This is a genomic window from Micromonospora sp. NPDC050495 (assembly GCF_040655175.1).
Classification (GTDB): domain Bacteria; phylum Actinomycetota; class Actinomycetes; order Mycobacteriales; family Micromonosporaceae; genus Micromonospora.
In genome coordinates this window covers 30,533-259,819 of the sequence record NZ_JBFAJK010000003.1, presented here as the reverse complement: position 1 = coordinate 259,819, position 229,287 = coordinate 30,533, and the positions used below count along the sequence as shown (strand labels likewise).

The window sequence follows — 229,287 nt, the reverse complement described above, 5'->3', positions numbered from 1 at the left end:
GCCGCGACAACCGCCGTGAGGGCGGCCGCGGAAACGCGCCCGTCGAGAAGACCCCGCACCTCGAGCGGGTCGTCGCGATCAACCGCGTCGCCAAGGTCGTGAAGGGTGGTCGTCGCTTCAGCTTCACCGCCCTGGTGATCGTGGGCGACGGCGACGGCACCGTCGGCGTGGGCTACGGAAAGGCCAAGGAGGTGCCCGCGGCGATCGCCAAGGGTGTCGAGGAGGCCAAGAAGCACTTCTTCAAGGTGCCGCGGATCGGCCAGTCGATCCCGCACCCGGTGCAGGGCGAGGACGCGGCCGGTGTGGTGCTGCTCAAGCCGGCCTCGGCCGGTACGGGCGTCATCGCCGGTGGCCCGGTCCGCGCCGTGCTGGAGTGCGCGGGCATCCACGACGTGCTCTCCAAGAGCCTCGGCTCGTCCAACCCGATCAACATCGTGCACGCCACGGTGGCGGCCCTGAAGGCGCTCGAGTCGCCCGAGCAGGTCGCGGCCCGTCGTGGCCTGCCGGTCGAGGACGTCGCGCCGGCCGCCATGCTGGCGTCGCGGGCGGGGGTGGCGTCCTGATGGCGCGCCTGAAGGTCACCCAGGTCCGATCCGAGATCGGGACCAAGAAGAACCAGCGTGACTCGCTGCGTTCGCTCGGTCTCAAGCGGATCAACGACGTGGTGGTCAAGGAGGATCGTCCGGAGATCCGGGGCATGATCTTCACGGTCAACCACCTCGTGAAGGTCGAGGAGGTCGAGTAATGACGATCAAGGTCCACCACCTGCGTCCGGCGCCCGGGGCCAAGACCGAGAAGACCCGCGTGGGTCGCGGTGAGGGCTCGAAGGGCAAGACCGCCGGTCGCGGTACCAAGGGTTCGAAGGCCCGGAAGAACATCTCGGCGGCGTTCGAGGGTGGGCAGATGCCCATCCACATGCGCCTGCCGAAGCTCAAGGGCTTCAAGAACAAGTTCAAGGTCGTCTTCCAGGTGGTCAACCTGGACCGGCTCGCCGAGCTCTTCCCGAACGGCGGCCAGGTCGGCCCGGTCGAGCTGGTCGAGGCCGGCGCGGTCCGCAAGGGCCAGCCGGTCAAGGTGCTCGGCACCGGCGACCTCGGCGGTGTGGCGCTCCAGGTGTCGGCGCACGCGTTCAGCGCGTCGGCCAAGGAGAAGATCACCGCCGCCGGTGGCTCGGTCATCGAGCTGTAAGGCATGTCATGGCGCCCGCTCAGTTGTCCGCAACTGGGCGGGCGCCATGGTCTACCAGCCCGGTGTGCGCCGGGTAACATTGGATTTGGTTTATGTAGCCGGGCGCATCTGCCCCGACCGGGATCGGGCTGTTAGAGTCCCTTCCCAGCTATGGATATCGGGCGCTCGCCCGGCACCCACCCCGCCCCGCCAGGGACCACCACCGGCGGCCCGCCTCGCGCAGGAGGAAGAAGTTGCTGTCCGCCTTTCTCAGTGCGTTCCGTACGCCTGACCTGCGCAAGAAGCTGCTGTTCACAGTAGGCATCATCGCGGTCTACCGGCTCGGCGCCACGCTGCCCAGCCCCGGCGTCTCGTACGGCAACGTGCAGAAGTGCCTCGACGCCATCCAGGGGAACGGCACCGGCGTCCTCGGCCTGCTGGACCTCTTCTCCGGTGGCGCGCTGCTGCAGCTCTCCGTCTTCGCGCTGGGCATCATGCCCTACATCACCGCGTCGATCATCCTGCAGCTGCTGACGGTGGTCATCCCCCGGCTGGAGCAGCTCCGCAAGGAGGGCCAGGCCGGCCAGGCGAAGATCACCCAGTACACCCGGTACCTGACCCTGGGTCTGGGCATCCTCCAGTCCTCGGCGTTCGTGGCGCTGGCCCGCTCCGGGCAGCTCTTCCAGAACCGCTGCGACCAGTTCCCGATCGTGCCCCAGGGCACCGGCATCCCGGACTGGCTGACCCTGACGATCCTGGTCATGACGATGACCGCCGGCACCGGCATGGTCATGTGGCTGGGCGAGCTGATCACCGACCGCGGCGTCGGCAACGGCATGTCCGTGCTGATCTTCACCTCGATCGCGGCCCGGCTCCCCAGCGAAGGCTGGAAGATCAAGACCACCAAGGGCTGGGGGATGTTCCTCCTCGTCATCGTCCTGGTCCTCGTGGTCATCACCGCGGTCACCTTCATCGAGCAGGCGCAGCGCCGCATCCCGGTGCAGTACGCCAAGCGCATGATCGGCCGGCGGATGTACGGCGGCACCTCCACCTACATCCCGCTCAAGGTGAACCAGGCCGGCGTCATCCCGGTCATCTTCGCCTCGTCGCTGCTCTACCTGCCGACGCTCATCCTTCAGTTCTTCGACCAGAACAACCCGGGGAAGACCCAGGCCTGGATCTCGAACCACATCGTGAAGGCGAGCGCGCCGGAGCACATCGCGATCTACTTCCTGCTGATCATCTTCTTCACGTACTTCTACGTGTCGATCACGTTCAACCCGACCGAGGTCGCGGACAACATGAAGAAGTACGGCGGTTTCGTGCCGGGCATCCGCCCCGGCAAGCCGACCGCCGAGTACCTCGACTTCATCCTCAGCCGGATCACCCTGCCGGGCGCGCTCTACCTGGGCATCGTCGCGATCCTGCCGAACTTCTTCTTCATCTGGCTCGACAACCAGCAGTTCCAGAACTTCCCGTTCGGCGGCACCGCTGTGCTCATCATGGTCGGCGTCGGTCTGGAGACCGTTAAGCAGATCGAGAGCCAACTCATGCAGCGGAACTACGAAGGGTTCCTGCGGTAGATGCGACTCGTTCTGGTTGGCCCGCCGGGCGCGGGCAAGGGCACACAGGCGGAGTTCATCGCCGCCCACCTCTCGGTGCCGAAGATCTCGACCGGTGACATCTTCCGGGCCAACGTCTCCCAGGGCACGCCCCTGGGGGTCGAGGCGAAGCGGTACATGGACGCCGGCAAGCTGGTCCCGGACGAGGTCACCATCAACATGGTGCGGGACCGGCTCGCCGAGCCGGACGCCAGCGAGGGCTTCCTCCTCGACGGCTTTCCGCGGACCACGCCGCAGGCCGCCGCGCTGGACAAGCTCCTCGCCGACCTGGGCACCGCGCTGGATCTGGTGCTGGAGCTGGTCGTCGACGACGACGAGGTGATCCGGCGGCTCTCCGGCCGGCGTACCTGCCGGGGCTGCGGCAAGATCTGGCACGTCGAGTTCGACGCCACGAAGCAGGACGGCGTCTGCGACCGCTGCGGCGCGGAGCTGTTCCAGCGGGACGACGACAAGCCGGAGACCATCGCGGCCCGGCTGCGCGAGTACGCCGACAAGACCGCGCCGCTGGTGGACTACTACGGCGCCCAGGGCAAGCTGGTCGGCATCGACGCGACCGGGCCGGTGGAGGACGTCACCGTCCGCGCCATCGATGCCCTGCGCTCGTACGGCGGCTGACGTCCCGCCGGCGGTCCGGCGGATAGAGTGCGAACAGCGGGGTACGTGCGACGTGCCCCGCTGTTCCGCGCGACGAAAGGTAATGGCTCCATGCGTCGTCCCCAGCTGGACATCCAGCTGAAGACCCCCGAGCAGATCGAGCTGATGCGGGCCGCCGGTCTGGTGGTCGCCCGCGCGCTGCGTCGGATGCGGGAGGCGGTCGCCCCCGGGGTCAGCACCGCCGACCTGGACGCGATCGCCGAGTCGACCATCCGGGAGGCCGGCGCCGTCCCCTCGTTCAAGGGCTACCACGGCTTCCCGGCGTCGATCTGCTCGTCCGTCAACGAGCAGGTGGTGCACGCGATCCCGGCGTCGGCACAGGTGCTCCGCGAGGGGGATCTGATCTCGATCGACTGCGGCGCGGTGCTGAACGGCTGGCACGGCGACGCGGCGATCACGGTCGGCGTCGGCGAGGTCGACCCGGCCCTGCTGAAGATGGCCGCGGTGGCCGAGGATGCCATGTGGGCCGGCATCGCCGCCGCCGCCCGGGGCGCCGCGAGCGGCAAGGGCCGGCTCACCGACATCTCCCACGCGGTGGAGAACGCGGTCCGCAAGGGTGGCCGGTACGGCATCGTCGACGGCTACGGCGGACACGGCATCGGCACCGAGATGCACCAGGATCCGCACGTGCTCAACCACGGTCGTCCCGGCAAGGGTCCCCGGCTGGTGCCCGGCCTGGCGCTGGCCATCGAGCCGATGATCACGATGGGCTCGCCGCGCACCGTGGAGCTAGCCGACGGCTGGACCGTGGTGACCCGGGACCGGTCGATGGCGGCGCACGTCGAGCACTCGATGGCGTTGCTGGCCGACGGCGTCTGGGTGCTGACCGCCGAGGACGGCGGCCGGGCGCGGCTCGGCGACCTGGTCACCTCCCGCGAACCGGCGAACTCGCCAGCGGCCTGACCCCGGGGATCGCCCGGGTGGGTCGGGTGCGCTGGCTGTCCGGTTCGGGCGGGCAGGGGTCGCTGGCGGCTACCGGCCCGATGACGGGAAGCGGGCGGGAGCCTCCCGGGTCGTTCTGGCGAGGGCCGTTCCGGTCCGGTGCTGGCGCCAGCCGGTGCGGGCCAGGGGTATCGCGGGCGGCCGTCGGCCTGGCGGCGATTCGCGGAGACCGCGCAGATACCGGCGGTTGGCAGGGGTGGGGAGACCGGCGTTACCACGCGGTGGCGTACGGGTGGCATTCTTGCCGGCATGGAGCGGAGCGGGATGCGGGCGGCCGACGCCGACCGCGAGGCGACGGCGGAGCGGCTCCGGGTGGCCCTCGAGGAGGGGCGGCTGAGCCTGCACGAGTACGACGAGCGGCTGGGCCGGACGTACGGTGCGAAGACCTATGCCGAGCTGGACGAGGTGCTGGTCGACCTGCCCGGGACGACGCCGGTCGAGCGGTCCGCGGTGGTGCCCGTCCCGCCGGCACCCACCCCCACGGCGGCCGCCCCGCCGAACCCGGCCGCCGCGTCGGCTCCAGCGTCCACGCCGCCGCAGCCGGCCGCCGCGCCGGTGCGGCCGTCGGCCGGCCCACGGTACGGGCCCCAACTGCTGGGGCTCTGGATGTCCTGGCTGCGGGTGGCGGCGGTGCTGGTGCCGATCTGGCTGTTGAGCTCGATCAGCGCCCGGGACCTCGGGAACTTCTGGCCCGCCTGGGTGCTCGGGCCGTGGGGAGCGCTGCTGCTGATGCAGTCGGTCGGCCTGATCGGCGGCGTGCACGGGTCCGGGCCGGGGCGGGACGCGCGGCGCTACCGGGGTCGGGACCGGCGCCGGCGGGGCCGGGCCTGAGCCGCTCGGCGGGGGTGGTCGACGTCACAGCGGCGCGTCCGGCTTGCCGATTTTTCTCCCGCGGGTGACTCGACCCGCAGCCGGTTTGGCGACGGCGTGCAGGCGGGCGTACACTTTCAGATCGGCGCACAGCGTCCACTCCGGCATGCCCGCCCAGCGCTTCGGTGGGAGCTGGAGCCGCGGCTGGCGCGGACGTCCTGATCTTGATCAGTGCATCCGTGTAAGACGTTGTGGGCCGCCCGGAGCAATCGACGTCAGGACAGCGGAGGACATGCCGAAAAAAGACGGAGCCATTGAGATCGAGGGTCGGGTCATCGAGCCCCTGCCGAACGCCATGTTCCGGGTGGAGCTCGCGAACGGCCACAAGGTGTTGGCTCACATCAGCGGCAAGATGCGGCAGCACTACATCCGCATCCTTCCGGAGGACCGGGTCGTCGTCGAACTCTCGCCGTACGACCTGACCCGCGGGCGCATCGTCTACCGCTACAAGTAGTCCTGACGACGGCCGGGAAGTCCCGTGTCCGTCTTCGACGTCCGGTGTCGCGTAGAGCGCGTCCCCGGGCCAGATGGGAAGTAAGGCAACCGTGAAGGTCAAGCCGAGCGTCAAGAGGATCTGCAACAAGTGCCGGGTTATCCGCCGGCACGGCCGGGTCATGGTCATCTGCAGCGACCCGCGCCACAAGCAGCGCCAGGGCTGAACCAGTCCCACCGGCCGTGACGGCCGGTCGGATCGGCCCCGGTCGCGGATCCCTCGAACACATCATCAGCTCGTCCCAGCCGCGAGCGGTACGCAGCGCGTACTCCCTCGTGGTTGACCCCCGGTCGGAGGCCGGGGCCCGCTCGGGCAGCGACCGCTCCCGGTCGCCGGCGTGACGCCGGAAGGACAGGGACGGTCGGTAGCGGGGTGGGACGGGTCCACACCTCCGCACAACATCACGAGGAGTACGCCCGCACATGGCACGTCTAGTCGGCGTGGATCTCCCCCGCGAGAAGCGGATGGAGATCGCGCTCACCTACATCTTCGGGGTCGGTCGCACCCGCGCCCTGGAGACGCTCGCCGCGACCGGCATCTCGCCGGACAAGCGCGTTCGGGACCTCACGGACGAGGAGCTCGTCGAGCTCCGGAACCACATCGAGGGCAACTACAAGGTTGAAGGCGACCTGCGCCGCGAGGTCGCCGCTGACATCCGCCGCAAGGTCGAGATCGGCTGCTACGCCGGTATCCGGCACCGCCGCGGTCTGCCCGTGCGTGGTCAGCGCACCAAGACCAACGCGCGGACCCGGAAGGGCCCGAAGCGGACCGTGGCCGGCAAGAAGAAGCCCGGCAAGAAGTAACTAGGAGCGCACAGACTTATGCCACCGAAGGCTCGTGCCGGAGCCGCCGTCAAGAAGGTCCGGCGCAAGGAACGCAAGAACGTCGCCCACGGGCAGGCGCACATCAAGAGCACCTTCAACAACACCATCGTGTCCATCACGGACCCGACCGGTGCGGTCATCTCCTGGGCCTCGTCCGGCCAGGTGGGCTTCAAGGGCTCCCGCAAGTCGACTCCGTTCGCCGCGCAGCTGGCCGCCGAGGCCGCCGCGCGTCGGGCGATGGAGCACGGCATGCGCAAGGTCGACGTGTTCGTCAAGGGCCCCGGCTCCGGCCGGGAGACCGCCATCCGTTCGTTGCAGGCCGCCGGTCTCGAGGTCGGGCAGATTTCCGACGTCACGCCGCAGCCGCACAACGGATGCCGTCCGCCGAAGCGTCGCCGGGTCTGAGAGGTTAGAGAGAGATGGCTCGTTACACCGGTGCTGACTGCCGCCGTTGCCGGCGGGAGAAGATGAAGCTGTTCCTCAAGGGCAGCAAGTGCGATGGCCCGAAGTGCCCGTTCGAGTCCCGGCCGTTCCCGCCCGGGCAGCACGGCCGCGGCCGCACCAAGGAGACGGAGTACCTGCTCCAGCTCCGTGAGAAGCAGAAGGCCCGTCGTGTCTACGGCGTGCTGGAGAAGCAGTTCCGCGGCTACTACGAAGAGGCCGTGGGCAAGAAGGCCAAGACGGGCGAGGTTCTGCTCCAGATCCTCGAGTCGCGGCTGGACAACGTGGTCTACCGGGCCGGCTACGCCAAGTCCCGGGACATGGCCCGTCAGCTGGTCAAGCACGGTCACTTCACGGTGAACGGCAAGAAGGTCGACATCCCGTCGTACCGCGTCAAGGAGCACGACATCGTCGAGGTCCGGGGCAAGAGCAAGGAGCTCACCCCGTTCATCGTCGCGCAGGCCGAGGCCGGCTCCAAGACCGTTCCGGCGTGGATCGAGGCCATCCCCAGCCAGATGAAGATCCTCGTGCACTCGCTCCCGGCCCGCCAGGTGATCGACACCCAGGTCCAGGAGCAGCTGATCGTCGAGCTCTACTCCAAGTAAGGGCTCGTTGCGGTGGCCCGCCCTCCGGGGCGGGCCACCGGAACAGTTTCGTCGGGCGTCATATGGCGGGCGCCCCGGAAGAGAAGAGAAAAAATGCTCATCAGCCAGCGACCGTCTCTCTCCGAAGAGTCGATCAACGAGACCCGGTCCCGGTTCACCATCGAGCCGCTGGAGCCGGGCTTCGGTTACACCCTGGGCAACTCGCTGCGGCGTACGCTGCTGTCCTCCATCCCCGGTGCGGCGGTCACCTCGATCAAGATCGATGGTGTGCTGCACGAGTTCACCACCATCCCCGGGGTCAAGGAGGACGTGGTCGAGCTCGTCATGAACATCAAGGAGCTCTGCGTCAGCTCCGAGCACGACGAGCCGGTCAGCATGTACCTGCGCAAGCAGGGCCCGGGCGACGTGACCGCCGGTGACATCCAGCCCCCGGCCGGCGTCTCGGTGCACAACCCGGACCTGAAGCTCGCCACCCTCAACGGCAAGGGCCGGCTCGACATGGAGCTGACCGTCGAGCGGGGTCGGGGCTACGTCACGGCGGCGCAGAACAAGCAGGCGGGCGCCGAGATCGGCCGGATCCCGGTCGACTCGATCTACTCGCCGGTGCTCAAGGTCACCTACCGCGTCGAGGCGACCCGTGTCGAGCAGCGGACCGACTTCGACCGGCTGATCATCGACGTCGAGACCAAGCCGTCGATGGGCCCGCGTACCGCGCTGGCCTCCGCCGGTTCGACCCTGGTGGAGCTGTTCGGGCTGGCCCGCGAGCTGGACGAGACCGCCGAGGGCATCGACATCGGGCCGTCCCCGCAGGACGCCCAGCTGGCGGCGGACCTGGCTCTGCCGATCGAGGAGCTGGACCTGACCGTCCGCTCCTACAACTGCCTCAAGCGCGAGGGCATCAACTCCGTTGGTGAGCTGATCGGGCGTACCGAGGCCGACCTCCTCGACATCCGCAACTTCGGTCAGAAGTCGATCGACGAGGTCAAGATGAAGCTCGCCGGGATGGGCCTGGGGCTGAAGGACTCGGCTCCGAACTTCGACCCGGCGCACGTCGTGGACGCCTTCGGCGAGGCCGACTACGACACCGACGACTACCGCGAGACCGAGCAGCTCTAGTCCGCGCTGCCGCCACACCTGAGGAGCACCAAGCATGCCCACGCCCACCAAGGGCCCCCGCCTCGGCGGCAGCCCCGCGCACGAGCGGCTGATGCTGGCCAACCTGGCCACCGCGCTGTTCCAGCACGGCAAGATCCAGACCACCGAGACGAAGGCCCGGCGGCTGCGTCCGCTGGCCGAGCAGCTCATCACCAAGGCCAAGCGCGGCGACCTCGCCTCGCGCCGCCGGGTGCTGGGCGTCGTCAAGGACAAGGACGTGGTCTACGCCCTGTTCGACCAGATCGCGCCCCGGTACGCCAACCGCAACGGTGGCTACACCCGGATCGTGAAGACCGGTCCGCGCAAGGGTGACGCCGCTCCGATGGCGATCATCGAGCTGGTGGAGGAGCTTCAGGTCGCCGAGCCGAAGGCGAACAAGAAGACCGCCGCCCGCAAGTCCGCCCAGCAGGACAAGGTCGAGGCCCTGGCCCCGGCCGAGGAGACCCCGCGCTCCAGCGAGGTCGCCGACCAGGACGCCGAGGCGCCGATCTCGGCCACTGGCGACACCGCCCAGGCGCGCGAGGACGACGACGAGGCCACCGAGAACAAGGCCTGAGCACAGGCAGCATCGTCGGGCCCGGCATCCCTTCCTGGGGTGCCGGGCCCGACGGCGTGAACGGGAGGTACGAGGTGGACGAGCGGACCCGGCTGCGGCTGGACGTCTCCTACGACGGCACCGACTTCTCCGGCTGGGCGCCCCAGCCCACCCGGCGCACGGTCGCCGGGGTGCTGATGGCGACCCTGGACCTGGTGCTCGGGGCCGGCACCGCCACCGGGCTGACCGTGGCCGGCCGGACCGACGCCGGCGTGCACGCCACCGGGCAGGTCTGCCATCTCGACCTGCCCACCGAGGTGTGGCGGCAGCACGACGGGCGGCTGCTGCGCCGGCTGGCCCGGCTGCTCCCGCCGGACGTGCGGGTGCGCGCGATGACCGAGGTGCCGGCCGACTTCGACGCCCGCTTCTCGGCGACCTTCCGCCGCTACGAGTACCGGGTGACCGACGCCCCGTGGGGCGCCGAGCCGCTGCGCCGTACCGACACCCTCGCCTGGCCGAAGCCGCTCGATCTGGCGGCGCTGAACGCCGCCGCGGCCGGCCTGGTGGGGGAGCACGACTTCGCGGCGTACTGCCGGCGCAAGGAGAACGCCACCACGCTGCGCGAGGTGACCCGGCTGGACTGGCGGCGCGACCCGGACGGCATCCTGGTCGCCACCGTGCAGGCCGACGCGTTCTGCCAGAACATGGTGCGCAGCCTGGTCGGCGCGATGCTGGTGGCCGGGGACGGCCGCCGGCCGGTCGAATGGCCGGCAGGCCTGCTGAGCCGCCGGGAGCGGTCCAGCGAGGTGACCGTGGCGCCCGCGCACGGGCTGGCCCTGGTGGCGGTCGGCTACCCCGACGACCCGGCCGAGTACGCCCGCCGCGCCGACCTCACCCGCCGGCTCCGCGTCCCCGTCGCCGAAGGCTGACACCCACGCACGGCGCCGATTTTCTAGCCGCCGACCCTCAGGAGCGAGCCCGGACGCTGGACGGCCCGCCGCCCCGGGACGGGGAAACGGCGGGCCGCCGGGTGGGTCGAGTCAGTTGTCCGAGGAGTTCCGGTCGTCGGTGCTGTCCTGGCCGGCGGGACCGTCCGAGGTGGTGTCGGTGGGCTGGTTGGCCACCCCGCCGTTGGCCCGGCGTTCCAGCACGCCCCGGTTCAGGTAGACCTCGATCATGTCGTACAGGATCTCGCGGGTCCGGCTGTCGGTGGCCGCGATCTTCTTCCCGTCGGCCCGGGTGACCAGGCAGTACGCGATGTAGTGGCCGCGTACCTGCCAGCCGATGCGGGCGGCGGCCTTCGCCACGGCCTCGGTGTTCTCGTCGGCGGCCATGCCCCGGAACCGGCCCTGCCGTTCGTCGAGCAATTGCCGGATCCGGTCCCGGGCGCGCTGCGCGCTGGCCACGTCGGTGAGGTTGAACAGCCCGGCGGTGAGCAGGTGGTCGCCGTCGGGGGAGCGCAGGGTCGCCCGGACCACCTGGTTGCAGCCGAGCCGGGTGAGCAGGTCGGCGATCTCCCCGGTCACCGCGACCCCGCAGCTGCCGCTGGAATGGGTCTTGAGCACCGGGTACGCGGGCTGGCCGTCGGCGACCACCAGCTTCTTGCCGGGGAAGACCTCCTTGACGGTGAGCGCCAACTGGTCGGTGTCCCGGGAGTCCAGGTCCGTCCCGTCGGCCGCGGCGGACTGCTCCACCACCGGCTGCCCGGTGGGCGTGCCGGCCTGCGGCGTGCGGGTGCGCTCGTCGAGCAGCGCGGCCACGGCCAACCCGCCGAGGGCGAGCAGCATCAGGACGGCGGCGCCACCGATCAGGGCCTGCCAGGCGCGCCCCCCGCCGCGCCTGCGCTCCGCCCGGCTGGGGCGGGACAGGTCCAGCGGTTCGGTCGTCCGGAAGATCGCGGCCGGCGCCGGGCGTGGCACGGCGGCGGGCGGTGCGGTGGCCCGGGGGGCGTCCGGTTCGAGCCGGCCCGGCACGGGGGCCGGCGGGGGAGCCGGAACCGGTGGCGGGGCCGGCGCGGGCAGCGGAGCCGGGACCGGAGCCGGAGCCGGGGCCGGGGCCGGGGCCGGGGCCGTGTCGACGGGCGGTCGGGCGACCCGGGCCGGCGGCAGCGACGGGGTGGGGAAGCGGGACGGCGAAGGGCCCGCCGGCGGCGGTGGCGCGGCGGCCGGCGCGGACGGGTCCGGCCCGGACCCCGGGTACTCCAGGAAGGCGTCCTCATCGGACTCGTACCGATACACCATGTGAGACACAGTAGGGGTCGATTGTCCCTTTCGAGGGTAATATCGGGAAATCTGGGCGGAGTGGCGTCCGACCCGGTCCGGCACACCGTCGCCGACGCCCACCCGCGCCGGTGCGACAATTCCCGGCGTGACCGGCGACCACTACTTCACCGCGCAGCCCACGAGCGCCGTCCAGCCGCGCGAGGTCGAGTTCTCCGTGGCGGGGCGGGACTACACCCTCGCCTCCGCCAGCGGGGTCTTCTCCGCCGCCCGGCTCGACCCCGGCACCGCCGTCCTGCTGCGCAAGGCCCCGCTGCCGGCGCCCGACGTCACCGGTCCGCTGCTCGACATCGGCTCCGGCTTCGGCCCCATCACCTGCGTCCTGGCCGCCAGCGCGCCGGCCGCCACGGTCTGGGCGGTCGACGTCAACGAGCGGGCCCGGCAACTCACCGCCGCGAACGCCGCCCGGGTGGGCGCGGCCGAGCGGGTCCGGGCGGTCGCGCCGGACGACGTACCGGCCGAGGTCACCTTCGCCCAGATCTGGTCCAACCCGCCCATCCACATCGGCAAGTCCGAGCTGCACGACCTGCTCCGGCACTGGCTGCCCCGGCTCGCCCCGGACGGAGTGGCGTGGCTGGTCGTCGCGAAGAACCTCGGCGGCGACTCGCTGCACCGCTGGCTGACCGACCAGGGCTGGCAGGTGGCACGGCACGCCAGCCAGAAGGGCTTCCGGGTGCTGCGGGTCACCCGGTAAACGAGTGTCGCCCGCCCCCGCCCCTCGGGCAGGATGCCGGCGTGGGATACGTGGACGTGGCAGGGGTCGGGCACACCCTCCCGGACGGCCGAGAGCTCTTCGCCGAGGTGTCGTTCCGGGTCGGTGAGGGCGCCAAGGTGGCCCTCGTCGGCCCCAACGGCGCCGGCAAGACCACCCTGCTGCGGATGGTCGCCGGCGACCTGCCGGTGCGTACCGGCGCCATCGCCCGCTCCGGCGGGCTCGGCGTGATGCGCCAGTTCATCGGCATGATCGGGGACGAGTCGACCCTCGCCGACCTGGCGCTCTCGCTCGCCCCGCCGGCGCTGCGCGACGCCGGCCGCCGGCTCGTCGAGACCGAGGCAGCCATGCGGGCGGCCGAGGTCCGCGGCAAGTACAGCAGCGCCGCCGGCAAGGCCCAACTGGCGTACGCGGACGCGCTGGCCGCCTGGGGCGAAGCCGGCGGGTACGACGCCGAGGTGCTCTTCGACACGGTGGCCACCATGGTGCTCGACCTGCCCTGGGACGCCGCCCGGGACCGCCCGGTGCGGACCCTCTCCGGCGGCCAGCAGAAGCGGTTCGCGCTGGAACTGCTGCTCCGCGGCCCCGAGGAGGTGCTGCTGCTCGACGAGCCGGACAACTTCCTCGACGTGCCCGGCAAGCGCTGGCTGGAGGGCCGGCTGCGCGAGTCCGGCAAGTCCGTGCTCTACGTCTCCCACGACCGGGAACTGCTGGCACAGACCGCCGACCGGGTCGTCGCCGTCGAGGGCGGCGGCGCCTGGGTGCACCCGGGCGGCTTCGCCAGCTGGCACTCCGCACGGGTGGCCCGACACGACCGCCTGGACGAGCTGCGCCGCCGCTGGGACGAGGAGCACGAGAAGCTGCGCGAGCTGATGCTGATGTACAAGCAGAAGGCCGCGTACAACTCGGGGATGGCCTCCCGCTACCAGGCCGCGCAGACCCGGTTGCGCAAGTTCGAGGAGGCCGGGCCGCCGCCCGTACCCCCGAAGGACCAGGACATCCGGATGCGGCTGAGCGGCGGGCGGACCGGAAAGCGCGCGGTCATCGCCGAGCAGCTCGAACTCGACGGCCTGACCTACCCCTTCGACCTGGAACTCTGGTACGGCGACCGGGTGGCGGTGCTCGGTGCCAACGGGACCGGAAAGTCGCACTTCCTGCGGCTGCTGGCCCGCGGCGGCACCGACCCCGACCCGGCCAGCGTCCCGGCCGAGGCCGCGAAGCTGACGCCCGTCGCGCACGACGGGGTGATCCGCCTCGGCGCCCGGGTCCGGCCCGGCCACTTCTCCCAGACCCACGACCGGCCGGAGCTGATGGCCAGGACGCTGGTCGACATCCTGTGGCGGGGCGACGAGCACCGGGCCGGGATGGACCGGCACGCGGCCATGGCGGCGCTGTCCCGGTACGAGCTGGCCGGCCAGGGCGACCAGCGCTTCGGCACGCTCTCCGGCGGGCAGCAGGCGCGCTTCCTGGTGCTGCTGCTGGAGCTGTCCGGGGCAACCCTGCTGCTGCTCGACGAGCCGACCGACAACCTCGACCTGGCCTCCGCCGAGGCGCTCGAAGCTGGGCTCGCGGCCTTCGACGGGACCGTGATCGCGGTGACCCACGACCGCTGGTTCACCCGCTCGTTCGACCGGTTCGTGCTGTTCCGCGGCGACGGAGAGGTGGTCGAGACGCCCGAGCCGGTCTGGGACGTCCGCTGACCGCCGCCGCCGGGGCCCGGTCGGCGTCGCTACGAACCTGATGTCGGGAACGGCTCGGCCGGCGAGCCGGGCCGGCCGGCGGGCTCGAACGGTGACCTGCTGGCGGCCGGCATAGGGTGAATCTCGTGACTGAGATGACCTATCGCCGGTTGGGCGACTCCGGGCTCGTGGTGTCCGTGGTCGGCATCGGCTGCAACAACTTCGGCCGCAAGCTCGACCGCGACGGAACCCGCGCGGTGGTCGACGCCGCGCTCGACGCCGGGATCAACTTCTTCGACACCGCTGACATCTACGGCGAGCCGCAGGGCGGCTCCGAGGAACTGCTGGGCGAGGCGCTGAAGGGGCGCCGGGACGACGTGGTGGTCGCCACCAAGTTCGGCATGGACATGCACGGCCTCAACGGCCCCGACCACGGCGCCCGGGGCGCCCGGCGGTACATCGCCCGCGCGGTCGAGGCGTCGCTGCGCCGCCTCGGCACCGATCACATCGACCTCTACCAGATGCACGAGCCGGACCCCGGTACGCCGATCGACGAGACCCTCGCCGCCCTGGACGACCTGGTCCGCGCCGGCAAGGTGCGCTACCTCGGCAACTCGAACTTCGCCGGCTGGCAGATCGCCGACGCCGACTGGACCGCGTCGTCCCAGGGCCGTACCCGCTTCGTCTCCGCGCAGAACCACTACTCGCTGCTGGAACGGAGCGTGGAGACCGAGGTCATCCCCGCCTGCGAGCGGTTCGGCCTGGGCATGCTGCCGTTCTTCCCGCTCGCCAACGGGCTGCTCACCGGCAAGTACAAGCGGAACGAGACGCCCCCGCCCGGCAGCCGGCTCGCCGGTGGCGGCCGGTACGCCGAGCGGCTCGCCGCGGCCGACTGGGACACCATCGAGGCGATCGAGGCGTACGCGGCCGAGCGTGGGCTCAACATGCTCCAGGTGGCCATCGGCGGGTTGGCCGCCCGGCCGGCGGTGACCTCCGTGATCGCCGGCGCCACCACCCCCGAGCAGGTACGCGCCAACGCCGAGGCGGGCACCTGGCAGCCCACCGACCAGGACCTGGACGCCCTCGACGCCCTGCTCTGACCGGGCTCAGCGCTGCCCCGGTGCCGTCTCCGGCACCGGGGCAGCCTGCTTTCCACCCCCGGGCCACGCCGGCCGGGCCCGTTGCGCCCTGCGTGCCGGTTGCTCCTGGGCGGCCCGACCCTCGGCGTACGGGCAGGTCACTGGCGCTGTGGGCCGGCTCGTCGGCCCTGTGGGCGGGTCTCTCGCTCTACCGAATGGGCGCTGGGCTCTGTGAGTTCGGTGCTGGGCCGCCGCCGGCCGGGCACGCCGTCGAGTGACGGCCTCGGTGGAACACCATGGAGGTCAAAGAGCGCTTTTGACCTCCATGGTGTTCCACCGGCGGCGTCCGCTCGAACGTTGGGCGAGGCGTCGGCGTGGTCGGAAGTGGAGTTTGGGCGCGGCGGCGCTGGTGGAGCGCTGGTGAGGTCAAGCAGGGCTTCGGATGTCGGTGGTGTTCCACCGATGGCCTCCGGTGGCCGGCCCGGTGGGTGCTGCGAGCGGCCGAAAGGGGCGCCGGGCGGGGCGGGATGAGCGCTGATGACGCCAAGGTGCGCTTGTGACGTCCATGGTGATCCACCGATCGCGTCCGGTTGGCCCGTTGGGCCGGGCGGCGCGTGGGACGGGACGCTGAGCGGGGTCGGCGACCGAACGGCACGGGAGCGGGTGGAACGCTATGGAGGTCAAAGAGCGCTTTTGACCTCCATAGCGTTCCACCGAGACATTCGGTTGGCCGCCGGGCAAGGGCACGGCGTGGGGCGGGATGCCTGAGCGGGCGGATGCCTGAACTGAGCGGGGCGCGAACGGCGTGGTGCGGGACGCGCGCATCCGACGCCCGTGCGAGCGGGACCGGCTCGCCACCGAGCTGCCCTGGGCAGAGCGGGTGGCGGGGCAGAGCGGGTGGCTGAGCGGAGCGGGTGGCTGGGCAGAGCGGGTGGCTGAGCGGAGCGGGGCGCGAAGCGGCAGAGCGCAAAACGCGGCGGGCGAGGCGGGAGGTGTGAGCGCTGTGGACATCAAAGCGGGCTTTTGATGTCCATGGTGTTCGGCGTTCGGCGGGTTGGGTCGGCGGTTTGCGTCGGCGATCGATGGCTTGTGGTCGGCGTTCGGCGTTCGGCGTTCGGTGATCGGTGATCGGTGATCGGTGGTCGATGGCTTTGGTCGGTGGTTGGTGGTCGGCTGCCGCACTCGCTGACTGCGGTTGCCAGCCAGATCGGCGTCATCGGCGAGCGGCCCGGGGTGCGCACAGCGCGACACCCGGCGGCGACGCTGTGCCGCACAGCGCGACACCGGCGGCGACGCTGTGCCGCTCAGCGGGGCGCGCGACGAGGCGGGCGGCGAGGCGGGCGGCGAGGCGGGCGGCCAGGGTCAGGGGTGGCGTGGGGTGGCGGCACGTTCGGCGAGGGCCTGACGGACCAGAGCGACGGTGGCGCGCGGGTGGCGGAGCACGTCGTCGGCGGTGAAGCGGAGGACCAGCCAGCCGGCCGCCCGGAGCGCGTTGAGGCGGGCCACGTCCTGGCGGAAGTGGGCGCGTTCCCGGTGGTGGTCGCCGTCGTACTCGACCGCGACGCGGCGGGCCGGCCAGGCGAGGTCCACCCGTCCGACGAAGCGGCCCCGGGCGTCGAGCACGTCGTGCTGGGCGACGAGCGGCCCGAGCCCGGCGTCGAGCAGGAGCAGCCGGAGCCGGGTCTCCATCGGAGATTCGCTCAGCGGCTCCGCGAGCGCCAGCACCTCCCGGAGCAGCCTGGTGCCCGGCCAGCCGGACCGCGCGGCGGCGTACGCCCGGAGGTCGGTCAGTTTGACCACCCGCCGGTGCAGCAGCGCGTCGACGGCGACCAGCGCGTCCGTGCGGGGGGCCTGCCGGCCGAGGTCGAAGGCGGTGCGTGGGGCCGTGGTGACCGGTAGCCCGGCGAACCGGGTGCGGTCGCTGTCCGGCAGCACCGAGCGGACGACGCGTACCCGGGGATGCGGGCGCATCCGGGCCGTCCGGGGCAGCAGCACGGTGACCGGGGCGGTCGGGTCGAGCAGGTCGGCGCCCCACAGGTACGCGGCGCTGCGCCCGGCGACGGCGGCGCCGGGCGGCAGGCGTAGGGCGACGGCCTCGCACCACATCCGGTGGTCGTCCGGGCGGTGGCCGTCGCGGTGCACGTAGACGTCGGGCAGCAGCCGCCGCCAGGCCGGTCCGCGCACCATCGCCCAGGTCAGCTGGCCTTCGGCGACGGCGACGCTGCCGCGGAACGGCAGGAACGACAACCGGCGCGGAACGCGGGCAGGCGAGGGCATCCGGACAGCATGACGTGACCGGAAGGTCACTCGCCGTCCCCGCCCTCCACTCCGGACGGTGGGTGGGAAAAGTGTCACCGGCCCTTGGCGGATCGGGGGGAACGTCGTACGGTAGGCCGCAAGTGACCCACGGGAGCCCGGTGCGGACCGGGCTGAGAGGGGGGCTGACAGCCCCCGACCGTTGAACCTGATCCGGGTAATGCCGGCGCAGGGAGGAGTGTTGCCGTGCCGTCCCTGGGGCGACTGCATCTGATCACCGACACCCGGCCCGGTCGGGACCCCCTCGGCGTGCTGCGGGCCGCGCTGCCGGTGGCCGGCGCCGAACTGGTGGTCCAGGTCCGGGTGGCCGACGACGCCACCGACCGGGAGACGTACGAGCTGGCCCGGCGGGTGGCCGGGCTGTGCCGGCCGTACGGGGCGACCTGCCTGGTCAACGACCGGCTGCACGTGGCGCTGGCGGTGGCCGCCGACGGCGGGCACGTGGGCGCGGACGATCTGCCGGTGCCCGCCGCCCGCCGGGTGCTCGGTGCCGCCGCCGTGCTCGGCGCGACGGCCCGGGAGCCGCTCAGCGCCGCCGCGGCGGTCGCCGCCGGGGCCAGCTACCTCGGCGTGGGGCCGTGCTACGCCACCACGACCAAGTCCGGGCTGCCCGACCCGATCGGCCCCGCGGGGATCCGCGCGGTCGCCGGGGCCGTGGGCGTGCCGGTGATCGCGATCGGCGGGGTGACCGCCGCGTCGGTGCCGGCGCTGCGGGCCGCCGGGGCGTACGGGGTGGCGGTGGTCGGGGCGCTGTCGGCCGCGGCGGATCCGGCCGGGGCGACGGCCGAGCTGCTCCGGGCGTTGACGTGCTGAGCGGGGGCGCGGGCAGCACCGGCGACGTCGGCCGGGGCACCGTCGCGGCCGACGTGGCGGTGGTCGGGGCGGGGCCGGTGGGGCTGGCGATCGCGTGGCGGTGCGCGCAGCGCGGGCTGCGGGTGAGCGTGCACGACCCGGCGCCGGGCTCCGGCGCGTCGCGGGTGGCCGCCGGGATGCTGGCGCCGGTCGCCGAGGCGTACTTCGGGGAGCGGGAGCTGACTGGGCTGCTCACCGAGTCCGCCGCCCGTTGGCCCGGCTTCGCCGCCGAGCTGGCCGGGGCCGCCGACGCCGACGTCGGGTACCGCACCGACGGCACCCTGGTGGTCGGGCTCACCGCCGACGACCTGGCCGAGGCGAGCCGGCTCTGGTCGTACCAGCGGGGCCTGGGCCTGCCGATCAGGCCGCTGCGCCCCTCGGAGCTGCGGGACCGCGAGCCGGCGCTGGCGCCCCGGGTGCGCGGCGGGGCGCTCGCGCCCGGCGACCACCAGGTCGACCCGCGCCGGCTGGTCGCCGCGCTGCGGACGGCGGCCGAGCGGGCCGGCGCGGTGCTGCGACCGGCGGCGGTCGGCGCGCTGTCCGAGCTGGCCGCCCGGGTCGTCGTGGTGGCGGCCGGCTGCGGCGCGGCGGCGCTCACCGGCCTTCCGGTCCGGCCGGTGAAGGGGCAGGTGCTCCGGCTCCGCGCGCCCGGTGGCGGTCCGCCCGGCTTCCGGCACGTGATCCGGGGGTACGCCGACGGCGAGCCGGTCTACCTGGTGCCCCGGGACAGCGGCGAGGTGGTGGTCGGGGCGACCGTCGAGGAGCGCGCCGACACCGTGGTGACCGCGGGGGCGGTGCTGCGGCTGCTCCGCGCCGCCGTCGACCTGGTCCCCGAACTGGCCGAGTACGAGCTGGTGGAGGCGGCGGCCGGGTGGCGGCCCGGCACGCCGGACAACGCGCCGATCATCGGGGCGCTGCCCGGCCGCCCCGGCGTGCTCGTCGCCGCCGGGCACCACCGGCACGGCATCGTGCTCACCCCGGTCACCGCCGACCTGGTCGCCGAGCTGGTCGTCACCGGCGAGCCGGACCCGCTGCTCGCGCCCTTCGGCGCGGCCCGGTTCGCCGGCCGGTCCGGACCGGTCCGGACCCCATCCGACAGCGAGGAGGAGACGTGCGACTGATCGTCAACGGCGCTGGGCGGGACCTGCCGGGCGGCGTCACCGTCGCCGAGCTGGTCCGCGCGGTCACCACCCAGGAGCGTGGCCTCGCGGTCGCGGTCAACGGCGAGGTGGTGCCCCGCGGCGGCTGGCCGGCCACGGTGCTGCGCGACGGTGACCGGGTCGAGGTGCTCAGCGCCGCGCAGGGCGGGTGAGCGGCATGCCCCTGGAGATCGGCGGGGTCACCTTCGGCTCCCGGCTCGTCCTCGGCACCGGCGGCGCGGCCAACCTGCACGTGCTGGAGCAGGCGATCCGGGCCTCCGGCACGGAACTGGTCACGCTGGCGCTGCGCCGGGTCGACACCGCGCCGGGCAGCGCCGGTGGCCTGCTCGACCTGCTGGAGCGGTGCGGGGTACGGCTGCTGCCGAACACGGCGGGCTGCCACACCGCGGCCGAGGCGGTGAAGGTGGCCCGGCTGGCCCGCGACGCGTTCGAGACCGACTGGGTGAAACTCGAGGTCATCGGGGACGAGCGCACGCTGCTGCCGGACGGGGTGGAGCTGCTGCGCGCCGCCGAGGAGCTGGTGGCGGACGGGTTCACCGTGCTGCCGTACACGTCGGACGATCCGGTGCTGGCCCGGCGGCTGGCCGACGTGGGCTGCGCGGCGGTGATGCCGGCGGGGGCGCCGATCGGCTCCGGGCTGGGGGTGGGCAACCCGCACCACATCCGGCTGATCCGGCAGGCCGTGGCCGTGCCGGTGATCCTCGACGCCGGCATCGGCACCGCCTCCGACGCGGCGCTCGCCATGGAGCTGGGCTGTGACGGGGTGCTGCTGGCCAGCGCGGTGACCCGGGCCGCCGACCCGGTGGCGATGGCCACCGCGATGCGGCACGCCGTGCGGGCCGGGCGGCTGGCGTACGGGGCCGGGCGGATCCCCCGTCGTTTCCACGCCCTGGCCTCCACCCCCGACGACGGACGGCCCGAGCTGTGACGGCGTCGCCCGGCATCGCCGTCCGCGCGACGGGCAGCCCCGCCGGCCGGGTACGGCCGGCGGGGCCCCCGTCCGCCACGATCTCGTCGGGCGCTCGCGAGCTGCCGTCGGGAGTGCTGCTGCTGACCGACCGGCGGATGGCCCGGCGACCCCTGGCCGAGGTCGTCGAGGCGGCCGTGGCCGGGGGAGTGCGCTGGGTGGTGCTGCGGGACAAGGACCTGCCGCGGGCCGAGCGGGCCGCCCTCGCCGGCGACCTGCGCGCGATCCTCACCGAGGCCGGCGGCCGGCTGATCGTCGCCGGCCCGGACCCGCTCGGCGGCGACGCCGTGCACCTGCCCGCCGCCGGCCCGTACCCGCCGCCGCCCGTCGGCCTGGTCGGCCGCTCCTGCCACGACACCACCGAGCTGGCCCGACTCAGCGCGGAGAACTACGTGACCCTGTCGCCGGTCTTCCCGACGAGGACGAAACCCGGCTACGGCCCACCCCTGCACCCGGCCGGGCTGCGCGAGCTGATCCGGGTCAGCCCGGTACCGGTGCTCGCCCTGGGCGGCATCGAGACCCCGGACCAGGTCCGGGCGTGCGTCGCGGCCGGCGCCAGCGGGGTCGCCGTGCTCGGCGCGATCATGCGCGCCGAGCGGCCCACCGCGGCCGCCGCCACCCTCAGCGCGGCGGCCCACGACCGGCCGCGACCCACCACCACAGCCCAGGGAGCGACGTGACCCCGAGGACAGTCCTCACCATCGCCGGATCCGACTCCGGCGGCGGCGCCGGCATCCAGGCCGATCTCAAGGTCTTCGCCGCCCTCGGCGCGTACGGCACCAGCGTGCTCACCGCCGTCACCGCCCAGAACACCCGGGGCGTGGACGCCGTCCTGCCGCTGCCCCCGCAGACCGTGCGCGACCAGCTCGACAGCGTGCTCGGCGACTTCGACGTCCGGGCGGTGAAGACCGGCATGCTCGGCAGCCCGGCGGTCGCCGGCGCGGTGGCCGAGGCGGCGCGGGCCGGGCGGCTGCCCCGGCTGGTCGTCGACCCGGTGCTGGTCGCCACCAGTGGACACCGGCTCGGCGTGGTGGAGGCGGTCGAGCGGCTGCTGCCGTACGCCGAGGTGGCGACGCCGAACCGCGCGGAGGCCGCGGCCCTCACCGGACGCCCGGTGACCACGGTCGAGGAGATGGTCGCGGCGGCCGAGACGCTGGCGGCCGCGGGCCCGGCGCACGTGGTGGTGACCGGCGGTGACGTGGACGCCGGCGGCGAGTCGGTGGACGTGCTGGCCGGCGCGGGCCGGACCACGCTGCTGCGCGCGCCCCGGGTGGCGACCCGGCACAACCACGGCACCGGCTGCTCGTTTTCGGCGGCGATCGCGGTCCGGCTGGCGGCGGGCGATCCGGTGCCGGTCGCGGTCGCCGCCGCGAAGGAGTACGTGACCCGCGCGCTGACCGGCGCGCGCGACTGGGCGCTGGGCGCGGGACGCGGCCCGCTGGACCACTTCGGCTGGTCCGCATGAGCGACAGGGAGGCTGTCATGCAGGCACGACGCAAGGTCTACGTGGAGGGGTCGCGGCCGGACCTCCGGGTGCCGTTCGCCGAGGTGGAACTGGCCGGGGACAACCCCCCGGTGCGGCTCTACGACACCTCGGGCCCGGGCTCGGACCCGGCGGTCGGGCTGCCACCGCTGCGCGGGCCGTGGATCGCCGCCCGGGGCGACGTCGCCCCCGTGCGGGGCGCGGGCACCCCGCTGGCCGGCGTCGACGGGAAGCGCCCGACGCAGCTCGGCTACGCCCGGGCCGGGATCGTCACCCCGGAGATGGAGTTCGTGGCGATCCGGGAGGGTGTCGCGCCGGAGTTCGTCCGGGACGAGATCGCCGCCGGGCGGGCGGTGCTGCCGCTCAACGTCAACCACCCGGAGTGCGAGCCGGCGATCATCGGGCGGGCGTTCCTGGTCAAGGTGAACGCCAACATCGGCACCTCGGCGGTCAGCTCGTCGGTCGCCGAGGAGGTGGAGAAGCTGACCTGGGCCACCCGGTGGGGCGCGGACACCGTGATGGACCTCTCCACCGGCAAGCGGATCCACGAGACCCGCGAGGCGATCGTGCGCAACTCGCCGGTGCCGATCGGCACGGTACCGATCTACCAGGCGCTGGAGAAGGTCGGCGGCGACCCGGTGCAGCTGAGCTGGGCGGTGTTCCGGGACACCGTGATCGAGCAGGCCGAGCAGGGCGTCGACTACATGACCGTGCACGCCGGGGTGCTGCTGCCGTACGTGCCGCTGGCCGTGGACCGGGTCACCGGGATCGTGTCCCGGGGCGGCTCGATCATGGCGGCCTGGTGCCTGGCGCACCACGAGGAGAACTTCCTCTACACCAACTTCGAGGAGCTGTGTGCGCTGCTCGCGAAGTACGACGTGACGTTCTCCCTCGGCGACGGGCTGCGTCCTGGCTCCATCGCGGACGCCAACGACGCGGCGCAGTTCGCCGAGCTACGCACGCTCGGTGAGCTGACGAAGGTCGCCTGGGCCCACGACGTCCAGGTGATGATCGAGGGTCCGGGGCACGTGCCGATGCACAAGATCAAGGAGAACGTGGACCGCCAGCAGGAGTGGTGCCACGAGGCGCCGTTCTACACGCTCGGGCCGCTGACCACCGACATCGCGCCCGCGTACGACCACATCACCTCGGCCATCGGCGCCGCGATGATCGGCATGTTCGGCACCGCCATGCTCTGCTACGTCACCCCGAAGGAACACCTCGGGCTGCCGGACCGGGACGACGTGAAGGCGGGCGTGATCGCGTACAAGATCGCCGCGCACGCGGCCGACCTGGCCAAGGGGCACCCCGGGGCGCAGGCCTGGGACGACGCGCTCTCCAAGGCCCGGTTCGAGTTCCGCTGGGAGGACCAGTTCAACCTCTCGCTCGACCCGGAGACCGCCCGGTCGTACCACGACGCCACGCTGCCCGCCGAGCCGGCGAAGACCGCGCACTTCTGCTCGATGTGCGGGCCGAAGTTCTGCTCCATGAAGATCACCCAGGAGCTGAAGGAGTACGCGGCGCGCGGCATGCGGGACAAGTCCGAGGAGTTCCTCAACGCCGGCGGGCGGGTCTACCTGCCACTGGCCTGACCGCTGGCCGGACCACCGGCCGGACCGCTGCACGGGGGCCGGGCGGGTCGGGTGGTACCGGGCCGCTGGTCGGCCCGGTACCCACCCAACGGGTCAGTCGCGGTGGTGCCGGCCGGTACGCAGCGAACGGGCGTCGTCGGCGTTGTCGTCGGAGGCGAGGCCGGCGACCCAGTCGACGAACTCCTCGTCCTGGGCCGGCAGCGGCTCCGCCTCGCGGTCGGCCTCCACCGGCTCGGCCGCCTTGCCCCGGTTACGCCGGAACAGTCCCCGGCGGGACTTGGTTTTCCCGCCTGCCGTCTCCTCGACCGCCTCGGTCGGCTCAGCCGTCCCGGCGCCCTCGGCCGGCTCGACCGGTCCGGGCTCCGGGCCGGCCGGCGGCGGATCGGCGTGCCGGCCACCGGGCTCCGCCGCCGGGGCGGGCCGGGCGTTGGCGAGGGCCTCCCAGTTGGACGCGCGCAGGTCCGGCAGCGCCCGGTGCCGGGGGCGTGGTGCGGACGCCGGGTCGGGCTCGCCGGCCGGTCCGGCCTCCGGGACACCGGCCGGGCCGGGGGTGGTGGTGCCGCGCGGGGCGGCCGACCAGCCCGGCGCGGGCGCGGGCGCGATCGGCCACGCCGGCCGGACCTCGCCCGGTCGGTCCGTCACGTCCTCGAAGATCGGGAAGCGTGGCCGGGGCGACGCGGGCGGACCCTCGCCGCCGGCCGGCTCGTCGAAGAAGAAGCGGCGACCGGGCTGCTCCACCTCCTGAGCGCCCGGGCCGCCGCCGGCGACCGGTGTCCGCTCGTGGTCCGCGCGGCCAGCGGCGGGAGTCCGCTCGTGGTCCGCGCGGCCAGCGGCGGGAGTCCGCTCGTGGTCCGTGTCGCCAGCGGCGGGAGTCCGGTCGTGGTCCGCGCGGCCGGCGGCCGGTGTCCGCTCGTGGTCCGTGGCGGCAGCGGCGGCTGTCCGGTCGTGGTCCGCCTGCGCGGTGGGCCGGGTCTGGTCGTGGTCCCCGTGGCCCGGGGCGGTGACGGTTGTGCGGTCCTGCTCCGCGCGGCCCGGGTCGGTGGCGGCCGCGGGTGGGGTCGCCGGCCGGTCGGTTCCGGCGACGGGCACGGCCGCCGCCGACGGTCCGCCGGCGGCCGACGCCGGCTTGCGGCCCCGCCGGGCGCGCCCGCCGCGCGCGGGCTTCGTCGTGCCCTCCGCCGGGGCGGCTTCGTCGTCCGAGGGCCGTCCCGCGGCGGTGCTGGTCGGCGCCGTGGTCAGCACGGCGTCACCCGGGCCGTCGGCCGCAGCGGTCGGCTCGGCGCGGCGGGCCGGATCGACGTCCCGCCCGGCCGGGCCGGTGTGCTGCGGTAGCTGGGTGGCGGCCGTGCGCTGTGGTCGCTCGGGGGCGTCCGCCTGCTGCTGCGGTCGCCCGGTCGGGTCGGTGTGCTGCGGTCGTTCGGGCGCGGCGGCGTGGTGCGGTAGCGGGTCCGGGTGCTGCGGTCGCTCGTCGGCCGGCGAGGTCGGGGCCGCCGGGGCGAGCGGTCGCGCCCCGGCCGCCGGGTCCGGCCCGGCCGGCACCGGTTCCGGCGCATCGGCGGTCGGCGGTGCCGCGGCATCCGCGGTCGGCGGTGCCGCGGCGAGGGACGACGCCGGGGCCTGGCTGGGGGCGGCCGGCTCCGGACCGGATCGCGCGGCCGGGCGGCCGGCAGCGAGCACGTCGATCGCGGAGGTCCGCCGGGCCGGCGGCGGCAGCCCGGAGCCCGGCAGGTTCCGGGCCAGGTCGTCGAGGTGGCGGTCGCCCGCGTCGCTCGGGAACCCGCCCGCGGGTGCCGACTCCGTGCCGGCCGGGGAAGCCGTGCCGGTCGGGGGAGCCGTGCCGGTCGGGGGAGCCGTGCCGGTCGAAGGAGCCGTGCCGGCCGCGGCGGCCGAATCCGCGGCGGCCGTCTCGCCCGTCGGGGCCGGCCCCGCCGCTTCGACCAGGGTCGGCGGCCGGTCCGCGCCCGTCCCGTCCGGTACGCCGGGAGCGGCCGGAACGGCGGCGCGGTCCGCGAGGGTCTGCCGGGGCGTGCTCCGGCCGGCGGGGGTGAGGCCGGGCGCCTCCGGCCAGTCCCAGTGCGCGGGAGTGGGCGAGCCGTCGGCCCGGCCGGCGCGACCCGGTTCGGTGGCCGTACCCGGGTGGGCGGCCGTGCCCAGGTCGGCGCCGGCCGGAGCGGCGAGAGCTGAGCCGCCTGGTGCGGCGAGCGGCGCGCCGGCCGGCGCGGCCGGGAGCGGCTGGAGGATGTCGGTGGGCGCGATCGCGTCGCCGTCGGCGGCCGGCGCGGGCCGGCGCAGCACCGTGGCGGCGGTCGAGCCGAGCGCGCCGGCGGCGACCGCGATGAGCGCGCCGTAGTAGGGGGCGAGCTGGTACCGGTCGGCGGCGTCGCCGGGCCCGGCGGTCAGGTAGGCGAAGGCCAGCAGGATCGGCCCGGCCGCCCCGGCCGCGCCACTGATCAGCGGCAGGTGGCCGTGCCGCCGGGCCAGCGCACCGATCGCCGCGCCGGCCAGTAGGGACAGCGCGGGCAGGACCAGCATGGCGAGGCGCTGCGCCGCCGCGGCGTCCAGCCAGGATGGTTCGAGGACCCCGAGGCGTACGGTGCGCAGCGGCCCGGCCGACGCGACCGTCGGCGCGGCGGAGATCAACGCGAGCACCCAGACGAGCCCGGCGGTCAGCGCGATGCTCCACCCGAACGCGGGCCTGAGCAGGACGGCGATGGCCGCGCCCGCCCCGATCAGCGCCCCGAGGACGGCGCAGATGCCGACCGCCCAGACCGGGTCGACGGTGCCGTCGAGCTCGGCGGCGCGGGCCGGCTGCATGCAGAGCGGTGCGACCACGGTCGCGCCCAGCGCCGCGACGCCGGCGATGGCGAGCTGTTCGGCGGTGCCGCCGGCCGGGGAACCGTCCCGGCGGGCGAGGCGTTCGGTCACCACCGCGCCCGCCACCGCGGCGATCGCCGCGAACCAGCCGACCCAGGCGAGCTGGGCGGGCCACCGGTTGACCGTGCCGTCGGCGAACGCGCCGTCGAGGCGTACGACGCCGAAGCCGTACGCGATGCCGAGCTGGCCGGCTCCGGCCAGCATGCTCACGCCGAGCGCCGTGAGCAGCAGCCTGCCCCACGTCCGAAAGGCCATGTCGGGCACGTTACGGCCCGGTGCCCCCGATCGCCACCAAGGAGGCCACCTGGCGCGCTGGTGTCGGCGTCGTTACTTCAGCTCGACCAACCGGGCCAGGTAGGTGGTGTCGCCGACGTTGGTCAGCATGTGCACGGCGCCCGGGTCGCGGTAGACCACGCCGCCGGTCGGCTCATCGGCGTCGATCGTGGTGCCGTCGACCGTCTGCACCACGTTCTTCGCGCCCTGGATCGCCACCACCAGGTACGGGTGGTCGTGCCGGTGCAGCGGCTGCCGCTCGCCCGGCTCGAGGCGGATGTGCCAGACCCGGACCCGGTCGTTCTCGTACACGATCTCCTGGCCCACCGGGCCGAGCTCGGTGTGGGTGCCGGTCATCGCGGTCCGTCCAGTTGGGGGAGGACCTCGGCGGCGATGAGCTCCAGGTGGTCGAGGTCGGCGAAGTCGATCAGGCGCAGGTGCACCCGGCTGGCGCCGATCGCGGCGAACTCGCCGAGCCGGTCGACGAGCTGGGCGGGGGAGCCGACCACCGGGTCCTCCGGCGGCAGGGCGCTCTTGACGTGCAGCGGCGCGGCCCGGCGCTGCGCCTCGGCGTCGGTACGCCCGATGGCCACCACCACCCCGGCGGAGAGCACCAGCGGCGGCCGACCGCTGGCGGCCCGCCCGGTGCGCTCGCACGCCTCGCGGACCCGCTGGTAGGCGGCGGCCGTCTCGGCGACGGTCTTGAACGGCATGTTGAACTCGTCGGCGTACCGGGCGGCCAGGTCGGGGGTGCGGCGTGGGCCGCGACCGCCGACGATCACCGGCGGGCCGGGGCGCTGCACCGGCTTGGGCAGCGCGGGCGCGTCCACGAGTTGGTAGTGCTCGCCCTTGAAGCTGTACGTCTCGCCGGTCGGGGTGCGCCAGAGCCCGGTGATGACCTCGAGCTGCTCGGCGAGGCGGTCGAACCGCTCGGCGACCCCGGGGAAGGGGATGCCGTACGCGGTGTGCTCCCGCTCGTACCAGCCGGCGCCGATGCCCAGCTCGACCCGGCCGCCGCTCATCTGGTCGACCTGCGCGACCATCACCGCGAGCGGCCCGGGCGGCCGGAAGGTGGCCGAGGTGACCAGGGTGCCGAGCCGGATCCGGGAGGTCTCCCGGGCCAGCGCGGCCAGGGTCAGCCAGGCGTCGGTGGGGCCGGGCAGCCCCGGCTCGTCGCCCATCGCCTGGTAGTGATCGGCCCGGAAGAAGCCGTCGAAGCCCGTCTCCTCGACCCGCCGGGCGAACCGGAGCTGGTCGTCGTAGCTGGCGCCCCGGTGCGGCTCGGTGAAGACCGTCACCCGCATGCTCACTGCCCTCCCGCGCCGGCGGCCGTCGGTGTCCCGGTCCCGTCGGCCGGCTCGACCGGGCCGGCCGGAGCGGGCCCGGTCGGCCCGTCCCGTTCCATCAGCAGTTCGTGCAGCTCGGCGCTGATCCGGGCCACCTCGGCCAGGTGCGCGTTGCGGCCCAGCGTGCGCGGCCGGGGCACCTTGACCTCGACCACCTCGCGGATCCGGCCGGGACGCGGGCTGAGCACGACGACCCGGTCGGCGAGCAGCACCGCCTCGTCGATCGAGTGGGTGACGAAGACGATGGTCGCCTTCGTCTCCATGTGCACCCGCTGGAGTTCGCCGGAGAGTTCCTCGCGGGTGAGCGCGTCGAGCGCCGAGAAGGGCTCGTCCATCAACATCACCCGGGGCTCGCCGATCAGCGACCGGCAGAGCGAGACCCGCTGCTGCATGCCGCCGGAGAGCTCGTGCGGCAGGCGCTTCTCGAACCCGCCCAGCCCGGTCATCTCCAGCAGTTGGCGGGCCCGGTCCCGGTGCTTGGCCCGGCGCCAGCCGAAGATCTCCACCGGCAGCAGGACGTTGTCCAGCACGGAGCGCCAGGGCAGCAGGGCGGGCCGCTGGAACAGCATGGCGATGTCCCGGCGGGGCCGGGTGATCGGCGTACCGGCCACGGTGATCTCGCCGGCGGTCACCGGCAGCAGGCCGGCGATCATGCGCAGCAGGGTGGACTTGCCGCACCCTGAGCGGCCGACCACGGCGACGAACTCACCCTCGGCGACGTCGAGGTCGATGTCGCGCAGCGCCTCCACCCGCCCCGAGCGGCCGTCGAAGGTGCGGGACACCCCGGACAGTCGGATCATCTCCCGCCGGCTCCCTTCCACGTCGCGAACGCGAGCCGGGCTAGCGTAGCGGGATGCGCTCCCTATAGCACCGTCCGGGGTGGACGTCAGTCCACTTTCCGTCAGGCAACTTCGTTTCCGTTCCGCAACCGAGCGCCGGACGTCGGTGCAGGGAGCTTCTCGTACGCTGTTGCGCGCGAAGAGTCCCCTCACGACGATCCCGTCGGCTGCCCCTCCGGCCGACACCGTCGGAACCACGACCCGTCCGGGCGAGCATGCCCTGGTCGGAAAGGACATGGTGCACTGATGAGAAGGCTGACCCGTACGGTCGCCGCCGCCGCGCTGGCGACCGCACTCGCCCTGGTTTCCGGGTGCAGCAGTGACTCGGACAAGTCCGAGGACAAGGCTGCCGGCGGCAAGGCGCTGGAGAAAGTGACCTACCTCACTTCGTTCGGCAACTTCGGGCGTGACTCGTACGCCTGGGTCGCGAAGGAGAAGGGCTTCTTCAAGGAGGCCGGCTTCGACGTCGACATCAAGCCCGGCCAGGGCACCGGGGGCGTCATCCAGGTCGCCACCGGGCAGGCCGACTTCGCCCCGATCGACCTGACCGGCGCGATCCTCGTGCTCGCCAACGGTCAGGCCAAGGACTTCGTCGCGGTGGCGGCGGTCCAGCAGCGGACCATGGCCGCCATCGCCTCGGTCGAGGGCAAGAACATCGCCACCCCGAAGGACCTCGAGGGCAAGAAGCTCGCCGACAGCCCGGCCTCCGTCGTGCGCATGCTCTTCCCGACGTACGCCAAGCTGGCCGGCGTCGACGCCAGCAAGGTGACCTGGGTCAACGGTGAGGCGCAGACGCTGATCGGCACGCTCGCCTCCGGCTCGGTCGACGGCATCGGCCAGTTCGTCGTCGGTCAGCCCACCATCGCGGCGGTCACCAAGAAGAAGCCGGTCATGCTGCCCTACAGCAACGTGATGCAGGACCTCTACGGCAACGTGCTGGTCACCTCCACCAAGCTCGCCAAGGAGAAGCCGGAGATGGTCAAGCGCTTCACCGCGGCGCTGCTCAAGGGCCTGGAATACGCGTTGGCCAACCCGGACGAGGCGGGGACGATCCTGAAGAAGAACGTCCCGGCGGCCGTCCCGGCGGCGGCCTCCGCCGAGCTTCAGCTGATGGCCGCGTACGTCCGGTCCAGCAACACCGGCACCGCGATCGGCACCGTGGACAGCGGCCGGGTGGCCAAGACCATCGCCCTGCTCCAGGGCGCGGGCGCGCTCAAGCAGAACCTCACCCCAGACCAGATCATCGACTTCAACCTGGTGCCGAAGGCCTGACCGGTCGGCTCGGACAACGGGGGTGCGCGCCCGCCGGGGTTCCGGCGGGGCGCACCCCTTCGCGTGCCGGCTCTGCGGACCGGCCGAGAGAGGAGGACACGTTGGCACAGGTGACCGGAGTCCGGCCCGATCCGTCGGCGCCGGAGGCGTCCCCGCCGCCCGCCGCCGTTCCGGCGCGGCTGGCCGTACGCCCGGCCGCGGTGGGGCTGCCGGCGCTCGGCCTGCTGATCGCGGTGGCCGCGTGGTGGCTGGTGACCTCGGGGCTGCATCTGGTCCACCCGGCGGCGCTGCCGCCGCCGCTCGCGGTCTGGCGGGGGCTGACCGCCGCCACGGACGTGCTGCTGCCGGCGCTGGGGATCACCACCGGGGTCACCGTGCTGGGCTTCCTGCTCTCGTCGGTGGCCGGCGTGCTGATCGGGATGGCGCTGGCCGCGTCCGGCCGGGTGGAGCGGATGTTCTCGCCGCTGCTGGTGGCCGTCAACGCGGTGCCGAAGATCGCGTTCGGTCCGCTGCTGGTGGTCGCGGTCGGCTGGGGGCAGAAGCCCATTCTGACCATGGTGTTCCTGCTCTGCTTCTTCCCGATCGTGCTGTCCACCGCGACCGGGCTGACCACCACCCCGGCCGACCTGGCGGAGCTGGGCCGTTCGCTGAACGCGTCCTGGTGGCAGGCCTTCCGCAAGGTGCGTTTCCCGGCCGCGCTGCCGCAGATCTTCGTCGGGCTGAAGGTGGCCATGCCGCTGGCCGCGATCGGTGCGGTGATCGGTGAGTTCTACTCGGACAAGCCCGGCCTGGGCTACCAGATCCTGCAGTACAACGGCGCCGGCGACACCCCCACCGCTTGGGCCGCCATCGTCCTGGTCGGGCTGATGAGCATCGTCCTGTACGCCGCCCTCAGCGTCCTCGAACGCCTCGCCCTGCCCTGGGTGAGAGCCACCACCTCCGCCCGCTGACCCGGCCGGCCTCCCCCAGGGAGGCCGGCCGCAGCACCGAGTCGTCCCGCACCGACCGAAGACCCGACGTCGACCGAGACCACCAAGGGACGGTCGGCGAGTGCCCACCGAAGGTGTGGCCCCGGCGCAACCGGCGCAGGGATCAAGCCTGACCGCCCGGAGCCGGTTGCGCCGGGGCCACACCCACAACAGCGACCACTACCCGGCGAGCCGCCACCGTCCACCCCGCGCCACCAGCGTGGTCAACGCCTGCGGCATCAACCCCGAGTGGTTGTCCGGCGTCATCCGGATCGGCCCGGAGAGCCCGTCGAGCTGTGAGGTTTCCAGGAAGTCCCGCAGCGCCTCCCGGTCGACGGTGCCCTGCTTCACCCCGGCCCGCAGCTCGCCGTTGGTGATGAGCTGGACCGCGTCGGCGGCGAACGAGGAGAAGCCGTTGTAGCCGCCGAAGCGGGCCGTGTACTCCTGGAACCACTGCCGCCGGGCCGCCTTGGCCGGGGTGGTGGCGATGACGTCGTCGATCACCATGGTCTGGGTGAAGATCAGGGTGGCCTTCTCGGTGGACCGGGCGGAGGCGCCGAGGAAGAGGTCGCCGGCCGCCGAGGCGTCGAAGAACAGCTGGCCGGTGAACCGGTTCTGCCGGGCGCTGGCCGCCGCGAGCGCCGCCTGCTCCGGGGGCGTCCAGAGGACCAGGGCCTGCGGTTTGCTGCCGACGAGGTCCTCGACCTGGCCGCTCACGTCGGTGTCGGTGACGCGTACCGACTCGGTGCCGACCAGCCGGATGCCGGTCTTGTCGAACTGGCGGCGCAGCGCGGTGAGGCCTTCCTGGCCGTAGCTGTCGTCGCTGCGCAGCAGGGCGACCTTCTTGACGCCGCGCCGGCCCAGCTCGACGGTGATGGCCGCGGCACTGTCGGCCGCGTTCGGGGCGAGCTTGAACACGTACCGGCGTTCGGCGACCGGTTCGGTGATCGCGCCGGCGGACGCCAGGGCGATGGTCGGAATGTGCTTCTCGCCGATGGTGCGGACGGCGCCGACGGCGCATTCGTTGCAGCCGCCCATGATGATGGCGCTGACCCGGGAGTCACTGCTGAAATCGTTGATGTTGCGCAAGGATTCGGCGGCGTCGGAGCGGTTGTCCTTCACCTTGAGGTCGATCTTCCGGGCGCCGAGTGCGCCGGACGAGTTCAACTGCTCGACCTTCAGTTCGAGGGCCCGTTGGTACACCTTGCCGAGGGCAGCGGAGGCGCCCGACAGTTCAAGGTCCGCGGCGATCACGATGTGGCTGTCGTCCTGCTGCTCCCCGCCGAACTGGCAGCCGGTGAGCGTGGTGGCCAGCACGGCCGAAGCGAGCGCCGCGATGCTCGCGGAGCGGATGGGGCTCAATTCAGTCCTCCAGGTGCGGCGCGGGCGGGGGGCCCGATCACCGCCGCTCATCCGTCCTCAGTAGAGGAACGGGATTGGTGTGCCGTACGGTGTGCGCGAAGCCTGCAAAACCTTGCCAATGCCGGGGCGTGTGGTCAAGCGGCGATGCCAGGAGCGGTTTCGGGACACCCATCCCACATGGTGGGGACACGAAACGTTAACCGGCAATTACTGCGCAGATGCGACCGACCACTCTGGAGTTACATGCCCTGTTCAGAGGCCTGCGGAAATGAAGGTATTAGTTGACCGCTGCACGGGTTGAGTCCCCGCCAACCGTTTTCGGCCCCACTGCGGCTTCCCAAACTGCATCTCGTCTGATGAAATCGCGGCCGTGCCGCGCGCGGCGCCGCCCGCCGCTCCAGGCACGGGTCGGCGGGTCAGGCGTGGAAGAAACGACGGAGGCGATGTCGTGAGCACCGGACCTACGACCCTGCCCGAGAGCGCCGGATCCGACCACCGGAACCGGCGACGGCGGCTGCCTCGGCTGCGTGACGCGCGGATCCGGTCAAAGCTCGCTCTCATCCTGGTCGTCCCGGTCGCCGCTGTCATGGCACTGGCAACTATCCGACTCGTCTCGACCGGCCAGGGCGCGTACGAGGCTACCCGGATCCGGTCGCTCACCGCGCTGTCGATCGACGTCTCGGCGCTCACCCAGGACCTGCACAAGGAGCGGATGGCGGCGGCGGCCTACCTGGTCGCGCCGGACCAGAAGCCGGACGACTACAACCTGCGGGTCCGCCGCACCGACGAGCGGATCGCCGCGTACCGCGAGGAGCGGGGGCGGATCGGCGAGGTGCCGGCGTCCGTGCGGACCCGGCTGAAGGTCATCGAGGACCACCTGGGCACGCTGAACGGCACCCGGCAGGAGGTGCTGGACCGGCAGCAGATGCCGGTGGCCGAGGCCAGCCTGCGCTACGGCATCATCCTCAGCGACCTCGTCGCGTACGGCGACACCCTGGCCCAGCAGCCCGGCGCCGAGCGCATCGCCGACGCCCGTCGCGCGGTGGCCGCGTTCTCCCACGCGAAGGCGCAGGTCGCCCAGGAGCAGGCGGTAGCGTTCACCGCCCTCGCCTCCGGCCAGCTCGACGAGGAACAGTTCTCCTCCCTGGTGGCCACCCTGACCGGCCAGCAGGAGGCGCTGCTGACGTTCTCCCGGGCCGCCGAGCCGGCGCAGCGGTCCCTGGTGGACGGCACCGTCTCCGGTGACGCCGTGCAGCTCGCCGACCGGGTCGCCAACGACCTGTCCCGCTCGGTCAACCAGGCCCCGCTGGTGAGCCGGAACGACGCCGCCGAGGCGATCGGCGCGGTCAACGACCTCATGCGCTGGGCGGAGATCCAGCTCCAGGACCAGCTGCTCGCCGACGCCGACGACGTCCGCAGCGACGTCATCCGGCAGGCCGTGGTGGAGAGCCTGCTCGTCCTGCTCACCCTGATCGTCGCCGTCACCCTGGCGGTCGTGCTGGCCCGCTCGCTCAACGAGTCGCTGCGCCGGCTGCGCGAGGGCGCGCTGGCGGTGGCGAACCACGACCTGCCCGACGCGGTGGGCCGGCTGCAGAACGTCAACGCGATCGGCGACGGCGGCGTGGACGAGATCGTCCAGCAGGTCCGCGACCCGATCAAGCTGACCAACCGCGACGAGATCGGCCAGGTGGCGGCGGCCTTCAACGTGGTCCACCGGGAGGCGGTCCGGGTGGCCGCCGAGCAGGCCGCGCTGCGGACCAGCGTCTCGGCGATGTTCCTCAACCTGGCCCGCCGCTCGCAGAGCCTGGTCGACCGGATGATCGGCGAGCTGGACGCGATCGAGCGCGGCGAGGAGGACCCGAAGCGCCTCGCCCAGCTCTTCGAGCTCGACCACCTGGCCACCCGGATGCGCCGCAACGACGAGAACCTGCTGGTGCTGGCCGGCGCCGACTCGGCCGTGCCGCGCCGCGAGGACGCGCTCCTGGTGGACGTGCTGCGCGCCGCCCAGTCCGAGGTCGAGCTCTACAACCGGATCGAGTTCGGCACCGTCGACACCGACATCTCGGTCGCCGCGCACGCGGTCAACGACGTGGTCCGGCTGGTCGCCGAGTTGCTGGACAACGCCACCCGGTTCTCCCCGCCGAACACCACCGTGGTCGCCGACGGCCGGCGGATCCGCGACTACGTGCTGATCCAGGTGGAGGACCGCGGCCTGGGGCTCAGCGACGAGCAGCTGGACTCGCTGAACCGCCGGCTGGCCGCGCCGCCCACGGTCGACGTGGCCGCGTTCCGGCTGATGGGTCTGGCCGTGGTGAGCCGGTTGGCGTCCCGCTACGGCATCCGGGTGGAGCTGCGGCGCAATGTCGAGGGCGGCACCGTCGCCCAGGTGACCCTGCCGAACTCCGCGGTGGTGCTGCCGGCCAACCGGGGTCCGGCCCCGCTGAGCCGGTCGCGCCAGCCGCTCGCCGTCGAGCCGTCGCCGCTGAGCCAGCTGGGCGCCGGGCCGGAGTCGCTGGCCGGTGCCGGGCGCGGCGGCACGGCGACCCTGACCGACCAGTGGCGCAGCGCGGCCCCGCCGGCCCGTTGGCAGGCCGGCGCCGAGGCGCGGGACACCGGCCCGGCCGTACAGCTGGGCGGCGCGACCGGGGCGATGCCCAGCCTGCCGACGATGCCGTCGGCCGTGCCGGTGGCGTCCGCGCCGCCCGCCGCGGCGCCCCCCGTCTCGGGGGCCGGCTACGCGGCCGGTGGGTCGGGCCACGGGTATCCGGCGCGGGACCCGCTGCCGAAGCGGAGCCCCGGGGACCTGGCGGACCAGGCCTCACTGGCCCCGTCGACCTACCAGCCGGCGGGCTACCCGCCCGCCCCGGCGTACCAGCCGGCCGCCATGGCGCCCGCCGTCGAGACGGCCCCGGCCACCCCGACGGTGTCCCGGCCGGAACGGCCGGCCGAGGCGCCGATATTCCGGGAGATGGAGGCCGTCTGGTTCCGCTCCCACGGCGAGGACGAGACGACCATCTTCGCCCGTCCGGCCTTCGACGAGCCGCCCGCCGGGCCGGCCCAGCCGGCCGCCGCGGCCACCCCGCCGCCGCTGCCGACGCGTACCCCCGGGGCCCAGGCCGCGGGGTTGACGACGCCACCGCCGTACACCCCGCCGCCGGCGCCGGCCGTGCCCCCCGCCGCGGCGCCGCCGCCCGTGCCGGCCGCCGCCGCGCCACCGCCGGCGCCGCCGGCCACCGACCCGGGAGCGTGGCGGACCGCGGCCGACGAGGGCTGGTCGCGGGCCAGCCGGGCGGCGGAGCCCGCCGACGGCGGCACCACCCGCTCCGGCCTGCCCAAGCGGGTGCCGCAGGCCCAGCTCGTGCCCGGCGGCATCGAACCCAAGGGTGGCCGGGCCCAGACCCGGCGCACGCCGGACGAAGTACGCGGCCTGCTGTCCGCCTACCACCGCGGTGTTCAGCGGGGTCGGACGGCCGGCGCGGACCTGAACAGCACCTCGACCAAGGAGACGAACCGATGAACAGGCCAGCGGCCATGCAGGACATGGGTTGGCTGCTCACCAACTTCGCCGACAGCGTGGCGGGCATCGCCCACGTGGTGGCGGTGTCCGCGGACGGGCTGCTGCTCGCCTCCTCCCGGGACCTGCCGGCCGACCGGGCCGACCAGCTCGCCGCGATCACCTCCGGCGTGGTGAGCCTGACCGAGGGTGCCGCCCGGATGTTCAGCGCCGGGGGTGTGCTCCAGACGGTCATCGAGATGGACAGCGGATACCTCTTCCTCATGTCCATCAGCGACGGCTCGTCGATGGCGGTGCTGGCGGCCCGCAGTTGCGACGTCGGCCAGGTGGGCTACGAGATGGCGCTACTGGTGGAGCGGGTCGGCCAGGCGCTGTCCCCGCTGCCGAGGGACGCCGTCCGGTCCTGATCGGCGCGTCCGTGTGACTGGGTGATCCGGAGCCGGCCGGCTCCGTACGGAGGGAGGTGATCGCGAGATGGAACCACGGCGGGATCCACGTGGGGCGCTGGTGCGTCCGTACGCGGTCACCCGGGGCCGGACCGAACCGTTGCAGAACATCGCGCTGGAGGCGGTGCTCTCCGGCTCCGCCACCCAGGTGGCCGAGGCGCGGTTCGCCGGCCACGACAAGTACCGCATCGCCTCGGTCTGCGAGGGCCGACCGCAGTCGCTCGCCGAGATCGCCGCGTATACCCGGATGCCGCTGGGCGTCACCCGGGTGCTGGTCGCCGACATGGTGGCCGAGGGCCTGTTGACGCTACACACTGCCGCTCCCGCCACAGGGTTCGCGGCGCGGATGAACCTGCTTGGAAGGGTGCTAAGTGGACTTCGCGAACTATGACCCCGCCGGGGCGAACCGCAGCCGGGAGATCATCTCCGCGAAGATCGTGATCGCGGGCGGCTTCGGCGTGGGCAAGACGACCATGGTCGGTGCGATCTCCGAGATCCAGCCGCTGACCACCGAGGCGCTGATGACCGCGGCGGGCGTGGGCATCGACGATCCGTCGAAGGTGCCCGGCAAGGAGACCACCACGGTCGCCATGGACTTCGGCCGGATCACCATGGCCGAGGACCTGATCCTGTATCTCTTCGGCACGCCCGGCCAGACCCGCTTCTGGTTCATGTGGGACGAGATCATCCGGGGTGCGGTGGGCGCGGCCGTCCTGGTCGACACCCGCCGGATCACCGACGCCTTCGCCCCGCTGGACTACTTCGAGAACCGCAACCTGCCGTACGTGGTGGCGTTGAACCGGTTCGACGGCGCCCCGCACTACGAGGTGGAAGAGGTCCGCGAGGCGCTGGCCATCTCGGCGGACGTGCCGCTGGTGATGTGCGACGCGCGGCAGCGCGACTCGGTCAAGCAGGTGCTGGTGACCGTCGTCGAGCACGCCATGCTCCGCCTCCAGGCCGAGCACGGCTTCGCGACCCCGGTCGGCTGAGCGGCCGGCCGGGCAGGCCCCGCCCGCTCAGTCGACCCGGAGCCGGTAGCCCCGCTTGACCACCGTCTGGACCACCCGGGGGGCGGCCAGCCCGACCCGCAGCCGGGCGACCGCCATCTCCACCGCGTGCTCGTCGGCGCCCCGGGGGAGGGTACGCAGCAACGCGGTGCGGGACAGCACCTTCCCGGGCGACGCGGCCAGCGCCCGCAGCACCGCCATCGGGGCCGGGGCGAGCGGCCGCAGCTCGCCGTCGACCACGGCCGCGTGCCCGCGCAGGGTCAGCAGGTGCCCGCCGGCCTTCACGGTGACCGTGCGCCGGGGCAGTTCGTCGACGATGGTCCGGACCAGGGCGCCGAGGCGGGCCCGGTTCGGCGCGCTGACCGGCACCCCCCGCCGCACCAGCGGCTCGGCGGTGACCGCGCCGACACAACTGGCCAGCACATCCCCGCGCAGCGCCGCCAGCACCGTCTCGGTGCGGTCCCCGGCCGCGCGCAGCAGCGCCTCCGCGGCCGGCGCCGAGGTGAAGGTGACCGCGTCCACCAGCCGCCCGGCGACCAGGTCGATGAGCCGGTGCAGCGGGGCCGGGTCGGTGGGTGGGGCCCACCGGTAGACCGGCACCTCGATCACCGTGGCGCCCGCCGCCTCCAGCGCCTCGGTGCACTCCGGCTGCCGCTCGCCGTGCAGCTGCATGGCCACCACCTTGCCGGCCACCCCCCGCCGGACCAGGTGGTCGATCACCTCCTCGCAACTCTCCGAGGCCGGCGACCAGTGCTCGCGCAGGCCGGCGGCGCGGATCGCGCCGGTCGCCTTGGGGCCGCGGGCCACCACGTACGACCGGCCGAGCACGCCCCGCAGCGGCTCGGCCAGCCCCCACCCCTCGGCCGCCTCCAACCAGCCGCGCATGCCGATGCCGGTGTTGGCCATCAGCACGTCCGGCGGCTGGTCGAGGCAGGCCCGGGTGGCCTCGCGCAGCTCGGTGTCGTCGGTGAGCGGCACGATCCGCAGCGCCGGGGCGAGCACCACCCGCGCGCCGCGCCGTTGCAGCAGCGCGGCCAGCTCGTCGCGCCGCCGGTCGGCGGTCACCCCGATGGTGAAGCCGGCCAGTTCGTCCCGCATCACTCCTCCGGTCGCAGCCGCACCTCGACCAGCCCGTCGCGGCAGCGCGCCTCGTGCCGCCGCAGCGTCACCCCGGTCAGGTCGAGGCAGCGCCCGGTGGTCAGGTCGTAGACCTGCTTGTGCAGCGGCGAGGCGAGCGTGGGCAGCCCGCCCCGGCTGCCCACGATGCCCCGGGACATCACGTACGCGCCGCCGACCGGGTCCAGGTTGTCCACCGCGTACAGCTCGCCGCCGGTCCGGAAGAGGGCCACCTGCACCCCGTCCACCAGCGCGGCCACCCCACGGTCGGGGTCCAACCGGTCCAGCGGGCAGACCGCCGTCCAGCCCCGGGTCGCGGTCCGGCTCATCGTCGCCACGGTCATCGCGTCACCTCGCTGAAGTTCCACGCCGCGGCCGGCCGCCGCGGCGTACGTCTGGCTGATCGCCGGCTCACCGGCGTACCTCCGGCAGGCCGAGCGCGACGGGCTGGGCGCGGCGGTCGGCGGCCGGGTCCGACGGCGCCCCGCGCGCCGGCACCGGCTGGCCGCGCTCGACGGCGAAGGTGATGGACGGGTCGGGCACCTCGGGCGCGTTGACGAACGAGGTGAAGCGGCGCAGCCGCTCCGGGTCCTCCAGCACGTCCCGCCACTCGTCGGAGTACGACGCCACGTGCCGGGCCATCGCCGCGTCGAGTTCGGCGCAGAGCCCGAGCGAGTCGTCCACGATCACCGCCCGCAGGTGGTCCAGGCCGCCGTCCATGGCCTCGATCCAGGCGGCGGTGCGCTGCAACCGGTCGGCGGTGCGGATGTAGTACATGAGGAACCGGTCGATCAGCGTGATCAGCGCCTCGGTGGACAGGTCGGTGGCGAACAGGTCGGCGTGCCGGGGGCGGAAGCCGCCGTTGCCGCCCACGTAGAGGTTCCAGCCGGTCTCGGTGGCGATGATGCCGAAGTCCTTGCTGCGTGCCTCGGCGCACTCCCGGGCGCAGCCGGAGACCGCCGACTTGAGCTTGTGCGGCGCGCGCAGCCCCCGGTAGCGCAGCTCCAACGCGACGGCCAGCCCGACCGAGTCCTGCACCCCGTACCGGCACCAGGTCTCGCCGACGCAGGACTTCACCGTGCGCAGCGCCTTGCCGTACGCGTGGCCGGACTCGAAGCCGGCGTCGACCAGCCGCCGCCAGATCTGCGGGAGCTGCTCGACCCGGGCCCCGAACAGGTCGATCCGCTGACCACCGGTGATCTTGGTGTAGAGCTGGAAGTCCCGGGCCACCTCGCCGATCACGATCAGTTTCTCCGGGGTGATCTCGCCGCCGGGGATCCGGGGCACCACCGAGTAGCTGCCGTCGCGTTGCAGGTTGGCCAGGAAGTGGTCGTTGGTGTCCTGCAACGAGGCCTGCTCGCCGTCGAGCACGTGGCCGCTGCCCAGCGAGGCCAGGATCGAGGCCACCACCGGCTTGCAGATGTCGCAGCCGCGGCCCCGGCCGTGCTCGGCGATGAGCCGGGAGAAGGTCCGGATGCCGCGCACCCGGACGAGGTCGAACAGCTCCTGCCGGCTGGCGTCGAAGTGCTCGCAGAGCGCGGTCGACTGCTTGACCCCGGCGGCGTCGAGGAGCTGCTTGAGCATCGGCACGCAGGAGCCGCAGCTGGTCCCGGCCCGGGTGCAGGCCTTGAGCGCCGGCACGTCGCCCGCGCCGCCCGCGATGGCCGCGTCGATGTCGGCGCGGGTCACCGCGTTGCAGGAGCAGACCTGCGCGGCGGCCGGCAGCGCGCCGGCCCCGGCGCCGGGACCGCCGGCCGGGGCCAGCAGCGCCAGCGGCGGCGCCGGCAGCGGCCCGCCGACACTGGCCCGCAGCGTCGGGTACGCGCTCGCATCCCCGACCAGCACCCCGCCGAGCAGCGTCCGCGCGTCGTCGGAGAGGACCAACTTGGCGTACGCGCGGGTGGCCGGGTCGGTGAACGTCACGTCGAGGCAGCCCGGGGTGGTGCCGTGCGCGTCACCGAACGAGGCCACGTCCACGCCGAGCAGCTTCAGCTTGGCGGCGGTGTCCGCGCCCGGGAAGGTGGCCGCCCCGCCGAGCAGCCGGTCGGCGACCACCTCGGCGGTCGCGTACCCGGGGGCGACCAGGCCGTGGCAGGTGCCGTCCACCGCCGCGCACTCGCCGACCGCCCAGATCCGCTCGTCGGCGCTGCGGCAGGTCGCGTCGACCAGCACCCCGCCGCGCGGGCCGAGCGGCAGCCCGGCCGCCCGGGCCAACTGGTCCCGGGGCCGGATGCCGGCGGCGACCACCACCAGGTCCGCCTCGACGGTCCGGCCGTCGGCGAGCACCAGCGCGCCGACCGTGCCGTCCGGGCCGGGGCGCAGCGCGCTGGTGGCCACCCCGAGGTACGGGGTGACGCCCAGCTCCTCGACGTAGCGGCGCAGCATCGCCCCGCCGGCCTCGTCCACCTGCACCGGCATCAGCCGGGGCGCGAACTCCACCACGCTGGTCGCCAGGCCGAGCAGGCGCAGCGCGTTGGCCGCCTCCAGGCCGAGCAGCCCGCCCCCGATCACCGCGCCGGTGCGCCGGCCCGCGGCGTGCGCCCGGATCGCGGCCAGGTCGTCCAGGGTGCGGTAGACGAACACGCCCGGCAGGTCGGTGCCGTCGACCGGCGGTACGAACGCGGACGAGCCGGTGGCCAGCACCAGCGCGTCGTACGGGTGCTCGCCGGCCCCGGTGACCACCACCCGCCGCGCCCGGTCGACGGCCAGCGCCGGCTCGCCCAGCCGCAGCTCCACCCCGTCGTCCGGGGTGTGCAGGTTCAGCTCCTCGGCGCTCACCCCGTCGAAAAAGGCGGAGAGCCGCACCCGGTCGTACGCCGGTCGCCGCTCCTCGGCGAGCACCGTCACCCGCCACCGCCGGTCGTGGTCCCGGGCGCGCAGCGCCTCGACGAAACGCTGCCCGACCATGCCGTTGCCGACGACCACCAGCCGCCCGCCACCGGCGCCGGCATCCCGCTCGCTCATCGCGTCCCCTCCACTCGTGTTCCCTGCCCGGCCGGCGGCATGCCGTCGCGCCGGCCCGATCCGGGCGGGCGGGCAGCGCCGGCCGCGCGTCGTCGCGCCACCGGCTCCGCCCGCCCGCGCGGCCTGTTCATCGCGCCGCCACCGGATCCGCCTCGGCGAGCCAGCCGGCGATGCCGGCCACCGCGTCCCGGCAGCCGCCACAGCCCGTGGTGGCGCGGGTCGCCGCCGCCAGCTGTGCGACCGTCCGGGCGCCGGAGCGCCAGCACGCCACCAGCGCGCCCTTGCTGACGTCGTTGCACTGGCACACCGTGGCCGCGTCCGGCATCAGCGCCGGGGACGTGGCCGGGCTGGCCGCGGTGGCCCCGAACGCGCGCCCGAGCAGCAGCGACCGCCGGTCCGCCGGCACCGGGGCGCCCCGGTCGAAGAGCTGCACCACCGTGCCCACGGCCGGGTTGTCGCCGAGCAGGATCGCGCCGGTCAACCGCTCGTCGCGGATGCGCAGCCGGGCGTACGTGCCGCGGGCCGGGTCGGCGAAGGTCAGCTCCTCGACCGGCCCGCCGTCGGCCGGGGCGTCGGCGGCGTCGCCCATCGCGGCGAGGTCGATGCCGGCCGCCTTGAGCCGGGTCACCACCGGCCGGGGCCGGTACCGGGCGAGCGGGTCACCGCCGGCGAGCACCTCGGCCACCACCCGGGCCTGCGCCCAGGCCGGGGCGACCAGCCCGGTCAGCGTCCCGCCGTGCTGGGCGCAGTCGCCGATCGCCGAGATCCGCGGGTCGCTGGTCCGCATCCGGTCGTCCACCACCACGCCCCGCTCCACGGCCAGCCCGGCGGCCGTTGCCAGCGCGGTGTCCGGGCGCACGCCGCAGGAGAGGACCAGCAGGTCGGCGGCGAGCGGGTCGCCGTCGGCGAGGTCCAGGCGGACGCCGTCGGCGTCGGCGGCCACCCCGGTCGCCAGCACCCCCAGCCGGGTACGCACCCCGAGGGCGGCGAGGGTGCCGGCGAGCACCGCCCCCGCCGACGGGTCGAGCTGCCGTTCCATCAGGTGCCCGACGGGGTGGACCACGGTCACCGCCAGCCCTCGGGCGGCGAGCCCGCGGGCCGCCTCCAGCCCGAGCAGCCCGCCACCGAGCACCAGGGCGCTGCGGGCGCCCCGGGCGGCGGCGAGGATCCGCCGGCAGTCGTCCAGGGTGCGGAACGGGACCACCCGCTCGGGCAGCGGGTCGAGCCCGGGCAGCGGCGGCACCAGCGCCCGGCTGCCGGTGGCCAGCACCAGGTGGTCGTAGCCGATCCGTTCGCCGTCGGCGGTGCGTACCTCCCGGGCGGCCCGGTCGATCGCGGTGACCGCGGCGCCGGTCCGGACGTCCACGCCCTGCCCGGCGACCTCGGCCAGCTCCACGTCCGGCTCGTCGATCTTCCCGGCGAGCAGCGTGGAGAGCATGATCCGGTTGTACGCCCGGTGTGGCTCCGCGCCGAGCACGGTGACCTTCCGGTCCCCGTCCCGGGCGTGCAGCTCGGCGGCGAGCCGCGCGCCCGCCATCCCGTACCCGACGATCACGACCTTCATGGCTTCTCCACCCTGACCGCGCAGATCTTGAATTCCGGCATGCCGGAGACCGGGTCGACGGCGTCGTTGGTCACCGAGTTGGCCCGGGCCGCGCCCGGCCAGTGGAACGGGGCGAACACCGTGTCCGGCCGGATCGCCGCGCTGAGCCGGGCCGGGGCCCGCAGCTCGCCCCGGCGGGAGACCACCCGCACCTCCTCGCCGTCGGCCACGCCCAGCCGCTCGGCCAGGTCCGGGTGCAGCTCGACGAAGCCGCCCGGGGCGGCCCGGCGCAGCGCGGCCACCCGCCGGGTCTGCGCGCCGGACTGGTACTGGGCGAGCACCCGGCCGGTGGTGAAGTGCAGCGGGTAGTCGCCGCAGACCGGCTCGGCGGCCGGCCGGTGGGTGACCGCCCGGAACCGGGCCCGCCCGTCCGGGGTGGGGAACCGGTCGGCGAAGAGCCGGGGCGTGTCCGGGGCGTCGGGATCCGGGCAGGGCCAGAAGACGCCGCTGTCGGCGTCGATCCGGTCCCAGCTGATGCCGGCGTAGTCGGCCGGACCGCCGGCGGACGCCCGGCGCAGCTCCGCGAAGACCAGGCGCGGGTCGGTCGGGAAGGCCGTCTTCGGCGCGTCCAGCCGGTCGGCGAGGGCGGCGAGCACGGCCAGGTCGGTGCGGACCCCGGGCGGTGGTTGGTGCAGCGCCCGGCGGCGCAGCACCCGTCCCTCCAGGTTGGTCATCGTGCCGTCCTCCTCGGCCCACTGGGCCACCGGCAGCACCACGTCGGCCAGCTCGGCCGTCTCCGAGCGCAGGAAGTCGGCGACCACCAGCAGGTCCAGATCGCGCAGCCGGGACTCGACGCGGGTGGCGCGGGGGGCCGAGACCACCGGGTTGGAGCCGAAGACCAGCAGCGCCCGGGGACCGTCCGCGGTGCCCAGCGAATCGAGCAGCTGGTAGGCCGGCACGCCGGGCCCGGGCAGCGTCGCGGGATCCACCCCCCAGACCCCGGCGACGTGCGCGCGGGCCGCCGGGTCGTCGATCCGCCGGTAGCCGGGGAGTTGGTCGGCCTTCTGTCCGTGCTCCCGGCCGCCCTGCCCGTTGCCCTGGCCGGTGAGGCAGCCGTACCCGGAGCCGGGGCGGCCGGGCAGGCCCAGGGCGAGCGCCAGGTTGATGAACGCGGTGACCGTGTCCACCCCCTTGGCGTGCTGCTCGGCGCCCCGGGCGGTGAGGATGATCGCGCGGTCCACGGTGGCCAGGGCCCGGGCGGTCGCCTCCAGGTCGGCCACCGGTATCCCGGAGAGGCGCTCCACCTCGGCCGGCCAGTAGCCGGCCACGGTCCGCCGGACCTCGTCGAAGCCGGTCGTCCGGTCCGCCACGTACGCCCGGTCGAGCCAGCCCTCGGTGAGCGCGATGTGCAGCAGCGCGTTGGCCACCGCCAGGTCGGTGCCGGGCAGGGGTTGCAGGTGCAGGTCGGCCTGGCGGGCGGTGGCGGTGAGCCGGGGGTCGACCACGATCAGCCGGCCGCCCCGCTCGCGCTGCTCGGCGAGGTGGCGCAGCAGCGGCGGCATGGTCTCGGCCGGGTTCGCGCCGACCAGCAGGAGGGTGTCCGCCCGGCCGAGGTCGGCCAGCGGGAAGGGCAGGCCCCGGTCGACGCCGAAGGCGCGCAGTCCGGCCGCGGCGGCCGAGGACATGCACCACCGTCCGTTGTAGTCGATGTGCCGGGTCCGCAGCGCCACCCGGGCGAACTTGCCGAGGGCGTACGCCTTCTCGTTGGTCAGCCCGCCGCCGCCGAAGACCGCCACCGCGTCGGGCCCGTGCCGGTGCTGGATCGACCGCAGCCCGGCGGCGATCCGGTCCAGCGCCTCGTCCCAGCTGGCCGGCCGCAGCGCGGCGCCGGGCCGGTCGCGCAGCAGCGGGGTGGTCAGCCGGTCCGGGTGGTCGAGCAGTTCGGCGGCGGTCCAGCCCTTCTGGCAGAGGCCGCCCCGGTTGGTGGGGAACTGCCGGGGGGTCACCTCGATCCGGCGGCCGGTCTGGCGCAGCACCATGCCGCACTGGAGGGCGCAGTACGGGCAGTGGGTGGCCGCCTCCCGGGGCTGCGCCTCCGGTCGCGTCGCCACGCGTGCACCCTCCGTCATGTCCGAAGAGCGTGCCGGTGGGCGGTTTCCGGTCCGGGTCCCTTCTGTTTCGGTCCTGTCAAGAGCGGCTCACACCGCACGGGAGTGACGGACCGGCCCGTCGGGTCTAGAATATGGGAAACCTGCCTCGGAATATGGGAGGCACGCGATGGATGTGGCCGACGCGTTCGACGCGGTGGCGGGCAGCTACGACGAGGCGCGGCGGCGGCTGGTGCCGTGCTTCGACACCTTCTACGGCACGGCGGTCGAGGTGGCCGCGCCGCCGCTGCGGGCGGCGCTCGCCGCCGGGCGTACCCCCGAGGTGCTGGACCTGGGTGCGGGCACCGGGCTGCTCTCCCTGCTGCTCACCGCGGCGGTCCCGGGGGTGCGGCTGACCCTGCTCGACGCCGCGCCCGGGATGCTGGCGGTGGCCACCGGTCACCTGACCGCCCGCGGCGTGCCGCACCGGACCGTGCGCGCCGACCTGACCGACCCGCTGCCCGCCGGCCGCTACGACGCGGTGGTCTCCGCGCTGGCCATCCACCACCTCGACGACGACGGCAAGCGGGCGCTCTACCGGCGGGCGGCGCAGGCGCTGCGGTCCGGCGGGGTCTTCGTCAACGCCGAGCAGGTAGCCGGCCCGACCCCGGCGCTCGACCGCCGGTACGACGAGGTGTGGACCGCCCAGATCACCGCGCTCGGCTCCGACGCCGAGGAGATCGCCGGCGCCCGCGAGCGGATGCGGCACGACCGCCCGGCGTCGGTGCCGGACCAGCTCGACTGGCTCCGCGAGGCCGGCCTGGCCGACGTGGACTGCTTCTTCAAGGCCTGGCGCTTCGCGGTCCTCGGCGGCCGCCGCCCCTGACGGCGCCCCGCCCGAGTCCGCAGCCCGGGCCCGCAGCGCCCGGCCGGGCCCGGGCCGCGGTGTCCGGTTCGGCGACGGGTGCGAGCGGGGATGACTGGCGGTCATACCGATGGGTAATCTGTCCGGCATGACCGCCAAGGTGACGTTGTCGTTCTCCGACGAGACGATCGAGGAGGCGCGCCGGTTCGCCAAGCGGGAAGGGCTCTCCCTCTCCGCCTGGATGGACCAGGCCGCCCGGGAGAAGGCGCTGCGCGAGGTCTTCACCGCGCACGCCGCGGCGCTCGGCCGCGCCGGCCTGGACCTGGAGTCCGCCGCGTTGGCCGACGCCCGGGAGGCCGCCATGGTCGACGACGCGCTCTTCGGCGGCGGGGGACCGCGTGCTGCGTAGGGGCGAGATCTGGCGCATCTCCGGCGCCCGGGAACGGCTCGGACTGGTGATCAGCTCCGACGTCTACAACTCCACCGAGGTGCCGATCGTGATAGTGGCCGAGGTGGTCGAGGAGTCACTGCTGCGCGACTCGCCGCTCGCCGTGGCGATGGGCGGCTACGTGGTGATGCCCGACCGGCTCTCGTCCCCGATGAAGAAGTGGTTCACCGAGTGCGTGGACGTGGCCGACACCGAGACCATGCGGCGGGTCGGCCGGGCGCTGCGCATCCTCCAGGAGATCTGAGCCGCTTCACGACCGCCCCGTGGCGGACGTGCGATCTCCGTTTCCGGGCCGACGCCCGACGGGCACGGCCGGGAAACGGCCGGTTCCTAGCGTCCCCCTCGTCGCCGACGAGGAGGAGCCGCCGTGAGCACGCTCGTGTCCCCCCGCACCCCGGCACCGGCCGCCGCCGGCCGCCGGGTCCCGATCACCGAATGGCACCCCGAGGACCCCGAGTTCTGGGCGACGACCGGCGCGCCGGTCGCCCGCCGCAACCTGTACGTCTCGATCTTCGCCGAGCACGTCGGCTTCTCCGTGTGGAGCCTCTGGTCGGTGATGGTGCTCTTCCTCGGCCCGCAGTACGGCATCGACCCGGCCGGGAAGTTCCTGCTCACCGCCGTGCCGGCCGCGCTCGGGGCGGTGCTGCGGCTGCCGTACACGCTGGCCGTGGCCCGCTTCGGCGGGCGGAACTGGACCATCGTGAGCGCCCTGCTGCTGCTGGTGCCGGCGGTGCCCATGGCGGTGCTGATCGAGCCCGGGGTGTCGTACGCCACGCTCATGGTGCTGGCCTGCCTCACCGGGGTGGGCGGGGGCAACTTCGCCTCCTCGATGGCCAACATCAACCTGTTCTTCCCGGAGCGGCTCAAGGGCCGGGCGCTCGGGCTCAACGCCGGCGGCGGGAACCTCGGCGTGCCGGCCGTGCAGCTCGTCGGGCTGGCGGTGCTGGCCACCGCGGGCGCCGCGTACCCCCGGCTGGTGCCGGCGGTCTACCTGCCGCTGATCGTGCTCGCGGCGCTCGCCGCGGCGCGCTGGCTGGACAACATCCCCGGGGCGCGCAACGAGCCGGGCGCGCTGCGCGCGGCCGCCCGCGACCCGCACACCTGGGTGATGTCGCTGCTCTACATCGGCACCTTCGGCTCGTTCATCGGCTTCGGGTTCGCCTTCGGGCAGGTGCTCCAGCTCCAGTTCCACGACCGGTTCCCGACCCCGGTCGACGCCGCCTGGCTGACCTTCCTCGGGCCGCTGATCGGCTCGCTGATCCGGCCGCTCGGCGGCCAGCTCGCCGACCGACTCGGCGGGGCCCGGATCACCTTCTGGAACTTCGTGGCGATGGCCGCCGGCGCCGGGCTGGTGCTCTACGCCGCCCGGGACCGCTCCTTCCCGCTCTACCTGACCGGCTTCCTGGCGCTCTTCGTCTTCTCCGGGATCGGCAACGGGTCGACCTACAAGATGATCCCGGCGATCTTCCGGGCCCGGGCGACGATCGAGGCGGAGCTGACCGGGGACCGGGCGGCGGCCGACCGGCGGGCCCGGCGGCTCTCCGGGGCGCTGATCGGGATCGCCGGTGCGGTCGGCGCGTCGGGCGGGGTGCTGGTGAACGTGGCCTTCCGGCAGTCCTTCCTCGCGGCCGGCACCGCCGACGCCGCCTACCTGGCCTTCATCGGCTGGTACGCGCTCTGCTTCCTGGTGACCTGGGCGGTGTACCTGCGGCCGGGACGGCGTAAGCTGGCCGGCGTGTGACCTCCGCCATGGGAAAGGCGCAGGCCACGCGGGGTGACACCCCGTTTTGACCTGCCGCCCGGCGGCCGGGTATCGTTGCCTGCTGTTGTACGACATTCAGAGGCGTGCCGCATCAGGTACGCTTGGTCGTTCGTGCGCGCTGGTCCGGCCGGGAGCCCTGGTCACCTCGGCGCGCGACCCCAGACCGACGACGAGACAAGGTAGACCTGTGCGTACGTACAGCCCGAAGCCGGGTGAGATCGAGCGTCAGTGGCACGTCATCGACGCCTCTGATGTCGTGCTGGGCCGCCTCGCGACCCACGCCGCCACGCTGCTGCGTGGCAAGCACAAGCCGACTTTCGCGCCGCACGTCGACACGGGCGACTTCGTCGTCATCGTGAACGCGGGCAAGGTCGCGCTGACCGGCAACAAGCGGCAGACCAAGATCGCTTACCGACACTCCGGTTACCCGGGTGGTCTGAAGCGGGTCGGCTACGAGGAGCTGCTGACCAAGCGGCCCGAGCGGGCCATCGAACTGGCCGTGAAGGGCATGCTCCCGCACAACAAGCTGGGCCGTCAGCTGCTCAAGAAGCTGAAGGTCTACGCCGGTGCCGAGCACCCGCACGCCGCGCAGCAGCCGGCGCCGTTCGAGATCAAGCAGATCGCGCAGTGAGCGCGGGCGAAGGAAGCAGCATGACCGACATCACCGCCACCGAGGTTGCCCCTGAGGCCACCGAGGCGCCGGCGCCCGTCGCCCGCGCGCCTCGTGGCGACCGCCCGATCCAGACCGTGGGTCGGCGCAAGGAGGCCATCGTCCGGGTCCGCATCGTCCCCGGCACCGGCAAGATCACCTGCAACGGCCGCGACCTCGAGGCCTACTTCCCGAGCAAGGTGCACCAGCAGCTGATCAAGGATCCGCTGGTCACCGCCGAGAAGCCCGAGGCCTTCGACGTGATCGCCAACCTGCGGGGCGGCGGCACCACCGGCCAGGCCGGCGCGCTGCGCCTGGCCATCGCCCGGGCGCTGATCGTGAGCGAGCCGGACGACCGCCCGGCCCTGAAGAAGGCCGGCTTCCTGACCCGTGACGCCCGGGTCAAGGAGAGCAAGAAGTACGGCCTCAAGAAGGCCCGCAAGGCTCCTCAGTACTCGAAGCGCTGATCACCACCAGCGCCGTGTACTTCTGACGGACGGCCGGGTCCGCCTCCCCACCGCGGGAGGGGGACCCGGCCGTCCGTTTTCCTCTCCCTCAACGGCAGTTCCATCGGAGGTTGGCGGGTATGGGCCGGTTGTTCGGCACGGACGGCGTACGCGGGCGGGCGAACGCGGATCTGACCCCGGAGTTGGCACTGGCGGTGGCGGTCGCCGCCGCGCACACGCTGGCCGAGTCGGACCGGAGCCATCCGCCGCTCGCCGTGGTCGGGCGGGACACCCGGGCCAGCGGCGAGATGCTGGAGGCCGCCGTGGTGGCCGGGCTGACCAGCGCCGGCGCCAACGTGGTCCGGGTCGGCGTGCTGCCCACCCCGGCGGTGGCGTTCCTCACCGCCGAGGCCAAGGCCGACCTGGGCGTGATGCTCTCCGCCTCGCACAACCCCATGCCGGACAACGGGATCAAGCTCTTCGCCGCCGGCGGACACAAGCTGCCCGACGAGATCGAGATGCGGATCGAGGCGGCGGTCGAGGCGAACGCCACCACCGCCTGGGAGCGCCCGATCGGCGCCGGGGTGGGGCGGGTGCACGACCTGCTCGACGGCGCCGACCACTACGTGCAGCACCTAGTCGGGACCGTGCCGCACCGGCTGGACGGGATCAAGGTCGTGGTCGACTGCGCCAACGGCGCCGCCGCCGAGGTCGCCCCGGTGGCGTACCAGGAGGCCGGCGCCGAGGTGATCGCCATCCACGCCGAGCCGGACGGCCTGAACATCAACGACGAGTGCGGCTCCAACCACATCGACGCGTTGCGCGCCGCCGTGGTCGAGCACGGCGCGCACCTGGGCATCGCCCACGACGGCGACGCCGACCGCTGCGTCGCGGTCACCGCCGACGGCGACGAGGTCGACGGCGACCAGGTCATGGCGATCCTCGCGCTGGCCATGCGGGAGGCCGGCGAGCTGACCCGGGACACCCTGGTCGCCACCGTGATGAGCAACCTCGGCCTGCGGCTGGCCATGTCCGCGCAGGGCATCCGGCTGCTCGAGACCAAGGTCGGCGACCGGTACGTGCTGGAGGAGCTGCGCGCCTCCGGCCTGGCGCTGGGCGGCGAGCAGAGCGGCCACATCGTGATGCCGGCGCACGCGACCACCGGCGACGGAGTGCTCACCGGGCTGCACCTGATGTCCCGGATGGCCGCCACCGGCAGGTCCCTCGCCGACCTGGCCGGCGTGGTCACCAAGCTGCCCCAGGTGCTGATCAACGTGCCGGTGGGGGACCGCACCGTGGGCGCCGCCGCGCCGGCCGTCCGGGCCGAGGTGGAGCGGGCCGAGGCCGAGCTGGGCGAGACCGGCCGGGTGCTGCTGCGCCCGTCCGGGACCGAGCCGCTGGTCCGGGTGATGGTCGAGGCCGCCACCGAGGCCGCCGCCCGCTCGGTGGCCGAGCGGATCGCCGCGCAGGTCCGCACCGCCAGCCCGGTCGCCTGACCGGGTTCGGCGTCACTCCTGCGCCAGCAGCTGTGCGGTGGGCAGCCGGCGCAGCAGCTGGGCGGGGATGAGCGCGGCCAGGCAGGTGATCAGCACGCCGGCCAGGGCGGCCAGGAGGGCGGCGGCGACCAGGGCGGCAGGCAGCTCGCCGACGAGCCAGGCCGCGCCGGCGAGCCCGAGGCCGGCGCCGGTGAACGCGCCGAGGCCGCCGAGGAACAGGGCCTGGTAACCGACGAGGCGGGTGAGGGCGCCGTCGGTCCAGCCGGTGGCCTGCAGCGCGGCCAGCTCGGTGGCGCGGTCCCGGACATCCAGGTACAGCACGTCGGCCACGGCGGCCGCGCCGAGGAGCACGGTGGCCACGGCGGCGAGGGTGTCCGCGCCGCGTACGTCCAGCGACACCGTGTCGCCCAGCAGACTGCCGACGATCGCGCCGCGGAAGGCGTAGGTGACCGCGCTGACCAGGGTGAGTGAGGTGACGCCGATGGCGAGGGCGGCGCCGCCGAGCAGGGTGCGTGCGGGCACGCGGGCCAGGTTGACCAGGGCCATTCCGGCGATGGTCCGGGTGCGGTGGGCGCGGAGGGCGCCGGCCACCGGCGGGCGCAGCGCGGCGGCGGGGTGGGCGCGGGCGGCGCGCAACGCGGGTGTCAGCCCCGCGACCACGGCCAGGAGCAGCGCCACCGGTACGGCGACCAGCGCCCGTTCCCACTCGACGTGGATGCCGAGGGCCCGGCCGAGCGGGACGGCGAGGCCGACGCCGAGCAGTCCGGCGGCCAGGCCGAGCGTGGCGACCTCGCCGAGGACGAGCGCGCCGATCCGGCGGGCGGACCAGCCGAGGCAGGCCAGCACGGCGAGTTCAGCACGGCGGTCGCGGACCGCGGCCGTGACGGCGTTGCCGAGGAAGAGCGCGCAGACCACGAGGACCAGCGCGAACAGGACGGCGCTCTTGCGGTCCACGGCCTCGGTGATGACCGAGGCGACGCCGAGGGCGGACCAGTTCTCGGCCAGCCGCAGGTCGGGGCGGCCGAACGTGCCGGCGGGCAGGTCCACGGTCTGCGGCGCGGGAGACGAACCAAGGGTGATGTCCACGTCGAGGCCGGTGGTGGCGGCGATCCGCTCGGCGATCAGGCGGACCCGCTCGGCCGCGCGGTCGTTGTAGCCGTCCACGTCGGCCACCCGGACCCGGATCGCGCTGATCGGTGCCTTGCGCTGCCGGGCGGGCGCGGCGACCAGCAGTTCCGGGACGCTGACCAGGTTGGTGAGCAGCAGCGGCGGCGCGGAGAGGTAGCCACCGGGGCTGCCGTTGGGCAGTAGCGGCCGGTCACCCAGGGCGCGCCGGCTGTGGTCGTCGCCGCCCTCGACGGTCGGCGGCTCGTACGTCTCCAGCGGGACCCGGGACAGGTCGTCGAACCCCGTCAACCGGAGCGGGTCGAACGTGCCGACCGGGCGCCAACTGGGGGCGAGGGCGTTGTCGCCGATGCTCGTCGGCACCTGGCTGAGCGGCCGGAACGACCGGTCGTCGGCGAGCCAGGACCGCTGCCGCCGGATCACGAACTCGGAGCCGTAGACCGACGGGTCGACCGGGACGGTCCGCGGTCGCAGGACGCCGTCCGGTCCTGCGTCGTAGTCGACCGGGCCCGCCTGCACCAGGAGGTCGAGCACGCCGCCGCAGCACTCCCCGGGGCGTTCGATCAGCCGCCGGACGTCCCCGAGGTAGCGGTCGGCGAAGTCCTCCCGCCCGCTGCCCGCCGGGGTGCCGGGGAGCGTGGCCAGGGCCGCCCCGACCCGGTCTGCCGGCAGGCCGGCTATCCGGGACGGGACGAGCTGGCGGTACGTCGCCGTGACCGACCCGTCGACGAACGGACGGCTGGTGGCGAGGACGGGGAACTCGGTGGCCCGGCCCCAGTCGGGGTAGTCCACCCGGGCCGGCCGGCGATCCGGCGGCAGTGGCGTGCCGTCCTGGATCGCCCCGGTCAACCCCACCAGCCGGTCCTCGGCCACCGGGTCGACGGCGGCGAGCAGCAGCGCGACACTGATCCCGACCGGAAGCAGCAGCCGGTCGCTGGGCGCCGGCGGCTTCCCCCGCCGGGCCGTGCCGTACTCGAATCGTCCGTCCGGCCGCAGGTGGGCCGCGCTGAGCGAGGTCATGTCGAGTTCGGACATGGTCGATCCGGCCGCGCCGTCGGTCGCCACGGCCAATGGGTCGCAGACCGGCAGCGAGCGTCCGTCCGGTTGGATCTCGCGCGGGACCGCGTACTCCCGGCCGCAGGCGTCGAGGGGGTGCTCGCTGCCGTCGGTGTACCGCTGCTTCGGGCCGGGCGGCCGGGAGAAGTCCGGAAAGATCAACGGCCGTTTGGTCAGGTAGAGGTATCGGGGTTTCGCCCGCCCGACGGATCGGCCACGGTCCGCGTCGAAGGCCAGGTCGACCCGGATGACCTGCCGGTCCAGGGACGGGTCGATCGCGTCGGTGAGGTCGAGCGAGCCGCCGACGATCTGGTCGGCGTGGCCGAGCATGGCGATGGGCGCGGCCACCTCGATCCCGGGCAACGCCTTGACCTGGTCGTACTGCGCCGTCGTGATGCCGCCGAAGAGTCCGGAGAGGTAGTTGGGCCGGACCAGCCCGCGCTGCGCCTCCAGGGGCGTACGGCTGCCCGCGGGACGGACGAGGATGTCGTAGGACGCGCGGGTGTGCCGTTCGAGACTTCCTTTCACGGCGAGCCGCGAGGTGGTGGTCGCCTCGGTGAGGACGACGAAACCGGTGGTGGCCACCAGGACGCCGGCCAGCAGTGCCACCGAACGACCGGCGCGCCCACGAAGCTGCCGCCAGATGAACCGGAACATCCGATCCCCCCTCGGCTAGAGACGCAGGCGGGATGCGCGGTCGAGGGTGTCGGCCGGGTCCTCCCCGTCGGTGAGGTCGATGTCCTCCACGACCCGACCGTCGGCGAGACGGATCAGGCGGTCGCACCGGGCGGCGATGGCGCGTTCGTGGGTCGCCAGCAGGACCGTCATGCCGTGCCGGTCGCGCAGGTCGAGCAGCAGGTCGAGGATCTGGGTGCCGGTCGTCGAGTCGAGGTTGCCGGTCGGCTCGTCGGCCAGCAGGAGCCGGGGCGCGCCCATCAGCGCCCGGGCGATCGCCACCCGCTGCTGCTGGCCGCCGGAGAGCTGGGCGGGCAGCGCGCGTTCCCGGCCGGCGAGCCCGACCGCGTCCAGCAGTTCCCGGGCGCGGACCGCGTGGTCGGCGCGGCCCCGGCGGGGCAGCACCGGCGCGATCACGTTGTCCAGCACGGTCAGCGCCGGCAGCAGGTGGTAGCGCTGGAAGACGAAACCGACCCGCTGCCGGTAGCGGGCCAGCGCGGCCCGGCGCAGGCCGGTGACCTCCACGTCGTCCACCGTCACCGTGCCCCGGTCCGCCTGCTCGATCGCACCGATCAGGTGCAGCAGCGTGGACTTGCCCGAGCCGCTCGGCCCGGTCAGCGCCACCACCGATCCCGGCGCGATCTCCAGCGACACGTCGTCGACGGCGGTGAGCCGCTCGGTGCCGCTGCGGAACTGCCGGACCAGCCCGGCGGTGTGCACCGTACTGCCCGTCGTCGCATCCATGGTCACTCCTCTGCCAGCAGTCGTGCGGTGGGAAGGCGGCGCAGCAGCGCGGCCGGGACGAGCGCCGCCAGGCAGGTGGCCAGCACGCCGGCCAGCGCCACGACGGCGGCCACCGTCACCAGCGCCGCCGGCAGCTCGCCGACCAGCCAGGCCGCGCCGCCGAGCCCGAGGCCGGCGCCGGTGAGCGCGCCAAGCGCCCCGAGTGCGAAGCCCTCGTAGCCGATCAGGCGGCCCAGCGCGGCGTCGGTCCAGCCGGTGGCGCGCAACGTGGCCAGCTCGGCGGCGCGGTCCCGGATGTTCAGGTAGAGGACGTCGGCGACCGCCGCCGCCCCGAGCAGGACCGTGGCCACGGCCGCGAGAGTGTCGGCGCCGCGCACACCGAGCGACACGGTGTCGCCGAGCAGGCTGCCGACGATGGCGCCGCGGAAGGCGTACGCGGCGGCGGCCACCAGCGTCAGCGCGGCCACCCCGATGGCCAGCGCACCCGCGCCGAGCAGGGTCCGCCCGGGAGTGCGGACCAGGTTCACCAGGGCCAGGCCGGGCAGGGTGCGCGGCCGGCGTACCCACCGGGCGGTCGCCACCGGTGGGCGCAGCGCGGCGGCCGGATGGGCGCGGGCCGCCCGCAGCGCGGGCGCCAGGCCGGCGGCCAGCGCCAGCAGCAGCGCCACCGGTACGGCGAGCGACGCCCGCCGCCAGTCGACGCCGATGCCGAGGGCGGCGCCGAGCGGAACGGCGAGCCCGAGCGACAGCAGCCCGGCGGCGAGGCCGAGCAGGGCGACCTCGCCGAGGATGAGGGCTCCGATCCGGCGGGCCGGCCATCCGAGGCAGGCCAGCACCGCCAGTTCGGAGCGGCGGTCCCGGACGGCGGCGGAGACGGCGTTGCCGAGGAAGAGCACACAGACCACCAGCACCAGCAGGAACAGCACGGCGCTCTTGCGGTCCACCGCCTGGACGATGGTCGAGGCGACCCCCAGCGCCGACCAGTTCTCGGTCAACCGCAGGTCGGGGCGGCCGAACGCGCCGGCCGGCAGCTCCACGGTCTGCGGGGCGGCCGACGAGCCCAGCGTGATGTCGACGTCCAGGCCGGTCGACCGGTTGATCTGCTCGGCGATCAGCCGGACCCGTTCCGCGGCCTGCTTGCTGTATCCCGCCACGCCGGCGACCCGCACCCGGATCGCGCTGATCGGCGCGGCGCGTTGCGGGCTGTTGCTGTCCGCCAGCATCTTCGGGACGTTGGCGAGGTTGAGGAGCACCAGCGGCGGCACCGAGAGGTAGCCGGCCGGATTGCCGCTCGGTTCCAAGGGCTGGCCGCCGAGCGTGGTGCGGCTGCGTTCGTCCGCGCCCTCGGCGCGCGGCGCCTCGTACGCCTCCAGCGGGACCGCGCCCAGGTCGCTGAAGCCGGCCAGCTTCTCCGGGTCGAACACCCCGACGGCCTGCCACTGGTGGTACCGCGTGGCCGCGCCGCCCTCCTTGCCGGCGAGGGCCCGGATCGGCCGGAAGCCGGTGTCCTCGGCCAGCCAGGGCCGGGGCAGGAAGTTGTAGGTGAACTGGGTGCCGTAGACCTCGGGGTCGGCGGGCGGCACCGCGTCGGCGCGCAGGGTGCCGTCCGGCAGCTCGCGATAGGTCACCGGGCCGGCCTGGATGACCCGCTGGAGCTGGCCGCGGCAGCAGGCGTCCCCGGCGACGCCCTTCGCCAGTTGGGCCTGGTAGGCGGCGCCGGCGTCGACCGCACCGGAGCCGGCCGGGACCCCGGTGGCGCGGTTCAGGGTCTGCTCGAGGTCGATGGCCGGCACGGTGGCCGGCCGGGCCGTGGGCAGCCGGGTGAACCGGACCCGCACCGTGCTGTCGAAGAAGGGACGGTTGGTGACGAGCGCCGGCGCGGTCTGGGTGACCAACGTGCCGCCCCGGCTCTCGGCCACCGGGTCGTCGGCGCGGACCGGCCGGCCGCTGACCACCGCGGCGTCCAGTCCCACGAGCCGGTTCTCGGCGCCCGGATCGACGGCGGCGACCAGCAACGGCACGGTCAGCTGATAGCTGAGCACCAGGCGGTCGGTGGTGGTCGGAGCGTTGCCCGGCGCGAGCAGCCCGTTGGCCGCCTCGAACCGGCCGTCCGGCAGCAGCCGTACCGAGTCCAGGCTCCACACCTGCCGCTCGGAGAGCGTGGCCGGACTGCCCTGCAGCCCGCCGAACATCGGATCGCAGATCGGACGGCTCACCCCGCCCGGGAACACCTCCCGCGGAACGGGCCCGCACAGGTCGTCCCACGGGTACGACCGGCCGTCGGTGTACGGCACCGTCTGCGCCGAGAGGTCGCCTTCCAAGCGGGGGTAGATGAGGCGGTGCTTCGTCACGTACACGTAGCGCGGCTTGGCCGGCGCGGTGGAGAGGCCGCGTTCGGCGACGAAGGTGGGGTCGACCCGGATCACCTGCCGGTCCAGGCCGCGGTCCACCGCGTCGGTGACGTCGAACGACATGGGCACCGGCGCCGTGGAGTGGCCCAGCATCGCGATGGGCGCGGCCACGTCGACGCCGTCCACCGCCCTGACCTGCTCGTACTGGGCGGTGGTGATGCCACCGAAGAGGCCGGAGAGATAGTTGGGGCGGACCAGCCGCCGCTCGACCTCCAGCGGGGTGCGCGTCCCCTTGGGACGGACCAGAATCTGGTACGCCGCCCCGGTGTTCCGTTCGACCGTGCCGGTGACCTCGAGCCGGGAGGTCGTGGTGGCGCCGGTCAGCACGGTGAAGCCGGTGGTTGCCACCAGCACCCCGACCAGCAGCGCCACCGACCGCCCCGCACGGCCACGAAGCTGCCCCCAGATGACATGGAACATTCGCGCCTCCCCGTGTGCTGACTCACACTGTGCGCGATACATTGTGACAATGCAAGGCCCCTCGGGGCGCCTGTCCGGTACCGGATCGGAGGAGACGGTGGCGATCCAGCACGCGGTCCTGGCCCTGCTCGCCCGCGGTCCCAGCTACGGCTACGAGCTGAAAGGCGCCTTCGAGGCGGCGGTCGGCCCGCAGTGGGGCCCACTCAACATCGGGCACCTCTACCAGATCCTCGACCGGCTCTCCCGGGACGACCTCGTGGTGGCCGAGCGGCACGCCCAGCCGGTGAAGCCGGACCGGGTGGTCTACGAGATCACCGAGGCCGGCCGGGCCGAACTGGACCGCTGGCTCGCCGAACCGAGCCCGCGCAGCGGCGGCTTCCGGGACGACTTCTTCCTGAAGATCACCGCCGCCGCCCGGTCCGGCGAGGCGGCGACGGTGCGCACCGTCCTCACCAACCAGCGCGGCCACCTGATGCGCGAGCTGCGCAACCTCGACGGCCTGCGCCGCCGGACCGGCGATCCGGTGGTCGGGCTGCTGCTCGCGGCGGCGAGCCGGCACGTCGAGGCGGACCTCGCCTTCGTCGACGACGCCGAGGCGGTGCTGCTCGCCGACGGCGGCGCGCTGCTCGCCACGCTCACCGGCAGCCCGTCCACGGGCAACGCGCCGAGGCCGGCGAGCGGTCCCGCCCAGGCCGCCGGCTGACCGCGAACGCGGCCCACCGGTCCGCGGGGCGGTCCGGCGGTCCGGCGGGCCTCCGCGGCCGGGCCGGCGTGGGAGGGCGTCAGGCGGGCGGGAGCCGGCGGAGGAACCGGTCGGCCAGGTCGAGAATCTGGTCGGGGCCCAGTTCCAGCGCCGGACCGGCGACGGTCACCTCGGCCAGCGCCAGGCCGGGCACCTCGGTGTCCCGCCAGCCGGCGACGAACCACGCCCGCTCCTCCTCGGCGAGGGCGAGGTTGGCCGCGTTGAGCGCCTCCGCCGGATGCGGCAGCCAGAGCCGGAACTGATGGGTGTGCGGGGGAGCCGGATGGACCCGCGCGCCGGGCAGCGCGGCCAGCGCGGCGGCGACCACCTTCGCGTGGGCCACGTACCCGGGCAGCCGGGGCAGTTCGCGCGCCAGCCCGCCGAGCGCGGCCAGCGCGGCCGGCCACTGCTGGAACAGGTTCCCGCCGTACCGGTGCCGCCAGGCACGGGCGTACCGGGCCAGCTCGGCGTCGCCGGCCAGGGCCGCGCCCGAGTGGCCACCCAGGGACTTGTAGAACGAGACGTACGTGCTGTCGGCCAGGGCCGCGACCTCGGCCGCCGAGTGTCCGAGGTGGACGGTGGACTCCCAGAGCCGGGCCCCGTCCAGGTGCACCCGGGCGCCCCACTGCCGGGCCGCGCCGACCACCGCCACCAGCTCGTCCCAGCTCGGCAGCACGAACCCGGCGTCGCGCAGCGGAAGCTCCAGCAGCAGCGTGCCGATCGGCTCGTCGAGCGCGGCGACCTCCTCGGCCGTCGGGTTGCGGGGCGCCGCCGTGGTCCGCACCGCCCGCAGGCCGCCGAGCACCGCGTAGGCGTCCCGCTCGTGCACCAGCGGATGGCTGAGCGGGTGCAGGCCGACGCTGTCCCGGCCGGTCAGCTCGGCGCCGAGGCGCATCGCCACCTGCTGGGCCATCGTCCCGGTGGGGAAGAAGACCGCCGCCTCGACGTCGAGCAGCTCGGCGACCCGGCCCTCCAGCTCCTCGACCGCCCCGCCCTCGCCGTAGCTGTCCGGCAGCGCGGTGCCGCCGGCGATGGCACCGAGCGCCGCCAACTGCTCCGGCACCGAGGCCGGCCGGGTCCCGGAGAGCAGCGTGTCGCAGCCGCGCTGCGCGCTGATCCGGCGCAGCCGGTCGGCGTACCCGTCGGTCATCGGCCCTCCTTCAGCTCGCGCAGCCGGGCGACGGCCTCGGTGAGCACCTCGGGACGCTTGCAGAAGGCGAACCGGACCAGCCGCCGTCCCGCCTCCGCGTCGTCGTAGAAGACCTGGGTCGGTACGGCCACCACCCCGCACCGCTCCGGCAGCGACCGGCAGAACTCCACCCCGTCCCGCCCGCCCAGCCGGGTCACGTCGGCGGTGACGAAGTAGGTGCCCTCCGGGGTGAGCACGTCGAACCCGGCGTCCGCCAGGCCGGCGACGAGCCGGTCGCGGCGGCGTTGCAGGCTGTCCCGGAAGTCGGTGAAGTAGGCGTCCGGCAGGGCGAGCGCCACCGCGACGGCGGGTTGCAGCGGCCCGGCGTTGACGAAGGTGAGGAACTGCTTCACCCGTAGCACCGCGCTGACCAACGGTGCGGGGCCGCTCACCCAGCCGACCTTCCAGCCGGTGCAGGAGAACGTCTTGCCGGCCGAGGAGATCCGCAGCGTCCGCTCCCGCATGCCGGGCAGCGTGGCCAGCGGCACGTGCGGCGCGGCGGCGTCGGTGAAGACCAGGTGCTCGTACACCTCGTCGGTGACCGCGTACGCGTCGTGCTCCTGGCACAGCTCGGCGACCAGCGCCAGCTCGTCCGGGGTGAAGACCTTGCCGGTCGGGTTGTGCGGCGAGTTGAGCAGCACCAGCCGGGTCCGCGGCCCGAACGCCGCGCGCAGCTCGGCCGGGCCGAAGGCGTACCGGCCGTCGGCGCCGGGGCGCAGCGTGACCGGCCGCCGGACCGCGCCGGCCAGGGCGATCGAGGCCGCGTACGAGTCGTAGTAGGGCTCGAAGCAGACCACCTCGTCGCCGGGTTCGCAGAGGGCGAGGATGGCCGCGGCGATCGCCTCGGTGGCGCCCGCCGTCACCACGATCTCGCCGTCCGGGTCGTACGCCAGTCCCCAGAACCGCCGCTGGTGAGCCGCGACGGCCGCGCGCAGGGCCGGGATGCCCGGGCCCGGCGGGTACTGGTTGTGGCCGGAGCGCAGCGCCTCGGCGGCCGCGGCGAGCATCTCCGGCGGGCCGTCGGTGTCGGGGAAACCCTGCCCGAGGTTGACCGCGCCGGTGCGGACGGCCAGCGCGGACATCTCGGCGAAGACGGTGGTGCCGAACGGCCGCATCCGGGCCACCAGCGGATCGGTCGTGGTCACGCCGGCCAGCCTACGGGCCGGCGCGGATGCCGTACGACCGCCGGGTCGTCACGAGCCGAAGCAGCTCGCCATGCCTCCCGTCGCGCTCGAATCCCGGGAGACGACCGTGCCGTTGATGGTGATCCGGCAGGTCACCCCGTCGTTGCGCTGGTCGGCGGCCAGGGCGACGATCTGCAGTTGCTTCCGGTCGTTGGCGGTGAACGCCAGCCGCCAGGGCGGCGCTACCCGGTTGACGTGGCGGAAGACGCCGTTGGCGTCGTAGAACTCGACGTTCGCCGCGCCCGTGCCGGTGACCTCGTACAGCACGGTGAACCGGCCGGGCCCGCCGGAGGGGGTGGTGGCGGGGGCCGGTGCCGCGTCCTCGGCCGGCTCGTCGGTCGGGTCGGCGTCGGGCCCGTCGAACTGCGGGTGGTACGGCTCGCCGGAGGCGCCCGGGTCGTCCAGGAAGCTGCCGAGCACGCCCAGCCCGATGCAGCCGCAGAAGGCGAGCACCACGGCGACGACCACGGTCACCACGACGGCCACCACCCTTCCGCTGGCGGAGCGGCCCCGGGCCGGCGTGGGGTACGCGTACGGCGGTGGGTAGCCGGCCGGGGGCCAGCCCGAACCGGGCGCGCCGCCGGACCAGATCGGCGCGGGCGGGGAGCCGCCGGGCGGCGGCGGGCCCGCCGGGGCACCCGGACCGCCCGCCCTCGGCGCGGGCCAGCCGCCCGGCCCGGGCTCTGCGGGCCAGCCGCCCGGCCCCGGTGCCGGCGTCCAGCCGGCGGGTGCCGCCGGCGCGCCGGGCGGTCCCGGCCTGGCCGGCGGCTCGGCGCCGGGCTGCCCGGTCGCTCCGGCGGCGTCCGGGGTCGATCCCGGTGCCTGCCACTGGCTCGGGGTCCAGGGGGTCGGGGTCCAGGGGGCCGGCGGGGCCCAGGGCTCCGGGGCGCTGAGCGGGTCCGGCGGCGTCCAGGTCGTGGGTTCCGGGGCGGCCGGCGAGGCGGCGGGATCGCTCGGGCCGCTGTGCTGGCCCGGCTCGGGGGTCGGGGTCGTCTCGGACATCGGGCTCAGCTCGCAGGGGGGACGGCGCGGACGACCGCGGGACGGGCGGGTCGGGGCCGGTCGGCCCGACCAGGGCCTTCAATGTAGGGCCGGGCCGCCATTCGCGGGTACCCGCGCGAGGCGTCCCCCGAGGGCTCCGCCGGGCCGCCGGCCGTCGATCCGCCGCCGCGCGGCTGGCCGGCCGGGGCGTTCGAGTGGTTTGTCCGATCCTCGTCCTCCGCTCACCGGTTCGCTCAAATTCTGTGATCGTTTACCGGGCTTCCGAGCACGCGCGATGAGCGAAACTGGGTTAGGCTGCGGACCATGTGTGGAATCGTGGGTTACGCCGGCGCGCGCCCGGCGCTCGGCATCGTGCTGGACGGATTGCGGCGGCTGGAATACCGCGGTTACGACTCGGCCGGCGTGGCCGTCGTCTGCGAGGACGAGCTGCTGATCGAGAAGAAGGCCGGCAAGCTGGCCAACCTGGAGAAGGTCCTCTCCGAGCGGGCGGCCGACAACCCCGAGGACTGCGCCGCCAGCCCGATCGGCATCGGCGACGGCACCACCGGCATCGGCCACACCCGGTGGGCCACCCACGGCGGCCCGACCGACCGCAACGCCCACCCGCACCTGTCGCCCGACGGCCGGGTCGCCGTGATCCACAACGGCATCATCGAGAACTTCGCCAAGCTCCGCGCCGAGCTGGAGGCCGACGGCGTCGAGTTCGCCAGCGACACCGACACCGAGTGCGCCGCCCACCTGCTCGCCCGGGCGCTGGCCGACCTGCGCTCGGCCGGCGAGGCGGACAGCCCGCAGCTGCTCGCCTCCGCCATGCGGGTGGTCTGCCAGCGGCTGGAGGGCGCCTTCACGCTGCTCGCCGCCGACGCCGGCATCCCCGGCGCGGTGGTCGGCGCCCGGCGCAACTCGCCCCTGGTCGTCGGCCGGGGCGACGGGGAGAACTACCTCGCCAGCGACGTGGCGGCGTTCATCGAGCACACCCGCGACGCGGTCGAGCTGGGTCAGGACCAGATCGTCCTGATCACCCCGGACGACATCGAGATCACCGACTTCGCCGGGCAGCCCGCCGCAGGCAAGGACTTCCACATCGACTGGGACTCCTCCGCCGCCGAGAAGGGCGGCTACGACTGGTTCATGCTCAAGGAGATCGAGGAGCAGCCGCAGGCCATCGCCGACACGCTGCTCGGCCGGCTCACCGAGACCGGCGAGATCGCCCTCGACGAGGTCCGCCTCAGCGAGCAGGACCTGCGCGACGTCGACAAGATCTTCATCGTCGCCTGCGGCACCGCCTACCACTCCGGCCTGGTCGCCAAGTACGCCATCGAGCACTGGACCCGGATCCCCTGCGAGGTCGAGCTGGCCAGCGAGTTCCGCTACCGCGACCCGGTGCTGGACCGGTCCACCCTGATCGTGGTGATCTCGCAGTCCGGCGAGACCATGGACACCCTGATGGCGCTGCGCCACGCCAAGGAGCAGAAGGCCCGGGTGCTGGCCATCTGCAACACCAACGGCTCCACCATCCCGCGCGAGTCCGACGCCGTCCTCTACACCCACGGCGGCCCGGAGATCGCGGTCGCCTCCACCAAGGCGTTCCTCACCCAGCTCGTCGCCTGCTACCTGATCGGCCTGCACCTGGCCCAGGTGCGCGGGATCAAGTTCGCCGACGAGGTGGGCGCGGTGGTGGCCCAGCTCCAGGAGATGCCGGGCAAGCTGCGCGAGCTGCTGGACCGGATCGAGCCGGTCCGGGAGCTGGCCCGGGAGCTGAAGTCCGAGCCGACCGTGCTGTTCATCGGCCGGCACGTCGGCTACCCGGTGGCCCTGGAGGGCGCGCTCAAGCTCAAGGAGCTGGCGTACATGCACGCCGAGGGCTTCGCCGCCGGCGAGCTGAAGCACGGCCCGATCGCCCTGATCGACAAGGGCACCCCGGTCATCTGCATCGTGCCCTCGCCGGTCGGCCGGGGCATGCTGCACGACAAGGTCGTCTCCAACATCCAGGAGGTGCGCGCGCGGGGCGCCCGCACCATCGTGATCGCGGAGGAGGGCGACGAGGCGGTGGTCCGCTACGCCGACCACCTGATCTACGTGCCGCGCACGCCGACGCTGCTGGCGCCCCTGGTGACCACGGTGCCGTTGCAGGTGCTCGCCGCCGAGATCGCCGCCGCCCGCGGCCACGACGTCGACCAGCCGCGCAACCTGGCCAAGTCGGTCACCGTCGAGTAGTCGACCCCGCCCAGGCCCCGCCGCCGGACGCCGGTGGCGGGGCCCGCGCGCATCCGGCGCGGGCCGCCCGCAGAGGCCGGGTGTGCGGGGCGCGTGCGGGTCCGGCGCGGGCTGCCCGGCCGGGCCGGGTGCGCGGGGCGCGGTCATCGGCCGAGCACGATCCGGGCCATCCCGTCCAGCGCCGGGTTGCCCGGGTCCCAGTAGCCGGTGTGGCCGTGCCGGCCGCTGGGGAAACTCCGGCCGCCGAAGCGCGGGTCACTCGGGTCCCGGCCGAACCAGAGCTCGTGGTCACCGGGCAGCACGGCCAGCACCGGGCCGAGCGGCGTACCGGCCAGCACGGCCCGGCGGGCCAGTTCCTCCGGCGGCCGGGTCAGCCGGATCACGTCGTCCGGCGCGGTGGCGGACCACACCTGGCCGGGCGGCATCCGCAGCTCGGCGGCGTGGTCGACCCCGACGCCGGGGGAGCCGACGAAGACCAGCGCGTCGGCGCTGAGCCCGTGGTCGCGGGCGGCGGCGCCGACCACCAGCGAGCCGTAGCTGTGCCCGAGCACGGTCTGCCGGGCCGGCGGGGCGTCGTGCGAGGCGCGCAGCCCTTCCTGGAACCGGTGCAGGGCGGGGCCGGCCTCCTCGGCCTGCCGGGCACCGGACGCCTCGGTCAGGAAGTCCGGGGCGTCGTAGTCCAGCCAGAGCACGGCCGCGGCCTCCTCGGTCGGGGCGAGCGCGGCGCACCGGTCCAGCACCCGGGCGGCCCGGCCCAGCTCACCCGGGGCGTCGGCGAGGTCCGCGGTCATCCCCGGCACGTACGTCAGCACGGCGCCCGCCCGGTCCGGGTTGCCCAGCGCCACCACCGCCCGCCCGTCCGCCGCCGGGTCGAGCCCGAGCAGGTAGGCGCGCGGGTCCCCCCGCGCGGTCAGCCGCTCGGCGAGCCCGTCGAGGCCGCGCAGGGCCGCCTCGACCCGGGTGAGCCCGGCCAGCCGGGCCAGCTCGGCCGGCCCCGACGGCACCGGGCGCAGCAGCCGGCGACGCCGGGCCGCCAGCTCCGCCCGCCGCTCGGCCAGCAGCAGCCGGTTGGCCTGATCCCGGGCCGCCACCGGCACCCCGTCGAGACCACCCACCCGGGCCGGCTCGTGCCGGACCAGCCACCGCCGCTCGGCCGGGGTGAGCCCGGACCACCAGCGGCTCACCTCGGCGGGGGTGGCCCCCGGCGGCGGCCGCCAGGCGGGCGGCACGCTCACCCAGCCGGTCACCGCGGCCGTCGCCAACCCGGTCAGCCGGCCGGCGGCCTCCCGGTCCGCCGCGCCGGCCAGCGCCAGCGCGCCGCGTACCTCGGCGGCGACCTGGACCACCGCGGGACCGGCCTGCGGCCGGGGACGGCCCGGACCGGGGCGGACCGCGCCCGTCCGGTCGATCGACAGGCCGCCCGCCTCGGCGTGCGCCACGGCGGCGGCGAGCCGGGCCTTCGCCACTCGCAGCCGGGCGGCCAGCTCGGCCAGCGTCTGGTCGACCTCCAGCAGCGCGGGCAGCACGTCGGTCAGGTCGGTCCGGAGCCCGCCGAGCCGCCCCTGCGCGCCGGTGGCCGCCCCGCCGGACCAGCCGGGCCGCAGCGCGGCGGCCCGGGCGTCGAGCGCGTCGGCCCGGTGCCGGAGCGGATCGGTGAGCGCCCGCCAGGCCGCCCCGGCGGCCGACCAGCCGGCCGGGTCGGCCCGCCAGAGCTGGGCGTATCCGACCGGGGTGGCCGGGCCGGTCACCGGGGGATCCCGGTCAGCCGGGCGGCGGCCCGCTCGTCGACCGCCTCGTAGCCGTCGGCGGCGGTGCGGACCGCGTCGGCGGTCCGCGCCAGCCGGGCGGCCAACGACCCGCACCAGCGGTGCACCGCCGCCTCCAGGTCGGCCAGCGCCGCCCCGGCCCGCCACCCGTCCGCCGGGACGAGCAGACCCGGCGCGGCGGCCAGCCCGTGCGCCAGCCGGTACGCGTCGTCGCCCAGCTCCCGGGCCACCGCGCGGAGCAGCTCCGGCTCGACGGTCAACGGCTCCTCGGACATCGAAGCCCTCCCCGGGGGCGACGGGCCGCCGGCGCGGCGGCCGGCGGGAGCGGAACGGACACCGGGGACGCTAGGTGGCGCGGGAGCACCCCGGCCGGCCCTGTGGACGGCGGCCGGCGGCCGTACCGGCGGTTCTCCACAGGGCGTTGCCCCCGGCGTGCCCGGCGGCTAATGTGCGGCTCCCGCCGCCGGTAGGGTGAGCCTCGTGATCGTGGCTGTCGGCATCGACGTGGTGCTGGTGGACCGGTTCGCCCGGTCCCTGGCGCGCACGCCGCTGCTCGCCGATCGCCTGTTCACCGAGACGGAGCGCTACACCCGCACCGGTCACCCGCGCTCGGCGGAGTCGATGGCCGCCCGCTTCGCGGCCAAGGAGGCGGTGGCCAAGGCGCTCGGGGCGCCGGCCGGGCTGAACTGGCACGACTGCGAGGTGGTGGCGGACCCGGCCGGCCGGCCCTGGCTGACCGTCGCCGGCACGGTGGCGGCCGCCGCGGCCGAGCGCGGGATCAACCACTGGCATCTGTCGCTGTCGCACGACGGCGGGATCGCCTCGGCGATGGTGGTCGCGGAACGCTGAGTCGACCGGCGGGCCGGCTGGCCCGACCGGAGGGATACCGACGGGACGGGGTGGCATGGGACCGGTGTGGCGGGTCGCGGACGTACGTGCGGCGGAGGCCGGCCTGATGGCCACCCTCCCGCCCGGGACGCTGATGCAGCGGGCCGCCGCCGGGCTGGCCCGCCGGTGCGCGCTGCTGCTCACCGACCGCTTCGCCCCGCACCGGCCGGGCCGCGGTGCCGCGAGCGGGGTCTACGGCGCCCGGGTGCTGCTGCTGGTCGGCTCCGGGGACAACGGCGGCGACGCGCTCTACGCGGGCGCGCGGCTGGCCCGGCGGGGCGCGGCGGTCGCCGCCCTGCTGCTCACCCCGGGCCGGGCACACGCCGAAGGGCTGGCCGCGTTCCGGGCCGCCGGTGGGCGGGTGGTCGACCGGCCGCCGGCCGTGGTGGACCTGGTGCTCGACGGCATCGTGGGGATCGGCGGCACCGGTGGGCTGCGGGAGACCGCCGACCAGCTCGCCGCGAGCCTGGCCGGGCGGATCGGACGGGACGGCGCGCGCGCCACGGTGGTCGCGGTCGACGTGCCCAGCGGCGTGGTGGTGGACACCGGCCACGTGCCGCTGACCGACTCCGGCCGGCCCTGCGCGGTGCCCGCCGACGTGACGGTGGCCTTCGGCGCGCTGAAGCCGGCCCTGGTGGTCGGCCCGGCCGCCACGCTCGCCGGCCATGTCGAGCTGGTCGACATCGGTCTGGGCCCGTGGCTGCGGGCGGCGCCGGCGCTGCGCGTCGTCGAACGGTCGGACGTCATCGACTGGTGGCCCCGGCTCGGCCCGTCGTCGGAGAAGTACAGCCGGGGGGTGGTCGGGGTGGCGACCGGCTCGGCCACCTATCCGGGCGCGGCGGTGCTCTCCGTGGGCGGCGCGCTGGCCGGCCCCACCGGCATGGTCCGGTACGCGGGCGGCGCCCGGGCGGAGGTGCTGCACCAGCATCCGTCGGTGATCGCCACCGGGCGGGTCGCCGACGCGGGCCGGGTGCAGGCCTGGGTCTGCGGCTCCGGGCTGGGCACCGGCGAGGAGTCCGTGGCCGAGCTGCGCGCGGTGCTGGCCGCCCCGGTGCCGGTGGTGCTCGACGCGGACGCGCTCACCCTGCTGGTCGACGGCAAGATGGCCGACCGGCTGCGGGACCGGGACGCCCCGATCGTGGTGACCCCGCACGACCGGGAGTACGCCCGGCTCTGCGGCGAGACTCCGGGGGCGGACCGGGTGGCGGCGGCGCAGCGGCTGGCCGCCTGGATGAACGCCGTGGTGCTGCTCAAGGGGGACCGCACGATCATCGCCACCCCGGACGGCCGGGCGTACGTCAATCCGACCGGCACCCCGGCGCTGGCCACCGGGGGCACCGGGGACGTGCTGGCCGGGCTGCTCGGCTCGCTGCTCGCCGCCGGGCTGGCGCCCGAGCGGGCCGCGGCCGGGGCGGCGTACCTGCACGGGCTGGCCGGCCGGGAGGCGGCCCGCGGCGGTCCGGTGACCGCGCCCGACGTGGCGACCGCCCTCCGCCCGGTGATCGCCGGCCTGGGCTGACCGCGCCACCGGCCGGCCCGGCCGCGCGGCTCAGGGCCACGGAGATCACCGGCGGAAGTAGGCTGGGAGCATGTGGCAGTCGGAGGTGCGCGTCGACCTGGACGCGATCCGGGAGAACGTGGCCCGGCTCAAGTCGGGCACCAGCGCTGAGCTGATGGCGGTGGTGAAGGCCGACGGCTACGGCCACGGCATGGTGCCGGCCGCCCGGGCGGCCCTCGACGCGGGCGCCGACTGGCTCGGGGTGTGCACCCTCGACGAGGCGCTCGCCCTGCGCCAGCAGGGCGTCAGCGCGCCGGTGCTGGCCTGGCTGCTCGCCCCGGGCCTGCCGCTGCACGACGGCGTCGCGGTCGGCGTGGACCTGGGCTGCGCCAGCCTCGCCCAGCTCGACGAGATGATCGAGGCGGGCCGGCGGGCGGACCGCCCGGCGCGGATCCACCTGAAGATCGACACCGGGCTGTCGCGCGGCGGCGCCACCGTCGCCGACTGGCCGGCGCTGCTGGAGGCTGCCGCGAAGGCCCAGGCCGACGGCCTGGTCGAGGTGGTCGGGGTGTGGAGCCACTTCGTGTACGCCGACTCGCCCGGCCACCCCACCACGGACCGCCAGCTGGCCGTCTTCCACGAAGGGCTGGAGATGGTGGAACGGGCCGGCCTGCGTCCCCGCTACCGGCACCTGGCCAACTCGGCCGCCACCCTGACCCGCCCGGACACCCACTTCGACCTGGTCCGGCCCGGTCTGGCCGTCTACGGCCTGTCGCCGGTCGCGGGCGAGCAGTTCGGGCTGCGCCCGGCGATGACCGCCCGGGCCCGGGTGCTGCTCACCAAGCGGGTCCCGCCCGGCACCGGCGTCTCCTACGGCCACACCTATCTCACCGAGGCCGAGAGCAACCTGGCCGTGGTCCCGCTCGGCTACGCCGACGGGGTGCCCCGGCACGCCTCGAACACCGGCCCGGTCCAGCTCGCCGGCAAGCGGCGGACGATCTCCGGCCGGGTCTGCATGGACCAGTTCGTGATCGACTGCGGCGACGACGAGGTGGCCGCCGGGGACGTGGCGACCCTTTTCGGCAGCGGTGCCGACGGCGAGCCCACCGCCGACGACTGGGCCGAGGCGGTCGGCACCATCAACTACGAGATCGTCACCCGCTTCGGTGGTGTGCGGGTGCCCCGGGTCTACGACGGCGAACGGCCGTGAGCGCGAGGAGTGAGCCGGGGTTGCGAGCCCCGCAGTCGCGAACAAAGGAGGCACCGTGAGTCCGCGGTTCCGGGTGCCCCGGCCGCGGACCGCCGCCGGCCGGGTGGCCGGGGTGGTCGGCGCCGCCGTCGGCGTCGCCGCCGCGGGGCTCGCCGCCGGCGTGGTGAGCGAGCGGGTCCTGGTCCGCCGGTTCAAGAACGACCCCACCGACCGGTACGCCGGCGAGGTCTTCGACCAGCAGCCGTACGACCGGGCGTTCCTGGTGGAGATGCCGGACGGCACCGACATCCAGGTGGAGGTGGTCGAGCCGACCCGGCCGGTCGCCGGGCACCCGACGGTGGTGCTGGTGCACGGCTTCTGCCTGGACATGGGGACGTTCCACTTCCAGCGCAAGATGCTCGCCGCCCGGGGTGACTACCGGGTCGTCGCGTACGACCAGCCCGGGCACGGCCGGTCGGGGCGGCTGGAGACCGGTGACTACGACCTGGCCACGCTGGGCGGGACGCTGCGTCGGGTGATCGACGAGGTGGTTCCGGAGGGTCCGCTGGTGCTCGTCGGCCACTCCATGGGCGGGATGACGATCATGGCGTTGGCCGAGCTGTACCCGGAGCTGTTCGGCGACCGGGTGGTCGGCACCGTGCTGATGGCCACCTCGGGCGGCCTGCTCGCCGAGACCAAGCTGGTCGCCCCGGCGCTGCTCGGCCGGGTCGGCGCGCCGGTGCTCTACATGATGAGCAACGCCACCCGGTACGGCGGCACGGTGATCGACAAGGCGCGGCAGTCCACCTCCAACGTCGCCTGGCTGCTCACCCGCAAGTACGGCTTCGGCACCCCGAAGCCGAGCGCCGCCCTGGTCTCGTACGTCGAGACGATGAACTCGCGTACCTCCGCCGACACGGTCACCCGGTATCTGCGGACCCTGGCCACCCACTCCCGGTTCCCGGCGCTGGCCGCGCTGGCCGGTACGCCGGTGCTGGTGATCGTGGGGGACAAGGACATGATCACGCCGGTGACCCACTCCGAGGAGATCGTCCGGCGGCTGCCGCACGCCGAGTTCGTCAAGATCCACGACAGTGGGCACGTGGTGATGCTGGAGCACGCCGACGAGGTGAACGCGGCGCTGCGACGGTTCCTGGAGGCGTTGTGACCGTGCTGGTGGAGCTGAAGACGGTCGACGACACCCACGACTTCGGCCGCCGGCTGGCCGGGCTGCTGCGCGCGGGCGACCTGCTGCTGCTCAGCGGCCCGCTCGGGGCCGGCAAGACGGCGCTGACCCAGGGCATCGGCGCCGGCCTGGGCGTACGCGGCGACATCACCTCGCCGACCTTCGTGATCGCCCGGGTGCACCGGCCCGACCCGGCCCGGGGCGGCCGGGTGACCCTGGTGCACGCCGACGCGTACCGGTTGGGGGAGTCCGCCGACCCGCGCGCCGAGATCGACGACCTCGACCTGGACGCCTCGGTCGACGAGGCGGTCACCGTGGTGGAGTGGGGCGAGGGCATGGTGGAGCAGTTGGTCGACGCCCACCTGCGGGTCCGGATCGACCGGCGGGACGACGACACCCGGGTGGTGAGCCTGGAACCGGTCGGTGGCGACTGGGCGCGCCGGCTGGCCACCCTGGACTGACGGCTGTCGTACCGGCTGCCTACAGTGCCGGGGACCGATCCGACCGCTGAAAGGCTGCCGATGCCCGACGACGCTCCCACCCTCGACCTGCTGGCGCTGCTGCCCGACGCCTGGCGCGCGGTGCTCACCCCGCACCTGGACCGGGCGCGCACCGCGGCGCTCGCCCAGTTCGTCGCCCGGGAGTACGCCGTCCGGACCGTCTTCCCGCCGGTCGAGGACCTGTTCTCCGCCTACCGGCTGTGCGACCCCGCGCAGACCCGGGTGCTGATCCTCGGGCAGGACCCGTACCACAAGGCGGGGCAGGCGCACGGGCTGAGTTTCAGCGTGCGCGAGGGGGTGACGGTGCCGCCGTCGCTGCGCAACGTCTTCAAGGAGCTGGCGGAGGACCTGGGCGTGCCGAAGCCGCGCAGCGGCAACCTGAACGGCTGGGCCGCGCAGGGCGTGCTGCTGCTCAACTCGGTGCTCACCGTCCGGGAGGCCACCCCCGGTTCGCACGCCAACCAGGGGTGGGAGGAGTTCACCGACGCGACCATCCGGGCCCTGGACGGCCTCGACCAGCGGGTGGTCTTCCTGCTCTGGGGCGGGTACGCCCGCAAGAAGGCCACCCTGGTCACCAACCCGCGGCACGTGGTGCTGGAGGCGGGCCACCCGAGCCCGATGAACCCGCGCGGCTTCCTGGGCAGCCGCCCGTTCAGCGCCGCGAACAAGGCCCTCGCCGACGCCGGGCTGCCCACCATCGACTGGGAGCGCTCAGCCGGCTGACCGGACGGCTGGCGCGGCGTCGGGTTTCAGCGGGCTGAGCCGAGCGCGGCCGGCGCGGTGCCGAGGCGTTGCCGGTGGCGGCGGAGCAGGTCGGCGGCGCGCCGGTCGGTCAGCTCCACCTCGATCAGCGGCTCGACCCGGTAGCTCCGGTCGCCGTGCCGGACCTCGACCGACTCCGGCAGCTCGTCGCACATGCGGGCCCGCAGCTCGCCGTGGCGGGTCTGCCAGCGGTGCTCGCCCGGTTCCGCCGGCTCGAGCCGCAACCCGCCCCACTCCTCCCAGCGGGCATTCCATCGCAGCCCGTACTCCCGCTCGAGAAAGGCGGTGAGGCGGGCCGCGTCCCGCCAGCGCACCGCGACCTCGACGGCCGCCACGGGTAGCGGGACGCCCTGGAGCAGCGCCGCCGTCGCCCCGGTCAGCACGTACGCCAGCTCGCCCAGGGCGTCGAGCGTCCGGTCCAACCCCAGCTCGTCGAGCCGCTCCGCCACCGGCCGTCCGGCCAGGCCGTCGAGCGCGGCGTCGAGGTGGCTGTCCAGCGGCTCCACCGCCAGCCGGAGCTGCCGCCCGAGCGCGGCGAAGAGTCGTTCCACCACCGGCAGGCTCGGCACCCGGTCGCCCCGCTCGATCCGGGCGACCGTGCCCTGGCTCAGCCCGGCCAGGTCGGCCAGGCGCCGCTGGGTGAGTTCCCGGCGCTCCCGCTCGGCCCGCAGCGCGGCGGCGATCTGCCGGGTCAGTCTGCTGTCAGGCATCCCTGAATGATGGACGGGCACTTTTCCGCGATATGCCTCTCCGTCATCTTTATGCCTCTGCGGCATACCGATAAAAAGTTCGGTGGCGGCTGGGCGCCCGTCACGCTCCGCGACGCCCACCGACCCACCGCCGACCCCGCTCCCGCCGGCCGAGCGGCCGCTCTCGCGCGGCCGGCTCGGCCTCGGGGGGAAGCCCGCCGGCTCGGCCCGCCGGGTCGGCGGGTGGGCGGGCTCGGCTCCGCGCGGGGTGCAAGCGGGGGGCGGCGGGCGAGCAGCTCACCGGTGGGCGTCTCCTGGGGACAGGCCGTGACCGGCGGTGACCGGAGGGCGGCTACTCTGGCTTACCGTGCTCGTACTCGTGGTGGACTCCTCGACGCCCGCGGTGACCGCGGCCCTGGTCGAGGTCTCGGCGGACGGCGTGGTGGCCCGCGCCCAGCGGTGCACCGTCGACGCCCGGGCGCACGGCGAACTGCTCGCCCCGCAGGTCGACGCGGTGCTGGCCGACGCCGGCGCCCGCCCCGCCGACCTGGCCGCGATCGTGGCCGGGCTCGGCCCGGGGCCGTTCACCGGGCTGCGGGTCGGCCTGGTCACCGCCGCCACCATGGGCCAGGTGCTCGACGTCCCCACCTACGGGGTCTGCTCGCTGGACGCGATCGGTCACCCGGCGGCCGCCGGCGAGCCGGTGCTGGCCGCGAGCGACGCGCGCCGGCGCGAGATCTACTGGGCCGTCTACGACGGCGCCGGCCAGCGGATCGCCGGCCCGAACGTGGACACCCCGGCGGTCGCCGCCGAGCGGGCCCGGGAACTGGCCGTCACGGTCGCGGTCGGTGACGGCGCCCACCGGTACGCGGACGTCCTCGGTCTGCCGGTCCGCGCCGAGCCGCGGTACCCGGACGCGACGGCGCTGGCCCGGCTCGCCGCCGAGCGGGTCCGCGCGGGCGCCCCCGGTGAGCCGCTCACCCCGCTCTACCTGCGCCGCCCGGACGCCGTCGCGGCCACCGGCCACAAGCCGGTCCTCCCGTGAGCGCGAGGAGTGAGCCGGGCTTGCGAGCCCCGCAGTCGCGAACAAAGGTGGCGCCGTGAGCGCGAGGAGTGAGCCGGGCTTGCGAGCCCCGCAGTCGCGAACAAAGGTGGCGCCGTGAGCGCGAGGAGCGAGCCGGGCCTGCGAGCCCCGCAGTCGCGAACAGAGGTGGCGCCGTGAGCGCGAGGAGTGAGCCGGGCCTGCACCTCGACCGGTTCCGCTGGTGGCACATCGAGCAGGTGCTGCCGATCGAGGCGGACGCCTTCGGCGCCGACCAGTGGTCCCCGGCGATGTTCTGGAACGAGCTGGCCAACGGGCACTTCTACCGGGTGGCCGTGGACGACGACGGCACGGTGCTCGGCTACGCCGGGCTGACCGTGGCCCTGCCCGACGAGGCCTGGGTGCAGACCATCGCGGTCCGCCGGGACGTCCAGCGGCGGGGCATCGGCCGCCTCCTGCTGGAGGCGTTGCTCGCCGAGGCGGCCCGGCTCGGGGCGCGCAGCACGCTGCTGGAGGTGGCCGCCGACAACGCAGCGGCGCAGCGGCTCTACGCGACGTACGGCTTCGAGCCGATCGGCGTGCGTCGCGGCTACTACCAATCGAGCAACACCGACGCGCTGGTCATGCAGCGCAACGAGGACTGACGAGCATGGCTGACGAACCCCTGATCCTCGGCATCGAGACCTCCTGCGACGAGACCGGGGTAGGCATCGTCCGCGGGCACACCCTGCTCGCCGACGCGCTGGCCTCCAGCGTCGAGGAGCACGCCCGGTTCGGCGGCGTGGTGCCCGAGGTGGCCAGCCGGGCCCACCTGGAGGCCATCGTGCCGACCATGGAACGGGCGTTGACCGAGGCCGGCGTGACGATCGCGGACATCGACGCGATCGCCGTCACCGCCGGGCCGGGCCTGGCCGGCGCGCTGCTCGTCGGGGTCGCCGCCGCCAAGGGGTACGCGGTCGCCGCCGAGAAGCCGGTGTACGGGGTCAACCACCTGGCCGCGCACGTCGCGGTGGACACCCTGGAGCACGGCCCGCTGCCCGCGCCGTCGATCGCCCTGCTGGTCTCCGGCGGGCACTCCTCGCTGCTGCGGGTGGACGACCTCGCCCGGGAGGTCACCCCGCTCGGCTCGACCATCGACGACGCGGCCGGCGAGGCGTTCGACAAGGTGGCCCGCCTGCTCGGCCTGCCCTTCCCCGGCGGCCCCTTCATCGACCGGGAGGCCCGCGCCGGCGACCCCGCGGCGATCGCCTTCCCGCGCGGGCTGACCGCCGCCAAGGACCTGGCCGGGCACCGGTACGACTTCTCCTTCTCCGGCCTGAAGACGGCGGTGGCCCGCTGGGTGGAGGCGCGGCAGCGGGCCGGCGAGCCGGTCCCGGTCGCCGACGTGGCCGCGTCCTTCCAGGAGGCGGTCTGCGACGTGCTGGTCGGCAAGGCCCTGGACGCCTGCCGGACCAGCGGCATCGATACCCTCGTGATCGGCGGCGGGGTGGCGGCCAACTCCCGGCTGCGGGCGATGGCCGAGCACCGGGCCGCGAAGCACGGCATCCGGGTGCGTACGCCCCGGCCGGGGCTCTGCACCGACAACGGGGCGATGGTGGCCGCGCTCGGCTCGCACCTGGTCGCCGCCGGCGTCGCGCCCAGCCGCCTGGACCTGCCCGCCGACTCGGCGATGCCGCTGACCGTGGTCAGCGTCTGAGGCGGAAGGGAGCGACGTGATCGTCCGGATGTGGGAGGCGAAGGCCGAGCCGTACGGCTTCGCGGACCTGATCACCTGGGTCTGCGAGACCGCGCTGCCCGAGTTCGAGCACGACCCGCTGCACCTGTCCAGCGAGGTGTTCTCCTCCACCGACCACCGGCTGGTGGTCATCTCGAAGTGGCGGAGCAGCCCCCGGGCCCTGCCGGAGCCGCCGGCCACCCTGGTCGCCCGCCCCCCGCACAGTTGGGACTTCACCCAGGTCGACCGCTGATCCGGCCGGCCGGGTGGCCGGAAACTGGTTGGCGCCCGCCCCGGCCCGGCACTTAGCGTCGGGTGGTCATGCGCTTCGCACCGGCCGGTAATCCCGGCACCCCCGACGCCCGGTCCGCCACCCGTTACCTGGTCTGGCTCGCCGGACGGCACCCGCTGATCTTCGGCGGCGCCATCGCCCTCGGGGTCACCTGGATGGTGGCCCAGGCACTGATGCCGGCCGCGGTCGGCCGGGCCGTCGACGCCGGCCTCACCCAGCGCGACCCGGACGCCCTGCTCCGCTGGGGCCTCGTGCTGCTCGGGCTGGGCGTCGTCCAGGCGATCGCCGGCATCCTGCGGCACCGCTACGCGGTGCACAACTGGCTCGCGGCCGCCTACCGGACCGTGCAGCTCACCGTGGAGGCCACCAACCGGTTAGGCGCCGCGCTGCCCCGCCGGGTCGCCGCCGGCGAGGTGGTGAGCATCGGTACGGCCGACATCGAGCACGTCGGCAGCGCGGTGGACATCACCGCCCGGGGCGCCGGCGCGGTGGTCGCCATCGGCACGGTGTCGGTGATCCTGCTCACCGCGTCGGTGCCGCTCGGTCTCGTGGTGGTGCTCGGGGTGCCGCTGCTCATGGCGCTGGTGGCGCTGCTGATCCGGCCGCTGCACCGGCAGCAGGCCGCGTACCGGGAGTCGACCGGCGAGCTGACCGCCCGGGCCGCCGACATCGTCTCCGGGCTGCGGGTGCTGCGCGGGGTGGGCGGCGAGCCGGTGCTGGGCGCCCGCTACCGGGAGCAGTCCCAGACGCTGCGCGCGGACGGCCTGCGGGTGGCCCGGGTGGAGTCGCTGCTCCAGGCGGCGCAGATCCTGCTGCCCGGCGTCTTCGTGGTGCTGGTGACCTGGCTCGGGGCGCGGTTCGCGCTGCGCGGCGAGATCAGCGCCGGCCAGCTCGTCTCCTTCTACGGCTACACCGCGTTCCTGGTCAGCCCGCTGCGCAACCTCACCGAGGCGGCCGACAAGCTGGCCCGGGGGCACGTGGCGGCCCGCCGGGTGGTGCGGCTGCTCCGCCTCGCCCCCGAGTTCACCGACCCGGCCCGCCCGGTGCCGGTGCCCGCCGGGCCGGGCGAGCTGGTGGACGTGCGGTCCGGGGTGGTGCTGCGGCCGGGCCGGCTCACCGCGCTGGCCGCCACCAGCCCCGAGGAGGCGGTCGAGATCGCCGACCGGCTCGGCCGGTACGCCGACGGGGACGTGACGCTGCACGGCGTACCGCTGCGGGACGTGGCGCTGGCGACGGTGCGCGAGCGGATCCTGGTGGCCGACAACGACGCGCAGCTCTTCAGCGGCACGCTCCGCGCCGAGCTGGACCCGCACGACCGGGGCGACCGCCCGGCGGTCGAGGCGGCGCTGGTCGCGGCGAGCGCGACCGACATCGTCGAGGCGCTCCCAGGCGGCCTGGACGGCGCGGTCGCCGAGCGCGGCCGGGAGTTCTCCGGCGGGCAGCGGCAGCGGCTGCGGCTGGCCCGGGCGCTGGTCGCCGACCCGGAGACGCTGATCCTGGTCGAGCCGACCAGCGCGGTGGACACCCACACCGAGGCGCGGATCGCCGACCGGCTGCCGGCGGCCCGGCGCGGCCGGACCACGCTGGTCTGCACCACCAGCCCGCTGATGCTGGGCCGCGCCGAGCACGTGATCTTCGTGGAGGACGGCAAGATGGTCGCCGAGGGACGGCACGACGAGCTGCTCGCCGCCGAGCCCCGGTACCGGGCCACGGTGAGCCGGGAGGAGGAGCGGTGAGCAACGCCCTGCCCGTCGCCGACGCGCGGCAGGTCCGCCGGTACGCCCGGGAGTTGGCCCGCCGGCACCCGCGCGCCCTGGCCGCCGCGCTCGGCCTGCACGCGCTCGCCGCGGCCGCCGGCCTGGTCGCGCCCCGGCTCCTCGGCGACCTGGTCGAGGGCATCTCGCGCGGGGTCGGCGCGGTCACCGTCGACCGGATCGCGCTGGCCATCGCCGGCTTCGTGATCGCCCAGTCGGTGCTGGTCCGCTTCGCCCACCTGGCGTCGGCCCGGCTCGGCGAGCGGGTCCTCGCGGAGCTGCGCGAGGAGTTCGTCGACCGGGTGCTCGCCCTGCCGCTGTCCACGGTGGAGCGGGCCGGCACGGGTGACCTGCTCACCCGCACCTCCCGGGACGTCGCGGCGCTGTCCCGGACGGTCCGGTTCGCCGCGCCGGAGACGCTGATCGCCGGGGTCACCGTGCTGCTGATCCTCGGCGCGCTGGTGTTGACCGGGCCGCTGCTGGTGCTGCCCTGCGTGCTCGTGGTGCCGCTGCTGGTGGCCGGCACCCGCTGGTACCTGCGCCGGGCGCCGGCGGGGTACCTGCGGGAGAACGCCGCGTACTCCGACATCACCGACGGGCTCAGCGAGACGGCCGAGGGGGCCCGGACCACCGAGGCGCTGCGCCAGCAGGCCCGCCGCCGGGCCCGCACGGCCACCGACATCCGCCGGTCGTACGCGGCCGAGTACTACACGTTGCGGCTGCGGACGGTCTTCTTCCCGATCGCCGAGGTCGGCTACCTGCTGCCGGTGGCCGGCACCCTGCTGCTCGGCGGCTGGTTCTACCTGAAGGGCTGGGCCAGCCTCGGGCAGGTCACCGCCGCGACCCTCTACGCCCAGCAACTGGTCGACCCGGTCGACCGGCTGCTGTCCTGGCTGGACGAGTTCCAGGTCGGCGGCGCCTCGCTGGCCCGGCTGCTCGGGGTGGCGGCCGAGCCCGCCGACCGGCCGGCGCCGGCCGGCGCCCCGTCCCCGGTGCGGCCCGCGGCGACCGACGGCCGGCTGGCCGCCCAGGACGTCCGGTACGCGTACCGGGCCGGCCACGACGTGCTGCACGGGGTGACCCTGGTGCCCCGGCCGGGGGAGAAGCTGGCCATGGTGGGCCCGTCCGGGGCGGGCAAGTCGACCCTGGGCCGGTTGCTGGCCGGGGTGCACGCGCCCCGGTCGGGCGCCGTGACGGTGGACGGCCGGCCGCTCACCGAGCTGCCCCTGGCCGACCTGCGCGGCCACGTCGCGCTGGTTAGCCAGGAGCATCACGTCTTCATCGGCACCCTGGCCGAGAACGTGGCGATGGTCCGTCCGGACGCCGACCCGCCGCGGATCCGCGCCGCGCTGGCCGCGGTCGACGCGCTGGACTGGGCGGCGGCGCTGCCGGACGGGCTGGACACCCGGGTGGGTGCGGGCGGGCATCCGCTCTCCCCGGCCCAGGCGCAGCAGCTCGCGCTGGCCCGGCTGGTGCTCGCCGATCCGCACACCCTGGTGCTCGACGAGGCCACCTCGCTGATCGACCCGCGGGCCGCCCGGGCCCTGGAACGCTCGCTGGCCGCGGTGCTGTCGGGCCGGACCGTCATCGCGATCGCGCACCGGCTCTTCTCGGCGCACGACGCGGACCGGGTGGCGGTGGTCGAGGACGGCCGGATCACCGAGCTGGGTTCGCACGACGAGCTGGTCGCGGCGGGCGGCTCGTACGCGGCCCTCTGGCGGTCCTGGCACGGCTGAGCGGGGTGGGCCGGCGCCCCCGGTCGACGCGGTCCGTCGTGCCGGGGGCGCCGGCCCACCACCTCACGTGCGGCGCAGGATGCGCCAGGTCGCGTAGCCGCCGGTGAGCAGGGCGAGCAGGAAGACCGCCCAGACCACGGTGGTGCTTACCTGCACCCCGCCACCGCTGCCGACGTTGGCCGCGGCGGCGGCGACCAGCGAGTCGCTCTGCGCCGGGGGCAGCGCGGCGGGCGGGAGCTGCTGCCAGCGGACCAGCCCGGTGCTCTCCAGCATGGTCATGTGGTCGTTGACGAACGTGTTGGCCTGCTCGGCGAGCTTGCGCACGATCGGGTCCCGGGTGCTCGCCCGGACCGCGCCGATCACCGGGAAGATCTTGCCGTGGGCGACCCGGAGCCGGGTCACGAAGATCTGGTCGAACCGGGCGCCGGTGGCGTTCTGCATCTCGGTGAGCCACCCCTGCTGCTGGGTGGTCGGTGTGGTCGGCAGGGTGGCGCCCAGCTTGTTCGCCGCCTGGACCACGAGCTGGTCCAGGACGGCGTGCTGGCGGGCGATCTCCGCGCCGATCTCGCGTACCCGCTTCGACTGGCCCTTCTCGGCGGCCATCTGACCGGCCGGCATCTCCCAGAGCCCGGCCAGCCGTACCCCGTTGAGCAGGGTCATGTCGGCGGCGTTGAGCTGCTGGCCGGGCGCGGGGGCGGCCATCGCCGTGCCGGGCAGCACGCCGATCCCCGCGACGAGCGCGAGCAGCAGCAGCGCCAGACGGCGGCGGGCGGATTCCAGCGGTGCCATGGTGGGGGTGCCTCCTCGGTCCGGACCGGTACGCGGATGTCGCGGACGGCCGCACCCGCCGGCCGCCCGTCCGCACACTGGTACGGATCACGGCCCCGATCAGTTCAGCCGGCGTCCAGGGGGTCGGCGAGGAGGCGTTCGAAGGCCAGCTCGGCGGCCCCGATGAGGGCCGCGTCGTCGCCGAGCATCGGGGTACGCAGCCGGACGTGTTCGAGACAGGCCGGCAGCCCGTTGGAGTTGAGCCGGCTGCGCACCTGGGCGGCGGCGGCCAGGTAGAGGTCGCGCATGGTGCCGCCGAAGATGACCATTTCCGGGTTGAAGATGTTGACCAGGTTGGCCACGCCGAAGCCGAGCCAGTCACCGGCCTGCCGGACGGCGGTCTGGGCCCGGGCGTCGCCCCGGTCGGCGGCGTCGAAGACGGCCACCAGCGCGTCCCGGCCCCGGGCGTCGGACCAGCCGGCGGCCCGGAGCAGCCCGTGCTCGCCGATCTCGGTCTCCCAGCAGCCCCGCCGGCCGCAGTCGCAGCGCATCCCGTCGCGAACCACCACCATGTGGCCGACCTCGCCGCTGTAGCCGCCGTGCCCGGTGAGCCGCCGCCCGCCGGCGATGATGCCGGCCCCGACGCCGACGTCCCCGTAGAGGTAGATGACGTTGTCGCAGCCGGCGGCGACGCCCCGGGCGTGTTCGGCGTAGGCGGCCACGTCCGCCACGTTGCCGACCGTGATCGGCACGTCGGTGCCCAGCTCGGCGGCGAGGGCCGCGCCGATCGGCTCGTCCACCCAGCCGGTGGTGGGGCTCAGCCGGACCAGCCCGTCCTCCCGGCGGACCATGCCGCAGACGGCCGCTCCGGCGCCGACGCAGACGGAGCCCGGCGGCACCGACTGGTGCATCTCCTTGACCGCGCCGGCCAGCAGCGGGGCGGCCTCGCCGGCGACCAGGTTGCGCGGCCGGTCCAGTTCCCGGCGGTCGAGCACCTCACCGCCGAGTCCGACCCGCGCGGCCCGCAGCCGGTCCACCTCGACGCTGTACGCGTACGCGTAGACCCGGGCCGACGCGGGCCGGACGACCAGCGACGGTCGTCCGGCCCGGCCGGTCTCCTTCGGCGTCCCCTCGCTGACCAGACCGGCGCCGGCCAGGTCGGCGGTCAGCGCGCCGATGGTGCTGCGGTTGAGCCCGAGCGCGGTGGTCAGCTCGGCGCGGCTGGTGGCACCGTGCACGTGGACGTAGCGGAGCAGCGCGCCCAGGTTCTGCCGGCGGATCTCGTCCTGGCTCGGGCCCGCGCGCATCGCCAACGCCATGTCCACGCCGGGTTCAGCGGTTGCCGGTGGCGGCGGCCCGCCGCCGGGACAGCGCGTCGATGGTGGCGGCGGCGAGCAGGACCACGCCGGTGACCACGTACTTCACGCCCGAGCTGTAACCCATCAGGCCCATGCCGTTGTCGATGACCGCCACCACCGCGCCACCGAGCACGGCGTCGAGGACCCGGCCCTTGCCGCCGAAGAGGCTGGTGCCGCCGATCACCGCCGCGCCGACGGCGTAGAGCAGCACGTTACTGCCACCGGTGTTGGGGTCCACCGAGTTGGCCCGGCTGGCCGCCACGATGCCGCCGATCGCCGCCATGGTGGAGCAGATGACGAAGACGGAGATCCGGATCCGGTCGACGTTGATGCCGGCCCGGCGGGCGGCCTCGGCGTTGCCGCCGACCGCGTAGACGTGCCGGCCGTAGCTGGTGCGGTGCAGCACGAAGGTCCAGAGGACCAGCAGCAGCGCGATGATCGGCACCACGATCGGCACGCCCTTGAGCGAGACGACCAGCACGTTGCGGCTGCGCTCCAGGTTGAGCACGTAGACCGCGGCGCCGAGGATGATCGCCAGGCCGGCGATCCGGGCGGCCACCACCGCGATCGGGTCGGTGAGCAGGCCGCGCGCGGCCCGGTTGCGGTGCCGCAGCAACTGGGTGGCCGCGTACCCGGCGACGGCCACCGCGGTCAGCGCCCAGCCGAGCGCCGGGGTGAGGTTGCGGTTGGCGATGGCGAGGATGGTCTCGTCCCGCACCGAGATGTTGGAGCCCTCCTTCATGAGCATCAGCACGACGCCCTGGAAGGCGAGGAAGCCGGCGAGGGTGACCACGAAGGACGGGATGCCGACCTTCGCCACCAGCAGGCCGAGCACGGTGCCGATCACCACGCCGGTGACGATGGCCGCGAGCATCGCGACGTACCACGGGTAGCCGCGCTCGGTGACCGCGTTGGCCAGGATGGCCGCGCAGACGCCGCTGGCGAAGCCGGCGGAGAGGTCGATCTCGCCGAGCAGCAGGACGAAGACCAGGCCCATCGCGATCAGGGTGGTCGCGGCGCCCTGGGTGAACAGGTTGGCGAAGTTGCCGGCGGTGAAGAACGACGGGCGGGCGACCGAGAAGCCGATCGCCAGCGCGAGAAGCATGAAGACCGCCGGCAGCGCGCCGATGTCGCCGCCGCGTACCCGGCGCAGGTAGGAGCTGAGGTGGAAGCCGACGGTGGGCGCCGGCGCGACCGCGGCGGGGCCCTCCTTCTTCACGGCGGTGGTGGTCATCGGACGGCTCCTGGGGTGGTGTCGGCGGGCGCGGCGCCGGTGCCGTTGCTGCCCGAGTCGGCGAGGCCGAGGTTGCCGGAGCGACCGGCGGTGATCAGCTCAACCACCTGCGAGTGGGTGATGTCGGTGGTCTTCACCTGGGCGACCATCTGGCCGAGGTAGAGCGCGGCGATGCGGTCGGAGACGGCGAAGACGTCGTTCATGTTGTGCGAGATGAGCACCACGGCCAGGCCGTTGTCGGCCAGCCGGCGGACCAGCTCGAGCACCTGGGCGGTCTGCGCGACGCCGAGCGCGGCGGTGGGTTCGTCCAGGATGACCAGCCTGCTGTTCCAGAGCACCGCCTTGGCGATGGCCACGGTCTGCCGCTGCCCGCCGGAGAGGCTGGCCACGTGCTGGCGCAGCGACTTGACGGTACGCACGCTGAGCCCGGCCAGGGTCTCGGCGGCCAGTTGCTCCATGGTCGGTTCGTCGAGCACGATCCCGCTGCGCTTCTCCCTGCCGAGGAACATGTTCTGCACGATGTCGAGGTTGTCGCAGAGCGCGAGGTCCTGGTAGACGACCTCGATGCCGAGCGCGGCCGCGTCGCGCGGGCTGTTGATGCTCACCGGCCGGCCGTCGAAGTGGAACTCGCCGCCGTCGGTGGGGTAGATGCCGCTGATGCACTTGACCAGGGTCGACTTGCCGGCGCCGTTGTCGCCGACCAGCGCGGTCACCTCACCGGGGTAGGCGGTGAAGGCCACGTCGCGCAGCACCTGGACGGGACCGAAGCTCTTGTCGATCCCGCGTAGCTCCAGCAGGGGGGTAGCGGACACGGGGTTCTCCTTTGGCACGGAGGGGAGGGCTCGGAGCCCGTCCGGCGTGGGCGCCGCCCGGCACGGAGATCCGTACCGGGCGGCGCCGCCTGAGGCGGGATGGGTCAGCTGAGGCCGGCGTCGGCGCAGAGCTTGGCGAAGTTACCGGTGCAGAGCTCTTCCTTGGTGACGTAGCCGTCGTCCACGACGTCCTTGACGTTGTCCTTGTAGATGGCCTTCGGCTCCAGCAGGACGGACGGGACGTCCCGGCCACCCTCCGGGTCCTTGACCGTCTGCCCGGTCTCCTTCTTCTCCCCCTTGGCCAGCGCGATGGCCAGGCCGGCGGCGGCGTCCGCCTCCTTCTTGACGGCCTTGTAGACGGTCATGCACTGGTCGCCGAGCAGGATGTTCTGCAGGCCTTCCTTGGTGGCGTCCTGGCCGGTCACCGGGACCTTGCCGTTGAGCTTGTTCTTCTTCAGCACCGAGATGGCCGCGTTGCCGAGACCGTCGTTGGCGGCCAGCACGCCGTCGATCTTGCCGCTGGCCTTGGTGAGCTGCTGTTCGAAGATCGTGGCGGCCTGCGCGTTGTCCCAGTCCGGTACGGAGTCGTCGGCGACCTTCGTGTACTCCTTCGAGTCGAACTTCGGCTTGAGCACCGAGTCGTACCCGTTCTTGAACAGGGTCGCGTTGTTGTCGGTCGGCGAGCCGTTGAGGTAGGCGATCGCCGGGTTCTTGACGCCCTTGTCGGTGAGGCACTTGCTCAGGCCCTCGCCCTGGAGCTTGCCGACGGCCTCGTTGTCGAAGCTGACGTAGTACTGGGCCGAGCCGCCCAGGGTCAGCCGGTCGTAGTCGATGGTCGCCACGCCCTGCGACTTGGCCTTGTCGAGCACGGCCTTGCCGGTGCCGGAGTCCAGGTTGACGATCATCAGCACGTTGACGCCGTTGGTGATCATCTGGTCGGCGATGGTCTGGAAGGCGTTCTTGTCGTTCTGGGCGTTCTGGATGTCGGACTCGACGCCGGCCGCGTCGAACGCCTCCTTGAGGTACTTGCGGTCCGCGCCCTCCCAGCGGGCGGAGGACTTGCTGTCCGGCAGGATGACGCCGATCTTCGGCTTCTTGTCGGTCGAGCCGCCGGCCTTGTCAGAACCGCCGTCGTCGCCGCAGGCGGCCATGCTGCCGGTCGCGAGCAGACCGACGGCCGCGAAGGTGAGGAAGCCCTTGCGCATGTGCACGGGTCCTTTCGGGGGTTGGGGGAGTCGTTGTCGGTGTTTGTTGTGTCCGGCAACGTATTCCCCGCGTCCGGAGCCGCGCAAGGGAGCCGAGATCGGAAGTTTGTTGGCAGCGGTAACAATTCAGCAACGCGATTGTCGCCCCGCTGTCATCCCATGGCCAGCGTTCCCGCGAAGACCTGCGGGAACGCTCCCAGCGCCGGGCGCCGGGCCGGCGCGGTGGACCGGCCGGACCGACGCTCAGCCGGTGGCGATCGGGGCGGTGACGGCGTCGGTCAGTGCCACCAGGTCGGCCGGCGCGAGTTGCAGTTGCAGCCCGCGGCGACCCGCCGAGACGTAGACCGTCGGGTGGTCCAGCGCCGACGCGTCCACCACGGTGGGCAGCCGCTTGCGCTGGCCGAGCGGGCTGATCCCGCCGCGCACGTAACCGGTGGCCCGCTCGGCCACCGTCCGGTCCGCCAGGGCGGCCCGCTTGCCGCCCACCGCGGCGGCGAGCGCCTTGAGGTCCAACTCGCCGGTGACCGGTACGACCGCCACGGTCAGGCCGCCGTCGACCTCGGTGACCAACGACTTGAACACCCGTTCCGGGGGTACGCCGAGCGCCGCCGCGACCAGCCCGCCGTAGTTCGACGCGTCGGGCGAGACGTCGTACGGGTGGGTGCTGTGGGAGATCTTCCGTCGGCTCAGCAGTGCCGTCGCCGGAGTGCCCTGTCCCGCCATGCCCGCCAAGCTAGCCGTCGCCGGGCCGGCGGGCGAGCGGAAACCGTCAGGCGGGAACCGGGCGGCCCAGCAGCACGGTGGGCGCGCCGGCCACCCGGGTCAGCAGCACGCTGGCCGAGCCGTCCCCGGCCAGCCGCAGGTCCCGGCGCAGCTGCTCCGGCTCGAGCGCCGAGCCGCGCTTGAGGATCTCCACCCGGCCGACCCGGCGCTCCCGGAGCAGGGCGCGCAGCCGCTTCAGCGAGAACGGCAGCACGTCGGTCAGCTCCAGGCAGCGGGCGTACGGGGTGGGCCGGGCCTGATCGGCGTAGAGGTAGGCGATGCTCGGGTCGGCCAGGTTCCCGCCCAGCGTGCCGGCCAGCTCGGCGACCAGGTGGGCGCGGACCACCGCCGGGTCCGGGTCGTACAGGAAGCGACGGGTGGGCCCGACCGGCGCCGCTTCGGTGCCGGAGCCGGTGAGGTGCCGAGCGGGGGCCGCGCCGCCACCGGAGACCTTCTCCCGGAGCACGGTGGCGCGGCGGGGCACCTCGGCCAGCGCGCCGCACCAGAGCGCCGCCTCGACCAGGTCGCCGTCCACACTGACCCACTCGGCCTCCGCGCCGGCCGGGATCAGCGCGTGGTCCAGGCCGGGCGCCACCTTGACCACGGTGTACGGCACCCGCTCGGCGAGCCCGGTGACGAAGTCCCAGGGCGGCGCGTAGGCGTTCGGGTCGAAGACGCGCCGTCCCGTGCCGGCCCGGCGCCGGGCCGGATCGCAGAAGACCGCCTCGACCCGGGTCACGTCGAACGCCGTGGCGTCCCCGCACTCGACGGTGAACAGCTCGGCGAGCCCGGCGGCCTCGGCGTTCGCGGCGGCCATCGCGGCGGTCACCGGGTCGGCCTCCACCCCGTACACCCGGATGCCGGCGCGGGCGGCGGCCAGCGCGTCCGCCCCGAGGCCGCAGCCGAGGTCGGCCAGGGTGCCGACCCCGGCGGCGCGCAGCCGGGCGGCCCGCCGGTCGGCGACCACCCGGCGGGTGGCCTGCTCCAGCCCGGGACGGGTGAGGAACATGCCGGCGGCCGCCGGCCCGAACTTGCCCACCGCCCGGCGGCGCAGCTCGGCCTGGGTGAGCGCGGCGGCGGCGAGCCCGGCCGGGAGCCCGGCGGAGCGGAGCGCGGCCGCCGCGGCCAGCGGGTCGCCGCCGGCCACCCGGGCCGCCGCGTCGAGCGCGGCCGACCCCTCGGGGGTACGCAACGCGGCGAACTGTTCCAGGTCCACCCGGGCATTCTCCCGGCCGCCCCCGAGCGGTCGGGTGCCGCCCCGGTGCCGGACCGTCGGGGGCGCCGACTCCGGGCGCCGTGGTCCCGGCGCGCCGCCCGACGCCGGGCGTGTCGCGGGCCCGGACGGCGGTTTCTCCGGCGACACGAGGGGCGGCGCGTTGGCACTCTCCTTGACGGAGTGCTAGCCGAGGAATAACCTGCGATTAGCACTCTCGCCCTGAGGGTGCCAACGCCCGGGCCCTGGTGCCCGGGGGTTGAACGCCAGGCGGACCGGCACCCGCGACGACGGCCCCGCCCGGTGGCATGTGGCAGATTGACGCCGGTCGGCTCGCCGACCGGCAACGACACCAAGTACCCCAGGAGGGTATGCCCGTGACTACCGCGACCAAGGTTGCGATCAAGCCGCTCGAGGACCGCATCGTGGTCCAGGCGAACGAGGCCGAGACCACCACCGCCTCGGGCATCGTGATCCCCGACACCGCCAAGGAGAAGCCGCAGGAGGGCACCGTCCTCGCTGTCGGCCCGGGCCGGATCGACGACAAGGGCAACCGCGTGCCGATCGACGTGAAGGTCGGCGACACCGTCCTCTACTCGAAGTACGGCGGCACCGAGGTCAAGTACGCCGGCGAGGAGTACCTGGTGCTCTCCGCCCGCGACGTCCTCGCGGTCATCGAGAAGTAAGCAACCGATCAGTGTCGTTGCCCCGGTCCGGCTCGCCGGGCCGGGGCAACGTCGCTTCGAAGGGATACAGATGGCGAAGATCCTGAGCTTCTCGGACGACGCCCGGCACCTGCTGGAGCACGGTGTCAACGCCCTCGCGGACGCGGTCAAGGTCACTCTCGGCCCGCGCGGGCGCAACGTCGTCCTGGACAAGAAGTTCGGTGTGCCCACGATCACCAACGACGGCGTGACGATCGCCAAGGAGATCGAGCTCACCAACCCGTACGAGAACCTGGGCGCGCAGCTGGTCAAGGAGGTGGCGACCAAGACCAACGACGTCGCCGGCGACGGGACCACCACCGCGACCGTGCTGGCCCAGGCCATGGTCCGCGAGGGCCTGCGCAACGTGACCGCCGGGTCCAACCCGACCGGCCTGAAGCGGGGCATCGACGCGGCGGCCGGCAAGGTCTCCGAGGCGCTGCTCGGCCGGGCCGCCGAGGTGGCCAGCAAGCAGTCGATCGCGAACGTGGCGACGATCTCCGCGCAGGACGCGACCATCGGCGAGCTGATCGCCGAGGCGATGGAGCGGGTCGGCCGCGACGGTGTCATCACCGTCGAGGAGGGCTCCATGCTCATCACCGAGCTGGAGGTGACCGAGGGTCTCCAGTTCGACAAGGGCTTCATCTCGCCGAACTTCGTCACCGACGTGGAGGCGCAGGAGGCGGTCCTGGAGGACCCGTACATCCTGATCACCACGCAGAAGATCTCGGCGATCGAGGAGCTGCTGCCGCTGCTGGAGAAGGTCCTCCAGAACAGCAAGCCGCTGCTGATCATCGCCGAGGACGTCGAGGGCCAGGCGCTGTCCACCCTGGTGGTCAACGCGCTCCGCAAGACCATCAAGGTCTGCGCGGTCAAGGCCCCCGGCTTCGGCGACCGCCGCAAGGCGATGCTGCAGGACATGGCGATCCTGACCGGCGCCGAGCTGGTCGCCCCGGAGCTGGGCTACAAGCTCGACCAGGTCGGCCTGGAGGTGCTCGGCACCGCCCGCCGCGTGGTGGTCGACAAGGAGAACACCACCGTCGTCGACGGTGGCGGCCAGGCCAGCGAGGTCGCCGACCGGGTCGCGCAGATCCGTAAGGAGATCGAGGCCTCGGACTCCGAGTGGGACCGGGAGAAGCTGGCCGAGCGGCTGGCCAAGCTCTCCGGCGGCGTCGCCGTGATCAAGGTCGGCGCGGCCACCGAGGTCGAGATGAAGGAGCGCAAGCACCGCATCGAGGACGCGATCGCCGCGACCAAGGCGGCGGTCGAGGAGGGTACGGTCCCCGGCGGCGGCGCCGCCCTGGCCCAGATCCTGCCGGTGCTCGACGACGACCTCGGCTACACCGGTGACGAGAAGGTCGGTGTCTCGATCGTGCGCAAGGCGCTGGTCGAGCCGCTGCGCTGGATCGCCCAGAACGCCGGCCACGACGGCTACGTGGTGGTGCAGAAGGTCGCCGCCATGGAGTGGGGCAACGGCCTCGACGCCGCCACCGGCGAGTACGTCGACCTGGTCAAGTCGGGCATCCTCGACCCGGTGAAGGTGACCCGCAACGCGGTCACCAACGCCGCCTCCATCGCCGGCCTGCTGCTCACCACCGAGAGCCTGGTGGTGGAGAAGCCGGAGCAGTCCGAGCCGGCCGCCGCCGGTGGGCACGGCCACTCGCACGGCCACGGCCACCAGCACGGCCCGGGCTTCTGATCCCGCGCCGTACGGCCTGACGGTCAGGGCACACCGCCGACCCGGCGGTGTGCCCTGACCCGTCTCTGCTTACGAAACCCTGACGAGGTTGGCGGTCGTCCGCTCCGGCCGGGGAGACTGGTCGCCGTGAGCAGCATGTCGCGCGGCCGGGCCGCGCTGGCCGGAATCACGGCCGCGGCCGTCGCGATCGGGGTCGCCGAACCGGTGGCCGTCCTCACCGGTCCCCGGTCCGCCCCGCTGATCGCGGTCGGCGGGCTGGTCGTCGACGTGGTGCCGGAGCCGGTCAAGCAGTTCGCCATCGCGGTCTTCGGCCGGTACGACAAGATCGCCCTGCTGGTCGGCACGGCGGTGCTGCTGGCCGCGATCGCGGCGCTGATCGGCGTGCTGGCGGCCCGGCGGCTGCGGATCGGGCTGGCCGGTATCGCCGCGTTCGCCGCCCTCGGGGTGGCCGCCGCGCTGACCCGGGCCGGCGCGGACGCCTTCGACGCGCTGCCCTCCCTGGTCGGCGGCGTCCTGGGCGCGCTCACGCTCTGGGCGTTCGTCGCGGGCCCGCTGGGCGAGGATCGCCGCCCGGGCCCGGTGCGCGAGGCGGTCAGCCCGGGCCCGGTGCGCGGGGCCGACATGTCGAGCCCGCCGCCGGAGGCAGCCACCCGGCCCGCCGTGCCGCCGGCCCTCGCCGCGCTCGCGCCGGACGAGGGCCCGGCCGGGTGGGAGCCGGCGGAGCCCGCCGGGGACGAGTCGCGCCGCCGGTTCCTGCGCGGCGTCGGCCTGCTGGCCGGCACGGCGGCGGTGGCCGGGCTCGGCGGGCACTGGCTGGCCGGGCGGCGCGGCGTCTCGGCGGCCCGCGCGGCGGTACGCCTGCCCGCACCGGTCGCGCCCGCCCCGCCGGTGCCGGCCGGCGCGGACCTGGGGGTGCGCGGGCTCGCCCCGTTCGTCACCCCGAACCGGGAGTTCTACCGGATCGACACGGCCCTCGTGGTGCCGCAGGTCGACCCCGTGACCTGGCGGCTGCGCATCCACGGCCGGGTCCGCAAGCCGCTCGAGCTGAGCTTCGACGACCTGCTCGCCCGGCCGATGGTCGAGCGCGACATCACCCTGGCCTGCGTCTCCAACGAGGTGGGCGGCGACCTGATCGGCAACGCCCGCTGGCTGGGCGTGCCGATCCGGGACCTGCTGGCCGAGGTCGAGCCGGAGGAGGGCGCGGACCAGGTGGTCGGCCGCTCGGTCGACGGCTGGACCTGCGGCACCCCCACGGCGGTGCTGCGGGACGGCCGGGACGCGCTACTGGCGGTCGGGATGAACGGCGAGCCACTGCCGGTGGCGCACGGCTTCCCGGTACGCATGGTGGTGCCCGGCCTCTACGGGTACGTCTCCGCCTGCAAGTGGGTGACCGAGCTGGAGCTGACCAGCTTCGCGGACTTCGACGCGTACTGGGTGCCGCGCGGCTGGTCGGCGCAGGGGCCGATCAAGACGGAGTCCCGGATCGACACGCCCCGCCGGCGCGACGGGCTGACCGCCGGGCCGGTCACGGTCGCCGGGGTGGCCTGGGCCCAGCACCGGGGCATCCGCCGGGTCGAGGTACGCGTCGACGACGGTCCCTGGCACGAGGCCACCCTGGCCCCCACGGTCTCGGTCGACACCTGGGTGCAGTGGTCGTGGCGCTGGGACGCCACGCCGGGCGAGCACACCCTCCGGGTCCGGGCCACGGACGCCACCGGGGAGACGCAGCCGGAGCAGCGCAGCCCGGTCGCCCCGGACGGCGCCACCGGCTGGCACACCCTCCCGGTCACGGTCGGCTGATCCGCCGGGACCGCCGGTGGATCGGCGGTCGGCGGCCCGACCGGTGCCGCGGGTAACGCGACCTCGCACCGGGGGCGGGCGTGCCGGGACGCCGCGCTGGTGCCCGGTGCAACGCGTTGCCACGCTGGTGTCCGGGCGCGTGCCGGGACGCCGCGCTGGTGTCCGGGCGTGGCGCGACGCCGCGCCCCGGGGAGGAGCGCGGCGTCGCGATGGTCGGTGTGGAAGGTCAGGCGACCTTGCGCTGGTCCGGCACGGCGGACTTGTGCGGCCGGCCGAGGCGTGCCTCCAGCCGGGCCACGTCCACCCGGGTCTGCCGGCGGTCGGCCAGGTCCTCCCAGCCGAGTGCGAGCAGCCGCAGCCGCTCGGACTCGCTGAACCCGCCCCAGACCCCGTACGGCTCGCGGACCGACAGGGCGTGCGCGGCGCACTCGGCGCGTACCGGGCAGGCCCGGCAGACCGCCTTGGCACCGGACTCGCGGCGCAGCCGCGACGAGCCGCGCTCGCCGTCCGGGTGGAAGAACTGGGCGCTGTCCCGGCCCCGGCAGGCACCGAGTCGCTGCCAGTCCCAGAGGTCGACGATGGGTCCAGGCAGCCTACGTACGTTCGACATCAGCACCCCTCCTCCCGCGCGGCACCGCGGAGAATCCGTCTGGTGAGCAACCGGGCGGCGGTCCGCGCGGGACACCGGTTCCGGCCTGGACCCCTCGGTACCCGGGCTTTCCCGCGCTCACACATCCGTGATCGAAAAGCTCGGACAGTCGGCGGCATATGCCCCATCTGCCGGAAAAGTTCGGATGATTGCCCGGAACCTCCTCCCCGGCACACCCCGCCGTGGTCTGCTCTGAGGCGGAGAGGAGACCACTGTGCGTAGCGTTCTCGTGTGCGTTCGGACACCACTCGCGGCTCAGCACCTGACCTCCGCGGCGGCGCGGCTCGGGCTGTCCGGCGTCGTCCGGACGGCCGTCTCCGATCCCGAGGTGATGCTCCGGCTCGCCGAGCGGCCGGTCGACGTGGTGCTTGCCGATACCGCCCTGACCCGGCCCGACAGCGCGGGCTTCGTCCGCCGGGTGCTGGCCCGGGCGCCGCAGGCCGCCGTGGTGCTGCTCGGCACCGAGGAGTCCGAGGCCGCGGCGGCGAGCATCAATGCCGGTGCCCGTGGCCTGATCCAGGGCGCCGACCACGACCTGACCAGCGCGGTCGCCAAGGCGCTGCTGCTGCTCTCCGCGCCCGGACGGCCGGTGCGCAGCCGGGTCACCGACCCGGCCCGGGACGCCGCCGCGGTCGGCGGACCCACCCGGTCGGCGGTGCCCGGGCGTACCCCGGCGGGACCGCCACCGGCCCGCTCGGCGGAGCCGCCCGGCAACAACTCCACCATGGTCCCGGTGCAGCGCGGCGACGACCCGGCCGACCCGGCCGCCGGCGAGGCGGAGCCGACGGCCACCGCGCCCCGGTCCACCGGACGGGGCGCCCGCAGCGCCATCGGGCTCACGGAGCGTGAGCTTCAGGTGCTGCTCGGCATGGCCGAGGGGAAGAGCAACGCGGAGATCGGGCGGGAGCTGTTCGTCTCCGAGGACACCGTGAAGACCCACGCCCGGCGGCTCTTCCGCAAGCTGGGCGCCCGGGACCGGGCGCACGCCGTGGCGGCGGGCTTCCGCGCCGGTCTGGTCGCCTGACCCGCCGAACCGGTCACTCCCCGGCGGCGTCCTCGGTGTCCTCGGTGCCCTCGGTCAGGGTGTCGTGCACCCCGTCGGCGTAGCCCCGGGCGTAGTCCCAGCTGACGTAGTGGTCCGGGTCCGGGTCGTAGGCCGGCTCGTGCACCCGGGGCCGGCCCGAGCTGAGCAGGTGGCGCAGGTTGCCGCGAAGCAGGTCCCAGTCGAAGTAGTGCGGCTCGCGGCAGTCCTCGCACTCGATGACCAGGCCGCGGACCCCGATCGGCTGGAGCAGCGCCTGGTAGATCTCCAGGTCGGCAAGGTCTTCCAGGACGTCCTGCCGCTCGACCTCGGTCAGCGGGTCGAGCTGGTCGTCCTCGCGCGGGTCGTGCAGGCCGGCAGCCGGATCGGCCGGGTCGCCGTTGAACGGGTCGATGGGCTCGTCGTGCACCCCCTCACCGTAGTCCCCGACGCGCCGGTTGGCCCGCCCGCGGCGAGTCCCTGTGGCACCGCCTACCCCGGCCCGCCGCTGCCAAGGGCGGCGCAGCTCAATGGGTACGATGAGACGACGCGCCGTCACCTGGCGCGCGCCGGTGCCCGCGCGCGCCGTCTCGCCTCAGCCCGTCCGACCAGCTCAGGGGAGCAATCGTGGAGAATTCGCCCAGCACCGAACTGCCGGCCGGCGTCGACGGTGGTCACCTGCCGGAGCTGCCCGCCGGGTCGGCGCGGGCGGTGCCGCTCGGGCTGACCTTCGACGACGTGCTGCTCCAGCCGGGCGAGTCGGACGTGGTGCCCAGCCGGGTCAACACCCGCACCCGGCTCACCCGCAACGTCGAGCTGACCATCCCGCTGCTCTCCAGCGCCATGGACACCGTCACCGAGGCGCGGATGGCGATCGCCATGGCCCGCCAGGGTGGCATCGGCGTACTGCACCGCAACCTCTCGGTGGAGGACCAGGCGCTCCAGGTCGACCTGGTCAAGCGCTCCGAGTCCGGCATGATCACCAATCCGGTGACCGCCAGCCCGGACGACACCCTGCGCGAGGTCGACGCGCTGTGCGGGCGCTACCGCATCTCCGGCGTCCCGGTGGTCGACGGCGAGGGCCAGTTGGTCGGCATCGTCACCAACCGGGACATGCGCTTCGTCTCCGACCCGGCCACCCCGGTCCGCGAGATCATGACCCGGACCCCGCTGATCACCGCCCAGGTCGGGGTCGGCAAGGACGAGGCGCTGGGCCTGCTGCGCCAGCACAAGGTCGAGAAGCTGCCGATCGTCGACGCGTCCGGGAAGCTGCGCGGGCTGATCACCGTCAAGGACTTCACCAAGAGCGAGCAGTACCCGGAGGCCACCAAGGACGATGCCGGTCGGCTCCGGGTGGCCGCCGCCATCGGGGTGGGCGAGGACGCGTACAAGCGGGCCCGCACCCTGGTCGACGCGGGCGTCGACGTGGTGATCGTGGACACCGCGCACGGCCACCAGCGGGCCGTGCTGGAGATGGTCGCCCGGCTCAAGAAGGACGTCGCCATCGACATCGTCGGTGGCAACATCGCCACGTACGCGGGCGCCCGGGCCCTGGTCGAGGCGGGCGCGGACGGCGTCAAGGTGGGCGTCGGCCCGGGTGCCATCTGCACCACCCGGATCGTCGCCGGGGTCGGCGTACCGCAGATCACGGCGATCATGGAGGCCGCCCGGGCCGCCCGCCCGGCCGGGGTGCCGGTGATCGGCGACGGCGGCATCCAGTACTCGGGCGACATCGCCAAGGCCCTGGTGGCCGGCGCCGACACGGTGATGCTGGGCGGCCTGCTCGCCGGCTGCGAGGAGAGCCCGGGCGAGCTGCTCTTCATCAACGGCAAGCAGTACAAGGCCTACCGGGGGATGGGTTCGCTCGGCGCCATGCAGTCCCGGGGCCAGGCCAAGTCGTACTCCAAGGACCGCTACTTCCAGCAGGACGTGACCAGCGACGAGAAGCTGGTCCCCGAGGGCGTCGAGGGTCAGGTGCCCTACCGGGGGCCGCTGGCCCAGGTCGCCCACCAGCTCGTCGGCGGGCTGCGGCTGGCGATGGGCTACTCCGGCGCCGAGAGCATCCCGGAGCTGCACCGGCGTGGCCAGCTCATCCGGATCACCGCGGCGGGCCTCAAGGAGAGCCACCCGCACGACATCCAGATGACGGTCGAGGCGCCCAACTACCACACCCGCTGACCCCACACCCCCAACCACCTGGAGTCCCCATGCGTGACGTGGTCGAGATCGGGCTGGGCAAGACCGCGCAGCGCGGCTACCACCTGGACGAGATCGCCATCGTGCCGAGCCGCCGCACCCGGGACGTCGACGACGTCTCCACCGCGTGGCAGCTCGACGCCTACCAGTTCGGCATCCCCTGCGTCGGGCACCCGTCCGACGCCACGATGAGCCCGTCCTCGGCGGTCCGGCTCGGCCAGCTCGGCGGCCTGGGCGTGCTCAACGTCGAGGGCCTGTGGACCCGGTACGAGAACCCGGCCAAGGCCCTCGAGGAGCTGGCCGGTCTCGACGAGGACGCCCGGGCGACGAAGCGCCTCCAGGAGGTCTACGCGGAGCCGATCCGCCCCGACCTGATCGCCGAGCGGGTCCGCGAGCTACGGGCCGGCGGCGGCACGGTGGCCGTCCGGGTCTCCCCGCAGCACACCCTCGCGCTCGCCCCGGTGATCCTCGACGCCGGCGTGGACATCCTGGTCATCCAGGGCACCATCGTCTCGGCGGAGCACGTCTCCACCACCGACGAGCCGCTGAACCTGAAGGAGTTCATCGCCGACCTGGACCTGCCGGTCATCGTCGGCGGCTGCACCGACTACAAGACCGCGCTGCACCTGATGCGGACCGGCGCGGCCGGCGTGATCGTGGGCATCGGCGGCGACGACTGGTCGACCACCGAGTCGGTGCTCGGCATCCGGGTGCCGATGGCCACCGCGATCGCCGACGCCGCCGCGGCCCGCCGCGACTACCTGGACGAGACCGGCGGCCGGTACGTGCACCTGATCGCCGACGGCGACATCCAGACCTCCGGTGACATCGCCAAGGCGCTCGGCTGCGGCGCGGACGCGGTGATGCTCGGCGAGCCGCTCTCGCTCTGCGAGGAGGCCCCGGCCGGCGGAGCCTGGTGGCACTCGGCGGCCAGCCACCCGTCCCTGCCGCGCGGCGCGTTCGAGGCGGCCGGTGAGCCGCTCGGCTCGATGGAGAAGCTGCTCTTCGGCCCGGCCGACGAGCCGGACGGTCAGCTCAACCTCTTCGGCGGCCTGCGCCGCGCGATGGCCAAGTGCGGCTACCGCGACCTCAAGGAATTCCAAAAAGTAGGCCTGGTCCTCGACCGCTGACCGCACCGTCGATCATGGAGTTGTGGTTCCCGGATCGCCCCGGATCTTCCGGTTGGCGTACCGCCACAACTCCATGATCGACGCGGTGCGGGTTTTAGGGTCGCGGGGTGGGGGTTTTGCGGGGGCGGGGGAGTTGGTGGGGGGTTGGGGCGCTCCTGGTGGGGGTGCTCGTGGTGGGTGGGTGTACCGATGAGGGGTTTCGGGCGGGGGCGGGGGACGCGGGGGATCCGTACGTGCCGGGGGCCGGCAACGGGGGTTACGACGTCGACCACTACGGGCTCACGATCCGCTACGACCCGGCCGACGACCGGCTCACCGGGCAGGCCACCGTCACCGCCACCGCCACCCAGGGCCTGTCCCGGTTCCAGCTCGACCTCGCCGGCCTGACCGTCGACCGGGTACGCGTCGACGGCGACCCGGCCCGGCACCGGCGCGACGGCCGGGAACTGGTCGTCACCCCGGCGCACGGCCTGCCGGCCGGCCGGCGGTTCACCGTCGAGGTGGCGTACGGCGGGGTGCCGCGGCAACTGCCCAGCGGTGAGCTGGGCGGCGGCGGTTTCCTGGCCACCCCCGACGGGGCGATCGCGCTCGGCCAGCCCGAGTCGGCGAGCACCTGGTTCCCGGTCAACGACCACCCCTCCGACAAGGCCACCTACGACCTGGCGGTGACCGTCCCGGACGGGCTCGCCGCGCTGGCCAACGGGGTGCCGAAGGGGACGGAGAGCCGGGCCGGCTGGACCACCTGGCGCTGGTCCGAGGGGTCCCCGATGGCCAGCTACCTGGCCACCCTGGTGATCGGGAAGTACCGGGTCTCCACCGGCACCCACGCCGGCAAACCGCTGGTCAGCGCGGTCGCCGCCGGGCTGCCCGCGGACGGGCCGGCGGCCGCCTCGGTGGCCCGCACCGGTGAGATCGCCGACTTCCTGGCGGCCCGCTTCGGGCCGTACCCGTTCGACGCGTACGGCGGGATCGTGGTCGCCGACGAGCGGATCCGGTACGCGCTGGAGACCCAGACCCGCCCGGTCTACGGGCCGGGTTTCTTCCGGGGCGGCCGGCCCAACCCGGTGGTGATCGCGCACGAGCTGGCCCACCAGTGGTTCGGCGACAGCGTGGGGCTGGCCCGGTGGCGCGACATCTGGCTCAACGAGGGCTTCGCCACGTACGCGGAATGGCTCTGGGACGAGCACGACGGCGGCCGGGGCGTCGCGGCGGCCTTCGCCGACGCCTACGCGGCCACCGACTGGGCGAAGCCGTCGGTGGACCCGGGCCGGGCCGGGATGTTCGGCGACGCGGTGTACCAGCGTGGCGCGCTCGCCCTGCACGCGCTGCGTCGCGCGGTCGGCGACGAGACGTTCTTCCGGATCCTGCGCGGCTGGGCGACCGAGCGGCGCGGCGGCACCGCCACCACGGACGACTTCGTCGGGTACGCCGCCCGGGTGGCCGGCCGCCCGCTGCGCCCGCTGCTGGACGCCTGGCTGGTCGGGCCGACCGCGCCCGCCCTGCCGTGACGCGCGCGTGACCGGCGCTCGGTAGGCTGCCGCGGGCGGAGTGGCCCAGGCGGGGCGCGGTGTCGTGCCCGGGGAAGGGATCGAGGCGATGACGCTGGCGCAGCGACGACTGCTCGGGGTGCTGGTTGCCGGCGCGCTGGTGCTCGGCGGCTGCGGCGCCCCGGACGCCGAGCGGACCGCCCCGGTGCCGGAGCAGCCCGCGCCGACGGCCTCGCGGCGGTTCGCGCCCGGCGCGCCCGGCGCCGGCGACCCGTACTTCCCGAGCTACGGAAACGGCGGCTACGACGTCGGCAACTACGCCCTCAAGATCCGCTATGACCCGGCGACCGACCGGCTCAGCGGCACGGCAACCCTGCGCGCCACCGCCACCGCCAACCTCTCCGCCTTCAACCTGGACCTGGCCGGGCTGACCGTGCGGTCGGTGACCGTGGACGGGGTCAAGGCCCGGCACGCCCGCAGCGGCGACGAGCTGGTGGTCACCCCGGCCACCGGCCTGACCTCCGGCAACGGCTTCGTCGCCGAGATCCGGTACGACGGCGAGCCGGCCGCGCTGGACAACGAGGCGCTCGGTGGGGGCGGCTGGCTGCACACCTCCGACGGGGCCGTCGCCCTCGGCCAGCCGGAGTCGGCGAGCACCTGGTTCCCGGTCAACGACCACCCCTCGGACAAGGCCACCTACGACGTCGAGATCACCGTGCCGAAGCGGCTGACCGCGGTCGGCAACGGGGTCCCGAAGGGACGGACGATCCGGGGCGACTGGATCACCTGGTCCTGGTCCGAGAGCGCGCCGATGGCCAGTTACCTGGCCATGGTGGTGATCGGGAAGTTCCGGGTGACCACCGCCGAGCACAAGGGACGGCCGGTGTTCAGCGCGGTCACCACGAAGGTCGCCGACGGCGCCCCGGACCGGTCGATCGCCCGCACCGTCGAGGTCGCCGACTACCTGGAGAGCATCTTCGGGCCCTACCCGTTCGACGCGTACGGCGGGGTGGTGGTCGCCGACGACCGGGTCCGGTACGCGTTGGAGACGCAGAGCCGCCCGGTCTACTCGGCCGGCTTCTTCCGGCAGGGCGACAACACCGGCGTGGTCGCGCACGAGCTGGCCCACCAGTGGTACGGCGACAGCGTCTCGCTGACCAGATGGCAGGACATCTGGCTCAACGAGGGGCTGGCCACGTACGCCGAGTGGCTCTGGGCCGAGCACACCGGCTCGTCGAGCGTGCAGCACACCTTCGACCAGAAGTACGCGGGCGCGTCCGGTCAGGTGTGGCGGACCCCGCCGGGCCGGCCGGGGGTGGCGAACCTGTTCAGCGAGTCGGTGTACGAGCGGGGCGGGATGGCTGTGCACGCGCTGCGGGTCGCGGTGGGCGACAGCGCCTTCTTCACCATCCTGCGGACCTGGGCGGCGGAGCAGCGCCACGGCAACGCCACCATCGCCGATTTCGTGGCGCTCGCCGAGCGGATCTCGCGGAAGAAGCTGGACCGGCTCGTCGACACCTGGCTCTACGGCACCGAACGCCCGTCCGCCCCGAAACCCCTGTAGGGCAGCGGGCGCCGGCGGTCGTTCAGTTCTTCACCCGCAGCGCCGGGTGGGCGGCGAGGAACGCCGCCTCGGTGCCGCCGCGCAGCGCCGCGAGGAACTGGCGGCCCACCGGCTGGAGTTGTTCGCCCCGGTACGACCCGCCGTGGCCCACCGCGGCGCCGGGGAGCCCGACCAGCACGAAGCCGTCCGCGGGCAGCCCGCCCAGGGCGTAGGCGAAGTCGACGAGTTTGGGTCCGTTGCCGACGTAGACGAGGGTCTGCCCGAGCGCGGCGACCACCTGCTGCACCCGGTCCGGGTCCCGGGCCAGGCCCTGGTCCAGGATCTTGCCGGCCAGCGCCCGGATGAGCTGCTGCTGGTGGCGCTGCCGGGTGTAGTCGCCGCCGGCGGTGTAGCGCTGCCGGGCGTAGTCCAGCGCCTGCCAGCCGGTGAGGTGCCGGTTGCCGGGCAGGTAGACCATCTGCGGCCCGGTGTAGGTGCTGCCGACCAGGTTCCGCAGGTGCCCGTCCGGGCGGCGGTGCTTCGAGGCGACCCGCTGGTCGACGTAGAGGTCCACCCCGCCGAGGGTGTCCACCAGCTTGTCGAAGCCGCCGAAGGTGATCACCGCGCCGGCGTCGATGCGCAGCCCGGTGTACCGGCTGACCGTGGTCCGCAGCAGTTCGTACCCCTGGGCGGTGCTGGGGTGCGCCTTGTCGTTGGGGACCCGGCTGCCGTAGCTCATCGCGTGGGTGAGCTTGGTGCGGCCGCCGGGGTAGCGGGAGCGTGGGTAGGCCGGGATGTCCACCACCAGGTCGCGGGGGAGGGAGAACAGGTACGCCCGGCCCAGCCCGGCGGGCACGTGCAGCACCAGCACCGCGTCGGCGTGCGGCTCCCAGCCGGGCACGCTGATCCGGGTGTCCACGCCGACCAGCAGCAGGTTGAGCGGTCCGGTGAGGCCGGCCCCGGGCGGCGGGGTGGGGCTGGCCGGGCTCGGCGTGGGCGGCGTGGCCGGGCTGGCCGGGCTCGCCGAACCGGAGCCGGTGACCGCGGCGGGCGTGCCGTGGCCGGTCAGCCGGGCGGTCACCACCGCGCCCGCGGCGACCAGCAGCACCGCCAGCAGGGCGGCCACTGCGAGCAGCCGTTGTCGTCGGGTCATTCCGGGCTCCTTCCCCCCGTGTCCACTCGACGCGTCAGGGGGCGCCAGAGGTTGCATCGGCGGGATTCCCGGTATCGAGCGCTCTGCATGATCTGCGAAAAACTCTTGCTGGCGCTAGCGCTACTCGTCAGTAATGATGCGTGCATGCGGTATGACGTGCTCGTCATCGGGTCCGGCTTCGGTGGCAGCGTCACCGCGCTCCGCCTCGCCGAGAAGGGCTACTCCGTCGGGGTGCTGGAGGCCGGCCGGCGCTTCGCCGACGACGAGTTCCCCAAGACGTCCTGGCGGGCCCGCCGCTTCCTGTGGGCGCCGAAGCTCGGCTGCTACGGCCTGCAACGGATCACCCTGCTCCGCTCCGCCGACCGGAAGTCCGGGGGCGGGGTGCTGGTGCTCTCCGGCGCCGGGGTGGGCGGCGGCTCCCTGGTCTACGCCAACACCCTCTACGAGCCGCTCGACGCGTTCTACGCCGACCGGCAGTGGCGGGACATCACCGACTGGCGCGACGAGTTGGCCCGCCACTACGACCAGGCGAAGCGGATGCTCGGCGTCACCACGTACCCGACCGTCACCGGGGCGGACCGGGCGATGCGGGCGGTGGCCGAGCGGATGGGGGTGGGGCACACCTTCCACGCCACCCCGGTCGGCGTGCACATCGGCCGCCCCGGCGAGCGGGTGCCCGACCCGTACTTCGGCGGGGTCGGCCCGGAGCGGACCGGGTGCAGCCACTGCGGCTCGTGCATGACCGGCTGCCGGCACGGTGCGAAGAACACCTTGGTCAAGAACTATCTCTGGCTGGCCGAGCGGATCGGCGTGCAGGTCCATCCGCTCACCACGGCGACCGCGGTCCGGCCGGCGCCCGGCGGCGGCTACCAGGTGCACACCGAGCGCACCGGCGCCTGGCTGCGCAAGCGCCGCGCGGTGATCCACGCCGACCAGGTGGTCTTCGCGGCGGGGGCGCTGGGCACCCAACGGTTGCTGCACGAGATGAAGGCCACCGGCGCGCTGCCCGGCCTCTCGCCGCGCCTCGGCGAGCTGACCCGGACCAACTCGGAGGCGATCCTCGGCGCGTCGGTCGGGCCGCGGCAGGCCCGGCAGCGCGGGCTGGACTTCACCGAGGGGGTGGCGATCACCAGTTCGTTCCACCCCGACCCGCAGACCCACATCGAGCCGGTCCGCTACGGCAAGGGCTCCAACGCCATGGGGCTGCTCCAGTCGTTGCTGGTCGACGGCGGGCCGCGCCGGATCCGGCGCTGGCTGGGCAGCATCGTCTCGCAACCCGGGCTGGCCGCCCGGATGATCTCCGTCCGGGGCTGGTCCGAGCGGACCGTGATCGCCCTGGTCATGCAGTCGGTGGACAACTCGCTCACCACCCGGTTCCACCGGGGCTGGTTCGGCCGCCGGCTGGTCTCCGGCCCGGGACACGGCGCGCCCAACCCGACCTGGATCCCGGCCGGCAACGAGGCGGCGCGGCTGCTCGCCGAGGAGATCGGCGGCACTCCCGGCGGTGCCGTCACCGAGCCGTTCAACGTCCCGGTGACCGCGCACATCCTCGGCGGCGCGGCGATCGGCGACTCCCCGGAGCGCGGCGTGATCGACCCCTACCACCGGGTCTACGGCCACCCCGGGCTGCACGTGGTGGACGGGGCCGCCGTCTCGGCCAACCTGGGCGTCAACCCGTCGCTGACCATCACGGCGCAGGCCGAGCGGGCGATGTCCTTCTGGCCCAACAAGGGCGAGGCCGACCCGCGCCCGTCGCTCGGTTCGGCGTACCGGCGGCTCGACCCGGTGCCGCCCCGGCAGCCGGCCGTGCCGGCGCACGCGCCCGCCGCGCTGCGTCCCTGACCACCGCCCGCCGGCGGCACGACGCGCGACACACCGGGGCGCGACCCGGGGCGGGGGTGACTGTCGGTAGGCTTTCTGCACATGAGCACGCCTCGCCCCGTCCTCGTGGTGGACTTCGGAGCCCAGTACGCCCAGCTCATCGCGCGCCGCGTCCGCGAGGCGAAGGTCTACTCGGAGATCGTCCCGCACTCCATGCCGGTGTCCGAGATGCTGGCGAAGAACCCGGCCGCGATCATCCTGTCCGGCGGCCCGGCCAGCGTCTACGCGCCCGACGCGCCGCAGATCGACGCCGGGATGTTCACCGCCGACGTGCCGGTCTTCGGCATCTGCTACGGCTTCCAGGCGATGGCCCAGGCGCTCGGCGGCACGGTCGCGCACACCGGCAACCGCGAGTACGGCGGCACCCCGCTGCGGGCGCGTGCCGAGGCCGGCGTGCTGCTCCGCGACCTGCCGGCCGACCTGCCGGTCTGGATGAGCCACGGTGACTGCGTCACCGAGGCCCCGGCCGGCTTCGCGGTCACCGCGGAGTCGGCGGGCGCGCCGGTCGCCGCGTTCGAGGACCTGGCCGGCCGCCGGGCCGGCGTGCAGTTCCACCCCGAGGTCGGGCACACCGCGCACGGCCAGGAGATGCTCACCCGCTTCCTCTACGACATCGCGGGGATCGAGCCGACCTGGACGCCGGAGAACATCATCGACGAGCAGGTGGCCCGGATCCGGGCGCAGGTCGGCGACAAGGAGGTCATCTGCGGCCTGAGCGGCGGTGTCGACTCGGCGGTCGCCGCGGCGCTGGTGCACAAGGCCGTCGGCGACCAGCTCACCTGCGTCTTCGTCGACCACGGCCTGCTCCGGGCCGGCGAGGCCGAGCAGGTGGAGAAGGACTACGTGGCGGCCACCGGCATCACGCTCAAGGTGGTCGACGCCCGGGAGCGGTTCCTCGGGGCGCTGGCCGGGGTGACCGACCCGGAGCAGAAGCGCAAGATCATCGGCCGGGAGTTCATCCGGGTCTTCGAGGCCGCCGCCCGGGAGATCGCCGCGCACGGCGACGTCGAGTTCCTGGTGCAGGGCACGCTCTACCCGGACGTGGTGGAGTCCGGCGGCGGCACCGGCACCGCCAACATCAAGAGCCACCACAACGTCGGCGGCCTGCCCGAGGACCTGAAGTTCGCCCTGGTCGAGCCGCTGCGCACGCTCTTCAAGGACGAGGTCCGCACGCTCGGCCTCCAGCTCGGGCTGCCCGAGGCGATGGTCTGGCGGCACCCGTTCCCGGGCCCCGGCCTGGCCATCCGGATCATCGGCGCGGTCGACGAGGAGCGGCTCGCCGTGCTCCGCAAGGCCGACCTGATCGCCCGGCAGGAGCTGAGCGCGGCCGGCCTGGACCGGGGTGTCTGGCAGTTCCCGGTGGTGCTGTTGGCCGACGTCCGCAGCGTCGGCGTGCAGGGCGACGGGCGCAGCTACGGCCATCCCGTGGTGCTCCGCCCGGTCTCCAGCGAGGACGCCATGACCGCCGACTGGTCCCGGCTGCCCTACGACGTGATCGCCAAGATCTCCACCCGGATCACCAACGAGGTGGCCGAGGTGAACCGGGTGGTCCTGGACGTCACCAGCAAGCCGCCGGGCACCATCGAGTGGGAGTGACCCGGCCTCACGCGGCCGGCGGCTGAGCGGTGGGCCCGGGCGCCGGCTGCGGCGTCGGTCCCGGCTGCGTCGTGGGCCAGGGGCCGCCGGTGGCCGGCTGCGGCGGGACGGGCGGCCAGCCCGGCGCGGTGCCCGCCGGGTGCGGCCAGGCGGGCGCGCCCGCCGGCTCCTCCGGCATCAGGAACCACATGATCGGGTACGCCAGTGCGGCGAGCCCGCCGGTGAGCAGGGTGGCCACGGCGAAGGCCACCCGGACCAGCGTCGGGTCGACGGCGAAGTACCGCCCGACGCCGCTGGCCACCCCGGCGACCATCCGGTCGGTCACGGGTCGGCGGAGCTGCTTGTACGGGGCTTGGGGAGGGGTCGTGTAGGTCATGTCCCCACGGTCCCGCGCGGGGCGGCGGACGACCTCGGTGACCGCCCGGACTCCTACCCTGACCGATCCCTGAGGTGCCAGCCATCAGTCAGGAATCTGACTCTTTTCGATGGAGGTAACCGGGGGCGGGGAGAATTTCCTCCCGTGACCACCTCGCTGGAGCCGCTGCGCAGGATCGCGGCATACGCAGTTTGTGCTGATTCAAACGGCCGAGTGTTGCTGGTCCGCGCATCGGAGCGCTCCGGCACCCCCGGCACCTGGTCGCTGCCCGGTGGGGCGGTCGACCACGGGGAGGACCCGAACCACACCGTCGTGCGGGAGACCGCCGCGGAGACCGGCCTCTCGGTCGCCGTGTCCGGCCTCCAGGACGTGCTCGCCGACATGCGGGCGCTGCCCGATCGGGGCATCACCATCCACACCGACCGCCTGCTCTACACGGTCTCGGTGCGGGGCGGGACGCTCGCCGACCGGGTCGACCGGCCCACCGACCTGGCCCGCTGGTTCACCCTCGACGAGGCCCGGGAGCTGCCGCTGCGGTCGTTCACCGCGCGCGCCCTCGGGCTGCCCACCTCCAGCGACGACATCGTCCCGGAGGAGGTGCCGGAGTTCCCCTCGTTCTACGCCGTACCCGGCCCCGACGGCCTGCACCGGGCCCAACGCTTCGCCGCGTACGCCGTGGTGACCGATCCGGAGGAGCGGGTGCTGCTCACCCGGGTCTCCGACGGGTACCCGGGCGCCGGCTGCTGGCACCTGCCCGGGGGCGGCACCGACTACGGCGAGCAGCCCGCTGCCGCGCTGATCCGGGAACTGGTCGAGGAGACCGGCCAGACCGGCCGCCTGGTCGAGCTGCTCGGGGTGGTTAGTCACCGGGACGCCGCCTCGCTCGGCCCCGAGGGCTACCCGATCGACTGGCACGGCGTACGCGCCTTCTACCGGGTCGTGGTGGACCAGCCGGCCCCGCCCACCGTGGCCGACGTCGGCGGCTCCACCTGCGAGGCCCGCTGGTGGAGCCGCGAGGAACTCGGCGCCCTCCCCACCGACCGCCTCACCGAGGTGACCGCCGAAGCCGTCCACGCCGCCCACCTCCTCTGACCCTCCGGCCCCAACCCCACCCCCAGCCGCACCCCGAACCGGCGATCATGAAGTTGTTGCCGGGGACACGCGGTTCCGGCCGCACTAGGTTCATGATCGACGAACCGCGGTGGTGCTGTGTGCCCCGGCTCCGGCCGGGGTGGGGGAGTGGTGGGTGTGGTGGGTGTGGCGGAGCAGTGGCGGCGAATCGGGGCGTACGGGGTGCTGCGGGACGGGGCCGGGCGGGTGCTGTTGGCGCGCCGGTCGGACCGGAGTCCGTCCCCGGGGGCGTGGCAGCTGCCCGGCGGCGGGATCGAGCACGCCGAGCACCCGGCGCGGGCCGTCGAGCGGAGCTTCGCCGCGCAGGCGGGGCTGGCCGTCGCGGCCGCCGGGATCCGGGCCGCGGTGGCCGACGTGGCCACCTTTCCCGCCGAGGGCGTCGCGCTGCACACCGACCGGCTGGTCTTCGACGTCGAGGTGCGCGCCGGTGGGTCGGGCCCGGCCGGCGGCAGCGACGAGCTGAGCTGGTGCACCCCCGGGGAGGCGGCGGCCCGGCCGCTGGTGCCGTTCACCGCCGAGCTGCTCGGGCTGCCGGTGGCACCCCTGCCGGCTGGCCCGCCCCGGGCGCTGCCGCCCGACCTGGCCGCACCGGACCGCGACCGTCGCCAGCGCTTCGCCGCGTACGGGCTGGTCACCGACCCGGCCGGCCGGGTGCTGCTCACCATGATCGCCGACGGCTATCCGGGAGCCGGTCGGTGGCACCTGCCCGGCGGCGGCACCGACCACGGCGAGCAGCCGGCCGCCGGGCTGCTCCGCGAGCTGGTCGAGGAGGCCGGCCAGCTCGGCCGGGTGGTTGAGTTGATCGCCGTGGACAACCTGCACAACCCGGCCGCGCTCGGGCCGGAGGGGCGCCCGCTGGACTGGCATGGCGTCCGGGTGATCTATCGGGTCCGTGTCGACGCCCCCACCGAGGCGGTGGTGACGGAACTCGCCGGCGGCTCCACGGCAAAGGCCGCCTGGTTCGCGCCGGAGCAGGTCAGCGGCCTGTCGATGACCGACGTGGCGGCCCGGGCAACCGGACAACGGGGCAGGTAGCACCCGCTCACCCGACCGGGACGGGTCAGCTCCGGTACAGTCGGAGTTAGGACGGGTGGACGAAAACGGGCGATGAAGCCCGAGATGGGAATAACTGAGCGGTTCGCGCGGTTAAGGATGTTATAAGTACCGCCGGCAGCTATCGCCAAGCCCCTATCCCCTGTGCAATGGTGTACTCCGCAAAAAGGGCTGCCGGACTCGAGAGGTCCGGCACGAGACAGCCGGACACCCGCCCCTGGCGGTAAGCCGATCCGGTGATGGAGGAAACGTGCCGAGAGCCCCATGGCGCCGGCGTCGTACGACTGACAGTCCGCGCCCCGCAGGGCGTCGCTGGGCGGGCAGGTTGCGCCGCAGCAGCACGTTCGCCCGCCAGGTGCTGCTGGTCCGGGTGGGCCGTCGGGACGGGGTCACCGCCCCCGGCACCGACCTGGTCACCCCGGACCACCGATGGACCGACCGCCAGCGGCGCCGGTACGGCCGGTTCGACGCCGAGGTCGAGGCGGTGATGCCGGTCAGCCCGGCGCTCGCCCCGAGCACCTCGGTCGACGAGGCCTCGGTGATGTCGATCCCGCTGCTGCCGGGCGAGCGGTCCGCCGCCCGCCGGGCCAAGTTCGCCCTGGTCAACGCCTGCACGCTGAGCAGCCTCATGCTCGGCATGCTGGCGATCTTCCTGGCCATGCAGGGCGACGTACGCACCGCGGCGCTCTGCCTGATCGCCTGCGTCGCGTTCGACGGCCTGGACGGCGCGCTGGCCCGCAAGCTCGGCGTCGCCAGCCCGTTCGGCGCCCAGATGGACTCGCTGGCCGACATGTGTTCGTTCGGCCTGGCCGCCCCGGTCGTGGTCTACGCCTCGCTGGCCGGCTCGGTGCCGCCGGCGGCCGCCGCGGTGGCCTGCGCGCTCGTCGCCGGCTGCGCCGCGATCCGGCTCGCCCGGTTCAACGTCTCGCCCAAGGACGGCCGGTTCTTCTGCGGCGTACCGACCACCATGGCGGCGGCCGTGCTGGCCCTCACCGTGGCGATCGGGCTGCCGGTCTCCGGCCTGGTGATGGTCGCCGGGGTGGCCCTGCTCGCCTTCGCCATGGTCTCCAGCTTCCCGTACGCGAAGCTGGCCCGGCTGCTGAAGCTGCCGCCGTGGATCTGGCTGGCCCCGGTGGTCGGCGCGCTGGTCGACATCCGGATCACCTTCGCCCTCGTGGTGGTGGGCTACCTGGTCAGCGGCCCGGTCCTCTGGCTGCACCAGCGCCGGGCCTGACCGGGCTGCACCAGCGCCGGGCCTGACCGGGCGGCACCGCCGGGACCGACCCGAGCCGAGCGCAGCGGGCACCGGGACCGACCGGAGCCGAGAGCAGAAGAAAGGGGCGCCGCGACGAGCGGCGCCCCTTTCGTATGCGCCCGTTCAGCGCCAGCGGGCGATCACCGTGGCGCCGCCGACCACCTTGTCGCCCGGGCCGACCAGCGGCTCCGCCGCGTCCGCCGGCAGGTAGACGTCGGTGCGCGAGCCGAACCGGATCAGCCCGAACCGCTCACCCCTGGCCAGCAGCGCCCCGACCGGTGCCCGCTGCACGATGCGCCGGGCGATCAGGCCGGTCCGCTGCGCGACCACCACGGTGCCGTGCTCGGTGTCGAGCACCGTGTACGCGGCCACGTTGTGCTCGGCGTCCGGCTTCATCGCGTTGACGAAACCACCGTCGGCGACGAAGTAGTCGACCACCTTGCCGGCCACCGGCGAGCGGTTGACGTGCACGTCGAGCACCGACAGGAAGACCGCGACGCGCAACCACTCCCCGTCGCCGAAGCGCTCGTCGTGCAGCCGCTGCACCGAGAGGACCTGGCCGTCCGCCGCGGCGACCACGGCCGACGGGTCCTCCGGGACGTCCCGCTCCGGGTCCCGGAAGAACGCGGCCACCGGCGCGGCGGCCAGCGCCGGGAGCAGCCAGAGCTTCGACTTCGGCCGGGCGGCCCGGGCCAGCGCGGCCAGCCCGAGGCTGATGCCGGCCGCGGCGACCCCGTTGGAGTCGATGTGCATGCTCCGGGTCAGCGGCACGCTCGACGGCCGGTACGCCGGGGCGAGCTTCGCGGCCAGCGCGGCGCCGGCCGGGGTGAAGCGGAGGTGGTGCACCCGTACCGGCGGGGAGTTGCGCAGCACCAGGTCGGTGCGAACGCCGTGCAGCACGCCCTGCCGGTCCAGTTCGGCGGCGGCGCCCTCGGTGCGGAACACCGGTGCGGCCACGCTCAGCACGGCGCCGTCGGTGAGGTACTTGGTGAGGCCGTCGACGGCGCCGCGGGCCTCGTCGGCGGTGCCGGTGAACGGTTCGGCGGCGATGACCACCTCGGCGGCGTCCGCCTCGGCGATGGTGTCGACCACCCGTACCCGGTCGGCGACCCAACGGCCCTGGGCCGTGACGTGCTCGCGGAGCACCGCCGGGGTGGCGCCCTCGGCCGGCACGACGGTGAGCCGGTCGCCGGGGAGCAGCGCGTCGATCGCCGCGGCGAGCACCGCGGAATCGGGGGTCGCGCCGACCACCAGGCCGGCCTTCGAGTCGTTGCGCCGGGCTAGCTCGGAGACGAGGGTACGGGCGGCGCGCTCGCCGAGGCGGGCCGGACCGGACAGGCCGGGGACGCGCACGGCGGGGGACTGGGTCATGTCGGACGGGCTCCTGACTCCGGTGACGACAGAACGCGGTTGGACCGCCACGGCGACCTGGCGGCCGGGCCGCGGACCGGGGCCCGGCGATTGACGCGCCGGCCGCGGCCGGGGCGCCGGCGGGGCCGGCCGGCGGAGGCGGAACCTCCACCAGCCAGCATAGGGGGCGCCGCCGCGGCGCCGCACCGCCGTGCTCAGCCCGGCCGCTGGCCCCCGGGGCCCGCGTCGTCCCCGCCGGTACGCCGCTCGCCGCCCGGCCCGTCCGGGTCGTCGGTGCGGGGCAGTTCGCGGGTGGTGGACGCGTCGTGCCCGGCCGGGTCGTCGGTGACCGGCAGTTCCCGGGTGACGGGGGCGTCCTCGCCGACCGGCGGCCTGGCCGGGGACCAGCGCGGCTCGCCTCCGCCTCCGTAGGGATGGTCCTCCCGGGCCGGGGCGAGGTCGTCGGTGACGGCCGTCCCGGGCCACTCGTCGGCCTCCACCCCGCCGGTGACGCCGCTGGTCGGCGTCGCGTCCTCGTACGGCGCCGCGACGGTGGCCACCGGCTGCGGTGCGGTGCCGTCCCCGGCGTGCCGCCCGGAGCGCAGCGCCCCGAGCAGGCCGAGCAGGCCGATGAGGATGAGCGCGCCGGCCAGGAACCAGCCGACCGGGGGCAGGGTGAGCCCGAGGATCCGGGCGAGCAGCCACCAGAGGGCGAGGGCCAGGAAGACCAGCCCGAAGGCGAACGACACGAGGTCGGTGCGGTGGGCCTTCACCGGGTCACCTCCAGGTTGCCGGCGTTCACGTGGACGATCAGCCGCAGGGTGCCGCCGCCGCGGCCGTCGGCGCCGAGGTCGGTGTTCTCCCACTGGCGTCCGTTCAGCCCGCCCGTGCGCCGGCCGAAGACCGTGGCGTCGCCGGCGTTCACGTCGGCCACCGTGGTGACGTCGACCTTCGGCGGTACGACCACGGTGACCTCACCGAAGTTGACTGCCACCGTCACCTGGGTGTCCTTCTTGTCGAAGTCGATCGCGCGCAGGTCCAGCACCGCGTCGCCGAAGTTGTTCTCGTAGCGGTTCGCCAGGTCCCGGAAGTCGACCGGGGCCCAGGTGACGTCGCCGTCGATGCCGCGTACCCGGTCGTAGGACTCGGCCACGGTGGCGAAGCCGAGCGCCACCGCGGTCACCAGGCCGAGCGCGATCAGCCAGCGGGCCCGGCCGAACCAGGTGCCCACCAGCAACCCGAGGCCGATGGTGGCCAGCGCGGCGGCGAAGTAGCCGGCGGCGCCCACCGGGAAGACGTCCAGCAGGTCGAGCACGCCCACCACGCCGAGCGCCAGGAAGATCAGCGAGAAGGTCACCGGGCCGAGGGCGGAGCGCTCCTTCGGCCGCTTCGGGGCGCGGACCGGCCGGGCCGGGGGCGCCGGCACCGGCGGCGGCGTCGGCCCGGCGTACGGGCCGTGCGGCGCGAAGGGCGGCCGGTAGCCGCCCGATGGCAGCGGCGCGCCTGCCGGAGCCGGCACGGCCACCGGCTCCCCGACCGGTGCGCCGGTGGTCGGCGCGCCTGGCCAGCCCGGCGTGCCGGCGGCCGGCCAGGTGGTGCCGGTCCGGCCGCCGGAGACCGGCGTCGACTCCGGGTAGCCGCCGGCCGACCAGGCCGGCTGCGCGGTGGTGGGTGCGGAGCCGGACCAGGCCGGCTGGGCGGTCGTGGGGTCGGCGAGGGTGGGGTCGTAGCCGGCGGGCGGCCCGGAGGCGGCCGCGGCGACGGTCGGGTCCGGCGCGGCGGCCGGCGTCGACCAGGCCGGCTGCGCGGCGGCGGGCGGCGCCCAGGGGTCCGGAGTCGCCGCGCCCGCCGGCGGGGTCGGGGACGGCCCGGGCCAGGTGGCGGCGGCCGGTGTGGTGGCGGCCGACGGCACCGGGCCGGGCGGCGTGCCGGGCCCGGCGGGCGCGGGCTGGCCGGCGCCGGGGCCGCGGGCGTCCCGGTTGAGCATCAGCGCACCGCCGATCAGGATCACCGCGCCGAGCAGGATCGCCCGGAACGCGTTGGTGACGACGTACCCGAAGCCGACGGCGACCACGATGCTGAGCACGATCACGGTGACCGGGGACATGCTGGACCGGCCGCGGCCGAGCATCGACTCCACCGGGGAGGCGGTGTCGCCCTCACCGGGGATGATCAGCCAGGCGGTGACGTACACCAGGATGCCGATCCCGCCGAAGAAGCCCAGCACCGCGAGGAGCACCCGCCAGAGCACCGGGTCGGTGTTCGTGGCCCGGCCGATCGCCGCGCAGACCCCGGCCAGGTACCGGCCGTCGCGCGGGCGGACCAGCCCGTACCGGGACGTGAAGCCGGCGCCGCCGGGTGGCGGAGCGTACCCGGCCGGCGGCGCGCCGGGGAACGGCGCGGAACCGGCGGTCTGCGCCCCCGGTGGCGGCGCGGCCGAGGGACCGGCGGTGGTGGGTGCCGGCCCCGGTGGGGGTGGTGGTGGCCCGTCCTGTGCTGCCGCCCCGGGCTGGGGCGGACGGGCGGCGTCCTCGCTCATGCTGTAGATCCTGCTGCGCCGGCCGCCCGAACGACCTCCGGACCCGACCCTGACGCCACCCTGAGATCCGCGGCCGGTGAATGTCGGGGGCGTCCCCGTGGTCCCGGCGGGCCCGGGCGTGTGACGATCGGGACGGCGCTGGTGCAGACCGGCCCGCATCACCCGTCCCCCCGACCCGGGAGCCTCCGATCAGCAGCACCGTGACCCCGCAACCGCGGCGCCTCTACCGGGCCACCGAGCACCGGCTGGCCGCCGGGGTGGCCGCCGGCCTCGCCGAGCACCTCGGCATCTCGGTGCTCCGGGTCCGGATCGCCTTCATGGTGCTGCTCGGCCTGAACGGCCTCGGGTTGCTGCTGTACGCCGCGTTCTGGGCGGTCGTGCCGCCCCGGCCGGGCGACACCGCCCTGCCGCCCCGCCGGGACCTCGGCCAGCTGCTGCCGTTCGTGGCCATCGGGCTGGGCGTGCTGATGATCCAGGTGCTCGCCTTCCACTCGGTGGGCGCGGCCGGCACGGCCGGCTGGCTCGTCGCGATCATCGCGGTCGGCGCCGGCGTGATCTGGCACCAGTCCGCGCCGGAGCGCCGCCGCCAGTGGGGCGACACGGTGCCGGTGCCCTGGCTGGGCGCGGTCGTGGAGGAGAGCGACCGGCGGGCGTTCGTGCTCCGGTTCATCGGCGGCGGACTGCTCGTCGCCGTCGGGATCATCGGCGTCGCCGCGGTCTACTCCCCGGCGCAGAACTTCGACGCGATCCTCAACGGCGTGATCTTCGCGCTGGTCGGCCTGGCCGGGGTCGGTGTGGTGACCGGCCCGGTGCTCTGGCGCACCTGGAACCAGCTCCGCTCCGAGCGCGAGGGGCGCATCCGGGAGCAGGAGCGGGCCGAGCTGGCCGCCATGGTGCACGACCAGGTGCTGCACACCCTGGCGCTGATCCAGCGCAACGCCAGCGACGTCAAGACGGTGCAGCGGCTGGCCCGAGGTCAGGAACGGTCACTGCGCAACTGGCTCTACAAGCCGACCGCCTCGCCCACCGAGCGGCTCGCCGCCGCGCTGGAGCAGGCCGCCGCCGAGGTGGAGGACACCTTCGCGATCACCGTCGAGGCGGTGGTGGTGGGCGACCGGGAGACCGACGAGCGGGTCGGCGCGCTGGTCGCGGCGGCCCGCGAGGCGCTGGTCAACGCGGCCCGGCACGCCGAGGTGCAGACCGTCTCGCTCTACGCCGAGGTGGAGCCCGACCAGGTCAGTGTCTTCGTCCGGGACCGGGGCAAGGGCTTCGACCCGGATACCGTGGAGGATCACCGGCACGGCGTCCGGGGTTCGATCATCGGGCGGATGAAGCGGCACGGCGGCCGGGCGGAGATCCGGTCCGAGCCGGGGGAGGGGACCGAGGTCCGGCTGATCCTGCCGATCAGCGGCAACGGCTCCACAGCGGAAAGGGACAAATGACCATGGCCGAGCAGGAACCCGTCGACCTGGCGGCGCGGGACGGACGGCTGCGGGTCTTCCTCGTCGACGACCACGCCATGTTCCGTGCGGGGGTACGCGCGGAACTCGGCGCGCACGTCGAGGTGGTGGGGGAGGCGAGCACGGTGGCCGAGGCGGTCAGCCGGATCGCGGCCACCCAGCCCGACGTGGTGCTGCTCGACGTGCACATGCCGGACGGCGGTGGCCGGGCGGTGCTGGAGGCGATGCGCCGTACCCACCCGCAGGTGCGGTTCCTGGCGCTGAGCGTGTCCGACGCGGCCGAGGACGTGATCGGGCTGATCCGGGCCGGCGCCCGGGGGTACGTCACGAAGACCATCTCGCCGGACGAGCTGACCGACGCGATCCGCCGGGTGGCCGACGGGGACGCGGTGTTCAGCCCTCGGCTGGCCGGGTTCGTGCTGGACGCCTTCGCGGCCCGTCCGGACGCCCCGGTCGCCGACCCGGAGCTGGATCAGCTCACCAACCGGGAGCGCGAGGTGCTGCGGCTGCTGGCCCGAGGGTACGCGTACAAGGAGATCGCCAAGGAGCTGTTCATCTCGATCAAGACGGTCGAGACGCACGTCTCCAACGTGCTGCGCAAGCTCCAGATGTCCAACCGGTACGAGCTGTCCCGCTGGGCGGCCGACCGCCGGCTGGTCTGAGCGGCCGCCGCACCCGGCCGCTGATCGCTACCGGTCGCCGGGCTCACTCGGTGCGCAGCACGGTGAACGCCTCGGCCAGCCGGCCGGCGGGGAGGCCGGCGTTGTCCGCCATGGTGGTGAGCCGGTCCCGGACCCAGGTCGGCACGTCCAGGTGCGCGGTCTGGGAGTGGTGTGCCCGCATCGCGGCGATCCGGCGGTCGAGCTGGTCGGTCACGTCGACCACGTGGTCCGGGCCGGGGCCGCCGGCGTACCAGATCTCCCGGACCACCCAGGGCGCCAGCCCCGCGTCGAGCAGCTCGGGGAAGGCGAAGCGGTTGCGCGAGTCGGGGTAGACCGCGCAGGTGGTGGCCTCGCCGACCGCCAGGTGATCGGGGTGGCTCGGGCCGGCCAGGTGCTCCCAGCGGCGCAGCGGGGAGCTGGTCAGCACCCGGTCCGGCCGGAACCGGCGGATCGCCGCGGTGATCTGGCGGCGCAGCTCCAGGCTGGCCGTCAGGGTGCCGTCGTGGTGGCCGTCGAGGAAGTCGACCCGGCGTACGCCGACCGCCGCGGCGGCGGCCCGCTGCTCGGCCTCGCGCCGGGCGGGCATCTGCTCGCGCGGGGTCTCGTCGAAGCCGCCGGAGTCACCCCGGGTGACAATCAGGTACGCCACCTCGACGCCCTCGTCCACCCAGCGGGCGACGGTGCCCGCACAGCCGAAGTCCACATCATCCGGATGGGCAAAAACCGCGAGGGCCCGCCGGACGTCGGGAAGGGGCGGAGCGGAGGGCGGGAAGCTCACAGCACCTCAGCCTACGCGTCCGGAGTCGCCCGAAGTGGCGCTGTCCTGCCTGTTCGCGGCGGTACGACCAGCCCCTTTCATGATCTTTTTTCAAGTATCGGCAACGTGGCGGCCAACTAACGTCTTGATAACGGCACCTTCACGGAAAGGGCTGGTGGGTGTCACAGTGGCAGCACCTCACCCCCGGTGTGGGGCACCCCGTCGGGCCCGCCGACCACGTGACGCTGCCTTCCGCGTGACGCCGCGTGGCTGTCGACCCTGCGCGGTGGCGTTCACCGAGGATGTGGTGCCCGGCGGATCGGTGCCCTTGGGGGTGTCCCGATTTCCCCTGCGGTAAACCGCCGACCTGTGCTTCGGGCCGGCGGTGGCGTCACCCCCCAAACGTGCGTGAAACCCACGACGGAACCAGGTTAGAAAGAGGAGGCCCCTCGGAATGAGAGTCTCGAAGCGGGCGAGCGGCGCGCTCGCGGTGGGCGCGGCATTCGCGCTCATCGCGTCCGGCTGCTCCAGCGGCGACAACGAAGGTGGCGACGCCGGCGCCAGCGCGGACGGCGCCATCGTCATCGACGGCACCCAGCCGGAGAACCCCCTGGTTCCGGCGAACACCACCGAGACCGGTGGCGGCAAGATCATCGACTGGATGTGGACCGGCCTGGTCGAGTACCCCAACAACGGTGGCGCGCCGCAGAACGCGCTCGCCGAGTCGATCGAGACGAGCGACTCCAAGGTCTTCAAGATCAAGATCAAGCAGAACACCAAGTTCCACGACGGCAGCACCGTCAAGGCCGAGAGCTTCGTCAAGGCCTGGAACTGGGCTGCGTACGGCCCGAACGGCGCGCAGAACGCCAGCTTCTTCTCCGACATCCAGGGCTTCAACGACACCTACACCGAGGACCCGGACGGCCCGGACGGCCCGAAGAAGGCCGCCGAGCCGAAGGTCAAGGAGATGTCCGGCCTGAAGGTCGTCGACGACTGGAACTTCGAGGTCACGCTCTCCGCGCCGACCGCCGTGTTCCCGACCAAGCTCGGCTACAGCGCCTTCATGCCGCTGCCGGACGCCTTCTTCTCGCAGAAGCCCGAGGAGTTCGGCAAGAAGCCGATCGGTAACGGCCCGGTCAAGCTGGTGTCGTGGCAGGACGACGTCGAGATCAAGCTCACCCGCTTCGACGACTACAACCTGCGCGACAAGATGAAGATCAAGGACGTCACCGTCAAGATCTACCAGGACGACACGGCCGCTTACAGCGACCTGGTCTCCGGCAACCTGGACTTCCAGCAGCAGGTCCCGGTCTCCTCGCTGGCCGGCGACAAGTGGAAGACCGACCTGGGCGACCGGGCGATCGCGTCGACCACCCCGTCGACGGGCATCATCGCCTTCCCGATCTACGACCCGAAGTTCAAGAACGCGAAGCTCCGGGCCGCGATCTCGCACTCCATCGACCGGCAGCAGATCACCGATAAGATCTTCTTCGGTAACCGCAAGCCGGCCGACAGCTGGGCCAACCCGCTGACCCCGGGCGCCGAGCCGGGCAACTGCACCGCCTGCAAGTTCGACCCGGCCCGGGCGAAGCAGCTCCTGCAGGAGGCCGGTGGCTTCACCGGCAAGCTGACCCTGTCGTACAACGCGGACGCCAGCCACAAGGAGTGGATGGAGGCCGTCGCCCAGCAGATCAAGACCAACCTGGGCATCGACGCGGTCGCCGTCGGCGTGCCGACCTTCGCGGTCTTCCGGGCCAACATCAACGCCCACAAGCAGACCGGTGCCTACCGTGCCGGCTGGCAGCAGGACTACCCGGACGTGGAGAACTGGATCAACCCGCTCTACGTGACCGGCGGTTCCTCGAACGACGGTCTGTACAGCAACCCGCAGGTCGACGCCCTCGCCAAGGAGGCCTCCGCGGCCCCCAGCCTCGAGGAGTCGCACAAGAAGTTCGCTGAGGCCGTCAAGCTCATCGACCAGGACGTCCCGTCGATGCCGATCTACTTCGGTGGCCAGCAGTCCGGCCACTCCGAGAAGATCAAGAAGATGGAGCTGACCAACGTCGGCGAGCTCGACATCACCTCGGTCGAGCTCTGATCCGAACGGTCTGACCCCGGGTCGGGCTCGCCTACCGGTGAGCCCGACCCGGGGCCGTTCCGCGAGGGGGTGTACAACAAGCCCCTCGCACGTTTGTCACCACCGTGTCGGCCGTCCGACGCGCCCCCTGTCTGGAGGACCACCCCATGGGCCGTTATCTGTTGAGACGGCTGCTGCAACTCGTGCCGGTCTTCATCGGCACGACCTTCCTGATCTACTGGCTCGTCTGGTCGGTGCCCGGCGACCCCTTCGCCGGCAAGTGCGGCGACCGCGGTTGCCCGGACAACTTCCGGGCGATGATGACCGAGAAGTACCACCTCGACCAGTCGATCTGGGTGCAGTACGCCAGCTACATGAAGAACCTTTTCCAGGGTGATTTCGGCGCCACGTACAGTGGTCGCGAGATCGGCGACATCATCGCCACGTCGTACCCCAACACCCTGAAGCTGGCGGTGGTGGCGCTGGTCATCGAGGCCGTGATCGGTCTCGGCGCGGGTGTGCTGACCGGTCTGCGGCGCAACGGGTTCCTGGACAACCTGGTCCTCGTCTCGTCGCTCTTCCTGATCGCGCTGCCGGTCTTCGTCATCGGCTTCATGCTCCAGTGGTTCCTCGGGGTCAAGTGGGGCATCATCACCCCGACCGTCTCCAACGAGATGCGGCTCAGCGAGCTGATCGTGCCGGGCTTCGTGCTGGGCAGCGCCTCGTCGGCGTACATCGCGCGGGTGGCGCGGACCAGCATCGCGGAGAACCGCCGCGCCGACTACGTCCGTACCGCCATCGCCAAGGGCCTCCCGATGCGCCGGGTGGTCGGCGTGCACCTGCTGCGCAACTCGCTGATCCCGGTGGTCACCCTGCTCGGCACCGACCTCGGTGCCCTGATGGGAGGCGCCATCATCACCGAGGGCATCTTCGGCATCAACGGCATCGGCCGCCAGGTGCTGCGGGCGATTGTCACGAAGGAGAGCGCTACCGTTGTCGGCATCGTGGTGGTCCTGGTGCTCGTCTATCTGGTGATGAACCTGCTGGTGGACCTGCTCTACGCCGCCCTTGACCCGAGGATCCGCTATGAGTGACCCGAGTACCGCGTCGATCGTCTCGACCCCGCCCGCGACCATGCCGACCGAGGCCGGCTCCGGTGCGCCCACGAACGCCGGCCTGCCGGAGAGCGCGAAGCGGGAGAAGCCGCGCAGCCTGCTCGGCGACGCGTGGCGCGACCTGCGGCGCAAGCCGCTGTTCTGGATCTCCGCGGTCATCATCGTGGTGTTCGTCTTGATGGCCGCCTTCCCGTGGTTGTTCACCAGCGGTGACGCGGTCAACGGTGACCTGGCGCGCAGCCGGGTCGACCCCTCGTCGTCGGCCTGGTTCGGCTACGACGTGCAGGGCCGGGACGTCTACGCCCGGACCATCTACGGTGCCCGCGCCTCCATCGTGGTGGCGCTGCTCTCCGTGATCGGCACGCTGCTGATCGGCGGCACCATGGGCATCATCGCCGGCTACCGCGGCGGCTGGGTGGACGCGCTGCTCTCGCGGGCCGCGGACATCTTCTTCGGCCTGCCGTTCGTGCTCGGCTCGATCGTCATCCTGACCACCTTCAACGGGTCGGGCACCGACAACGGTGAATGGACGATCATGGGCCTGGTGATCGCGTCGCTGACCGTGCTGACCTGGCCGGTTGTGATGCGGTTGATGCGCTCCTCGGTGCTGGCCACCAAGGAGGCCGACTACATCGTCGCGGCCCGAGCCCTGGGCGCCGGCACGGGGCGGATCATCCTCAAGCACCTGCTGCCGAACTGCCTGGCGCCGCTGCTGGTCTACGGCACGATCATGGTCGGCTCGTTCATCGGCGCCGAGGCCACGCTCTCCTTCCTGGGTATCGGCCTGAAGACCCCCGTGGTGTCCTGGGGCATCATGATCAGCGAGGCGCAGAACTACATCCGGGTCTCGCCGTTCCTGCTGTTCTTCCCGGCCGCGTTCCTCGTCACCGCCGTGCTGAGCTTCGTGATGCTCGGTGAGGCGGTCCGCGAGGCCCTCGACCCGAAGCTCCGATAGGGGAACTGAGATGTCCGACATTCTCGTGTCCGAGCAGTCCGCGCCGGGCGCCGACGGCTCCGGCCGCCCCGCCGGCCGGTTGCTCGAGGTCGACGACCTCCGGGTGGAGTTCCGTACCCGGGACGGCGTCGCCAAGGTCATCAACGGGGTGACGTACCACGTCGACGCGGGGGAGACCCTCGCCGTGCTCGGCGAGTCCGGCTCCGGCAAGAGCGTCACCGCGCAGACCATCATGGGCATCCTCGACACCCCGCCCGGCTTCGTCACCGGTGGCCGGGTCCGCTTCCACGGCAAGGACATGCTCAAGATGTCCGCCGAGCAGCGGCGTCGGATCCGTGGCGAGGGCATTGCGATGATCTTCCAGGACTCGCTCTCCGCCCTCAACCCGGTTTTCACCGTCGGCTTCCAGATCGCCGAGCAGTTCCGCATCCGGCGCGGCATGAGCCGCGGGGACGCCAAGAAGCGCGCGATCGAGATGCTCGACCAGGTGAAGATCCCCAACGCCAAGGGTCGGTACAGCAACTACCCGCACCAGTTCTCCGGCGGTATGCGGCAGCGCGCGATGATCGCGATGTCGCTGGCGCTCGACCCCGAGGTGCTGATCGCGGACGAGCCGACCACCGCCCTGGACGTGACCGTGCAGGCCCAGATCATGGACCTGCTCGGCGAGCTCCAGCGGGAGCGGCAGATGGGCATGATCCTGATCACCCACGACCTCGGCGTGGTCGCCGACGTCGCGGACCGGATCGCGGTCATGTACGCCGGCCGGATCGTCGAGGAAGCCGACGTGTACGAGCTGTACGCCAAGCCGGCGCACCCCTACACGCTCGGCCTGCTCAACTCGATCCCGCGGATGGACGAGAAGGGGCAGGAGCTCCGGACGATCAAGGGGCTCCCGCCGAACCTGATGAACATCCCGCCGGGCTGCCCGTTCAACCCGCGCTGCCCGATGGCGCAGCCGGTGTGCCGGGAGAAGGTGCCCCCGCTGCTGCAGATCGGCAGCGGCCGGGCCAGCGCCTGCCACTTCGCCGAGGAGCTCGTGAGCCGTGACTGAGAACATCATCGAGGTCCGTGACCTGGTCAAGCACTACCCGGTGACCCAGGGCATCGTGTTCAAGAAGACCATCGGTCAGGTCAAGGCTGTCGACGGCGTCTCCTTCGAGCTGAAGGCCGGGGAGACCCTCGGCGTCGTGGGCGAGTCCGGCTGCGGCAAGTCGACGCTGGCCCGGGTCCTGATGAACCTGGAGAAGCCGACCGCCGGTCAGGTGCTCTACAAGGGGCAGGACATCTCCCAGCTCCGGGGCGGCGCGCTGCGCCGGCTGCGCCGGCAGATCCAGCTGGTGATGCAGGACCCCTACACCTCGCTGAACCCGCGGATGACAGTCGGTGACCTGATCGGCGAGCCGTTCGAGATCCACCCGGAGGTGGCCCCGAAGAACTCCCGCCGCACCAAGGTCAAGGAACTGCTCGACCTGGTCGGTCTGAACCCGGAGCACATCAACCGGTACCCGCACCAGTTCTCCGGCGGCCAGCGGCAGCGCATCGGCATCGCCCGGGCGCTGGCCCTGCGGCCGGAGATCATCGTCTGTGACGAGCCGGTGTCCGCCCTGGACGTCTCCATCCAGGCCCAGGTGATGAACCTGCTGGAGAAGCTCCAGGCGGAGTTCGGGCTGTCGTACGTCTTCATCGCCCACGACCTGTCGGTCGTGCGCCACCTCTCCGACCGGGTCGCGGTGATGTACCTCGGCAAGATGGTGGAGATCGGCACCGAGGACGAGATCTACGAGCGCCCGACGCACCCGTACACCCAGGCGCTGCTGTCGGCGGTGCCGGTGCCGGACCCGACGCTGCGGGACAACAAGGCGATCATCCGGCTCACCGGTGACGTCCCCTCCCCGGTCAGCCCGCCCTCGGGCTGCCGGTTCCGCACCCGGTGCTGGAAGGCGCAGGACGTCTGTGCCCAGGAGGTGCCGCTGCTCCAGATCCGGCGGGGCTCGGACCACCCGAGCGCCTGCCACTTCGCCGAGCGGCGGGAGATCGTGCCGACCCACGAGGCGGCCTGATCCAACCCGGACCGCCTGCCGGCGTCACGCTGACGCCGGCAGGCGGTCCGTCGTATCCGGGGTCGGTGCGGCCGCGTCCACGCCGCCGCCGCACCCCGTCACAGGGGGCCGCGGCCGGCCCGCAGCAGCAGCAACGCCAACTGGGTGCCGTCCGCGCCGAGCGCCTGCCGGAACCGCTCCAGGATCTCCCGCTCGCGGGAGAGCACCAGCCGGGTGCCGCCGGACGCCATCCGGGTGGCCCCGACCTCCTGGGACAGCGCGGCCCGCTCCTGCCAGAGCGCGATGATCGTGCGGTCGATCTCGTCGATCCGCTCCCGGATGGCCACGATCCGCTCGGCGGCGGCCGAGTCGTCGGTGCCGGTGCCGGTGCCGGCCGCCGCCCCGGTCGGCTCGGTGCCGTCGGTCCGGCCGGGCCGCGCCAGGCCGCCGCTGGACTCCACCACGTCAGTCATCATCGTCGTCCCTCTCGGGTCTCGGGCCCGGTGCCCGGATCCCGGGACGAAAAAGCCCCGGGCTCTCCGAGCCCGGGGCTTTGCAGGTCTGTGATCAGGCGCGACCTACGGCTGCCGGACTCCCGGTGCCGTAGTAAAAGTAGAAGCGCTGATCGAACACGCCGTCGAGTATGCCGACCCGCGGGCGCGGTGCGCAAGGAAAGTCGTCAACTGGTGGGACGTGACTCCTCGGTCGCGTCGGGGCCGCGCGGTCGGGAAGTGTCCGGCGCGCGGCATAGACTCGCCGTGCGATGCATCCTCTCTTCGACATCCCCGCGTCCCCGCCCGAGCCCGCGCCGCACGACGACGCCGGCCCTCCTTCCGCCTCGCCACCGGTGGGCGGCGCTCCGGGCCGTGTGGCGGCCGGTGCGGCGCTGCGGCGTGGGGTGGGGTCGCCGGGTGCCCGGCCGGGCCCGGAGGCCCTCCTCGACGGGCTGAACGGGCCGCAGCGGGACGCGGTCACCCACGCCGGCTCGCCGCTGCTGATCGTGGCCGGCGCCGGATCCGGCAAGACCCGGGTGCTGACCAACCGGATCGCGTACCTGCTCGCCGCGCGGGACGTGCACCCGGGCGAGATCATCGCGATCACCTTCACCAACAAGGCCGCCGGCGAGATGAAGGAGCGGGTGGCCGCCCTGGTCGGCCCGCGCGCCCGGCTCATGTGGGTGTCGACCTTCCACTCGGCCTGCGTCCGGATCCTGCGCGCCGAGCACGAGCACGCCGGCCTGAAGTCGACCTTCTCGATCTACGACGCCGACGACTCCCGCCGGCTGATGCAGCTCGTCACCCGCGAGCTGGACCTCGACCCCAAGCGCTACCCGGCGCGCGGCCTGGCCGCCCAGGTCTCCAACCTCAAGAACGAGCTGGTCGACCCGGAGGAGTTCGCCGGCCGGGCCAAGGGTCCCAACGAGCGCGCCCTGGCCGAGGCCTACACGCTCTACCAGCGGCGGCTGCGCGAGGCGCACGCGCTGGACTTCGACGACCTGATCATGACGACCGTGCACCTGCTCCAGTCGCACCCGCACGTGGCGGAGAGCTACCGGCGCCGGTTCCGGCACGTCCTCGTCGACGAGTACCAGGACACCAACCACGCCCAGTACGTGCTGATCAAGGAGCTGGTCTCCGGCACCGAAGGGCTGCCGCCGGCCGAGCTCTGCGTGGTCGGCGACGCCGACCAGTCGATCTACGCGTTCCGCGGCGCGACCATCCGCAACATCCTTGAGTTCGAGCGCGACTTCACCGACGCCCGGACGATCCTGCTGGAGCAGAACTACCGCTCCACCCAGACCATCCTCAACGCCGCCAACGCGGTGATCGACCGGAACACCTCCCGCAAGCCCAAGCGGCTGTGGAGCGACGCCGGGGCCGGCGAGCAGATCGTCGGCTACGTCGCCGACACCGAGCACGCCGAGGCCGACTGGGTGGCCCGGGAGATCGACCGGCTGGTCGACGAGGGGGACACCCGCCCCGCCGACGTGGCGGTCTTCTACCGCACCAACGCGATGTCCCGCGTCTTCGAGGAGGTGTTCATCCGGGTCGGCCTGCCGTACAAGGTCGTCGGCGGGGTGCGCTTCTACGAGCGCAAGGAGGTCCGGGACGCGCTGGCCTACCTGCGCGCCGTGGTCAACCCCGACGACACGGTCAGCGTGCGCCGGATCCTGAACACCCCGCGCCGGGGCATCGGCGACCGGGCCGAGGCGTGCGTCGAGGCGCTGGCGAGCCGGGACCGGATCTCCTTCGGCGCGGCGCTGCGCCGGGCCAAGGACGCCCCGGGGATCTCCACCCGGGCCGCCAACGGCATCGCCGAGTTCGTCGCCCTCCTCGACGGCGCCCGCGAGCTGGCCGACACCGGCACCCCGGAGGAGGTGCTGGAGGCGCTGCTGACCCGCTCGGGCTACCTGAGCGAGCTGGAGGAGAGCCTCGACCCGCAGGACGCCGGCCGGGTGGACAACCTCCAGGAGCTGGTGAGCGTCGCCCGGGAGTACACCGAGCGGATCGAGGCGCTGGGCGGCGAGGACGAGCGGGCCACCGTGGCGGGCTTCCTGGAGCAGGTGGCGCTGGTCGCCGACGCCGACCAGATCCCCGCCGACGACCCGGACCACCAGGGTGTGGTCACCCTGATGACGCTGCACACCGCGAAGGGCCTGGAGTTCCCGGTGGTCTTCCTGAGCGGCCTGGAGGACGGCGTCTTCCCCCACCTGCGCTCGCTGGGCGACACCCGGGAGCTGGAGGAGGAGCGCCGACTCGCGTACGTGGGCATCACCCGCGCCCGGCAGCGGCTCTACCTGTCCCGGGCGGTCACCCGGTCGGCCTGGGGCGCGCCCGCGTACAACCCGCCGTCGCGCTTCCTGGAGGAGCTGCCGCCGGACCTGGTCCGCTGGGAGCGGACCGAGGGGTCGTACACCTCGTGGGCCGGCGGGGGCGGCGGCGTCGGCGGCCGCGCGGACCGCGTGCCCGGCGGGCGGGCCGGCTTCACCGGGGGTACGCCCAAGGCGACCCAGCTCGCCAAGCGGCTCGGGGTGGACGCCAGCCGGCTGTCCACGGCCAGCGAGCTGAAGCAGGCCCCGAAGGTGGCGGCGGGGGACCGGGTCAACCACCAGCGGTACGGGCTGGGCCGGGTGCTGGCCGTCGAGGGGCACGGCCCGGGCGCCCGGGCGCAGATCGACTTCGGCGACCAGACCATGTGGCTGGTGCTCCGGCACGCCCCGATCGACAAGCTCTGACCACGAGCGACGGCCCGGCCCGGCGAGACGCCGGACCGGGCCGTCGCCCGTGCCGGTGCGGTCAGCAGGCCACGTCGATGCCCCGGGCGCGCAGGAACGGCGCCGGGTCGATCTGGTTCCACATCTGGCCCTGGTGCACCTCGAAGTGCAGGTGCGGGCCGGTGGCGTCGCCGGTGGCGCCCTCGTAGCCGATGACCTGGCCGGCGCTCACCCGGTCGCCGACGCTGACGATCAGCCGGCTCTGGTGCGCGTAGTGGGTCAGGTAGCCGTTGTGGTGGTCGACGAAGACCGAGTTGCCGTACCCGTCGCCGGCGTCCCCGGCCTTGACCACCGTGCCCGCGAAGGCGGCGTGGATCGGGGTGCCCGCGGGCATCGCGAAGTCGATGCCCGCGTGCAGGGTGCCCCACCGCTGCCCGTAGCAGGAGGTGATGGCGGCACCCTTCATCGGGATGACCCAGGTGGGCTTCGGCTTCGCCACCTTCTTCGGCTTGGGCTTCGCGGCGGCGGTCTTCGTCGGCTTCGGGCTGGCCGTGCTCGGGCTCGGCGACGGGCTGGCCGGGGTGGCGGACGGGGTGACCGGCGCGGTCGACTCGCGGGCCGAGCGGTCGGCGCGCGCGGCGGCCTCGGCGCGCGCCTCGGCCTCCAGATCGACGGCGGCGGCCGGTTTCGGGGTGCCGTGGTCGGCGGTGACGACGGAGACGCCGCCGAGGCCGAGCGCGACCAGCGCGACCGCGCCGACGGCCAGGTATGTGGTGCGCCGGACCGGGTGCTTGCGCCGGTGCCGGGCGGGGGCGTCCAAGGTGTTCTCGTTCTGGCGGGAGTTGTCTTCCTGCACGGGGACCTTCATCAGTCGAGGGGCACGTTGACCTCGAAATACTGGTGTCGGCCGTGCCTTCGCCGGGTACGGGCTCCCGGTGCGACGTCCGGCCACCGACGGCTGCTCGCCGGCTTCGTGCCCGTCCGGGCGGTTCCCGCCGGAAAAGGATCATGCAGGGGTGTGCCGCCGCTCACACTTCTTCCTGTGACCTGGCAGACTTTGCCGTAACGAAAACCGCCCGGATCGACTGATCCGGGCGGTCAATGGGCGATACGCAGCGTCAGGACGCGGCTACATCGGCGTAGATTGCCTCGACTTGCAGCTTGATGTCCACTCCGCGGTCCGCCAGCCACGGCACCGGGTCCAGCGGCTGCCCGTTGACATGGATCTCCAGGTGCAGGTGCGAGCCGTAGGAGTGGCCCGTGTTGCCCACCAGGCCGAGCTGGTCGCCGGCCTTCACCTGCTGGCCCTCCCGCACGTTGACCGCGGAGGAGTGGCCGTAGATGGCCTCGCTGCCGTCGGCGTGCTGGACGATGACCGTGTAGCCGTACCCGCCGCACCAGCCGGCCTTGGTGACCGTGCCGTCGTGGATCGCGAGGTACGGCGTGCCCTCCGCCGCCACCAGGTCGATGCCGGTGTGCAGCTTGCCCCAGCGCATGCCGTAGGGCCCGTTGAAGTCGTAGCCGTGCAGCGGGAGCAGCCAGACGTCCTGCTCGGTGGCGGCCTTGCTCTCGGCGCGGTCGTCACGCGTGGCGCGGTCCGCGGAGTCGGCACGGGCGGCGGCGTCCTGGCTGGTGACCGAGGCCTGGCGGAGCTCGTCGAGGACCGACGGGCTGACGCTCTTGGCGTCCGGGAGGGCGTTCGCGCCGAGGGCGACGATGCCGGCTCCGACGAAGGCGGTGGTGACGACCGCGGCGTAGCGGCTCCGCGGGGGGGTGGGTACGCGGCGGCGGCCGCGATATCTATCGGGCTCAGACGACAGGCGCTGGCGCACGCATACCCTCCGTTGTCGGGGATCCGATGCGACCTCGGACCGTTCGGTGAAGCTCGGTTGAACGTCCGCTGGCCGCGTCATCACCCGTCCGTGGACTTGATGACAACCGTGGACACGTTAGCCAACCGCCACTCCTGTCACAAGCCGAAGCGCCGAATTGGGGTTTCATTCTGTCCGTTTCCGTCCGGCCTTGTCATAGCTCGTGCCGCCGGTCGGGTGGCCCGGTAACTGCCCGTTCGTCGCGCACAGTGACCGTTCGGCGGAGGCGTCCGGCTTCCCGCCGGGCGGATCCGCCGCTAATGGGACTCCTATCGCGGGTAGGGGTCGGCCCGGGTTTCCGGCCGCGGCCCGGCCGGGTTACCGTTCGTTCAGTCGAGGAGTGCGGTAGCCGGGGAAAGGTGTGCGCTGATGAGCTCTCGGATCCGGGTCGTCGTCGCGAAGCCCGGCCTGGACGGCCACGACCGGGGCGCGAAGGTCGTCGCGCGTGCCCTGCGGGACGCCGGCATGGAGGTCATCTACACCGGGCTGCACCAGACGCCGGAGCAGATCGTGGAGACCGCGATCCAGGAGGACGCCGACGCCGTCGGCCTCTCCGTGCTCTCCGGCGCGCACATGACCCTCTTCAAGCGGGTGCTCGAGCTGCTCGCCGAGCGCGACGCCACCGACATCGTGGTGTTCGGCGGCGGCATCATCCCCGACGCCGACATCCCCGAGCTGGAGCAGCTCGGCGTCGCGAAGATCTTCACCCCGGGCGCGACCACCCAGTCGATCGTGGACTGGGTCCGGGCCAACGTCGCCCAGCCGGTCGCCTGACCCGGTAGGCGCGGCTGCGCCGGGGGCCGGTGCCGGTGTCCGGGCAGGGGGAGAGGCCGGACGCACCCCTCACACGCCCGGCCCCTCTATGCACGATGCCCCGCCGCCACCCCTCGACCGACAGGGCATCGGCCGTCTCCCGCCGTCGCGCTTGACCAGCGCTCCGACATCAGACTCAACGACGCCCTCACCAGGGGGTTACGCACCTCCCCCAACATCCCCCGTACGGCTGAACCGGCCCCTCCGTTCCCGCGTGCCGGGGGTCGATTCCGGGCGTTGAGGCGCCGCCCGCCGGGTTGCCGCCGCGCCGCCCGCCGCGTTGGTCGCAGGGCTGCCCGCCGCGTTGGTCGTCGCAGGGCGCAAGGTGCGGCAATCTGGTGTTTCCCGACGCGCGGAGACCGCGATTCTCGGCATGTTGTCGTTTCGCGGCGGGCGGCGCGGCTCTCCGACCCGGTAGCGGGGCCAGGGCACGCCCGGGGCGGCCGGGGAGGGGGCGCGGGGGCCGCGGGGGCCGCGGGGCCGCGGCGCGGAGGGCGGGGATCGTATGGTGTGGCTGCCCGTACCGCGTCCGCACTCGACGACCTTGCCGGGAGCCCGCCGTGACCCAGCCGTCGCACCCCGCCTCGAATCCGGAGCCGGGGGAGCCGCCGACCGCCGGCGCGGCGCAGCCACCACCGGAGGGTCACGGCTCACCGCAGTCGGCCGGCGCTGTCCCGCCGCAACCGGCCGGACCCGTCCCGTCACAGCCGGCCGCCCAGGTCCCGCAGCCGCCGGGCGGTGCGGGCTGGCCGGCACACCCTGGGCCGCCGGGCCAGCCGGCGCAGCCGGGGCAGCCCGGGCTGCCGGGCCAGGCGCCGTCCGGAGCGGGCCAGCCGACGTCCGCGCCGGGGCAGTCCGGGCTGCCGGGCCAGGCGCCGCCCGGAGCGGGCCAGCCGACGTCCGCGCCGGGGCAGCCCGGGCTACCGGCCCAGGCATCGCCCGGAGCGAGCCAGCCAACGTCCGCGCCGGGCTGGTCGCCACCGCCGGGCGGCGGGGGTTGGCCGGCACAGCCGGGTAACGCGGCTTGGCCGGCACAGCCGCGTAACGCGGTTTGGCCGGGACAGCCCGGCAGCGCGGGTGGGCCGGCGCAGTACCCCGCCGGGCCGGGGTATCCGGCGCAGCCGCCGGGCTGGACGGCACCACCCCAGGGCTGGGCGCCGCAGCCGCAGCACCCCGGCCCCCCTGGTCAGCCGGCCCGGCTGGTCCGCCCGCCGCTGCCGGGCCAGCCCGGCGCAGCCGCGCACCCCGCCGGCGGCCCCGGGTACCCCGGCGCACCGACGTACCCCGGCGGCCCGGCGCACCCCGGCGGCCCGTCGTACCCCGGCGGCCCGTCGTACCCCGGCGGCCCGGCGCACCCCGGCGCACCGTCGTACCCCGGCGCAGCGGCGTACCCGGGCGGGGTGGGGCCGACCGCGGTGACGACCCGGCGGATCCCCGAGGACCTGCCGTTCGTGCTCCGGCAGAGCGTGGGCAAGCGGGCCCTGCTCTTCGGGGTGCTGACCCTGCTCATCGGCCTGATGCTGGGCTGCCCGCTCGGGGCGGCGGTCTCCGGCGGCGAAGCCGACCGGCTGGTGCTGCTCGCCGTCCCGGCGTTCATGCTGCTGTTCGCGCTGCTGCTCGGCTTCCAGCTCTGGATGATCACCTCCGGTGGCCCGGTGCTCGCGGTCGGGCCGCACGGGCTGTGGATCAAGACCCGGCCGACCCGGGGGCAGGCGATCTGGCTGCCGTGGGCGGCGATCGAGCACATCTACCCGCGCCGGTGGGCGCTGGAGCGGATGCTCTGCGTCAAGCCGCGCGACCCGCGGGTCGCCGCCGGCCTGGGCGCCTTCACGGCGTTGGACTCGGGCCTGCAACAGGCCTTCTACGGCACCGGCTTCACCGCGACGATCAATTTCGCCGACCGGCCGGAGGAGGAGATCATGCGAGCGGTCGTCGGCTACGCGGCGGGCCGCTGCCGGGTCGGCTGATCTCCCGGACGCCGCCGGTTGTGCATTACCGCACACCGCGCACCCGCTCGGTTGCCGCCGGTTCCCATCTCGTTAGGCTGCGGCAAATGACCTGTCTCTTCTGATGACAGGCGTCAAACTGATTTTCCGAAGCTGGTGGCGGCGCGACGGCGCGCCGCGGAGACGGGACGGGACGCGCAATCGTGGACCTGTACGAGTACCAGGGGCGGGACCTGTTCGAGCGGCACGGCTTGCCCGTGCTCGCCGGCGGCGTCGCCACGACCCCGGAGGAGGCCCGCGCGATCGCCGAACGCCTCGGCGGCCGGGTGGTCGTCAAGGCGCAGGTGAAGGTCGGTGGCCGCGGCAAGGCCGGCGGCGTGAAGCTGGCCGAGGGCGCCGAGGAGACGGTGGCCCGGGCCACCGACATCCTCGGCATGGACATCAAGGGTCACACCGTCCACAAGGTCATGATCACCGTGACCGCGGACGTGGCCGAGGAGTACTACTTCTCGTACCTGCTCGACCGGGCGAACCGCACCTTCCTCTGCATCGCCAGCGTGGCCGGCGGCATGGACATCGAGCAGGTCGCCGCGGCGACCCCCGAGAAGGTCGTCAAGGCCCCGATCGACGCCAACACGGGCGTGGACGAGGCGAAGGCGCGCGAGATCGTGAGCGCGGCCGGTTTCCCGGCCGAGGTCGCCGACCAGGTCGTCGAGGTCGCGGTCAAGCTGTGGCAGGCGTTCGTCGCCGAGGACGCCACGCTGGTCGAGGTGAACCCGCTGGCCACGACCAAGGACGGCAAGCTGCTGCTGCTGGACGCCAAGGTCACCCTGGACGAGAACGCCGCGTTCCGGCACCCGGACCACGAGGCCCTGGTCGACCAGGCCGCGGTGGACCCGCTGGAGCAGGCCGCCAAGGAGAAGGACCTCAACTACGTCAAGCTCGACGGCGCCGTCGGCATCATCGGCAACGGCGCGGGCCTGGTCATGTCCACCCTCGACGTGGTGGCGTACGCGGGCGAGCGGCACGGCGGCGTGAAGCCGGCCAACTTCCTCGACATCGGCGGCGGCGCGAGCGCCGCGGTGATGGCGAACGGCCTGGAGATCGTCCTCTCCGACCCGTCGGTGAAGAGCGTCTTCGTCAACGTCTTCGGCGGCATCACCGCCTGCGACGCGGTCGCCAACGGCATCGTGCAGGCGCTGGCCCTGCTCGAGCAGCGGGGCGAGCAGGTCACCAAGCCGCTCGTCGTCCGGCTCGACGGCAACAACGCCGAGGCCGGTCGGGCGATCCTCGACGGCGCGAACAACCCGCTGATCGAGCGGGTCGACACCATGGATGGCGCGGCCGAGCGGGCCGCCGAGCTGGCCGCTGCGGGGGTCTGACAATGGCAATCTGGCTGACCAAGGACTCCAAGGTCATCGTGCAGGGGATGACCGGCTCCGAGGGTTCCAAGCACACCCGGCGGATGCTGGCCGCCGGCACCAACATCGTCGGCGGCACCAACCCGCGTAAGGCGGGGCAGACCGTCGACTTCGACGGCACCGAGCTGCCGGTCTTCGCGACCGTGGCCGACGCCATGAAGGAGACCGGGGCGGACGTCACGGTCATCTTCGTGCCGCCGCAGTTCACCAAGGCCGCGGTCGTCGAGGCGATCGACGCCGGGATCGACCTGGCCGTGGTGATCACCGAGGGCGTGCCGGTGCACGACACCGCCGCGTTCTGGGCGTACAACGTGGCCAAGGGGGAGCGGACCCGGATCATCGGGCCGAACTGCCCGGGCATCGCCTCGCCGGGCGCCTCCAACGCCGGCATCATCCCGGCCGACATCACCGGCTCCGGCCGGATCGGCCTGGTCAGCAAGAGCGGCACGCTGACCTACCAGATGATGTACGAGCTGCGGGACATCGGCTTCTCGACCTGCGTCGGCATCGGCGGTGACCCGATCATCGGGACCACCCACATCGACGCCCTGGCCGCGTTCGAGGCCGACCCGGAGACCGACGCGATCGTGATGATCGGCGAGATCGGCGGCGACGCCGAGGAGCGCGCGGCCGAGTTCATCAAGGCCAACGTCACCAAGCCGGTGGTCGGCTACATCGCCGGTTTCACCGCCCCGCCCGGCAAGACCATGGGCCACGCGGGCGCGATCATCTCCGGCTCGGCGGGCACCGCCGACGCGAAGAAGTCGGCGCTCGAGGCCGTCGGCGTGAAGGTCGGCAAGACCCCGACCGAGACCGCCAAGCTGATGCGGGAGATCATGTCCAACCGCTGAGCGGTCCGTGACGTGCCGAGGGGGTCGACCGTCCCGGTCGGCCCCCTTCCGCGTCCTACCGGTACCAGTACGGGTAGTAGTAGCTGCCCCGGGCCCGGATGATGGCGCTGGCGATGATGTTGATGACGCCGAACGCGATGGCCAGCCAGCCGAGCAGTTGGGACTTGCCGAACCGGCGGGCGTCGCGGATCGACAGGTAGCCGAAGACGATGCCCAGCAGGCCGCAGCAGAGCAGGCCGGTGATGATCCCGAGGATGCCCCAGAGGGTGGTCCGGTCCCGGCCGGCGGCCGGTCGCGGTGGCGGCGGCGGATACGGAGCGTTCACGGCTTCCTCCGAGCGGTCGGTGCCGCGACGGAAGGTCGCGTCCTGGCCCGAGGCTAAACCGGATTCGAGGCCGGGAAAGCGTGGATCACGGAACTCGCCGTCGCCCCCACGGCGGTATCGGACTGCCGGCACCGCCCCGGCATGCCAGAGTAGAGCCGATGTCACCCGTCACCCCTGACCAGCCCCGCCGTACCGCCGATGCCCGACCCGCCGACGCCCGGCCCGCCGACCGTGACGGGCGCGGGCCGCGGGTGCCCGCGCCCCGGTCCGGGGAGGCGCCGCGTGGCCGGGCCCCGCTGCCGGTCGCCGCCGGGGTGGCGGCGCTCTGGGCGGCCGTGACGTCCTGGCTGCCGGTGGCCCTGGTGCTCGGCCTGGCCCAGCTCAGTGAGGACGCCGGCGGGCTGGCCGGGGCGGCCCGTGCCGGCCTGGCCGGCTGGCTGCTCGGGCACGGGGTGCCGCTGGAGACCTCCGCCGGTCCGCTGGGCCTGGCGCCGCTCGCGCTCAGCGCGCTCGCCGTCTGGCGGCTCACCCGGGCCGGGGTGCACGTCACCCGGGCCATCGGCGCCCGCGGTGGCCGGTCGGTCCGGCAGGCGCTCACCGTCGCGGTCGCGGTCGGCATCGGGTACGCGCTGCTCGGCGTCCTCGCCGCGGTCCTCGTGAGCGCCGGTGGCCTGCGGGTGTCCCCGTCCCGCGCCGGGGTGACCTGCGCCGTGGTCGGCGCGCTCGCCGCGCTGGTCGGTGCGGCCCGGACCACCGGGGTGTCGGTGCTGCTGGCGCACCGCGCCGCCCCCGCCCTGCGCAACGGCGTGCGGACCGGGTTGGTGGCCGGGCTGCTGCTGCTCGGCGCCGGCGCCGGGGCGGCCGGGCTGTCGGTGGCGACCGGCGGCGGTGACGCCGCGGACATGATCGGGGCGTACCGGACCGGGGTGGCCGGTCAGGCCGGGATCACCCTGGTCAGCCTGGCGTACGCGCCGAACGCCACGGTCTGGTCGGCCAGTTACCTGCTCGGTCCCGGCTTCGCCATGGGCACCGACACGGCCGTGCGGACCAGCGAGGTGTCGGTGGGCGCGCTGCCGGCCGTACCGCTGCTCGCCGGCCTGCCGCGCGGCCCGGTCGACGGGCTCGGGGTGGGGCTGCTCGCGGTGCCCGTGCTGGCCGGGATGGCCGCCGGCTGGCTGCTGGCCCGGCGGCTGCTGCGGGCCGCCGGCGACGGGCGGACGCTGCCCGGCTGGCCCCCGCTGCTCGCCTCGGCGGCGCTTGCCGGCCCGGTCGCGGGGCTGCTGCTCGGCGCGGCCGCCGCGCTCTCCGGCGGGCCGCTCGGCGGCGGCCGGCTGGCCGAGATCGGCCCGGCGCCGTGGCTGGTGGCCGGGGTGGCGACCCTGGTCGTCGCCGCCGGCGCGCTGCTCGGCGCCGCCGCCACCCGGGCGCTCACCCGCACCGCCACTGTCTCCCGCTGACCGGCGGCGGATCCGGCGAAGGGGGCGTCCCACGGGTGGACGCCCCCTTCGTTCGGCCGGTTCAGGAGCCGATGTTGTTCAGGTTGATCGCGGCGCCGGCGACCGCGCTGATGATGGAGAGCACGATGCCGACGCCGCCGCAGATCAGCGCGGCCTTGGCCTGGCCCCCGTTGGTCGCCTGGCCCTGCTGGACCTTCTTCTGGCCCAGGATGCCGAGCACCACGCCGGCGATGCCGCCGATGATGCCCAGCGGGGTGCAGCAGAGCGCGAACACGATGGACGCGATGCCGGCGATCATGCCGATCAGGCCGAGGGTGTTGTTGTTCTGCCCCTGCCCGGTCGGGTAGCCGGCCGCCGGGTACTGCGGGGCGGCGCCGTACGGCTGCTGCTGCTGGGCGTACGGGTCCTGCCCGTAGGGCTGGCCGGAGGTGGGCTGGCCGTACGGCTGGCCCGAGGTCGGCTGCTGGCCGTACTGCGGGGCCTGCGGCGGCTGCGCGTACGGGTCCTGCCCGTAGGGCTGACCCGAGGTCGGCTGCTGCCCGTACTGCGGGGCCTGCGGCGGCTGCGCGTACGGGTCGTACTGCGGGGAGGTCGGGTCCTGGTGGGGCTGCTGCTGGCCGTACGGGTCCTGACCGGGGTAACCGGGCTGCATTGCTGGTTGCTCCTCAAACTGGGGGTCGACGGTCCATGGTCGGTCGCTGCCGCTCATCATTCCGCCCAGCACCGGGACACCGCGACACACGGGCCCGGGACCAAGGTCACGATGTCGACGCCGGGCCGGGCGTACGCCGGCACCGGGCGTCGGCAGCGTATCGTGTCGCCGCCACCGGGGAGATCAGCCGCGATGCCGCGCCCGAACGCTGGACGGCCGGCCCGGCCCGATAGGGTTGCCCGGTGACCGAGCCCGCGTCCGTCGCCCGCCTCGTCGTCCTCGTCTCCGGTTCCGGCAGCAACCTCCAGGCCCTGCTGGACGCCACCGCCGACCCCGGCTACGGGGCGCGGGTCGTCGCCGTCGGCGCCGACCGGGACGGGATCGCCGGTCTGGACCGGGCCGCGGCGGCCGGGGTGCCCTCCTTCGTCGAGCGGCTCAAGGACCATCCGTCCCGGGAGGACTGGGACAAGGCGCTGACCGCCCGGGTCGCCGAGCACGAGCCGGACCTGGTGATCAGTGCGGGTTTCCTCAAGCTGGTCGGCCCGCACTTCCTGGGCGCGTTCGGCGACCGCTACCTCAACACGCACAACACCCTGCTGCCGGCGTTCCCCGGCATCCACGGCCCCCGGGACGCGCTCGAGTACGGCGTGAAGGTCACCGGGGCCACCCTGTTCTTCGTCGACGCCGGGATGGACACCGGCCCGATCGTCGCCCAGGTCGCCGTCCCGGTGCTGGACGACGACGACGAGGAGACGCTCACCGAGCGCATCAAGTCCGCCGAGCGGCGCCAGCTCGTCGAGCAGGTCGGTCGGCTGGTCCGTGACGGTTGGACGATCACCGGCAGAAAGGTCACTGTTCCGTGAGCACGACTGAGGACGTCCGGCGCCCGATCCGGCGGGCACTGGTCAGCGTCTACGACAAGACCGGCCTGGTCGAGCTGGCCGGCGCCCTGCACCAGGCGGGGGTGGAGATCGTCTCCACCGGCAGCACCGCCGCGACGATCGCGGGCGCGGGCGTGCCGGTGACGCCGGTGGAGCAGGTGACCGGCTTCCCGGAGATCCTCGACGGCCGGGTGAAGACGCTGCACCCGAAGATCCACGGTGGTCTCCTCGCCGACCTGCGCAAGGACGCGCACGCCGCCCAGCTCGACGAGCACGGCATCGCCGGCATCGACCTGCTGGTGTCCAACCTCTACCCGTTCCAGGCCACGGTCGCCTCCGGCGCCAGCCGGGACGAGTGCGTCGAGCAGATCGACATCGGTGGGCCGGCGATGGTCCGGGCCGCGGCGAAGAACCACGCCTCGGTGGCCGTGGTGACCGACCCGGCGGCGTACCCGGCGCTGCTCGACGCCCTCGCCGAGGGCGGCTTCACGCCGGCCCAGCGGCGGGCGCTGGCGGCCCGCGCGTTCGCCGACATCGCCGAGTACGACGTGGCCGTGGCCGAGTGGTTCGCCCAGGACCCGGCGGACGCCGACTGGCCGCCGCGTTTCGCCGGGCTGGCCCTGCGCCGCCAGGCGGTGCTGCGCTACGGGGAGAACCCGCACCAGGCGGCGGCCCTCTACGCCGACCCGGCCGGCCCGGCGGGTCTCGCGCAGGCCGAGCAGCTGCACGGCAAGGAGATGTCCTACAACAACTACGTGGACGCCGACGCTGCCTGGCGGGCCGCGCACGACTTCCCGGAGCAGCCGGCGGTGGCCGTCATCAAGCACGCCAACCCGTGCGGCATCGCGGTCGGCGCGGACGTGGCCGAGGCGCACCGCAAGGCGCACGCCTGCGACCCGGTCTCCGCGTACGGCGGGGTGATCGCGGTGAACCGGCCGGTCAGCGTGGAGCTGGCCCGCCAGGTCGCGGAGATCTTCACCGAGGTGCTGGTGGCGCCGGGCTTCGACGAGGGCGCGGTGGAGATCCTCCAGGCGAAGAAGAACATCCGGCTGCTGCGGGCGCCCTCCTTCACGCCGGCGGCGACCGAGTGGCGGCAGGTCAGCGGCGGGGTGCTGGTGCAGCGGCGGGACGCCATCGACGCGGCGGGCGACGACCCGGCCACCTGGACGCTGGCCACTGGTACGGCGGCCGACGAGGCGACCCTGCGCGATCTCGCGTTCGCCTGGCGGGCGGTCCGCGCGGTGAAGAGCAACGCCATCCTGCTGGCCCGTGACGGCGCCACCGTCGGCGTCGGGATGGGACAGGTCAACCGGGTGGACTCGGCGCGGCTCGCGGTGAGCCGGGCCGGCGCCGACCGGGCCCGCGGCTCGGTCTGCGCCTCGGACGCGTTCTTCCCGTTCGCCGACGGTCCGGCGATCCTCATCGAGGCCGGCGTCCGGGCGATCGTGCAGCCCGGCGGCTCGATCCGGGACGAGGAGACGATCGCGGCGTGCAAGGAGGCCGGGGTCACGTTGTACCTCACCGGCACCCGGCACTTCTTCCACTGACAGCTCGACGACAGGGGCGCGGCCGACCCGGCCGCGCCCCTGTTTCATGTGTTGACGCTCCTTGTCGGAGCGATGTCACGAGTGCGAGGCTGACCAGCCGAAAGTACGACGGTCGCCCATTGTCGGGTTGCGAAAGTTGTTGCTAGCGTTGTCCCGCAGCAAGCGATTGACCCTCCCCGTTCTCTCCGTCGCCCTGCTCCCGTCGGCCGGCCCCGCGCCGCCCGCCCGAGCGGCTCGCCCTCCCCCAGGTGTGCCCATGCGCGTGTTGGACCGGCTGACCGCCGCCGTGGCCGCGCTGGCGTTCGTCCTGGCCGGCCTCGGCGCGCCCGCTGTGGAGGGGACCCCTGATCCCGGCGCGGTGGTCACCGCCGCGCACCGGTCGATCGTCCACGACGGCCCGTCCGTTCTTCTTCCGGACGGACGGACCGGGCGACGACTCCCGCTCGGCGTGTCCGACGCCGCGCCACGACGTGGAGTCGTCGTCGACACACCGGTCTCCCTGCCGGACCGTCCCACCCCGCTCCCCGGCGACCCCCGAGCCGTCGACGCGTGCCGCACGCCTTCCGACGCTCCGCCGGTGCGGTGGACGGAGTTCCTCGGCGGAGCCGGTGGTGACCACCGCGCCGGCGTCGAATCCGACGGACCGGACGACCTCCTCCTCGCGGCGCCCGTGCGCGTCGACGGCACGCCCGCCGAGACGGTCGCCGCGATCCGCTACCGGCAGCCGGCCCTGCCGCTGCCGCCGCGCGGCACCCTCTCCGGTCGGGCTCCGCCGGCCGTCGGCTGACCTCTCGCCACCCTGCCCGCCGCGGCCGGCGGTCTTCGCCGCGCGCCGGGTCGACAGCGGACGGTGTCCGTCCGATCACGAACGCACCGTGGGCGCCGATCGGCCGCCCCGGTTTCCACCCGGGCCATCCGCCCCGGATCCCTTGAATCCCGGAGGATTCACATGTCCAAGTTCCGCTGGCGTAAGCCGGCGACCATCGCGGGCGCGCTGGTGCTCACCGCCGCGCTCGGTGGCGTCGTCGCCACCAACCACGAGGTGCGGGAAGCCCTCGGCCTGGCCGAGGAGCCGGGCGCCAACATGCCCTGGCATCCCAGGGAGTTCATGGAGATGGCGGCCGGCGAGTCGTCCGAGGAGGCCGGCGAGGAGGCCTTCGAGGCCCGCACCATCGCCGAGCAGTTCGCCCAGGCTCGGTACGCCCCGGGCATCGTGTCGCCCGGCGCGTACTCGAACGCGCTGAGCCAGCTCAACGGGCTCGCCAGGACCGGCGGCAGCTGGCGCGAGGTCACCAAGATCAAGTACGACGGCGACGACCCCCGCTACCGCGACTACGCGTCGAACTCCTCCGGGGGCGCCGGCCTGGTCACCGGCCGGATCACCGGCCTGGCCTCGGACAACAGCGGTTACGTCTACGCGGCCGGCGCGGACGGCGGCGTGTGGCGCTCCTCGATCGGCGGCCGGAGCTGGACGCCGATCACGGACGCGCTGCCCACGCTCTCCAGCGGCGACATCGTGCTCGCCGGCGACGGTTCGCTCTGGTACGCCACCGGCGAGGGGAACACCGGCGGCACCTCGTACGTCGGTGCCGGCGTGTACCGGCTGGCCAACCCGAAGTCGGGCGCGTTCAAGCCGACCGACCGGGTCGGCGGGACCGAGTTGGAGAGCACGGTCATCAACAAGCTGCGCTTCTTCGACGGCAAGGTCTGGGTCGCCACCAACCGGGGCCTCTTCTCGCACCCGATGAGCAGCACGTCCGGCGCGTGGAAACAGGAGTTCGCGCCGAACCCCGGCTACCTGCCGGGCGGGGCCGACGCGGGCGACGCGAACGCCGCGTACAAGAACATCGTCAACGACGTGGCCCAGGACCCGCGCAACCCGAAGCACGTGGTGGTCGCCTCGGCCTGGCGCTCCGGCGACACCTACAACGGCTTCTACGAGACCGCCGACTACACGGCCGGCGGCTGGACGAAGGTCAACCCGACCGGCGCCATGCCGGCCGACGACATCGGCTACGTGACGTTCGCCTTCTCCGCCGACGGCGGGAAGCTCTACGCGATCAACCAGTCGCCGCGGCTGCTCAACAAGCCGGCCGGCAACGTCAACAGCTACCTGGACGGCATCTACGTCTCCAACACCGGCAACCCGGCCGGCCCGTGGAACAAGATCGCCGACTCGTCGAAGCTGGGCAACTCCGGCTCCGCGCTCAAGCAGACCGTGATCGGCAAGGGCTACGGCCCGGGCATCCAGGCCTGGTACAACCAGTTCCTGGCGGTGGACCCGGCCAACCCGAACCACGTCTGGGCGGGTCTGGAGGAGGTCTACGAGTCCACCGACGCCGGCGCCAACTGGAAGACCATCGGTCCGTACTGGAACTTCAACTTCTCCTGCTGGAACATCCACGACGCGCAGAACACCTGCCACAAGACCACCCACTCCGACCAGCACTCGGTGGCGGTCGGCAACGGCTTCGTCTACGTCGGCAACGACGGCGGTGTGTACCGCCGGCCGATCAACGGCAGGACCGACAAGGACGGGCACGCCACCGACTGGCAGAGTTTGAACGACGGCACCATCGACGCCCTCCAGTACTACTCGGTGGCGCTGGGCAGGGACCCGGCGAAGGCCGGCACCATCGTCTCCGGTGGCCTGCAGGACAACGGCACCTCGATCCTGCGCCCCGGTGACACGGTGATGGGCTCGCACTTCGGCGGTGACGGCGGCGACTCGCAGGCCGACCCGGCGAACGGCTGCCGGCAGGTCCAGGAGTACACCAACCTGGCCATGCGGGTGACCGAGAACTGCAACGCCAACACCGGCTCCGGCACGCTGGCGGACTCCACCTCGCGGGACATCCAGCCGTACACCTCCCGTCCGGGCGACGAGTTGGCCCGGTTCATCGCGCCGTTCGCCCCCGACGACCACGACGCGAAGGTCTGGGTCGCCGGTGGCCAGCACGTCTGGGTGAACACCAAGGGCTACGCCATCCAGGACGGCAAGGGCTGGACCAACGTGTTCGACCTGGGCGCCGGACACACCGCCACCTCCGTCGCGGTCTCCGGCGGGACGGCGTACGTCGGCTGGTGCGGCCCGTGCAACAACGCCGGGTTCGCCCGAGGGCTCGCGGTCGGCAAGGTGAACGACCCGGCCAGCTGGCACCAGGTCACCCTGCCGGGTGACTTCCCGAACCGGTTCCTGCAGGGCGCCGGGATCGACCCGGCCAACCCGGCGCACGCCTACCTCGCGGTCAACGGCTTCTCCCGCCGGTTCACCGAGGGGCCGGGCGCCGGCGTCGGGCACGTCTTCGAGACCACCGACGCGGGTGCGACCTGGAAGGACGTCTCGGCGAACCTGCCGGACGTGCCGGCCAGCTCGATCAAGGAGCTGTCGAACGGCGCTCTGGTGCTCGCCACCGACCTGGCCACGTTCTACCGCGCGCCCGGCGCCACCGACTGGCAGCGGCTCGGCACCGGCCTGCCGCTGACCGTCGGCATGGACGTCGAGTACAACGCGGCGGACAACTCGGTCTACGTGGCGACCCACGGTCGCGGGATCTGGGCGTTCGACCTCGCCCAGCTCTGAGCCGTCGTCCGGTCCGGCCCGGCTCCCGATCCGGGCCGGACCGGGCGGCAGAAGGACCCGTCCCGTTCCGGACGGGTCCTTCGTCGTGCCCGGCCCGGAACCGGCGGCGGCTGCCTTACGGCCCCCGCCGGGGCCGGGCCGCCGCGAGGGCGACGGGGCTCAGCCGGCCGGGCGCACCTCGGCGAAGTGGCAGGCCGACGGGTGCGGGTCGGCCGCCCGCAGCACCGTGTGCGGCTCCTGGGTGGCGCAGACCTCCTGCGCCTTCCAGCAGCGGGTCCGGAACCGGCAGCCCGACGGCGGGTCGGCCGGGCTCGGCACGTCGCCGGTGAGCCGGATGATGTTCCGGTCCGTCCGGGCGTCCGGGTCGGGCACCGGCACCGCCGAGAGCAGCGCCTGGGTGTACGGGTGGGTGGCCCGCTCGTAGATCTCGTCCTCGGTGCCGATCTCCACGATCTTGCCGAGGTACATCACGGCGACCCGGTCGGAGATGTGCCGGACCACCGACAGGTCGTGGGCGATGAAGATGTACGACAACCCGAACTCGTCCTGGAGCTGCTCGAGCAGGTTGATCACCTGGGCCTGGATGGAGACGTCCAGGGCGGACACCGGCTCGTCACAGACGATGATCTCGGGCCGCAGGGCCAGCGCCCGGGCGATGCCGATGCGCTGCCGCTGGCCGCCGGAGAACTGGTGCGGGTAGCGGTTGATGTGCTCGGGGTTGAGCCCGACCACGTCCAGCAGTTCCTGCACCCGCCCCCGCTTGCTGCCCTTCGGGGCCGCGTCGGGGTGGATGTCGAACGGCTCGCCGATGATGTCGCCGACCGTCATCCGCGGGTTGAGCGAGGTGTACGGGTCCTGCATCACCATCTGCATGTTCCGGCGCAGCCGGCGCAGCTCGGAGCCGGAGGCCTTGAACAGGTCCCGCCCCTCCAGGGTGGCCCGGCCGGCGGTCGGCGTCTCCAGCCGCATGAGCAGCCGGGCCAGGGTGGACTTGCCGCAACCGGACTCGCCGACCACGCCGAGGGTCTCGCCGCGGCGCAGTTCGAAGCTGACCCCGTCGACGGCCTTCACCGCGCCGATCTGCTTCTTGAACAGCACCCCCTGGCTGATCGGGAAGTGCTTGTGCAGGTTGTCGACGGAGAGGATCGTATCGCCGCGGACCTTGGTCGGGCTAGCGGGCGCTGTCATCGCGGACCTCCTGGGCGAAGTGGCACGCGCTGGTCCGGCCGTCGCCGAGGACCAGGTCGTGCGGCACCTCGTCCACGCAGACCTGCTGCGCGTACGGGCACCGGGGGTGGAACGGGCAGCCGGAGGGGATCCGCATGAGGTTCGGCGGCAGCCCCTTGATCGTGGCGAGCGCCTGGCCGCGGACGTCCAGCCGCGGGATCGACTCCAGCAGACCCTTGGTGTACGGGTGCGCCGGCGCCCGGTACAGCGAGCGCACGTCGGCGTGCTCGACGATCCGGCCGGCGTACATGACCGCGATCCGGTCCGCCACGCCGGCCACCACGCCGAGGTCGTGGGTGATCAGGATCATCGCCATGTCGAGGTCGCGGCGCAGGTCGGCCAGCAGGTCCATGATCTGGGCCTGCACGGTGACGTCGAGCGCCGTGGTGGGCTCGTCGGCGATCAGCACCTTCGGGTTCAGGGCGAGCGCCATCGCGATCATCACGCGTTGGCGCATGCCGCCGGAGAACTGGTGCGGGTAGTCGCCGAGCCGCTTCGCCGCGGCCGGGATCTTCACCAGGTCCATCAGCTCGACCGCCCGGCGGCGGGCGTCGGCCCGGGACATCCCCTCGCGCTGGCGCAGCGTCTCGCCGATCTGCCAGCCGACCGGGAAGACCGGGTTCAACGCCGACAGCGCGTCCTGGAAGATCATCGCGATCTCCTTGCCGCGTACCTGCCGGCGCTGCTCCTCGGACCGGGTCAGCAGGTCCTGGCCCTGGTAGAGGATCTGACCGGCGGTGATGTGCGCCGGCGGAGTGTCCAGGATGCCCATGATCGCCTGGGCGGTCACCGACTTGCCGGAGCCGGACTCGCCGAGCACGGCCAGGGTCTCGCCCGCGTCGAGGTGGTACGACACCCCGTTGATCACCTTGGCCACGCCCTCCCGGGTGCGGAACTCGATGTGCAGGTCCCGTACGTCGAGCAGGTGGCCGCCGGGCGGGGTGGGGGAGGCCGGCGTGGGCCGGACCGCGGACTCAGTCATCAGGTTCACCGCAGCTTCGGGTCGAAGGCGTCGCGGATCGCGTCGCCCAGCATGATGAAGGCGAGCACGGTCAGCGCGAGGAAGGCCGAGGGGACGATCAGCGGGGTCGCCGACTCCCGCATGTGGATGCGGCCGGTGTCGATGTCCTGGCCCCAGGAGATGGTCGGGGCCTTCAGGCCGATGCCGAGGAAGCTCAGGGTCGCCTCGGCCGCGATGAACGAGCCGAGCGCGATGGTGAGCACCACGATCGCCGGGGCGAGCGCGTTCGGCAGGATGTGCCGCCACATGATCCGGCCGTTGCCGGCGCCGAGCATCCGGGCCGCGGCCACGTAGTCCTGCTCCTTGGCGGTGATCACCGAGGAGCGGACCACCCGGGCCGCGGTGGTCCAGCCGAGTACCGCCAGTACGAAGATCACCGCGAACAGCCGGACGTTGTCGCTGCTGGTGCTGACCCGCTTGAGCAGCACGATCGCGGCGAGCAGCAGCGGGATGCCGAGCACGATGTCGATCACGCGGGAGAGCACCGCGTCCACCCAGCCGCCGAAGTAGCCGGCGAGCATGCCGACCAGCAGCGCGATCACGCCGGTGGCCAGCGCGGCGATCGCACCGACCAGCAGCGAGGCCCGGGTGCCGTAGACCGCCCGGGCGTAGACGTCGCAGCCCTGGAAGTCGTACCCGAGGATGGCCGCGCCGGACGGCCCGGCGTGCTGCCGGGAGAGCAGGCAGTCACGCGGGTCGTTGCCGGTGAACAGCGACGGCACGGCGGCCATCGCGGTGAAGAGCACGACCAGGCCCAGGCTGATCCAGAAGATCGGGTTGCGGCGCAGGTCCCGCCAGGCGTCGCCGGCCAGGCTGCGCGGCTTCTGCGGGGCGCCGACCTGGTTGGGCGTGCCGGGCTCGCCGGAGACGCCGCGCCGCGCGGCCTGGTTCTCCGTGGCCGCCACGGTCTCGAAATCGCTCATGCCCGCACCTCGTTCCGCTCGGCGCGGCCACGAGCGGTCCGGCACACCGCGTTGTTGATTCGTTCGCTGCGCTCACTCATAGCGGATCCTCGGATCGAGTACGGCGTACAGGACGTCCACCACCAGGTTGGAGATCAGGTAGACCACGACGAGCACGCTGACGATGCCGACCACCAGCGGGCCGTCTTCGGTGCGGATGCCGCGGAACAGGTTGAAGCCGACGCCGGGGATGTTGAACACGCCCTCGGTGATGATCGCGCCGCTCATCAGGTTGCCCAGCTCGACGCCGAGGAAGGTGATCACCGGGATGAGCGAGTTGCGCAGCACGTGCACGCTGACGATCCGCCGCTTGACCAGGCCCTTCGACCGGGCGGTCCGGACGTAGTCGGCGCGCAGGTTCTCCGCCACCGAGGTGCGGGTCAGCCGCAGGGCGGTGGCCAGCGACAGGGAGCCGAGCACGATGCCGGGCAGCAGCAGCGCGTAGAGGCTCGGTTGGGCCCCGGCGGTGGGCGGGAAGAGCTGCCACTTGACGCCGAGGAAGTACTGCGCGAGCGGGGCCAGGACGATGGTCGGGATGCCCAGCACCAGCAGGGTGAGCACCAGCGTCGAGTTGTCGAAGATGCTCGCCCGGCGGATACCGGCGATCACGCCGGCCGTGACGCCGAAGAGGATGGCCACGGCGAGCGCGATGAGCGCCAGCCGGACGGTGACCGGCCAGGCCTGCTGGAGGATGTCGCCGATCTGCCGGCCGGTGAGCGACTGGCCCAGATCGCCCTGGAGCAGGTTCTTGACGTAGTCGAAGTAGCGGTAGAAGAAGCCGCCGACGCCGGTGGCGTCCAGGTGGTACTTCTCCGTGAGATATGCCCGCTGGGCCGCGGTCACCGGGCGCTCCCCGGCGAGGGCCTGGATCGGGTCGCCCTGCCCGGCGAACATCAGCGCGTAGACGATCAGCGTGGTCCCGAAGAACGCGAGGACCATCTGCAGGAGGCGCCGCAGGATGAAGCGGAACATGCTTGCCAGTCTCTCCGGAATAGCGCGAAAGGGGCGCAGGATGACATCTCTGGTGTACCGGAAATTAGCCACCGGCCCCCTCGGGCCGGCGCGGCCCGTGCCGGGATCGGCCCCGCGGGCCGCCGGCGGGCCGCACCGCCACGTGCGCCGGGCCACCCGGGTCGCCCCGGGTGGCCCGTGCCGTGGTCAGCTCAGCCGGCCGCCTCGATCTTGACGAGGTTGACCCGCTGGAACAGGTCCATCTGGACGTTCTTGACCTTGTTGGAGTGCCCGAACACGTTCTCGCCGAAGCGGAGCGGGATCACCGGCATGTCCTTGGCCAGGATGTCCTCGGCCTGCTGGTACTTCTTGATCGCCTCTTCCTGGGTGGGCGCGGCCGAGCCCTCCTTGACCAGGCGGTCGAACTCCGGGTTGCTGTAGCCGTAGTAGTTCGACGAACCGTTGGTGCTGTACAGCGGGCCGAGGTAGTCCTCCATGGACGGGTAGTCCATGACCCAGCCCATCCGGAACAGACCCACCGGCTGCTTCTTCTCGACCTTGGTCAGCAGGTCGGCGAACTTCGGCTCGGCCGAGCCGACGCAGTCGACGCCCAGGTTGGCCTTGAGCTGGTTGCAGGTCGCGTCGACCCAGTCCTTGTGGCCGCCGTCCCCGTTGTAGGAGATGGTGATCTTCGACGGGCCGCCCGCGGCCTGGTAGAGCTTCTTGGCCTCGGTCGGGTTGAACTGGCCCGCGGCGCCCGTGGTGTTGTCCCGGTAGCCCGGCAGGACCGGCGAGACGAACGAGCGGGCGGACTGCTGGGACTCCTTGAAGATCGACTTGGTGATCTCGTCCCGGTCGATCGCCATCGAGATCGCCTTGCGCACGTCCGGCTTGCTGTATTCCTTCTCGAACGTGGGGAAGGCCAGGAACTGGAACGACGACATCGGGCTGGTCTGGTAGTTGTCGCCCAGGTCGCTCTGCGCGGTGCTCAGGTTCTCCGTCGGGATGGTCGGCAGCACGTCGAGGTTGTCCGACTGCAGGTCCGAGTACGCGGCGGTGAGCTGCTGGTACACCCGGAACTCGACGTCCTTCACCCGGGGCTTCTCGCCCGGGTAGGCGTCGTAGCGCTCGACCTCGAGCTTGCTGTCGTGCTGCCAGGCGCCCTTCATCTTGAACGGGCCCTGGCCGATCGGCGCCTGCTCGTACGAGTCGTTGAGCACGCCCGGCGCGGAGAACGCGGCCTTCGGCAGCGGGTAGAACGCGGTGTAGCCGAGCATCGACTTGAAGTCGATGTACGGCTCGGAGAGCGTCACCCGGAAGGTGAGGTCATCCACCTTCTCCAGGCCGGACATCGTGGTCGCCTTCGGCTTCTCACCCTGCAGGTCCTGGTAGCCCGCGATCTTCTCGAAGAAGTAGCTGGCGCCCTGGCCGTTGGGCGCGTACGCGCCGTAGTTCCAGGCGTTGATGTAGTCGTCCGACGTGACCTTCTGGCCGTCGTGGAAGGTGAAGCCGTCCTTGAGCTTGATCGTCCAGACCTTGTTGTCGGACGACGTCACCGACTCGGCGGCCACCTCGTAAGGCTTGTTCTGCGCGTCGTAGTCGACGAGCGGGCTGAACAGGCCGGCGAGCACCTGCGAGCCGGACGTTTCGGTGGTGTTGGTGGGAACCAGGTGCTGCGGCTCCGCGATCTGGATGCTGACGCCCGCACCCTGGCCGCTGCCGCTCGAGTCACCGTTCCCGCCGCTGCCGCAGGCCGCCAGGCCCAGCGTCACCACGAGCGGGAGGGCGGCCCAGGCGGCGAGTCTACGAACACGCATGAACTCTCCTCATCTCCTCACGCTGCGCAGTCAGGCCCGACGCTGGGTAACGCTGCGCAACGATCGGTAACGGTAGGTCGCGCGCCGACGATCGACAACGGAAGGGTTGCGAACCGGTAACGGAAAGTGCCGACCGGGCTTGTCGCCGCCGGGCCGGCGTGGTACGGCAAAACTCGTGAAAGGCCCCGGCCAGGGCCTATGTGCCGGACGGCTGCGCGATACGGTGTGATCACGATGCGGCCGGGTTGATCCGGCGAGGCTGTCCCGGTCGTCCGGTCCGGTGCCCTGACGTCCGGCTCCGGTGTGGTCTGCGGCACATTTGGTGACTCTCGGTGACAATCGCCACCTGACGGATCGTCACCGTTCGCCGTCGGCGACCCGCCCGGCGCGCGCCGTGAGACGATCCATGCGTGACGGCGACCATCCTCGACGGCAAGGCGACCGCGGCGGAGATCAAGGACGAGCTGCGGGCACGGGTCAAGGCGCTGGCGGAGCGGGGCATCACCCCCGGACTGGGCACGGTCCTGGTCGGGGCGGATCCCGGCTCCCAGGCGTACGTCAACGGCAAGCACCGGGACTGCGCCGAGGTGGGCATCGCCTCGATCCGGCGCGAGCTGCCCGCCGACGCCACCCAGGAGCAGCTCGACGCGGTGCTGGCCGAGCTGAACGCCGACCCGGCCTGCCACGGCTACATCGTCCAGCTGCCGCTCCCGGCGCACCTGGACACCCAGCGGACGCTCGAGCTGATCGACCCCGCCAAGGACGCCGACGGGCTGCACCCGGTCAACCTGGGCCGCCTCGTCCTCGGCTACGACGCCCCGCTGCCCTGCACCCCGCGCGGCATCATCGAGCTGCTGCGCCGGCATGACGTGCCGCTGCGCGGCGCCCGGGTGGCCCTGGTCGGCCGGGGCAACACGGTCGGCCGACCGCTCGGCCTGCTGCTGACCCGGCGCAGCGAGAACGCGACGGTGACCCTCTGCCACACCGGCACGCTGGACCTGGCCGCGCGCACCCGCGAGGCGGAGATCGTGATCGTGGCGGCCGGGGTGCCGGGCCTGCTCACCGCCGACATGGTCAGCCCCGGCGCGACCGTGGTGGACGTGGGCATCACCCGGGTGGTCGGCGCGGACGGCAAGGGCCGCTACACCGGCGACGTGGACCCGGAGGTGGCCGAGGTGGCGGGCAAGCTGGTGCCGATGCCGGGCGGGGTCGGCCCGATGACCCGGGCCATGCTGCTGACCAACGTGGTCGAGCGCGCGGAGCGGCAGGACTGACCCGCCCAGGCATGTCATAACTGTCCGCCCCTGGCCCGATCAGTGCCAGGATGGCTGATACGGTCCGGAAAACCGACTGGTATCAGGGAGTGGGACGACCATGGGTAAGAAGGTCACTGTCGTCGGGGCCGGCTTCTACGGCTCCACCACCGCACAGCGCCTGGCCGAGTACGACGTCTTCGACACCGTCGTGATCACCGACATCGTGGAGGGCAAGCCGGCGGGCCTCGCGCTGGACCTCAACCAGTCGCGGGCCGTCGAGGGCTTCGAGACCAAGGTCGTCGGCGTCACCACCGGTCCCAACGGCGAGGGCTACGAGGCCATTGAGGGGTCGGACGTCGTGGTCATCACCGCGGGCCTGCCGCGCAAGCCGGGCATGAGCCGGATGGACCTGCTGGAGACCAACGCCAAGATCGTCCGCCAGGTCGCCGAGAACGTGGCCAAGTACGCCCCGAACGCCGTCGTCATCGTCGTCTCCAACCCGCTCGACGAGATGACCGCGCTGGCCCAGCTCGCCACCCAGTTCCCCAAGAACCGGGTGCTCGGCCAGGCCGGCATGCTGGACACCGCCCGCTTCACCAACTTCGTCGCCGAGGCGCTGAACGCACCGGTCAAGTCGGTGAAGACGCTGACCCTCGGCTCGCACGGCGACACCATGGTCCCGGTCCCGTCCAAGAGCACCGTGAACGGCAAGCCGCTGCGCGACATGATGCCGGCCGAGCAGATCGAGGACCTGGTCGTCAAGACCCGCAACGGTGGCGCCGAGGTGGTCGCGCTGCTCAAGACCGGTTCGGCGTACTACGCCCCGTCCGCCGCGGCGGCCCGGATGGCGAAGGCCGTGGCCGAGGACTCCGGCGACGTCATGCCGGTCTGCGCCTGGGTCGACGGGCAGTACGGCATCGCCGGCGTCTACCTGGGCGTCGAGGCCGAGATCGGCGCCGAGGGCGTCAAGCGGGTCGTCGAGACCGACCTGGACGCCGACGAGCTGGCCGCCCTCAAGGAGGCCGCCGAGGCGGTCCGCGCCAAGCAGGCCGACGTCGCCAACATGTGACCCAAGCCCACCCACCCCACCCACCCGGCCGTGTTGAGCATGAAGTGGTAGCGGTCCGCCGTGCCCCGCCGGGGCGACAAGTTCACGATCAACAAGGCGGGGGGTGGGTGGTGGGGGAGTCCCGGGCGGTTTCCAGTACGCTCGTACTGCTTGAGCACGTGTCCCCCGAGAGGAGCGCCGGCCGATGGCGAAGATCAAGGTAAACAACCCGGTCGTGGAAATCGACGGCGACGAGATGACCCGGATCATCTGGAAGCAGATCCGGGAGCAGCTGATCCTGCCCTACCTCGACGTCGACCTGCACTACTACGACCTGTCGATCGAGCACCGCGATGCCACCGACGACCAGGTCACCGTCGACGCCGCCAACGCCATCAAGGAGCACGGCGTCGGCGTCAAGTGCGCCACCATCACCCCGGACGAGGCCCGGGTGGAGGAGTTCGGCCTGAAGAAGATGTGGCGGTCGCCGAACGGCACCATCCGCAACATCCTCGGCGGCGTGGTCTTCCGCGAGCCGATCATCATGTCGAACGTGCCGCGGCTCGTCCCGGGCTGGACCAAGCCGATCATCATCGGCCGGCACGCGCACGGCGACCAGTACAAGGCCACCGACTTCGTCGTCCCCGGCCCGGGCACGGTGACCATCACCTACACCCCGGCCGACGGCGGCGCGCCGATGGAGATGGAGGTCGCCAACTTCCCCGGCGGCGGCGTCGCCATGGGCATGTACAACTTCGACGAGTCGATCCGGGACTTCGCCCGCGCCTCGATGCGCTACGGCCTGGACCGCGGCTACCCGGTCTACCTGTCCACCAAGAACACCATCCTCAAGGCGTACGACGGCCGGTTCAAGGACATCTTCGCCGAGGTGTTCGAGAACGAGTTCAGGTCGGACTTCGAGGCCGCCGGCATCACCTACGAGCACCGGCTGATCGACGACATGGTCGCCGCCGCGCTCAAGTGGGAGGGCGGGTTCGTCTGGGCCTGCAAGAACTACGACGGTGACGTGCAGTCCGACACCGTCGCGCAGGGCTTCGGCTCGCTGGGCCTGATGACGTCGGTGCTGATGACCCCGGACGGCCGTACGGTCGAGGCCGAGGCCGCGCACGGCACCGTCACCCGGCACTACCGGCAGTACCAGAAGGGCGAGAAGACCTCGACCAACCCGATCGCCTCGATCTACGCCTGGACCCGGGGCCTGGCCCACCGGGGCAAGCTGGACGGCACCCCGGCGGTCACCGAGTTCGCCAACACCCTGGAGCAGGTCATCGTCGACACCGTCGAGGGCGGCCAGATGACCAAGGACCTGGCGCTGCTCATCTCGCGGGACGCCCCGTGGCTGACCACCGACGAGTTCATGAACGCGCTGGACGAGAACCTGGCCCGCCGGCTCGCCGGCTGACCGTTCCGTTCGCCCGGAAGCCCGTCGACCGCCCGGTCGGCGGGCTTCCGCGTACCCGAGGCCGCGTCACCTCGACGTGGCACGCCTCGTTGAACAGGGTGGACGCGATGCCAGTCCCGTCCAGGAAGGCTGACGCGGTCGTCTCGCGGCGATCAGCCAGCCGTTCCCCGGCTGTCACGCACAGCCAGCCGTCCCTTCCCTTGCGGGGGGCCCTGTCCCGGGCCCCCCGCGCCCTGTTCTCCGGCGCGAACCGGGCCCAGCCGGCTCGGTCGGCTCAGGCGTTGAGCAGGGGTCCCGGCACCACCGCAGGCGTCAAGCGGGACCCCTCCTGTCACGCGGCGCGGAGCAGTTCCGCGGCCCGCTCGGGCGCGATGTCGTTGATGAAGACGCCCATCGCCGACTCCGTGCCGGCCAGGTACTTCAGCTTGTCCTTGGCCCGCCGGATGCTGAACAGCTGCAGGTGCAGGTGGCCCAGCTCGCGGTCGATCCGCACCGGTGCCTGGTGCCAGGCCGCGATGTACGGCATCGGCAGGTCGAACAGCCCGTCGAAGCGGCGCAGCACGTCCAGGTAGAGCGGGCCGAAGGCGTCCCGTTCGGCGTCGTCCAGCGCCGGGATGTCCGGCACCGGCCGGTGCGGGGCCAGGTGCACCTCGAACGGCCAGCGGGCGGCCGCCGGCACGTACGCGGTCCAGTGGTCGTTGGCCGCCACCACCCGGTCCCCGGCGGCGCGCTCCGCGGCGAGCACGTCGGCGTAGAGGTTGCCGCCGGTGCGCTCGGCGTGCCGGCGGGCGGCGGCGAGCATGGTGCGGGTCCGCGGCGTCACGAAGGGAAACGCGTAGATCTGCCCGTGCGGATGGTGCAGGGTCACGCCGATCTCCACCCCGCGGTTCTCGAACGGGAAGACCTGCTCGACGCCGGGCAGGGCGCTCAGCGCGGTGGTCCGGTCGGCGAGCGCGTCCAGCACGGTGCGCACCCGGCGGGGGGAGAGGCTGGCGAACGAGGCGTTGTGGTCGTCGGTGAAGCAGACCACCTCGCACCGGCCGCGTCCGGGGCGGACCGGGGTGAACGGGGTGATCTCGGTGGCCGGTTCATCGGCGAGCCGCTGGCTCAGCGACGGGAAGCGGTTCTCGAAGACCACCACGTCGTAGTCCGGGGCCGGGATCTCGCTGAGCCGGTCGCCCCGGGACGGGCAGAGCGGGCACTCGTCGGCCGGGGGCAGGAAGGTGCGGGTCTGCCGGTGCACCGCCACCGCCACCCACTCGTCGGTGAGCGGGTCGTACCGGAGTTGGGAGGCCGGCGGCGGCGGGGGCAGGTCGCGCCGGTCCGGCTGGTCGCGGACCGCGTCGTCCCGCTCGTCGAAGTAGATCAACTCACGGCCGTCGGCCAGCTCGATCTGCGTACGCTTCACTGCGCCCCCTCCGTGGCCGGCACGATGACCAGCTCACCCACCCTGTCCCCGAGTACCCGCCGTGCGTCGGGCGCCAACCGGTCGTCGCTGACCAGCACGTCCGCCGCGTCGAGGCCGACGATCGAGGAGATGCCGACCGTGCCCCACTTGGTGTGGTCGGCGAGCACCACCAGCCGGTCCGCGGCGGCCACGAGCGCCCGGTCGGTGTCCGCCTCCATCAGGTTCGGGGTGGTGAACCCGGCCCGTTCGCTGATCCCGTGCACGCCGAGGAAGAGCAGGTCCAGGTGGAGCGCCCCGAGCGCCGCCACGGCCAGCGGGCCGACCAGCGCGTCCGAGGGGGTGCGTACGCCGCCGGTGAGCACCACGGTCTGGTCGGGCCGGCCGCCGACGTGCAGGATCTCGGCCACCGGCAGCGAGTTCGTCACCACCGTGAGGCCGGGCACGTCGACCAGGCGGCGGGCCAGCCCGGCCGTGGTGGTGCCGGCGGAGAGCGCGACCGCCGCGCCGGGCGGGACGAGCTGCGCGGCCCGGGCCGCGATGGCCGCCTTCTCGCCGGCCTGGCGGACCGACTTGGCGTGGAAGCCGGGCTCGTCGGTGGAGCCGGGACCGGCGAGCGTGGCGCCACCGTGCACCTTGGCCAGCAGGCCCTGCTCGTGCAGCGTCTCCAGGTCGCGCCGGATGGTCATGTCGGAGACGCCGAACTCGCCGGCCAGGTCGGTGACCCGTACCCCGCCGGCGGCGCGGACCCGTTCCAGGATGGCCGCCTGCCGTTGCCGCGCCAGCACCCGCCCCACCTCCCGCCACCACGTCTCCACGCGGTCGAACGCGTTCCAACAAAGACGAACACTAGCGCGCACCAGCGCACGACGGAAGGAAGGGGTGCGGACCTGCCCCAGCCGACCCCGGCGCGGGGCGGCCGCGACCGGACCAGCCGGCCCGCGCGCGGGTCGGACGGCCCCCGAGGCGCAGGCCAGGCGGCACCCACCGCAGGCCAGGCGGCGGTCGGCGGGCCAGCGCCGGCCGGCCGGCGCGCGGCGGTCAGGCGGCGGGGCGGTCAGGCCGAGCGGAGGCGGGGCTCCACCCAGCCCGCCTCGACGAGGTGGTCCATCACCTGCTGCACCGCCTCGTCGACGGCCAGGTCGGAGGTGTCCACCATCAGGTCCGCGTCGGTCGGCTCCTCGTAGGGGTCGTCGATGCCGGTCATCCCGGTGAGCAGTCCGGCGCGGGCGCGGGCGTACAGGCCCTTGCGGTCCCGCTGCTCGCACACCTCGAGCGGGGTGGCCACGTGGACCAGCAGGAAACCCGCCCCGGCCGCGTGCGCCATCTCCCGGGCGGTGGCCCGGGCGGCCGCGTACGGGGCGATCGGACAGCAGATGCCGACGCCCCGGTGCCGGGCGATCTCGGCGGCCACCCAGCCGATCCGGCGCACGTTGGCGTCCCGGTCGGCCTTGCTGAAGCCCAGCCCGGCGGAGAGCTCCCGGCGCACCACGTCCCCGTCCAGCAGGGTGACGGTCCGGTCGCCGTTCTCCCGGAGCAGGTCGGCCAGCCCGCGGGCGATGGTCGACTTGCCCGAGCCGGAGAGGCCGGTCAGGAAGATCACCAGGCCCCGGTGCCGGCGGGGCGGGCGGGCCCGGGCCAGCTCCTTGGCCACCGCCGGCGGGGTGTGCCATTCCGGCAGCGGGAAGCCCCGGTCCAGCAGGTCGTCGATCTCCTCCTGGCTCAGCGCCAGCCGCCGGTTGCGCGGCGGGATGTCCTCCCGCCAGCGCCACTGCCCGTCCCGGTTGTCGTAGGCCAGCTCCCGGGGCACCAGCACCCGCAGGCCGGCGCCGGAGAGCATGCCCTCGGTGGAGAGCAGGTGGGTCACCCCGTACGCGGCGGCGACCCGGGCCCGCAGCAGGGCGTCGCTGATCTCGTCGCGCCGCCGGGCCAGCGGCACCGCCACCAGGGTGGCCGGGGGCATCCGGTCCCGGGCCGCGAAGACGCCGCGGACCAGCGCCTCGGCCGGCAGCCCGCCGGTCGCCTCCTCGCCCACCGGGATCAGCACCAGCAGGTGCGCGCCGAGGGTGCGGGCGGCGTGGGCGATCTGCGCGAGTTGCGGGCGGTGCAGCGGACGGTCGGCGAAGACGCCGAGCACCCGCCCCGGGGGCAGCAGCGCGCGGATCTCCTCGGGGCTGCGCCGCAGCCGCTGGAACGGCCCGTGACCGCCGTCGCCCAGCCGGCGGACCGTGCCCCCCACGCCCACCACGCCCTCACGGGTCGGCCAGACGTCGGTCACGTCCATGGCGGCGACCGGCGCGCCCTCGCCGTCGGTCAGCACCAGCGCCCGGCGCGGCGGATCGTCCAGCGTGAGCCCGTCGGCCAGTCCGGCCGGCACCTGCAGGGTCACCGGCACCGACCACGGGGTGCCGTCGGCCAGCCGGCCACGCCGGCCCACCGCGACCAGGTCGGCGCGGGTCATGAAGCCGGTCAGCGGGGCGTACGCCCCGGTCAGCAGCAACTCCAGATCGGCCAGCTCAGCGTTGCGGAGCGCGTACGTCGGCGCATCCCGCAACACGTCCTCGGGCAGCACCCACCCGTTGTTCATCGAACCCCCAAGTCACCGGCCGGCACACAGTTTCTCAGCCCACCGGCGATCGGTCGAGAGCGCCACTCCCGACCCGGTCCGCCGCGTCCGGCGTCGGGGCGGAATCAGGGGCAACCCCGAGCGTTTCCCGATACCCGGGACCGCCCCGACTTTCTAGGCTGTCGGGGTGACACTGCTCGCGACCGAGTCGCTGACCAAGACGTACGGAGGCCGGGTCACCGCGTTGGCCGACCTCACGGTGTCGGTCGAGCCGGGGATCATCGGGCTGGTGGGCGCCAACGGCGCCGGCAAGTCCACCCTGATCAAGATCCTGCTGGGCCTGCTCGCCCCGACCACCGGCCGGGTCAGCGTGCTCGGCCTCGACCCCACCACCGACCCGGCGGCGGTCCGCGCCCGGGTCGGCTACATGCCCGAGCACGACGCCCTGCCGCCCGACCTCACCGCCGCCGAGCTGGTGACCCACCTGGGCCGGATGAGCGGCCTGCCGCGCACGGTCGCCCGGGAACGGGCCTCCGAGGCGCTGCGTCACGTCGGCCTGCACGAGGAGCGGCACCGGGCCGTCGGTGGCTACTCCACCGGCATGAAGCAGCGGGTCAAGCTCGCCCAGGCCCTGGTGCACGACCCCGACCTGCTGCTGCTCGACGAGCCGACCAACGGCCTCGACCCGGCCGGCCGGGACGCCATGCTCGCCCTCATCCACCGGATCGGCACCGAGTTCGGCATCTCCGTGGTGGTCTGCTCGCACCTGCTCGGCGAGGTCGAGCGGATCTGCGACACGCTGGTCGCCATCGACGGCGGGCGGCTGCTCCGCGCCGACCGGGTCGCCGCGATGACCTCCGCCACCGACGTGCTGGCCGTGGAGGTCAGCGAGGGCACCGACGACCTCGCCACCCGGCTCGCCGGGCTCGGCCTGCCGGTGAGCCGCGAGGGCCGGCTGCTGCTCGTGCCGCTCGCCGACGACGCCACCTACGACCAGATCCTCGGCGCGGTCGCCGAGCTGGACCTCCCGCTGCACCGGCTGGACCAGCGCCGGCACCGGGTGGCCGAACTCTTCGCCACGAGGGAGCCCAGCCATGCCTGAACCGACCGGCGTCATCCACGACATCGGATACCAGCGCTACACCGGTCCCCGGCTGGGCCGCCGGCACGTCTTCGGCGCGCTCTACCTGCACGGCCTGCGGACCGCCTTCGGGCTCGGCCGCTCCGCGAAGGCGAAGATCTTCCCGTGGCTGGTGATGGGCATCGTGCTCATCGTGGCCGCCGGGCTCACCGCCGTACGCACCCAGCTCGGCGAGGTCGTCATGACGTACGCCCAGTTCGCCGACACGATGAGCTGGCTGGTCATCTTCTTCGTCGCGGTGGTCGCACCGGAGCTGGTCTCCCGCGACCTGCTCAGCGGCGTGCTGCCGCTCTACTTCTCCCGGCCGCTGCCGCGCGGCGACTACGCGCTGGCCAAGCTCGGCGCGCTGGCCACCGCGCTCTGGCTGCTGCTCGGTGCGCCGCAACTGCTGATGTTCCTGGGCGCCGCGTTCACCACCGACACCGGCATGCGCGGGGTCTGGAACGAGCTGGGCGACCTGCTGCCCGGCCTGCTCTACGCGGCGCTCTGGGCGGTGGTCTTCGCCTCGATCGGGCTGCTCATCGCCTCGCTCACCGGCAAGCGGGCGTTCGGGGCCGGCGGCATCGTGGCCGTGTTCCTGATGACCACCCCGATCGTCGGCATCCTGTCGATCATGCCGTCCCGGACGGTCAACGAGCTGGCGCTGCTCGGCTCGCCCACCGCCCTGGTCCATGCCGTCGGCCAGTACACCCTCGGCGACCTGCTCGTCCCCGCCGGGCAGAGCGAAAGCGAGATCGGCGGCTTCGGCCCGGTCTACGTGGCCGCCGCCGTGCTGCTGGTGACCGGCTGCGTCGCCCTGTTGCTGCTGCGATACCGGAAGGTGGCCGCCCGATGACCACGATCAGCACGGAGCCGGCGGCCCCGGCCACCCCCGCCTCGACCCTCGACCTCGCCGGCGTGTCCCGCTGGTACGGCAACGTGGTGGCGGTCAACGACGTCACCATGCGGCTCGGCCCCGGGGTGACCGGCCTGCTCGGGCCGAACGGCGCCGGCAAGACCACGCTGCTGCACATGATGGCCGGCTTCCTCGCCCCCTCCCGGGGCGAGGTCACCCTCGACGGGGCGCCGACCTGGCGCAACCCCGACGTCTACCGGTGGCTCGGCCTGGTCAGCGAGCGGGAGGCCGTGCACACCTTCCTCAGCGCGTACGAGTTCGTGCTGGCCAGCGCGAAGCTGCACCGGCTACCCGACCCGGAGGAGGCGGCCCGCCGCGCGATCGCGCTGGTCGAGATGGAGAGCGCGCAGGACCGGAAGATCGGCACCTACTCCAAGGGCATGCGGCAGCGCACCCGGGTCGCCGCCGCGCTGGTGCACGAACCGCGGGTGCTGCTGCTGGACGAGCCGTTCAACGGGATGGACCCACGGCAGCGGCTGCACATGATGGCCCTGCTGCACCGCCTCGGCGACGCCGGCCGGACCATCCTGTTCAGCTCGCACATCCTGGAGGAGGTCGAGCAGGTCTCCGGCACCGTGCAGGTGATGGTCGCCGGCCGGCTCGCCGCCTCCGGCGACTACCGGACCATCCGCCGGCTGATGACCAACCGGCCGCACGTGTTCGCGGTCCGCTCCACCGACGACCGCGCGCTCGCGGTCGCGCTGATCGCCGAGGAGTCGGTGACCGGGGTGGAGCTGGGCCCCGCCGGGCTCACCGTCCGGGCCGGCGACTACGGCGCCTTCACCCGGGCGCTGCCGAAGATCGCGCTGGCCCGGGGGCTCCGGGTCCGGTCGCTGACGCCCGAGGACGAATCGTTGGAGAGCGTCTTCTCCTACCTGGTGGGGAGCTGACCATGTCGACCGTTACCTGGATCACCGCGCGCGGCCTCTTCGGCCGGCGCCGGTTCCTGCTGCTGCTCCCGCTGCCCGCGCTGCTGCTGGCGCTGGCGATCCTCTCCCGCTCGCTCGGCGTCGACCCCGGCCAGTGGGGGCCGGCGGTGCTGGTCGGGCTCGGGCTCGCCGTGGTGCTGCCGGTGGTCTCGCTGATCATCGGCACCGGCGTGCTCGGCGCCGAGATCGACGACGGCACGGTGGTGCACATCCTCACCAAGCCGCTGCCGCGCTGGCAGATCGTGCTGCCCAAGCTGGCGGTGGCCACCGCGGTCAGCGCGGCCACCGTCGCCATCCCGCTCTACGTCGCGGGCGTGCTCGCCCATTCGGTACGCCTCGGCCTGGCGCTCGCCGCCGCGTCGGCGCTCGGCGCGCTGGCCTACTCGGCGCTGTTCCTGGCGCTCAGCCTGCTCACCCGCCGGCCGGTGCTGCTCGGCCTGGTCTACGTGCTGATCTGGGAGGGGCTGCTCGGCCGCTTCGTGGACGGCACCAAGGTGCTCTCCGTCCAGCAGTGGGTGATCGCGCTGGCCGACCGGATGGCTCCCACGGACCTGCTCGGCACCACGGTGTCGGTGCCGGTCGCCGGCGTGCTGACCGCCCTGCTCGCGGCCGGCTGCACGGTGCTGGCCGTCGACCGGCTGCGCTCGTTCAGCGTGGCCGGCGAGACGAGCTGATCCGGGCGACCGCCCACCCTCCCCGGGCGGTCACCGGTCCCCGGAGAGAGTGGCCGTCCACGTCGCGGCGGCCACTCTCTCCGGGGACCCACGCGTTCAGAACGCGCAGGCGACCACCAGCTCGGTGGTGCGGTCCGGCAGCAGGTCGAGCTTGGCGATCCGGCCGGCCGCCCGGACGTCGTCGGCGACCAGGGTGAGCCGTTCCAGCAGGGCGGCCGGGCCGAGCGCCTCGGCCAGCGGCACGTCCGCCTTCATCGACAGCTTTCGCTCCGACTTGGCCCGGCGCACCTGCCCCAGCGCGTCGGCGGCCAGCCGCAGCAGCTCCGGGTCGGCCGGCCCCTGGACGGCCCGGCCCACCTCGTACGTGGTGGGCCAGGTCGACCGGTGCACCGACCCGTACCGCCACCAGGACCAGACCTCCTCGGTGACGAAGGGCAGCACCGGCGCGAAGAGCCGCAACTGCACCGAGAGGGCGGTGGCCAGCGCCGCCCGGGCCGAGTCGGCGCCCGGCCCGGTGCCGTAGGCGCGCTCCTTCACCAGCTCGATGTAGTCGTCGCAGAACCGCCAGAAGAAGGCCTCGGTGGCGATCAGGGCCGCGGTGTGGTCGTACCCCTCGAAGGCCGTGGTCGCGGTGGCGACCACGGCGGACAGTTCGGCGAGCATGGCGGTGTCCAGCGGCGCGGTCACCGGGGCGCGCAACGCGTCGGCGGCGCCCAGCCCCAGCGCGAACTTCGACGCGTTGAGCAGCTTGGTGGCGAGCCGGCGGCCCACCTTGATCTGGGCCGGGTCGAAGGCGAGATCCATCCCGGGCTTGCCGTTGGCCGCCCAGTAGCGCACCGCGTCGGAACCGTGCTGCTCCAGCAGGCCCATCGGGGTGACCACGTTCCCCTTGGACTTCGACATCTTCTTCCGGTCCGGGTCGAGGATCCAGCCGGAGAGCACCGCGTCCCGCCAGGGCAGCTCGCCGTGCTCCAGGTGCGCGCGGACCACCGTGGCGAACAGCCAGGTCCGGATGATCTCCTGGCCCTGCGGGCGCAGGTCCATCGGGAAGACCCGGCGGAACAGCTCCGGGTCGGTCTCCCAGCCGCCCACGATCTGCGGGGTCAGCGACGAGGTGGCCCAGGTGTCCAGCACGTCCGGGTCACCGACGAAGCCGCCGGGCACCCCGCGTTGCGTCTCGTCGAAGCCGGGCGGCGGGTCGCTGGACGGGTCGACCGGCAGTGCCGCCTCGTCCGGTGTGAGAGGGTTGCGGTAGTCCGGCTCGCCAGCGTCGTCGAGCCGGTACCACACCGGCACCGGCACGCCGAAGAAGCGCTGCCGGCTCACCAGCCAGTCCCCGGTCAGGCCGCCCACCCAGTGCTCGTAGCGGTGCCGCATGTGCTCCGGCACCCAACGCAGCTCCCGGCCCCGGGCCAGCAGTTCCTCGCGCAGGCCCAGCTCCCGCCCGCCGTTGCGCAGATACCACTGCCGGGTGGAGACGATCTCCAGCGGCCGGTCGCCGCGCTCGTAGAACTTCACCGGGTGGGTCACCGGGCGCGGCTCGCCCACCAGGTCACCGGCGTCGGCCAGCAGCTCCACGATGGTCCGCCGGGCCCCGTTCACGGTCTGCCCGGCCAGCGCCGCGTACGGCTGGGCCGGCACACCGGCCGGCGGCTCGCGGAGCAGCCGACCGTCCCGGCCGATCACCACCCGGGTGTCCAGCTCCAGGTCCCGCCACCAGGTCACGTCGGCCAGGTCGCCGAAGGTGCAGACCATCGCGATGCCGGTGCCCTTGGTCGGGTCGGCCAGCGAGTGCGCGTGCACCGGCACCTCGACCCCGAACAGCGGGCTGCGCACGGTCCCGCCGACCAGGTCGGCGTGCCGGTCGTCGTCCGGATGGCAGACCAGCGCCACGCAGGCCGGCAGCAGCTCCGGCCGGGTGGTGTCGATCAGCACCTCGCCGCCGTCCGGGCGGTGGAAACGCAGCCGGTGGTACGCGCCCGGCCGCTCCCGGTCCTCCAACTCCGCCTGGGCCACCGCGGTGCCGAATCCGACGTCCCACAGCGTCGGCGCCTCCGCCTGGTACGCCTCGCCCCGGGCCAGGTTGCGCAGGAACGCCCGCTGACTCGTCGCCCGGGCCAGACGGCCGATCGTGGTGTACGTCAGCGACCAGTCCACCGACAGCCCGAGCCGCCGCCACAGCGCCTCGAAGACCTTCTCGTCCTCCGCGGTGAGCAGCTCGCACAGCTCGATGAAGTTGCGGCGGGAGATGGTGACCGAGTCCTTCCGGGCCGCCTCGCTGACCGGCGTGGCCGGCGGCCGCCAGTCCGGGTCGTACGGCAGCGCCGGGTCGGGGCGCACCCCGTACACGTTCTGCACCCGGCGCTCGGTGGGCAGGCCGTTGTCGTCCCAGCCCATCGGGTAGAACACGTTCCGGCCGCGCATCCGCTGGAACCGGGCCACCGTGTCGGTGTGCGTGTAGGAGAAGACGTGCCCCATGTGCAGCTCGCCCGATACGGTCGGCGGCGGGGTGTCGATGGAGTACACGTCCTGCCCACGACCGTCCGGGTCCGGCGCGGCCGACGCCGCGCCCCGATCCCGGACAGCCGGCTTCGAGCGGTCGAACGTGTAGGTCCCGTCCTCCTGCCAGCGGCGCGCCCAGGTCTCCTCGATGCCGTCCAGGGTCGGACGCTCGGGGATGCCGGCGCGGGCCGTCCTCGCCGTATCGGTCATCCGTCGATGCTAGGCCCCGCACCGGGGCCCGGCGACGTCATTCCGGCGCGCCGCCGGTGAGCCGGTCGCGGCTCACCGGCGGCCCCGGTCAGGGTGTGGGCCGGACGTAGAACGGACCCTGGGTGGCCAGGCGCAGCCCGAGTCCGGTCCGCGCGTTGGCCCGGTCGAGGATGGTGGAGACGCCGGCGTAGTGGTTCTGCTCGTTGGGGTTGGTGCATGCGCCGGAGCCGTCGTCGCCGAAGGAGAGGATGCCCAGCGCCTTGCCGTCGGTCTCGGTGAAGAGCGGACCGCCGCTGTCCCCGGGCCGGGCGCAGATCCGTACGTCGATGCCGCCGGTGCTGGTGCCGAGGACCTCGCCGCACCGGGTGCCGGGCAGGTAGCCGGCCCCGGCACCGGAGTCCACGTACACCTCGCCCGACTTCGGGGTGTAGGCGGAGCCGGTCGCGCAGACCACCCAGCCGGCCTTGACCTGGGTCACCGGGACGTACCCGGTGATCGCGACGTCCCGGCTGCCGGTGCAGCGCGGGTTGTCCTTCACGCACCAGTAGTTGACCAGGCTGGGCGTGCCGCCGGTCTTCCGCACCGGGTACGCCCACCCGCGCAGCGCGCCGCTCTGATACGGGATGATCGCGTAGTCGTTCGGGTAGGCGTTCTCGCCGAGCCCCGGGTTGGTCGACTCGAGGCCGACCGGCACCTTCGGCCCGAGGAACTGGTGCCAGGTGCGGTCCTGGTGGGTGTGCGTGCTGCTCAACACGCAGTGTCCGGCGGTCAACATGTAGGCGACGTTGTTCCTGCCCACCACGTTGAAGCCGGTGGTGCAGCCGCCGACCGTGCCGTTGTCCCGGGGCACGTCCAGCCGGATCCCGCCGCGCATCGGAGCCTGGTCGCAGTAGCGCGGGTCGCAGGCCTTCTCGATGGTGCCCGCGGCGATCCGGGTCTGGGCCCGGGCCGGTACGCCGGCCCCGGCGAGCGCGTCGGCCAGCCGGGCGTCGCCGCGGTCGTCGGTGAGCACGACGAGTTCGTTGGCCCGCTGGTCGACCACCACGTCGGTGCCGGCGGTCACGCCGAGGGTGCGGGCGAGCCGGGCCGCCGCGTCGGTGAGCCGCGCCAGCGAGGCGCGCACCGGCACCACCCGCAGGTGGGCCGCGTCGGGGTCGGCCGCCAGGGCCGGGCGGATCGCCTCCGGCCGGGTCGCCCCGATGGTGAGCAGGCCGCCGCCGGCCTGGTCCAGCCACATGCCCCCGTACTCGTCGGGGAAGCGGGCGGCCAGCGTCCCGGCCAGCGGCCCGGAGCGCTCCTGCAACGCCAGCCGGCGGGCCGCCTCGGCCGCCGGGATCCGGTAGCGGTCGGTCAGGTAGGCGACCGAGGCGGGCGCGGCCTGGGCCAGCCCGCTGCTGCTCCGGCCGGCGGCCGATCCGCTGCCGGCGCCGGACCGGGCGGGCCGGCGGTCGCCGGAGGCCGACGGGGCCGCCGATCCGGCCGTGCCGCCGGCCGGGCCGCCGCTCGTCTGGTCCTCGGCCGGCCGGGCCGCGGCGGCCGGCGCGGTGCCCGGATCCGGGGCGCCCGCCCCGGCGGTCAGCGTCGCGACGCCGGCCGACACCGTGGCGACAACCGCCAGCCCGATGATGATCGTTCTTGGTCCTGCGCGCACGCCGCGATCCTCCCCGTGTCCGCGTGCCCGATCGGCATTCAGCGCGGCCGGCACCGCGGTGCGGCAGTCCCGGCGCGGAGGGTGGCCGATCGACGAGCGGCCAGTGTAGCCGGGCCCGGAAGCGCCGGCTGTCCCACCGGGCCCGTCGGCGCTGTCCCACCGGACGTCGCGGGGGCGGGTGTGCCGCCGGAACCGCCGGTGCTGGTGGCGGGACGGCGGTCCGCTCAGATCAGCGAGTCGCGCCATCGCCGGTGCAGCTCGGCGTACCGGCCGCCGGCCGCGGCCAGTTCGGCCGGCGGGCCGTCCTCGACGATCCGGCCGCCGTCGAGGACCAGCACCCGGTCGGCGATCTCCACCGTGGAGAGCCGGTGCGCGATGACCAGCGCGGTGCGGTCCCGCAGCACCGTGTGCAGCGCCCGCTGCACCAGGCGTTCCGTCGGCACGTCTAGCGACGAGGTGGCCTCGTCCAGGATCAGCACCCGCGGGTCGGCCAGGAACGCCCGGGCGAACGCGACGAGCTGCCGCTGCCCGGCCGAGAGCCGGTTGCCGCGGCGGCGCACGTCGGTGGCGTACCCGTCGGGAAGGGCGGCGATGAACTCGTGCGCGCCGATCGCCCGGGCGGCGGCCGCCACCGCGGCGTCGTCGGCGTCCGGGCGGCCGAACCGGATGTTCTCCGCCACCGAGCCGCTGAACAGGTGGGTCTCCTGGGTCACCAGCACCACGGCCCGGCGCAGCTCCGCGTCGGCCAGGTCCCGCAGGTCGACCCCGTCCAGGCTGACCGTGCCGGCGGACGGGTCGTGGAACCGGGCGAGCAGCTTGGCGATGGTCGACTTGCCGGCCCCGGTCGGCCCGATCAGCGCCACGGTCTGCCCGGCCGGCACGGTCAGCTCCAGCCCGGCCAGGATCGGCTCGTCCGGCCGGTACCCGAAGTGGACCGCGTGGAACGCCACCGCGCCCCGCCGCGCCACGGCGGGCAGCGGCACCGGCCGCGCCGGCTCGGCCACGGCCGGCCGTTCGTCGAGCACCCCGGCGAGCTTCTCCAGCGCCGCGGTGGCCGACTGCAACGCGTTGTAGAACTGGCTGAGCTCCTCCATCGGCTCGAAGAAGCGGCGCAGGTAGAGCAGGAACGCGGCGAGCACGCCGACCTCGGCCCGGCCGCCCAGGACCCGGACGCCGCCGTAGGCGAGCACCAGCGCGGCGGTCAGGTTCCCGATCAGCCGGATGCCCGGCGAGTAGACCGCGATGAGCCGGAAGGCGGAGAGGCTGGCCTGCCGGTAGCCGTCGTTGACGGCCCCGAAGATGAGCTGGTTGCGCGGCTCCCGCCGGTACGCCTGCACCACGCGGATGCCCCGCAACGACTCGACGAAGTGCACGATGACCAGGGCCACCGCCTCCCGGGTCCGCCGGTACGCCCCGGCCGAGGCGCGGGCGAACCACCGCGACAGCCAGAACAGGAACGGGAAGGCGGGCAGGGTGACCGCGGCCAGCGGCAGGTCGAGCCAGAGCAGGATGCCGGCCACCGAGAGCACCGACAACGCGGCCATCACCAGCTTGTCGATGCCCCCGTCGACCAGTTCGGCGATCGACTCCACGTCGCTGGTCAGCCGGGACACCATCCGCCCGGACGTGTAGCGCTCGTGGAAGCCGACGTCGAGGCGGAGGAAGTGGCCGTAGACCCGGCCGCGGAGGTCGAGCAGCACGGCCTGGCCGATCCGGGCGGCCACGAAGAGGAAGGCGCGCCGGGCCGCGTACTCGGTGCCGGTGGCCACGGCGAACGCCGCCGCGACGGCGACCAGCGGACCCGCGTCGCCGGACCGCAGCGGGCCGATGCCCCGGTCGATGCCGAGCATGACCAGGTACGGCCCGGCCATGGCGGCGGCGTTCTGGGCCAGCAGCAGGGCCACCGCGAGCGCGAGCCGGCGCCGGTGCGGGCGTAACACCCGGCCGAGCAGGACGCGGCTGCGCGCCCGGAGCCGGGCGACCGCCTCCGGCGCGGAGTCCTCGGCCCGGCTGCGGTCGGCGTCCGGGTCGGTGGCCCGTCCCCGCCACCGCGACAGCTCCGGCTCGCCGGGCTGCCGCGACGGCTCGGGCTCGCCCGGCTGCCGGGACCGGTCGGGCTCGCCGGACTGCCGGGACCGGTCGGGCTCGCCGGGCCGGCGTGCCGGGTCGGAGTCGGGGTCGCCGGGTTCCGGGGGGTGGTCGGGGTCGGGGTCACCGCGCTGCCGGGGGACCCGGGGTCGCCCGGCGGCGGCCTCCGTCACGACCGGACCAGCCCGGCGCCGTCGTGCCGCCGATCCGGCTCGGCGGAGAGCACGGCCCGGTAGGCCGGCACCTCGGCCAGCAGCGCCGAGTGGGTGCCGACGGCGACGATCCGCCCGCCGTCGAGCAGGGCCACCCGGTCGGCGAGCGCCACCGTGGAGGGGCGGTGCACCACGAGCAGCGCGGTGGTGTCCCGCAGCACCCGGCGCAGCGCCGCCTCGACCAGCGCCTCGGTGTGCACGTCGAGCGCGGAGAGCGGGTCGTCGAGGACGAGCAGCGCGGGCCGGCCGAGCACCGCCCGGGCCAGCGCGAGCCGCTGCCGCTGCCCGCCGGAGAGGGAGAGGCCCTGCTCGCCCACCCGGGTGGCCAGCCCCCATGGCAGGTCGTACGCGAACTCCGCCTGGGCCAGCGCGAGCGCGGCGCGGACCTCGTCCTCGCCGGCCTCGGGGCGGCCCAGGGTGAGGTTCTCCCAGACCGACATCGAGAAGAGCGTGGGCTCCTCGAAGGCCACCCCGACCAGTCGGCGCAGCGAGCCCAGGCGCAGGTCGCGCAGGTCGTGCCCGTCCAGGGTGATCCGGCCGGTGGTGACGTCGTGCAGCCGGGGGACCAGCGACAGCAGGGTGCTCTTGCCGCAGCCGGTCGCGCCGACCAGGGCCAGCGTCTCGCCGGGCTCGACGGTCAGCTCGATGTCGCGCAGCACCGGAGCCCCGCCCGGGTAGCGGAAGCCCACCCGTTCGAAGCGCAGCCGGCCGCACACCTCGGCCCGGTCCAGCGCTTGGGCCTGCGGCGCGTCCATGATGGCCGGTGGGGTGTCCAGCACCTCCTGGATCCGGTCGGCGGCGGTCGCCGCCTCCTGGCCGTTGGCGATGATCCAGCCGAGCGACTGCACCGGCCAGATCAGCATCAGCTGGAGGCTGACGAAGGCGACCAGCTCGCCGATGGTGAGCCCGCCCCGGGCCACCGCCGTGGCCCCGGCGACCAGCACCACCCCGAGGGTGAGGTTGCCGACCAGGTCGAACAGCGCCGAGGTGCGGGCCAGCAGCCGGGCCTTGCCGATGCCGGTGTCGTGCAGGGTCCGCGCGCCGGTCGCGAAGCGGGCGACCAACTCCGGCCCTCGCCCGTACGCCCGCGCGGTGCGCAGCCCCAGCGCGGTCTCCTCGACCAGGGTGGCCACGTCGCCCTGCTGGTCCTGCATCCGCCGGGACGCCGCATGGTAGTGCCGGGCGAACCGGCGGCTGATCAGGAACAGCGGCACCGCGCTCGCCGCCACCAGCAGGCCGAGCCACGGGTGCAGCCGGATCAGCAGCACCACCACGGCCGCGTAGGTGACCAGGTTGAGCACCAGGAAGAGCAGGCCGAAGGAGAGGAACCGGCGGATCACCGACAGGTCGCCGGTGATCCGGGAGAGCAGTTGGCCGGACTGCCAGCGGTCGTGGCAGCCGGCCGGGAGGCGTTGCAGGTGCGCGTAGATGTCGGCGCGGATCGCCGCCTCCATGCCGACCGAGGAGGAGGACTGGGTCCACCGGCGGATGAAGATCAGCACCGCCTCGGCCAGGCCGAGCGCGAGGGCGAGGGCGCCGAGCCGGAGCAGCCCGGCCTCGTCGTGCCGGGCCACCGGCCCGTCCACCACCCGCTGCACCACCAGCGGCACCGCCAGGCCGGCCGCGGTGGCGGCCAGCGCCGCGAGCAGCAGCCAGGAGAACTCGGCCGCGTACGGGCGCAGGTAGGGGTGCAGCCGCCAGAGGTTGCGCAGCGGGTGGGGACGGGCGTCGTCACGCACCGCCGGGTTGCCGTCGCTCTGCGCAGGCACTATCCGACGGTAGCGGCCGGGTGCGACACGGTGGCTGTCAGCTAGCCGTCAACCGTCCCTCATGCCCGAGAAGCCAGTTCTTCACGTCCAGGCCCCACCGGTAGCCACCGAGCGTGCCGTCGGTGCGCAGCACCCGGTGGCAGGGCACGAAGAGTGCGGCGGCGTTGCGGGCGCAGGCCGCCGCGGCCGCGCGGACTGCCGCGGGGCGGCCGGCCAGCCCGGCGAACCCGGTATACGTCACCGGCTCGCCCGGCTTCACCTCCCGCAGCACCCGCCAGGCGTGCGCCAGGAAGGCGCCGTCGGTGTGCTGCCGCACCGGGACGGTGTCGATCGCGGTCAGCTCGCCGGCCAGGTACGCCCGGACCGCGGCGGTCACCGGGCCGAGGTCGGCCCGCTCCCGCAGCTCGCCACGCAGGCTCGGGTGCACGAGCGGCGCGAGATCGGCCGGGGCGGCGGTGAAGCCGGCGGCGCGGACCGCCCCGTCCGGTCCGGCGAGGACGCTGAACGGGCCGGCGGGGGTGTCGATGACGGTGCTGTCCAGTGTGTTCATGCCGCTCTCCAGAGTCGGATCACCGCGTACGACCGCCAGGGGCGCCAGCGGTCCGCGTACGCGTGCAGGGTCTTCGGGTCGTCGGGCGCGCCGAGCGCGGTCGCGCCCCGGCGTACGCCCAGGTCGGTGGGAAGGAAGGCGTCCGGGTCGCCGAGGGCGCGCATGGCCACGTAGCCGGCGGTCCACGGGCCGATCCCGGGCAGCGCGGTCAGCCGCCGTACCGTCTCCTCCCGGTCGCCGCCGGGTTCCAGGTCCAGGTCGCCGGCGGCGACCGCCCGGGCGAGCGCGCGCAGCGTCTCGCGCCGGGCGGCCGGCATCCGGAACGCCTGGTCCGGTGCCGCCGCCACCGCCGCCGGGTCCGGGAACGCGACCAGCTCCGGCCGGTCGCCGTCCCCGTCCGGACCGTCACCGCCGTGCCCGGTCGGGCCGCCGCCGGCGACGGCGGCGAGCAGGTGGGTGAGCGTGGTCCGGGCGGACCGGAGCGAGATCTGCTGGGTGGTGACGGCGCGGACGGCCATCTCGAAGCCGTCCACCGCGTGCGGGAGCCGGACCCCGGGCTCGGCCCGCACGGCCGGCCCCAGGACCGGGTCGGCGGCCAGGGTGGCGTCGACCGCCACCGGGTCGGCGTCCAGGTCGAGCAGGCGACGGCAGCGGGCCACCGCCGGCGCCAGGTCGCGCAGGTCGGCCAGGCGCAGGGTGGCGGCCACGTGGCCGTCGGCCGGGGTCAGCGCGACGCTGCCGGGCCCGTGCGGTAACCGCAACCCCCGGTGGTACGTCCCGTCGCGGACCGCCTCCACCCCGGGCAGCGCGCGCAGGGCGAGGAAGTCCAGCAGCGCCGCCGCGTGCAACGGCGGCCGGTACGCCAGCCGCAGCGAGATGGTGCCCGCCCCGCCCGCCACCGGCCGGCCGGCCCGGCTGATCCGCAGGTCGGACGGGGTGGCCGCGTACACCTCGCGGACCGTGTCGTTGAACTGCCGGACGCTGCCGAACCCGGCGGCGAAGGCGATCTCGGCCATGCCCAGCTCGGTGGTCTCGATCAGGATCCGGGCGGTCTGCGCCCGCTGCGCGCGGGCCAGCGCGAGCGGCCCGGCGCCCAGCTCGGCGTGGAGCATCCGGTGCAGGTGCCGCTCGGTGTAGCCGAGCCGGGCGGCCAACCCGGGCACGCCGTCCCGGTCCACCACCCCGTCCGCGATCAGCCGCATCGCCCGGCCCACCACGTCCGCCCGGACGTCCCACTGCGGGGAGCCCGGGGCGGCGTCCGGCCGGCAGCGGCGGCAGGCGCGCAGCCCGGCGCCCTGCGCGGCGGCCGCCGACGGGAAGAACCGGACGTTCTGCCGCTTCGGCGTCATCGCCGGACAGGACGGCCGGCAGTAGATCCCGGTCGACGTCACGCCCGTGTAGAACCACCCGTCGAACCGCTGATCGCGGCTGTCGACGGCCCGGTAGCACCGTTCGAAGTCCAACTCCACGCCATCGATCCTGCCTCGCAGGTCCCGCCGTCGGCTGGCGGGATTCGGACCTGACCGTACGCGCCTCCCCACCCCTCCGCCGGACGCGTCGGCGGGGCGGGCGTGCGGGCCCGCGCCAGCGGTGGCGTGTCGGTGTCCCCGCAGCACCCAGCGGGTCCGTCTGGGCGGGCGTAGGTCTGGGGTGACGCGAGGACGACCGCCGCGCTCAAGTGGTGGGCCGTCTACAACGTGGCCGGCCCTTCGGCCGACCCGAACAGGGAGGGGCGCTGCGGGCCGGAGCGGAGGCTCCGCGGGCTTGGGGGTGTGCGAGCGGCGGCGCTGCCGAGGGCGGGGTGCGGGGGTGCCGGCGGTGCGGTGACGTCGCAGGTCAGGGGCGGGATCCCAGACGTGGCAAGGGATTCCGGCGCGGAAAATGTCGGTAGTGGCCGGTACCGTCCCGCCACCAACTCAAGAAAAGGTGCGGGGAGATGGCGTGCGTGGCCGGGCGAGGTGCCCGCTGATGCGGTCGGGGCGGATACGGCTGGACCGCGCGGTGGTGCAGGGCTTCTACGACCGGATGCGGGTGGTGGCGTCGGCGGCATACGGCGCGATCGAGCGGGACCGGGCCGACGATCCGGGGCGGCCCTTCGCCGAGACCGCGTGCGGCCGGCTCGCCCGTTCGCTCGACCCGGCCGGGCTGCGGGCCCTCGGCATGTGGGCGCACCACTGGTGCATGCGCTTCTATGACGACGACACCCGGGTCGGGGTGCGGCTGGTGCGGCAGATCGCCGGGCGGTCCGGCCTGGGCTGGACCCCGGACGAGGTGCGCTGGCTGCTCGACCAGTCGTACGCCGCCGGCCCGGCCGCCGCGCACCGGTTCATCCTGCCCCGCGCGGCGGCGGCGGAGCTACCGTCCGGCGCCCTGCCCGAGTGGGGCGACGGCGTGCCGGAGCTCCCGCGCCTCCTGGCCGGCTGACCCGCCGCCCCGCCCGGTCCGCGACGGTTCCGCCGGCACCGCCTTCCGTGGTCCGGCCTGCGCTGGCCCGACCGGCGTCGGCCCGGCCAGCGGGGATCGGGGGAGCGGGGGAGGAGCCGTGCGGCGGTCGGGCAGTTGGCCGGCCACCATCGCGGCCACGGCGACCAGGAATCCGGCGAGTTGGAGCGGGCGGAGGGACTGGCCCAGCACCAGCCAGCCGAGCGCGGCGGCGGTCAGCGGGCTGAGCGCGCCGAGCACCGACACCCGGGTGGCCGGCAGCCGGGCCGCGCCCCGGAACCAGAGCGCGTACGCCAGGGCGGTGCCGACCAGCCCGAGCCAGGCGTACCCGAGCAGGGCGGGCCCGTCCGGCGCGGGCGGCGCGCCCTCCACGGCGGCGGCGACCGGCACGATCATGAGACCGCCGGCGACGAGCTGCCAGCTCGTCGCGGCGAGGATGCCGACGCCGGCCGGCCGTCCCCAGCGGCGGGTGAGCACCAGGCCGGCGGCCATCGCGGCGGTGCCGGCGAGGCCGGCTGCGACGCCGAGCGGGTCGAGGCCGGCGCCGCCGCGCAGCACCACCAGGGCGACGCCGGCCGGCGCGGCGAGCGCGGCGAGCAGGGCCCGGCGGCCGGGCCGTTCCCCGAGGGCCGCCACGCCGAGCGCCGCGACGAGCAGCGGCTGGGCCGCCCCCAGCACCGCGGCGGTGCCGCCGGGCAGCCGGTACGCGGCGACGAAGAGCAGCGGGAAGAAGGCGCCGATGTTCAGCGCGCCGAGCACCGCGGCCCGCCACCACCAGTCGCCGGCCGGCCGGCGCCGGGTCAGGGCGAGCAGCAGCAGCCCGGCCGGCAGGGCACGCAGCGCGCCGGACCAGAGCGGCCGGTCGGCCGGCAGCAGCTCCGCGGTGACCAGGTAGGTGGTGCCCCAGGTGGCGGGGGCGGCGGCGGTGAGCGCGACGTCGGTCCAGCGGCGATCCACGACGACCTCTTTCCTCGACAGCAAGTAGCTTAGTGCTAAGCTAACGAGTGTCGAGCGAAAGGGGAGGTGGGAGGTGCGGCACAATCCCTGCGTGGCAACGGACGAGGTGGACCTGATCGTCGAGCAGTGGCGGCGGGAGCGGGCCGGGCTGCGGCCCGAGCCGATGGCCGTCTTCGGCCGCATCTACCGGCTGGCCCGGCTGGTCGGCGACGGTCAGGAACGGGTGTACGCCAACTGGGGGATCGGCCGCGGTGAGTTCGACGTGCTGGCCGCGCTGCGCCGCTCCGGCGCGCCCTACACGCTCGCCCCGAAGGCGCTCACCGCCGCCCTGATGCTCACCTCCGGCGGGATGACCGGCCGGCTCGACCGGTTGGAACGGGCCGGCCTGGTCCGGCGCGCCCCCGACCCCGCCGACCGGCGCGCCCTGCGGGTCACCCTCACCGACGACGGCCGCCGGGTCGTCGAGGAGTCGGTCGAGGCCGGCCTCGAGGTGCAGCGGCGGATCCTCGACGCGCTGCCCGCCGCCGACCAGCAGCGGCTGGCGGACCTGCTCCGTACGCTGCTCGCCGCCGCCGAGGCGGACCGGCCCGATCGGGCAGGATGATCCCGACCCGTCCCCGACCGGAAGGACCACCGTGCCCGCCAGCGAACCCACCATCGTCGCCACCAGCATGGGCTTCAGCGGCCGCCGCCGGGGCCCCTGGGACGCCCAGCCCGGACCGGTCTTCGACCTGATGGCCGAGCTGGCGCAGGCCGGCGAGGCGCCGAAGATCTGCTACCTGAACCAGGCGGTCGGCGACCAGCCCACCTCGTTCACCCTGTTCCACGGCGCGTTCGCCGGCACCCGCTACCGCGCCTCCCACCTGGCGCTCTTTCCGATGCCCAACGTCGACGACATCCGGGCCCACCTGCTCGACCAGGACATCATCTGGGTCGGTGGCGGCAGCGTGGCCAACCTCTGCGCGGTCTGGCGGGTGCACGGCCTGCCGGACATCCTGCACGAGTGCTGGCAGGCCGGGGTGGTGCTGGGCGGGGTTTCCGCCGGGTCGATCTGCTGGCACCTGGGTGGCGCCACCGACAGCTTCGGCCCGACCCTGCGGGCGTTCACCGACGGGCTCGGCTGGCTCCCCTACGGCAACGGCGTGCACTACGACAGCGAGGAGCAGCGCCGACCGCTGATGCACCGGCTGGTCGGCGACGGCACGCTCCCCACCAGCCACTGCACCGACGACGGGGTCGGGCTCGTCTACCGGGGCACCCGGCTCGCCGAGGCGGTCGCGGACCGGGAGGGGGTGGCCGCGTACGAGGTGAGCCGGGCCGACGACGGCAGCGTCCAGGAGACCCGGATCGAGCCGCGGCTGCTGACCCGGCCGGCCTGAACCCGGCGGCCGGGACCCGCCGGTCGCGCCGGCTCCGGCAGGCGGGTTCCCGGTGACCCGGGTCCCTTTTCCCGGTCGCCGTGGACCTGCCTGCCCGGGACCGCGGGCGAACCGCGTAAGCTGGCTCGTCGTGAGTCTCACCATCGGCATCGTCGGCCTGCCCAACGTGGGCAAGAGCACCCTGTTCAACGCGCTGACCAAGAACGACGTGCTCGCCGCGAACTACCCGTTCGCCACCATCGAGCCGAACGTCGGCGTGGTCGGGCTCCCCGACGAGCGGCTGGCCGAGCTCGCCGAGATCTTCTCCTCGCAGAAGGTGCTGCCCGCGCCGGTGTCGTTCGTCGACATCGCCGGCCTGGTCCGGGGCGCCTCCAAGGGCCAGGGGCGGGGCAACGCGTTCCTGGCGAACATCCGGGACGCCTCGGCAATCTGCCAGGTGGTGCGCGCCTTCTCCGACCCGAACGTGGTGCACGTCGACGGCAAGGTCTCCCCGGCCGACGACATCGAGACGATCAACACCGAGTTGATCCTCGCCGACCTCCAGACGCTGGAGAAGGCGCTGCCCCGGCTGGAGAAGGAGGCCAAGCTCCGCAAGGACCGGGCCGCCGCCGTCGAGGCCGCCAAGAAGGCCGTCGAGGTCCTGGACGGCGGCACCACCCTGTACACGGGCGCGGCCGCCGCCAAGATCGAGCTGGAGCACCTGCGCGAGCTGCACCTGCTCACCACCAAGCCGTTCCTGTACGTCTTCAACGTCGACGAGGCCGAGCTGGCCAACGCCGAGTTCCTCGACGAGCTGCGGGCCCTGGTGGCCCCGGCCGAAGCCGTGTTCATGGACGCCAAGATCGAATCCGAGCTGGTGGACCTGCCCGAGGAGGAGGCCCGCGAGCTGTTGGAGTCCATCGGGCAGTCCGAGCCCGGCCTGAACCAGCTGGTCCGGGTCGGCTTCCGCACGCTCGGGCTCCAGACGTACCTGACGGCCGGCCCCAAGGAGGCGCGGGCCTGGACCATCCCGGTCGGCGCGACCGCGCCGGAGGCCGCCGGGGTCATCCACAGCGACTTCCAGCGCGGCTTCATCAAGGCCGAGGTGGTCTCCTACGCCGACCTGGTCCAGGCCGGATCGATGGCGGCGGCCAAGGCCGCCGGCAAGGTCCGGATCGAGGGCAAGGATTACGTCATGCAGGACGGCGACGTGGTGGAGTTCCGCTTCAACGTCTGACTCCGGCCCGTTCCCGCAGCTCAGAAGCGGTCACGCCGTAGTGCTCGATCAACTCCCGCCGGCTGGGTAGCTTGGCACCCGGCGGGAACTCGCCGTTGGCGATGCGTTGGGCGCTCGCCGAGATCGGGCCAGGTCTGGGACGCCCGCTGGTCGACACGGTGCAGGGTTCGAGGGGCCCGGTCTACGCTTCGCCCGTCAGTCCGAGGTCCGGATCTGCGCCAGGTACGTCAGAGGTTCCCGGAGGTACTCCACGAGCTCCCGCAGCGCGTCCTTCTCCGCCGTGGTGATCACGACGTCCTCCTCCGACAGGGCGCCGACGAGCTCCGTGATCGCCAGGTCCCAGGCCCCGGCGCCGGCGGCGGTCAGGATGAACGGCCGGTGATTCGGGCTGATCCTGGGTGCGAGCTGGTCGGTGATCCGGCGGCTGCGCCGGTAGTAATCGTTGACTTCCATGGGTCTCCCGTGGGTTCGGTGGCTAGGCCGGTGGGTTGGTGGTGACGCCCTCGCCGCTGACGGGAAAGCCGCCGGAGATGCTGCCGTCCTTGTCCAGGATAACGATGCAGGTGATGCCGTCGCGGGTGCCGGTGACGCGCCAGCCGTCGCCGTGGGGACGCGCCTGAGGGCGGCTGTCGGGGTTGGTAGCGATGCTCTTGAACCAGTCCTCGACCTGCGCCTTGGTGGTGCCGGGCGGGAAGAGCGTCTTGCCGGGCTCGGTGGACGAGGGCTTGTGGTTGCCATTGCCCAGGCCGTCGCCGTCCCAGATCTTGTCCATCGCCCCGTCGCCCATCTGCCCGAAACGGCGCATGTCGTACATGGCCTCGGTGAACTCGGGGTCGTCCCAGGGGTTGGTCCTCTTGGGCGCCTCGGGCTCGGATGTGTCGGCGCCCTTCGGGCGGCCCTCCTCGGCGCGTTTGATGCCGTGCTGCTGGGCTGCTCCCACGCGCTTGGGCATCATGCCGGGGTTGAACTTGGGACGCTTGGGGCCCTCGCCGTCACCGCCGTGCGGTGGGGTGGGGCCTGAGGGGTGCTTGTTGTGGAGGCCCGCCACAGCGAACAGGACCACCAGGACGGCGGTGGTCCGCAGAGCCGCCATGAGTTGTCGCATCGAGGGCCGCCTAGACGTCGAGGAGTGCGCGGAGGGCGGAGAGGCTGGTGATCAGGCCCATCAGCCAGCCGAAGATGCGGCCGGTCCAGCGGACGACGGCGATCGCGAGCTGGGAGGCGACCAGCGGTGTGGCGACGCCGAGAGAGAAGACCTCCTCGGCCAGCCACACCACGACCTTGGCGATGCAGTCGGCGATGAAGGCGCGCACGAACTCCCGCACGATCTGCACCAGGGTTCCCGCGCCACGGGTCGCGGCACCTATGCCGGCGGCCGTGCCCGCGAAGATCCCGGCGACGTCGATGTTGATGGCGAGGATGTCGCGGTAGGCGTCGGCGGCGGCGCCCTGCCATCCGTCGAGGTCGCCGACCAGCCGCGCCTTGAGGTCCTCGGCGATGGAGAACAGCTCATTGGCCATGTTGTCCCAGGTCATGGCGTGCGTCTCGATGGTCTCGGGATCACCGGCGAGCCAGTCGAGTGCCTGCTTCAGTGGCTCGACCTGCTCGATGGCCCACTCGATGCCCATCGACAGGAGCGTGCTGAACGGGTCGATGGCGATGGACGCCACGTCGAGAGCGGCGCCCATGCCCGCGATTGAGCCGTCGATCCAGCTGCCGGAGTCGATGGCGTCCTTGATGCCCTTGTAGTCGTCGGCGAGCGGCAGGCCGGTCCAGCCGTCGCGGTGCGCGGCGCTGGTCGAAGGGATGTCGGAGATCGTGGCGACCAGTGGGTTGCTCATGAGAGGACGCCGGGCTCAGGCCGCGGAGTGGAAGGAGTTGAAGCCGTCGGTGGTCGACTCCTCGGCCCGCTGGTAGGCCTCGGCGGTTTTCTTGATTCCCGCGGCGAGCAGCGCGATGTTCTCGGCGAGCATCGCCACGCCTCTGTCCTGGTCCCGGTGGCGTCCCTCCAGGATGGGCGGGAAGAACTGGCAGAGCTGCCCGTAGGCATCGTCGGCCTGGAAGATGGTGCCGCTCGCGGCCTTGACGGCGGCGAAGCGGTCGTGAATGGCCCACATGGCCGTGGCGTGTGCGCGCAGGGCCTCGATGTCGACCTCGAACCCTCCGTGCATCAGTAACGCCCCTCTTCGTCCTCGGTGTCGGCGGTCCGGAATCCGGCCAGCAGGGCCCGGCCGGTCGCCGAGTCGGCGCCGACCGTCTCCCGCACGACCTCGGCGGCGGCCTCGGCGAGCTTGACCCGCGCGTTGCGATAGGCGCCCATGATCGCCTGCTGCGTCTGCTCCAGGCTCAGGCGCTGCACCCGAGCAGAGAGCCGGACGTCGGCCATCGCCCCCGTGGAGTCGACGGTGACCTCGACGGTCCCGTAGGCGTCGGCGGCCGTGACCCGCAGCGCGCGCAAGCCGGCACCGGCGGCCTGCGTGTCGGCGGCCCGGCGCGAGGCATTGGCCTGCCATGCCTCCAGGCGTTCCCGCGCATCCTCGGCGTCCAACAGCGGATTACCCATCGCGCCTCCGTTTCCGTTGCCGAGCAGGGGATTGAGAGGCGTCAGTGTAGCCACGGCCCGCAAAACCAAGATTGTCGAGCGAATGCGGCGTGATCTGGTCAATCTGGAGCTAGGCGACGTGGCTGACCAGTGTCCTCCGATCCGGTTCGAGCCACGAGAGAAGGTGCCGGCCGTGCCAGCAATGTGGGCTCACGACCTGCGGTATGGATCGACGACGCGTTGACGCCGGAGGCGCGTGCCTGGGCCGAGAGCCGTAAGGCACCGACGCTGCTGGTTGGTGTCGATCCAGCCAAGAGAGCCGCAGGCATCGGCGCCGTGATTGTCGCCCTGAGGGCAAGAAGTCCTTGGTGGCCTAGCGGTAGCCGAGCAGCGCCATCGCGGCGCGATTGTCGGGCCGCGACCAGAAGAGCCGATGGAGATCGTCTGAGAGCTCGTCGAGATGCGTGCCCCGCTGTCCTCGTCGAAAAAACCCTGGGTCGATGGTGTGTAATTCCTCGAACGATGGAATGCCCACGTCGGCCCGGGGCGTGATTCCGGGCAACAGCAGTTCCGCGATCACCCGCTCGACGGATGTTCTCGGCTCGCGTACGAGGTCTTCGTACCTGAGCATGGCCCGGTGGGGTGCCGGTGGCAGCAGCCAGCTCAGCACGTTCTGTCCCCAACTCCCGGTTCCGACGATGTCCTCCCGGTTGATCATTGCTCGTAGCTCGGTCTCGAATTCGCGGTCCTTCCCTTCGCTGTTGAGCCGAGCCCATGAGACCAGGGAGTCTCTGCCGTCGCGGACGAGGCAGATGGCCCGGTCCGACTCGTCGACGTCGTCATCGCGCTGCCTGTGCGTCTTGACGAAGTGCACCTGCTCGTCAGTCCGCATCGCGCGGATCGCTGCCGGCCGTTCCTCGAATCCGACCAGGGCCGCGCCCAAGCGTGTGGCGACGCCGTCCACGTCGTACACAACGGACGTTCGTACACCGTAGAGGCGGTGCAGCAGGATGCGGAGGAACGTGTTTCCCGAGCGTGGAAACGAGGACACCCAAACGATCATGGTCTAACCCTAGGCGCGGCAGTCGTGGTTCCGCGTCAACGTGTGGTTCCGGTCCACCTCGACCGCCCACGCTCGACCCCATGGTGCGGCTGAGAGCGTCGGCCACGCGCTGGCACTCATCGAGAAGGCCCGGTCATCACGGCGCTGAACATCACGGGTCACCGCGCCGACGTCGACCGGCCAGGGTCCCGTCCCGGTGCTCCCGCCGTGCCAGGATTCCTGATGTGAAGCTTGCTGATCTCGCGCGTCAGGTCAATGCCAGGTCCCGCCTCACCGGGGAGTTCGTCCTGCGCTCCGGACGGGTCGCGACCGAGTACTTCGACAAGTATCAGTTCGAGGCGGCTCCGGCCCTGCTGGACGCGCTCGCGGAGCAGTTGGTCGCCCTGGTGCCCGCCGGGACCGAGGTGCTGGCCGGCCTGGAGATGGGCGGCATCGCCGTGGTGACGGCACTCGGTCGGCACACCGGGCTGCCCTGCGCGTTCGTGCGCAAGGCCGCGAAGCCGTACGGCACAGCCCGGCTGGCCGAGGGGGCGGCGGTGGCCGGGCGGAGGGTGCTCGTTGTCGAAGACGTGGTGACCTCTGGCGGGCAGGTGGTGCTGTCGACCAGGGAGCTACGGAACCTGGGTGCGCGGATCGACGCCGCCGTCTGCGTGATCGACCGCCAGGAGGGCGGCAGCGAGGCGTTGGCGGCCGAGGGCATCACCCTGCGCGCGCTCCTCACCCGTGCCGATCTCGGGGCGCCCAACGGACGGACGACACCTTGAGACGTCGTCCGGCAGCGAGCATCCACCGCGGCCCGAGCAGGTGACACGGCGACCGCCGGCCCGGTGGGGGCCGGCGGCCGCCGGACGTGCCAGGGTCAGGCGTTGGCCCGGCGGATGGCCACCATCCCCCCGAGCCCGGCCACCGCGGCCAGCAGGGCGGGCCAGCCCACCAGCAGGCTGGCCTGGTGCTGGCTGCTCAGCCACTGCCAGATGTCGCCGTACCAGCCCTGCCAGGTGATCAGCGCGATCAGCAGGCCGAGCACCAGGATCGCGACCGCGCCGGTGGCGAACAGGCCGTTGGTGCCGAACCGGACGTACCAGACGGCCACGAAGATGGCGAGGAAGTTCAGGAACAGGAACGGCACCGCGTAGACGGCGATCTGCAACAGGCCGTTGGAGACGTCGACGTACGGCACCCGGAAGAAGCGCAGCTGGATCCCGAAGCCGTTGGTGGCGCCCTCGACCAGGTTGAGCAGGTAGAGCAGGACGCCGTAGGCGACCGCCTGCACCACGTTGACGAGCGTGGTGGCGAGGTAGAAGGTGCGCCGGGTGACGCCCATGCCGAGCGCGAACGGGAACACCTGGGTGATCGAGGCGGCGGCGACGAGGGCGCAGACGATGTAGAGGCTGGCCAGGCCGCCGGTGGTGTTCTTGCCCGGCGCCGCCTCGTCGATCGAGGCGAAGATCAGCAGGTTGGTGCCCAGCGAGATGCCCATGATGGCCCAGGGCCAGGCCAGTTGGCCGAGCCAGGCCACCGTGTGCATCCGGGCGACGTCGAGGATGCGAGTCATCGGGGGTGGTCCCTTCCGCGGTCAGGCGCACGACGGCCTGCTGGAGCGACACCGGCGCGAGATCGATGCCGAGCTTCTTGGCGCGCATCCGTTCGGCGTTGTCGAACGACCCGCGCAGCGTGGTCCGGGCCGTGCCGCCGAGCTGCTCGCGGTGCAGCGCCCGGTGCGCGGTCGCGAACCCGTCCACCGCCTCGGCGGGCCCGGACGCCTCCATCACCTGGCCGCGCAGCTCTTCGCTCGGCGCGTCGAGCAGCAGCTTGCCGTGGTCGAGCAGCAGCACGTGCTCGATCAGGTCGGCCACCTCGTCGATGAGGTGGGTGGAGAGGACGACCGTGCGTGGATTCTCGGCGTAGTCGGCCAGCAGCCGGTCGTAGAAGAGCTGCCGGGCGACCGCGTCGAGGCCGAGGTACGGCTCGTCGAAGAACGTCAGCGGCGCCCGCGCGGCCAGGCCGATCGTCACGCCGAGCGCCGACGTCATGCCGCGGGACAGCTTGCGCACAGTGCGCTTGCGGGGCAGCTCGAACTCGTCCACGAGGGACTGTGCGAAGTCCTCGTCCCAGTGGGGAAAGAGGCGGCTGGCCAGGCTCAGCACGTGCCGGACCTGGTAGGCGGCCGGGTACTTCTGGCTCTCCTTGATGAAGACCACCTGCGTGAGCGCCCGGTCGTTCTCGAACGGGCGCTCACCGAAGAGCGTCAGGTCGCCGACGGTGACGCTGTTCTGGCCGGTGATCAGCTGCATCAGCGTGGTCTTGCCGGCGCCGTTGCGGCCGAGGAGTCCGTAGATCCTGTTTTCGGTCAGGGTGAAGGTGACGTCGTTCAGAGCGGTAACGTCGCCGAACCGCTTCGTGAGGCCGGCGGCCGCCACGACGCTCATCGCTGTTCCTCCCATGTCTCGATGAGCTTCTTCAGCTCTTCGGTGCCGATGCCGAGCTTGCGGGCCTCCTCGATGAGGGGACGCACGTACTGGTCGGAGAAGTCGAGCCGGCGACGTTCCCGAAGTGTTTCGCTGGCCCCCGTTGCCACGAACATTCCGATCCCCCGGCGCTTGTAGAGAATGCCGTCATCGACCAGGCGGTTGATCCCCTTGGCGGCGGTCGCCGGATTGATCCGGTGAAATGCGGCCAACTCGTTGGTGGACGGCACCTGGGTCTCCTCCGCGAGCGTTCCGTCGATGATGGAGTTTTCGATCAGCTCGGCGATCTGGACGAAGATCGGCCGATCGTCATCCATCCCGGCTCTTTGGTTCATTACTCATGTAGCTAACCATGGCACCAATGATCTCGGGCGTCAAGTGCCGTCGAGGAGGCTCGGGGCCCGATGGAGCGCAGGGGAGTACCTCGCTCAGGACAGGTTCGACTGCGACGGGTGACCGCCGGCGGGCGCACCGGCCCGGCCCGGGTCGTTCGTCGTGCTCTGGTGCGGCAGGTGGTCAGCGCGGCCGCCGGCCCGGCCGGTCGTCGTGCTCTGGTGCGGCAGGGGTCAGCGCCGCCGCCACGCGGCGGCCGGCCGGGTCAGGCCGTCGCGGGCAGCCAGGGCTCGATCGGCGTCGGGTCGGCGACGGCGGACTCGACCTCACGCCGCTCCGGACCGGTCAGGTTGAGTTGCCGGAGCCGGCCGCCCCACTCCGGCACCCGATCCAGCTCGTCCAGCGCCGTCGACAGCTCGATGAGCAGGGCCAGCGCCACCGCCTGCTGCACGGCCGGTGCGCCGTCGCCGTGCCGGCGCAGCCCGGAGTTGAGGGCCCGGAAGGCGGCCCGGTCGTCGTTCTTGAACTCGCGCAGGATCCGCGCGTTGTCCAGCACCCGGGCCAGCCCGTCCAGCCGCTTGGCGCCGCCGTACTCGACCTCGGTCGGTTCGTCCCGCTGGATGAAGATGATGGAGTTCCCCGACGGGTCCGTGACGGTGAACCGTGAGGCGCCGGGCCGGTACCGGGTGATCCGGGGCTGCCCCTTGGCGAGCACCTTCCCGTAGGTGCGGCGCATCGCCTCGGTGAACGCCGCGTGGTACGGCGCCACCGTGTCGACCATGACCAGGCACCCGCCGGTGATCTCCGCGCGGTCGGGACCGCCGGACCCGCGCCCGTAGTGCAGGTCGAGTCCGCGCCACCGGAACGCCAGGTACAGGTAGGGCCTGGTCTGTTCGTAGGTCACCGTGAAGCCCAACGCGCGCCAGAAGGCCAGCGTCTCCTCGGGTGCCACGCAGGGCAGCAGTGGGATGGCGGTTTCGTTGGGCCGCACCGTCTCGTCGAGCATCGTCAGCACCTCCGTCGGCGGCCGGGCGGAGCCAGCAGTCTGCCAAATCCGCGGCCGGCGCGCACATACCAGCAGTCGGCCGGCTACCGTGCGTGACGGGCTGGGCCGGGTCGCCGCCGAGGTGCCGGTCAGGGCTCATCCGGGGCGGTCACGGGTATCGGCCCCGGGCGTGTCTGCTGCTACGGTCGACATGTGATCGTCGAGGAACACTGGTGGAACGGGGACGCGTCCCCACGGGGACGTCGTGACGTCTACATCCGCACCGATGGTCAGCGCTGGGAAGTGCAGGCACAGATCGGTGGCGCACAGGGCCGCTCCAAGGTGCTCGAGTGCACCAGCCGTACCTCGGCGAGCATCCTCGCCGGGGCCTGGCGCGGGGCCAACCCGGGCTGGCGCGAGCTGACCCGCTGACCACCCCGACCGGCGGACCGGGCCAACGTCCGGTCCCGCTGGTCGCTACCCCGCTCGGCCACCAGCCCGCCCCACGGCGGGCCGTCCGGCCGTACCCGACCGGTTCATGCGGTCAGGCCCGCTCGCCGCGGCCATGCGGTCAGGCCGCGTCCGACCGGGCCAACCGGTGCAGGACGTCCCGGCAGCGGAGCAGCATCACGGTGATCTCGTCGAACATCGCCGCGTCGGTCCGCGCGCCCGGCCGCCACATGGCCCGCAGGGCGGCCTGGCTCACCGCGAGCTGGGTGCCGGCACCCTCGACCGCACCGACGTACTCCTGACGGTCCGCCGGTGGCACCCTTCCGGCGGCCGCACGGGCGGCCCGCAGCGCCGCCCCAGGCTGCGCGAAGACCGCCTCGGCGGTGGCGTCCGGGCCGGCGCCGATCGCGGCCAGCGTGTGCTCCAACTCGGTCGCCGCGACGGTCATCCGCCCGACCGCCGTCAGCGTGTCCCCGGCCAGTTTCACCACGGACCGACCCTACTGCCGGCCGGCAGGGCCGAGCCAGCCAGCGGCGGCCCGGGCGGGCCGCTCAGCCGGCGCGCAGCGCGTCCTCCACGCCGGTCTCGTGCCGTCCGAGGTGGACCGGGTCGCGCCCGGAGAGCGCGTCCACCGCCGCCTTCACGCAGGCGCCGTACTCCCGGGTGGCGCTGATCCGCCACGGGCGGGCGTACCGGCGGACGGTGTCGTCGCCGACCCCGTCGGCCTCGATGCCGAGGTGCCGGCAGAGCGTGACGGCCCGGGGCAGGTGGTAGGACTGGGTGACCACGATCGCCCGGCGTACCCCGAAGATCCGCCGGGCCCGGGCGCACGAGTCGTACGTGTCGAACCCGGCGTGGTCCAGCACCACCTTCCAGTCCGGCACGCCCCGCTCGACCAGCCAGTGCCGCATCGCGTCGGGCTCGTCGTAGTCGACGTTCATGTGGTCGCCGGAGACCAGGATGGCCCGGACCTTGCCGGCGGCGAGGAGCCGCTGCGCGATGGCCAGCCGGGCGGCGAGGAACGGCGAGGGCGTGCCGTCCGGGTTCACCTGGGCACCGAGCACCAGGGCGACCGGCGCCGCCGGCACGTCGGCCTCGGCGAAGACGTGCCCGTCGGCGCCGGTGCGGACCCAGGCCACGCTGGCCACCGTGGCGGCGGCGAGCAGCGCCACGCCGACCACGGCGGCGACGAGCACGCGGCGTAGACCCCGCTGGTGCCGCCGGCACCACCGCCTGACGACCGCCAACCGCTTCCGCATGCGAGGGATTATCCCCGGCTCGTGCCGACCGCGACGTCCCGCGGACCCGCTCCGGGACGCTGCCCGCGCGAGGCTCGCCGGCTAGCCCGCACCGTCGGCGGGGATGGGTGCGGGACGGCTCACGGCGCGGTCACGGCCCGGACCGCGTCCTCGATCCGGGCGGCGAGGAGGACCTCGCCCTCGGTGAGCGGGTCGCCGTCGCCGTGGCCCACCCTGATCTGGGTACGGCCGGCGCGGCGGCTGATCTCGGGGCGCAGGCGCAGCGCGTCGGCGACCACCGCGACCCGCTCGGTCAGCGCGGCGTGCTGGGTGTCGTCCAGGGCGAGCGTCCGGCGGATCTGCTCACCCTCACGGGTCCACCCGGACAGCAGGGCGAGGGCGTCGTTGAGGTAGTCATGCTTCTGGCGGCTGTTGAACAGCACGCGCATCACCGCACCTCCCAGGCGTCGTTGCCGGCTTGTGGCCAAATCGTCGCCATCCCGTGTCCTCGTCGACGCCCTCTAGTCTGTCGCCGCCCCGGTGGCGTGTCCACGCCCACACTTCCGTGTTCTGTTGGCCTGACGGCGGCGTCAGCTACCCAAACCGCCGATTGATCTGGCACGCTGGACGGCCGTGCGGACCGAACGGGTTAGCGGTGGCCGGCAGGCCGACCGGCGTGAGCCGAGGGTCGTGGTCGGGGCGGCGATCATCTCCGACGGCAGGGTGTTGGCGTGCGCGCGTGCCGCGCCGCCCGAGGTCGCCGGCCGCTGGGAGTTCCCGGGCGGCAAGGTGGAGCCCGGGGAGGCGGAGACCGCCGCGCTGGCCCGCGAGTGCGCCGAGGAGCTCGGCGTCCGCGTCGAGATCGGCGCCCGGGTCGGCCGCGACGTACGGATGGCCCACGGCCGCTCCGTGCTGCGGGTGTACGTGGCTCGCCTCCTCCATGGTGACCAGCCGGAGGCCCTGGAGCACTCCGACCTGCGTTGGCTCTCCGCCGGCGAACTCGACACCGTCGACTGGCTCCCCGCCGACGAGCCGGTGGTCGCCGCGCTGCGTCCCCTGCTCACCAACGGCTGAGCCGGGAAACCGGAAACGGGGGCGGAAAAGCGACGGGGGCCGGCGGCATCCGCCGCGGCCCCCGTCATGGTAGGTGTGCTGCTCAGTGCTTCGGCTCGTCCTGCTGCGGGTGGGCGAAGTTGAGGTGCTCGGGCGGCAGCGGGAAGGTGACGTCGTCGCCGAACGGCGACGGGGCCGCCGCCCGGTCGAAGGTCAGCTCGGTCAGCGGCAGCTTGCCGTTGACGTCGACCGCCGGGGCGGTCGGGTGCGGCACCTCGCGGTGCCAGTTGACGCCCTGCTGCGCCTCGCGCTCGGCCTGCGCGTCGTGCGAACCGCCCGCGTGCGAGTGCAGCCCGCCGTGGGTGGGGTCGCCGGTCACGGCACCGCTGGAATGCCCGCTGGTCACGCTGGTCTGAGGCACCTGACCCCTCCGGAAGATCTTGCTACCAAGCCACACGAGGGGATCGTACCTGCGGTCGACGACGCGTTCCTTCATGGGGATGATCCCGTTGTCGGTGATCTTGATGTGTTCGGGGCAGACCTCGGTGCAGCACTTGGTGATGTTGCAGAAGCCGAGCCCCATTTCGGCCTGCGCGTACTCCTTGCGGTCGGTCCGCGCGTCGAGCGGGTGCATGTCCAGCTCGGCGGCCCGGATGAAGAACCGCGGTCCGGAGAAGGCCGGCTTGTTCTCCTCGTGGTCCCGGATCACGTGGCAGACGTTCTGGCAGAGGAAGCACTCGATGCACTTGCGGAACTCCTGCGAGCGCTCGACGTCCACCTGCTGCATCCGGTAGTCACCGGGCGCGACGTCGGCCGGCGGCGCGAACGCCGGCGTCTCCCGGGCCTTCTCGTAGTTGAACGAGACGTCGGTGACCAGGTCCCGGATCACCGGGAAGGTGCGCAGCGGGGTGACCGTGACGGTCTCCGCCTCGTCGAACGTCGACATCCGGGTCATGCAGCTCAGCCGCGGCTTGCCGTTGATCTCCATGGAGCAGGAGCCGCACTTGCCGGCCTTGCAGTTCCACCGGCAGGCCAGGTCCGGCGCGTCGGTGGCCTGGAGGCGGTGGATCACGTCGAGGACGACCTCGCCCTCGTTGACCTCGACCTGGTAGTCCTGGAGGTCGCCGCCGGTCTCGTCGCCCCGCCAGATGCGGAACTGTCGCTTCGCGCCCGGCTTGCCGGTCGCCTGCTTCGGTTCAGTGCCCATTCCTCAGCGCTCCTCCTCGGCGAGGGCGTCGAACTCGACGAGTTCCTCGTCAGTCAGGTACTTGGCCAGCTCGGCGCGGTCGAACAGCGAGATCAGCTCGGGTCGCATCGCCGGCAGCGGCTTCTGGGTCAGCCGCACGACGTCGCCGTCCAGCGCGCAGACCAGGTTCACCCGCCGCCACTTCGGGTCCATGCCGGGGTGGTCCTCCCGGGTGTGCCCGCCGCGCGACTCCTGCCGCTCCAGGGCGGCCTTCGCGGTGCACTCCGAGACCACCAGCATGTTGCGCAGGTCCAGCGCCAGGTGCCAGCCCGGGTTGTAGCGCCGGCCGCCGGCCGCGCTCACCTTGGCCACCCGCTCGCGCAGCTCCGCCAGTCGGGCCAGCGCGTCGACCAGTTCGCCCTCCCGGCGGATGATGCCGACCAGATCACCCATCACGGCCTGGAGGTCCTGCTGCAGGGTGTACGGGCTCTCCCCGGTGTCCCGCTGCAGGGGCGCCAGCGCCGTCTCCACCGCGGCCTCCACGGCCGCCACCGCCACCTTGGGGCGCGCGGTGAGCTGGTCGGCGTACGAGGCGGCGTGCCCGCCGGCCCGCTTGCCGAAGACCAGCAGGTCCGACAGGGAGTTGCCGCCGAGCCGGTTCGAGCCGTGCATGCCACCGGAGACCTCACCGGCGGCGAAGAGCCCGCGCACGGTGCCGTACGCGGCACCGGAGTCCGGGTCCACCTCGACGCCACCCATGACGTAGTGGCAGGTCGGGCCGACCTCCATCGGCTCCTTGGTGATGTCGACGTCGGCCAGTTCCTTGAACTGGTGGTACATCGACGGCAGCCGGCGCCGGATCTCCTCGGCCGGCAGCCGGGAGGCGATGTCCAGGTAGACGCCGCCGGCCGGCGTACCCCGACCCTCCTTGACCTCGCTGTTGATCGCCCGGGCGACCTCGTCGCGGGGGAGCAGCTCCGGCGGGCGCCGGTTGTTGTCCGGGTCCTTGTACCAGCGGTCCGCCTCGGCCTCATTGTCCGCGTACTGCTTGCGGAAGACGTCCGGGACGTAGTTGAACATGAACCGCTTGCCCTCGGAGTTCTTCAGCACCCCGCCGTCGCCGCGGACCGACTCGGTGACCAGGATGCCCTTCACCGAGGGCGGCCAGACCATGCCGGTCGGGTGGAACTGGAGGAACTCCATGTTGATCAGGGTCGCCCCGGCGCGCAGCGCCAGCGCGTGACCGTCGCCGGTGTACTCCCAGGAGTTCGAGGTGACCTTGTAGGAGCGGCCGACGCCGCCGGTGGCCAGCACCACGGCCGGCGCCTCGAAGAGGACGAACTCGCCGGACTCCCGGTAGTAGCCGAACGCGCCGGCGACCCGGTCGCCGTCGAGCAGCAGCTCGGTGATGGTGGTCTCGGCGAAGACCTTGATCCGGGCCTCGTAGTCGCCGTGCTCCCGCTTGTCCTCCTGCTGCAGGGAGACGATCTTCTGCTGGAGGGTGCGGATCAGCTCCAGACCGGTCCGGTCGCCGACGTGCGCGAGCCGGGGGTACTCGTGGCCGCCGAAGTTGCGCTGGGAGATCTTCCCGTCCTTGGTGCGGTCGAAGAGCGCGCCGTACGTCTCCAGCTCCCAGATCCGCTGCGGGGCCTCCTTCGCGTGCAGCTCCGCCATCCGGAAGTTGTTGAGGAACTTGCCGCCGCGCATGGTGTCCCGGAAGTGCACCTGCCAGTTGTCCCGGGCGTTCACATTGCCCATCGCGGCCGCCGCGCCGCCCTCGGCCATCACCGTGTGCGCCTTGCCGAAGAGCGACTTCGAGATGATCGCGGTCTTCTTGCCGGCCAGCCGGGCCTCGATCGCCGCGCGCAGGCCGGCCCCGCCGGCCCCGATCACGACGACGTCGTAGTGGTGTCGTTCGATTCGCGTCTCAGTCATGTCCAGGCTTTCAGTTGATGAACCGCAGGTCGGGGAACCAGTCGGCGGCGATGGCCATGACGTAGAAGTCGGTGACCGCCAGGGTGCCGAGCGTGATCCAGGCGAGCTGCATGTGCCGGACGTTCAGCCAGGAGATGAAGGTCCAGGCCTTGTAGCGCAGCGGGTGCTTGGAGAAGTGCTTGAGCCGCCCGCCGATGATGTGCCGGCAGGAGTGGCAGGAGATGGTGTACGCCCAGAGCATCACCACGTTGCCGAGCAGGATGAGGTTGCCGAGCCCGAAGCCGAAGCCCTTCGGCGAGTGGAAGGCGTAGATGGCGTCGTACGTGTTGATCAGCGAGATGATCGCGGCGAGGTAGAAGAAGTAGCGGTGCAGGTTCTGGCCCAGCAGCGGGAAGCGGGTCTCGCCGCTGTACGCCTGGTGCCCGTCCGGGACCGCGCAGGCCGGCGGGGACAGCCAGAACGACCGGTAGTACGCCTTGCGGTAGTAGTAGCAGGTGAGCCGGAACAGCAGCAGGAACGGCAGGGTCAGCGCCGCGTCCGGGATGATCCACCAGCCGGGCAGGAACGAGCCGAAGTGCGAGGAGCCCTCGACGCACCGCTCGGTCACGCACGGGGAGTAGAACGGCGTCAGGTAGTGGTACTGGTCCACCCAGTACCACTTGTGCATGAAGACCCGGACCGTCGCGTAGATGACCCAGGCGCTGAGCCCGACGACGGTGATCAGTGGCGCGAACCACCAGCGGTCGGTTCGCAACGTCTTGGCAGCTATCGCGGCGCGTGCTCGCGCCCCTCGCGGCTGCGGTCTCGGCGTCGTCGCCGACGTTGATGTCATTCCAGTCGTCTCCCTGACGGTGCCCTCGCGGGGGCGGCGGATCACCTTTCGTACCGGCCAGCGGACCGGCGAGACCGCATCCACTGCCACGTCTTGCGCACGCATACGGCCGCGCCGGTGAACCGGCGCAGCTAAATGACACACGTTACGCCGATCTTCGCGGCCCGGCCGCGCAACGCAGTGTCCCGTGTGTCCCGCAGGTTGGAAAGACCCACGCCAAGATCAATGCTGCCGGTGCGGTGAACGGTGCGCCGACCGGTGCGTCAGCCGCGGTCGGCGGTGCGCTGACGGGGTGGGCGGCCGCGGCTCAGCCGGACGCCCCGCCGGTGAAGTGCCACGAGGCCAGCCGCAGCGGCGGCGCCTCCCACCACGCGCCGTCCACCCGGTCCGGCTGGCGCACCGGCGTCCGGCCCACGCCGAGCACCCGCGCCGGCCCCAGGGCCTGCGGATAGGACTCGGTGAAGCGGAAGTCGCGCACCGCCCGGGTCGGCACGCCGTCCTCGACCAGCCAGACCCCGTTGCGGGTCAGTCCGGTGATGACCAGGCGCTTCGGATCGAGCACCCGGGTGTACCAGAAGTCGGTGACCAGCAGCCCGCGCGCCATCCCGCCGACCAGCGCGGCGGTGTCCGGGTCGGCGACCGCCCCGGTCACTCCGCCGCTCAACTGCCCCGCCGCCGGGCCCGGCCGGTCCACGGCCGGCAGCAGGCGCAGGTTGTGCGGGATCGGGCCGAACGTCGACCCGCCGGGCATCCCGTGCCCGGTGGACCCGGTGCCCGCCTCGGCGCCGCTGCGCCGGTCGTGCGCCACCGCGCGGGTGGTGCCCGCCTCGACCAGGGGCAGCGGCCGTCGCGGCGTGCCCTCCAGGTCGTACGGCAGCCCCGAACCGTGCGTCGGATCGTCCACCAGGGTCACCGCCGGGTCGAACTGGGCGACACCCGGCTCGGCGAAGGACTGCCGCTCGAGGTACCGCTTGCCGTTGAAACCGAACCAGGCGAGGTTCTGCAGCACGTCGCCGACGGCGGCCGGTTCGAGCACCACCTCGTAGTGCCCCGGGGGCAGCTCGACCGGATCGGCCGCGGCCCGCGCCTTGGCCGCCGCCCGGGCGCCGAGCGCCGCGCCGTCGATCTCGGCGAGTCGGTCGGCGCAGAGCCGGGCCACCCCGTCGGACCCGCCGGTCCGCGCGATGCCGTCCATCGCCGCCTCGGCGGTACGCCCCACCGCCGAGTGCCCGGCCGAGTTGACGAACGCCCCCGACCGGTACGCCGTCCGGCAGTAGCCGGCCGCGGCCAGCCCTTCGACCGCGTCCACGAAGGCGCGTACCCGGGCGGCCCGTTCGTCGGGCGACGCCTCGGCGGTGGCCTCGTCGAAGACGGCCGGCGGCACCGGCGCCGCCGGGGCGAGCCCCGGCCAGGCCGGGTCGGGCGGGCAGAGCCGCGCCGCCGCCACGGTCCGCTCGACCAGCGTGGCCAGCCCGTCGGGGTCGACCAGGCTGCCGCCGCCCGCGGCGGTCCGCCCGTCCAGGTGCAGCCGGAGCCGCACCGTGGTGGCCGACTCGGCGACGTTCTGGTGGATGAACGAGTTGGCGAACCGGGTGAGCGCCAGGTCGGCCCGGGTCACGGTCACCTCGGCCTGCGCGTGCGGCCCGGCGAGCCGGCGGACCAGCTCCACCACCTGGCCGGCGAGGTCCAGTTCGCTCATGCCGACGCCTCGCTTCGCTCGGCCTCGGCATGAGGCACCAGCGGACTGTGTCGATGATTCGCTCGCTGACGCTCGGTCATGCCCGTACCCCCACTCGGACGTTGCGGAAGCGGGCCGGGGCGGCCGGGTGGCCGGTGTGCCCGGTCTGGCCGGGCTGCCCCTTGCCGCAGTTCGGCGTCCCCCACGGGACGATCTCCGAGGAGAGCATGTCCATCGAGCGCCAGAAGACCGGGCCGATCCCGGTGTAGGTGGGGTTGCGCAGCATCCGCCCCCGCCGGCCCTTCTTCACCTCCCAGCCGACCTCGCAGCCGAACTGGAAGTTGAGCCGCTTGTCGTCGATCGACCAGGACCGGTTGAGGTCCATCAGCACCCCGTCGTCGGTGCCGTCGATGATCTCGTCGAGGGTGTGCGGGCCCGGTTCGAGGCCCACGTTGGTCATCCGCACCATCGGCAACCGGGCCCAGCCGTCGGCCCGTACGCTGCCGCCGTAATCGAGACCGGCGACGGCGCCCGAGTCGCGGCCGGCGAGCACCCCCACCCAGCGGCCGGCGCGGACGGCGTCCCGCTTGACCGCCGGGGAGCCCTCGTCGTCGTAGCCGAAGCTGCCCAGCGCGCCGGGGATGGTCGGGTCGATGGTGATGTTCATCAGCTCGGAGCCGTAGCGGAGCGTGCCGAGCTGGGCCAGGTCCAGCCAGGAGGTGCCGGCGAAGGCGGCTTCCCAGCCGAGGATCCGGTCCAGCTCGATGGCGTGCCCGACCGACTCGTGGATCTGCAGGGCCAGCTGTTCGCCGCCGAGGATCAGGTCGGTCTCGCCGGCCGGGCACTCGGGGGCGGTGAGCAGCTCCCGGGACTCCTCGGCGATCCGCGCCGCGTGCGCGGCGAGGTCGAGCGAGGTGACCAGCTCCCAGCCGGTGGTGCCGTACTGGCCGCGGTAGCTCGGGTAGGACCGGCGCTGGGTCTCGCCGTCGCCGATGGAGGTGGCGGAGATGCCGCCGCCGCACTCCCGGATGCGCTGGTCGATCCGGTGCCCCTCGCTGGAGACGAACCACTTCGCGGTGTCCCAGACCTGGTAGAGCCCTTCGGCCAGGTCGGCGCCGTGCTCGCGCGCCGTCGCGGTGGCCCGGACCAGCAGGTCGCCCTTGTCGGAGAGCGGCACGCCGAGCGGGTCGACCTGGCAGGCCGAGGACCAGCTCGCCACGATGGCCTCGGCGGGGACCAGGTCGATCGGCGGGCCGGGCACCCGCGCGCTCGCGGCGGCGGTCGCCGCGGCGCGCCGGCCGGCTCCGCGGGCCGCGGTGTCGGACAGCTCGGGTACGGCGTGGAAGCCCCAACTCGACCCGACCAGCGCCCGGACGCCGAGGCCGATGCTCTCGTCCTGGGTCAGTTCCTCGATGTCGCCGTTGCGGGCCGACATCGACTCGTAGCGGCGGTGCATCACCCGGGCGTCCGCGTACCGCGCCCCGGCGTCGAGGGCGGCCTGGACAGCGGCGGTGGCCGCGTCGAATCCGGTCATGCGCCCGACCCTAGGCGACCAGGCCGACATCCGTCAGGGGACGAGATCCTCCGGCCGGATCGTCGCCCGGACGGGCTCGGTCAGCTCCAGCGAGTCGCCGGGTTTGGTCACCGAGTCTTCGCTGTAGTGCCGACCGTGCCGGCGGTAGAGGTGCAGGGTCCCGTTCTCCTGCTCGACGAGCAGGTACCACTCGATGCCCGCGGCAGCGTAGTAATGCATCTTGAGCACCTTGTCGGTGGCCGCGTTGCTCGGCGAGATGATCTCGCAGACCAGCCGGACGTCCTGCGCCTCGATCATCGGTTCGTCAAAGTCGATCGGCTGGGTGACGACCAGGTCGGGGATGGGGATCCGGCCCGGCTTGAGTCGAACGTTGACCGTCTCCAGCAGTTCCAGCCCGGCGCCGCGCGCCGCCTGCTCGAGGATGTTGCCGAGGTTTCGCTGGATGCGTTGGTGCCGTGGGGTGGGCGCTGGCGTCACGTGGAGGCTCCCGTCGAAGAGTTCGACGCGTTGCTGCGTCTCGCCGAGGGCGAGGTACTCCTCTTCGCTCCACGGGCCGTCGTGGTCGAACACCGCCGCGGTCATCCTCACCTCCACCTCGTACCGGCGCGAATCCTCCCTGGATCACCACCGCCATGGTCGCACCTCACGTGCGACAACGCGGCGGCGTTGCCCAGTCGCAACCATGAATGTCCAGGTGAGGGCTGTTCAGGTGGGAAACCCAGTCGTTACGCTCTGGCCGCTGACAGGCCGCGTTCTGTAGCTTATTTTCGCCTCCAGAAGTTTGTTGTAAGTTCTCTTCGTCACAGAGGGAGGCGGTCATGGGCAGGTCGGAGACAACGCCGTCCGGGGAGCCGGACCGCCCCGAGGTGCCGGCGCAGCGCACCGGCGAGGACGGCCCCTATCTGCGGGTCAAGGACCTTCGCGTGCGGTTCGAGACCGAGGACGGCGTGGTGCGGGCCGTCGACGGGGTCTCGTTCGCCGTCGAGCGCGGCCGGACGCTCGGCATCGTGGGCGAGTCCGGTTCGGGCAAGAGCGTCACCTCGCTGGCGATCCTCGGCCTGCACAACACCAAGCGGGCCACCATCACCGGGGAGATCTCCGTGGGCGGCCGCCAACTGGTCGGCCTGCCGGAGGAGCAGGTACGCCGGCTGCGCGGCCGGGACATGGCGATGATCTTCCAGGACCCGCTGTCGGCGCTGCACCCGTACTACACGGTGGGCCGGCAGATCGCCGAGGCGTACCGGGTGCACCATCCGCGGGCCGGTAAGCGGGAGGCGCGCACCCGGGCCGTGGACATGCTGGGCCGGGTCGGCATCCCGCAGCCGGCGAAGCGGTTCGACCAGTACCCGCACGAGTTCTCCGGCGGCATGCGACAACGGGCGATGATCGCGATGGCCCTGGTCAACGACCCGGACCTGGTGATCGCCGACGAGCCGACCACGGCGCTGGACGTGACCGTGCAGGCCCAGATCCTGGACCTGCTCAGCGACCTCCAGGACGAGTTCCGGTCGGCGATCATCCTGATCACCCACGACCTCGGGGTGGTCTCCCAGGTGGCCGACGACGTCCTGGTCATGTACGGCGGCCGGGCCGTCGAGCACGGCAGCGTGGAGCAGGTGCTGCGGCGGCCGCAGCACCCGTACACCTGGGGGTTGCTGTCGAGCGTGCCGTCGCTGCACGGCGACGCCGACGCGGACCTGGTGCCGATCAAGGGCAACCCGCCGTCGCTGATCAACCTGCCGTCGGGGTGCGCCTTCCACCCGCGCTGCCGCTACGCGGACCGCAACGGCGACCGGTCCCGGACCGAGGTGCCGGAGCTGCGGTCGGCCGGGGAGGCGGGCCACCTGGTCGCCTGCCACCTGCCGGCCGAGGAGCGCACCCGGCTCTACCAGCAGGACATCGCGCAGGTGGGAGTGGCCCGATGAGCACCGAGACCGAACCGCTGCTGCGCGTGCGCGGGCTGACCAAGCACTTCCCGGTCCGCGACGGGTTCCGCTCCCCGGGTGCCGTGCGCGCGGTCGACGGGCTGGACTTCGACGTCCGCCCGGGCGAGACGCTGGGCCTGGTCGGGGAGTCCGGCTGCGGCAAGACCACCACCGGCCGGATGCTGGTACGGCTGCTCGAACCGACCTCCGGCACCATCGAGTTCGCCGGGCGGGACATCACCCACGCCCGGCGCCGGGAGCTGCGGCCGCTGCGGCAGGACCTCCAGATCATCTTCCAGGACCCGTACGCCTCGCTGAACCCACGGCACACCGTCGGCCGGATCGTGGCCATGCCGTTGCAGGTCAACGGCATCGACCCGCCGGGCGGGACGAAGAAGCGGGTGCAGGAACTGCTGGAACTCGTCGGGTTGAACCCGGAGCACTACAACCGCTACCCGCACGAGTTCTCCGGCGGCCAGCGGCAGCGCATCGGCATCGCCCGCGCGCTGGCGCTGCGACCCAAGCTGATCGTCGCCGACGAGCCGGTCAGCGCGCTGGACGTCTCGATCCAGGCGCAGGTCATCAACCTGCTGCGCGACCTGCAACGCGAACTCGACCTGGCGTTCGTGTTCATCGCCCACGACCTGGCGGTGATCCGGCACTTCTGCCACCGGGTCGCGGTGATGTACCTCGGCAAGATCGTCGAGATCGGCGACCGCGACGACATCTACGAGCGGCCGCAGCACCCGTACACCCGGGCGCTGCTGTCGGCGATCCCGGACGTGACGGCGCTCGGCCCGGCCGGGCGGATCCGGCTCACCGGCGACGTGCCGACCCCGCTCAACCCGCCCTCGGGCTGCCGGTTCCGGACCCGCTGCTGGAAGGCGCAGGAGCGGTGCGCCGAGGAGGAGCCGGCCCTGATCGCCCGCGACGGTGGTCCCCAGGTCACCGCCTGCCACTTCCCCGAGCAGGGAACGATCGCCGCTGGTCCGGCGCAGGGGTCGGGCGGCGCCGGGAACAGCGAGGCCGTGGCGGTGTCGCCCGTGAGCGCGCAGTCGCGAACTGAGGAGGCAGGGTGAGCGCGAGGAGCGAGCCGGTTTTGCGAGCCCCGCAGTCGCGAACTGAGGAGACACCGTGAGCCTGTCACCGGTCGAGAGCACGGCGCGGGCCGAGATCGAGCCGGCGGCCGACACCGTCAAGCCCGACGAGCGGGCCTTTGTCGGCCGGTCGCCGGGCCAGCTCGCCTGGGCCCGGCTGCGCCGGGACCGCACCGCGATGGTCAGTGGTGTGGTGCTGGTCTTCTTCATCGTGCTGGCACTGGCCGCGCCGTTGGTCTCCAGGCTGTACGGGGTCGGCCCGAACGAGCAGTTCCAGCAGTTGTTGGACGGCAACGGGATGCCGCTGGGCTACGTCGGCGGGATCACCGGCGACCACTGGTTCGGGCTGGAGCCGCGGCTGGGCCGGGACATCTTCATCCGGATGGTCTACGGCATGCGGACGTCGCTGTTCATTGCGTTCGCCGCTGCCCTGGTGACCACGGCGATCGGCGTGGTGGCCGGCATCATCGCCGGTTATCTGGGCGGGATCGTCGACACGGTGATCAGTTGGATCACCGACGTGGCGCTGGCCCTGCCGTTCCTCATCTTCGCCCTCGCCGTGGTGCCGACCGTGGCGCTGCGCTTCTACGGCCCGCGTGAGGAGGTGCCGCCGTCGTTCCAGGTGGCCGTGCTCATCGGGATCTTCGCCGCGTTCGGCTGGACGAGCACCGCCCGGCTGGTCCGTGGCCAGGTCATCTCGCTGCGCGAACGGGAGTTCGTGGAGGCGGCGCGGGCCAGTGGCGCCGGGCTGGGACACATGCTCTTCCGGCAACTCCTGCCCAACCTCTGGGCGCCGATCCTGGTCGCCTTCTCGCTCGCTGTGCCGCAGTACATCACCGGTGAGGCGGCGCTCTCCTTCCTCGGCATCGGCATCCTCGAACCGACCGCCGACTTCGGCCGGATGATCTTCCAGAGCATCCCGTACCTGCAGACCGACGCGGCGTACGTGTTCTTCCCCGGCGTCACGATCTTCATCCTCGTGCTCGCCTTCAACCTGCTCGGCGACGCGTTGCGTGACGCGCTCGACCCGAAGTCGTCCCGGTAGGGGTGGATGCGATGAGCGCGCGGAGTGCGGCGGGGCGGAGCCCCGCAGTCGCGAGTGAAGGAAAGTTCTGATGACCCGATTCCTGGTACGCCGGCTGCTCACCGCGGTGCTCACCCTCTTCGCGGTGAGCGTGCTCAGCTTCCTGATGTTCTTCGGCCTGCCCCGGGACCCGGTCAGCGGCATGTGCCCGAAGAACTGCAACGCGGAGCGGCTCGAGCGGGTCCGCGAGGAGTTGGGCCTGCGCGATCCGCTGCCCGAGCAGTACGCCAATTACATGAAGGGCATCGTCACGGGCCGGGATCTGGGCAGTTCCCAGGGCGGTCGGTGCGACGCCCCGTGCCTCGGCTACTCGTACGTCAACAGCGAGGCGGTGACCGATACGCTCGCCCGGGTGCTCCCGGTGACGCTCAGTATCGTCCTCCCGGCCGCGGTGCTCTGGCTGGTGCTCGGCGTCGGGCTCGGCATGATCTCGGCACTGCGGCGGGGCACGGTGCTGGACCGGCTGGCCATCGGCTTCTCGCTGGCCGGCGCCTCGATGCAGCTCTACTTCGTCGGCGCGGTACTGCTACTGATCTTCACCTACAACCTGCGGATCACCCCGACGCCGGGCTACACCTCCATCTTCGACAACCCGGTGAAGTGGGCCAGCGGGCTCGTGCTGGCCTGGGTGTGCCTGGCCTTCCTCTTCTCCGCGGTCTACGCCCGGCTGTCCCGGGCCCAGATGCTGGAGACCCTGTCAGAGGACTTCGTCCGCACCGCGCGGGCCAAGGGCCTGGCCAAACCCAAGGTGTACGGCCGGCACGCACTGCGCGCGGCGATCACCCCGATCGTCACCATCGCCGGCCTGGACGTGGGCAGCGCGCTCGGCGGCACGGTGATCACCGAGACCACCTTCGGCATCCAGGGCCTGGGCCGGACGGCGGTGGATGCGGTCCGGTCGGGCGACCTGCCGACCATCATGGCCACCGTGCTGATCTCGGCGGTCTTCATCGTGGTCGCCAACATCGTGGTCGACGTGCTCTACGCCGCCATCGACCCCCGGGTCCGGTTGCGATAGCGCAACGGCCCCGGGCAGGGCATGGAGAAATCCACCGCTCTCTGTTACACAAACCGTAGTTTTCCTACGTCGTCTGACGAGGCTCCAGATAGGGAGGTGGCGCAGATGCGCCTGAAGAGGGCAGCCGCCGCCGGCGGCGCGCTCGCACTGCTCGCGGTGATGGGTGCGTGCAGCGAGAACAAGGGCACCGACGGCGACACCGGTGCCGACCGGGTGCAGAGCGGCTCGATCGCCACCGACCCGAAGGACTCGATGGGTCCGGCCGCCGAGGTCCCGGGCGCCGCCAAGGGCGGCACCTTCCGGGTGATCCGGGAGACCAAGATCTCGCACATCGACCCGCAGCGGGTCTACTCGTTCGCCGGCCTGATGAACGCCCCGCTCTACAGTCGATTCCTGACCACGTTCAAGGACGACGGCTCGGGCAAGGTGACCCTGGTCGGCGACCTGGCCGAGACCCCGGGCACGGACGTGAACAAGGACTGCAAGGTCTGGGAATTCAAGATCAAGGACGGGGTGAAGTTCGAGGACGGCAGCCCGATCACCGCCAAGGAGATCGCGTACGGCATCGCCCGCTCCTTCGACCCCGACCTCACCGGCGGCCCCACCTACCTGCAGGAGTGGCTCGCCAACGACCCGCAGTACGACACCAAGTGGAACTTCAAGGCCAACAAGACCTCGCTGCCGCCGGGGCTCACCACCCCGGACGCGAAGACGCTGAAGTTCGAGTTCGCCAAGCCGCACTGCGACCTGCCGTTCGCCGCGTCGCTGCCGTACACCGCGCCGCTGAAGCCGGAGAAGGACACCGGCGTCAACCTGGACAACCAGCCGTTCTCCTCCGGGCCCTACAAGATCACCAAGAACACGGCCGGGGTCGAGCTGGTGATGGAGCGGAACGAGAACTGGGACCCGAAGACCGACCCGGTGCGCCACGCGTACCCGGACAAGATCGTCTGGACCTTCGGCCCGGACTCAGAGGCGGGCGCCAACCGGGTGATCGCCGACAACGGCGACGACCAGGCGGCGCTGGGCTGGAACGGTGTGCCCTCGGCGCTGGTGGCCCGGGTCACCGGCGACCCGGCACTCAAGGACCGCTCGGTGCGCGGCCAGACCCCGAGCATGTGGCGGCTCGACATCAACACGCAGCGGGTCACCGACCTGGCGGTGCGGCAGGCGCTGAACTACGCGATCGACCGGGACGGCTTCGTCAAGGCGTACGGCGGTGAGGCGTCGGCCAAGGCGGTCACCACTCTGATGCCGCCGTCGACCATCGGCTGGGAGAACTACGACGCCTACCCGGCCGGCCCGAGCGGCAACGCCGACAAGGCCAAGGAGCTGCTCGCCGGCAAGACCCCGGAGCTGGTGCTCGGCATCAGCGACGACTCGCCGGAGCTGGCCACCCAGCTCAAGAGCAACCTGGAGAAGGCCGGCTTCAAGATCACCGTGAAGACCATTCCGACCGACGCCAAGCTCGACGAGGTCGGCAAGAAGAACAACCCGTACGACCTCTACATCAGCCAGTGGGCCGCCGACTGGCCCAGCGGCGCGGCGATCCTGCCGGTGCTCTTCGACGGCCGCACCATCAAGGCGGAGAACAACAGCGACACCTCGTACGTGAACAGCGACGAGATCAACAAGGAGTTCGACCGGGTTCTCGCCATGCCCGCCGCCGACCAGGGCAAGGAGTGGGCCAAGCTGGACAAGCGGATCATGACCGAGCTGGCCCCGGTCGTGCCGCTCTTCGTCGAGCAGGGCTACTACCTGCACGGCTCCAAGGTGGGCGGGATCTACCTGTCCAGCATCTTCGGGTACCCCGCGCTGATCAACGCGTACGTCACGCAGTAACCGCTTGATCGAAGGGGCCCTTGCCCGACACCCCGGTGTCGGGCAAGGGCCCCTTTCCGGTCGGTTGGCGGCGCGGCCCGGCCCCGGCGCCACCGCAGGCGTTGAGCGCGCCCGGCCTCACAGGTGGCGGCGGAGGAAGTCCAGCTCCAGCCGGAGCAGGCGCTCGGCGACACCGCCGGCGGCCATGTGGCTGGCCCCGGTCAGCGGGAGCACCGCGTGCGGGCGGCCGGCGGACAGCAGCGCGGCCGACAGCCGCAGCGTGTGCGCGGCCACCACGTTGTCGTCGACCAGGCCGTGCACCAGCAGCATCGGCCGGGCCTGCGCCGGATCGCCGACCGGCTCGGCGGCCAGCTCCACCAGCGAGTGGTGGGCGTAGACGTCCATCCCGTCCTCCGGCAGGCCCAGGTAGCGCTCGGTGTACGCGGTGTCGTACAGCGTCCAGTCGGTGACCGGGGCGCCGACGATCGCGCAGCGGAACAGCTCCGGGTGGCGCAGCACCGCCAGCCCGGCCAGCCAGCCCCCGAACGACCAGCCGCGCACCGCCACCCGGGCCAGGTCCAGGTCCGGGTGCTTGCCGGCGAGCGCGGTCAGCGCGTCCACCTGGTCGGTGAGGATGACGTCGGCCAGCCGGCGGTGGACCGCCTTCTCGAACGACGGGGCGATGCCCGGGGTGCCCCGGTTGTCGATCGTCACCACCGCGAAGCCCTGCTCGGCCCACCACTGCCGTTCCAGCCAGGCGGACCGGGCGGCGATCACCTCCTGGTGACCCGGGCCGCCGTAGATGTCCAGCAGCACCGGCAGCTTCGTGCCCTTGACGTGCTCGCCCGGGTAGAGCACCGCGCTGGGCAGCCGCCGGTCGGTCACCCGCACCATCGTCGGCCGGGGCGCGTACGGCGGGGTGGCGGCCAGCGAGCGCAGCTCGCCGACCTCCCGGTCGCCGTGCCACACCCGCCAGCGCACCCCCGGATGCTCCAGCGAGGCGATGCCGACCACCAGCGTGCTCCCGCCGATCGTCGCGGTGTGCCAGCCCGGGTCGGAGCCCATCCGCCGGGCGTCCACCCCACCGCCGATCACCGTCCGGACCCGGTACAGGTGGCGCTGGCTCGGCTCGCCCTCGCTCGCCTCCACCAGCAGGTCGGCCGGGGCGCCCGCGCCGGCGGGCAGCCGCCCCACCACCCGTCGGACGTAGAGCGAGGGCGGGGTGAGCAGGGTGCCGTCGGCGAACAGGCAGCGGGCGTCGTACCCGTCGTGGGCCAGCTCGCCGCCGACCAGCACCCGGCCGTCCGGCAGGTGCGCCGGGGTGCCCGGGATCGGCTCCACCCAGCGCGGGTCGGCCAGCTCCGCGTGCACCTGGGTCTCCCCGGTCCGCGGGTCCACCGCGAGCACCAGCCCGTGCTGCTGGGAGCGGCGCAGCACGGTGATCAGCGGCCCGCCGTCGGCCCAGTCGACCGAGGTGAGGTACGGGTAGGTCTCCCGGTCCCAGTGCACGTCGACCCAGCCGCCGTCGAGGTCGAGCAGGTGCAGGCTGACCTGCGCGTTCGGCCCGCCCGCCCGGGGGTACGCGACGGTCGTCGGCGGGCTCGCCGGGTCGGCCGGGTCGTGCAGGTGCCAGCGGTCCAGCCGGGACTCGTCGACCCGCGCGGCCAGCACCGAGCGCCCGTCCGGGGACCACCAGTAGCCCCGGTACCGGTGGAACTCCTCGGCGGCGATGTGTTCGGCCAGCCCCCAGCTCACCCCGCTGTCCTCGCCGGCCAGCAGGTTGTCGGTGCCGTCCGGCTCGACCACCCGCAACTGGCCCCGGCGCACCCCCTCGGCGGCGTCCGTGACGTACGCCAGCCGGGTGCCGGTCGGGTCCGGCCGCGGGTCGATCACCGGGCCGACGGCGGCCACCTCGACCACGTCGCCGTGCACCAGGTCGGCCCGGAACAGCCGGCCGGCCAGCGCGAACGTGGCCACCCGGCCGGCGCCGTCCAGGGCGTACGAGCCGATGCCGGAGACGGCCAGCCGCAGCCGCTCGCGCAGCGCGCGCTCGCCAGGGGAGAGGGCGCCGGGGTCGGCGTCCGCGCCGAGCAGCACCGCCGGGTCGGCGACCAGCCGCTCCTCGCCGGAGGCGACGTCGAGCAGCCAGAGCGCGTCCGCCGGGTCCTCCGGTCCGGAGGAGCGCAGGAAGATGACCCGGGAGCCGTCGTCCGCGACGGAGACGGCGCGCGGCGCCCCGTGGCTGAACCGACGGGTACGGGCGGCCAGCTCGGGAAAGTCCACGCCTCGGATGGTAGGCGCGCGTTCCGGGTGATGTGGCCGACCTGCGCGGACGCGTAGGCCTCGGTGGGACAGGACCGCCGGTTAGAGTGACGGGCGTGACGACGCTGCCCGACCGACGACTTCTGCTGGTCCACGCGCACCCCGATGACGAGTCCATCGGCACCGGCTCGACGATGGCGCACTACGCCGCCGCCGGCGCCCACGTCACCCTGGTGACCTGCACGCTGGGCGAGGAGGGCGAGATCCACGTGCCGGCGCTGGCCCAGCTCGCCGCGGCCGGGGCCGACCAGCTCGGCGGGTACCGGGTCGGCGAGCTGGCCGCCGCCTGCGCGGCGCTCGGCGTCACCGACCACCGCTTCCTCGGCGGCGCCGGCCGCTACCGCGACTCGGGCATGATGGGCCTGGCCACCAACGAGCACCCGCGGGCGTTCTGGCAGGCCGACCTCGACGAGGCCGCCGGGTACCTGCTGGAGGTCATCCGCGAGGTCCGGCCGCAGGTCATGATCACGTACGACCCGAACGGCTTCTACGGCCACCCGGACCACATCCAGGCGCACCGGGTGGCGATGCGGGCGCGGGAGCTGGCCGACCTCGAGGGGATCGCCCCGGCCAAGGTCTACTGGACGGCGATGCCGCGCAGCGTGCTGGAGGCCGGCCTGGACGCGTTCACCGAGAGCGCGGACAACCCCTTCGCCGGCATCGACAGCATCGAGGAGCTGCCGTTCGGCACCCCCGATCCGGAGATCGCCGCGCGGATCGACGCCACCGAGCGGCACGCCGCCAAGGAGGCGGCGATGCGGGCGCACGCCACCCAGATCCCGGCCAACTCCTGGCTCTACTCGATCGCCGGCAACTTCGGCGCCGAGTTCATGGGCGTGGAGTACTTCACCCTCGCGGTCGGCGAGCGGGGCCCGGGCACGGGCCCGTACGGCTGGGAGGACGACCTCTTCGCCGGGCTGCCGCTGGACGGCGTGGACCGGTCCCCGGTCGCGGCGGCCGGCCTCCGGTGACGCTGCCGGCCGTTCCGATGTCGCTCGCCGCCGAGCCCGACCCCACCGCGCCACCGGCCCGGCCGGCCCGCTCCGCCGACCTCGCGCTGCGGGTGGCCGGCGGTGTGGTGACGGTCTGGGCCGGGGTGCTCCTGGCGCTGCTCGAACTGCTCTACGCCACATGGTCCTGGGAGCTGGTGCAGGGGCCGCCCGGCGGGCTGCCGGCGGCGCTGGTCGGGATCGTGGCCGGGGTCGGCGGCATCGCCGTGGCGGTGCTGGTGACGGTCCTGGTGGGCTGGTTCGCGCACGCCGCCGTGGGGACCCGCTGGGCGGCGGCGCTGGCCGCGCTGCCGTGGTTCGTGCTGATCGTCGCCGGTGGCTTCCGGACCGCCGAGGGCGACCTCGCGCTCACCGGCGACAACGTGCTCGGCCTCGGGCTGGTGGTGGCCGGCGCGGTCACCTTCGCGGTGTTGGGTTTCCGGCAACTGGTGCTGCCCCCCGCGCATCGCTGAGGGTGCTGACGCGACACCGGTGGCGGTGGTAGACATTCCTGCCAGGAGCCCGCCGTGGGGGCGGGCGTACGGCGGGAGGCGTGCGATGAGGGAGCGGTGGCGCGCGATCGGCGTGCTGGCGGCGGCGCTGTTCTTGGTCAACGTGGTGGCGCGGCTGGTCATCAGGTTCGGTTTCCCGGACGACGATGCCGCCTCGGACCGGGTCTCCTGGCTGATGTTCCTGGTCATCGGGCTGATCCTGGCCGTGCTGGCGTTCCGCTGGGGGCAGGACCGGCCGGTCGGCCGGTGGTCGGCCGACCTGGCCGGCGCGGTCGCGGTGGCCCTGGCGCTGACCGTCTTCGTCGGGCCGCTGCTGGTCGGGGAGAACCCGTTCGGTGGGGGCGCCGGGCTCTTCTTCGCCCAGATCTGGCTCTACCTGGCCGCCGTGGCGGCCGGGGTGGCGGTCGGCTACCTCATCCTCACCGCGCTCGGCCGCGACCACCGGTCCCGCCAGCTCAAGCGGTACGCCGAGCTGAAGGCCGCCAAGCCGCGCCGGGTGGTACGCCGCTGACCCCGGCGCCGGCTCAGGCCGGGGCGACCCGGGTGAGGTAGGTGTGGTGGGTGGTGAAGCCGAGCCGCTGGTAGAGCGCGACCGCCCCGGTGTTGTGCTGCTCCACCTGGAGGAAGGCGCGGGTGGCGCCCTCGGTCCGTGCCCAGTCGGCCAGGGCCCGGATCACCGCGCCCGCGTAGCCGCGCCGGCGGGCCTGCGGCAGCACCTCGATCAGGCTGAGGCCGAGCCAGCGCCCGTCGCCGGCGACCGTGCCCCGGCCGACCGCCAGCAGTTCGCCGTCGACGCGCAGGTGGGCGAAGCGGACCTGGTCCACGGCGGTGAGCACGTGCCGGGCCGCGTCGGGCAGCCCGCCCTTGCGGCCGGCGGCGATCGCCAGCCACTCCTCCGACGGGGTGGCGGCGAGGCCGACCGCGGGCAGCTCGGGCCGGCCGGGCGGGAGCGCGGCCAGCGCCGCGGTCTGCACCAGCACCGGTGGCCGGGCCGACCAGCCCCGGGCGTCCAGTTCGGCGCCGACCGGGCCGGCCAGCGGCAGCGGGGTGTTCACCAGGGCCGGCAGGCCCTGCGCGGCGTACCAGCGCACGACCGCGTCCAGCGCGGCGGGCAGCGGGCGGTCCGGGTCGCCGACCGGCAGCGCCGAGTTGGCCCGGCCGGTCCAGCCCGCCGCGCCGCGCAGCAGCCAGTCGCCGAGCCGGGCGCGTACCGGGGCGGGCCACGCCTCGTCGGCGGCCAGTTCGAGGGCGATCACCGCGGCGGCGGTCGGCCGGCGGGCCGGCGGTACGCGCCGGGCGCGGTGCACCTCGCCGACGGGCACCCGGAGCCGGCCGGTGTCGGTGGCGAGCGTGATATGGGTCTCGCTCAGCTCGACGAGCTCGCCGAGGGCGTCGCTGAACAGCGGTCGGCCTTCGCGAATCCCCACAATCCGCCGGACCACGATCCGGTGTCCCACATCCTGCTGTCGGAGCACGATCGACCTCCTCCCCGGCGAGATACTAGGCTCTTACCGTCGCGGGTGATCGCGACGAGTCTTGCGGAGGAGAAGACCGGTGACCTACATCATCGCCGAGCCGTGCGTGGATGTGCTCGACAAGGCATGCATCGAGGAGTGCCCGGTCGACTGCATCTACGAGGGCAACCGGATGCTCTACATCCACCCCGACGAGTGCGTCGACTGTGGTGCCTGTGAGCCGGTCTGCCCGGTTGAGGCGATCTTCTACGAGGACGACGTCCCGGAGCAGTGGAAGGACTACACCGGGGCGAACTACGAGTTCTTCGAGGACCTGGGCTCGCCCGGTGGCGCCTCCAAGATCGGCAAGGTGGAGAAGGACGCCACGTTCGTGGCCGCCCAGCCGCCGCGCGGAGAGGGCCACTGAACCGGCCCGCGCCGGTCTCGTCGCGGCTGCCCGACTTCACCTGGGACACCCTGGACGCCGCGGCCGCGACGGCCGCGGCGCACCCGGACGGTCTGATCAACCTCTCGATGGGCACGCCCGTCGACCCGGTGCCCGCGCTGATCCGGCAGGCGCTCGCCGACGCGTCCGACGCGCCGGGCTACCCGCTCACCGCCGGCACCCCGGCGCTGCGGGACGCCATCGCGGCCTGGGTCTCCCGGGCCTGCGGCGCGGGCGTGGACGGGCTCGGCGTGCTGCCGACGATCGGCTCCAAGGAGCTGGTGGCCTGGCTGCCCACGCTGCTCGGCGCCGGCCCGGGTGACGTGGTGGTGGTGCCGTCGGTGGCCTACCCGACGTACGAGGACGGGGCCCGGCTGGCCGGCGCCACCACGGTACGCACCGACTCGCTGACCGCGCTGGGCCCGACCCCCCGGGTGCGCCTGGTCTGGGTCAACTCGCCGGGCAACCCGACCGGCCGGGTGCTGCCCGCGCGCCACCTGCGCAAGGTGGTCGACTGGGCGCGCGAGCGCGGCGCGGTGGTCGCCAGCGACGAGTGCTACCTGCCGCTGGGCTGGGACGCCGAGCCGGTCTCGATCCTCGCGCCGGAGGTCTGCGGCGGCTCGTACGAGGGCGTGCTCGCGGTGCACTCGCTCTCCAAGCGCTCCAACCTGGCCGGCTACCGGGCCGGTTTCGTGGCCGGCGATCCGGCGCTGGTGGCCGAGCTGCTCAAGATCCGTAAGCACGCGGGCATGATCGTGCCCGCCCCGGTGCAGGCCGCCATGGTGGCCGCGCTGGGCGACCAGGCGCACGCCGACGAGCAGCGGGAGCGCTACCGGGCCCGGCGGGAGCGGCTGCGCGCCGCGTTCACCGCGGCCGGCTTCACCATCGAGCACTCCGAGGCGGGGCTCTACCTCTGGATGACCCGGGACGAGGACTGCTGGGACACCGTCGACTGGCTGGCCCGCCGGGGCATCCTGGTCGCCGCCGGCGTGTTCTACGGTCCGGCCGGCGCCCGGCACGTCCGGGTGGCGTTGACCGAGTCCGACGAACACGTCGCAGCCGTCGCCGACCGGCTGCGGGACTGACCTCGGGCGGCGGCGGTGACCGGCGACGCGACCGGGCGGGACGGCCCGGCCTCCGGCGACCGACCGGTGGCCGCGGTGCGGGCCGCCGTGGTCGGCACCGGGCTGATCGGCGGCTCGTTGCTGCTGCGGCTGCGCGACGCCGGGCTGGACGTCGCCGGCTGGGATCCCGACCCGGACGTGCGGGCCCACACCCGCCGGTGGGGCGTCCCGGCGCCGGACCCGGTCGAGGCGGCGGTGGCCGGCCGCGACGTGGTGTTTCTCTGCGGCCCGCTGCCCACCCTGCCCGGCATGCTGACCCGGGTGGCCGCGGCCACCGGTGAACACTGCGTGCTCACCGACGTGGGGAGCACGAAGGCGGAGGTGGCGGCGGCCGCCACCGGGCAGGGTCTCGGGCACCGGTTCGTGCCCGGCCACCCGATGGCCGGCGCCGACCGGGCCGGTCCGGCCGCCGCGGACGCCGGGCTGCTCCTCGACGCCGCCTGGGTGCTCTGCCCCGGCCCGAACGGGATGGCCGCGTTCCGCCGGCTCGCGGCGCTGCTCATCGAGGTGTTCCGGGCCCGGGTGGTGCCGATGTCCGCCCCCGAGCACGACCGGGCGGCCGCGCTCAGCTCGCACCTGCCGCACCTGCTGGCCGGCGCGCTCGCCGGGGCGGTGCAGCGCTCGGCGCTGCGCGACGCCGTGCTCGCCCTCGCCGCCGGCAGCTTCGCCGACGGCACCCGGGTGGCCGGCGGCCCGCCCCCGCGCACCGCCAACATGCTGCTCGGCAACCGGGGTCCGGTGCTGGCCGGACTGGAGTCCGTCCGCGCGGTCCTCGACGAGTTCGCCGCCGCGCTGCGCGACGGTGACCCGGCCGCGCTGACCGCCCGGCTCGACGAGGGGCGGGCCGCCCGCGCGGCGCTGGCGGAGCGCACCTTCGACCGCCACGAGCGGGAGTTCCTGGCCGGCGTCGACCACGCGGGGGAGCTGGCCTACCTGCGCGAGCTGGGCGCGGCGGGCGGCCACCTGACCGGTTGCCGGCTGACGGCCGGCGCGGTGACCTACACGGGACACCTGCCCCGCCGGCCCGCCGCGGGCTGAGCCGGGCGGCCGGCACCGCGCTGAGGAAGGTTCTAGGGTGGTGGGCATGGCGGAGGCACCGGTCGTGGTGGTACGCGGTGAGGCGTACCGGGAGGTCGCTCCCGAGCTGGCCCGCTTCACGGTGACCGCGACCGCCCGGGACCGCGACCGGGAGGCCACCCTGGCCCGGCTGGCCGAGCGGGCGGCCGCCGTGCGGGTGCTGCTCGACGGGGCCGAGCCGGCGGTGGCGCGGCGGGAGACCGACCAGCTGCGGGTCTGGCCGGAGACCAAGCGGTCGAGCGAGCGGGTGGTGGCGTACCACGGCAGCGTGAGCACCACCGTCACGGTCGCCGACTTCACCGCGCTCGGCGAGCTGATGCTCCGCCTGGCCGACCAGGACCAGGTCGAGGTGGCCGGCCCGTGGTGGTTGCTGCGGCCGGACAGCCCGGCGTACCGGGAGGCGCGGCACGCCGCGGTGGCCGACGCGCTGGCCCGCGCCCGCGAGTACGCGGAGGCGCTCGGCGCCCGGGTGACCGGGCTGCTGGAGCTGGCCGACACCGGTCCGGGCGCGCAACCGATGGTCCTCCGGGCGGTCATGAAGGGTGGTCCGGGCGGCGAGGCCCCGCCCGAGCTGGAGCTGGATCCGCGCCCGCAGCCGGTGCAGGCGTCCGTGGAGGCCCGGTTCCGGATCAGCGAACCGGTGCTCGGCTGATGCCGGCGGCGCGGGTGCTCCCGCTCGACGAGCTGGTGGCCCGGGCGCGTGCCCTGGCCGACGCCGGCCCGCGGCAGCTGCTCGGCATCGCTGGCGCGCCCGGGGCGGGCAAGTCCACCCTGGCCGAGCGGATCGCCGCCGAGGTGGGCCCGGCGGCCCGGCTGGTGCCGATGGACGGGTTCCACCTGGCCCAGTCGGCGCTGGCCCGGCTGGGGCGGGCCGGGCGCAAGGGCGCCCCGGACACCTTCGACGTCAACGGGTACGTCTCCACCCTGCGCCGGCTGCGGCGGCTGGAACCGACCTCGGTCTGGGCGCCGGAGTTCCGCCGGGACCTGGAGGAGCCGGTCGCCGGGGCGATCGAGGTGCCGCCCGAGGTGCGGCTGGTGGTGACCGAGGGCAACTACCTGCTGCTGCGGGACGACCCGTGGGAGGAGGTGCGCACGCTGCTGCACGAGGCCTGGTTCCTGGATCTCGACGCCGAGCTGCGGGTGCGCCGGCTGGTCGCCCGGCACGAGGCGTACGGGAAGTCCCCGGCGGAGGCGCGGGCCTGGGCGTTGGGCAGCGACGAGACGAACGCCGCCCGGGTCGCCGGCACCGCCGGGCACGCCGACCTGGTGGTCCGGCTAGCCGACCCGCTGCCGGGGTGACGGGATGCTGCGGCGCAGCAGCCGGGCGACCACGGCCCGTTCCCGAGTGAACTCCGGCGCGTCCGGGTAGCCGCTGTGGTTGCGGATCGGCGGGTCGGCGACCTCGCCGCCGCTCGGGTGCAGGGCCTCCGGGTCGGCGACCGGCACGTCGCGTTCCCCGGCGGTGACCGGCCAGCCCAGCGGGTCGGTGCCGCGCCAGAAGTTGGTCCAGGTGACGTGCCCGGGTTCCCAGCTCAGCGCCCGGGCCAGGGCCCGTAGCCGGGGCGGCCCGAAGTAGGCGGGGAAGACCCGGCCGTAGAGGCGGGTGAGCTGGCAGCCGTACGAGAAGAACCAGATCCGCCGGCGCCAGCGGCGGGGCATCTGCAGGAGCACGGCGGCGCAGATGACCGCGCCCTGGCTGTGCCCGGAGAGGATCACCCCGGCCATCCGGTCGGGGTGGTGCGGGGGGAGCGCCAGCAGGCCGGCGATCCGGGTCTGGAGCTCCGGCACGGCCCGTTCGGCGTAGCTGGGCGGGGCGAGCGGGTGCGCGGCGCGCGGCCAGAACGTGCCGATGTCCCAGACGACGCCGACCGAGCGTCGCACCGTGTCGTTGCGGTAGACCAGCAGCCCGAGGGCGCCCACCACGAGCGGCAGCCAGCCGAGCAGCATGTCGCCGAGGTTGGCGGTCCAGTGGATGACCACCTGCCAGCCGGCCGGCGACTGCGGGCTGGGCCGGTTGCGGGAGAGCGCGGCCGCGCAGCAGAGCGTCACCAGCACGAGGGAGACGGTGGCGTAGCAGCCGACCAGCCGGATCGCCCGCTCGCCGACCAGGCGGTGCAGCGCCCGGAACGTGCTGACGTCCCGGCAACGGCGCAACTCGTGCGCGGAGAGCGCCGGGGCCGCCGCGGTCAGGGCCGCGTACTCGGCCCGGCGCAGGGACCGGAACAGCAGGCCGGCCCGGACCAGCAGCCCGAGCAGCGCGATCAGGGCGACCATGCAGGCCAGCCCGGCCCAGAACACCGCGAGCGGGGGCACCACCCGGCTCGCGCCGCTCGGGTCGGCCTGGTCGTCGAGCCGGTCGCTGACCCAGTAGAGCAGGCCGGCGCAGTAGGCGATGGCCATCATCCAGCCGAAGCCGGCGATGATCGCCGGGCCGCGGCCGCCCCAGGCGAGGTCGGTGTGCGGGCCGAGGGGCTGCTCGGGTACGGCGGGCCGGGTCCGGGGCAGCAGCAGCCCGATGACGGCCACCGCGATCGCCGGTACGGCGAGCAGCCAGGTCCGCGACCCGTCCGGCGCCGGGGGGAGGCCCGGCAGCCCCCACTCGGTCCAGAGCGCGCCGAGGGGGAGCAGTACGGCGCCGGCCAGCGGGGCGATCAGCCCTCGGCGGCCGGACCGGTTCACCGCGCCGATCGTGACCAGCAGCAGCATCTGGCAGGTGGCGAGCCAGGCGACGGCGGTGTCGTATCCGGGCAGGGACCGGTCGGTCCGGCAGCCGGCGATGCCCGGGTCGGTGACGCAGCCGATCGGCGGGCGGTAGCTGGCCAGCGGCCGCCCGGCGGGGCCGTCCGGGAGCAGGAGCAGCAGCAGGGTGCCGGCCACGCCGAGGCCGGCCAGCAGCGCCACGGCGGCGCTCCACGGACCGAGCGGGATGTTCCCCTGCCGACGGGTCAGCGCCGGCCGGCCCAGCGCGACCACGGCGATGGCCAGCACCGCCGCGAGCGCCACCACGGTGGGCCAGGCGATCGCGGCCCGCAGGCCACGGGGTGGGTCCATGATGACAACCCCGGCCAGCGGTACGGCCGCGGCGACCACCGCTCCGGCGCTGAGGTGCAGCACGGCCGCCCGGCGTAGTTGCCCCTCCCCGCACCAGAAGCTCGGGTGCTGCAGCGGGTTCTCCGGTGGTTCGGCCCGCCCGGTGGGCGGGAGGGCGTCCGGCGTACCGTCCACGCCCGCCGGCGGGACCTGGGGTTCGGCGGGCATCTGCGCCTCGTACTGGTAGGTGCGCCAGGCCAGGCCGCCGAGGGCGAGCAGCAGGAGCAGCGGCAGCAGCAGGCCGATGCTGAGCGCCCGGGTGTCCTGGCGCCACCACTCGTTGCCCAGCCACTCCCACGGTCCGGGGAGTTGGCGCAGGCAGTCCTGGCCGACGCACTGCCAGCCGATCAGGTCCACGCCGACCCCGGTCACCGTGATCACCAGGGTGCCGGTGAGGCTCAGGCAGAAGAGCCGGATCAGCCAGGCGGTGATGCCGGATCTGCTGGCCCAGCGTTCCGAGTGCAGGTCGGGCGGGATGCCGGCGCGGGCGAAGTGCGCCACGTTGGCCAGCGTGAACGGCAGCAGCAGCGTCCAGAGGGCCCGCTCGACGTCCCGCGCGGTCCGCGCCCCGGAGGTCAACTGCCCCCAGCTGTACGCCTCGACGGTGAGCGGGTCGTCCCGCCCGGCGGCGCTGGACCGGTAGAAGCCGGTGACCTCGCCGCCGGCGACGAGCCGGCTGTACGGTCCGCCGTCGCCGGGGGCGGAGCGCAGGCCGAGCAGTTGGGCGGGCGGGGTGTTGGACACCCCGTGCACCCGCAGTTCCAGCACGCGTTCCATGATCCGCTCCCCAGGCCGGACGTTCACTACCCAGAGTGCATCCTTCGGCACGGTTTTGCATCTGAACGAAACGATGTTTTTGCAGGTAGAACGGCTAGTCGAGGGTTCGTACGGGTCGAGCGGGGTTACCCAACGCGACCACATTGGGGGGTAGGTCCCTGGTCACCACCGCGCCCGCGCCGACCACTGTGTTCGCCCCGATGGTCACCCCGGGCAGCACGATGACCCCGCCGCCGAGCCAGACGTTGTCCTCGATGGTGATCGGTTTCGCGGACTCCCACTTCGCCCGGCGGGCCTCCGCCTCGATTGGGTGGGTGGCGGTGAGGAGTTGCACGTTCGGTCCGATCTGGACGTCCGCGCCGATGGTGATCCGGGCGACGTCGAGGAAGACCGCGTTGAAGTTGACGAAGGTGCGCGGCCCGACGTGGGTCTGCCAGCCGTAGTCGCAGTGCAACGGTGGCCGGATCCAGGCGTCCTCGCCGAGCGAGCCGAGCAGGTCGCGCAGCGCGGCGAGCCGGGCCGCGGGGTCGGCGGCGGGGCTGGTGTTGAAGCGTTCGGTGCGCCGTGCCGCCCGGTCCAGGTCGGCCTCGATCTCCGGGCCTTCGGCGCGGTACGGCTCGCCGGCGAGCATCCGGTCCTTCATGGAGGTCATCGGACGATTCTGCCCGTTCCGGCCGGGATTCAGTCGGCTTGCCGACTTCCTTATGCATACCAGGTATGTAATCCTGGCGATTCGCATCGATGCCTCTCTCATCGATGAAGACGCTCCGAAGGAGGAATGCGTTGCGCCGAACGAGAAGAAAACTGACCGCCGCCGGCCTCGCCGCCGCCCTGGTGCTCGGCACGCCGGGCTGGGCCGCCGCGGCGCCCGAGGCGCGGCGTACCGGCCCCGCCGCCCGGCCCGCCGCACCGGCCGGTGCCCGTCCGGTCACCGTCACCCTGCTCACCGGTGACCGGATCACCGTCACCGGCGGCGACCGGGCCGCGGTCCGTCCGGGCCCCGGGCGGGACGGCATCGGGTTCCTGGTCGGCCGGGACCGGGGCCACCTCTCCGTGGTGCCGCGCGACGCGCTGCCGCTGATCCGGGCCGGCCGGGTCGACCGGCGGCTCTTCGACGTCACCGAGCTGATCGCGTCCGGCTACGACGACGCCCGGCGGGACAGCCTCCCGCTGCTGGTGTCGTACCCCGAGGGGCTTGCCCGGCGCGGCACCGCCGCACCGGCCGGCACCCGGGTGACCCGCGACCTGCCGGCGATCCGCGGCGCGGCGCTCACCGCGCCGAAGGCGGAGGCCGGGACGGCCTGGCGGGCCCTCACGGCCGGGCGCGCCGGTGCCCGGGTCGAGGCGGCGGGGGGCGTCGACCGGATCTGGCTGGACGGGAAACGGAAGATCACCCTGGACCACAGCGTGCCGCAGATCGGCACGCCGGCCGCCTGGGCCGCCGGGTTCACCGGTCGGGGCGTCACCGTGGCCGTCCTCGACACCGGCGTCGACGCCACCCACCCGGACCTGGCCGGCCGGGTCGCCGACGCGCGCAACTTCAGCGCCGCGCCGGACGCGGACGACACCGTCGGGCACGGCACCCACGTCGCGTCGATCATCGGCGGCAGCGGCGCGGCCTCCGGTGGGCGGTACCGGGGCGTGGCCCCGGACGCCACCCTGCTCTCCGGCAAGGTCTGCGAGGACGAGGGCTGCGCCGACTCGGCGATCCTGGCCGGCATGGAGTGGGCCGCCGTCGAGAAGCGCGCCACCGTGGTCAACATGAGCCTCAGCGGCTGGGACACCCCCGAGGTGGACCCGCTGGAGCAGGCCGTGCAGACGCTCACCGCGCAGACCGGCGCGCTCTTCGTCACCGCCGCCGGAAACGACGGCATGGACGGCTCGGTCGGCTCACCGGCCAGCGCCGACGCGGCGCTCGCCGTGGGCGCCGTCGACCGCGACGACAACCTCGCCGACTTCTCCAGCCGGGGACCACGGATCGGCGACGACGGCCTGAAGCCGGACCTCACCGCGCCCGGCGTGGAGATCGTCGCGGCCCGCGCCGCGCACGGCCGGATCGGCGACCCGGTGGGGGAGCGGTACGTCTCGCTCTCCGGCACCTCGATGGCCACCCCGCACGTGGTCGGCGCCGCGGCCCTGCTGGCCCAGCAACACCCGGGCTGGGCGGCCGGCCAGCTCAAGGCGACCCTGATGGCCTCGGCGAAGCCGCACCCGGAGCAGACCGCGTACCAGCAGGGCGCCGGCCGGGTCGACGTGGCGCGCGCGATCACCGAGCAGGTCACCAGCGACCCGGTCGGGGTCTCCTTCGGGCTGGCCGTCTGGCCGCACGCCGACGATCAACCGATCACCCGGACGGTCACCTACCGCAACGCCGGGGCCGCCCCGCTCACCCTCGACCTGAGCACCGAGGCGATCGGGCCGGCCGGGCAGCCGGCGCCCGCCGGCATGTTCACCCTCGGCGTGTCCCGGCTGACCGTGCCGGCCGGCGGCACCGCCCAGGTGACGGTCACGGCGGACACCCGCGCCGGTGCCGTCGACGGGTACTGGACCGGGCGGATCGTCGCCCGCTCCGGCGACACCGTGGCGGTCACCCCGCTGGCGGTGAACCGTGAGGTGGAGAGCTACAACCTGACGCTCCGGCACCGGGACCGGGCCGGAGCCCGCACCGGCGACTACCTCACCAGCCTGGTCGACCTCGCCGGCTTCGCCTTCCCCCGGGACGTCTACGACCCGGACGGCGACGCCACGGTCCGGGTGCCCAAGGGCCGGTACGGGGTCAACAGCCTGATCTTCCGGGCCGACGAGGAGGGCAACTGGACCCAGACCACCATGCTGGCCCGGCCCGAGCTGGTGGTGGACCGCGACCAGGTGCTCAACCTGGACGCCCGGGTGGGCAAGCCGATCCGCACCACCGTGCCCCGGCGCGGGGCCACCCCACTGCTGATCGATCTCTCCGCCACCTACTTCGGCCAGGACGTGAGCTACGGGTTCGGGCTCTGGACGGACCGCTTCGACGGGCTGTACAGCGGCCAGCTCGGCGCCGCCGTCTCCGCCGACCGGTTCGTCGCCGCCCTGGCCAGCCAGTGGACCGACGGCAGACCCGACAGCCCCTACCTGTACGCGCTGAACGAACTCTTCCCCGGCCGGATGCCGGCCGGGTTCGTCCGGCACTACCGGCAGCGGGACCTGGCCACCGTGGCGCACACGTTCCGCGGCGGCTACGCCGGGCTGGAGGCCGAACGGTCGGTCTTCCCGGAGTCGGACTACAACATCGGCGGCTCCGCGCTCATCCTGCCGACCGCGGTGCCCGGCCGGCGGACCGAGTACCACAGCACCGCCCGCACCGGCTGGAGCAGCGAGCTGTACTTCGGCACCCGGGACGAGGACGGCTGGCTGAACGCGCAGGCCCTTCTCGAGTCGGTGCCGACCCGGTACCGGGCCGGCCGCACCTACCGGGAGAGCTGGAACTCGGCGCCGTACGGGCCGTCCTTCCCGCAGCCCCGCTGGCCGGAGCAGGGCATCACCCGCAACGGCGACACCCTGCTGGTCGTGCTGCCGCTGTTCAGCGACGCGGCCGGGCACCCGGGCGGATCGCTCGCCGACACCGAGCGGACCGCGCTCTACCGGAACGGGACGCTGCTCGGCGAGCAGCCGTCCGGGGGGTACGCCGAGTTCGAGGTGCCGTCGGGGGCGGCGACCTACCGGGTGGAGACCTCCGCCACCCGCAGCTTCACCGACCTGAGCACCGAGGTCGCGGCCAGCTGGACCTTCCGGTCCCGGCACGTGCCGGGCGAGGACTGGGCCCGGCTGCCCGCCATGGCGGTCCGGTTCGCCCCGCCGCTGAGCGTGACGAACAGCGCCCCCGCCGGCCGCTCCTTCACCATCCCGGTGACGGTGCAACGCCAGCCCGGCGCGCCGGCCGCCCGGGTCACCCGGCTCACCGTCGACGTCTCCTACGACGGCGGGCGGACCTGGCAGAAGGCGGACCTGCGCCGGCAGGGTGACGGCTGGGCGGCGACCGTCCGGCATCCGGCCGGCCCGGGCCACGTCTCGCTGCGCGCCAGCGCCCGGGACAGCGCCGGCAACACGGTCACCCAACGGATCATCCAGGCGTACCGCCTGCGGTGAGCCACCGGCGGCTCCGGGGCCGGGCGTCCGACGCTCCCGCCCCGGAGCTGCCGACGGCGCCGCTGCGGGCCCGCGGTCTCCCCGCCGTGGGCCCGGAACGCGGGCGGGCCGGGGGAATCCTGCCCCCGGCCCGCCCCACGTCCGCCGTCAGTCGTTGGCGTGCAGCGCCGCGTTCAGCTCGATGCCCCGGCCGGTGCGCGGCTTCGCCTCCAGCGCGCCGGTCACCGAGTTGCGCCAGAACAGCAGCCCGGCCACGCCGGACAGCTCGCGGGCCTTGACCACCCGCCCGTCCGGCAGGGTGATCTTCGAGGCGGCGGTGATGTAGCACCCCGCCTCCACCACGCAGTCGTCGCCGAGCGTGATGCCGACGCCGGCGTTCGCGCCGACCAGGCTCCGCTCGCCGATCCGCACCTTCTCCGTGCCGCCGCCGGAGAGCGTGCCCATGATCGAGGCGCCACCGCCGATGTCCGAGCCGTCGCCGACCACCACGCCCTGCACGATCCGCCCCTCCACCATGGAGCCGCCGAGCGTGCCGGCGTTGAAGTTGACGAAGCCTTCGTGCATCACGGTGGTGCCGGCGGCCAGGTGGGCGCCGAGCCGGACCCGGTCCGCGTCGGCGATCCGCACGCCGGAGGGGACCACGTAGTCGGTCATCCGGGGGAACTTGTCCACCCCGTACACGGCCAGGTGGCGGCCGGCGCCGCGCTCGATGACCCGCAGCTCGTCGACCCGCTCCGGCGGGCACGGCCCGGCCGAGGTCCAGGCCACGTTGGCCAGCTTGCCGAAGATGCCGTCGAGGTTCAGCTCGTTGGGCCGCACCAGGCGGTGGGAGAGCAGGTGCAACCGGAGGTACGCGTCGGCGGCGTCCTTGATCGGGTCGTCCAGCGAGCCGATCACGGTGACCACCTGGACCGTACGCAGGCCGGGCAGCGCCCGCTCGCCGATCGCGCCGGGCGGCAGGTCGAGCACGTCGGCCTGGTCTTCCCCGGGCACCAGGGGCAGCTCGCCGAGCCCCAGCTTGCCGGTCGGGTACCAGGTGTCCAGCACCTGGTCGTCCGCGGTGACCGTGGCCAGGCCGATGCCCCAGGCGGATTGTGCGGTCGTCACAGCTGTCCCTTCGTTAGCGGCTGCGGGGCTCGCAAGCTCTCCTCGCATTCCCGCGCGGCCGCGTCCCACGCGGGGCGTCCGGGAACGCGTCCTCATCGCGCTCACCGTTGCTGACGGTACCGTGCGAGACATGCAGAACCCGTTGACCCCCGAGGTCCTGGCCGATCCGGTGGCGCTGACCCGCGCCCTGGTGGACATCGAGTCCGTCTCCCTCAACGAGAAGGCGATCGCCGACTGCGTCGAGGAGGTGCTGCGGGGGGTGCCGCACCTCACCACCTACCGGCACTCCAACACCGTGATGGCCCGTACCGACCTGGGTCGGGCCTCCCGGGTGGTGCTCGCCGGCCACCTCGACACCGTGCCGCTCAACGACAACTTCCCGTCGACCATGCGCGGCGACCTGATGTACGGCTGCGGAACCTCGGACATGAAGTCGGGGGTGGCCTTCGCGCTGCACCTCGCGGTGACGCTGCCCGACCCGCGCTACGACGTGACGTACTTCTTCTACGAGGCCGAGGAGATCGAGTCCCGGTACAACGGGCTCACCCTGGTCTCCCAGGCCCACCCGGAATGGCTCCAGGCCGACTTCGCGCTGCTGCTCGAACCCACCTACGGCATCGTGGAGGCCGGCTGCCAGGGCACCATGCGGGCGATCGTCACCACGCACGGCGAGCGGGCCCACGCGGCGCGCTCCTGGCACGGGGTGAACGCCATCCACGGCGCCGGCGAGGTGCTGCGCCGGCTGGGCGCGTACGAGGCGCGCCGGGTCACCATCGAGGGCTGCGACTACCGCGAGGGCCTGAACGCGGTGCGGATCACCGGCGGGGTGGCCGGCAACGTCATCCCGGACCGCTGCGAGATCGAGGTCAACTACCGGTACGCCCCGGACCGCGACCCGGCGGCGGCCGAGGCGCACCTGCGCGAGGTCTTCGCCGGCTTCGACCTGGCGGTCACCGACGCGGCGGCCGGCGCGGCCCCGGGGCTGGACAACCCGCCGGCCCAGGAGTTCCTGGCCGCGGTGGGCGCGGCGCCGATCGGCAAGCTGGGCTGGACCGACGTGGCCCGCTTCGCGGCCATGGGCATCCCGGCGCTGAACTTCGGCCCCGGCGACCCGAACCTGGCCCACCACAAGGACGAGCACGTCGAGCTGACCAAGATCCGGGACGGCGCGGCCACCCTGCACCGCTGGCTCGCCTCGGCCTGAGCCGCCCCCGGGCCCCGCAGACGCGACCGGGGGGCCCGCGTCGGTGACGCGGGCCCCCCGGGCCGGTGACGGCGGGCCGTCAGGCGGTCGTGGTCAGCGGGGACTCCGTCTCGCTGGACCCGCCGGTGAGGTCGGTGTGGTGGGCTTCCATCATCCGGGCGCGGCGGCGCTCGGCCACCACGTCGCGGATCCGCCGCTGCATCTGTCGGCGGATCCGGATCATCTCGGTGCTGCTGATCAACGCCTGCTCCTCCCCCGAAGGCAACGCGCCGGGGCATACCCCGTATGTGAATAGTAAGACGTACGAGCGACCGAATTCGTTGCCCAAGATCCCGAAGAATTTCTCCGGCCCGCCGGCCTGCGCACCCGGCCGGCCCGGCTCCACTACGGTGGCTGCATGAGTCAGAGCAACGGGCGGCAGCCCGGTCGCGGCCCGGGCGGGGAGCGGCACCGGGGTGCCGTGACGCTGCGCAACCGGGCGATCCCGACCAGCACCGCGGACCAGCGGCTGCTGGACTCCCGGGGCCGGGGCGACTGGAAGACCAAGGACGCCTGGCGGGCGCTGCGCATCCTGTCCGAGTTCGTCGAGGGCTTCGACACCCTCGCCGACCTGCCGCCCGCGGTCAGCGTCTTCGGTTCCGCCCGCAGCCTGCCGGACAGCCCGGAGTGCCGGCTGGCCGAGGAGTTGGGCGGCGCGCTGGCCCGGGCCGGGTTTGCGGTGATCACCGGCGGCGGCCCCGGCGTGATGGAGGCGGCCAACCGGGGTGCCGGCGAGGCGGGCGGGCTCTCCGTCGGGCTCGGCATCGAGTTGCCGTTCGAGCAGGGCCTCAACGACTGGGTCGACCTGGCCATCGACTTCCGCTACTTCTTCGCCCGCAAGACCATGTTCGTCAAGTACGCCCAGGCCTTCGTGGTGCTGCCTGGCGGCTTCGGCACGATGGACGAGCTGTTCGAGGCGCTCACCCTGGTGCAGACCGGCAAGGTCACCCGGTTCCCGGTGGTGCTGATGGGCGTCGACTACTGGCGCGGGCTGCTCGACTGGCTGCGCGACACGATGGCGGTTGAGGGCAAGATCGGCCCGACGGACCTGGACCTGATCTGCCTCACCGACGACGTCAACGAGGCGGTGCGGCACATCGTCGAGGCCGAGGCGGTGCTCTCCGCCGAGCAGGAGGCGGTCCGCGAGGAGGCGGTCGCCCGGGTCGCCGCCGACCAGCAGGCCGCCGCCGAGGCCGGGCCGGAAGGGCCCGGGGCGCGGCGCGCCGGGGAGCGCTGAGGCGTGGCCGCCGTCTGCGTGTTCTGCGCGTCGTCCCGTACCCTCGACGCCCGCTGGCTCGAGCTGGCCGCCCAGACCGGCGCCGAGCTGGCCCGGCGCGGTCACGTGCTGGTCAGCGGCGGCGGCTGCGTGGGGATGATGGGCGCGGTGGCCGACGGCGCGCGGAGCGCCGGTGGGCGCACCCTCGGGGTGATCCCGCAGGCGCTGGTCGACCTGGAGGTCGCCGACCTGGCCTCGGACGAACTGCTGGTGACCGACGGGATGGCCAGCCGCAAGACCCTCATGATCGAGAAGTCGGACGCCTTCGTGGCGCTGCCCGGCGGCCTGGGCACCCTGGACGAGCTGTTCGAGGTCTGGACCACCGCCACGCTGGCCCTGCACGACAAGCCGATGGTGCTGGTCGATGCCGACGGCTTCTACCGCCCGCTGCTGGACTGGCTGCGTACGCTGGCCGACCGCAACTTCCTCAAGCCCGCCGGCCTCGGCCTGCTCATGGTCGCCCCGACCGTCCCGGCGGCCCTCGACCTGCTCGACACCCACCTCGGCTGACCGTCGCCCGATCCCGCGGTCGACGGCGTGCTGGAGCTCCGCCACCGGCCCGACCCTCCTGATCGGCGGGAACCGGGGCACCACGGGGGTGGTGGGTGGTTCCCGCTGTCGTACCGGCGTGGTGGGATGTCCGTGATGCAGGCGTTCCGGTTGGTGCGCCGGTCCGGCGGGGTGGGGACGGGGGTCGTCCACTCCGGCGGGGCGGGGCAGGGGGGTGGCCGGTCCGAGGGGCCGGCCGGTGCGGAGCCGCGATCCGGGGGGTCGGCGGTCGATGCCGCACACCCGCGTCGCCCCGACCCGGTGCAGGCCGAGGTCGTCGCGCACACCGCCGGGCCGATGCTGGTCGTCGGCGGTCCCGGCACCGGCAAGACCAGCACCCTGGTCGAGGCGGTCGCCGCCCGGGTCGCCGAGGGCGTCGACCCGGAACGGGTCCTGGTGCTCACCTTCGGCCGGCGCGGCGCCACCGAGCTGCGGCACCGGATCGAGGCGCGGATCGCCGGCGACGGGCACCGGGTGGTCCGCGAGCCGCTGGTGCGGACCTTCCCGGCGTACGCGTTCGGCCTGCTGCGCCGGGCCGCCGCCGAGCGTGGCGAGCCGTCGCCCCGGCTGCTCACCGGCCCCGAGCAGGACCTCATCATCCGCGAGCTGCTCGACGTGGTGGGCGAGGAGCCCGGCGACGACCCGGTCGGCTGGCCGGAGGACCTGCGCCCCGCGCTGCGCACCCGGGCGTTCGCCCAGCAACTGCGCGACCTGCTGATGCGCGCCGCCGAGCGGGGCGTCGGCCCGGTGGAGCTGGCCCGGCTGGGCGAGAAGCTGGGCCGGGAGGACTGGCCGGCCGCCGCCCGCTTCCTGCGCGAGTACGTCGCCGTGCTCGCCCTGCGCGACGTCAGCAACCGCGGCTCCATCGCGTACGACCCGGCCGAGCTGGTCCGCGCCGCCACCGGCATGCTGCGCGACGATCCGGAGCTGCTGGCGGCGGAGCGCCGCCGGCTGGCCCACGTCTACGTCGACGAGCTGGCCGACACCGACCCCGCCCAGCTCGACCTGCTCGCCGTCATCGCCGGCGGGGGCAAGCCCCTGGTCGCCTTCGCCGACCCGGACTCCTCCACGTACGCGTTCCGCGGCGCCGACCCGGCCGGGGTGGGCACCTTCCCGCACCGGTTCCGGACCGCCTCCGGGGCGCCGGCCGCCCAGGTCACGCTGACCACCTCCTACCGGACCGGGCCGGTGCTGCTGGCGGCGACCGCGCGGCTGGCCCGCCGGCTGCGCGGCCCGGCGGCGCACCGGCGACTGCGCCCCCTGCCGGACGCCCCGCCCGGCGCCGTCGAGGTCCGCACCTTCCGCTCCGCCACCAGCGAGTCCGCCTGGCTGGCCCATGCCCTGCGCGAGGCGCACCTGCTCGACGGGGTGCCCTGGTCGCGGATGGCGGTGCTGGTCCGCTCCACCGGCCGGCAGCTGCCGTCGCTGCAACGCGCCCTGCACACCGCCGGGGTGCCGACCGTGGTGCACGGCGAGGACCTGCCGCTGCACCTCCAACCCGGGGTGGCGCCGCTGCTGCTCCTGCTGCGCTGCGCCCTCGAACCCGACCGGCTGGACGAGGAGGCGGCGGTCGCGCTGCTGCACTCGCCGCTCGGCGGCGCCGACCCGCTCGCCGAGCGCCGGCTGCGCCAAGGGCTGCGCGCGCTCGCGCTGGCCGCCGGCGACCGCCGCCCCTCCGGCGAGCTGATCGTCGAGGCGCTGCGCGACCCCGCCGACCTGGACACCGTGCAGCGGCGCTGGGCCGCGCCGGCCCAGGCGGTGGCCCGGCTGCTCGCCACCGCCCGGACGGCCGCGGCGACCCCGGGGGCCACCGCCGAGGACGTGCTCTGGGCGGTGTGGCGGGACAGCGGCCTGGCCGAACGCTGGGCCGGCGCGATCACCCGGGGCCGGGAGGCCACCGGGGAGCACGAGACCGCGCAGCGCTGGCGGGCCGAGGCCGCCGACCGGGACCTCGACGCGGTGCTGGTCCTCTTCGACGCGGCGGCCCGCTTCACCGACCGGCTGCCCGGCGCCCGGACCGAGGTCTTCCTCGACCACGTGCTCGGCCAGGACCTGCCGGCGGACACCCTGGCCGCCGGCGCCGACCGAGGCGACGCGGTCCGCCTGCTCACCGCGCACGCCGCGAAGGGCCTGGAGTGGGACCTCGTGGCGGTCGCCGGGGTGCAGGAGGGCGTCTGGCCGGACCTGCGGCTGCGCGGCAGCCTGCTCGGCTCGGAACGGCTGGTCGACGTGCTCGCCGGCCGGGCCGACGGCACCGGCGTACGGGCCAGCCTGGTCGGGCAGACCTCGGCCCTGCTCGACGAGGAGCGCCGGCTCTTCCACGTCGCGGTCAGCCGGGCCCGGCACCGGCTGCTGGTCAGCGCGGTCGCCTCGGCCGCGGTCGGTGGCGACGACCACGAGGAGCAGCCCAGCCGCTTCCTGCACGAGCTGGCCGCCACCGACCCGCCCGCCGTGGGCGGGGGTGGTGGCCCGGTCCCGCCCGGCCCCGTCCCGCCCGGCCCCGGCGACGGTGCCGCGCTGGCCGTGTCGCCGCCGCAGCCGACGGAGGGGCCGGTGCCGACCGGCGACGACGATCCGCAGGACGGGCTGCCCGGCGCGCTTCCGGTGACCCTGCCGCCGCGCGGGCTCACCCTCTCCGCGCTGGTGGCGGAGCTGCGTACCGCGGTCACCGACCCGGCGGCACCGATCACCCGGCGGCGCGCCGCGGCGGCCGAGCTGGCCCGGCTGGCCGCCGCCGGGGTGCCCGGCGCGCACCCGGACGACTGGTGGGGGCTGCGCGGCCTCTCCGACGACCGGCCGCTGGTCGACGAGGGCGAGCCGGTGAAGGTCACCCCGTCGGCGATGGAGAGCGCGCTCCGGTGCAGCCTGCGCTGGCTGCTGGAACGGCACGGCGGCAGCGCGCCGGCCAGCGCCGCGCAGGGCGTCGGCAACCTGGTGCACGCCGCCGCGATGCTGGCCGAGGACGCCAGCGTCGACCGGGGCACCCTGCTGGAATACGTGGCCGCCCGGTTCGACGCGATCGAGCTGGCCGCCCGCTGGATGGTCGGCCCGGAACGGCAGCGGGCCGAGGCCATGGTGGACAAGCTGCTGCGCTGGCTGGCCGGCAACCCGCGCCGGCTGCTCGCCATCGAGCACGAGTTCGCCGTCCGGCTGGACGACCCGGCCCGGCCGGTGGAGCTGACCGGGCGGGTGGACCGGCTGGAGGTGGACGAGGACGGCCGGCTCGTGGTGATCGACCTGAAGACCGGCAAGTCGACGGCGGTCACCGAGCGGGAGGTCGCCGAGCACCCGCAGCTCGGGGCGTACCAGGCGGCGGTGGAGGCGGGCGCGTTCGCCGAGTTCGGCGACGAGCCCGGCGGTGCCGCCCTGGTGCAGCTCGGCACCGGGGCGAAGGACGCCCGGGAGCAGACCCAGGCCGCCGCCGGGGAGGGGCCCGAGGCCGGCTGGGCCACCGCGCTGGTCCGGCGCACCGCCGATACGATGGCCGCCGCGACCTTCGCGGCGGTCGCCAACTCGAAGTGCCGGGTCTGCCCGGTCCGGACCAGTTGCCCGGTCTCCGGCCAGGGCCGCCAGGTGGTCGAGCCACCGACGGAGCAGCCGTGACCGAGCCGGACCTGCGAGCCCCGCAGCCGCGAACCGGGAAGGCGCCGTGACGACCCAGCCCACCCTGTTCGGCAGCGCCGCCCCGGCGCCGCGCGCCGCCGACGCCGGCCCCCGCTACACGCCGGTCGAACTGGCGAAGCTGCTGCGGCTGCCGGCGCCCACCCGGGAGCAGGCGGCGATCATCGCGGCCCCGGTCGAGCCGCTGCTGGTGGTCGCGGGCGCGGGTTCGGGCAAGACCGAGACGATGGCGGCCCGGGTGGTCTGGCTGGTCGCCAACTCCTACGTCCGGCCCGAGCAGGTGCTCGGCCTCACCTTCACCCGCAAGGCCGCCGGCGAGCTGGCGCACCGGGTACGCACCCGGCTCGACCAGCTCATCCGCCGGCTCGGCCGGGCCGGACGGGACCCGCACGACGACCCCCTGGCGGGCGAGCCGACCGTCTCCACCTACCACTCCTACGCCGGGCGGATCGTCACCGAGCACGGGCTGCGCGCCGGGTACGAGCCGACCACCCGGCTGCTCACCGAGGCGTCCCGCTGGCAGCTCGTCGACCTGCTGGTACGCAACTACGACGGGGACATGTCCGAGGTGGACCGGATGCCGTCGACCATCACCGACGCCGTGCTGGCACTCGCCGGCGAGCTGGACGAGCACCTGGTCGACCCGGACGACCTGGCCGCCTGGACCGGCCGGTTCTTCGCCGACGTGCAGTCCCGCCCCGGCCGGGTCTACGCCGACGTCCGGAAGGCGTTGCAGCTCCAGCGGACCCGGCTCAAGCTGCTCCCGCTGGTCCGCGCGTACGCCCGGCGCAAGGACGACTTCGAGGCGATGGACTTCGCCGACCAGCTCGCCCGGGCGGCCCGGGTGGCCCGTGACCACCCCGGCGTCGGGGTGATCGAGCGGGACCGGTTCCGGGTGGTGCTGCTCGACGAGTACCAGGACACCAGCCACGCCCAGGTGGTGCTCCTCAACGCGCTCTTCGGCGGCGGGCACCCGGTCACCGCGGTGGGCGACCCCTGCCAGTCCATCTACGGCTGGCGGGGGGCCAGCGCCGGCACGCTCGACCGGTTCCCCACCGAGTTCGCTCGCGCCGACGGCACCCCGGCGCAGGTGCTCGGCCTCACCACGAGCTGGCGCAACCGGCCGGAGATCCTCGGCGTCGCCAACGCGCTGTCGGTGCCGCTGCGGGCGGCCGGCGCGCGGGTGCCGGAGCTGCACGCGGCGCTGAGCGTCCGCGAACCGATCCCGCACCGCAGCCCCGGCGGCCGGGCCGCCGGCACCGTGCACTGCGCGCTGCTGGAGACGTACGCCGACGAGGCCGAGTGGATCGCCGACAGCGTGCTGGCCGTCTGGCGCGGCGCGGCCAGGATGCCCGGCGCGCTGCCCGAGCACATCCCGGTACCGCAGCGCCCCACCACCGCCGTGCTGGTCCGGTTGCGCAGCCAGATCCCGGCGATCGAGTCCGCGCTGCGCGCCCGGGGGCTGCCGGTCGACGTGGTGGGACTGGGCGGCCTGCTGGACACCCCCGAGGTCCGGGACGTGGTCTGCACGCTGCGGGTGCTCGCCGACCCCACCGACGGGGCGGCCCTGCTGCGGCTGCTCACCGGGGCGCGTTGGCGGATCGGTCCGCGTGACCTGGTCGCCCTGCACCGGCGGGCGAAGGCGACCGCCCGGGCCCGCCGCGAGCTGACCGCCGACGACGGTCCGGAGATCACCGTGGACGCGCTCGACGAGGCGACGCTGGTCGAGGCGCTGGCCGATCCAGGCCCGCCGCAGGCGTACTCGGCGGAGGGGTACGCGCGGCTGCGCGCGTACGGGATGGAACTGGCGCTGCTGCGCTACCGGCTGGACCAGTCCCTGCCGGAGCTGATCGCCGACATCGAGCGGACCATCGGCCTGGACGTGGAGGTGGCGGTCCGGGCCGGCCGGGACGGCACCGGCGACGCCGGCCTGGCCCGCGGCCACCTGGACGCGCTCGGCGACGTGGCGGCCCGGTTCTCCGGCGAGACGCCGGGCGCGACCCTGGCCGGCTTTCTCGCCTACCTGGCCGCCGCCGAGGACGAGGAGCGCGGCCTCACCCCCGGCGAGGTCGAGGTGGTGGAGGGCGCCGTGCAGATCCTCACCGCGCACGCCGCCAAGGGCCTGGAGTGGGACGTGGTGTCGGTGGCGGGGCTCACCCGGGGCGTCTGGCCGGGGCCGGTGCGCAACTCCGACCACTGGCTGGGTGGGCTGGGCGTGCTGCCGTTCCCGCTGCGTGGTGACGTCGACGGGCTGCCCGAGCTGGGCCTGGCCGGGGCCGAGGACCAGCGCGGGGTGGCCCGGGCGCTGGAGGACTTCACCGACGCCTGGCGGGCGCACGACGAGCGGGAGGAGCGCCGGCTGGCGTACGTGGCGGTGACCCGCCCCCGGCGGCTGCTGCTCTGTTCCGGCTACTGGTGGGGGGAGGGGACCAGGAAGTTCCGTGGCCCGTCGGTGTTCCTGCGGGAGGTGCACGACGCCTGCCTGGACGGCGGGGCCGGGCACCTGGTCGACGGGTGGGCCCCGGAGCCGGCCGGCGACGCGGTGAACCCGACCACCGAGGTGGTGCTCCGGGCCGAGTGGCCGGCCGACCCGCTCGGCGCCCGCCGCCCGGTGCTGACCGGGGCCGCCGCCCTGGTCCGCCGCTACCTCGCCGACCCGGACGCGGCCCGCCGCGAGGAGGCGCTGTTGTCAGCCGCCCCCGCGCCCCGGCCCGACGCCCCGCCCGGCCACGCCGTGGCACCGGACGGCCCGCCGGTCCAGTCCGCTGAGCCGGACGGCGGGCCGGGCCAGGCCGCTGAGCCGGCCGGCGGGCCCGGCCAGGCCGCTGAGCCGGACGGCAGGCCCGGGGGTGATCCCGAGGTGGCGCGCTGGCGGCGGGAGGCGGACCTGCTGCTCGCCGAACGCGCCGAGCTGCTGCGCGTGGCCGAGGCGGTCGAGGTGCCGCTGCCCGGCCACCTGTCGGTGACCCAGCTGGTGGCGCTGCGCCGCGACCCGGAGGCGCTGGCCCGGGCGCTGCGCCGCCCGATGCCCGCCGAGCCCAGCCCGTACGCCCGCCGGGGCACCGCCTTCCACGCCTGGCTGGAGCAGCGCTTCGGCGCGGACCGGCTGCTCGACGTGGACGAGTTGCCCGGCGCGGCGGACGACGACGCGGCGCCGGACGAGGCCCTCGTCGAGCTGCAGGAGCGCTTCCTGGCCAGCGAGTGGGCCGACCGGATGCCGGTGGAGGTGGAAGTGCCCTTCGCCACAGTGATCGCCGGCGTGGTGGTCCGGGGCCGGATGGACGCCGTCTTCGCCCGCCCCGGCGGCCGGTACGACGTGGTCGACTGGAAGACCGGCCGGCAGCCCACCGGTCCGGCGGCCGAGGCGGCGGCCGTGCAGCTGGCCGTCTACCGGCTGGCCTGGGCCGAGCTGGCCGGGGTGCCGGTGGAGCGGGTGGGCGCGGCGTTCCACTACGTCCGGGAGGGGGCCACCGTGCGGCCGGCGGACCTGCTCGACGCCGGTGGGCTGACCGCGTTGATCGCCGGCGTGCCGGAAAGTTCCCCGAACCGCCCCGCGCCGCGTGATCTGTGGTAGGTTAAGCACGTTGCAGTTTTGGTTTCCAGAGACTCTGTGTGCGCCTGGCGGATTGTAGCCCCAGGCGCACTTTGTTGTGTCCGGAGTTCTCCGGACGGGGCGACCAGCAGCGACAAGCACCCGCGCGATCCCCGCGCGGCGTGCTCCTCTCCCGGTCCCGCAACAGGTGCGGGACCGACCGTTCCGTCAAGGAGACGAAACACATGGCAATTGGCACCGTCAAGTGGTTCAACGCTGACAAGGGCTTCGGCTTCATCACCCCGGACGGCGGCGGCGCCGACGTCTTCGCCCACTTCTCGGCGATCCAGTCCTCCGGCTACCGGAGCCTGGACGAGAACCAGCGGGTCGAGTTCGAGGTGACCCAGGGCCAGAAGGGCCCGCAGGCGGAGAACATCCGCCCGCTCTGATCTTCGGATCACCCAGCACCATCCACCGCGCCCCTCAGGGCGCGGTGACGGGTCCGGTCCGCCGCGCCGCCCCCGCTCCGGCGGGTGGCGCGCGGCGGCGGGCCGGCCCGTACCCCCTTCGGTTCGTGCTTGTGAGTCCCGGCGGACGAGTCCGCCGGTCGACAGCGCCGCTTCCGGCGCCTCCCTCGACACGTGCCGCGTCGAGGAAGGCATTTCTGCATGACCATGACCGTTCCCACGTTCGCCGCGACGGGCCTGGCACCCGCGCTGCTCGCCGAGCTGTCGGCGCAGGGCATCACCGAGCCGTTCCCGATCCAGGCGGCCACCCTGCCGGACTCGCTGGCCGGCCGGGACGTGCTCGGCCGAGGTCGTACCGGCTCGGGCAAGACCCTCGCGTTCGGGTTGCCGCTGCTGTCCCGTACCGCCGGCCGCCGGGCCCGCCCGGGCCGCCCGCTGGCCCTCGTGCTGGTGCCGACCCGTGAGCTGGCCCAGCAGGTGACCACCGCGCTCGCCCCGTACGCCCGTGCGGTCGGGCTGCGCTGCGCGACCGTCGTGGGCGGCCTGTCGCTGCAACGGCAGGCGGACGCGCTGCGGGCCGGCGCCGAGGTGGTCGTGGCCACCCCCGGCCGGCTGCACGACCTGATCAACCGCGGTGACGCCCGGCTGGGCGAGGTGGCGATCACCGTGCTCGACGAGGCCGACCAGATGGCCGACATGGGCTTCCTGCCGCAGGTCACCAAGCTGCTGGAGCAGGTCGCGCCGGACGGCCAGCGGATGCTCTTCTCCGCCACCCTGGACGGTGGCGTGGACAAGCTGGTCCGCCGCTTCCTGACCCGGCCGGTGTCGCACTCGGTCGATCCCGGCACCGCGACGGTGACCGCGATGACCCACCACGTGCTGCACGTCGACGCGGTCGACAAGCCGGCGGCGCTGACCCAGATCGCCGCCCGGGAGGGCCGCACCATCCTCTTCATGGGGACCAAGCACCGCGCCGACCGGCTCGCCCGCCAGTTGCTCGCCAAGGGCGTACGCGCCGCCGCGCTGCACGGTGGCAAGTCGCAGCCGCAGCGCACCCGGATCCTGGAGCAGTTCCGGACCGGTCAGGTGACCGCGCTGGTGGCCACCGACGTGGCGGCCCGGGGCATCCACGTGGACGGGCTGGACATGGTGGTCAACGTGGACCCGCCGACCGAGGCGAAGGATTACCTGCACCGGGGCGGGCGTACCGCGCGGGCCGGGGAGTCCGGCACCGTGGTCACGCTGGTCCTGCCGGAGCAGCGCCGGGACGTCTCGCGGCTGATGACCGTGGCCGGGATCAGCCCGCGGACCGCGCAGGTGCGGCCGGGCGACGCGGAGCTGGCCCGGGTCACCGGGGCGCGGGAGCCGTCCGGCGTGCCGGTCACGATCGTGGCCGCTGCGGCCGCGCCCGCCGGTCGGTCCGGGGCGCCCCGGGGGCGTCGGGCGGCCGGCAACGGCGGCCGGGTCAGCACCGGCTCGGGTCGGGTAGCCGTTCCCGGCCCGGGTGCCGAGGCGACCGACGCCACCCCGCGTCCGGCGCACCGGCCGTCCGGGCGGCGTCGTCGCCCGGCGCGGCCGCGTACCGCCTGAGCCGGGTGCCACCGGCCGCGTACCGCCTGAGCCGGGTGCCACCGGCCGCGCCGCCACGGTGAACTGAGTCGGCAATCAGCGGCGGTCGGGTCCGATGGGCGACTGTCCCCGGGCTCGACCCCGTCGATTCTGGACCCGGGGGAACGTGGTCGGGCCGGGGGGCCGGACCCGGGAGGGGTGGGCATGACGGGGGATGCCGGCTCGGCGGCGCTGCGTGAACTGCTGCTGGTCGTCGCGGTCGCCATGGTCGGGCTGTTGCTCGCGGTGGTGGCGGCGTTCGGCCCCTGGCCCGCGGACTCCGGGGGCGGCGCGCCGCGGGCCGGGCTCGTCGAGGTGCACAGCCCGGCCGGCGGGGCCGACGAGCCGACCCGGAGCTGACCGGACGGCGTCGACCGGGCCGCGTCGCACCCACGGCCCGATCCCGCCCGCTCAGGGCGCGGCGGTCCCGGTTCAGGGCGCACCGGTCCCGGCTCAGGGCGCGGCGGTCCCGGTTCAGGGCGCACCGGTCCCGGCTCAGGGCGCGGCGGTCCGGTCCCGCAGCAGGTCGGCCAGGCTGGTCCGGTCGACCACCAGGGCGACCGCGCCGTCGACCGCCAGCCACACGTCGTGCAGCCCGGTCGCCACGCCGTGGTAGCCGGCGCGGTCCAGCGGCAGACCTCGGACGCTGGTCAGCGCCCCGCCGACCGCGCGCAGGACGTCCCCGACGCTGATCTCCCCGGCCGGGCGGCTGAGGGCGTAGCCGCCCTCGGTGCCGCGATGGCTGTGCAGCAGCCCGGCCCGGCGCAGGTCGAGCAGGATGCCCTGAAGGAAGCTGAGCGGGATGTCCTGGCTCTCGGCCAGGCTGCCGGCCTTGACCAGCTCGCCGCCGGACCCCCCGGCGCCGGCAGATCCTGCGCCGGCAGATCCTGCGCCGGCAGATCCTGCGCCGGCAGATCCTGCGCCGGCAGATCCGGCGGCGGGAGATCCGGCGGCGACGGCGAGCATGGCCCGCAGCGCGTAGTCGGCCCGCGCGGAGACGTACACGGGTCAGGAACCGCCCTGGTCCAGCACGCCCCACCGGCGGCGGATCGCCTTGTCGGCCGCGCCGAAGGCGGCGTCCACCAGCAGCCCCACCACCAGGATGACGATCATGGTGCCGAGCAGCCACGGCGCGTCGGACAGCTCGCGGGCGTAGGTCAGCTGGGCGCCCAGCGAGCTGGTCGAGATGCCCACCACGATCAGCTCACCGGCCATCAGGCTGCGCCAGGAGAACGCCCAGCCCTGCTTGAGTCCGGCCACGATGGCCGGTAGCGCGGCCGGCGCGATGACGTACCGGTAGAGGTTCAGGCCGCGGGCGCCGAGGTTGCGGCCGGCCCGCACCAGCAGCGGCGGGACGTAGTCGACGCCGCTGATCACCCCGTTGGCGATGGACGGGGCGGCGCCGAGCACCACCACGAAGAAGATCGCCTTCTCGCTCAGCTCGAAGAGCAGGATGGCCAGCGGGAACCAGGCGATGGAGGGCATCGTCTGCAACGCCGTGATCATCGAGCCGATGGCCGCGCGCAGCACCCGGGACCGGGCCACCGCGAGTCCGATCAGCAGGCCGACGCCGACCGAGAAGAGGTACCCGACGGCGGCGCGGCGCAGCGTGGTGGCGATGCCCTGCCAGAGCTGGTCGGTGCCGGCCTGGCGGAGCAGTTCCTGCCCGACGGTGACCGGGCCGGGCAGGGAGTACTCCGGCTTCCAGCCGCTCCAGACCACCAGCTGCCACGCGCCGAGCGCGATGGCCAGCGCGGCCAGCTTCGGCCAGGTGGCCGACCAGAGCCGGGCGGCCCGGGTGGTTGTCTTCTGCCGGCCGGCGATCTCCAGGGCGTCCAGGCCGGAGAGTTCCGCGTCGGTACGGGGGGCGCCGCTGAGCGTGTCACTGGCCATGGCGGCCCACCTCCGTACGCAACCGGTCGGTGACCTCGGCGGCGATGGTCGCGACCTCCGGGGAGTCGATCCGCCGGGGCCGGGGCACGTCGACCCGGGTGGACCAGATGATCCGGCCGGGCCGGCTGGAGAGCAGGATGATCCGGTCGGCGAGCCGGGCCGCCTCGCGCACGTTGTGGGTCACGAAGAGCACGGTGAGCTTCCGCTCGGACCAGATCCGTTCCAGCTCGTCGTGGAGGATGTCCCGGGTCATCGCGTCGAGCGCGCCGAACGGCTCGTCCATCAGCAGGACCGGGGTGTCCAGGGCGAGGGTGCGGGCCAGCGCGACGCGCTGCCGCATGCCGCCGGAGAGCTGGTGCGGGCGCTTGCGCCCGAAGTCGGCCAGGTGGACCGTACGCAGCAGCTCGGCGACCTTGGCCCGGCGCTCGGCCCGGGGCAGCTGGCGCAGCCGGAGCGGCACCTCGACGTTGGCCTCGACGGTGAGCCACGGGAAGAGGGCGGACTCCTGGAACATCAGGCCCGGGTTGACGCCGTCGCCCAGCTCGATCCGGCCACCGCTGACCCGGTCCAGCCCGGCGACCAGGTTGAGCAGGGTGCTCTTGCCGCAGCCGGAGGCGCCGACGAGGCAGACGAACTCGCCCGGCTCGACGTCGAGCGACACCTCGTCCAGCGCCAGGACGGCCTGGTCGCCCTGGCCGTACACCTTGGTGACGCCGCGGAGCGCGACCGAGCCGGTCGCGCTGCGCGGTGCCGTCGTGGTCGACGTCATGGCTGGGTGACCTCGGGCCGGCCCCGGGCCTTGAGCACGTCGTTGAGGTACGTCAGGTCGTACAGCCCGTCGAGGTCGACCGGCTGGGTCAGCCCGACCGCGACCGCGTGGTCCAGGCCGGTCTTCAGCGACAACGCGATCGGGTCGTTGGTGAATTCCAACGTCGGCCAGGCCTGCTTGATCAGCTTGAGGTCCAGCGGCTTGCCGGTGATCTTGCCGATGTGGTCGGAGATGGCCTGCTGCGCCTCGTCCGGCTTGGTGTTGACGAACTCGTTCGCCGCGACCTGTCCCTCGACCAGCTTCTTCACCACGTCCGGGTGCGCCTTGAGGAACGCGGTGCTGACCAGCAGGTTGGTGATGACGAACTTCTTGTCCGGCCAGAGGTCGCGCTCGTCGACCAGCACCTTGCCGCCGGCGTTGAGCAGCCGGGAGACGAACGGCTCGGGCACCCAGGCGCCGTCGATGGCGCCGCTGCCGAAGGTCTCGACGGTCTGCGCGTTCTCCTGCGGGACGACCTTGACGTCGCCACCGCCCTCCTTGGTGGTCCGCAGGCCCTTCTCCTTGAGCCAGAAGCGCAGCGCCACGTCCTGGGTGTTGCCGAGCTGCGGGGTGGCGATCTTCTTGCCGCGCAGCTGCTCCACCGAGGTGATCTCGGGCTTCACCACCAGCGCGACGCCGCCGGACGCGGCGCCGGAGATGACCCGGACGGCCTCGCCCTTGGACTTGGAGAAGGCGTTCACGGTCGGGTTCGGACCGATGTACGTGGCGTCGAGCGCGCCGGAGAAGACCGCCTCGATGGCGGCCGGGCCGGCGTTGAACGTCTTGGTCTCCAGCGTGACGTCGCTGCCGAGCTGCTGGGCGAAGATGCCCTTCTCGACGCCGACCAGCGCGGGCGCGTGGGTGATGTTCGGGAAGTAGCCGAGGCGCAGCGTCACCGGGCCGGCGTCACCACCGGCGTCGTCGCCGCAGGCCGCGCTGGTGCCCAGGGTGGCCGCGCCGACCACGGCGAGGGTGGCGAGGGAGACCAGCCGGCGGAACGGAAGCTGTCTCATCATGATTCCAATCCACAGTATTCCTACTTAGTTGGTAGGAAGAGTGGGACAGTTGGTGAGCGGCGTCAAGACCCATCCACGATCCGGGACAGCGGCCCTGGGAAATCTCGGCAATTCCCACCTGATTAGTGGAGTAAGCGGCCTCGGTCGGGCCGCCGCCGGCCGGGCCGGACCGGGCACCCGGGCACACCGCCGGTGCGGCCGGTGCCGGCGCGTTAGGGTCGAGGACGTGCCGACGCGGAGAGCCAGCATTCCAGCGACGAAATACCCGGTCGAGCGGTTCACCCTCGACAACGGCCTGCGGGTGGTGCTCACCCCCGACCGCAGCGCCCCGGTCATCGGAGTGGCGGTGGTCTACGACGTCGGCATCCGCTCCGAACCCGAGGGGCGCACCGGCTTCGCCCACCTCTTCGAGCACCTGATGTTCCAGGGCTCGGAGAACCTGGAGAAGCTCGCCCACTTCCGCCACGTCCAGGGCGCCGGCGGCACCTTCAACGGCTCCACCCACCTGGACTACACCGACTACTTCGAGACGCTGCCGAGCAACGCCCTGGAACGGGCGCTCTTCCTGGAGGCCGACCGGATGCGCGGCCCCCGGCTGACCGAGGAGAACCTGCGCAACCAGGTCGACGTGGTCAAGGAGGAGATCCGGGTCAACGTGCTCAACCGCCCGTACGGCGGCTTCCCCTGGCTGACCCTGCCGCCGGTGATGTTCGACACCTTCCCCAACGCCCACGACGGCTACGGCTCGTTCGACGACCTGGAGTCGGCCACCGTGGCCGACGCCGCCGACTTCTTCCGCCGCTACTACGCCAGCGGCAACGCGGTCCTCGCGGTCAGCGGCGACATCGACGTGACCGAGGCGACCGGGCTGATCGAGCGGCACTTCGGGGACGTGCCGGCCCGCCCCGCGCCGCGGCGGCCCGACTTCGCCGAGCCCGACCTCACCGCCGAGCGGCGGCACTCGTACACCGACCGGCTGGCGCCGCTGCCCGCGGTGGCCGGCGCCTGGCGGGTGCCCGACCCGGTGACCGACTTCGCCGGCTACCTGCCCTACGTGGTGCTGGCCGAGGTGCTCACCGACGGGGACGCGTCCCGGCTGGTCGAACGGCTGGTCCAGCGGGACCGCACGGTCACCAGCCTCGGCGGCTACCTGGGCTTCATGGGTGACCCGTTCGACGTCCGCGACCCCACCGCGCTGCTGCTCCAGGCCCACCTGCCACCCGGCGGCGACGTGGACAAGGTGCTGCGTACCGTCGACGAGGAACTGGACCGGCTGGCCAGCGACGGGCTCACCGAGGGGGAACTGGCCCGCACCCAGGCCCGGATGGCCACCCACCTGCTGCGGGACACCGACGCGGTGCTCGGCCGGGCGCTCCGGATGGCCGTGCTGGAACAGCAACGCGGGGAGCCGGGCCTGCTCAACGACCTGCCCCGGCTGGTCGGCGAGGTGACCGAGGAACAGGTCCGCGCCGCCGCCGCGACCCTGCGGCCGCAGCGCCGCGCCGCCATCGAGGTCATCGCCGGAGGTGCGCGGTGAGCGCGAGGAGTGAGCCGGGTTTGCGAGCCCCGCAGTCGCGAACGAAAGGCGGCACGGTGAGCGCGAGGAGTGAGCCGGGTTTGCGAGCCCCGCAGTCGCGAACGAAAGGCGGCACGGTGAGCGCGAGGAGTGAGCCGGGTTTGCGAGCCC

The 229,287-nt window shown here is 73.7% G+C and carries 204 protein-coding genes, 1 pseudogene and 1 riboswitch (1 of these 206 running past the window's edge); of the genes and pseudogenes, 119 read left to right on the top strand and 86 right to left on the bottom strand.

Annotation, left to right across the window (positions count from 1 at the left end):
• The 15 genes from rpsE to truA form a co-directional block, all read left to right on the top strand.
• On the top strand, positions 1-563 hold the 3' portion of the coding sequence (gene rpsE, locus AB0I11_RS06375) for a 30S ribosomal protein S5 (protein WP_091262790.1). The gene continues 52 nt to the left of window position 1, outside the view; the window shows 563 of its 615 coding nt (coding positions 53-615); its start codon lies off the left edge, out of view; the stop codon is at positions 561-563.
• Positions 563-745, top strand: a complete 183-nt coding sequence (rpmD, locus tag AB0I11_RS06370; RefSeq protein ID WP_013473693.1) for a 50S ribosomal protein L30 — start codon at positions 563-565, stop codon at positions 743-745. The genes rpsE and rpmD overlap by 1 nt, the downstream gene beginning before the upstream one ends.
• Positions 745-1,188 carry a 50S ribosomal protein L15 gene (gene rplO, locus AB0I11_RS06365; RefSeq protein ID WP_357314289.1) on the top strand — a complete coding sequence of 148 codons (444 nt, stop codon included), beginning with the start codon at positions 745-747 and terminating at the stop codon, positions 1,186-1,188. Before rpmD ends, rplO begins: the two co-directional genes overlap by 1 nt.
• 233 nt (positions 1,189-1,421) lie before the next feature.
• A complete protein-coding gene (gene secY / locus AB0I11_RS06360) occupies positions 1,422-2,750 on the top strand; it encodes a preprotein translocase subunit SecY (RefSeq protein ID WP_357314287.1) in 1,329 nt (442 codons plus the stop codon).
• Positions 2,751-3,404, top strand: a complete 654-nt coding sequence (locus AB0I11_RS06355) for an adenylate kinase (protein ID WP_357314285.1) — start codon at positions 2,751-2,753, stop codon at positions 3,402-3,404. It begins immediately after the preceding gene.
• Between the two features lie 90 nt (positions 3,405-3,494).
• A complete protein-coding gene (map, locus tag AB0I11_RS06350; RefSeq protein WP_357314283.1) occupies positions 3,495-4,346 on the top strand; it encodes a type I methionyl aminopeptidase in 852 nt (283 codons plus the stop codon).
• A 288-nt stretch (positions 4,347-4,634) separates the two neighbouring features.
• Entirely contained in the window at positions 4,635-5,216 is a 582-nt protein-coding gene (locus AB0I11_RS06345; protein WP_357314281.1) for a DUF1707 domain-containing protein, read from the top strand.
• A 271-nt stretch (positions 5,217-5,487) separates the two neighbouring features.
• A complete protein-coding gene (infA, locus tag AB0I11_RS06340) occupies positions 5,488-5,709 on the top strand; it encodes a translation initiation factor IF-1 (protein WP_007073013.1) in 222 nt (73 codons plus the stop codon).
• Positions 5,710-5,800: 91 nt separating this feature from the next.
• Positions 5,801-5,914 (top strand): 50S ribosomal protein L36, encoded by a 114-nt coding sequence (rpmJ, locus tag AB0I11_RS06335; protein ID WP_043965539.1) that lies wholly within the window; start codon positions 5,801-5,803, stop codon positions 5,912-5,914.
• Between the two features lie 256 nt (positions 5,915-6,170).
• A complete protein-coding gene (gene rpsM, locus AB0I11_RS06330; RefSeq protein ID WP_013288614.1) occupies positions 6,171-6,551 on the top strand; it encodes a 30S ribosomal protein S13 in 381 nt (126 codons plus the stop codon).
• An 18-nt stretch (positions 6,552-6,569) separates the two neighbouring features.
• The gene (rpsK, locus tag AB0I11_RS06325; protein WP_014440747.1) at positions 6,570-6,977 is read left to right on the top strand and encodes a 30S ribosomal protein S11; all 408 of its coding nucleotides are present in this window, start codon (positions 6,570-6,572) and stop codon (positions 6,975-6,977) included.
• A gap of 14 nt (positions 6,978-6,991) precedes the next feature.
• The gene (gene rpsD, locus AB0I11_RS06320) at positions 6,992-7,618 is read left to right on the top strand and encodes a 30S ribosomal protein S4 (RefSeq protein WP_357314278.1); all 627 of its coding nucleotides are present in this window, start codon (positions 6,992-6,994) and stop codon (positions 7,616-7,618) included.
• Between the two features lie 93 nt (positions 7,619-7,711).
• On the top strand, positions 7,712-8,734 hold the full coding sequence (locus AB0I11_RS06315) for a DNA-directed RNA polymerase subunit alpha (RefSeq protein WP_007073009.1): 1,023 nt from the start codon (positions 7,712-7,714) through the stop codon (positions 8,732-8,734).
• A gap of 34 nt (positions 8,735-8,768) precedes the next feature.
• Positions 8,769-9,329, top strand: a complete 561-nt coding sequence (rplQ, locus tag AB0I11_RS06310) for a 50S ribosomal protein L17 (RefSeq protein WP_357314275.1) — start codon at positions 8,769-8,771, stop codon at positions 9,327-9,329.
• Positions 9,330-9,403: 74 nt separating this feature from the next.
• Positions 9,404-10,237, top strand: a complete 834-nt coding sequence (gene truA / locus AB0I11_RS06305) for a tRNA pseudouridine(38-40) synthase TruA (RefSeq protein WP_357314273.1) — start codon at positions 9,404-9,406, stop codon at positions 10,235-10,237.
• A gap of 111 nt (positions 10,238-10,348) precedes the next feature.
• On the opposite strand, the gene AB0I11_RS06300 is transcribed toward truA, so the two are convergent.
• The gene (locus AB0I11_RS06300) at positions 10,349-11,548 is read right to left on the bottom strand and encodes a hypothetical protein (protein WP_357314271.1); all 1,200 of its coding nucleotides are present in this window, start codon (positions 11,546-11,548) and stop codon (positions 10,349-10,351) included.
• A gap of 127 nt (positions 11,549-11,675) precedes the next feature.
• On the opposite strand from AB0I11_RS06300, the gene AB0I11_RS06295 reads away from it, so the two are divergent.
• The 3 genes from AB0I11_RS06295 (at position 11,676) to AB0I11_RS06285 (ending at position 15,078) form a co-directional block, all read left to right on the top strand.
• On the top strand, positions 11,676-12,281 hold the full coding sequence (locus AB0I11_RS06295; protein ID WP_357314268.1) for a methyltransferase: 606 nt from the start codon (positions 11,676-11,678) through the stop codon (positions 12,279-12,281).
• A gap of 41 nt (positions 12,282-12,322) precedes the next feature.
• Positions 12,323-13,999, top strand: coding sequence for an ATP-binding cassette domain-containing protein (locus AB0I11_RS06290; protein ID WP_357314266.1), 1,677 nt, complete (start codon positions 12,323-12,325; stop codon positions 13,997-13,999).
• 116 nt (positions 14,000-14,115) lie between these two features.
• Complete coding sequence (locus AB0I11_RS06285) at positions 14,116-15,078, top strand: aldo/keto reductase (RefSeq protein WP_357314263.1); 963 nt, start codon at positions 14,116-14,118, stop codon at positions 15,076-15,078.
• Between the two features lie 1,341 nt (positions 15,079-16,419).
• Here AB0I11_RS06285 and AB0I11_RS06280 read toward each other — a convergent pair.
• Positions 16,420-17,334 (bottom strand): DUF559 domain-containing protein, encoded by a 915-nt coding sequence (locus AB0I11_RS06280; RefSeq protein ID WP_357314261.1) that lies wholly within the window; start codon positions 17,332-17,334, stop codon positions 16,420-16,422.
• 120 nt (positions 17,335-17,454) lie between these two features.
• Positions 17,455-17,565: riboswitch (TPP riboswitch) on the top strand.
• Here AB0I11_RS06280 and thiE point away from each other — a divergent pair.
• From thiE to thiC, 7 genes are all read left to right on the top strand, one after another.
• On the top strand, positions 17,560-18,186 hold the full coding sequence (gene thiE, locus AB0I11_RS06275) for a thiamine phosphate synthase (RefSeq protein ID WP_357314258.1): 627 nt from the start codon (positions 17,560-17,562) through the stop codon (positions 18,184-18,186). (Overlaps the previous riboswitch by 6 nt.)
• Entirely contained in the window at positions 18,180-19,346 is a 1,167-nt protein-coding gene (thiO, locus tag AB0I11_RS06270) for a glycine oxidase ThiO (RefSeq protein WP_357314255.1), read from the top strand. Before thiE ends, thiO begins: the two co-directional genes overlap by 7 nt.
• Positions 19,337-19,537, top strand: coding sequence for a sulfur carrier protein ThiS (thiS, locus tag AB0I11_RS06265; protein WP_357314253.1), 201 nt, complete (start codon positions 19,337-19,339; stop codon positions 19,535-19,537). The genes thiO and thiS overlap by 10 nt, the downstream gene beginning before the upstream one ends.
• On the top strand, positions 19,534-20,313 hold the full coding sequence (locus AB0I11_RS06260) for a thiazole synthase (protein ID WP_357314251.1): 780 nt from the start codon (positions 19,534-19,536) through the stop codon (positions 20,311-20,313). The genes thiS and AB0I11_RS06260 overlap by 4 nt, the downstream gene beginning before the upstream one ends.
• A 101-nt stretch (positions 20,314-20,414) precedes the next feature.
• The gene (locus tag AB0I11_RS06255; RefSeq protein ID WP_357314468.1) at positions 20,415-21,032 is read left to right on the top strand and encodes a thiamine phosphate synthase; all 618 of its coding nucleotides are present in this window, start codon (positions 20,415-20,417) and stop codon (positions 21,030-21,032) included.
• Positions 21,029-21,817 carry a bifunctional hydroxymethylpyrimidine kinase/phosphomethylpyrimidine kinase gene (gene thiD / locus AB0I11_RS06250; protein WP_357314248.1) on the top strand — a complete coding sequence of 263 codons (789 nt, stop codon included), beginning with the start codon at positions 21,029-21,031 and terminating at the stop codon, positions 21,815-21,817. Before AB0I11_RS06255 ends, thiD begins: the two co-directional genes overlap by 4 nt.
• A 17-nt stretch (positions 21,818-21,834) precedes the next feature.
• Entirely contained in the window at positions 21,835-23,427 is a 1,593-nt protein-coding gene (gene thiC / locus AB0I11_RS06245; RefSeq protein ID WP_357314246.1) for a phosphomethylpyrimidine synthase ThiC, read from the top strand.
• A 93-nt stretch (positions 23,428-23,520) separates the two neighbouring features.
• On the opposite strand, the gene AB0I11_RS06240 is transcribed toward thiC, so the two are convergent.
• The 4 genes from AB0I11_RS06240 to AB0I11_RS06225 all read right to left on the bottom strand — a co-directional run bounded on the left by AB0I11_RS06240 (position 23,521) and on the right by AB0I11_RS06225 (position 28,720).
• The gene (locus AB0I11_RS06240) at positions 23,521-26,556 is read right to left on the bottom strand and encodes a hypothetical protein (protein ID WP_357314244.1); all 3,036 of its coding nucleotides are present in this window, start codon (positions 26,554-26,556) and stop codon (positions 23,521-23,523) included.
• Positions 26,557-26,628: 72 nt separating this feature from the next.
• Positions 26,629-26,931, bottom strand: a complete 303-nt coding sequence (locus tag AB0I11_RS06235) for a cupin (protein ID WP_357314243.1) — start codon at positions 26,929-26,931, stop codon at positions 26,629-26,631.
• Positions 26,928-27,878, bottom strand: a complete 951-nt coding sequence (locus tag AB0I11_RS06230) for an LLM class F420-dependent oxidoreductase (protein ID WP_357314466.1) — start codon at positions 27,876-27,878, stop codon at positions 26,928-26,930. Before AB0I11_RS06230 ends, AB0I11_RS06235 begins: the two co-directional genes overlap by 4 nt.
• Positions 27,879-27,880: 2 nt before the next feature.
• A complete protein-coding gene (locus AB0I11_RS06225) occupies positions 27,881-28,720 on the bottom strand; it encodes an ABC transporter ATP-binding protein (protein ID WP_357314241.1) in 840 nt (279 codons plus the stop codon).
• Positions 28,721-29,005: 285 nt separating this feature from the next.
• Here AB0I11_RS06225 and AB0I11_RS06220 point away from each other — a divergent pair, with 285 nt between their 5' ends.
• The gene (locus tag AB0I11_RS06220) at positions 29,006-30,031 is read left to right on the top strand and encodes an ABC transporter substrate-binding protein (protein WP_357314238.1); all 1,026 of its coding nucleotides are present in this window, start codon (positions 29,006-29,008) and stop codon (positions 30,029-30,031) included.
• A 179-nt stretch (positions 30,032-30,210) separates the two neighbouring features.
• Positions 30,211-30,981: an ABC transporter permease gene (locus AB0I11_RS06215; protein ID WP_357314463.1), complete on the top strand. Its 771-nt coding sequence runs from the start codon at positions 30,211-30,213 to the stop codon at positions 30,979-30,981.
• Between the two features lie 198 nt (positions 30,982-31,179).
• Here the strand turns inward: AB0I11_RS06215 and AB0I11_RS06210 are convergent, their stop codons facing one another.
• Entirely contained in the window at positions 31,180-32,361 is a 1,182-nt protein-coding gene (locus AB0I11_RS06210) for an ABC transporter substrate-binding protein (RefSeq protein ID WP_357314235.1), read from the bottom strand.
• Positions 32,362-32,809: 448 nt separating this feature from the next.
• Here AB0I11_RS06210 and AB0I11_RS06205 point away from each other — a divergent pair, with 448 nt between their 5' ends.
• The 4 genes from AB0I11_RS06205 (at position 32,810) to AB0I11_RS06190 (ending at position 37,310) form a co-directional block, all read left to right on the top strand.
• Complete coding sequence (locus tag AB0I11_RS06205) at positions 32,810-35,878, top strand: sensor histidine kinase (RefSeq protein ID WP_357314233.1); 3,069 nt, start codon at positions 32,810-32,812, stop codon at positions 35,876-35,878.
• Positions 35,875-36,282, top strand: a complete 408-nt coding sequence (locus AB0I11_RS06200; protein WP_046567138.1) for a roadblock/LC7 domain-containing protein — start codon at positions 35,875-35,877, stop codon at positions 36,280-36,282. The genes AB0I11_RS06205 and AB0I11_RS06200 overlap by 4 nt, the downstream gene beginning before the upstream one ends.
• A 67-nt stretch (positions 36,283-36,349) precedes the next feature.
• Positions 36,350-36,712: a DUF742 domain-containing protein gene (locus AB0I11_RS06195; protein WP_357314230.1), complete on the top strand. Its 363-nt coding sequence runs from the start codon at positions 36,350-36,352 to the stop codon at positions 36,710-36,712.
• Entirely contained in the window at positions 36,693-37,310 is a 618-nt protein-coding gene (locus AB0I11_RS06190) for an ATP/GTP-binding protein (protein WP_357314228.1), read from the top strand. The genes AB0I11_RS06195 and AB0I11_RS06190 overlap by 20 nt, the downstream gene beginning before the upstream one ends.
• A 27-nt stretch (positions 37,311-37,337) precedes the next feature.
• Here the strand turns inward: AB0I11_RS06190 and AB0I11_RS06185 are convergent, their stop codons facing one another.
• The 5 genes from AB0I11_RS06185 to AB0I11_RS06165 all read right to left on the bottom strand — a co-directional run bounded on the left by AB0I11_RS06185 (position 37,338) and on the right by AB0I11_RS06165 (position 45,080).
• Positions 37,338-38,426, bottom strand: a complete 1,089-nt coding sequence (locus AB0I11_RS06185) for a uroporphyrinogen-III synthase (RefSeq protein ID WP_357314226.1) — start codon at positions 38,424-38,426, stop codon at positions 37,338-37,340.
• Complete coding sequence (gene nirD / locus AB0I11_RS06180) at positions 38,426-38,788, bottom strand: nitrite reductase small subunit NirD (protein WP_357314224.1); 363 nt, start codon at positions 38,786-38,788, stop codon at positions 38,426-38,428. Before nirD ends, AB0I11_RS06185 begins: the two co-directional genes overlap by 1 nt.
• A 67-nt stretch (positions 38,789-38,855) precedes the next feature.
• Positions 38,856-41,408, bottom strand: a complete 2,553-nt coding sequence (gene nirB / locus AB0I11_RS06175; RefSeq protein ID WP_357314221.1) for a nitrite reductase large subunit NirB — start codon at positions 41,406-41,408, stop codon at positions 38,856-38,858.
• A 127-nt stretch (positions 41,409-41,535) separates the two neighbouring features.
• Positions 41,536-42,972, bottom strand: a complete 1,437-nt coding sequence (locus AB0I11_RS06170) for an FAD-dependent oxidoreductase (protein ID WP_357314219.1) — start codon at positions 42,970-42,972, stop codon at positions 41,536-41,538.
• On the bottom strand, positions 42,969-45,080 hold the full coding sequence (locus AB0I11_RS06165) for a molybdopterin oxidoreductase family protein (protein WP_357314217.1): 2,112 nt from the start codon (positions 45,078-45,080) through the stop codon (positions 42,969-42,971). Before AB0I11_RS06165 ends, AB0I11_RS06170 begins: the two co-directional genes overlap by 4 nt.
• A gap of 148 nt (positions 45,081-45,228) precedes the next feature.
• Here AB0I11_RS06165 and AB0I11_RS06160 point away from each other — a divergent pair, with 148 nt between their 5' ends.
• The 7 genes from AB0I11_RS06160 (at position 45,229) to glmM (ending at position 50,704) form a co-directional block, all read left to right on the top strand.
• Complete coding sequence (locus AB0I11_RS06160; protein ID WP_357314214.1) at positions 45,229-45,924, top strand: class I SAM-dependent methyltransferase; 696 nt, start codon at positions 45,229-45,231, stop codon at positions 45,922-45,924.
• Positions 45,925-46,051: 127 nt separating this feature from the next.
• On the top strand, positions 46,052-46,312 hold the full coding sequence (locus AB0I11_RS06155) for a DUF6364 family protein (protein WP_357314211.1): 261 nt from the start codon (positions 46,052-46,054) through the stop codon (positions 46,310-46,312).
• On the top strand, positions 46,302-46,595 hold the full coding sequence (locus AB0I11_RS06150; protein ID WP_357314209.1) for a hypothetical protein: 294 nt from the start codon (positions 46,302-46,304) through the stop codon (positions 46,593-46,595). Before AB0I11_RS06155 ends, AB0I11_RS06150 begins: the two co-directional genes overlap by 11 nt.
• 123 nt (positions 46,596-46,718) lie before the next feature.
• On the top strand, positions 46,719-48,092 hold the full coding sequence (locus AB0I11_RS06145; protein ID WP_357314208.1) for a nitrate/nitrite transporter: 1,374 nt from the start codon (positions 46,719-46,721) through the stop codon (positions 48,090-48,092).
• 208 nt (positions 48,093-48,300) lie between these two features.
• A complete protein-coding gene (rplM, locus tag AB0I11_RS06140; RefSeq protein WP_357314205.1) occupies positions 48,301-48,744 on the top strand; it encodes a 50S ribosomal protein L13 in 444 nt (147 codons plus the stop codon).
• A 20-nt stretch (positions 48,745-48,764) separates the two neighbouring features.
• On the top strand, positions 48,765-49,229 hold the full coding sequence (gene rpsI / locus AB0I11_RS06135; protein ID WP_018784602.1) for a 30S ribosomal protein S9: 465 nt from the start codon (positions 48,765-48,767) through the stop codon (positions 49,227-49,229).
• 119 nt (positions 49,230-49,348) lie between these two features.
• Entirely contained in the window at positions 49,349-50,704 is a 1,356-nt protein-coding gene (gene glmM / locus AB0I11_RS06130) for a phosphoglucosamine mutase (protein ID WP_357314202.1), read from the top strand.
• Positions 50,705-50,716: 12 nt separating this feature from the next.
• On the opposite strand, the gene AB0I11_RS06125 is transcribed toward glmM, so the two are convergent.
• From AB0I11_RS06125 to AB0I11_RS06115, 3 genes are read right to left on the bottom strand one after another with little or no spacing between them, the layout of a single operon-like run.
• Positions 50,717-53,542 (bottom strand): ABC transporter permease, encoded by a 2,826-nt coding sequence (locus AB0I11_RS06125; protein ID WP_357314199.1) that lies wholly within the window; start codon positions 53,540-53,542, stop codon positions 50,717-50,719.
• Between the two features lie 15 nt (positions 53,543-53,557).
• On the bottom strand, positions 53,558-54,304 hold the full coding sequence (locus AB0I11_RS06120) for an ABC transporter ATP-binding protein (protein ID WP_357314197.1): 747 nt from the start codon (positions 54,302-54,304) through the stop codon (positions 53,558-53,560).
• A gap of 2 nt (positions 54,305-54,306) precedes the next feature.
• Positions 54,307-57,135: an FtsX-like permease family protein gene (locus AB0I11_RS06115; RefSeq protein ID WP_357314195.1), complete on the bottom strand. Its 2,829-nt coding sequence runs from the start codon at positions 57,133-57,135 to the stop codon at positions 54,307-54,309.
• A gap of 97 nt (positions 57,136-57,232) precedes the next feature.
• On the opposite strand from AB0I11_RS06115, the gene AB0I11_RS06110 reads away from it, so the two are divergent.
• Entirely contained in the window at positions 57,233-57,838 is a 606-nt protein-coding gene (locus AB0I11_RS06110; protein ID WP_357314192.1) for a PadR family transcriptional regulator, read from the top strand.
• Between the two features lie 79 nt (positions 57,839-57,917).
• On the opposite strand, the gene AB0I11_RS06105 is transcribed toward AB0I11_RS06110, so the two are convergent.
• From AB0I11_RS06105 to AB0I11_RS06095, 3 genes are read right to left on the bottom strand one after another with little or no spacing between them, the layout of a single operon-like run.
• The gene (locus AB0I11_RS06105) at positions 57,918-59,027 is read right to left on the bottom strand and encodes a beta-eliminating lyase-related protein (protein ID WP_357314190.1); all 1,110 of its coding nucleotides are present in this window, start codon (positions 59,025-59,027) and stop codon (positions 57,918-57,920) included.
• Positions 59,024-60,211 (bottom strand): pyridoxal phosphate-dependent aminotransferase, encoded by a 1,188-nt coding sequence (locus AB0I11_RS06100; RefSeq protein ID WP_357314188.1) that lies wholly within the window; start codon positions 60,209-60,211, stop codon positions 59,024-59,026. Before AB0I11_RS06100 ends, AB0I11_RS06105 begins: the two co-directional genes overlap by 4 nt.
• A 48-nt stretch (positions 60,212-60,259) precedes the next feature.
• Complete coding sequence (locus AB0I11_RS06095; RefSeq protein WP_357314184.1) at positions 60,260-61,252, bottom strand: MmpS family transport accessory protein; 993 nt, start codon at positions 61,250-61,252, stop codon at positions 60,260-60,262.
• A gap of 303 nt (positions 61,253-61,555) precedes the next feature.
• On the opposite strand from AB0I11_RS06095, the gene glmS reads away from it, so the two are divergent.
• On the top strand, positions 61,556-63,469 hold the full coding sequence (glmS, locus tag AB0I11_RS06090; protein ID WP_357314181.1) for a glutamine--fructose-6-phosphate transaminase (isomerizing): 1,914 nt from the start codon (positions 61,556-61,558) through the stop codon (positions 63,467-63,469).
• A 143-nt stretch (positions 63,470-63,612) separates the two neighbouring features.
• Here glmS and AB0I11_RS06085 read toward each other — a convergent pair whose 3' ends face one another.
• Positions 63,613-65,217: an alpha/beta hydrolase gene (locus tag AB0I11_RS06085; protein ID WP_357314178.1), complete on the bottom strand. Its 1,605-nt coding sequence runs from the start codon at positions 65,215-65,217 to the stop codon at positions 63,613-63,615.
• Positions 65,214-65,510: a type VII secretion target gene (locus tag AB0I11_RS06080; protein WP_357314175.1), complete on the bottom strand. Its 297-nt coding sequence runs from the start codon at positions 65,508-65,510 to the stop codon at positions 65,214-65,216. The genes AB0I11_RS06085 and AB0I11_RS06080 overlap by 4 nt, the downstream gene beginning before the upstream one ends.
• A gap of 205 nt (positions 65,511-65,715) precedes the next feature.
• Here AB0I11_RS06080 and AB0I11_RS06075 point away from each other — a divergent pair, with 205 nt between their 5' ends.
• The 6 genes from AB0I11_RS06075 to ung all read left to right on the top strand — a co-directional run bounded on the left by AB0I11_RS06075 (position 65,716) and on the right by ung (position 71,219).
• The gene (locus AB0I11_RS06075) at positions 65,716-66,084 is read left to right on the top strand and encodes a holo-ACP synthase (protein ID WP_046562860.1); all 369 of its coding nucleotides are present in this window, start codon (positions 65,716-65,718) and stop codon (positions 66,082-66,084) included.
• A gap of 55 nt (positions 66,085-66,139) precedes the next feature.
• Complete coding sequence (locus tag AB0I11_RS06070; protein WP_357314172.1) at positions 66,140-67,642, top strand: NAD(P)H-hydrate dehydratase; 1,503 nt, start codon at positions 66,140-66,142, stop codon at positions 67,640-67,642.
• Positions 67,643-67,712: 70 nt separating this feature from the next.
• Positions 67,713-68,831: an alanine racemase gene (alr, locus tag AB0I11_RS06065; RefSeq protein ID WP_357314169.1), complete on the top strand. Its 1,119-nt coding sequence runs from the start codon at positions 67,713-67,715 to the stop codon at positions 68,829-68,831.
• A gap of 55 nt (positions 68,832-68,886) precedes the next feature.
• The gene (locus AB0I11_RS06060) at positions 68,887-69,978 is read left to right on the top strand and encodes an alpha/beta hydrolase (protein ID WP_357314166.1); all 1,092 of its coding nucleotides are present in this window, start codon (positions 68,887-68,889) and stop codon (positions 69,976-69,978) included.
• Positions 69,975-70,457, top strand: coding sequence for a tRNA (adenosine(37)-N6)-threonylcarbamoyltransferase complex ATPase subunit type 1 TsaE (gene tsaE / locus AB0I11_RS06055; protein ID WP_357314164.1), 483 nt, complete (start codon positions 69,975-69,977; stop codon positions 70,455-70,457). Before AB0I11_RS06060 ends, tsaE begins: the two co-directional genes overlap by 4 nt.
• Positions 70,458-70,517: 60 nt before the next feature.
• Positions 70,518-71,219 (top strand): uracil-DNA glycosylase, encoded by a 702-nt coding sequence (ung, locus tag AB0I11_RS06050; protein ID WP_357314162.1) that lies wholly within the window; start codon positions 70,518-70,520, stop codon positions 71,217-71,219.
• Between the two features lie 26 nt (positions 71,220-71,245).
• Here the strand turns inward: ung and AB0I11_RS06045 are convergent, their stop codons facing one another.
• On the bottom strand, positions 71,246-71,968 hold the full coding sequence (locus tag AB0I11_RS06045; RefSeq protein WP_357314160.1) for a helix-turn-helix domain-containing protein: 723 nt from the start codon (positions 71,966-71,968) through the stop codon (positions 71,246-71,248).
• A 346-nt stretch (positions 71,969-72,314) separates the two neighbouring features.
• Between AB0I11_RS06045 and tsaB the strand changes: the two genes are divergently transcribed.
• The 6 genes from tsaB (at position 72,315) to AB0I11_RS06015 (ending at position 78,485) form a co-directional block, all read left to right on the top strand.
• On the top strand, positions 72,315-72,992 hold the full coding sequence (gene tsaB / locus AB0I11_RS06040) for a tRNA (adenosine(37)-N6)-threonylcarbamoyltransferase complex dimerization subunit type 1 TsaB (RefSeq protein WP_357314157.1): 678 nt from the start codon (positions 72,315-72,317) through the stop codon (positions 72,990-72,992).
• A gap of 197 nt (positions 72,993-73,189) precedes the next feature.
• On the top strand, positions 73,190-73,633 hold the full coding sequence (rimI, locus tag AB0I11_RS06035; RefSeq protein ID WP_357314461.1) for a ribosomal protein S18-alanine N-acetyltransferase: 444 nt from the start codon (positions 73,190-73,192) through the stop codon (positions 73,631-73,633).
• Between the two features lie 5 nt (positions 73,634-73,638).
• The gene (tsaD, locus tag AB0I11_RS06030; RefSeq protein ID WP_357314155.1) at positions 73,639-74,685 is read left to right on the top strand and encodes a tRNA (adenosine(37)-N6)-threonylcarbamoyltransferase complex transferase subunit TsaD; all 1,047 of its coding nucleotides are present in this window, start codon (positions 73,639-73,641) and stop codon (positions 74,683-74,685) included.
• A 16-nt stretch (positions 74,686-74,701) separates the two neighbouring features.
• Complete coding sequence (locus AB0I11_RS06025) at positions 74,702-74,956, top strand: hypothetical protein (protein WP_357314152.1); 255 nt, start codon at positions 74,702-74,704, stop codon at positions 74,954-74,956.
• Positions 74,957-75,024: 68 nt separating this feature from the next.
• A complete protein-coding gene (locus AB0I11_RS06020) occupies positions 75,025-76,731 on the top strand; it encodes an ABC transporter ATP-binding protein (RefSeq protein ID WP_357314150.1) in 1,707 nt (568 codons plus the stop codon).
• Positions 76,728-78,485 carry an ABC transporter ATP-binding protein gene (locus tag AB0I11_RS06015; protein ID WP_357314148.1) on the top strand — a complete coding sequence of 586 codons (1,758 nt, stop codon included), beginning with the start codon at positions 76,728-76,730 and terminating at the stop codon, positions 78,483-78,485. The genes AB0I11_RS06020 and AB0I11_RS06015 overlap by 4 nt, the downstream gene beginning before the upstream one ends.
• Positions 78,486-78,548: 63 nt before the next feature.
• On the opposite strand, the gene AB0I11_RS06010 is transcribed toward AB0I11_RS06015, so the two are convergent.
• From AB0I11_RS06010 to AB0I11_RS05980, 7 genes are all read right to left on the bottom strand, one after another.
• Entirely contained in the window at positions 78,549-79,274 is a 726-nt protein-coding gene (locus AB0I11_RS06010) for a DUF4142 domain-containing protein (RefSeq protein ID WP_357314145.1), read from the bottom strand.
• 104 nt (positions 79,275-79,378) lie between these two features.
• Positions 79,379-80,560: an ROK family protein gene (locus AB0I11_RS06005; RefSeq protein ID WP_357314142.1), complete on the bottom strand. Its 1,182-nt coding sequence runs from the start codon at positions 80,558-80,560 to the stop codon at positions 79,379-79,381.
• Positions 80,561-80,585: 25 nt separating this feature from the next.
• Positions 80,586-81,845, bottom strand: a complete 1,260-nt coding sequence (locus AB0I11_RS06000) for an ABC transporter permease (protein ID WP_357314139.1) — start codon at positions 81,843-81,845, stop codon at positions 80,586-80,588.
• Complete coding sequence (locus AB0I11_RS05995) at positions 81,842-82,657, bottom strand: ATP-binding cassette domain-containing protein (protein WP_357314137.1); 816 nt, start codon at positions 82,655-82,657, stop codon at positions 81,842-81,844. The genes AB0I11_RS06000 and AB0I11_RS05995 overlap by 4 nt, the downstream gene beginning before the upstream one ends.
• A gap of 104 nt (positions 82,658-82,761) precedes the next feature.
• Positions 82,762-83,862, bottom strand: a complete 1,101-nt coding sequence (locus AB0I11_RS05990; protein WP_357314135.1) for a substrate-binding domain-containing protein — start codon at positions 83,860-83,862, stop codon at positions 82,762-82,764.
• 243 nt (positions 83,863-84,105) lie between these two features.
• Positions 84,106-84,585 (bottom strand): Cys-tRNA(Pro) deacylase, encoded by a 480-nt coding sequence (ybaK, locus tag AB0I11_RS05985; RefSeq protein WP_357314133.1) that lies wholly within the window; start codon positions 84,583-84,585, stop codon positions 84,106-84,108.
• 46 nt (positions 84,586-84,631) lie between these two features.
• Positions 84,632-85,840, bottom strand: coding sequence for a methyltransferase domain-containing protein (locus AB0I11_RS05980; protein ID WP_357314131.1), 1,209 nt, complete (start codon positions 85,838-85,840; stop codon positions 84,632-84,634).
• Between the two features lie 368 nt (positions 85,841-86,208).
• On the opposite strand from AB0I11_RS05980, the gene groES reads away from it, so the two are divergent.
• The 3 genes from groES (at position 86,209) to AB0I11_RS05965 (ending at position 90,040) form a co-directional block, all read left to right on the top strand.
• Positions 86,209-86,523 carry a co-chaperone GroES gene (gene groES / locus AB0I11_RS05975; protein WP_018222648.1) on the top strand — a complete coding sequence of 105 codons (315 nt, stop codon included), beginning with the start codon at positions 86,209-86,211 and terminating at the stop codon, positions 86,521-86,523.
• A 70-nt stretch (positions 86,524-86,593) separates the two neighbouring features.
• The gene (groL, locus tag AB0I11_RS05970) at positions 86,594-88,240 is read left to right on the top strand and encodes a chaperonin GroEL (protein ID WP_357314129.1); all 1,647 of its coding nucleotides are present in this window, start codon (positions 86,594-86,596) and stop codon (positions 88,238-88,240) included.
• A 126-nt stretch (positions 88,241-88,366) separates the two neighbouring features.
• Positions 88,367-90,040, top strand: coding sequence for a molybdopterin-dependent oxidoreductase (locus AB0I11_RS05965; protein ID WP_357314127.1), 1,674 nt, complete (start codon positions 88,367-88,369; stop codon positions 90,038-90,040).
• Between the two features lie 226 nt (positions 90,041-90,266).
• Here AB0I11_RS05965 and AB0I11_RS05960 read toward each other — a convergent pair whose 3' ends face one another.
• On the bottom strand, positions 90,267-90,650 hold the full coding sequence (locus AB0I11_RS05960; protein ID WP_088964401.1) for a WhiB family transcriptional regulator: 384 nt from the start codon (positions 90,648-90,650) through the stop codon (positions 90,267-90,269).
• Positions 90,651-90,903: 253 nt separating this feature from the next.
• Here AB0I11_RS05960 and AB0I11_RS05955 point away from each other — a divergent pair, with 253 nt between their 5' ends.
• Positions 90,904-91,713, top strand: coding sequence for a response regulator transcription factor (locus AB0I11_RS05955; protein ID WP_357314125.1), 810 nt, complete (start codon positions 90,904-90,906; stop codon positions 91,711-91,713).
• A 13-nt stretch (positions 91,714-91,726) separates the two neighbouring features.
• Here the strand turns inward: AB0I11_RS05955 and AB0I11_RS05950 are convergent, their stop codons facing one another.
• Positions 91,727-92,140 carry a DUF5319 domain-containing protein gene (locus tag AB0I11_RS05950; protein WP_046570096.1) on the bottom strand — a complete coding sequence of 138 codons (414 nt, stop codon included), beginning with the start codon at positions 92,138-92,140 and terminating at the stop codon, positions 91,727-91,729.
• Positions 92,141-92,337: 197 nt separating this feature from the next.
• Between AB0I11_RS05950 and guaB the strand changes: the two genes are divergently transcribed.
• The 4 genes from guaB (at position 92,338) to AB0I11_RS05930 (ending at position 98,087) form a co-directional block, all read left to right on the top strand.
• The gene (guaB, locus tag AB0I11_RS05945) at positions 92,338-93,888 is read left to right on the top strand and encodes an IMP dehydrogenase (RefSeq protein WP_357314121.1); all 1,551 of its coding nucleotides are present in this window, start codon (positions 92,338-92,340) and stop codon (positions 93,886-93,888) included.
• Between the two features lie 29 nt (positions 93,889-93,917).
• Entirely contained in the window at positions 93,918-95,036 is a 1,119-nt protein-coding gene (locus tag AB0I11_RS05940; protein WP_357314117.1) for a GuaB3 family IMP dehydrogenase-related protein, read from the top strand.
• A 155-nt stretch (positions 95,037-95,191) separates the two neighbouring features.
• A complete protein-coding gene (locus tag AB0I11_RS05935; protein WP_357314458.1) occupies positions 95,192-96,544 on the top strand; it encodes a M1 family metallopeptidase in 1,353 nt (450 codons plus the stop codon).
• 88 nt (positions 96,545-96,632) lie between these two features.
• Complete coding sequence (locus tag AB0I11_RS05930; RefSeq protein ID WP_357314115.1) at positions 96,633-98,087, top strand: M1 family metallopeptidase; 1,455 nt, start codon at positions 96,633-96,635, stop codon at positions 98,085-98,087.
• Positions 98,088-98,109: 22 nt separating this feature from the next.
• Here the strand turns inward: AB0I11_RS05930 and AB0I11_RS05925 are convergent, their stop codons facing one another.
• Positions 98,110-99,219: an LCP family protein gene (locus tag AB0I11_RS05925; protein WP_357314112.1), complete on the bottom strand. Its 1,110-nt coding sequence runs from the start codon at positions 99,217-99,219 to the stop codon at positions 98,110-98,112.
• Between the two features lie 144 nt (positions 99,220-99,363).
• On the opposite strand from AB0I11_RS05925, the gene AB0I11_RS05920 reads away from it, so the two are divergent.
• On the top strand, positions 99,364-101,061 hold the full coding sequence (locus AB0I11_RS05920; RefSeq protein ID WP_357314109.1) for a GMC family oxidoreductase: 1,698 nt from the start codon (positions 99,364-99,366) through the stop codon (positions 101,059-101,061).
• An 81-nt stretch (positions 101,062-101,142) separates the two neighbouring features.
• Positions 101,143-102,696: a glutamine-hydrolyzing GMP synthase gene (gene guaA, locus AB0I11_RS05915; RefSeq protein WP_357314107.1), complete on the top strand. Its 1,554-nt coding sequence runs from the start codon at positions 101,143-101,145 to the stop codon at positions 102,694-102,696.
• A gap of 7 nt (positions 102,697-102,703) precedes the next feature.
• Here the strand turns inward: guaA and AB0I11_RS05910 are convergent, their stop codons facing one another.
• Positions 102,704-103,072, bottom strand: a complete 369-nt coding sequence (locus tag AB0I11_RS05910) for a PspC domain-containing protein (RefSeq protein ID WP_357314105.1) — start codon at positions 103,070-103,072, stop codon at positions 102,704-102,706.
• 144 nt (positions 103,073-103,216) lie between these two features.
• Between AB0I11_RS05910 and AB0I11_RS05905 the strand changes: the two genes are divergently transcribed.
• The 3 genes from AB0I11_RS05905 (at position 103,217) to AB0I11_RS05895 (ending at position 106,490) form a co-directional block, all read left to right on the top strand.
• Positions 103,217-104,164, top strand: coding sequence for an NUDIX domain-containing protein (locus AB0I11_RS05905; RefSeq protein ID WP_357314102.1), 948 nt, complete (start codon positions 103,217-103,219; stop codon positions 104,162-104,164).
• A 147-nt stretch (positions 104,165-104,311) separates the two neighbouring features.
• Positions 104,312-105,238, top strand: coding sequence for an NUDIX domain-containing protein (locus AB0I11_RS05900; RefSeq protein WP_357314100.1), 927 nt, complete (start codon positions 104,312-104,314; stop codon positions 105,236-105,238).
• Positions 105,239-105,581: 343 nt separating this feature from the next.
• Positions 105,582-106,490, top strand: a complete 909-nt coding sequence (locus AB0I11_RS05895) for a CDP-alcohol phosphatidyltransferase family protein (RefSeq protein WP_357314098.1) — start codon at positions 105,582-105,584, stop codon at positions 106,488-106,490.
• A 144-nt stretch (positions 106,491-106,634) separates the two neighbouring features.
• Here AB0I11_RS05895 and AB0I11_RS05890 read toward each other — a convergent pair whose 3' ends face one another.
• From AB0I11_RS05890 to AB0I11_RS05880, 3 genes are all read right to left on the bottom strand, one after another.
• Positions 106,635-107,882 carry a phosphatidylserine decarboxylase gene (locus AB0I11_RS05890; protein WP_357314095.1) on the bottom strand — a complete coding sequence of 416 codons (1,248 nt, stop codon included), beginning with the start codon at positions 107,880-107,882 and terminating at the stop codon, positions 106,635-106,637.
• 194 nt (positions 107,883-108,076) lie between these two features.
• Complete coding sequence (locus AB0I11_RS05885) at positions 108,077-108,634, bottom strand: hypothetical protein (RefSeq protein ID WP_357314476.1); 558 nt, start codon at positions 108,632-108,634, stop codon at positions 108,077-108,079.
• Positions 108,631-110,400 (bottom strand): PspC domain-containing protein, encoded by a 1,770-nt coding sequence (locus tag AB0I11_RS05880; RefSeq protein ID WP_357314093.1) that lies wholly within the window; start codon positions 110,398-110,400, stop codon positions 108,631-108,633. The genes AB0I11_RS05885 and AB0I11_RS05880 overlap by 4 nt, the downstream gene beginning before the upstream one ends.
• 200 nt (positions 110,401-110,600) lie before the next feature.
• Here AB0I11_RS05880 and AB0I11_RS05875 point away from each other — a divergent pair, with 200 nt between their 5' ends.
• Together AB0I11_RS05875 and AB0I11_RS05870 are read left to right on the top strand one after the other, a co-directional pair.
• Positions 110,601-111,842 carry a PspC domain-containing protein gene (locus AB0I11_RS05875; RefSeq protein ID WP_357314090.1) on the top strand — a complete coding sequence of 414 codons (1,242 nt, stop codon included), beginning with the start codon at positions 110,601-110,603 and terminating at the stop codon, positions 111,840-111,842.
• Between the two features lie 2 nt (positions 111,843-111,844).
• The gene (locus AB0I11_RS05870; protein ID WP_357314088.1) at positions 111,845-112,522 is read left to right on the top strand and encodes a response regulator transcription factor; all 678 of its coding nucleotides are present in this window, start codon (positions 111,845-111,847) and stop codon (positions 112,520-112,522) included.
• 43 nt (positions 112,523-112,565) lie between these two features.
• Here AB0I11_RS05870 and AB0I11_RS05865 read toward each other — a convergent pair whose 3' ends face one another.
• Positions 112,566-113,300, bottom strand: a complete 735-nt coding sequence (locus tag AB0I11_RS05865) for a PIG-L deacetylase family protein (RefSeq protein WP_357314084.1) — start codon at positions 113,298-113,300, stop codon at positions 112,566-112,568.
• Between the two features lie 433 nt (positions 113,301-113,733).
• On the opposite strand from AB0I11_RS05865, the gene AB0I11_RS05860 reads away from it, so the two are divergent.
• The 5 genes from AB0I11_RS05860 to AB0I11_RS05840 all read left to right on the top strand — a co-directional run bounded on the left by AB0I11_RS05860 (position 113,734) and on the right by AB0I11_RS05840 (position 119,489).
• Positions 113,734-115,377: an ABC transporter substrate-binding protein gene (locus tag AB0I11_RS05860; RefSeq protein ID WP_357314082.1), complete on the top strand. Its 1,644-nt coding sequence runs from the start codon at positions 113,734-113,736 to the stop codon at positions 115,375-115,377.
• A gap of 146 nt (positions 115,378-115,523) precedes the next feature.
• Entirely contained in the window at positions 115,524-116,450 is a 927-nt protein-coding gene (locus AB0I11_RS05855) for an ABC transporter permease (RefSeq protein WP_357314079.1), read from the top strand.
• The gene (locus tag AB0I11_RS05850; RefSeq protein WP_357314075.1) at positions 116,443-117,426 is read left to right on the top strand and encodes an ABC transporter permease; all 984 of its coding nucleotides are present in this window, start codon (positions 116,443-116,445) and stop codon (positions 117,424-117,426) included. The genes AB0I11_RS05855 and AB0I11_RS05850 overlap by 8 nt, the downstream gene beginning before the upstream one ends.
• Positions 117,427-117,451: 25 nt before the next feature.
• The gene (locus AB0I11_RS05845; RefSeq protein ID WP_357314454.1) at positions 117,452-118,480 is read left to right on the top strand and encodes an ABC transporter ATP-binding protein; all 1,029 of its coding nucleotides are present in this window, start codon (positions 117,452-117,454) and stop codon (positions 118,478-118,480) included.
• Positions 118,473-119,489 (top strand): dipeptide ABC transporter ATP-binding protein, encoded by a 1,017-nt coding sequence (locus AB0I11_RS05840; RefSeq protein ID WP_357314072.1) that lies wholly within the window; start codon positions 118,473-118,475, stop codon positions 119,487-119,489. The genes AB0I11_RS05845 and AB0I11_RS05840 overlap by 8 nt, the downstream gene beginning before the upstream one ends.
• Positions 119,490-119,587: 98 nt before the next feature.
• Here AB0I11_RS05840 and AB0I11_RS05835 read toward each other — a convergent pair whose 3' ends face one another.
• On the bottom strand, positions 119,588-119,944 hold the full coding sequence (locus AB0I11_RS05835) for a chorismate mutase (RefSeq protein WP_357314070.1): 357 nt from the start codon (positions 119,942-119,944) through the stop codon (positions 119,588-119,590).
• Positions 119,945-120,231: 287 nt separating this feature from the next.
• Between AB0I11_RS05835 and pcrA the strand changes: the two genes are divergently transcribed.
• Entirely contained in the window at positions 120,232-122,703 is a 2,472-nt protein-coding gene (gene pcrA / locus AB0I11_RS05830; protein ID WP_357314068.1) for a DNA helicase PcrA, read from the top strand.
• 61 nt (positions 122,704-122,764) lie between these two features.
• Here the strand turns inward: pcrA and AB0I11_RS05825 are convergent, their stop codons facing one another.
• Positions 122,765-123,550, bottom strand: a complete 786-nt coding sequence (locus tag AB0I11_RS05825) for a M23 family metallopeptidase (protein ID WP_357314065.1) — start codon at positions 123,548-123,550, stop codon at positions 122,765-122,767.
• Positions 123,551-123,800: 250 nt separating this feature from the next.
• A complete protein-coding gene (locus tag AB0I11_RS05820) occupies positions 123,801-124,514 on the bottom strand; it encodes a M23 family metallopeptidase (RefSeq protein ID WP_357314063.1) in 714 nt (237 codons plus the stop codon).
• A 408-nt stretch (positions 124,515-124,922) separates the two neighbouring features.
• Here AB0I11_RS05820 and AB0I11_RS05815 point away from each other — a divergent pair, with 408 nt between their 5' ends.
• The 4 genes from AB0I11_RS05815 to sucD all read left to right on the top strand — a co-directional run bounded on the left by AB0I11_RS05815 (position 124,923) and on the right by sucD (position 129,584).
• Positions 124,923-125,327: a cobalamin B12-binding domain-containing protein gene (locus tag AB0I11_RS05815; RefSeq protein WP_357314061.1), complete on the top strand. Its 405-nt coding sequence runs from the start codon at positions 124,923-124,925 to the stop codon at positions 125,325-125,327.
• A gap of 1,439 nt (positions 125,328-126,766) precedes the next feature.
• Entirely contained in the window at positions 126,767-127,333 is a 567-nt protein-coding gene (locus tag AB0I11_RS05810) for a hypothetical protein (RefSeq protein WP_357314059.1), read from the top strand.
• Positions 127,334-127,515: 182 nt separating this feature from the next.
• Positions 127,516-128,694, top strand: coding sequence for an ADP-forming succinate--CoA ligase subunit beta (sucC, locus tag AB0I11_RS05805; RefSeq protein ID WP_357314057.1), 1,179 nt, complete (start codon positions 127,516-127,518; stop codon positions 128,692-128,694).
• 2 nt (positions 128,695-128,696) lie between these two features.
• Positions 128,697-129,584, top strand: a complete 888-nt coding sequence (gene sucD / locus AB0I11_RS05800; protein ID WP_357314055.1) for a succinate--CoA ligase subunit alpha — start codon at positions 128,697-128,699, stop codon at positions 129,582-129,584.
• 55 nt (positions 129,585-129,639) lie between these two features.
• Here the strand turns inward: sucD and AB0I11_RS05795 are convergent, their stop codons facing one another.
• The gene (locus AB0I11_RS05795) at positions 129,640-129,909 is read right to left on the bottom strand and encodes a DUF4190 domain-containing protein (protein WP_357314052.1); all 270 of its coding nucleotides are present in this window, start codon (positions 129,907-129,909) and stop codon (positions 129,640-129,642) included.
• 158 nt (positions 129,910-130,067) lie between these two features.
• On the opposite strand from AB0I11_RS05795, the gene AB0I11_RS05790 reads away from it, so the two are divergent.
• Positions 130,068-131,366: a DUF6350 family protein gene (locus AB0I11_RS05790; protein WP_357314048.1), complete on the top strand. Its 1,299-nt coding sequence runs from the start codon at positions 130,068-130,070 to the stop codon at positions 131,364-131,366.
• A 61-nt stretch (positions 131,367-131,427) separates the two neighbouring features.
• On the opposite strand, the gene AB0I11_RS05785 is transcribed toward AB0I11_RS05790, so the two are convergent.
• The gene (locus AB0I11_RS05785) at positions 131,428-132,018 is read right to left on the bottom strand and encodes a DUF4190 domain-containing protein (RefSeq protein WP_357314046.1); all 591 of its coding nucleotides are present in this window, start codon (positions 132,016-132,018) and stop codon (positions 131,428-131,430) included.
• Positions 132,019-132,260: 242 nt separating this feature from the next.
• Between AB0I11_RS05785 and purN the strand changes: the two genes are divergently transcribed.
• The 4 genes from purN (at position 132,261) to AB0I11_RS05765 (ending at position 138,029) form a co-directional block, all read left to right on the top strand.
• A complete protein-coding gene (gene purN / locus AB0I11_RS05780; RefSeq protein WP_357314043.1) occupies positions 132,261-132,881 on the top strand; it encodes a phosphoribosylglycinamide formyltransferase in 621 nt (206 codons plus the stop codon).
• A complete protein-coding gene (gene purH, locus AB0I11_RS05775; protein WP_357314041.1) occupies positions 132,878-134,446 on the top strand; it encodes a bifunctional phosphoribosylaminoimidazolecarboxamide formyltransferase/IMP cyclohydrolase in 1,569 nt (522 codons plus the stop codon). Before purN ends, purH begins: the two co-directional genes overlap by 4 nt.
• 256 nt (positions 134,447-134,702) lie before the next feature.
• Positions 134,703-135,233, top strand: coding sequence for a hypothetical protein (locus AB0I11_RS05770; RefSeq protein WP_357314039.1), 531 nt, complete (start codon positions 134,703-134,705; stop codon positions 135,231-135,233).
• 162 nt (positions 135,234-135,395) lie between these two features.
• Positions 135,396-138,029 (top strand): glycosyl hydrolase, encoded by a 2,634-nt coding sequence (locus AB0I11_RS05765; RefSeq protein ID WP_357314036.1) that lies wholly within the window; start codon positions 135,396-135,398, stop codon positions 138,027-138,029.
• 159 nt (positions 138,030-138,188) lie between these two features.
• On the opposite strand, the gene AB0I11_RS05760 is transcribed toward AB0I11_RS05765, so the two are convergent.
• From AB0I11_RS05760 to AB0I11_RS05740, 5 genes are all read right to left on the bottom strand, one after another.
• Complete coding sequence (locus tag AB0I11_RS05760) at positions 138,189-139,217, bottom strand: dipeptide ABC transporter ATP-binding protein (RefSeq protein ID WP_357314034.1); 1,029 nt, start codon at positions 139,215-139,217, stop codon at positions 138,189-138,191.
• The gene (locus AB0I11_RS05755; protein ID WP_357314032.1) at positions 139,201-140,238 is read right to left on the bottom strand and encodes an ABC transporter ATP-binding protein; all 1,038 of its coding nucleotides are present in this window, start codon (positions 140,236-140,238) and stop codon (positions 139,201-139,203) included. Before AB0I11_RS05755 ends, AB0I11_RS05760 begins: the two co-directional genes overlap by 17 nt.
• A 5-nt stretch (positions 140,239-140,243) precedes the next feature.
• A complete protein-coding gene (locus tag AB0I11_RS05750; protein ID WP_357314029.1) occupies positions 140,244-141,200 on the bottom strand; it encodes an ABC transporter permease in 957 nt (318 codons plus the stop codon).
• A gap of 72 nt (positions 141,201-141,272) precedes the next feature.
• Positions 141,273-142,211 (bottom strand): ABC transporter permease, encoded by a 939-nt coding sequence (locus AB0I11_RS05745; protein ID WP_357314026.1) that lies wholly within the window; start codon positions 142,209-142,211, stop codon positions 141,273-141,275.
• 191 nt (positions 142,212-142,402) lie between these two features.
• Positions 142,403-144,007 (bottom strand): ABC transporter substrate-binding protein, encoded by a 1,605-nt coding sequence (locus tag AB0I11_RS05740; protein ID WP_357314024.1) that lies wholly within the window; start codon positions 144,005-144,007, stop codon positions 142,403-142,405.
• Positions 144,008-144,417: 410 nt separating this feature from the next.
• Between AB0I11_RS05740 and AB0I11_RS05735 the strand changes: the two genes are divergently transcribed.
• The 3 genes from AB0I11_RS05735 to AB0I11_RS05725 all read left to right on the top strand — a co-directional run bounded on the left by AB0I11_RS05735 (position 144,418) and on the right by AB0I11_RS05725 (position 147,734).
• The gene (locus tag AB0I11_RS05735) at positions 144,418-145,281 is read left to right on the top strand and encodes a bifunctional methylenetetrahydrofolate dehydrogenase/methenyltetrahydrofolate cyclohydrolase (protein ID WP_357314021.1); all 864 of its coding nucleotides are present in this window, start codon (positions 144,418-144,420) and stop codon (positions 145,279-145,281) included.
• A 100-nt stretch (positions 145,282-145,381) separates the two neighbouring features.
• On the top strand, positions 145,382-146,332 hold the full coding sequence (gene mdh, locus AB0I11_RS05730; protein ID WP_357314019.1) for a malate dehydrogenase: 951 nt from the start codon (positions 145,382-145,384) through the stop codon (positions 146,330-146,332).
• 184 nt (positions 146,333-146,516) lie between these two features.
• Entirely contained in the window at positions 146,517-147,734 is a 1,218-nt protein-coding gene (locus AB0I11_RS05725; RefSeq protein ID WP_357314017.1) for an NADP-dependent isocitrate dehydrogenase, read from the top strand.
• 331 nt (positions 147,735-148,065) lie between these two features.
• On the opposite strand, the gene galT is transcribed toward AB0I11_RS05725, so the two are convergent.
• The 3 genes from galT to cysC form a co-directional block, all read right to left on the bottom strand.
• Entirely contained in the window at positions 148,066-149,142 is a 1,077-nt protein-coding gene (galT, locus tag AB0I11_RS05720) for a galactose-1-phosphate uridylyltransferase (protein ID WP_357314015.1), read from the bottom strand.
• The gene (locus AB0I11_RS05715; RefSeq protein ID WP_357314452.1) at positions 149,139-149,927 is read right to left on the bottom strand and encodes a DeoR/GlpR family DNA-binding transcription regulator; all 789 of its coding nucleotides are present in this window, start codon (positions 149,925-149,927) and stop codon (positions 149,139-149,141) included. The genes galT and AB0I11_RS05715 overlap by 4 nt, the downstream gene beginning before the upstream one ends.
• 269 nt (positions 149,928-150,196) lie before the next feature.
• Positions 150,197-151,726 carry an adenylyl-sulfate kinase gene (gene cysC / locus AB0I11_RS05710; protein WP_357314013.1) on the bottom strand — a complete coding sequence of 510 codons (1,530 nt, stop codon included), beginning with the start codon at positions 151,724-151,726 and terminating at the stop codon, positions 150,197-150,199.
• A 166-nt stretch (positions 151,727-151,892) separates the two neighbouring features.
• On the opposite strand from cysC, the gene AB0I11_RS05705 reads away from it, so the two are divergent.
• Genes AB0I11_RS05705 through AB0I11_RS05690 form a run of 4 tightly spaced genes read left to right on the top strand, consistent with a single transcriptional unit; the run spans position 151,893 to position 155,344 of the window.
• Positions 151,893-152,807 carry an ABC transporter ATP-binding protein gene (locus tag AB0I11_RS05705; RefSeq protein WP_357314011.1) on the top strand — a complete coding sequence of 305 codons (915 nt, stop codon included), beginning with the start codon at positions 151,893-151,895 and terminating at the stop codon, positions 152,805-152,807.
• Positions 152,800-153,681 carry an ABC transporter permease gene (locus AB0I11_RS05700; RefSeq protein WP_357314008.1) on the top strand — a complete coding sequence of 294 codons (882 nt, stop codon included), beginning with the start codon at positions 152,800-152,802 and terminating at the stop codon, positions 153,679-153,681. Before AB0I11_RS05705 ends, AB0I11_RS05700 begins: the two co-directional genes overlap by 8 nt.
• On the top strand, positions 153,678-154,631 hold the full coding sequence (locus AB0I11_RS05695) for an ABC transporter ATP-binding protein (protein ID WP_357314006.1): 954 nt from the start codon (positions 153,678-153,680) through the stop codon (positions 154,629-154,631). Before AB0I11_RS05700 ends, AB0I11_RS05695 begins: the two co-directional genes overlap by 4 nt.
• Positions 154,632-154,633: 2 nt before the next feature.
• Positions 154,634-155,344 (top strand): ABC transporter permease, encoded by a 711-nt coding sequence (locus AB0I11_RS05690; RefSeq protein ID WP_357314004.1) that lies wholly within the window; start codon positions 154,634-154,636, stop codon positions 155,342-155,344.
• A 96-nt stretch (positions 155,345-155,440) separates the two neighbouring features.
• Here AB0I11_RS05690 and valS read toward each other — a convergent pair whose 3' ends face one another.
• The 6 genes from valS to AB0I11_RS05660 form a co-directional block, all read right to left on the bottom strand.
• Positions 155,441-158,056, bottom strand: a complete 2,616-nt coding sequence (gene valS / locus AB0I11_RS05685) for a valine--tRNA ligase (protein WP_357314002.1) — start codon at positions 158,054-158,056, stop codon at positions 155,441-155,443.
• An 88-nt stretch (positions 158,057-158,144) separates the two neighbouring features.
• Complete coding sequence (locus tag AB0I11_RS05680; protein ID WP_357313999.1) at positions 158,145-159,707, bottom strand: trypsin-like serine protease; 1,563 nt, start codon at positions 159,705-159,707, stop codon at positions 158,145-158,147.
• A 224-nt stretch (positions 159,708-159,931) separates the two neighbouring features.
• Entirely contained in the window at positions 159,932-161,764 is a 1,833-nt protein-coding gene (locus AB0I11_RS05675) for an ABC transporter ATP-binding protein (protein ID WP_357314450.1), read from the bottom strand.
• Positions 161,765-161,964: 200 nt separating this feature from the next.
• Positions 161,965-163,776: an ABC transporter ATP-binding protein gene (locus AB0I11_RS05670; RefSeq protein ID WP_357313995.1), complete on the bottom strand. Its 1,812-nt coding sequence runs from the start codon at positions 163,774-163,776 to the stop codon at positions 161,965-161,967.
• 37 nt (positions 163,777-163,813) lie between these two features.
• Complete coding sequence (locus AB0I11_RS05665; RefSeq protein WP_357313992.1) at positions 163,814-164,326, bottom strand: methylated-DNA--[protein]-cysteine S-methyltransferase; 513 nt, start codon at positions 164,324-164,326, stop codon at positions 163,814-163,816.
• The gene (locus AB0I11_RS05660; protein WP_357313989.1) at positions 164,323-165,795 is read right to left on the bottom strand and encodes an AlkA N-terminal domain-containing protein; all 1,473 of its coding nucleotides are present in this window, start codon (positions 165,793-165,795) and stop codon (positions 164,323-164,325) included. The genes AB0I11_RS05665 and AB0I11_RS05660 overlap by 4 nt, the downstream gene beginning before the upstream one ends.
• A 499-nt stretch (positions 165,796-166,294) precedes the next feature.
• Here AB0I11_RS05660 and AB0I11_RS05655 point away from each other — a divergent pair, with 499 nt between their 5' ends.
• Positions 166,295-166,750 (top strand): hypothetical protein, encoded by a 456-nt coding sequence (locus AB0I11_RS05655; protein WP_357313985.1) that lies wholly within the window; start codon positions 166,295-166,297, stop codon positions 166,748-166,750.
• Here the strand turns inward: AB0I11_RS05655 and AB0I11_RS05650 are convergent.
• Positions 166,682-167,725 (bottom strand): EamA family transporter, encoded by a 1,044-nt coding sequence (locus tag AB0I11_RS05650; RefSeq protein ID WP_357313982.1) that lies wholly within the window; start codon positions 167,723-167,725, stop codon positions 166,682-166,684. The two genes, AB0I11_RS05655 and AB0I11_RS05650, sit on opposite strands and share 69 nt — an antisense overlap.
• A gap of 91 nt (positions 167,726-167,816) precedes the next feature.
• On the opposite strand from AB0I11_RS05650, the gene AB0I11_RS05645 reads away from it, so the two are divergent.
• The 3 genes from AB0I11_RS05645 to ychF all read left to right on the top strand — a co-directional run bounded on the left by AB0I11_RS05645 (position 167,817) and on the right by ychF (position 170,320).
• The gene (locus AB0I11_RS05645) at positions 167,817-168,329 is read left to right on the top strand and encodes a MarR family transcriptional regulator (protein ID WP_357313979.1); all 513 of its coding nucleotides are present in this window, start codon (positions 167,817-167,819) and stop codon (positions 168,327-168,329) included.
• Positions 168,330-168,360: 31 nt separating this feature from the next.
• Positions 168,361-169,104 carry a peptidase E gene (locus tag AB0I11_RS05640; RefSeq protein WP_357313975.1) on the top strand — a complete coding sequence of 248 codons (744 nt, stop codon included), beginning with the start codon at positions 168,361-168,363 and terminating at the stop codon, positions 169,102-169,104.
• Positions 169,105-169,234: 130 nt separating this feature from the next.
• A complete protein-coding gene (ychF, locus tag AB0I11_RS05635; protein WP_357313971.1) occupies positions 169,235-170,320 on the top strand; it encodes a redox-regulated ATPase YchF in 1,086 nt (361 codons plus the stop codon).
• Here the strand turns inward: ychF and AB0I11_RS05630 are convergent.
• From AB0I11_RS05630 to AB0I11_RS05600, 7 genes are all read right to left on the bottom strand, one after another.
• Positions 170,310-170,477, bottom strand: a complete 168-nt coding sequence (locus AB0I11_RS05630) for a GntR family transcriptional regulator (RefSeq protein ID WP_357313967.1) — start codon at positions 170,475-170,477, stop codon at positions 170,310-170,312. The two genes, ychF and AB0I11_RS05630, sit on opposite strands and share 11 nt — an antisense overlap.
• Before the next feature lie 38 nt (positions 170,478-170,515).
• Positions 170,516-170,773, bottom strand: a complete 258-nt coding sequence (locus tag AB0I11_RS05625; protein WP_357313962.1) for a hypothetical protein — start codon at positions 170,771-170,773, stop codon at positions 170,516-170,518.
• A 22-nt stretch (positions 170,774-170,795) separates the two neighbouring features.
• Positions 170,796-171,425 carry an EndoU domain-containing protein gene (locus tag AB0I11_RS05620; RefSeq protein WP_357313959.1) on the bottom strand — a complete coding sequence of 210 codons (630 nt, stop codon included), beginning with the start codon at positions 171,423-171,425 and terminating at the stop codon, positions 170,796-170,798.
• 10 nt (positions 171,426-171,435) lie between these two features.
• A complete protein-coding gene (locus AB0I11_RS05615) occupies positions 171,436-172,161 on the bottom strand; it encodes a hypothetical protein (RefSeq protein ID WP_357313955.1) in 726 nt (241 codons plus the stop codon).
• Between the two features lie 15 nt (positions 172,162-172,176).
• Positions 172,177-172,491 carry a type VII secretion target gene (locus AB0I11_RS05610; RefSeq protein ID WP_357313950.1) on the bottom strand — a complete coding sequence of 105 codons (315 nt, stop codon included), beginning with the start codon at positions 172,489-172,491 and terminating at the stop codon, positions 172,177-172,179.
• Positions 172,491-172,883: a YbaB/EbfC family nucleoid-associated protein gene (locus AB0I11_RS05605; protein WP_357313946.1), complete on the bottom strand. Its 393-nt coding sequence runs from the start codon at positions 172,881-172,883 to the stop codon at positions 172,491-172,493. Before AB0I11_RS05605 ends, AB0I11_RS05610 begins: the two co-directional genes overlap by 1 nt.
• Positions 172,884-173,235: 352 nt before the next feature.
• Entirely contained in the window at positions 173,236-173,925 is a 690-nt protein-coding gene (locus AB0I11_RS05600; RefSeq protein ID WP_357313942.1) for a sulfotransferase domain-containing protein, read from the bottom strand.
• 224 nt (positions 173,926-174,149) lie between these two features.
• On the opposite strand from AB0I11_RS05600, the gene pyrE reads away from it, so the two are divergent.
• Positions 174,150-174,689, top strand: a complete 540-nt coding sequence (pyrE, locus tag AB0I11_RS05595; protein WP_357313938.1) for an orotate phosphoribosyltransferase — start codon at positions 174,150-174,152, stop codon at positions 174,687-174,689.
• A 95-nt stretch (positions 174,690-174,784) separates the two neighbouring features.
• Here the strand turns inward: pyrE and AB0I11_RS05590 are convergent, their stop codons facing one another.
• The 4 genes and pseudogenes from AB0I11_RS05590 to AB0I11_RS05575 form a co-directional block, all read right to left on the bottom strand.
• Positions 174,785-175,480: an ABC transporter permease gene (locus AB0I11_RS05590; RefSeq protein ID WP_357313935.1), complete on the bottom strand. Its 696-nt coding sequence runs from the start codon at positions 175,478-175,480 to the stop codon at positions 174,785-174,787.
• 469 nt (positions 175,481-175,949) lie between these two features.
• A pseudogene (locus AB0I11_RS05585) lies at positions 175,950-176,354 on the bottom strand (ATP-binding cassette domain-containing protein); the annotation flags it as partial.
• Positions 176,351-176,710 carry a GntR family transcriptional regulator gene (locus AB0I11_RS05580; RefSeq protein ID WP_357313932.1) on the bottom strand — a complete coding sequence of 120 codons (360 nt, stop codon included), beginning with the start codon at positions 176,708-176,710 and terminating at the stop codon, positions 176,351-176,353. The pseudogene AB0I11_RS05585 and the gene AB0I11_RS05580, both read right to left, overlap by 4 nt.
• 281 nt (positions 176,711-176,991) lie before the next feature.
• Positions 176,992-177,732, bottom strand: a complete 741-nt coding sequence (locus AB0I11_RS05575) for a glyoxalase (protein ID WP_357313927.1) — start codon at positions 177,730-177,732, stop codon at positions 176,992-176,994.
• A 192-nt stretch (positions 177,733-177,924) separates the two neighbouring features.
• Between AB0I11_RS05575 and AB0I11_RS05570 the strand changes: the two genes are divergently transcribed.
• Positions 177,925-178,143: a hypothetical protein gene (locus AB0I11_RS05570; RefSeq protein ID WP_357313924.1), complete on the top strand. Its 219-nt coding sequence runs from the start codon at positions 177,925-177,927 to the stop codon at positions 178,141-178,143.
• A 139-nt stretch (positions 178,144-178,282) separates the two neighbouring features.
• Here the strand turns inward: AB0I11_RS05570 and AB0I11_RS05565 are convergent, their stop codons facing one another.
• From AB0I11_RS05565 to AB0I11_RS05555, 3 genes are all read right to left on the bottom strand, one after another.
• Positions 178,283-178,651, bottom strand: coding sequence for a hypothetical protein (locus tag AB0I11_RS05565; protein ID WP_357313921.1), 369 nt, complete (start codon positions 178,649-178,651; stop codon positions 178,283-178,285).
• A gap of 61 nt (positions 178,652-178,712) precedes the next feature.
• A complete protein-coding gene (locus AB0I11_RS05560) occupies positions 178,713-179,420 on the bottom strand; it encodes an ElyC/SanA/YdcF family protein (protein ID WP_357313917.1) in 708 nt (235 codons plus the stop codon).
• Positions 179,421-179,539: 119 nt separating this feature from the next.
• The gene (locus AB0I11_RS05555; RefSeq protein WP_357313914.1) at positions 179,540-179,848 is read right to left on the bottom strand and encodes a 4a-hydroxytetrahydrobiopterin dehydratase; all 309 of its coding nucleotides are present in this window, start codon (positions 179,846-179,848) and stop codon (positions 179,540-179,542) included.
• Between the two features lie 184 nt (positions 179,849-180,032).
• On the opposite strand from AB0I11_RS05555, the gene AB0I11_RS05550 reads away from it, so the two are divergent.
• Complete coding sequence (locus AB0I11_RS05550; RefSeq protein ID WP_357313910.1) at positions 180,033-180,473, top strand: (deoxy)nucleoside triphosphate pyrophosphohydrolase; 441 nt, start codon at positions 180,033-180,035, stop codon at positions 180,471-180,473.
• An 82-nt stretch (positions 180,474-180,555) separates the two neighbouring features.
• Here AB0I11_RS05550 and AB0I11_RS05545 read toward each other — a convergent pair whose 3' ends face one another.
• The 6 genes from AB0I11_RS05545 to AB0I11_RS05520 all read right to left on the bottom strand — a co-directional run bounded on the left by AB0I11_RS05545 (position 180,556) and on the right by AB0I11_RS05520 (position 188,199).
• Complete coding sequence (locus AB0I11_RS05545; RefSeq protein ID WP_357313907.1) at positions 180,556-181,659, bottom strand: succinate dehydrogenase/fumarate reductase iron-sulfur subunit; 1,104 nt, start codon at positions 181,657-181,659, stop codon at positions 180,556-180,558.
• 3 nt (positions 181,660-181,662) lie between these two features.
• Positions 181,663-183,573 carry a fumarate reductase/succinate dehydrogenase flavoprotein subunit gene (locus AB0I11_RS05540; RefSeq protein ID WP_357313903.1) on the bottom strand — a complete coding sequence of 637 codons (1,911 nt, stop codon included), beginning with the start codon at positions 183,571-183,573 and terminating at the stop codon, positions 181,663-181,665.
• A 10-nt stretch (positions 183,574-183,583) separates the two neighbouring features.
• Positions 183,584-184,405: a hypothetical protein gene (locus AB0I11_RS05535; RefSeq protein WP_357313898.1), complete on the bottom strand. Its 822-nt coding sequence runs from the start codon at positions 184,403-184,405 to the stop codon at positions 183,584-183,586.
• Between the two features lie 307 nt (positions 184,406-184,712).
• The gene (locus tag AB0I11_RS05530; RefSeq protein WP_357313895.1) at positions 184,713-186,104 is read right to left on the bottom strand and encodes a metallopeptidase TldD-related protein; all 1,392 of its coding nucleotides are present in this window, start codon (positions 186,102-186,104) and stop codon (positions 184,713-184,715) included.
• Positions 186,105-186,180: 76 nt separating this feature from the next.
• Positions 186,181-187,617, bottom strand: coding sequence for a TldD/PmbA family protein (locus AB0I11_RS05525; RefSeq protein ID WP_357313890.1), 1,437 nt, complete (start codon positions 187,615-187,617; stop codon positions 186,181-186,183).
• A gap of 33 nt (positions 187,618-187,650) precedes the next feature.
• Positions 187,651-188,199, bottom strand: a complete 549-nt coding sequence (locus AB0I11_RS05520; RefSeq protein WP_357313886.1) for a Uma2 family endonuclease — start codon at positions 188,197-188,199, stop codon at positions 187,651-187,653.
• Positions 188,200-188,435: 236 nt separating this feature from the next.
• Here AB0I11_RS05520 and AB0I11_RS05515 point away from each other — a divergent pair, with 236 nt between their 5' ends.
• From AB0I11_RS05515 to AB0I11_RS05495, 5 genes are all read left to right on the top strand, one after another.
• Positions 188,436-189,542, top strand: coding sequence for an ABC transporter ATP-binding protein (locus AB0I11_RS05515; RefSeq protein WP_357313881.1), 1,107 nt, complete (start codon positions 188,436-188,438; stop codon positions 189,540-189,542).
• Positions 189,539-190,621, top strand: coding sequence for a dipeptide ABC transporter ATP-binding protein (locus AB0I11_RS05510; protein WP_357313876.1), 1,083 nt, complete (start codon positions 189,539-189,541; stop codon positions 190,619-190,621). Before AB0I11_RS05515 ends, AB0I11_RS05510 begins: the two co-directional genes overlap by 4 nt.
• Positions 190,622-190,676: 55 nt before the next feature.
• On the top strand, positions 190,677-191,684 hold the full coding sequence (locus AB0I11_RS05505; RefSeq protein ID WP_357313873.1) for an ABC transporter permease: 1,008 nt from the start codon (positions 190,677-190,679) through the stop codon (positions 191,682-191,684).
• 70 nt (positions 191,685-191,754) lie between these two features.
• Positions 191,755-192,741 (top strand): ABC transporter permease, encoded by a 987-nt coding sequence (locus tag AB0I11_RS05500; RefSeq protein WP_357313868.1) that lies wholly within the window; start codon positions 191,755-191,757, stop codon positions 192,739-192,741.
• 105 nt (positions 192,742-192,846) lie between these two features.
• A complete protein-coding gene (locus AB0I11_RS05495; RefSeq protein WP_357313865.1) occupies positions 192,847-194,583 on the top strand; it encodes an ABC transporter substrate-binding protein in 1,737 nt (578 codons plus the stop codon).
• A 117-nt stretch (positions 194,584-194,700) separates the two neighbouring features.
• Here the strand turns inward: AB0I11_RS05495 and AB0I11_RS05490 are convergent, their stop codons facing one another.
• Positions 194,701-196,845 carry a prolyl oligopeptidase family serine peptidase gene (locus AB0I11_RS05490; protein ID WP_357313862.1) on the bottom strand — a complete coding sequence of 715 codons (2,145 nt, stop codon included), beginning with the start codon at positions 196,843-196,845 and terminating at the stop codon, positions 194,701-194,703.
• An 86-nt stretch (positions 196,846-196,931) separates the two neighbouring features.
• Between AB0I11_RS05490 and mshB the strand changes: the two genes are divergently transcribed.
• From mshB to AB0I11_RS05475, 3 genes are all read left to right on the top strand, one after another.
• Positions 196,932-197,855 (top strand): N-acetyl-1-D-myo-inositol-2-amino-2-deoxy-alpha-D-glucopyranoside deacetylase, encoded by a 924-nt coding sequence (gene mshB, locus AB0I11_RS05485; protein WP_357313859.1) that lies wholly within the window; start codon positions 196,932-196,934, stop codon positions 197,853-197,855.
• Between the two features lie 17 nt (positions 197,856-197,872).
• On the top strand, positions 197,873-198,346 hold the full coding sequence (locus AB0I11_RS05480; protein WP_357313855.1) for a hypothetical protein: 474 nt from the start codon (positions 197,873-197,875) through the stop codon (positions 198,344-198,346).
• Between the two features lie 85 nt (positions 198,347-198,431).
• Positions 198,432-198,896, top strand: coding sequence for a hypothetical protein (locus AB0I11_RS05475; RefSeq protein ID WP_357313852.1), 465 nt, complete (start codon positions 198,432-198,434; stop codon positions 198,894-198,896).
• A 13-nt stretch (positions 198,897-198,909) separates the two neighbouring features.
• Here the strand turns inward: AB0I11_RS05475 and AB0I11_RS05470 are convergent, their stop codons facing one another.
• Positions 198,910-199,860: a GNAT family N-acetyltransferase gene (locus AB0I11_RS05470; RefSeq protein ID WP_357313849.1), complete on the bottom strand. Its 951-nt coding sequence runs from the start codon at positions 199,858-199,860 to the stop codon at positions 198,910-198,912.
• 79 nt (positions 199,861-199,939) lie between these two features.
• Here AB0I11_RS05470 and fdxA point away from each other — a divergent pair, with 79 nt between their 5' ends.
• The 5 genes from fdxA to AB0I11_RS05445 all read left to right on the top strand — a co-directional run bounded on the left by fdxA (position 199,940) and on the right by AB0I11_RS05445 (position 203,784).
• Positions 199,940-200,266: a ferredoxin gene (gene fdxA, locus AB0I11_RS05465; protein ID WP_007464872.1), complete on the top strand. Its 327-nt coding sequence runs from the start codon at positions 199,940-199,942 to the stop codon at positions 200,264-200,266.
• Positions 200,263-201,369, top strand: a complete 1,107-nt coding sequence (gene dapC, locus AB0I11_RS05460) for a succinyldiaminopimelate transaminase (protein WP_357314448.1) — start codon at positions 200,263-200,265, stop codon at positions 201,367-201,369. The genes fdxA and dapC overlap by 4 nt, the downstream gene beginning before the upstream one ends.
• Positions 201,370-201,435: 66 nt before the next feature.
• Positions 201,436-202,446, top strand: coding sequence for a prephenate dehydrogenase/arogenate dehydrogenase family protein (locus AB0I11_RS05455; RefSeq protein WP_357314446.1), 1,011 nt, complete (start codon positions 201,436-201,438; stop codon positions 202,444-202,446).
• A 46-nt stretch (positions 202,447-202,492) separates the two neighbouring features.
• The gene (locus AB0I11_RS05450) at positions 202,493-203,137 is read left to right on the top strand and encodes an SIMPL domain-containing protein (protein ID WP_357313843.1); all 645 of its coding nucleotides are present in this window, start codon (positions 202,493-202,495) and stop codon (positions 203,135-203,137) included.
• A complete protein-coding gene (locus AB0I11_RS05445) occupies positions 203,137-203,784 on the top strand; it encodes a nucleoside/nucleotide kinase family protein (RefSeq protein WP_357313840.1) in 648 nt (215 codons plus the stop codon). Before AB0I11_RS05450 ends, AB0I11_RS05445 begins: the two co-directional genes overlap by 1 nt.
• Here AB0I11_RS05445 and AB0I11_RS05440 read toward each other — a convergent pair.
• Together AB0I11_RS05440 and AB0I11_RS05435 are read right to left on the bottom strand one after the other, a co-directional pair.
• Positions 203,761-206,352: a hypothetical protein gene (locus AB0I11_RS05440; protein WP_357313835.1), complete on the bottom strand. Its 2,592-nt coding sequence runs from the start codon at positions 206,350-206,352 to the stop codon at positions 203,761-203,763. The two genes, AB0I11_RS05445 and AB0I11_RS05440, sit on opposite strands and share 24 nt — an antisense overlap.
• A gap of 94 nt (positions 206,353-206,446) precedes the next feature.
• The gene (locus tag AB0I11_RS05435; protein WP_357313832.1) at positions 206,447-207,004 is read right to left on the bottom strand and encodes a sugar O-acetyltransferase; all 558 of its coding nucleotides are present in this window, start codon (positions 207,002-207,004) and stop codon (positions 206,447-206,449) included.
• A 131-nt stretch (positions 207,005-207,135) separates the two neighbouring features.
• On the opposite strand from AB0I11_RS05435, the gene AB0I11_RS05430 reads away from it, so the two are divergent.
• Positions 207,136-210,480: a S8 family serine peptidase gene (locus AB0I11_RS05430; protein ID WP_357313828.1), complete on the top strand. Its 3,345-nt coding sequence runs from the start codon at positions 207,136-207,138 to the stop codon at positions 210,478-210,480.
• Between the two features lie 147 nt (positions 210,481-210,627).
• Here the strand turns inward: AB0I11_RS05430 and dapD are convergent, their stop codons facing one another.
• The gene (gene dapD / locus AB0I11_RS05425) at positions 210,628-211,587 is read right to left on the bottom strand and encodes a 2,3,4,5-tetrahydropyridine-2,6-dicarboxylate N-succinyltransferase (RefSeq protein WP_357313823.1); all 960 of its coding nucleotides are present in this window, start codon (positions 211,585-211,587) and stop codon (positions 210,628-210,630) included.
• Between the two features lie 130 nt (positions 211,588-211,717).
• Here dapD and dapE point away from each other — a divergent pair, with 130 nt between their 5' ends.
• A complete protein-coding gene (gene dapE, locus AB0I11_RS05420; RefSeq protein WP_046568515.1) occupies positions 211,718-212,791 on the top strand; it encodes a succinyl-diaminopimelate desuccinylase in 1,074 nt (357 codons plus the stop codon).
• Positions 212,792-212,870: 79 nt separating this feature from the next.
• Here the strand turns inward: dapE and AB0I11_RS05415 are convergent, their stop codons facing one another.
• Positions 212,871-213,032: a hypothetical protein gene (locus tag AB0I11_RS05415; protein ID WP_357313817.1), complete on the bottom strand. Its 162-nt coding sequence runs from the start codon at positions 213,030-213,032 to the stop codon at positions 212,871-212,873.
• A gap of 156 nt (positions 213,033-213,188) precedes the next feature.
• Between AB0I11_RS05415 and AB0I11_RS05410 the strand changes: the two genes are divergently transcribed.
• From AB0I11_RS05410 to AB0I11_RS05380, 7 genes are all read left to right on the top strand, one after another.
• Positions 213,189-214,067 (top strand): TIGR00730 family Rossman fold protein, encoded by an 879-nt coding sequence (locus tag AB0I11_RS05410; protein ID WP_357313814.1) that lies wholly within the window; start codon positions 213,189-213,191, stop codon positions 214,065-214,067.
• Positions 214,068-214,070: 3 nt separating this feature from the next.
• Entirely contained in the window at positions 214,071-214,616 is a 546-nt protein-coding gene (locus AB0I11_RS05405) for a TIGR00730 family Rossman fold protein (protein WP_357313811.1), read from the top strand.
• Between the two features lie 135 nt (positions 214,617-214,751).
• Positions 214,752-218,258, top strand: a complete 3,507-nt coding sequence (locus AB0I11_RS05400) for an ATP-dependent DNA helicase (protein ID WP_357314443.1) — start codon at positions 214,752-214,754, stop codon at positions 218,256-218,258.
• Between the two features lie 46 nt (positions 218,259-218,304).
• A complete protein-coding gene (locus AB0I11_RS05395; protein ID WP_357313806.1) occupies positions 218,305-221,850 on the top strand; it encodes a UvrD-helicase domain-containing protein in 3,546 nt (1,181 codons plus the stop codon).
• Positions 221,851-222,053: 203 nt separating this feature from the next.
• A complete protein-coding gene (locus AB0I11_RS05390; RefSeq protein WP_007464836.1) occupies positions 222,054-222,257 on the top strand; it encodes a cold-shock protein in 204 nt (67 codons plus the stop codon).
• 219 nt (positions 222,258-222,476) lie between these two features.
• Complete coding sequence (locus AB0I11_RS05385) at positions 222,477-223,865, top strand: DEAD/DEAH box helicase (protein WP_357313803.1); 1,389 nt, start codon at positions 222,477-222,479, stop codon at positions 223,863-223,865.
• A 183-nt stretch (positions 223,866-224,048) separates the two neighbouring features.
• Positions 224,049-224,243 (top strand): hypothetical protein, encoded by a 195-nt coding sequence (locus tag AB0I11_RS05380; RefSeq protein ID WP_357313800.1) that lies wholly within the window; start codon positions 224,049-224,051, stop codon positions 224,241-224,243.
• Between the two features lie 135 nt (positions 224,244-224,378).
• On the opposite strand, the gene AB0I11_RS05375 is transcribed toward AB0I11_RS05380, so the two are convergent.
• From AB0I11_RS05375 to AB0I11_RS05360, 4 genes are read right to left on the bottom strand one after another with little or no spacing between them, the layout of a single operon-like run.
• The gene (locus tag AB0I11_RS05375) at positions 224,379-224,888 is read right to left on the bottom strand and encodes an Rrf2 family transcriptional regulator (protein WP_357313796.1); all 510 of its coding nucleotides are present in this window, start codon (positions 224,886-224,888) and stop codon (positions 224,379-224,381) included.
• A 3-nt stretch (positions 224,889-224,891) separates the two neighbouring features.
• Positions 224,892-225,776: an ABC transporter permease gene (locus tag AB0I11_RS05370; protein ID WP_357313791.1), complete on the bottom strand. Its 885-nt coding sequence runs from the start codon at positions 225,774-225,776 to the stop codon at positions 224,892-224,894.
• On the bottom strand, positions 225,766-226,545 hold the full coding sequence (locus AB0I11_RS05365) for an ABC transporter ATP-binding protein (RefSeq protein WP_357313788.1): 780 nt from the start codon (positions 226,543-226,545) through the stop codon (positions 225,766-225,768). The genes AB0I11_RS05370 and AB0I11_RS05365 overlap by 11 nt, the downstream gene beginning before the upstream one ends.
• On the bottom strand, positions 226,542-227,597 hold the full coding sequence (locus tag AB0I11_RS05360; RefSeq protein ID WP_357314440.1) for an ABC transporter substrate-binding protein: 1,056 nt from the start codon (positions 227,595-227,597) through the stop codon (positions 226,542-226,544). Before AB0I11_RS05360 ends, AB0I11_RS05365 begins: the two co-directional genes overlap by 4 nt.
• 229 nt (positions 227,598-227,826) lie before the next feature.
• On the opposite strand from AB0I11_RS05360, the gene AB0I11_RS05355 reads away from it, so the two are divergent.
• The gene (locus AB0I11_RS05355; RefSeq protein WP_357313786.1) at positions 227,827-229,137 is read left to right on the top strand and encodes a pitrilysin family protein; all 1,311 of its coding nucleotides are present in this window, start codon (positions 227,827-227,829) and stop codon (positions 229,135-229,137) included.
• The last annotated feature ends 150 nt before the right edge of the window (positions 229,138-229,287 follow it).

Coding starts and splice junctions, on each gene's coding strand:
- rpmD (WP_013473693.1), top strand. CDS start 563: ATGGCGCGCCTGAAGGTCACCCAGGTCCGATCCGAGATCGGGACCAAG.
- rplO (WP_357314289.1), top strand. CDS start 745: ATGACGATCAAGGTCCACCACCTGCGTCCGGCGCCCGGGGCCAAGACC.
- AB0I11_RS06355 (WP_357314285.1), top strand. CDS start 2,751: ATGCGACTCGTTCTGGTTGGCCCGCCGGGCGCGGGCAAGGGCACACAG.
- map (WP_357314283.1), top strand. CDS start 3,495: ATGCGTCGTCCCCAGCTGGACATCCAGCTGAAGACCCCCGAGCAGATC.
- AB0I11_RS06345 (WP_357314281.1), top strand. CDS start 4,635: ATGGAGCGGAGCGGGATGCGGGCGGCCGACGCCGACCGCGAGGCGACG.
- infA (WP_007073013.1), top strand. CDS start 5,488: ATGCCGAAAAAAGACGGAGCCATTGAGATCGAGGGTCGGGTCATCGAG.
- rpsM (WP_013288614.1), top strand. CDS start 6,171: ATGGCACGTCTAGTCGGCGTGGATCTCCCCCGCGAGAAGCGGATGGAG.
- rpsK (WP_014440747.1), top strand. CDS start 6,570: ATGCCACCGAAGGCTCGTGCCGGAGCCGCCGTCAAGAAGGTCCGGCGC.
- rpsD (WP_357314278.1), top strand. CDS start 6,992: ATGGCTCGTTACACCGGTGCTGACTGCCGCCGTTGCCGGCGGGAGAAG.
- AB0I11_RS06315 (WP_007073009.1), top strand. CDS start 7,712: ATGCTCATCAGCCAGCGACCGTCTCTCTCCGAAGAGTCGATCAACGAG.
- rplQ (WP_357314275.1), top strand. CDS start 8,769: ATGCCCACGCCCACCAAGGGCCCCCGCCTCGGCGGCAGCCCCGCGCAC.
- AB0I11_RS06300 (WP_357314271.1), bottom strand. CDS start 11,548: ATGGTGTATCGGTACGAGTCCGATGAGGACGCCTTCCTGGAGTACCCG.
- AB0I11_RS06280 (WP_357314261.1), bottom strand. CDS start 17,334: ATGCCCTCGCCTGCCCGCGTTCCGCGCCGGTTGTCGTTCCTGCCGTTC.
- thiC (WP_357314246.1), top strand. CDS start 21,835: ATGCAGGCACGACGCAAGGTCTACGTGGAGGGGTCGCGGCCGGACCTC.
- AB0I11_RS06240 (WP_357314244.1), bottom strand. CDS start 26,556: ATGGCCTTTCGGACGTGGGGCAGGCTGCTGCTCACGGCGCTCGGCGTG.
- AB0I11_RS06235 (WP_357314243.1), bottom strand. CDS start 26,931: ATGACCGGCACCCACACCGAGCTCGGCCCGGTGGGCCAGGAGATCGTG.
- AB0I11_RS06230 (WP_357314466.1), bottom strand. CDS start 27,878: ATGCGGGTGACGGTCTTCACCGAGCCGCACCGGGGCGCCAGCTACGAC.
- AB0I11_RS06225 (WP_357314241.1), bottom strand. CDS start 28,720: ATGATCCGACTGTCCGGGGTGTCCCGCACCTTCGACGGCCGCTCGGGG.
- AB0I11_RS06220 (WP_357314238.1), top strand. CDS start 29,006: ATGAGAAGGCTGACCCGTACGGTCGCCGCCGCCGCGCTGGCGACCGCA.
- AB0I11_RS06200 (WP_046567138.1), top strand. CDS start 35,875: ATGAACAGGCCAGCGGCCATGCAGGACATGGGTTGGCTGCTCACCAAC.
- AB0I11_RS06195 (WP_357314230.1), top strand. CDS start 36,350: ATGGAACCACGGCGGGATCCACGTGGGGCGCTGGTGCGTCCGTACGCG.
- AB0I11_RS06185 (WP_357314226.1), bottom strand. CDS start 38,426: ATGCGGGACGAACTGGCCGGCTTCACCATCGGGGTGACCGCCGACCGG.
- nirD (WP_357314224.1), bottom strand. CDS start 38,788: ATGACCGTGGCGACGATGAGCCGGACCGCGACCCGGGGCTGGACGGCG.
- nirB (WP_357314221.1), bottom strand. CDS start 41,408: ATGAGCGAGCGGGATGCCGGCGCCGGTGGCGGGCGGCTGGTGGTCGTC.
- AB0I11_RS06170 (WP_357314219.1), bottom strand. CDS start 42,972: ATGAAGGTCGTGATCGTCGGGTACGGGATGGCGGGCGCGCGGCTCGCC.
- AB0I11_RS06165 (WP_357314217.1), bottom strand. CDS start 45,080: ATGACGGAGGGTGCACGCGTGGCGACGCGACCGGAGGCGCAGCCCCGG.
- AB0I11_RS06160 (WP_357314214.1), top strand. CDS start 45,229: ATGGATGTGGCCGACGCGTTCGACGCGGTGGCGGGCAGCTACGACGAG.
- AB0I11_RS06155 (WP_357314211.1), top strand. CDS start 46,052: ATGACCGCCAAGGTGACGTTGTCGTTCTCCGACGAGACGATCGAGGAG.
- rpsI (WP_018784602.1), top strand. CDS start 48,765: ATGACCGACATCACCGCCACCGAGGTTGCCCCTGAGGCCACCGAGGCG.
- glmM (WP_357314202.1), top strand. CDS start 49,349: ATGGGCCGGTTGTTCGGCACGGACGGCGTACGCGGGCGGGCGAACGCG.
- AB0I11_RS06125 (WP_357314199.1), bottom strand. CDS start 53,542: ATGTTCCGGTTCATCTGGCGGCAGCTTCGTGGGCGCGCCGGTCGTTCG.
- AB0I11_RS06120 (WP_357314197.1), bottom strand. CDS start 54,304: ATGGATGCGACGACGGGCAGTACGGTGCACACCGCCGGGCTGGTCCGG.
- AB0I11_RS06115 (WP_357314195.1), bottom strand. CDS start 57,135: ATGTTCCATGTCATCTGGGGGCAGCTTCGTGGCCGTGCGGGGCGGTCG.
- AB0I11_RS06105 (WP_357314190.1), bottom strand. CDS start 59,027: ATGACCGACGGGTACGCCGACCGGCTGCGCCGGATCAGCGCGCAGCGC.
- AB0I11_RS06095 (WP_357314184.1), bottom strand. CDS start 61,252: ATGTCCGAGACGACCCCGACCCCCGAGCCGGGCCAGCACAGCGGCCCG.
- glmS (WP_357314181.1), top strand. CDS start 61,556: ATGTGTGGAATCGTGGGTTACGCCGGCGCGCGCCCGGCGCTCGGCATC.
- AB0I11_RS06080 (WP_357314175.1), bottom strand. CDS start 65,510: ATGTCCGAGGAGCCGTTGACCGTCGAGCCGGAGCTGCTCCGCGCGGTG.
- AB0I11_RS06070 (WP_357314172.1), top strand. CDS start 66,140: ATGGGACCGGTGTGGCGGGTCGCGGACGTACGTGCGGCGGAGGCCGGC.
- alr (WP_357314169.1), top strand. CDS start 67,713: ATGTGGCAGTCGGAGGTGCGCGTCGACCTGGACGCGATCCGGGAGAAC.
- ung (WP_357314162.1), top strand. CDS start 70,518: ATGCCCGACGACGCTCCCACCCTCGACCTGCTGGCGCTGCTGCCCGAC.
- AB0I11_RS06045 (WP_357314160.1), bottom strand. CDS start 71,968: ATGCCTGACAGCAGACTGACCCGGCAGATCGCCGCCGCGCTGCGGGCC.
- tsaD (WP_357314155.1), top strand. CDS start 73,639: ATGGCTGACGAACCCCTGATCCTCGGCATCGAGACCTCCTGCGACGAG.
- AB0I11_RS06020 (WP_357314150.1), top strand. CDS start 75,025: ATGCGCTTCGCACCGGCCGGTAATCCCGGCACCCCCGACGCCCGGTCC.
- AB0I11_RS06010 (WP_357314145.1), bottom strand. CDS start 79,274: ATGGCACCGCTGGAATCCGCCCGCCGCCGTCTGGCGCTGCTGCTGCTC.
- AB0I11_RS06005 (WP_357314142.1), bottom strand. CDS start 80,560: ATGCGCGCGGGCCCGAGCCAGGACGAGATCCGCCGGCAGAACCTGGGC.
- AB0I11_RS06000 (WP_357314139.1), bottom strand. CDS start 81,845: ATGACCACCACCGCCGTGAAGAAGGAGGGCCCCGCCGCGGTCGCGCCG.
- AB0I11_RS05990 (WP_357314135.1), bottom strand. CDS start 83,862: ATGCGCAAGGGCTTCCTCACCTTCGCGGCCGTCGGTCTGCTCGCGACC.
- ybaK (WP_357314133.1), bottom strand. CDS start 84,585: ATGGCGGGACAGGGCACTCCGGCGACGGCACTGCTGAGCCGACGGAAG.
- groES (WP_018222648.1), top strand. CDS start 86,209: ATGCCCGTGACTACCGCGACCAAGGTTGCGATCAAGCCGCTCGAGGAC.
- groL (WP_357314129.1), top strand. CDS start 86,594: ATGGCGAAGATCCTGAGCTTCTCGGACGACGCCCGGCACCTGCTGGAG.
- AB0I11_RS05960 (WP_088964401.1), bottom strand. CDS start 90,650: ATGTCGAACGTACGTAGGCTGCCTGGACCCATCGTCGACCTCTGGGAC.
- AB0I11_RS05940 (WP_357314117.1), top strand. CDS start 93,918: ATGCGTGACGTGGTCGAGATCGGGCTGGGCAAGACCGCGCAGCGCGGC.
- AB0I11_RS05930 (WP_357314115.1), top strand. CDS start 96,633: ATGACGCTGGCGCAGCGACGACTGCTCGGGGTGCTGGTTGCCGGCGCG.
- AB0I11_RS05925 (WP_357314112.1), bottom strand. CDS start 99,219: ATGACCCGACGACAACGGCTGCTCGCAGTGGCCGCCCTGCTGGCGGTG.
- AB0I11_RS05920 (WP_357314109.1), top strand. CDS start 99,364: ATGCGGTATGACGTGCTCGTCATCGGGTCCGGCTTCGGTGGCAGCGTC.
- guaA (WP_357314107.1), top strand. CDS start 101,143: ATGAGCACGCCTCGCCCCGTCCTCGTGGTGGACTTCGGAGCCCAGTAC.
- AB0I11_RS05910 (WP_357314105.1), bottom strand. CDS start 103,072: ATGACCTACACGACCCCTCCCCAAGCCCCGTACAAGCAGCTCCGCCGA.
- AB0I11_RS05890 (WP_357314095.1), bottom strand. CDS start 107,882: ATGACCCAGTCCCCCGCCGTGCGCGTCCCCGGCCTGTCCGGTCCGGCC.
- AB0I11_RS05880 (WP_357314093.1), bottom strand. CDS start 110,400: ATGAGCGAGGACGCCGCCCGTCCGCCCCAGCCCGGGGCGGCAGCACAG.
- AB0I11_RS05870 (WP_357314088.1), top strand. CDS start 111,845: ATGGCCGAGCAGGAACCCGTCGACCTGGCGGCGCGGGACGGACGGCTG.
- AB0I11_RS05860 (WP_357314082.1), top strand. CDS start 113,734: ATGAGAGTCTCGAAGCGGGCGAGCGGCGCGCTCGCGGTGGGCGCGGCA.
- AB0I11_RS05855 (WP_357314079.1), top strand. CDS start 115,524: ATGGGCCGTTATCTGTTGAGACGGCTGCTGCAACTCGTGCCGGTCTTC.
- AB0I11_RS05850 (WP_357314075.1), top strand. CDS start 116,443: ATGAGTGACCCGAGTACCGCGTCGATCGTCTCGACCCCGCCCGCGACC.
- AB0I11_RS05835 (WP_357314070.1), bottom strand. CDS start 119,944: ATGATGACTGACGTGGTGGAGTCCAGCGGCGGCCTGGCGCGGCCCGGC.
- pcrA (WP_357314068.1), top strand. CDS start 120,232: ATGCATCCTCTCTTCGACATCCCCGCGTCCCCGCCCGAGCCCGCGCCG.
- AB0I11_RS05825 (WP_357314065.1), bottom strand. CDS start 123,550: ATGAAGGTCCCCGTGCAGGAAGACAACTCCCGCCAGAACGAGAACACC.
- AB0I11_RS05815 (WP_357314061.1), top strand. CDS start 124,923: ATGAGCTCTCGGATCCGGGTCGTCGTCGCGAAGCCCGGCCTGGACGGC.
- sucD (WP_357314055.1), top strand. CDS start 128,697: ATGGCAATCTGGCTGACCAAGGACTCCAAGGTCATCGTGCAGGGGATG.
- AB0I11_RS05790 (WP_357314048.1), top strand. CDS start 130,068: ATGTCACCCGTCACCCCTGACCAGCCCCGCCGTACCGCCGATGCCCGA.
- AB0I11_RS05785 (WP_357314046.1), bottom strand. CDS start 132,018: ATGCAGCCCGGTTACCCCGGTCAGGACCCGTACGGCCAGCAGCAGCCC.
- AB0I11_RS05770 (WP_357314039.1), top strand. CDS start 134,703: ATGCGCGTGTTGGACCGGCTGACCGCCGCCGTGGCCGCGCTGGCGTTC.
- AB0I11_RS05765 (WP_357314036.1), top strand. CDS start 135,396: ATGTCCAAGTTCCGCTGGCGTAAGCCGGCGACCATCGCGGGCGCGCTG.
- AB0I11_RS05760 (WP_357314034.1), bottom strand. CDS start 139,217: ATGACAGCGCCCGCTAGCCCGACCAAGGTCCGCGGCGATACGATCCTC.
- AB0I11_RS05755 (WP_357314032.1), bottom strand. CDS start 140,238: ATGACTGAGTCCGCGGTCCGGCCCACGCCGGCCTCCCCCACCCCGCCC.
- AB0I11_RS05750 (WP_357314029.1), bottom strand. CDS start 141,200: ATGAGCGATTTCGAGACCGTGGCGGCCACGGAGAACCAGGCCGCGCGG.
- AB0I11_RS05745 (WP_357314026.1), bottom strand. CDS start 142,211: ATGTTCCGCTTCATCCTGCGGCGCCTCCTGCAGATGGTCCTCGCGTTC.
- AB0I11_RS05740 (WP_357314024.1), bottom strand. CDS start 144,007: ATGCGTGTTCGTAGACTCGCCGCCTGGGCCGCCCTCCCGCTCGTGGTG.
- mdh (WP_357314019.1), top strand. CDS start 145,382: ATGGGTAAGAAGGTCACTGTCGTCGGGGCCGGCTTCTACGGCTCCACC.
- AB0I11_RS05725 (WP_357314017.1), top strand. CDS start 146,517: ATGGCGAAGATCAAGGTAAACAACCCGGTCGTGGAAATCGACGGCGAC.
- cysC (WP_357314013.1), bottom strand. CDS start 151,726: ATGAACAACGGGTGGGTGCTGCCCGAGGACGTGTTGCGGGATGCGCCG.
- AB0I11_RS05700 (WP_357314008.1), top strand. CDS start 152,800: ATGCCTGAACCGACCGGCGTCATCCACGACATCGGATACCAGCGCTAC.
- AB0I11_RS05695 (WP_357314006.1), top strand. CDS start 153,678: ATGACCACGATCAGCACGGAGCCGGCGGCCCCGGCCACCCCCGCCTCG.
- AB0I11_RS05690 (WP_357314004.1), top strand. CDS start 154,634: ATGTCGACCGTTACCTGGATCACCGCGCGCGGCCTCTTCGGCCGGCGC.
- valS (WP_357314002.1), bottom strand. CDS start 158,056: ATGACCGATACGGCGAGGACGGCCCGCGCCGGCATCCCCGAGCGTCCG.
- AB0I11_RS05665 (WP_357313992.1), bottom strand. CDS start 164,326: ATGAACACACTGGACAGCACCGTCATCGACACCCCCGCCGGCCCGTTC.
- AB0I11_RS05655 (WP_357313985.1), top strand. CDS start 166,295: ATGCGGTCGGGGCGGATACGGCTGGACCGCGCGGTGGTGCAGGGCTTC.
- AB0I11_RS05625 (WP_357313962.1), bottom strand. CDS start 170,773: ATGGAAGTCAACGATTACTACCGGCGCAGCCGCCGGATCACCGACCAG.
- AB0I11_RS05620 (WP_357313959.1), bottom strand. CDS start 171,425: ATGCGACAACTCATGGCGGCTCTGCGGACCACCGCCGTCCTGGTGGTC.
- AB0I11_RS05615 (WP_357313955.1), bottom strand. CDS start 172,161: ATGAGCAACCCACTGGTCGCCACGATCTCCGACATCCCTTCGACCAGC.
- AB0I11_RS05610 (WP_357313950.1), bottom strand. CDS start 172,491: ATGCACGGAGGGTTCGAGGTCGACATCGAGGCCCTGCGCGCACACGCC.
- AB0I11_RS05605 (WP_357313946.1), bottom strand. CDS start 172,883: ATGGGTAATCCGCTGTTGGACGCCGAGGATGCGCGGGAACGCCTGGAG.
- AB0I11_RS05600 (WP_357313942.1), bottom strand. CDS start 173,925: ATGATCGTTTGGGTGTCCTCGTTTCCACGCTCGGGAAACACGTTCCTC.
- AB0I11_RS05590 (WP_357313935.1), bottom strand. CDS start 175,480: ATGACTCGCATCCTCGACGTCGCCCGGATGCACACGGTGGCCTGGCTC.
- AB0I11_RS05580 (WP_357313932.1), bottom strand. CDS start 176,710: ATGGATGACGATCGGCCGATCTTCGTCCAGATCGCCGAGCTGATCGAA.
- AB0I11_RS05575 (WP_357313927.1), bottom strand. CDS start 177,732: ATGCTCGACGAGACGGTGCGGCCCAACGAAACCGCCATCCCACTGCTG.
- AB0I11_RS05560 (WP_357313917.1), bottom strand. CDS start 179,420: ATGCGGAAGCGGTTGGCGGTCGTCAGGCGGTGGTGCCGGCGGCACCAG.
- AB0I11_RS05555 (WP_357313914.1), bottom strand. CDS start 179,848: ATGCGCGTGCTGTTCAACAGCCGCCAGAAGCATGACTACCTCAACGAC.
- AB0I11_RS05545 (WP_357313907.1), bottom strand. CDS start 181,659: ATGGGCACTGAACCGAAGCAGGCGACCGGCAAGCCGGGCGCGAAGCGA.
- AB0I11_RS05540 (WP_357313903.1), bottom strand. CDS start 183,573: ATGACTGAGACGCGAATCGAACGACACCACTACGACGTCGTCGTGATC.
- AB0I11_RS05535 (WP_357313898.1), bottom strand. CDS start 184,405: ATGACATCAACGTCGGCGACGACGCCGAGACCGCAGCCGCGAGGGGCG.
- AB0I11_RS05530 (WP_357313895.1), bottom strand. CDS start 186,104: ATGAGCGAACTGGACCTCGCCGGCCAGGTGGTGGAGCTGGTCCGCCGG.
- AB0I11_RS05525 (WP_357313890.1), bottom strand. CDS start 187,617: ATGACCGGATTCGACGCGGCCACCGCCGCTGTCCAGGCCGCCCTCGAC.
- AB0I11_RS05520 (WP_357313886.1), bottom strand. CDS start 188,199: ATGACCGCGGCGGTGTTCGACCACGACGGCCCGTGGAGCGAAGAGGAG.
- AB0I11_RS05515 (WP_357313881.1), top strand. CDS start 188,436: ATGGGCAGGTCGGAGACAACGCCGTCCGGGGAGCCGGACCGCCCCGAG.
- AB0I11_RS05510 (WP_357313876.1), top strand. CDS start 189,539: ATGAGCACCGAGACCGAACCGCTGCTGCGCGTGCGCGGGCTGACCAAG.
- AB0I11_RS05500 (WP_357313868.1), top strand. CDS start 191,755: ATGACCCGATTCCTGGTACGCCGGCTGCTCACCGCGGTGCTCACCCTC.
- AB0I11_RS05495 (WP_357313865.1), top strand. CDS start 192,847: ATGCGCCTGAAGAGGGCAGCCGCCGCCGGCGGCGCGCTCGCACTGCTC.
- AB0I11_RS05480 (WP_357313855.1), top strand. CDS start 197,873: ATGTCGCTCGCCGCCGAGCCCGACCCCACCGCGCCACCGGCCCGGCCG.
- AB0I11_RS05475 (WP_357313852.1), top strand. CDS start 198,432: ATGAGGGAGCGGTGGCGCGCGATCGGCGTGCTGGCGGCGGCGCTGTTC.
- AB0I11_RS05450 (WP_357313843.1), top strand. CDS start 202,493: ATGGCGGAGGCACCGGTCGTGGTGGTACGCGGTGAGGCGTACCGGGAG.
- AB0I11_RS05445 (WP_357313840.1), top strand. CDS start 203,137: ATGCCGGCGGCGCGGGTGCTCCCGCTCGACGAGCTGGTGGCCCGGGCG.
- AB0I11_RS05440 (WP_357313835.1), bottom strand. CDS start 206,352: ATGGAACGCGTGCTGGAACTGCGGGTGCACGGGGTGTCCAACACCCCG.
- AB0I11_RS05435 (WP_357313832.1), bottom strand. CDS start 207,004: ATGACCTCCATGAAGGACCGGATGCTCGCCGGCGAGCCGTACCGCGCC.
- dapE (WP_046568515.1), top strand. CDS start 211,718: ATGCAGAACCCGTTGACCCCCGAGGTCCTGGCCGATCCGGTGGCGCTG.
- AB0I11_RS05410 (WP_357313814.1), top strand. CDS start 213,189: ATGAGTCAGAGCAACGGGCGGCAGCCCGGTCGCGGCCCGGGCGGGGAG.
- AB0I11_RS05400 (WP_357314443.1), top strand. CDS start 214,752: ATGCAGGCGTTCCGGTTGGTGCGCCGGTCCGGCGGGGTGGGGACGGGG.
- AB0I11_RS05390 (WP_007464836.1), top strand. CDS start 222,054: ATGGCAATTGGCACCGTCAAGTGGTTCAACGCTGACAAGGGCTTCGGC.
- AB0I11_RS05385 (WP_357313803.1), top strand. CDS start 222,477: ATGACCATGACCGTTCCCACGTTCGCCGCGACGGGCCTGGCACCCGCG.
- AB0I11_RS05380 (WP_357313800.1), top strand. CDS start 224,049: ATGACGGGGGATGCCGGCTCGGCGGCGCTGCGTGAACTGCTGCTGGTC.
- AB0I11_RS05370 (WP_357313791.1), bottom strand. CDS start 225,776: ATGGCCAGTGACACGCTCAGCGGCGCCCCCCGTACCGACGCGGAACTC.
- AB0I11_RS05365 (WP_357313788.1), bottom strand. CDS start 226,545: ATGACGTCGACCACGACGGCACCGCGCAGCGCGACCGGCTCGGTCGCG.
- AB0I11_RS05360 (WP_357314440.1), bottom strand. CDS start 227,597: ATGAGACAGCTTCCGTTCCGCCGGCTGGTCTCCCTCGCCACCCTCGCC.